Origin of the sequence: Congzhengia minquanensis, from assembly GCF_014384785.1 — a bacterium.
GTDB classification, from domain to species: domain Bacteria; phylum Bacillota; class Clostridia; order UBA1381; family UBA9506; genus Congzhengia; species Congzhengia minquanensis.
Genome location: NZ_JACRSU010000001.1, coordinates 288,358 through 519,043 on the forward strand (window position 1 = coordinate 288,358; position 230,686 = coordinate 519,043).

Consider the following 230,686-nt stretch of genomic DNA (forward strand, 5'->3'; position numbering starts at 1 on the left):
CTATGTATAATATTATCTATTTTTTACAAAATCTTATTTTGGACGGTGAATGCTTTGACTCTTTTTCATTTGATTGAAGTCGGATATTATGTATCGAAACAGTTTTTTAAATGCGAAACTACGCCGCTGCGTCCGGTCGACTGTTTTGATTTGGAATTCTACACCACAGAAAACGGTTTTAGTTTTATAAACGGCGTTGCTTATCCCCACCGTATAGGAAACATTCTTTTGGCCGCTCCCGGTTCAAACAGATACAGCAAAAAAAGCTTTGAATGCTATTTCATTAAATTTATGCCGACATTTCCTACCGATGAAATTGAAGCGCTAAGTCTTGCTCCATTGGTATATAAGGCATTCAATTATCAGTGGTTTTCCGGGCTTTTTTCGGAATGTGTGCAGGAATTTTCTTACCACTCTGCCGGATGGGAAACAATGATTTCCGGGAAGCTGACCCAAATTCTGGCCGGAATACTGCGAGAGCAAAAACTATATACCGGCGGATCGCTTAAGGTTTACGCCGACAACATTTATGCCGCAGAGGAATTTATGAAAAAGCATCTGAAAGAAGAACTGACTTTGGCGGATATAGCAAGGTCCGCAGCGCTAAGCCCCAGTTTTTTTCACAAAACTTTTAAAGAACTTACCGGTCAAACCCCCTGGCGCTTTTTACAAATTGAACGTTTAAAATTGGCCCGCCATCTCGTACTGAACAGCAGGCTTTCCTTAGATAAAATTGCAGATTTATGCGGATTTTGCAGCCGTCAGTATTTTGACACTGTCTTTAAAAAGGAATTTCACCAAACACCAGCCTGCCTCAGAAAATCTGTTAAGCGAATTATTTAAACCGAGATATAAGAGGCTGGCAATACGAATGTTAAGGTAATTGAGTCTTCTTAAAAGAACAGAGAAGGCCGCCGGCGTTTGCCGGCGACCTGATTGGCAGAAAACCATTATTCTGAAACTATTATTTCTTTGCACACAATCTGCGGAATACAGTTCTCAAAACCGTCCCAAACAAATACCTTCACTTTGGTAACCGTTTTGTCCATCTGCACGCTGCTTGTTTCAACATACTGCGCCTCGGACACACTTTTTGAGCTGACGCCTAAAAGTTCTTGTCCGTTATACAGCGCAATCATTGCCGTGCCGGACACCGGCGCACCGAAATAAACCTTTGCCATATAGTTATTTAAATCATCTTTTTCAACTGAATCTGCCGTAGGTTTAAAGCTGACGTAATCCACAAAATACTTTACAACTGTAGTATAGTCCTGATGTTCACAGCAAGCAACCTGAATTTCCAGCGGATAGGTGCCGGCTTCAATCCAGACGCTTTTGGAATATTCCATCATATTACACCATTGTTTTGTCCAGTTTGCCGCGCCCTCCGTGCCTGTAAATCTGTCCTGCACATTCACTCCGATTTGCTGGTCTTCTTTGTTGCCGCCAATTTTATTGCCGCCAAGATGCAAAGATATTTCGCTGACAGAGCTGCTCCATTTGGTTGTAACAAATGATAAATCATAATACCGGCTTTCAGGAAACGTTACCAGCGTTTGAATCGGTTTCAGTTCCGTTGTTGCTTCTTCACCAGCTACGGTTACAGCATCCTTCCCAATCCATTTACCGCCGCTTGCGCCGGTAATCTCTACCGGAAATTGCGACGTCATATTTTCTGCTTCAATTATAGTTCCCTCAGATGCAATAATCGTTCCTTTGGTCGGAACAAATTTAATGTAATCGGCAAAAAACTTGTATGCCGGCATGTTGCCGCCTGATTTAATCACTTCCGCCTTCAGGCTATTCTCTCCCGCGTTGAGATAGCAAACAGAAGAACCTTTAAACAGCATCATGCCCATATATTGCCAAGGGTAAATCCGTTTTTTCGTTCCATCTCCATTATCCTGGTATTGGGAGAGATCCTCTATTTGCGTGTTGTTTTTTATATTGTCACCAACTAACACATCATTTACGGTAAGTGACACTTGACTCAAGTCCGTTGTGTTTGCTCCAGCATTGCCAAGTGCGTAATAAACTTCATAATACCCAGCCTTTGGTGCAGTAAATGTAAAGGTTGCACTCGGGTCTGTTTGAGTTCCGGTATGCCCCCAAAATGACTCCCCGCTGGCATATTTTGTCGACATGTCGCCCGGATTTGCCGGACTTGTTACCTTTTGCACGTTATCAAGTTGAGCTGCTTCCGCCAGAGTTTCAAACTCAAGCTGAAAAGTGCCTTCAGGCCCCGTCTGCTCCTCAGCAGCACGGCTTGCCGGCGTAATTGCGCTCAACAGCAATGTAACACTAAAAAATACCGCAAAAAAATTTTTCATAAAACCTACCTCTCTTCTTCGTTAATCATTTGATAAACTATCCCCATAGTTTATTAACAACATTATATCCGAAACAGTTTCAGATAACCATAATATTTTAGTGCAAAACAGATAAAAAAACATAAAAAAATTGTTTTTGAAAATGAAAATATGATATAATAAAAACAATAAATGAATGCTATTAAATCAACAGGAGGTGGTAATGCCATGGCGATTGTTTATTTTAATGAGTGTTCTAACGGCATTTTTTATTCCCGCGTTGCGCTCCAAGAGTCGTATCTGTTACCGGATGTGCACTGCCATGCCAATTATGAAGTTTTTTTTCTTATTTCCGGCAATATTCTTTATTTTACAGATTACGGAATTGTTCTCCTTTCCCCCGGCGATTTTGCGTTAATTCCTCCCTTTGTTAAACATCAAACCTATCATTTCACCGGCAACACTGAACGAATTATTCTTTCGTTTTTTCCCACCCATATTAAAAATATGGACAAACAGATGTTAACCTGTTTTCAAACTCCGCACATTAAAGACGGCTGGAGTTTGTTCCCCCTTTTAGAGGAAATCGGAAAAGAATATAAACGAGATGAACCGTTGTCACTCTGTGCGGTTGAAGTTTTAACAAGTCTTTTGCTCATTCATCTTTCCAGGATTACTGCCGGCAGTCCCGTTCCAGAATCCAACCCGCTGATGGAGCAGGTGAAAATAGACATTACCGAGCACTACATGCTGGATATTTCCCTTGATGATTTGGCATTAAAATATAACATGAGCAAAAGCCATTTTTCAAAGAAGTTTAAAAGCTACGCAGGGGTGGGGTTTCACGAATTTTTAACCCTGGTTAGAATTCAAAATGCAGAACGGCTGCTTGTTACCACTTCTGAGTCGGTTACCGAAGTCGCATCATTGTGCGGGTTTAACGACAGCAGCCACTTTACCCAGACCTTTAAAAAATTAAAAGGAATGACACCGGGAGAATATAAGAAAAAGAACAGAATTTAACCAGTTTGCTACAAATTTTACATAAATTTTACATAAATCTATTTTAAACTTAACGAGAATATAATAAAATGGATGTAAAGTATTTGTTTACGGAGGAAAAAATGAGTATTTTTTCAGTATTTACACTATTAGGTGGTCTTGCAATTTTTCTGTTTGGAATGAATGTAATGGGCGAGGGCTTGGAAAAGCGCTCAGGCGACCGGTTAAAGTCAATTTTAGAGCACTTAACCTCCAGCCCCATTAAGGGCCTGCTATTAGGCGTAGGCGTTACGGCCATCATTCAAAGCTCCTCCGCCACCACGGTTATGGTGGTAGGGTTTGTAAACTCCGGCATTATGAAGCTCTCACAGTCCATCGGCGTAATCATGGGCGCAAACATTGGTACTACGGTGACTTCGTGGCTGCTGAGCCTTTCCGGAATTCAGGGGGACAATTTTTTTCTTCAGCTGGTAAAGCCTTCGTCCTTTGCGCCGATTTTAGCGTTCATTGGCATTATTTTTGCTATGTTTTCAAAGTCTGACAACACAAAAGCCACCGGCTCAATTTTTCTTGGCTTTGCGGTGCTGATGACCGGCATGGATATGATGTCTGCCGCAGTAAAGCCCCTTGCCGAAAATCCTGATTTTGCAAACATACTGCTTCTGTTCTCAAACCCTATTTTAGGCATTTTAACCGGCGCACTGCTCACGGCTATTATTCAAAGCTCCTCTGCGTCTGTGGGAATTCTGCAAGCCCTTTCTGTTACAGGCAGTATTACATATGCCAATGCCGTTCCCATTATCTTAGGGCAGAACATTGGCACCACGGTAACAGCTCTGCTCTCTTCCATCGGCACCAACAAAAACGCCAGAAGAACGGCTGTGGTTCATCTGTGCTTTAACTTAATTGGCGCGCTTGTCTTTTTAATTTTGTTTTACACCTTAAAAGCCACAATTGGATTTCCGTTTATTAACGATTCCATTAATGCGGCAGGAATTGCAGCGGTGCACACCATTTTTAACTTAACGTCTACGCTGATTTTGTTCCCCTTTACAAAATGGCTGGAGAAACTGGCGTATTTTATTATTAAAGAAGATGGCCCCAACGGAAAAGAAGAGAAAATTTCTCTGTTGGACGAGCGTTTGCTTGCTACCCCCTCGGTTGCCATAGCCCGTGCAAAGGACGTGACCGATCACATGGCGGTGCTCTCCCGGGACAGCCTGTTTTTGGCTATGTCGCTCATAAAGGATTTCAGCAGTGAAAAGGCGGCCATTATTCGGGAAAATGAGGAGATTGTGGACAAATATGAGGACAAGCTAGGCACCTATCTGGTAAAGCTAAGCCGCGAAAGCTTGTCGTTGGATGACAGCCATGAAATATCGAACCTGCTCCACTCAATCGGCGATTTTGAGCGCATGAGCGACCATGCTGTAAATTTAGCTGAGGTGGCAGAGGAAATATTTACCAAAAAAATCACGTTCTCCGCAGATGGTATGAAAGAAATTCAGGTTATCTCCCGTGCAGTGACAGAGATTTTAACACTGACCACCGATGCGTTTATGAAAGAGGACTTAGAGCTTGCAAAACAGGTTGAGCCATTAGAACAACTGATTGACCGGCTGAAAAACAAAATGAAAAACAGGCACATTCAGCGGGTGCGCAAAAACGAGTGTTCCATTGAAACCGGGTTTGTGTTCTCCGACCTATTAACCAACTACGAGCGGGTGGCAGACCACTGCTCCAACGTTGCGGTCTGCTTAATTGAGGTTGCCAACGACAGCTTTGAAACCCACGAATATCTCTCCAACGTTAAGGGAAGCGGCGGCAACGATTTTGCACAGCGGTATGAGGCTTATAAACAAAAGTATGTAATTTAATTCAAGCGAAAGGCGGTTTATTGGTATGCAGGATATTTTTTGCGTTGAGGACGACGCCGATATTAAAGAACTGATTGAATATACGTTAAGCTCCTCCGGGTTCCGGGTAACGGGGTTTGACAGCGCAGCCGCCTTTTGGGAAGGAATGAAAACCAAAACTCCCTCGCTGGTGCTGTTAGACATAATGTTGCCCGACGAGGATGGAATGCAGATTTTAAAAAAGCTGAAAGCGAGCGGAGAAACAGCTTCCATTCCTACCATTATGCTCACAGCAAAATCCGGTCAGATTGACAAGATTAAGGCCTTAGACGGCGGTGCGGACGACTATGTTACCAAGCCCTTTGATATTCCCGAGCTGATTTCGCGGATTAACGCAGTGCTCCGCCGCAGCGCAAAAAAGACCACCGCCGGGGTATTAAAGTTAGGAAACATTACAGTGGACAGCAACTCCCGCCGGGTAACGGTGGGTGAAAACGAAGTTACCCTTACATTCAAAGAGTTTGAGCTGCTTTCCCAGCTTATTCGTAACAAGGGACTTGTAATGACTCGTGACAAGCTGATGGTCAGTGTTTGGGGCACGGATTTTAAGGGCGAGTCGAGAACGGTGGACGTGCACATTCGTACCCTGCGGCAAAAGCTGGGCGCGGCAGGAAGCTGCATTGAAACCGTGCGGAACGTGGGCTATAAGGTGGACTGACATGTTTCAGAAAATTTATCGCAGCATGTGTCTGCTCACCATTTTAACCCTTTCCCTTGCCATTGTTTTTATGCTGTCAGCGTTTTATGTCTGCCTGACCCAGCAGGTGAAATCTGAGCTTGTAACAGAAACCAGGCTGATTTATGAACTTGCCGACACAGGCGGCGATTTAAGCGGGCATACCTTTGAAAATCAGTTTGCTGTTTTTTCCGCCGGCGGACAAAAAGTTTATGGCTCCGATCTGCCCATTTCCGCTGAAAAGATACGCGCAAACATATTGCACGGCAATAACGACTTTTCTGTTTATTCAACATTCCATTTAGAGAACTTTTCAAAAACTTATTATTGTATGACATACCTTTCTGACGGAAATGTACTTTGCGTTGCCTCCACGCGTCACAACCTGCCTGCACTGTTCGGCGGAATTTTGTTTGTGGCGGTTTTGGCCGCGGTGTTCATTTCCATTGTGGCCGCTAACGTTGCGCGGGCCATTACCAACAACATCATTGCACCGTTTCGCGAAGCCGCGCTGATGAACTTTGCCGATACGGACAGTATGTATGAGGAGATTAAGCCCCTCATTGCAAAACTCACCAACCAGGACACGGAAATTAAGCGTCAAAGCGACAAGGCAAAGTCGCAGAAACTGCAGCTGCAAACCGTTACCTCCAACATGAATGAAGGGCTGGTAATCTTAGACAGCACCGGCAATATTCTTGCCATGAACCGCTGCGCACAGGAGATTTTAAATGCGGACGAACGAGATGTAAAATATAAACCCTTTTTGTCCATTCCAAACAGCGGACAGTTTGAGCAGCACCTAAAAGAGGCCTCACAGGGCAAAAACAACGACGTGCTGTTTGAAGCCAGCGGCAAAACATATCAAATGTTTTTCACGCCGGTTTTTGAGCAAAATATTGTCTGCGGCATGGTTATTTTGATGTTCGACGTAAGTGAAAAGCATCGGTCGGAGCAAATACGCCGGGAGTTTTCGGCCAACGTGTCCCACGAATTGAAAACGCCTTTAACCACCATTTTCGGCTATTCCCAAATCATTACCAACGGCATTGCCAAGCCGGAGGACGTGAAAGGCTTTGCCGCAAAAATTGAAAAGGAAAGTGCGCGGCTGATAACGCTAATCGACGATATTATTGCTCTCTCTAACTTAGAGGAAAACGGCCCGGCAGCGCAAAAGGAAAACGTTTCGCTAAAAGCCGTGGCCGCCGAGGTGTTAGAGTCGCTTGAGGCACAGGCCGCAAAACGAGACATTTTACTTACGCTTGCCGGCGGCGATACCCAGGTGGTTGCCAACCGCAGGCAGATGCACGAGCTGATTTTTAACCTGTGTGACAATGCTTTAAAGTATAACAAGGACGGCGGCTCGGTTACGGTTACGCTTTCCAATAACATGCTGTGCGTAGCTGACACGGGCATTGGAATTCCGCCCGACAGCATTGACCGCCTGTTTGAACGGTTTTACCGGGTAGACAAGAGTCACTCGAAAAAAGTGAACGGAACGGGGCTGGGGCTTTCCATTGTTAAGCACATTGTACAGTCCAGCGGCGCTGAAATCTCTGTAAAAAGCACTCTGGGCGAAGGCTCGACATTTACTGTAGTCTTCCATCAATAAAAGAAACGAACCGCGAAATTTACGCGGTTCGTTTCTTTTATTGAATGATAATTGCGTCTTGATACGCCTTTACGTCCTTTTTGAGCACTTCTTCCGCTTCTGTTTCTGAAAGATACATGGTGCCGCCAAAATTGTGCTTAGAGAACACAAATTCGTTTTTTTCATAAAAAACCTTTGCCGCGCCTGCATCTGCGTCCCAGCTTACTGCGGCGCCAACCGCTTCCGCAAAAGCGCGGAGCGGAATATAGGCGGTTTCATCCTCTGTTACCAACATGGGGACGGTAAGTTCTAACAGCTGATCGCCAAGCTTTACAGCGGTGGTGCTGAAAACCTCTGATACGTCCACCTCTTGAGCGCCGTTTACCGTGAGTATATTTCCGTGTCTGCCCAAAGTGTTAATTTTCTCTGGGAAAGTATATTTTTTCCAGCTCAAGCAGTTGGCTGAAACGAACAAATCGCGTCCGTCTGCGCAGTAGAACACGTTGCCGATTGCGTCCACATACGCCGGGGGCACAGCCTCTGGCTGTAAGAATTCTTCCCCACATACCGACAAAAACAGTCTGCCGTTTTTCATATATGCAGCAAGGGTTCCCAAATTTCCGACGGGCATTTCGGTAAGAGCAGACTTGTTCCAGGTCACAAAATCCTCCGACTCGAAAATTGTTCCTGCATTTACATAAAATTTCCCGTTTGCATAGGACATATCTGTAGCATAACTGTCGAACCGGTGGCTCAGCTTTATGTTAAAGCTTTCATCTAACAGGTACACATCCCGGTAGAACTCGCGCACGTTGTAGTAGGGCGTGCCGTCGTACAGGCAGGATTTGGCAACATACCCGGCCGGTGTGTATAAAAACCGCATTTCGCCCACCCGGCCGTGAAACTGGCGTTTCGTAGTTTCCGTCATGCCTGTGTTTTCAAAAGTTCGACCGTTTTGGGTTTTCAGCAGATTGCCGTCAGTCCATTTTAATGTTTCGTTTCCTGTAAACGATGTGTCCTTTACATTATATAGGCATGAATCGTCATAGGTTTTCACAGGGCTTGGCATGTCGCTGACAACAAAGGCGTTTTCCATACCGCCGTAGTGGTTGGTGGTGAGCACCACGGTGAGTGTAAATTTCGTGTTCACTCCAGCGGGGAGCTTCACACAGGCCAGACAGTCGCTCTCTTTTACAGCCGTTGCCCCCTTGGTAACAGGGTATGGCTGTAAAACGTCCCCATTTTCGTCCCGCAGAATAATTAAATTGTTGGACATGGTGTTAAGCTTATACAAAAAATATTTGTCCTCTTTTCCCTGGTTGTCAATGGTGATGTGATAGTTTTGAAACACGCCGTAATTGCCCAAATTGGGACAGAGGCTTTCGTCAACCGAGCCGGAAAGCGGGAAGTTTGGAACATATTGATTTTTTGTAAAGCCGCAAATTCTGCCGGGATATTGGGTGGTATCTGCATGCTCCGAGTCGAAGCGCCACACGTTGTTCTGCTGGGATACCGGCACATTTTTCCCGTAGTAGCTGCGCTTTTTTGGGTCTTCATAACGAAATTTTAAAAGCGAAGACTCCGCCGCGTTATATTTATTCCACGGGTCGGCCCTGGGGTTTAGGTTGGTGAACCAGTTCGTCACCGTATTGCCTTCATAGGCATATTGATTTACAATTGTCACAGGAAGCTTTGTCCCATCGGTGAACGAGTCGTCAATCACAAAATTGAGGCTTGCGTCCACCTGATTTTTTGCGTCTGCAATTCCCTTGTGCTGATTTTCCCGCACATAGGAGCCGAAGGCCGCGTCCTTTACGAAATTGCTCCTGTCTGAAAGTACGCCGGTAGACCGCAGAGCCGCAATATTCACATCTGCCATACCAGACACAATTTCAAAGTCTGCCATCATGTGCACCACGCGGCAGAAGGGCACCTCGCGGTAGTTGGGAATGAACCTGCTCAGCCACACCGCTTCACCCTTTTTCACCGTAACCGTGGTTTCGTGAAAGGGCACAGGCTGGTAGCTTTTGCCTGAGTCCAGCTGTGAAACGGGCGTTTTTAAATAGCTTGCCCATGCTGTGAAGCACCCTAAGTCCTCCTCTGCGGTATATGCGTTTCCGTTTAAATAATATTTTCTTTGCTCCGGCACCTCAAACCCAACTGATGTAAGGCGAAGCTCTGTGTCCTCCTTAGCGCGGACAAGCACGTCCACCTCAATGTCGAATCCCTGTGTGCCAAATCCTGTTCCGTTTGCTTTTGGCAATTCCGTTCTGTTCACTAAAGAAATGAACATGGCATATTGGTCAGGGCCCAAATTTTCATTATTCATTAAAAACTTTGGATTTGGGTTAGAGTTATCCGCCAGATTTTCACGCCGAATCCATTCCGGGTTGTTGCAGTAAATATATTTTCCATTCTCATTGGCGGCAAACTCTAAGACAGGAGCGTCTGCGCCCGGTTCTTCCGCGCCGGCGGAAAGGGATGGAAACAAGAACAAAACTGCAAGGAAAAGTGCCGTTATTTTTTTCATGAAATACTCCTTATCTGCCGAAGAATTTTTGTTCAAAGGAGGCAACGCGTGCCTCCTGCGCCTCTGCCAAAGCGTTTATATTTTCACCGCACACCAGCCCTAAAATTGCGGTTCCCGCCGCCTGGCAAAGCCGGTTGTGAACCGGGAAATAGTTTTGCAGGAGGAACTGGGCATATTTCACCAGCCGAAACGGACCATAAACCCTTGTGCTTTCACCGGGCAGGTGCTCTGCTGCAACGCTGTAGCCCGACGCAACTGCACCTAACACGTCGCCGTTTTGAACAAATGCAATGGTAGACGCATTTTTAAAATGCGTCCGTGCGTCTAAAACCGAGTGGCTGTCGGTTGAGCCGACCACCGGAACCTCTGTTCCCTCTGCCCGCAGCTCGCTGTAAAGCGCGGTTTGCAGGTTGTTGTCCTCCGGCCCGCAGCCGCCCAGCACTTCATAGGCGTCACAGAGGCCGTTTTTTAAAATTGCTCTCGTCATTTTTGTTTCCGTGTGATAGTGGTGAGAAACCTGCCAGTAGGGGTGGGGATAAATAGCAAACCCGCCGCTTTTTTTAATTTCCCGGTAAAGCCAAACTCGGTTTAAATATTCGCGTCTGTCCAAGCCCTTTGGCACTTCCACTTCTTCCGCCAGTGCCTGGGCCTCTTTTTCCACCCGCTGGGGATCGTTTAAATAGATATCGTTCACGCTGTAGGTTCCGCCAACGTTCACCATGTGGAAATAGCCCGCATAGCCGTTGTGCACCTCTTCGCCCATGAATATTTGAAAATCTGTTTGAAACTGAAACTTTTCTATTGCATTTTTTGCCGTGCCGAAAACGTTGTGGTCGGTTATGGCAATGAAGTCATAGCCTGCGGCGCGGTATTCGGCCGCAACCATTTCAGGCGTTTCCTTCCCATCGGATCTCGACGTGTGAATATGCAAATCGCCCCTCAGCGCCCGCCGGCCGAACAGGTCGGACTTTAATGAATAGACGGAGAGGTATACGCCCTGCTCCGGGGCTTTCATCAAGCTGTCCCAATAGGGGCGGTAGGGTTCATAAAGCGGGTTTAAATGCGGCCCATATCCGGCTGTAGAAATGTGGATTTTCCACTCCTGCTCGCCCGAAAAGAAATAGCGCAGTTTTAAAATGCCGTGTTCCGGCCTGGCCTGAACGGATTTTCTGTTCAGGTCGAACCCACGCAGCGACATGGCCTGATCCATGGGGACGTCGCTTTCCTCCATGGGAATAAACTCCACGTCGTAGGTCACGTCGTCGAAAAACTGGAAACAGCCGTCTTGGCTCGTAATTTGAATTTCGCTTTCGCAGTCCGCCTGCACCACCGATGGCGCAACGGTGAATTTAACAAGCTCCGGTTTCATTTTCACATACCTCCCTGTTGTTTTTATTTAATCGTTCAATCTATTCCTCAAAGGTTATGGTGTGAGCTGCCGTGTAAGTTTCACCAGCCGGCAGGGGGATAATTCCCTCTTTGTTGGCAAAATCGAAATCTGCGTCCACCCCGTCGGGAATGCCGCACCAAGGCTCTAAGCAGATATATCGTCCCGTGGGCTTGGTCCACAGCAGGAAAAAGTCGTGCCCTGGAAAGAAAACTGTAACTTTTTTTGCTGAATTTTTATGAACCAGTGTCACTTTTCTTGACTGCAGGCTTTTAAACACCAGCGCATCTACCTTAAAATAGTCATACTTTAAGGGGAACTCCGTGCCGTTTTCCATAACGCGGATAAAACTTTTCTCCAACAGGTTCCCGTCTAAAATGTAGCTGTCTAACGTTTCGTTTTTTTCAAACACCACGCTGTAATTTTCAATGCCGTCCGGGCAGGCATATGCCTCGTGGGCACCTACGCTGAAATACATGGTTTTACCGTTTTCGTTTTCAACCTTGTAGGAAACGGCGAGACTGTTTCCTGTCAGCTCAAAAATTACACGGAAAGCAAAAGAATAGGGATATTCCTTTTTCGTTTCTTCGTCTGAGCAAAACACCAGCTCGGCCTTAGCGTCTTCTGCCGTAACAACGGTAAAGGTTTTATTTTTGATAAAACCGTGCTTGAACATGGTATATTCCCTGCCCTCCAGCACATATTTGTCCTCCTTCAGGCCGCCGCAGATGGGAAACAGAATAGGGGCCCTGCCGCTCCAGACCGCTTCGTCCCCATTCCACAAAAATTCTGTGCCTCCCGCGCCCTTAACGCGCTGGATTTCCGCACCCAGGGTGCTGATGTCCACCGTTAAAAATCCGTTTTTGATTGTTACTTGTTCTGCCATGTGCAAATCCTCCTGTTGTGGTTTGTCATCGTAAAATGTTAAAAACAGTTTAACATAAATTGGTTTTAAAATCAAGTGGTTTGGCGCAGAAGAAAAGCCCGGAGATTTCACTCCGGGCTTTTCTTTCTATTTGATTACTGCTCAATATGCCGTCCTAAAAATCCTGCTGCGGAAAGTGCAAGTTTTTCTTCAATCTCGCCCATTTTCGGAGCCTGCTCGTTTGAAAAGAACACCACCGAGCCAATGGTGTCGCCCTCGGACACAATGGGGGCCACAATGCCCGCGTTATATTTCTCGCTGCCCTCTATAACGGGAACGGTTTTGTTTTCCTGTCCCCGGCAGATAAAAGTGGTTTTCTCCTCCATGAGCTTTTCAATGTCGGTGCTTACCTTCTTGTCGGAAAGCTCGCGCTTGGGCACGCCGGAAACGGCAATAACGCTGTCCATGTCAGTAATGCAGATGGGAAAACCGCTTGTTTTCGCCAACGTTTCCGCATAGTCACCCGCAAACTCGCCAAGCTCTCCCACAGGAGAATATTTTTTAAATATAACTTCGCCGTCCTTGCCCGTGTAGATTTCTAAAGGTGCGCCTTCTCTGATGCGGAGTGTCCTGCGGATTTCTTTCGGAATAACTACGCGTCCCAAGTCGTCTATTCTTCTGACTATTCCCGTCGCTTTCATATTTTAAAAATCTCCTTTTTGCTTTTTAGTTCACAATAACTATTGTTAGTAAAAAAGGAGTTTTTATACAATTTAATTTTGGAATTTAGCAGAAAGTTTAAATTTATATACTTTCAATCCACATATGATAAATGTTCACACAACAACTTTCTTTATATGTTTGTGAATATTGAACAAGGAGCCTATCTTTTTCATCTTTTGTTACAATGACATTATTTGAATAAAATGAAACAGCCGGATGATAATCTACAATTCTGCTTCCCTCATCCCAATTGATTCCGTCTTCAGATGTATATAATACGAAAGAATTTATATTTCCTGCTTCTCTGCCATGAAGAATAAATTGGCCATCCAAAATGGCAACTTGTGGGTTTCTTATTTTTTTATCAAGATAACAAACCCCTGTTTTGCACCATGTTTTTCCAAAATCTTTACTGATAGCATAGTCCATTTCTTCTTCGCAGTTTTCATTATATGCATACACAAACAAATTATCATTCATATCAAATTGGATTGTGCCATAAAACCGCCCCTTAGTTGATTCAAAAGGTACAACGCATAATTCATTGAAAGATTTTCCATTATCATTGCTCATGAATATGCGATAAAGATCATTCTCGTTTGCTCCAACAACTTCTCTGTTGCAAAATTCCAACGTGTAAATTGAACCCTTATGGTATCTTGAAGCGTACACTCTTCCCTCAAATTCAGAGAGAGTTTTAGCGTTTTCCCAAGTTTTGCCGCCATCCATAGAACGAATGTAAGTTGGTTTTCCGTACGGGTTACAGCAAACCGAATTTTCCTGCGAGAAAATATTACAAAACGCAACGATGGAACCATCATCACAGGCTACGGCTGTTTCAATAATAGCAGAATATAGTCCATCTAAAAGCACATTTTTTGTATATGGAATTTCGATAAAGTCACCAAAAGTTTCTCCATAATCCTCGGAAAGTCGATATTCCATCCAGCCAAAGCCGGAATGACCATCGCACCTAATACTTGAAACATTTGAGTTAAAATCTATAATTTTGCCATTCCCTAAATTAAGCATAGGATGTCCCATGTGACCACTTCTGTTTCTCGCTTCGTTATCAATATACAGAATCGGTTCGCTCAGTTTAATATCTTTTACTTTTCCTTTAATTATTTTTTTGTTATTCATTCTATTTTCCCTCCTTATGATTATTTTTCAAAATGTTAAACATATTGACACTTCCTTCGGTAAGAAATCCATAATCGCCACCTGAACATATCATGTCAGCACCCATATTGTGCCAATGTGCAATAACATCTTGTTTATTAGAACCTGTTGCAATTCCTACATATTTATTATTCTCTTTTAGTTTTTTTATTGTATGCTCCATTAACTTGGTTGTCTTTTCATCATATACATTAAGAAAATCATTTATAGAGCCTGATAAATCATTCGGGCCAAATATGTATCCATCAATGCACTCGTTTCGCATAAGCTCATCTAAATCGTCAATGATTTCGCCGCACTCTATTTGAACAAATCGACAAATATCTTTATTCGCATTTTTTACATATTTATTTGTATCATAAAGGCCATAGCTAATGGCTGCCATTGGTCCAAAGCCTCTTGTTCCTTCAGGTGGATACAAAGAAAATTCAATGAGCTCTTTTGCTTCCTTTGGTGTTTTTACCATAGGGAAGATTATTCCATCAACACCCATTTCAAGAACCTTTTTTGTTGCTGTAAAATCATATTGCGGAACTCTTACTATAACAGGTGTTCCATTAGCTTTTGCAATTGTGGTATGTGCTAAAATATCTTCATAAGATAAATAGGAATGCTCAAAGTCAATCCACAAAAAATCATATCCTATCCTACTAAAAATATCACTGACACAAATATCAGTCATATTTATAATGGTACCGCAAGTATGTTCTTTGAATTTAATCTTTCTCTTTAATTCGTTCAAAATACCACCCTTTTTTATATATATTATTATCAGGCAATTGCAAAATGCAATTACAATGCGTAATTTTAAATGCTTAATGTGTGAGTGAAGTAAAAATGTTATTTAAAATATTATCATTTAACATTTTATCTTTCAATATGAAAATCCAACATTTTTTATAAATTTTAAACTTTTTTGTTGTATTTATATAAGGATATATTGTATAATTAAATATGGAGGTGTAATTGATTTTGATTTTAAATGAATACTCATTAAGCCGAGCAAATAGGCTTTCTAAATTAGTAATACCCAATGTAAACGATCCGTTTGAGATTGAGATTTTGTGGCTGCAGCACGAAGATTTTAATAAAACCTCAACTATTTTTAATAATAAGCTTCATAAACATACTTTTTATGAATTACACTTTGTTTTAGATGGCGAAAATATAATTGCTGATAAAAATGGGAAAACTTTTTCAATTAAGTCGGGAGAAGCTATGATTCTTGCTCCGGGTTCATTGCATTTAAGCAAATATTATACAGGAAATCTAAAAAGATTTTCTATCGCCTTTTCATTACTTGAAAATAGTACGATAAACAAAGCTTTTTCTGCTCTTGATTTTTATATATACAAATTATCTAAAATGACTATCAATAATTTGAATTGCATATTTTCCGAATGTGACAGGGATAATGTTTTATCATCATATATCATCAGAAATAGAATTTTTGAGTTGATAAATGAACTTTTGATTTTAGGAAAATATGAAGAATATATGCCGCAAACAACCATATCTTCGCAAGATTTATTAGTCAATAAAATAAAAAAATATATAGATGACAATTCAAATATTTTTTTGTCATGTAAAGATATTGCAGATTATTGCAAGTACAACGAGATATATTTAAATAGAATTTTCAAAAATCGAACAGGTAAAACACTGTTGAAATATATACATAAAAAAAAGATACAGCATAGCAAAGAGATGCTGAAAAACAAAAAAATATCTGTAACAACAATAAGTTATACTTTAGGTTTTTCAAATGAGTATTATTTTAATGCATTTTTCAAAAGAGAAGTGGGCGTATCTCCTGGAGTGTATAGAAAATATATTTGAAATGATTATCATGAAATATATGAAATCTGCTGTCAAGATGCAGCGAATCGTGCAACTTTTTTCCTGTTTTATTGCTTGACGCAGCCAACAACTGTGATATAATAATTAAGAAAAAAGGAGGAGAACCATTATGTTTCAGCTAATCGAAAATGGAAAGAGCGCAGAAATTTTTGCCGCAGACGGCGAGGAAAGCTGGGTGTATCTTGCCGCAGAGGATTTGCAAAAAGACCTTTGCCGATTGTCCGGCCAAGAACGCCCGAAACCGCTTGCCTACGGCGTGCCAAAGGCAAACTCAATATTTATCGGCACCGTTTCCAATCCACAGGCGGCAGAAGCGGCAAGAGGTGCAGAACAGCCGACAGGCAAAGAGGGCTATGCCATCACAGTGCAGGAAAATATGATCTATATTTTAGGAACAGACGATTTTGGCACCATGTGGGGCATTTACACCTTTTGCGAGGAGATTTTAAACATTCCGCCCTGCTATTTATTTGACGGCGTTCTGCCCGATGTGCGGCAGAATTTGGCCGTTCCGGCACAAACCATTTCCGGCAGGCCAAAAAGCTTTGGCTTCCGCGGTTTCTTTTTAAACGACGAAGACTTATTAACAGAGTGGATGGAAAATGGCGGAACACGGGATATCGACTATCCGTTCTACGGCCAGGTCATTCATCCGCAGGCAATGGAAATGGTGGCGGAAACCGTCCTGCGGCTTAAGATGAATCTGATCATTCCCTCCTCTTTCGTGGACATTTGTAATCCGGCAGAAGAAACGCTGGTTGCAATTTGCGCTCGCCGCGGGCTTTATGTTTCCCAGCACCACATTGAACCTATGGGCGTTTCTTACTTTACCTTTCAAAACTATTTGAAAGCCCGCGGTGAGAAGTGTGAAATTTCGTTCATCTCAAACCGGGAAAAAATGATTGAAATTTGGCGGCACTATGCGCAAAAATGGGCTAAATATCCCCGTGTTATCTGGCAGCTTGGCCTTAGGGGAAAGGCAGACCGCCCGGTGTGGCACGCCGACAGGCTGGTAGGCAGCACGCCAAAGGAGCGCGGCAGCCTGATTTCCGACGCAATTCATGCCCAATATGAGCTGGTGAAAGACGTTTTGGGCACGGAAAACTTTTATTCCACTGCTACCCTGTGGATGGAGGGGGCTGATTTGTTTAACCAGGGCTTTTTAACCATTCCCCAAAAGACGACCATCATTTTTTCTGATATTGGGTATAATCAGTTGTGGTCGGACGATTTTTGGCGGGTTAAGCGGGAAAAAGGCCGAAGTTACGGTGTATATTACCACGTACAGTTTTGGAACTGGGGCCCCCACTTAACCGAGGGCACGCAACCGGAAAAAATGCGTTATTGCCTTGAAACAGCCCTTCAATCCGCCTGTGGGGACTATGCTATTTTAAACATTTCGAACATCAGAGAATTTACCATGTCGGCCTTCGGATTTTCAAAAATGGCATGGGATATAAGCAGTGCAACTGACACCGTTTTACAATATTGCACGCAGCTTTACGGCAGTGCGGCAGAAACGGTTTGCACATTTTACCGGCGCTATTTCAACGCCTTTGCAGAAGGGAGCGGCGAGCTTTTGCGCTGGTATTGCGATAGAAACAATTTTAACTATCACGAATATGGCCCGCTTCCTTTCCATAACCTCTCGCTTAACGACGGCTTCCTGCGGCGCTTTGCACAGGATTTAATGACAGGCGATGAACATTTTCACGACCCGGGCATGGAAAAGCTGTTTGAAGCCGCGTCTATAGGGTTTAACGAAGTGTATGCCGACGTAAAAAAAGAAAGCGGCGTTAGCGGCGCGGCAAAAGCGCACTTAATCAGCTCTTTAGAACTGCAAAGTTATGTTATGCACTGCCTATATGATTATGCAAAAAACGTAAAGCTTGGGACGGATTCTGCAAGGAGGCAAAATAAACAGGAAGCGCGCGTATTCTTAACCCAGGCGGCTAAAAATTTGGAAGACATTTTAACAAAACGTGCCTGTGCTGAAACCGGCGTGTTTTTAAACTGGTATCGCGGGGACAAAAAAATGAACATTCTACAAATGAAGCAAGACGTTTTAACCTATTTAAAAACCATATGACAAACAGCCCGGAAAGCATGTGCTTTCCGGGCTGTTTGCGTGAGGGGTTCCATTTTAAATGGAGTTTTATTTTGTCAGCCAGTTATACATCATCATCACAGCGTCTGCGCGTCTCAGCCCGTTTTCGGGATAAAGCTCTGTTACCTCGCTGTTTACAATTTTATATCCGGCTGCAATTGCCGCATAGCCTCTGTCAGCCTCGCTGACGTCTGTGTAAATATCTTTAAAAATGCCGGTTTTTTCTGCAACCTCGCCCATACCAAACAGCTTCACAATGTAACGAATTGCTTCCATTCTGGTAACGTCCTTTTCCGGCGCAATTTCTTCTTTTGTTAAAATACCGGACGAAACTAAGTTTTTATACATATCATGGGTGCCTCGGTCAAACGCTTTGCAGACAAAGGTTAAAAACTCCTCCTGCTTCACAGTTTCTTCCGGGTGGAATTCGTTCTCCTTCGGGTCACCCAGGGCAAGCTCAACTTCTGCCAGCTTTCGAATTGCATTTTCCGCATAGTGGCCTGTGATATCGGTGTAAGCAATTTCAAAATCTTCCTTTTCTTCCATTCTGTAATTTAACGGACGCAGGCTCACCGCGCTGTAGACAGACACATCATCTAATCTGTAGGCAAGTTTCATTTCGCACTGGTTTTCGTTGTAGGTAGGAATGTAGCTTAGGGTAAATTTGTCCTCGCCCAAAATCACGCCATAGGCCTCATCCAATGGTTTCGCCGCGGATTTTGACGGAATGTCCAGCTTCGACCAGGAAAGGTCAAAGGAGGCCAGCTTGCCGTCGCGGTAATGAAAGGAAAAACCGTTGTTGCTGAACGCTACGCCATCGTGCACCCTGGCAAAATAGGTGGTATATTCATTATTTTGTGTGTTTTCCACCATGCCGGCCAAATCGGGATAATATTGCTGTATGAATTTCAGCGCATTTGCTTTATCAATGGCCGGTTTTTCAGCCTTCTCCTCCTCTGTCAGTTCCCGGTAGCTCCAAGGACTGGAGTCAAAGCTGATTACCACGCCATCTTTCGCGTCCACCGTAACGGAGGCAAATTTATAATCTTCATTCTCCTTGCCGTTGTGGAACGACAGGCGGTAGATATATTCGTCGCGGTAAGACGTAGTTAACGAAACCGCGGTTAGCTTCATTTCGCTGCTAAGCTGAAATTCGGAAACAGCACGGGCTTTTGCTTCTGCCTCCTCTTTGGAAATGAGGCCTTCTACCTCCTGAATATAAGCAATTTCTTCCTCAGAGAGGGAAGGTTTATCGCCGCTGTCGGACATTTCGTCTTTCAGAGCCTCGTTTCTTGAACTTGAACCACCGCCACTGTTTTTGGCAAGCTCGCCGTAAGTTTCAAGATTTCCGGTGAACGCGTTGATATACTTATTTTCGCCTTTTATCATATAAATTATGCATATCTCATTGTCTGCCGCATCGTCCGCATAATAGGACGGAGCCTTTTCATAGTAATAAAGGTCGTAGGCGATGTCGCTTTTGAACACGTCTTTCGCTTGGTCAAGCGAGATGGGAGTGCCCTCTTCAAAGGTCGCATTTTTGTTCCAGTTGGAGTCTAGCCCCACGGCTTTCCGGGTATCCGCGTTCACCGTAACTGCCGCTGTGTTGTTCACTTTAATGCCGTTGTGCATACGCACATATGTAACGGTAAAGTTTCCGCTGTATTTTGAATAAATAATGTCATCAAACACGGCTTCTTTGGCCACTTGCGGGTTCATGGCCTCTAAAAATGCCTGGGCCGCCTGTTTTCCCTCGTCCCACGTGCAAGCCGGAAGGGGTTTTGATTCGCTGCTGCGGTTATAATATTCTCCGTAGCTCCACACCAGTCCGTCACCGTCAATTTCCACAGATATATTGCCGCTGTCATATTCGCCCCGGCTTTTCCAGGTGATGGAATAGGTTTTTTCGCCGCGGTTTTCCGTTTCAGAACAGTCCTCCATAACATAAGTCTTGTCGTCAATTCCCAGTTTGTCCTTTGCCAGCAAAATTGCATTTTTCATGTTTTCGCTGACCTCAGCGTCTGCAAACACAGCGCCTGAAACCGACAGGCTCATCAGAACCGCCAGCATAAGCGATATTACTTTTTTCATAATCATTTCCCTTTCTGCCAAAATTAGCATGTAGTTTTGTCAATCCTCCCGGGGCAATTATAAATTGCCCCGGTTTATTAATTGTGACGTTCATTTTTGCAAAAAGTTCCCTGCTTTTAAAAATTTTAAAAAAAATTTTACGAAAGGCATTTTCAGTTTCCAAGGTTCATACGTTATTAATAAGCAAACGTAATACATGGAAAGGTGAAAATGATGAAGAGAGAACATATTATTGCCTTTGGCGGCACCTGGTATCACTTTTTTATAAAACCCGCCCAGGGGCTTTGTGTAAGCAAAAAGGCCGATGCCAGATTTACATTTTCGGAGTGTATTCTTCCCGGCGCCTATGACGACTTTTACGCCGCCGCTACGGAGAAACACATCCACGTTGTGTGCCAGGACGCAGCCGGAGCCATTGTATATTTAACCTTCGACGGGGAAACCTGGACCACCCGCCGGCTTTTGGAGAACCGGGATAAAACGCCTGCGTTTAAAAATCTCACGCTAACCCTCATTGGAAACTTTGTAAATCTGTTTTACGTCATTCATTCCAAGGATGACGATATTTTGGTGCACCAGCTCTTAGGCGATGCTGCCGGGCAACCCAAGGTGGTGGACTACATTCAAGGCACGGACTTTTCTGTCTGCAGCCACCAAACCAGCGATTTAACCCTGCTCTACCGAAACGGCGAGGAGGTTTACGGCACCAAAAAGTTCCGCTGGTCGCGGAAGGATTTTGACGGGTTTCAGCCCTTAGACTGCGGCTGCAATTTAGAGCACGCCGCAATAACGGCAGATGAAGATGACAACCTGCAAATTGCCGCCTATGCCGCCTTTGACAAGTTTGTAAACATTTTGTTCCTGACAAAAAACACCAACACCGATGAATGCGCCATTTCTGCTGTGCATTTGGTTTCCGGCCAGTCGGAGGGACTTGCGATGTCGGACGTCGGCGGCCGCCTGTCCATCAGCTGGTGTGAAAACGGGCTGGTAATGACCACCGCGCTGTCGGAAAATAACAAGTGGAATGCACCGAAAAAATATATCCGCGGCACCACCCAGGAGAACGTGCTGTACCACATTCAGTCGGACAGCGAAAGCTTTTTCACCTACGGCTACCGCCAGGACGGGAAAATTATGCTCTACTTAACCCGTGACATTTTAGAGCACCCTCCGAAAGAAAAGCCCAGAAGACAGGCGCTTCGGAGCGAAACTCCCAACGGCGGCACGGAAACTCACCGCAGGCAGAATACCCCCGCCGGCACGGAACACGCCCAGCAGCTGGAATTTAATCCACGGCACGGAACGCCCGGCACAGACTATGTGCGCCGCAGTGTTTACACCGCTGACATGGCGGCTGTGCGAAAGCTTTTAAAGAGCCAGAACGACATTATTGTGGAAATGCTGAAAAAAATAACCGCCCTGGAGCGGGCGGCAATGGGCAAAACAGATTTAGCGGAGGACATGGGTCAAATTGACCGGCTGGCGGCTGAAAACGCTGCGCGCGAAGACGGTCATAAATAAACAACCTCCCTGCCCAGGCTTTCTGCATAGCAGGCAGTGTAATAGGAGCCGCCGCGGATTCTTTTTACATATGCAATCACAAAGTCAGAATTGTCTACCATAAAGCGGTTGCGCTTCTGCATGCAGCCCCTCTGGTAGCGTTCCGATACATACGTAACCTTGTCGGCACGGGCCAATATATATTCATAAACATTTCTGTCAAACTCCTCCCAACGTTCCGACTGGCCCCTGTGGGGCGCGTCGATAAAGAGCTTGAGTTGCGGATGTCTTTCCTTTAATTTAATTACGCTCAAAGCCGACATCGTGTCAAAGCCTAAGGCGCCACCGTTTCTAAAAACGGTGACGCCTTTTGCCGTTGCTTCTGTAAGTTTTTCCATCAGGATTGGATAAATCCGCTGTTGCTCCTCCATGCTCATTGCCCGGTGGCCTGTGAAACAGCAGGAACCCATGAATTATTCCTCTCCCTCTTCAAACTCGATTTCAATTTTTTCGTTGCAGTTGGGGCAGATTAATACCTCGTCGTTAATCATATCCTCGTCAAAATAAACTTTTTCCTTGCAGGACGGACACTCCACTTCATAAAATTCCATGTCCTCCTCTTCCTCGTCAAAGTCCTCATCTTCATCGCCGTCGCATCCGGTGCAACCGTCGCACTCGTCGTCGTAGAGGTCTTCGCACACGTCGTCTAAGCAGTCCTCCACCTCTTCAATGCGTTCTGTGTTATCTAAAACTTCTTCGTCCAGCTCTTCAACGGTTGCTGCAATTTCATCCAGCACGTCGATGATTTTCAAAAGCATTTTTCCCTCGTTTTTTGTGTCGTCCAGTTTCATGCCTTCGGCCAGGCCTTTTAAGTATGCTACTTTCTCGCTGAGATATGCCATAATTCCTCGCTCCTTTCAAAATTTGGCTGATTTGCCAATAAAATATAGTATTCCTTAAACACGTTCCATATATTCCCCGGTTCTTGTGTCTACGCGGATGGTGTCGCCCTGGTCAACAAATAGGGGAACATTAATCTGAGCTCCGGTTTCCAGCGTTGCAGGCTTTGTTGCGCCGGTAGATGTGTCGCCTTTAAAGCCCGGCTCCGTCTCGGTGATTTTCAGCTCCACAAAGGTGGGGGGCTCAACGCCGAACACGCTGCCTTTATAAGACAGAATTGTAACGTTCATATTCTCCGTTACAAACTTAAGCGCGTCGCCAAGCTGATCTTTGCCCAAGGGCATCATATCAAATGTTTCGTTGTCCATAAAATAGAAAAGATCGCCGTCGTTATATGAATAAGCCATGCTTTTTCTGTCTATATGCGCTTTGGGCATTTTTTCAGTGGGACGGAACGTTTTTTCCACCACGGCCCCTGTGATTACGTTTTTCAACTTTGTGCGGACAAACGCTGCGCCCTTTCCCGGCTTTACGTGCTGAAATTCCACAACCTGGAACACGTTGCCCTCCATTTCAAACGTAACGCCGTTTCTGAATTCTCCTGCTGATATCATATGTTAACCTCCATAAATATTAATATACACAATTTTCCTATACTATAGTTTAAATGAATTTGTCCGAAAATGCAAGTGTATTTTATAAAAAAAGTAAATTTTTTCACAATTTTACATGAAATTGCGAATTTTAAAATTCCTTATTGACTTAGCGCTCCAATTTTTATATAATAAAAACGTTGTCCGGCGCATTTCGACACGGCGGGCAAAAGCAAATTTTGAAAGGTTTTGATTTACCAATGAAAACTGCTTATGAAATGGAAATTGCGGGCTTAAAACGGTCCCTGCCACTCTGCCGCGTGACGGACGATTTATATATCGCCGCTTTCATCATGTTCGGCGATGTGGAAATTACTACAGCCTGCGCAAAAGAGCTTCTCTCCCGCGCGCCGGAGTTTGACGTGATGTTAACCGCCGAGGCAAAGGGAATTCCCTTAATCTGCGAAATGGCGCGCCAGGCCGGCACGAACAAATATATCGTTGCCCGCAAGGGGCCCAAGCTTTACATGAAAGACATTGTCACCGTGAAGGTGAACTCCATTACCACCGACCACCAGCAGGAACTGAGCATCGACGCAAGCGACGCGGCGTTTATGAAAAACAAGCGCGTTTTAATTGTAGACGACGTTATCAGCACAGGCGAATCTTTAGCGGCTTTAGAAAAGCTGGTGAACCACGTGGACGGCATTATTTCCGGCCGCATGGCGGTTTTAGCCGAAGGCGAGGCGGCAGACCGCAGCGACATCATCTATTTGGAAAAACTGCCGTTGTTTCACCCAGACGGCTCAATAATGGAATAGCAAATCATTTTGTCTGCAAACGGGAGGGCATGAAAAAATGCCCTCTCTTTTTTTTATTCTATGCGAACATGCTTAGATGCGGTATTCATGCATAAAATTACATGGAAAAGCCTGTTTCTGCCATTTTGGTCAGCAGCGTCACCGCGCCGTTAATGTCGCCCATGTCCACCATTTCACAGGGGGTGTGGATAAACCGTGCGGGAATGGAAACTGCGCCCGTGACCACGCCGCCGTTCGATATGTGAATTGCACCGGCGTTGGTGCCACCGCTCTCTAAAACCTCCATTTGAAACGGAATGTTGTTTTCTTCACAAGTTTGCACCATAAAGTTTTTCATATAGGGGTGACAGAGAATGGAATTGTCCTTCACTTTCACCGCTGGGCCGCCGCCAAGCTGAACTGCCATTTTGTTTTTTCCCGGCAAATCACCTGTCATGGTCACGTCTACCGCAACGGCAAAGTCAGGCAAAACGCCGCCTGCCGCGGCTCTTGCGCCCCTTAGGCCCAGTTCCTCGGTCACAGAGAACACAAAATATAAATCATTTTTACATCCGCCGCTTTCCTTAATTTTTTTCATGGTTTCAATCAGCACATAACAACCCACCCGGTCATCTAAGGCCTTAGAAACCACCCGGGTGCCGATTACTTCAAACGGGCCTTCAAAGCAGGCCGCGTCGCCCACTTTTATTCTGCTCTCAGCATCAGCTTTGTTTTTAGCGCCAATGTCGATGAAAAAATCTGCAAACTTCAGCTCTTTCACGTTTTCCTTTTGTTCTTTTGAAACCACGCCCAAAACGCCGTTTAAAAAGCGAACCCGCTGAGAAAGGGCGGTGTTCGTCATTAAGCCGCCGAGGCTTGCAAACCGCACCAGACCGCTGTCTTCAACAAACGTGGCAATTACACCCACCTCGTCCATGTGGGCATCAATCATCACCTTTGGCCCGTCCCCTTTTATGCGGGCAATCAGACTTCCCAAATTGTCGGTATATACTTCATCCGCCAGAGGGGCAACCTCCCGCTTAATCACTTCGCGCACACTGTTCTCATTGCCGGAAGGCCCTGCGGCCTGGGCCAGCATTTTTAAAAGTTTCATTTACAAAAGCCCTCCTTTAAAAAAGTATGAATTAAGGTCTTAAGCGCCTCATAGTCTGATTTGTTCACTACCGACGAGGGCGAGTGAATATACCGGGCAGGAACGGAAATTGCCGCGGTTTTCACACCGCCTGCGGCTGTGTGAATTGCCCCGGCGTCGTTCCCGCCGGAGGCCGTTTGCTTAAACTGCACGGGAATTTCATGTTGTTTCGCCGTGGCATACAGCGCGTTTGTCAGCTCTTTGTCGTAGTAGGTGCCGCGGTCTAAAATGGAAAGGGCCGCGCCGCCGCCGGAAATGGTGGAATAGTCTTTTTCGTCTGTTCCATAAACGTCCGAACAAGTCGTGCCCTCCAAAACAATGGCAGCATCAGGACGAATGCGTTCCGCCGCAACCCTTGCGCCCCGAAGACCTACCTCCTCCTGCACGGTGAACACCAGATAAAGATCGAACGCGAACCGCTCCTCTGCCAATGACATGAGGCAGGCACATCCAAGCCGGTCGTCAAGCGCCTTGGCTTTGATAAAGCCGCTGCCAAACTCCACAAACTCCGAGTCGAACACACAGTAATCGCCCACCGACACGTGCTTTTCCGCTTCTGCTTTGTCCTTTGCACCAATGTCAATGTAGAGGTCGGTCACCTTCGGCACCTGCTCACGCTCCTCTTTTTCCTGCAGGTGAATTGCCTTAGCGCCAATGACGCCGGAAATCAGTCTGCGTCCAATGCGCACCTTTTTCGACACCAGCACCCTGGTATCGATGCCGCCAACGCACTTAAACTTGATAAACCCGTCGTCGGTAATGCGGGAACAAATCAGCCCCACTTCGTCCATGTGGGCGCAGACCATCAATCTTTTCGGATTTTCATCTGTTCCCTTTTTCAAACAAATGAGGTTTCCAATGCTGTCGGTAACCAGTTCGTCGCACAAGTTTTGCATCTTGTCGGCGATAAATGCCCGAACCTGTCCCTCGTCGCCGGACACGCCGGGAAGGCCAGTCAGTTCTTTTAAATACATGATGAAAAATCCTCCCCGTTTAAATGAATCAGCGTTTCCGCCAAAAGGTCGCCTGTGGCAGTAACATCGTCGAAGCTCAGCGTTTCCACTGTGGTGTGCATATACCGCAGCGGAATGGAAAGTAAAAGCGTGGCAATGCCCGTTCGCGCCACCTGAACAGCCCAGGCGTCGGTGCCTGTGTTGCCGCCGTCGACGTCTAAGCTGAATTGAATACCCTTTTCCTCCGCCGCACGTTTTGCAATTTCCGCCATTTTTGGGTGAATGTTCGGTCCCAGGCTTAAAACTGTTCCGCTGCCCGGAGCAAACACGCTCTCTGCCCCGCTGTTCGGCGTGTTGCCGTGGCACACGTCTACAACCAGCGCAGCGCTGGGGAAAATGCTGTGCGCACCCATTTTAGCCCCCCGAAGGCCCACTTCCTCCTGCACTGCACACAGCACAGCCAGGTGGAACGGAAGCTTATGACCCTTTAGCCGTTCTAGGCAAATGAGCAGGGACACGACGCCCGCCCGGTCGTCTAAATATTTGCCGGAAAAGCCTTTGCCACAGGGCAGGGACACGGCTTCGGTTTTAAAATATACCATGTCGCCCACCGAAACGATTTGTTTCACTTCCTCCGCACTCATTCCCACGTCAATTGCCATGTCCGAAATTTTGGGTGCTTTTTTTGCGTCCTCCTGCGACTGCAAGTGGGGCGGTTTTGCACCGATAACACCGAACAGTTCTTTTTTCCCGCAGACAACCACCTCGCTGGCAGGAAGAATCCGCGGATCAATGCCGCCGATGGGCACAAAGGTTAAAAAGCCCCGATCTGTAATATTTTTCACCATCAGGCCAATGCCGTCCATGTGGCTTTCAATCATCACCGTAGGCGCGTCGGTTTCGCCGCAGTGCACCCAGCCGATTACATTACCGCATTGGTCCCGGGTTACCTCGTCGCAATAGGGCCTTAAAAGTTCCTCCACCTTTGGCGCCAAAACAAACTCAAAGCCGGAAATGCCGCCTGCATCCGATAATTGTTTTAAAATTTCTATCATAGCCTGTTCACCAACTCCTTAAAAAGGTTGCCCCGTTCTTCAAAATTACGGAACATGTCAAAACTGGTGCTGGCGTTAGAAAGCAGCACCACGTCGCCCGGGGCGGCCGCGTCTTTTGCCCGGCGCACCGCCGCTTCATAATCGGTTTCAAAAAACACCGGGATTTTTTTGTTTTGCCTGTCCATTTCGGCTTTCACCGCGCTGTAAATTACCTGGGACGTTGCGCCAATTAAAATTAATGTTTTCACATGGTCTAAAATAGGTTTTCCAATTTCATCATAGGGTATTCCCTTGTCTTTGCCGCCTGCAATGAGCACCACCGGCTGGGAAAACACATTTAGGGTGTTTTTCGTGCGGTTGGGTGACGAGTCGATGGAGCTGTTGTAATATTTCACGCCGCCAAGCTCCCGCACCAACTCAATTCTGTGTTCCACGCCGCCAAAGGTTTTGGCCACAATGGGGATAACCTCCTCCGGCACCAGTGTATAAACCGCGCCGATGGCCGCCATGTAATTTTCCACGTTGTGCTGTCCGGGGATTTGAATGTCCCTTGCCGCAAGCACTTTTTTCCCGGAAACAAAAATATCTGTGCCGTCAAAATAAATGTCCGCCGAAACGTGCTTTTTAGAAAACGTCATCACACGCCCCTTCGCTTCTTTCACAAGCCCAGCCGTCACCTCGTTGTCCAAATTCAACACTGCGGTGCCGTCCTGGTTTTGAAAGGACAAAATGTTCTTTTTAGCTTCAATATATTCTGCATAGTCTTTATGATAGTCCAAATGATTGGGGGTGATGTTGGTCACCACCGCAACCTGGGGACTGGTTTTCATGGTGTGGAGCTGAAAGCTGGAAAGTTCTAACACCACATAATCGCTCTCTTTCATCTCTTCCACCCGTGAGAGCAGCGGCGTGCCGATGTTGCCGCCCAAATAGGTTTTCAGTCCCGCCTCCGACAGCATTTTATAAATTAATGTAGTAGTTGTGGTCTTTCCGTCGCTGCCCGTCACTGCAATGATGCTTGCGGGGCAAAGCTCGAAAAACACTTCCATTTCCGACGTGATGTGCGCCCCGTTTTGCCGTGCGCGTGTCAGCGCCGGGTGGTCGAACCGAAGTCCCGGGGTTTTAAACACGATTTCGCCGTCAATCCCGTTTAAATAATCTTCGCCCAAAACCAGCCGAATGCCTTTTTGTATTAGCTCCTGTGCCGCATCCCCCAGCTCCTGCTCTGTCTTTTTATCGTGGGCGGTTACAACAGCCCCGTTTTCAGCTAAAAAATGAATTAAGGGACGGTTACTTACCCCGATTCCAATTACCGACACCTTTTTATCCTTTATATTGTTTTTAAATGCATTTATTTTGTCTGTCATTTATTAGCCCTCTTTCCAAAACAATTCTTTATTTAGTATATCACGAAAGGGAAATTTTGTAAAGAAATTTATCGGTTGAAAACCCCGGCGGATTTTGATATAATGGGTGCTATGTAAACGAAAAAAGGAGAATCATGAAATGGATAAACAAATGCTATCTGATTTGCTGGCCCGGTTTGTTTCCTTCTGCGCAAGCACCGGCCTAAAACTTTTAGGCGCCGGGTTGGTGCTGGTTATTGGATTTAAGCTGGTGCGCATGTTCATCAAGTTTTTAAAAAAGAGCCGCGGCATGTCTAAAATGGACGGCGGCGTGAAGACCTTTACCATAAACTTTATACATGTTTCGCTAAAAATACTGCTCATTGTCACCGCCGCGTCTATCGTAGGGTTCCCTACCGCCTCGGTTGTCACGGTAGTGGGCTCTGCCGGCGTGGCCATTGGCCTGGCACTGCAGGGAAGCTTGTCAAACATTGCCGGCGGTCTTATTCTGCTCATTTTCAAGCCGTTTAATGTGGGCGATTTTATTTCTGTGGAAGGCGAAAGCGGCACAGTTACGGAAATTGGCATGTTCTACACCAAAATTACCACGGCGGACAACCGCAGGGTCATTTTTCCCAACGGCACAGTGTCCAACGAAAAAATGGTAAATGTTTCGGCCAACAAAACCCGGCGGGCTGATTTTCTCTTTTCCGTCAGCTACAACTCTGATTTAGACAAGGTAAAAGAAATTTTAAACGCCGTGGTAAACGACTGCGAATTTATTTTAGACGACCCCGCGCCTATGATTTATCTTTCCGACCAGGCAGACAGCGCTCTGGTGTTTTCCGTAAACGTGTGGTGCGAATGTGACAAGTTTCTAAACGTAAAATCTGATTTGACAGAACGGGTGAAAAAAGCCTTCGATGCTAACGGAATTCAAATCCCCTACCCCCAGCTGGACGTGCATCTCGAAAAATAATCAACAGGCGCACTGAATTCAGTGCGCCTGTTGATTATTTTACATCTCTTTTTCATACTTTATCATCAAAATAACCTCTAACACGTTTTTTAATAAAAACACACCGACAATTACCAAGGTGACCCATAGCTGCGCATCCATGACGATGGAAACCGCGGCCAATGCAATGATGCACCACTGGATTATGTCGGCGCTCATTGCTTTTGCGCGGTTGCGGATTGCGATGGTGCGTTCGTCACGGGATTCAATATCCGCCCGCCTGCTCTCCTCCGGGTGGCGGCTGTTATATCGAATTAGAAACAGGTTTGACGCCGTCATGCCAAACAGCCCGGCCCCAATACCAATCAGCACGCCGCTGAGCTGTTTGGGCACTTGCCCCTTTAAAACAAAAGCGGAAACGAGCGCAATTAAAATTCCGCACACACACAAAAGAATGTTCAAAGCTTTATTTTTCATTGTTCTTCCTCCTCATATAAAAAAATTTCCTCTACCGACAAGTGAAAAAGCCTAGCGATTTTAAACGCCAAAAGAATGGACGGGTTATACCGCCCGCTTTCCAAAGAGCCAATGGTCTGCCTGGAAACCGCAAGCCGGTCGGCCAGCTCTTCCTGCGTCAGGCCGTGGTGCTTGCGGATTTCCTCCAATCGGTTATTCACTGTATCTCCTCCTCAAATGTAAAGTTCGCTTTCCATATACGCATTGTATCACGCACAATCAAAAATGTCAAGTATACTTTCCATGAAAAAAATAAAAAACCCCGGAAAAAAATCCGGGGCTTATCTGCGCCTATTTTAAGGTTACAATTTTTTTATACGCTTCATATGCCTTGTTCCAGTTTTCAGCATCCTCAGGCTCATAGGTCTTAACAGGGAACGAATTTTTCACAATTTGCCGCCCCTCGGTTAAGCTGCCGATTTTGCCCAGCGCCATAAGCTGAACAACCGCGTTGCCCGTGCTGGTGGCTTCCACCGGGCCGGCCAAAACGGTTTTGCCCGTTGCGCTGGCCGTAAATCTGCACACCATGGTGTCTTTAATGCCGCCGCCCACCATGTGTACGGCAGATAGCGGCTCTTTGGTAATGTCTTCAATGGCGTCTGCCACCATGCGGAACTTAAACGCCAGGCTCTGGGCCACGCAGCGAATAATTTCACCCTCGCCCTCCGGCACATGCTGACCGGTGCGTTTGCAGAACTCGCGGATTCGCCTGGGCATGTTGCCGGGGGCCGCAAAATCCTCGCAGTCGGGGTCGATAAAGCTTTGAAACGGCTCTGCGCTCCACGCTGCCTGCTCCAAATCGTCGAAAGTAAAGTTTTTGCCTTCCCTGGCCCACTGACGTTTGCTCTCCTGAATAATCCACAGACCCATAATATTTTTTAAGAAGCGGATTTTCCCACATACGCCGCCTTCGTTGGTGAAATCATATTGAAAGGTGGTGTCCGTTACATTGGGGCTGTCTAATTCAGAGCCCATCAGCGCCCAGGTGCCGGTGCTGATGTAGGCGTATTTATAATCTTCTGTCACGGGAACGCTGGCAACCGCCGAGGCCGTGTCGTGCGAGCCAACGGCAACGACTGGAATTTTCGGACAGCCCAATTCTTCACAGATATCATCGGACAATTCGCCGATTACCGTTCCGGGCATTACAATTTCGCCGAAAATGTCGGTAGGAATACTCGCTTTTTCCATCAGTTCTTTGTCCCAGTCCTTTGTCTTCACGTTTAAGAGCTGGGAGGTGGAGGCAATGGAATATTCGTTTTTCATTACGCCGGTTAACAGATAGTTAAAAATGTCGGGCATAAACAGCATTTTGTCCGCAATACCTAACACCGGGTCGTTCTCTTTTTTCATTGCCATAAACTGAAACAGCGTATTAAAGAAATTAAACTGAATTCCGGTTTTGTCAAAAATATATTTTTTGCCCATCATCTGGTCTGCCAAATCAATCATGCCGCTGGTGCGGGTATCGCGGTAGTGATAGGGGTTTCCTAAAAGCTTGCCGTTTTTGTCGAACAGGCCAAAATCCACGCCCCAGGTGTCAATTCCGATAGCCTTAATGTCCTTGTGCCCCGCCAGCACCGTTTTGTTAATGCCCTGCTTAATTTCAAAAAACAGCCGCAACACGTCCCAGTGAAAACTGTTGCCTGCCATTACCGGGTCGTTGGAAAACCGGTGCATCTCTTCAATGGAAAGCTTTTCTCCGTCAAATGTAAACAGCATTGCCCTGCCGCTTGATGCGCCAAAGTCAAACGCCAGAACCTTTGTTAATTCTGCCATGATATTCTCTCCTTTATTTCGTTTTAAAATTTCTTTACATAGTTCTTTTTATGTGCTAAAATTATAGCATATTTCCCCAGTTCTTTCAAGTCTTTTGTGAAAAATAACGCAAATTGCTACAAAATTATTAAAAAAGTTTTAAAAATCAGTTGACAAACTGGTGTAAGTTGTGTATAATAGTTTTTGTAACAAATATGTAACAACTTTTACTTCTGAATACAAAAGATAATCATGGAGGAACTTACATATGAACCCATTGAAAAAATTTGCGCGCATTGCGGCGATTACTGCGGCATTAGCCATTACCGCCACAATCACGACTTTTGCGGTTGAATTCCCCTGCACGGGATATTCCACCGGTGACAGCTTAAACATCCGCTCCGGCCCGGACACCATTTACGGTACCTACGGCCAGATTAACACCGGCGATGCCGTACAGTTAATCGGCCAGGAGGGAAACTGGTATAAAATTTCAACTCCCCTCGCGGCTTGCGGATATGCATATATCTCGGCAGACTATATCACCACAACGGCACCTGCACAGGTCAGAAGCGTGGCCCCGGTCATCTACGGCGGCACCTCCGGCAACGTTTCGGCAGGTCAGCGCGTTGTTCAAATCGCAGAACAGTTTTTAGGGCTCCCCTATGTTTATGGCGGCTCCACCCCAGCTGGGTTCGACTGCTCCGGTTTTACTTCATACGTTTTTAAACAGCTTGGATATACCTTAAACCGCGTTTCCGCCGACCAGATCAACAACGGCGTTCCGGTAAGCAAAAGCGAGCTTCAGCCCGGCGATTTGCTTCTGTTTAAAAAACAGGGCGCAGCAAGAATTCACCACGTTGGCATTTACGTGGGCGACGGCATGATGATTCATTCCCCCCAGACCGGCGATGTGATTAAATATGCCAGCATTGTAAACGGTTATTATAACGACTGTTACTATGCCGCAAGAAGAATTGTAAACTGATAAATTTGATTTGACATCCGCATGGAGTTTTCCGTGCGGATTTTATTTTTGCCAACTTTTTTTAAAAAACCCTTTCTTTTTGCTGTAAAATAGTATATAATGGTAAAGTTAATATAAATATATCTATTTTTTAACGTAAGGAGAGCGGCATGACAAGAAAAGAAGCACGTGAACATTGCTTTAAGCTGATGTTTGAATATGAGGTTCAGAAAAACGACGCCCAAACCATGCTTTCCTACTTTGTGGAAAATGAGCTGTCGCTGGGAAGCCAGAAAAATTATGTGGAAACCCTACTACGCTCTGCAGTGGAAAACATTGCACATATTGACGAAACCATTGAGCAAAACACAAAAGGCTGGCGCATTTCCCGACTCCCTAAGGTAACGCTGGCTGTTCTGAGAGTGGCCGTGGCGGAAATGCTCTACATGGATGACATTGCCGACAGCATTTCCATAAACGAGGCGGTTGAGCTTGCCAAAACCTATAACGACGAGAAAAACGGCAAGTTTGTAAATGGTATTTTGGCCTCTGTGTTTAAAGGGAAATAGACCTATGGAACGAGAAATTTTAACCGTCAGCGTGTCCCAGCTCAACAACTACATAAAACGGGTGTTAGACGCGAACAGTTACTTAGGGGACATTTGTGTGAAGGGCGAGCTGTCGAACTTTAAGCTCCACTCCTCCGGGCACATCTACGCCAGCTTAAAGGACGAAGGTTCGTTAATCAAGCTGGTGATGTTCCGCTCCTGCGTGCAGCGGCTTACTTTCCGGCCGGACAACGGAATGAAGGTAACCGTCCGCGGCAGAATTTCGGTTTACGAGCGAGACGGGGTATATCAGATTTACGCGGAGGACATTGTACCCGACGGTGTAGGCAGCCTCTATGCGGCGTATGAAAAGCTCAAAGCGCAGCTTGACGCAGAAGGCCTGTTTGACGAAAAATTTAAAAAGCCCCTGCCCCCCTTTCCCCAGCGGATTGGTGTAGTAACGGCTAAAACAGGCGCCGCCGTGCGGGATATTATTAACATAACCGGGCGCAGGTTCCCAATGGCTGAGGTGTTTTTGGCGCCGGTTTCGGTGCAGGGTGTGTCTGCCGCGCCGGAAATTGCAAACGCCATCCGTTTATTGAACGAGCATGAACTCTGCGATGTGATGATTGTGGGCCGCGGCGGCGGTTCCATTGAAGATTTGTGGGCCTTTAACGAGGAAATTGTGGCCCGGGCGATTTTTGCGTCCCATATTCCGGTGGTTTCCGCCGTGGGGCACGAAACCGATTTTACCATTGCCGATTTTGTGGCGGACCTCAGAGCCCCTACGCCCTCTGCGGCGGCGGAGCTGGTGTGTCCGTCTGCTGCAGAGCTTAGCGGCTACTTTCAAAACCAGAGGGGCAGATTAAAATCAGCATTAATATACTGTATTGAACATAAAAAGAAAACCCTTGCTAACCTAACCGGCGCTTATGGGTTTCAGCGTTTTTCCGGCCGGCTGGCAGACGAGCGGCAATATGTGGACGCTTTGATGAAAAATGCGGAAAAGGCCGCACGTTCGTTGCTTGAAAAAAAGCGGACGGTGCTTTCGCAGGCCGCGGCAAAGCTCGACGCGCTCAGCCCCTTAAAAACCCTTGCCCGAGGCTATTCCATTGCCAGCACAAAGGACGGGACGCTGATTTCCAGTGTGAGCGATGTAAAAAAAGAGCAGGAATTTGTGTTGCGCCTGTCAGACGGCGCGGCAGACTGTAAATTTTTATAACCATTTTTAAGGAGGTACCCGGTTGAATATTCCCAACATGCTGTCCATTTTAAGGCTTGTCATGGTTCCGGTGTATATTTTGGTCTTTCTGATTGAGGGAGAACAAAAAACAGCGGCGGCGGCAATTTTTATTCTGGCCAGCGCAACTGACGTATTAGACGGCTACATTGCGAGAAAATATAACATGACCACAAAGATCGGACAGCTCTTAGACCCGCTGGCAGACAAGCTGATGCAGATTGCCGTGGTGGTGACAATGTTGTGCGCGAAGATGGTACCCTTGTGGTTTGTGCTGGTGCTTGCGTCAAAAGAACTGTTAATGATTGTGGGCGGCGCGTTCCTTTTTGCAAAGAAAACCTTTGTAAAATCTAACGTATTCGGAAAGCTGAACACCGTGGCCATGTTCTGCGCCATGGTAATTTTACTCATTTTCTCTGTGACTAATGTGACGCTGAAAAATGTGATGCTGGGCGTTGTGGTCGTCACCAACGCCGCTGCAATCGTATCCTATTTATATTTGTACTTTATCAAACAAAAACAATTTAAAAATTATATTGGAAAAAAACAAGACGGAGGGCTGAATTCATGAATTTTATCAAAATAATCCCCTGGATTTTAATTGTCTTGGGCGCGGTTTTAAACTTTTTGGTGCCTGTGTTCTTAAAAAAAGGCGCGGCCTCGCCTGATGCCGTGATGGGAAAACTTTATGTCACAAAATCTGTGGGACTGATTTTGGTCATCATTGGCTGCATTATGATATTCTGGTTAGGAGGAAAATTTGGTGTCTAACGAAATTAACAAAACATATAACCCCAAAGAGGTGGAGGAACGGCTTTATAACACTTGGGTGGAAAAGGGTTATTTTACCCCAACGCCGGACAAAACAAAAGAGCCGTTCACCATTGTAATTCCGCCCCCAAACGTTACAGGCCAGCTCCACATGGGACATGCCTTAGACGAAACGCTGCAGGATATTTTAATCCGCTACAAGCGCATGGCAGGCTTTAATGCCCTTTGGATTCCCGGAACCGACCACGCCGGTATTGCCACCCAAATTAAGGTGGAGGAAGTGCTGCGCAAGGAAGAAGGCAAAACCCGCTACGATCTGGGCCGCGAAAAGTTTGTGGAAAAGGTGTGGGAGTGGAAAAAGCTCTATGGCGACAGGATTATTAATCAGCTGAAAAAGCTGGGCAGCTCCTGCGACTGGACAAGGGAACGCTTTACCATGGACGAAGGCTGCTCCAAAGCGGTGAAAGAGGTTTTTGTGAATCTCTATAAAAAAGGGCTTATCTATCAGGGCTCAAGAATTATAAACTGGTGTCCCAGATGCATTACTGCGCTTTCAGATGCAGAGGTTGAACACGCAGAACAGGCCGGCCATTTTTGGCACATTAAATATCCGGTAAAAGGGAGCGATGAATTTGTTGTCATTGCTACAACACGTCCCGAAACGCTGTTCGGCGATACTGCTGTTGCGGTAAATCCTGAAGATGAACGCTATAAGGACATTATCGGAAAAACCTTGCTGCTTCCCCTTACCGATCGGGAAATTCCTGTAATTGCAGATGCGTATGTGGACAAAGAGTTTGGAACAGGCTGTGTTAAAATTACACCAGCCCACGACCCCAACGACTTTGAGGTTGGCTTGCGTCATGATCTTGCACAAATTAAGGTTTTGAACGACGACGCCACAATGAATCACTATGCCGGAAAATATGAAGGCATGGACCGTTATGAGTGCCGTAAGCAGATGATAAAAGACTTAGACGAAATGGGCCTTTTGGTTAAGGTGGAAGACCATTCTCACAACGTTGGCCAATGCTACCGCTGCGGAACAACCGTTGAGCCGATTATATCGAAACAGTGGTTTGTTAAAATGAATTCTCTTGCTCAGCCTGCAATTGACGCTGTGAAAAAGAAAGACACAGAATTTGTACCGGAACACTTTGAAAAAGTATATTTTCACTGGCTTGAAAACATCCGCGACTGGTGTATCTCCCGTCAGTTGTGGTGGGGGCACAGAATTCCGGCCTTCTATTGCGACGACTGCGGTGAAATGGTTGTAACAAAGGAAGACGGCGCTGTTTGCTCGAAATGCGGCAAGCCCATGCGGCAGGATCCCGATACACTTGACACATGGTTTTCTTCTGCGCTGTGGCCGTTTTCAACCCTTGGCTGGCCGGATAAAACAGAGGATTTATCCTATTTCTATCCCACCAGCGTTCTCGTAACCGGATATGACATTATCCCCTTCTGGGTAATGCGAATGATGTTTTCGGGAATTGAACATACCGGTGAGGTACCGTTTAAGTACGTGTTTATTCACGGCCTGGTGAGGGACGCTCAGGGCAGAAAGATGAGCAAATCCTTAGGAAACGGCGTTGACCCCTTAGAGGTGATTGACGAGTTCGGCGCAGACGCACTGCGCTTTACTCTTGCTACAGGAAACTCTCCCGGAAACGACATGCGATTTTCCACTGAGCGTGTAACCGCCAGCAGGAACTTTGCAAACAAAATTTGGAACGCTTCGCGGTTTGTTCAGATGAATTTAACCATCTACGAGTTGTGCGTTCCTGCGGCCTCTGAACTGGCTTTAGAGGACAAATGGATTCTAGATAAATTAAACCGCTTAGTTTCCGAAGTGACGGAAAATTTAGATAAATTTGAACTGGGCGTTGCTGTGGCAAAGCTTTACGACTTTATTTGGGACGAATTCTGCGACTGGTATATTGAGTTGGTGAAACCCCGGCTTTACGACACGGAGAACCCCACCAACAAAACTGCCCAGCAGGTGCTTTCCTACGTGCTTTCCAATACGCTGAAGCTGCTCCACCCGTTCATGCCATTCATCACCGAGGAAATTTGGCTTAGCCTGCCCCACGAGGGGGAAAGTATTGTCATTGCAAACTGGCCCATAGCAGATGACACTTTAAGCTTTCCTGCCGAAGCTGCGCAGATGGAAATGATGAAAGGCGCACTGAAAGCTGTGCGGAATAAGCGGGCTGAAATGAACATTCCACCATCAAAAAAAGCCGCCATGTTCATTGTGACAGACCACACAGAGCTGTTCCAAAACGGCGCTGTGTTCTTTCAAAAGCTAGCTAGCGCTTCCGACGTTACGGTACTGAAGGACAAATCTACCGTTGGAGAAAACACAGTGGCGGTTATTGTAGACGGCGCGCAGATTTACATTCCCTTAGGCGAACTGGTGGATTTTGAAAAGGAATTAAAACGGTTAGAAGAAGAAAAGAAACATTTATTAGGCGAAATAAAGCGCGTGGAGGGCAAGCTTTCCAACAAAGGATTTGTGGACAAAGCCCCGGCCCGCGTGGTAGAAGAAGAAAAAGCGAAGGGCGAAAAATACCGCGAAATGCTGCAAAAGGTGGAAGAAAGCCTGTCCGCTTTTCAAAAGGAGGCAAACTAAATGGCTGATGAAAAAAACATGCAAAACGCCGCACCAGAGGAAGAAGAAGGCATTGTGATGCTAATAAACGATGACGGCGAGGAACATGCGTTCCTGCATCTGGACTCTTTCGACTATAACGGCGAAACCTACGTGGTGCTTCTCCCGGCAGACGAGGGCGACGAAGACTGCGACGAGGTGCTCATTTATACCTTGAAAATTGACGAGGACGGCTCTGAAACCCTGCTGCCCATTGAGGACGAGGCAGAGCTTGACATGGCCTTTGACGAGTTTAAAAACCGTATGGGCGACGAATACGAATTTGAATCTTAATTCTGCGGCGCAGACGTTTTGTCTGCGCCGCAATATTTTATGAAAGGAGAAGCTGTAAAAATGGAGGCATTAAAGAAAATATTAACCTACATCGAGGAACATGCCGATGTTCGCCATGTTGAAAATACCATTGTCCTGCAAAAACAGGTAAATTCCTTTTTGCCTGTTGACAGGATTTGTATGTGCGTCCATCTTCCCGACCACACGTTTCCTCCCTATGCTATGGAGGAAACCCACGAGGACATGGCTAAAATGATGTATAACGAGCTGATTGCCTGTATTCCCCGCGTGAAACTAAAGGACGATGCGATTCCCACCATTCGGGCCAACTACGGTGTTGGAACCCTTGCCTCTCTGTTTGGCGCGAAAAGCTCGATTGTAAATGGAAATATGCCCTGGGTTACGCCCCTTTCAAAAGAGGAGATAAAGCGCGTGGTCGACCGCGGTGTTCCGGACTTAGACAGCGGCTTTGGCGCGCGCCTTGTCCAGACTTATGCATTTTACAACGAAGTGCTGAAAGACTATCCTGCCTGCCGCAAAATACTGAAACTGTATCACCCCGATCTTCAGGGGCCTTTCGATACTGCACATCTCATCTATGGGTCTGACATTTACCCCGATCTGTATGACGAACCTGAACTTATCCACGCGCTTTTATCTGTGGTCACGGAAACGTATATCCGCCTGTTCCAGCGCATATATCCCTACCTTTCTAACGACCAGGAGGGCAGCTGCTACCACTGGGATATGCTCTATCCCGGAAACACGGTCATCCGGAACGATTCGGCGGTAAACCTTTCCTGCGCAATGTACCAAGAGTTTGCACAGCAGTATGACAAAAAAATTATCGACGCTTTGGGCGGCGCTTCCATGCATTTTTGCGGGCGTGCCGACCACTGGATATTTGATATGGCAGAAAACGGAAATCTAAAGGGGCTGAACTTTGGCTATATGGAGAACCTGATATTCGGGCAGGAATATCTGGATTTTCTGTTTGACAAGGTAACAGCAGCTAAGCTGCCCATTGTGCATTATATTCTCACCCGTAATGAGTTTGATGCTATGGACTTTTCACGGTACCACACGGGCATCAGCTTCTGCTGTGCGGTAAAGTCGGAGGAGGACGCAAAGCGGCTTTTGGAACTGTGTAAAGAAAAAATAAAATAAGATAAAAAATAGGAGCGGAACCGCTCCCGTTTTTTTATTTATTTTAACAGCTCTTCAATTACCGGTTTTATAAAACTTCTGTGCTGAGCAAGCTCTTTTGCCACCGCTACCCCGTCCGCCTTATCCGGCGAAATACCGTGCTTTAGACAGAACACCGCAGCAAAACCCGCTGCCTCGCCTGTGGCCTGGCAGGTCTGCTGAATCCGAAGCGACGCCTGCGCCTCCCGTTCCGCAGAAATACACCGTCCCGCCACAAACAGGTTTTGTGCGCCTTTTACCACAATGGCGCCGTAGGGAATATCGAAATAGTCCCCGGATAAAACCTTTTCTATGCGCTGTGCGCTGTCCTGCACGGCGGGACGGGCATAGTGGTCGCCGGGCCAAATATCAATCACCCAAGAGCTTTTGGCGATGGAGCCTTTGCGCTTATTTAACATTAGCGCATCCTCTGCCAAAACTGTTTCAATACCCTGAATTCTGCGTGAGTCACGGATGCCGATGTGAATGTTGGTATCCAGCAGATAGGCGTTTTCAAACCCGCTGATATAACGCTTTGCAAAATCGGCGCATTCATAGGCCTGCTTTCTTCCCTCCCGCTCCGCCTTTGTTAAATCCCAGGGATCCACAGGGTTAATGTGCAGCACACGGCTTGCAAAGCCGTGCATCTCCGTACGGTATTTGGGAATGGAGTTCGGTACGGTTCTGCTGGCGGTGTAGCTGGCCGCCCTGCCGTTTTTCACAACTTCGCTTTCATATCTTTTCGACATCTCGTCTGAAGCCGCTTCCTCCACCAGCTTTTGGATTTCCTCTTTGGTGCGGACAACACTTCTATCCACATTCCCCATGCGGAAAACTTTGGTCAGCGCCTGGTTATAGGGGTGTTCCCCATCCCCTTGTGAAAAGGACGCGCCTGCAAACGCACAAACCGCTCCGTCCCCCGTTGCGTCAATCACCATTTTTCCCTGCACCGCCATAGTGCCCGACACGGTTTCCAAAATCACGCCGGTAATTTTATTCTCCTCTTTCATCACGCCGCTGGCCCACACATGGTGCAACATGCTCACCTGTGCTTTTGAGAGCAAATTGTCCCACGCAAACTTTACCAATTCAATATCCACGCCGCTGCGAATGCGGTTGTCCTCGCCTTTAGTCGTCAAGTCGCGGTTCGATAGGCCGCCCAAACGGTTTACCTCGCGGATAAAATCATGCCACACGCCCATAAAATCTACACCATTGGTAGACAAAATGTGACCCACGCCCTGGGCAGCGGTTGCGCCGCCCAAAAAGCCATACCGTTCGCAAAGCAAAACCTCAGCCCCCAGCCGGCCGGCGGTCAGCGCCGCCGCACACCCTGCCGCACCTCCGCCAACTACAATTACGTCGTAGTTTCCGCAAATCTCAATCTCTTTTGTCTGGGTATAAACCTTTTTCATAAACAAACACCCTTTTTGTTTTTCTTTACTTTACCACAACAAATTTGGAAATTATATGCTCATGTTGCCTATTTTTTTGCTGTAGTTGCTATATAAAAGAAACAGACCGCGATTTGCGGCCTGTTTCTTTTATATTCTGTATTAAAAAATTAGTTGGAAAGCGCAAACTCCTTGCATTCAATTTTCGGAGCGGAATTTGTAAATCCGTCCCAAACAAAAACCTTCACCTTTGTAACCGTTTGATCTGTTTTGAGACTTAATTGCATAAACTGCGTTTCAGCAGAAATCTCCACAGCTGTCATTTCCACCAGCTTGTTTTCGTTGTAGGCCGCCATAACAGCAGTGCCAGACACCGGTGATGCAAAGCAGACTTCTGCCGTGTAGTTGTTTTCCGCATCCTTCGTCATAGAATCCGGCGAGGGTTTAATGTCAATGTAATCTATAAAATATTTGACATTTTCTGCATATTCCTCACTCTCACAGGTCGAAATCCGAAATTCCAGCAGATAGGTCCCCGCGTCGACCCAAACTTTTTTTGTATATTCGTACATGGGATTCCACTTTGCTGTCCAGCCGGCAGGGTCATCATCAGAGGCGCTTGTAAATCTATCCTGAACATTTGTTCCTAAATCTGAGTCGTCTTTATTACTGCTAATTTTATTCTCTCCGAGATACAAGGAAACCTCGCTCACTGAGTTCTGCCAATGGGTCGCCACATAAGAAAAGTCGTAATACCGGCTCTCCGTAAAGTTTACCCGCGCCTGAATCGGCAACAGCGGTGTTCCCTCCTCGCCTGTCACTTTTACGTTCGATGTGCCAATCCATTTGCCGCCGCTTGCGCCAGCAACTTCTACAATTTTTTCTGCGGCCATGTCTTCGGCCTCTATCAGCGTTTCTTCAGGTGTGATATCCGTTCCGTTATCCGGAACAAATTTTATGTAGTCGGCAAAAAATTTCCACTTTCCAAACAATGCATTTTCCAGATAAGATACATCCACCTGTAAGGTATTCTCACCCTCGTTTAAATAGCAAGAGGTCTTACCCTCAAACAACCACATTCGTGCATACTCCCAGGGATAAACACACTTTTGCTTTGGCGTACCATCTTCATTCAAAATTGGGGTTCCCTCGTCATCGGTGGCGTCAACATATGCGCTAAGGTCTTCCAAAGGCTTGCAGAATGTGTCGTTATCTCCAACAAGCACATCGTTTACTGTCAGCGTAATATTGCTCAAATTTGTTTTGTCTGTGCGCTTCATAACGGCATACTGACACTTATAATAGCCTGCCTGTTCTGCTGTTACGCTCACGGTTAATGCGGCGCTTGGGTCTGTCGTTGTGTCAATTGTTGCCCAATATGCCTTCCCGCTGGCATTTTCCACAGACAGCGCGTCTCTATGGTTTGCTTCCGTTTGAATGTTCCCGGCTCCTGCCGCCTCTGCCAAATCTTCAAATTCAAAAAATAGCGTGCCGGCCGGATCTGCTTCTCCCTCTGCTGAAACACCCGGCGGCGTCATTACACCTATTAGCAGAGAAAGTGAAAAAAACACTGCAAATAATTTTTTCATAAGCCTCTTCTCTCCTTTTTCTAATTTTTTAAAAACTATCCCCATAGCTTTCTTTTATTTTATTATAATAATGTAACAAAGTAAATGAACAATATTGCACAAAATCAAGATAATATTGCTAAAAATAGTTTATTTAGAACTTAAAAATTAGATTAAGTAAAAGCTAATTACACTCAAGCAGACAAACCGCCTCAGCCGCAATGCCCTCCCCCCGGCCGGTAAAGCCCAGCTTTTCCGTGGTGGTGGCTTTTACGTTCACACGGTCAGCAGAAATTTCTAAAACCGCCGCAAGATTTTCCGCCATTTTGGGAATAAATGCCGCAAGCTTCGGCCTCTGGGCAATAATTGTTACGTCTATGTTGGAAACAGCATATCCCTTTTCCCAAACCATCTTTGCGGCGCGTTGCAAAAGCTGCATACTGTCCGCACCAAAATATGCATCGTCCGTGTCGGGAAAGTGGCGCCCAATGTCCCCTAAAGCCGCCGCACCCAGCAGCGCATCTGTCACAGCGTGAGCCGCCACATCCGCGTCGGAGTGGCCCAAAAGCCCCTGTTCAAACGGAATTTCCACGCCGCATAAAATCAATTTTCTGTTTTCTGTCAAACAATGCACGTCAAACCCGTGCCCAATCCGCATATCCATGCCGTTACCACTCCTCGCTGCTTAACAGTCCCTCGGCCACCGCAATATCTTCCACCGTGGTAATTTTGATATTGCGATAAGACCCTGGAGTAATTTTTATCTTTGTACCCAGCTTTTCAACCAGCGCGCAGTCGTCCGTCACAGCCCGCAGTGCGTCCTTCTCTGCGTCATAGGCGTTTAAAAACAGCGCTTTGGAAAACACTTGGGGCGTTTGAATTTCAAACAGCTCGCTCCTATCCACCGTTTCCGCAATAAAACCATTTTCATCCTCACGTTTTATGGTGGCCTTTGGCCGCACGCCGCACGCCGCCGCGCCAAAGGCAAAACCGGCTGACACGGCCTCGGCAATAGTTTCTTCATCAACCAATGGCCTTGCGCCGTCGTGTACGGCAATCAGGTCGCAGTCCTCCGAAAGTTCCGCAATCGCCGCCTTAACAGACTCTGCCCGCACCGCGCCGCCTTTCACAATGGCTTTCAGTTTGTCAATTTCAAAGTCTGCGGCAATGTCCGAGATGTCTAACATGTCCTCCTCTTTTGCCGCAACAATAATTTCGTCAATAAACCCGCTGTTCTGCAACGCCAGCAGAGTATGGGCAATAACGGGAGCGCCGCCGATTTCTAAAAACAGCTTGTTCACGTTTTCTCCCATGCGGCGGCTTTCCCCTGCTGCCGCCACAATACAGCTGACAAAATAATCCCGTTTTTGTTTTTTCTTTTTCATAACAGGCCCTCCAAGTATTCGCATACGGACATGCCGCTTCTCTTTAGTTTATTCGCCTGTTCTTATCAATATGAAGCTTTAAGAACTGACCCGTATAAGAATTTTTACATTTCATAATTTCCTCCGGCGTTCCGGTGGCAACAATGGTGCCGCCCTTGTCCCCGCCCTCTGGACCCAAGTCGATGATATAGTCCGCCGTTTTAATCACGTCTAAGTTATGCTCAATTACCAAAACGGTGTTTCCATTTTCCACCAGCCTGTCTAAAACCTCCAAAAGCTGGTGCACGTCTGCCGTGTGGAGGCCGGTAGTAGGCTCGTCTAAGATGTAAAGGGTTTTGCCTGTTCCCCGCTTGGAAAGCTCCGTGGCCAGCTTAACACGCTGTGCCTCGCCGCCGGAAAGCTGTGTGGAGGGCTGTCCCAGTTTCACATAAGAAAGCCCCACGTCGTAAAGAGTTTGCAGCTTGCGTTGGATTTTGGGGATACTGGAAAAGAACTCTAACCCCTCCTCCACCGTCATATCCAAAACCTCGTAAATGTTTTTGCCTTTATATTTCACTTCCAGTGTTTCCCTGTTATAGCGTTTGCCTTTACATACCTCACAGGGCACAAACACGTCAGGAAGAAAGTGCATTTCAATTTTAATAATTCCGTCGCCGGAGCAGGCCTCGCACCGCCCGCCCTTTACGTTAAAGCTGAACCTGCCGGATTTATAGCCCCGCATTTTTGCCTCATTTGTTGCGGCAAACAGTTCTCGGATATCGCCAAACACACCGGTATAGGTGGCGGGGTTCGACCGGGGCGTTCTGCCGATGGGCGACTGGTCAATGTCAATAATTTTATCCAAATTCTCCACACCCTCCGCCTTTTTAAACTTGCCCGGCAGGCTGTGGGCACGGTTTAACTCTTTTGAAAGATATTTGTTAATAATTTCGTTCACTAAAGACGATTTCCCCGAACCAGACACACCGGTAACAGCGGTGAACGTTCCCAATGGAATGGAAACGTCGACATCTTTTAAATTGTTTTCAGCACAGCCTAAAAACTTCAGCACGTTCCCGTTTCCTTTCCTGCGCATTTCAGGCACAGGAATTTGCTTTCTTCCGCTTAAATACTGCCCTGTTGCAGAGTTTTCGCAGGCCATAATCTCCTCCGCCGTGCCCTGGGCCACAATGCGGCCTCCGTGCACGCCTGCGCCGGGGCCAACGTCTACGATATAGTCCGCTTCCAGCATGGTGTCTTCGTCGTGCTCCACCACAATCAGCGTGTTGCCCAAATCTGTCAGCCGACGTAACGTTGCCAGCAGCTTATTGTTATCCCGCTGGTGCAGGCCGATTGAGGGCTCGTCTAAGATATACAGAACACCCATCAGCCCCGAACCGATTTGTGTTGCCAAACGAATTCGCTGCGCTTCGCCGCCGGACAGCGTGCCCGACGACCGGGACAGGGTTAAATACTCCAGCCCCACATCGCAAAGGAAGCTGATGCGCTCGTTAATCTCTTTTAACACGCGCTCCGCAATTTTCATGTCCCGCTCAGACAGGGTTAACGCCGCAAAAAAATCCCTTGCCTTGTCCACAGGCAGGCGGGTCACCTCGTCAATGTTTTTTCCGCCCACGGTAACCGCCAAAACATCCGGCCTGAGTCTTTTTCCGCCGCACTCCGGGCACAGCTTAAAGCGCATCATCTTTTCAATTTCCATCTTCATAAAATCGCTGTTGGTTTCGCGGTAGCGGCGTTCTAAGTTATTAATAATACCCTCAAAGGCCGCGAAATAGTGGGACGTGCCGTAGGAGCGTTTTAAAAACAGTTCCAGCCGTTCGCCCTTTGTGCCGTAAAGAATAGCGTTTACCGCCTCTTTGCTCAAATCCTTTATTTTTGTATCGAAATCAAAGCCATATTTTTTTCCCAGCGCCTCGTAATACATGTGGGCCATGCTGTCCTCGCTGTCAGCTGAGCCCCAGCCAGAGGCCATAATCCCGCCCTCGTTTAACGTGCGCTCGGGGTCTAAAATCAGTTCCGGCGAAACCTTCATCATGCTGCCGATACCTGAGCAGCAGGGGCAGGCTCCCAATGGGTTGTTAAACGAAAACATTCGGGGAGAAAGCTCCTCCATGCTGATGCCACAGTCGTCGCAGGCGTAGTTTTGCGAAAATGTCATTTCGCTGCCGCCGATAACGTCCACAATCACCGTGCCGGATGCCAGTCCTGACGCGGTTTCAATGGAATCTGTCAGTCTTTGCTCTATGCCTTCTTTCATAACCAGCCGGTCAATCACAATTTCAATGGTATGCTTTTTGTTCTTTTCCAGCTTAATCTCTTCTGCAACGTCATACACCAGCCCATCGACCCGCACCCGGACAAATCCGTTTTTCTTAGCGTCTTCAAACAGCTTTGCGTGCTCGCCCTTTTTGCCGCGGATTACCGGCGCCAAAATCTGAAACTTCGTTTTTTCCGGCAATTCCATAATGCGGTCTACAATCTGGTCAATGGTTTGCTTTTTAATCTCTTTCCCGCACTTTGGGCAATGCGGAATGCCCACCCGGGCGTATAACAGTCTTAAATAGTCGTAAATTTCCGTAACGGTCCCTACCGTTGAGCGAGGATTTTTTGCCGTGGTCTTCTGGTCTATGCTGATGGCCGGCGACAGCCCCTCAATATATTCCACCTCGGGCTTTTCCATCTGCCCTAAAAATTGACGCGCGTAAGACGAAAGAGACTCCACATACCGTCTCTGCCCCTCAGCATACAGCGTGTCAAAAGCCAAAGAAGACTTTCCCGAGCCGGAAATCCCCGTGAACACCACAAATTTGTCCCTGGGAATTTTTAAATCCACATTCTTTAAATTGTGTTCCTTAGCACCTTTTATATAAATCATTTTGTCCTGCATAAATTCCTGTCCCCTTATCTTCTAAACATGAAAAATCCCAGCGCGGCCCGCGTAAACACGCCGGTTAGCCGCTGATTCACACTTTCTGCAAGCTTCTGTTTTTCCTCCCCGTCCAGTGCAGAAAGGTCGTAAAACTGCTCCGGAGGGCTTATGTCCGCATCTTTAACCGCTGTGTCGGTTGACGTGTTTACCGTAACGTTCACCAGTTTTGGCGCATCACCCGGTTTTGCCAGGTCCAGCGATATTGCAGTCACTGCATCTGTCACAGTGCCGGCGGTGTTCTGTTCCCTTTCAAAGTGAAGCAGCTCGCTTCCGTCCGTTTTATAGGCTGTGGCGCGAACAGCTTTGCCGCCTGACGCCTCAACCTCCGCCACGGGCGTGCCGCTCCCGGCAATTTTCAGCGTTTCCCGCTCTACCCTGCGGTGCTTGTTTATGACAGCGGTGAGTTCCACCTCCGCATCGGACTGGGCCATATCCGCCAAAAATGAGTCCAGCGTTTCTAAATACTCCTGTTCAAATTCCTTTTGGGTAACGCTGGAAACCAAAAGGGCCGAAGGTTCATACATTCCATTTATATTTCTTGCAATCTGCTCCCGCTGGGCATATAAAAACGACTTTAGTTCACTGTCTGCCCGAAGCTGGCCCACAATACCGGAAAAAAGCCGCACCGCCTTTGCCGAAAGCTGCACCGTTGTGGTGCCGTTTATTTTAACAGAAGAAAACACCGCGTCCGGCACATCGTTATAAAGCCTTATTCCATACTTTTTCAAATATTTAAAAAAGCCTTCCCGGTCTACGCCGTCTAAAATCCCCCTGTCCGGGTTTACGCCCTGGGCGCCTAAAAGCACACTCAATATCTCACCCGTGCTGCCGCCCGAATAGGCCGCGTCTGCCATTTGGGGAGAGGAAAATACGGTAACGCCGCCGTCTGTCACGCTTGTGGCCGTAACCAAATCGCCGCCCATAAATTTTAATGCAAAATTAAGCCGGCTTTGGTTTTCCGAAAACTGCACCGTGTCTGTGCGGACGGTTAGGCCGTTCACCGCTTTTGCCATTTGCGGATCCATAACACCGTCGCCCACGGTCAGCGAGGCGTCAGTTTGTTTTGCAAACCTTGTGTTTGCTTCTGCTTTTGCCCCGTCTTGATAGGTATTGTAATGGGCAAGCACAAACAGCTGCTTGTCCGACGGGAAAAAATATTTATAGGAAAGATACGCCCCCGTCAGCACAATGACGGAAATCACCGCATATAAACATGTTAAAAAAACACGTTTTAGGCGTTTGTTTTTATTGCGGCGAATAGGCGGCTTTTCAAAATTGCTTCTCATTTCAATTGGTTCCATTGCATCCTCCGTTTCCAAGTTTCCATACATCTATAACTATACACCAACAGGCAAAAAAAATCAATGTGTAAATTTTGAAACTGCGGTTAAAATATCCTTATTGGGGGTTGATTGCATGGAACACGAACATAAAATGACGGCGAAAAAGCTGTTCACCTGCGCGGCTGGCGGTCTCACCGCCGGATTTTTCAACGGTCTGTTCGGCAGCGGCGGCGGAACGATTATCGTGCCGTTTTTAGAAAAGTTTTTAAAGCTGGATCCGAAAAAAAGCCACGCCACGGCCATTTTAATCATATCCGGCTTCACCGCAGTGAGCCTTGTGTTCTACGGGTTCTCAAAGTCTTTGGATTACTGGCTTGCTCTAAAAGTATCCATCGGCGGCGTGGCGGGCGGTTTTGTGGGAGCAAAGCTGCTTTCTAAGCTTACCTTTGGCGCAATTCACAAAATTTTCGGCCTGTTTATGATTGCGGCCGCCGTGAGGATGGTGTTTTTTTAATTGATTGTTGCAATTATATCCGGCTTTCTGTCGGGAATCATCAGCGGCATGGGCATCGGCGGCGGAACGATTTTAATTCCCGCCCTGACCATGTTTGTCGGCGCAAACCAGCACATTGCCCAGGGCGTGAATTTGCTCTATTTTATTCCCACTGCTGTGGTGGCGCTGTTTGTTCACAAAAAAAATAACGCCTTAGAGCTGAAAATTGCGATTCCCATTATTTTGTTTGGCATTGCGGGAGCAGGCTTGGGTTCGTTTGTGGCGCTGCGCTTAAACTCCGGCCTGCTCAGGCGGCTGTTCGGCATCTTTTTGTTTTTCATGGGCGCCTACGAAATTTTTAAAGGGTTTCAAAAAAATAAGAAGGCATAAAGGAGATTTTTCAAAAAAATCTCCTTTTTTCTATTTACGCACCTTTGAAAATGTGGTATGATATAATAGTTATATCGTTTCATACGATACATGTTGATTGAGGTGACTTCATTGTTTCATAACCTTGTGCCCGATTTGTTTGTTCACGACATTTCGGCAATTGACTTAAATAAATTAAAAGAAAACGGCATTTCCGCCGTCATTTTAGACCTTGACAACACACTGGACAGTCATGAAACCAAAACGCCCTCAGCACGGGCGCTCAGCTTTTTGGAAGAACTGAAGGCAGGCGGCTTTTTGGTGTGCGTCATATCCAACGGAAAGCGGCGCAGGGTGGAAGCTTATCTTGTCGGTTTTGAAATTCCTTTTGTGGCAGACGCAGGCAAACCGCTGAAAAAAAGCTACCGCAAAGCGCTGAACACATTGGGCTGCCGGCAGGAAAACACCGCATTTGTGGGCGACCAAATCTTTACCGACACCTGGGGCGCTAACCGAATGGGGCTTTTCACCATTTTGGTTGAGCCAATTGAGGCCTTTGAAACCCCTTTGTTTTATATAAAACGCGCCTTAGAGCGGTTTGTGAAAGCAAAATTACTAAAAGAGTGATGGAATGTTTCATTTATTAGACAGGATCTCCTGTCCGGAAGATGTAAAGAAACTGAATATAGAAGAAACCCACGTGCTGGCAGAAGAAATCCGCGCGTTTTTAATCGACTCCGTTTCCAAAACCGGGGGCCACTTAGCCTCGAACCTGGGGGTGGTGGAGCTGACTATTGCGCTTCTGCGCGCGTTTGACCTGCCGGAAGACAAAATTGTGTGGGATGTTGGCCACCAGAGCTATGTGTACAAGCTTTTAACCGGCAGACGGGACAAGTTCTCTACCCTGCGAAAGTATGGAGGTTTGGCTGGCTTTCCTAAAACCTGTGAAAGCGAGTTCGACTGTTTTAACACCGGCCATTCAAGCACGTCAATCTCAGCGGCGTTAGGCATTGCCAAGGCCAACATTTTAAAAGGCAGCGACGCTCACACCGTAGCCGTTATCGGCGACGGCGCACTTTCCGGCGGCATGGCCACCGAGGCCCTGTGCGACGCCGGAAACTTGAAAAAGAATTTTATTGTAGTGTTAAACGACAACAACATGTCCATTTCCAAGAGCGTTGGCGGGTTTACCAAGCATTTGACAAAGCTGCGCTCTGTTCCCGCATACTTTACATTTAAATCCCGCATCGAACGGGAGCTTTCCCGCTTTTCCTGGGGGGACAAAATTGCGCTGTTTTTAAAAAAGTTTAAGGATTTAGTAAAACATATTTTAGTGGGCAACACCGTGTTTGACGATATGGGCTTTACCTATTTTGGCCCGGTGGACGGCCACGACGTGGAGATGCTTACCCTGATTTTAAACCGCGCAAAGCTTGTGCGCGGCCCGGTGCTTTTGCATGTGATTACGAAAAAGGGCAAGGGATATAAATTTGCCGAAAAGCACCCGGCGGTTTACCACGGCGTGAGCACCTTTGAAGCGTCTGTGGGAATCAGTTCCGGCAAACGCCACACCACCTATTCGCGGATTGCGGGAAACACCCTGTGCGCTTTGGCTGAACGCGACAATAACATTTGTGTTGTTACGGCGGCCATGTCTGCCGGAACAGGCACAGACGAGTTTGCAGAGCGGTTTTCGCGCAAATTTTTCGACGTAGCTATTGCCGAACAGCACGCGGTGACCTTTGCTGCGGGCCTTGCCATCAGCGGCTTAAAGCCCTTTGTGGTGATTTATTCATCCTTTCTTCAGCGCGCCTATGACCAGATTTTGCATGACGTGTGCCTGCAAAACTTAAACGTTACCTTCTGCATTGACCGGGCGGGCATTGTCGGCGAAGACGGCGAAACCCACCACGGCTTGTTTGACATTGCATATATGTCCGCCATGCCCAACATGACGGTGTTGGCCCCGGCAAGCTTTGCTGAACTGGAGCAGATGATGCGTTTTGCGGCAAGCGGCGCACACCAAGGTCCCATTGCGATCCGCTATCCCAGAGGATACCTCCAGCCGGAAACGAAAACTGACGTTTCCCCCTTTGTTTTGGGAATTCCCCACACCGTGCGCCAGGGAAAGGACGTTTGCATTTTCTGCGCCGGACTTATGCTCACCATTGGCGAGAAAGTCTGTGCACTGTTAAAGGAGCACGGCCTGAACCCCACCCTGGTGAATTTGCGCACCCTATTCCCGTTAAACACCGAGTTTGTAACCCATATGGCGAAAAAACATAAGCTGGTGGTAACGCTGGAAGACGGGGTGGTAAAAGGCGGTTTTGGCGAGTCTGTCGCCGCGGCATTGGCAGAGCGCGAAGTTGCTTGCAAGTGTCTGGTAAAGGGCTATGCACCTGTGGTGCCTCACGGCAGTCCCAAGGAGCTGAAAAAGCTTTGCCGTATGGATGAACACTCTATTGCTGAAGATATTCTAGAAAAGCTGAACCGGAAAGGCGAGATATAAATGAACAAGTTTGAGCTGCTTGCCCCGGCAGGCAATTTAGAACGTTTAAAAGTTGCTCTGGCCTATGGCGCGGATGCGGTATATGCCGGAGGCGATGCATTTTCACTGCGAGTGCGGGCGAAAAACTTTTCCTATGAAGATTTAGCCCGCGGCATTGAATTTACACACAAAAAGGGAAAGAAATTTTATTTAACGGCTAACATCATTTTACATAATGATGATATAGAGGATTTTATTGCATTTTTAAAAGACGCAAACCGCCTATGCCCCGACGGGCTGATTCTCTCAGACCCCGGCGCATTTCACTTGGCAAAGGAGTTTGCGCCCCATATTCCAATTCATATCAGCACCCAGGCAAACAACGTAAATTATGAAACTGTGAACTTTTGGCACAGGCTGGGCGCACAGCGCGTGGTTTTAGCAAGAGAGCTAACGCTCGAAGACGTGAAAACCATCCGTAAAAAAACAGACCCAGACCTTGAGCTGGAAGCCTTTGTTCACGGTGCAATGTGCATCTCTTACTCCGGCAGATGTTTATTAAGCTCCTACATGACGGGGCGTGAATCGAACGCAGGCGACTGCGCTCACCCCTGCCGATGGAACTATACGCTGGAAGAAGAAAAGCGGCCGGGCGAGCACTTTCCCGTGTTTGAAAACCAGCGGGGCACGTTTATTTTTAACTCGAAGGACATGTGCATGATTGAACACATTCCAGAGCTGATAAATTCCGGCGTGACCAGCTTTAAAATTGAAGGACGTGTTAAAACGGAATATTACGTAGCAACCGTTGTGGGGGCTTACCGCAGGGCCATTGACGCATATTTGGAAAACCCTGAGGGCTACCGGTTTCACCCGGAGTGGAAAAACGAGCTTTATAAAGTCAGCAACCGTGGCTACACCACGGGCTTTTGGCTGGGAAACCCGAAAGAAAACGGCCAGGAGTATGAAAACGGCGGATACATCAGAAACTACGATGTGGCGGCCGTTGCAAAAGGCGCTGCGGGTAACGGTAAAACGCTGTTTGTGCAGAAAAACAAGCTGACCCTCGGCGACGAGGTGGAGGTTATGGCGCCAAACACCGCGCCCTTTGCGATTCAAATTACAAACATGACAGATACAGAGGGCAACGAAATTAGCAGCGTTCCTCACCCCATGCAGGAATTTATTCTGGATTTGGGCAGAGATTTGCCCGAATATTCCATGCTGCGAAAGAAAAACTGACGGAGGAGACCAATGTTTGGAACTGAAAACAGACGCGGCGTTTCAAAGGAAGATGCCGCACAAAGAAACTATTTTGATATTTTAGGCAGGCACTTTTGGCACATCTGCGGCGTATCGTTTTGGTTTGCGCTTTCAAACCTTTTGTTTTTCGGCGCATCTATTTATTTGTTCTCCTCTTACTTTGGCGGCGACAATTTGGTAACCATAGTAACAGCGTTTTTAAGCGGCAAATCGTTTATCGTTCCCATTGTGCCCTTTTTGCCCCTTATGCTCACCGGCCCGTTTACCGCCGGGTTCACTTATGTGATTCGAAACTACGCAAAGCAGGAGCACACCTTTATCGTGTCCGACTTTTTTGAACACGCTAAGAAAAACTGGAAGTTTGGGCTTTTAACCAGCGTCTTATCTTACCTTGTAATGTATCTGCTGCTGCAGGCCCTTGTCTTTTACAACGGCTTTTTCATTTCCAGCGGCCTGCCCTTAGGCGTTTTATACACTATGTTTACTGTGGTTTCCATTTTGCTCATCATTATGAGCTTTTACGTATATCCCATTTTAGTTACGTTTAAAATGAAATATAGAACGGTTTTAAAAAATGCGTGGACGTTTGCTGTGCTAAAGCTTCCGCAGAACTTTATTATTTTTGTTTTGCTGTTTGCCATAAACGCCGGGCTGTTTTATCTCTCCTTTTTTGTGTGGATGCTGCCGGAAATCTGGTTTATTCTCATGGCTTTTTTCTTAACGGGCTTTACCGCGTTCACTGCAAACTATTATATTTGGCACGTTTTGGACAAATATATCGTACGGCTGGTGACGCCGAAAAAAGATGACGACCGCATTTTCACCGATGAAGTACATTTGGAAGACGACGATTTTGACGATTATGTGGAGGACAATTATGATGAAAACGATTTTTAAAGCCGCGATTTTTGATTTGGACGGCACGCTGTTAGACTCCATCGGCGACCTTTCACTTTCCATGAATGAAACGCTGGCAAGCTACGGCTTGCCCACCTTTCCCCTGCCGTTCCATAAAAGCGCGGTGGGAAACGGCGTGCGGGCATATGCGGAAAAATGTATCCCTGCCGAAAAAAACACGCCTGAGTTTTTAAATGAGTTTGTTGCGCAGATGGGCGCACGGTATGACAAAAACTGCACCGCCCACACCGCTCCGTTTGATGGAATTCTGCCCCTATTAAATTTTATGAGGGAGCAAAACATAGCCTTAAACGTGCTATCCAACAAGGTGGACAGTTTCGCAAAAACTATGACCCACCACTTTTTTAAAGAATATGGCTTTCAAAACGTTTACGGCGAGCGGCCGGGCGTTCCTAAAAAGCCCGCGCCTGACGCGGCGCTGGCTATTGCAGAAAGCTGCGGAGCAGCTCCTTCCGAGGTGCTTTTCATCGGCGACTCCATTTACGACGTAATGACCGGTAAGAACGCCGGCATGGTTTCGCTGGCGGCGGCCTGGGGCTATCAGAGCGAAGAAATGCTAATAGAAAAAGAACCAGATTTTGTGGCGCACACGCCATTGGATATTATTGACTATTTAAAAGACAGGAGTTAAAACAACATGGCAAACGTAAAACCTTTCCGGGGCCTTCGGTATGACACAAAACGCACAGGCCCGCTTTCCGGCGTTACCACGCCGCCCTATGACATTATTTCCCCTTTAGAACAGGAGATGTATTGCAAAAAGCACAAAAACAGCATCATTCATTTGGAGCTGGGCAAAACCTATGACACCGACACGGACACAAATAACCGCTATACCCGCGCCAGGGACTATTTAAACGACTGGATGGCAGAGGGCATTTTAAAATTTGAAGATGCGCCGGCCTACTATCTGTATGAGGAGATTTTCACCCTTCCTGACGGCAGTGTAAAATCCTTAAAAGGGCTTATCTCGGCGGTGGAGCTGGTGCCGTTTTCTGAAAAAATTGTTCTGCCCCACGAAGAAACGTTGTCAAAAGCCAAGGCCGACCGGTTTCAGTTAATGGACGCAACCCACGCAAATTTCAGCCCGATTTACTTCCTTTATATGGACGAAAAGAAGACAGTGAACCAAATTATTTCAGACGTTTCTAAAAACGCGCCGGAAGAGTCTTTTCAAACTCCCGACGGAATTACCCACAACCTGTGGGTAATAAAAGACAAAGATTTGCTTTCCCAAATTGAAAGCGCGTTTGTCGACAAACAGTTGTTCATTGCAGACGGCCACCACAGATATGAAACGGCCTTAAACTTCCGCGAAAAATTAAAACAGGAGACACCGGGCTTTGACGCGCTCCATGGCGGTAACTTCATTTTGGCCTTTGCCGTTGAAATGGACGACCCGGGGCTGGTTGTGTTGCCCACCCACCGCATTTTGCAGAATTTAGACGGGTTCGATGAAGAAAAAACGCTGACAGCCTTAAGCGAAAACTTTTCCGTTGAAAAACGAACTGCGAAAGACGCAGCAAGCGAAGCAGAAGCGGCCCTTTCAAGGTGCCAGAACGGCACAGCCTTTGCGTTTTACACCGGAAAAGACTATTTTTATCTGGTAACACTTTCCAGCCAAAGCGCCATGAAAGAAGCGCTGCCCAACCGTTCCGATGCTTACCGAGGTCTGGACGTAAGCGTTTTGCACACGCTGATTTTAGACAAAATTTTCGGTATAGACACTGAAAACATGGCAAACCAGAAAAATTTGATTTATACAAAATTTGCCGGCGAGGCAATCGACGCGGTGAAACAGGGCAAGGCACAGTGTTCGTTTTTATTAAACGCAACCAAGGTGCGGCAAATTAAAGATGTGTCGCTGTTAAATGAAAAAATGCCCCAGAAATCAACATATTTTTATCCAAAGTTAATTACCGGTTTGGTTATCAATAAATTTTGAGGAGGTCATTTTATGAAAATCACAAAAGAAGAAGTGCTCCATGTAGCCTCTTTGGCAAGGCTTAAGTTTTCAGACGAAGACGCACAGAAGTTAGAAGCCGACATGGCGGGAATTATCGACTTTGCAGACACACTGGGCGAGTTGGATACCGAGGGCATTGTTCCCACGGCCCACGCCATTCCCATGCAAAACGCGTTCCGGCCGGACGAGGTAAAACCTTCGTTTGACAGGCGGGAAATTTTGAAAAATGCGCCGGACTTCGATGAAGAAGGCTTTATCGTACCCAAAGTCGTTGAATAGAAAGGATTGACTGAAAATGGAGCTTTACAAAAAAACCGCTCACGAACTTCGTGACATGATAAAAAACAAAGAAATTACAAGCGCCGAAGCCACAAAATCCGTTTTGGAGCGGATTGACAGCGTGGAAGAAAAGGTGGAAAGCTATATCACGGTTTGCAGCGAGTCTGCAATGGAGCGCGCGGCCGAAATAGACAAAAAATTAGCTGCGGGCGAAGAGGTCGGCCCGCTTGCCGGCGTGCCCTGCGCCATTAAAGACAATATGTGCACCAGGGATATGCTCACTACCTGCGCCTCGAAAATGCTGTATAACTTCAAGCCCCCCTATAACGCCACGGTGGTAGAAAAGCTTAACGCTGCCGGCACCGTTACCCTGGGCAAAGTGAACATGGACGAGTTTGCAATGGGGTCTTCCACAGAAAATTCTTACTTTAAAAAGACGAAAAACCCCTACGACTTAACCAAGGTACCCGGCGGCTCCTCCGGCGGCAGTGCGGCAAGCGTTGCGGCAGACGAAGCGCCCTTTTCCTTAGGCTCGGACACCGGCGGCTCCATTCGCCAGCCGGCGGCTTTCTGCGGCTGCGTTGGCTTAAAGCCCACCTATGGCAGCGTTTCGCGGTATGGCCTGATTGCCTTTGCCTCGTCTCTTGACCAGATTGGGCCGCTGGCAAAAGACGTTCGCGACGCCGCAATGGTGTTAGACGTAATTGCCGGTCACGACGAAAAAGACTCCACCTCGGTAAACGTCGCACACCCCTGCTATGAAAACGCCTTAACCGGTGACATTCAGGGATTAAAAATCGGCATTCCCGAAGAATATATCGGCGATGGCATTGACGGGGAGGTTTCCTCCGCCATTTACGCTGCAATTGACAATATGAAATCCTTAGGCGCAGAAAGCGAAAACATGAACCTGCCCTTAAACAAATATGCCCTGCCTACCTATTACATGATTTCCTCTGCCGAGGCAAGCTCAAACCTGGCCCGGTTCGACGGCGTGAAATATGGCTATCGTGCAGAGCAATTTGACGATTTGGTGGATATGTACTGCCAGTCCAGAAGCGAAGGCTTCGGCCGTGAGGTAAAGCGCCGCATTATGATTGGAACCTATGCCCTGTCCTCCGGCTATTACGACGCATATTACAAAAAGGCCCAGCAGGTGCGCACCATGATTATGAACGATTTTAACAAAGCCTTTGAAAAATATGACGTTTTGGTTACACCCACCTCGCCCACCACTGCTTTCGGTATCGGTGAAAAAACCACCGACCCGCTCCAAATGTATTTGGCAGACATCTGCACGGTTTCGGTGAACATCGGCGGGCTGCCGGCCATTGTGATTCCCTGCGGATATGACAAAAACGGTCTTCCCATCGGTTTGCAGATTATCGGCAGGCCATTTGGCGAGGCGACCATTTTAAACGCCGCATATGCTTTGGAAAAAACCATCACCAAAATCAGACCGAATTTATAAAAGGGGGCTAACACAACATGAAATACGAAACCGTTATCGGACTTGAAATACACGCAGAGCTGGCAACCAACACCAAAATATTCTGTTCCTGCGAAAACGCATTCGGCGGCGATCCAAACACCCGTGTGTGCCCCGTTTGCTCCGGCATGCCCGGCACCCTGCCCGTTTTAAACAAGCGGGTGGTGGACTATGCCATTAAAGCAGGGCTGGCTATGAACTGTGAAATCACCAAATTTGGAAAACAGGACAGAAAAAACTATTTTTATCCCGACCTACCAAAAGCTTACCAGATTTCCCAGTTCGACCTGCCGCTTTGCCAGCATGGATATATTGACATTAACGTAGAAGGCGAAACGAAGCGCATTGGCATTACCAGAATTCACATTGAGGAGGACGCGGGCAAACTGGTGCACGACGACTATGGAAACACCTCTATGGCGGACTATAACCGCTGCGGCGTACCGCTGATTGAAATTGTGTCGGAACCGGACATGCGCTCCCCGGAAGAAGCCCGTGTATTTTTAGAAACATTAAAATCCATTTTGGAATATACCGAGGTGTCCGACTGTAAAATGCAGGAGGGATCTTTGCGGTGCGACGTGAACGTATCTATCCGCCCCGTGGGCCAGAAAGAGTTTGGTACCCGCTGCGAAATGAAAAACGTAAACTCGTTCAGCGCGGCCTACCGCGCCATGCAGTATGAAGAAAAGCGCCAGGCAAAGGTGTTAGATGAAGGCGGCACCGTTGACCAGGAAACCAGGCGGTGGGACGACATTCACGGTGTGAGCACTGTAATGCGCTCGAAAGAGGATGCCCAGGACTACCGCTACTTCCCCGAGCCGGATTTGGTGCCCATTGTGGTGTCGGACGAATGGATTGAAGTAATCAGAAAAACAATTCCCGAGCTGCCCGAACAGCGCAAAGCGCGCTACATTGCCGAGCACGGTCTGCCGGAATACGACGCGTTTATCATCACGTCGTCCAAAACCCTGGCAGATTATTTTGACGCATGCGTAGCCGCAGGCGCCACGCCGAAAATTGCCTCAAACTGGCTTATGGGCGACATTTCTAAAATTTTAAACGACAAAGAATTAGAGCCGGCAGACATTCCTTTTTCCGCCGGCCAGCTGGCACAAATGATTGCGCTGATTGAAAAAGGCACCATCAGCACCAGCGCGGCGAAAAAAGTACTCTCCGCCATGTTTGAAAACCCGGAAGACCCGGAAAAAATTGTCGAAAAGCTGGGGCTGGTTCAGGTTTCAGACGAAGGGGCCATTAAAGAGATGATTGACGAGGTTTTGAAGAACAATCCACAGTCGATAGCAGACTATAAGGCCGGAAAAGACAAGGCAATGGGCTTTTTAGTGGGGCAGACCATGAAAATGTCCCGCGGTAAGGCAAATCCGCAGATTATCAATAAGCTGTTAAAAGAAGCTCTGGACAACGCGTAGGCAAGCGGCACTGCTCCGCCCTGCGCGGATCAGGCTAAATAACACAAATTATTTCCGTTTCCGGGCATCGTTTTCTGTCCGGAAGCGGATAAATTTTTAACTGAGGAGAAATTTATGCAGGCAAGCACACTTTACCAAAGCATTTATACATATTTTGGAGACACAACGCCCCTTTTGGCCGACTGCGGCGCGCTCTGCGGCAAGGCCTGCTGCGGCGGCGACAGTGGCAACAGCGACGGCAGATTTAACAATGCCGATAGTTTGTGCGACTCCTCCGAGGAAACCGGCATGTATTTGTTTCCCGGCGAAAAACCGCTGTTTTTAAACCGTCCCGGTTTTCAAGTTGTGCCGTCGGAGTTTGTTTATGGCGGCAAACGGGCGGACCTGCTGTTGTGCAGCGGACTGTGCCGGCGGAGTGCACGCCCGCTGTCCTGCCGGATTTTCCCCCTCATTCCCTATTTCCGTGAGAACGCAGGTCTGAAAATTATCATAGACCCCAGGGCCTATTCCCTTTGCCCGCTGACAGAAAAAGAGGCCTATCCCTTTTTAAACCCCAGCTTTCAACGAAAAACTGAGTCGGTGTTCCGCCTGCTCCTTAAATTTTCTGAGGTGCGTGCGTTTTTGGAGGGCCTATCCGATATTTTAGACGACTATTTAAAATTTGAACCAAAGGGGGCAATTCGGATATGACAAACGAAACCATTGCAGCCATTGCAACGCCTCACGGCACCGGCGGCATATCCATCATCCGCATCAGCGGGCCGGACAGCGTAGTTGTGGCCGACAGAGTTTTTCGCGCAAAAAACGGTAAACCGCTAGAGGAAGCCGCCTCTCACACCATTCACTACGGGTTTATTTACGACGGCAATCATGTGGTAGACGAAGTGTTAATTTCCGTTATGCTTGCCCCCAACACCTTTACCCGGGAAAACACGGTGGAAATTAACTGCCACGGCGGATTGGTGGTAACCGAGGCCGTGCTTGCCTGCGTCTTAAAAAATGGCGCTGCTTTGGCCGCCCCGGGCGAATTCACCAAACGTGCTTTTTTAAACGGCCGTTTAGACCTTTCCCAGGCCGAAGCTGTGATTGACGTGATTCATTCGCCCTCCTCCCTTGCCCTGTCCGCCGCGGCAAACCAGCTGGGCGGTGCACTGTCAGATGAAATTAACCAAATTCGGGACGTGGTGTTAGAGGTTTTGGCAAAAATCAACGCCAATTTAGACTATCCGGAGGAGGACGTGGACGAATATGAACCGGGCAGTCTGCTGAAAGACCTTACGAAGGTGCAGGATGGGCTAAATTCCCTTCTTGCAACCGCGAACCGGGGCAGACTAATCCGCGACGGGATTGACACTGTAATATGCGGAAAGCCCAACGTGGGGAAATCCTCCGTTTTAAATTTGCTCGCAAGGGAGTCCCGCGCCATTGTGACGGACATTGCCGGCACCACCCGGGACGTGATTGAAGAGCGCGTCACACTGAACGGAATTGTGTTAAACGTGTTCGACACAGCGGGGATCCGACAGACGGAAGACAGAATTGAAAGCCTGGGAATTGACAAATCGAAAAAATATATTGAAAAGGCCGGCCTTGTTCTGTTCGTGGTTGACGGGTCGCAAGATATCACCCAGGAAGACTTAGACATTTTTGAAACAATTCGGGATAAAAACGTAATTGTGCTGCTGAATAAATGCGATTTAAACTGCATAAAAACCGGCGGCGCGTTTGACGGTGCAGACGCGGTGGCAATCTCCGCCAAAACAGGCGAAGGGTTAACCGCACTGACCAATAAAATTGAAGAAAAGTTTCAGCTGGGCGTGTTGTCCGCTGAAAACCGAGCAGTTTTAACTAACCTCAGACACAAAGAGGCGGCACATAACGCTTTAGCGGCTGTTTCGCGTGCTGCGGCGGCTTTAAATGCCCAGGTGCCTTACGACTTGGTGTCCATCGACATTACCGACTGTGCGGCGCATTTGGGCGAAATTACGGGTAAAACCGTATCGGAAGAAGTGGTGGACAAAATATTTGCCCGGTTTTGTCTGGGAAAATAGTATATTATAGTCCAGACAGCAATAAATTAAATAGTGACATGCTATCATATCTTCCCCTTGAAAGGATGACAGAACTTGAAGGAAATTAAGAAACAATCGTTTATGGAGGGCGCGGCGGTTTTGGTTGTTGCCCATTTGGTTGTAAAAATAATCGGCGCATGCTTTAAAATACCTTTAGCCAACATTTTGCACGAAACGGGAATGGCCTTTTTCACCCGGGCCTATAATCTCTATGCCGCCATGTTCGTTATGGCGACAGCTGGTCTGCCTGTGGCCGTTTCCAAAATGGTGTCGGAAAGCCTGGCCAAAAAAAACTACGGCGAGTCGAAAAAAATTCTCAGAGCCGCGGTAATTTTGCTCACCATCATCGGTGCGGCAGGTACCTGCGTGCTGTTTTTCGGTGCGCGCCCCTTTGCCGAAGGAGCGTTTAACTCACCCGGCTCTTATCTTAGCATTGTGGCCATTTCTCCCGCAATTTTGTTCATCTCTATGCTGTCAGCTTTCCGGGGCTATTTTCAGGGCCATTCCAACATGATTCCCACAGCCTATTCCGAGGTGTTAGAGTCGGTTGCAAAGCTTGTTATCGGCCTTGCAGGCGCTTACTTTTTAATGTCGGTTTCTGTGGAACTGGCAGCGGCGGGTGCGGTGTTCGGCGTAACCCTGGGCGGCCTCTTTGCCCTGCTGTTATTGGTGTTTTTCTACTATAAAAACAAAAGAAGCACCCCATCTTACAACACAACTGCGGCTCGCTCCACCAGCACAATTTTTGTAAAGCTCTTAACCATTGCCGTGCCCATTACCATTGGCGCGGCGGTGATGTCGTTAACCAACGTTATCGACACGTTTATGATAGGAAACCGGCTTCAGGCAATTTCTGTTACGCCGGATTTGTTCCGCACACTGACGGAGTTTTTCGGTGTTAACCCGCAAGACGCCATGGTGGGGGCCAACATCTCTCACGAGGCAGCGGATGTGATGTATGGCTCCTATTCGGGCTATGCCATGTCTTTGTTTAACCTGCCGCCCTCCATTGTCACGTCCATCTCCATGAGCATTGTGCCTGCCATTTCCGCGGCGTTGGCAATCAGCAACAAATCTCAGGCTAGGTTGCTCACCGAGTCCTCCATTCGGATTACGACGATTTTCTCCCTGCCCTGCGCCATTGGCCTGGCTGTTTTATCCACGCCGATTTTAATTTGCCTTTATAATAATGCCCGGGCACAGGACACGCTGACGCTCCTTTCCCTGGCAATTGTGTTTGTTTGCACCGTTTCTGTTTCCACCGCCATTTTGCAGGCGGCGGGCCACGTGTTTATTCCCGTGCGCAACATGCTCATCGGCGGACTGTTCAAGGTGGTTTCAAACTATGTTTTAATTGCCGTGCCTGCCTTAAACATTGGCGGTGCTCCGGTCAGCACCTTTTGCTGTTACCTCTTAATTGCAGGTTTGAATCTTATGTCCATCAAAAAAATTATAAAGCCAAATTTCAATGTGCGGGATTTTATTATCAAGCCTTTCATATCGGCCTTGATTATGGGGCTGATTGTATATCTGTCGTTTAACGTGGCGGCGGGACTTTTAGGTTGCCCCTTAATTGATTTGTCCGTTCAGTTCGTGCCGCAAAACGCGCCTGTTACCCCTGTGCTCTCCAGCGTTCGGTTTAAAATCATCATTGCACTGGGAATCTCCATCTTTATCGGTGTAATTGCCTATGGCGCGGCCATTCTTTTGCTCCGGGCTGTTCAAAAAGAAGACATTGAAATGCTTCCAAAGGGCAAAAAAATTGCAATATTTTTGCAAAAACATAAGATTTTATCGTAAATTTCACATATGCTAACGAAAAAAGTGCAGAAATTGAGGAAAAAACAATGAATTTTACAAAAAAGGACTATACTTTTGAGGATTTAATTGATATAATGAAAGTACTACGAGGTGAGAACGGTTGCCCTTGGGACAGGGCGCAGACCCACCAGTCCATTAAATATTGCCTCTTGGAAGAAGCATGCGAAGCAATGGAGGCATTGGACGAAAAACAACCGGACAATTTTGCCGACGAATTGGGCGATGTTTTGCTTCAGGTCGTATTTCATTCTGAAATGGCGGAAGAGGAAGGCAACTTTTCCATTCAGAATGTTTTAAATCACATTTGCAAAAAGTTGATTTCCCGTCATACACACATCTTTGGAAACGACAAAACGAACAACACCACAGAAGCATTGGACCTTTGGGAGGAGAATAAAAAAGCGGAAAAGGGCCTAAAGACCCAGACAGAGCTGATGCGCGACGTTTGTTCCTATCTGCCTGCTTTAATGCGCGCCCAAAAGGTGCAGAAAAAAGCTGCCCAGGTGGGGTTTGACTGGGATGATTTCACCGGAGCATTTTGCAAGCTCACAGAGGAAGTAAACGAGCTGAAAGCTGCAGCGGCAGAACAAAACGCAGAGCATATGGAAGAGGAACTGGGCGACCTTTTGTTTTCTGCAGTGAATGTGAGCCGTTTTTTAGAGGTGAATCCGGAGGAGGCTTTAAAAAAGGCTACCGATAAATTTTTAGCGCGTTTTGAAAAAATGGAGCGCGCCGCTATAACGTCCGGCAGGGATCTAAACGGCATGACCCTCGCCGAGATGGACGAATTGTGGAACCAGGCAAAAGACGGGCGGATTTAATTGTTTATTTTATAGCCGTTTGGCTATATTAAGATTATTATACTAATAGGAGGAAGTAAAATGAACAAGACAGAATTAGTGTCGGCTATGGCTGAAAAGGCTGACGTAACGAAGAAAGACGCGGAAAAGGTGCTCGGCGCTTTTATCGATGTTGTGGGAGACGCATTAAAGAAGGGTGACAAAATCCAGCTTGTAGGATTTGGTACCTTTGAAACAAGAGAAAGAGCCGCAAGAGAAGGCAAAAATCCTCAGACAGGCGAGAAGATTAAAATTGCTGCCTGCACAGTACCTGCTTTTAAGGCTGGCAAAGCGTTAAAAGACTTAATTGCAAAATAAAATTGTAACCGAAAAAGAAGGGAACAGCAAAAGCTGTTCCCTTTTGGTTTTTAATAAGACCCCCTTCCGCAATGCGGAGGGGGGCGGTTTGGTTTCTACTTTGCCAGAAGATTTTTCAGCGCAGCGCCCTTCCAGCGGTTTATTCTGCCGTGAGGTACTCCCGGGTAAACAGGCCGTTTTTCATCGCTGGTGAAAGTTGCGGTAAAGCCGGCGTTTCTTAAGGCGCGGTCTGTATCTGTGTTGTAAATCCCATTCGGATAGGACAGCACAGCCACCTTTTTTCCTATTATTTTTTCGAGAATATTTGCGCTCTTTAAAAAGTCATCTGCTATCGGATTAGGATTTTTGCTGTCAAAACTTTGCTTGAGTTCAGAAACAGGCATGTTGTGTAAGCTATAAGAATGGCTGCCGATTTCCACCACATCTAATCTTGAAAGCGCAGACAGGTGTTCTTTGGCGATGTGGTCTTCCATGCCGATTTTTGAACCGATTACAAAAAAAGTAGCTTTGGCGCCATACCGTTCCAGAACAGGCTTAGCAAAATAAAAATCGCTTTCATATCCGTCGTCAAAAGTCACGGCAACATAGTTCCCCCGAGGCCTCTTACCGCTTAAAACATCGTCAACTTCAGAGGCAAAACAAAACGTATAGCCGTTTTCCTTTAAAAATCGGATATCCTCCTCAAATGTTTTTGAAGAGATGCAAAATGCATTGTTGGCATCAGCCGGGTCGTCTGAAATTTTGTGATACATCAGAACCGTTACACTGCTTTTCCCAGCAGGCTGCGGAGCATTTGACACAGCGTGCACAGCAGCGCTGACCGGCGCTGCGGAAAACAGCAGGGACGCCGCAACCAGAAATGCTGCAAGCTTTTTCAATGCTTTTCCTCCTTCACAGCAATTCAACAGGTCAGAATTCTGTTATTCCGTAAATGTGTAAACCGCACCGGGCACAAATGCGTCAAAATCACCCAGCGAATGGTTCACGCGGCTGATGGAATAAATAAACTCATCCGGGCCGCGGCCTGTTCTTCTCCACAGCTCAATTGCGGTGTCGGTAACCTTGATGTAAGAATTCGCATATTCACCGGTGGGAATTCTTAAAACAGGCGAGCCGTCGGCGTTATATGCCGGCTTTCCGTCAATATATTTCCACTCAATGATGTTAAAAGGATTGCTCGCCATGGGATAGTTTGCAAGATCTGTTCCTAAATCCATCCAATTCACATATCTCCACTCCACATTGGGCGTAGCCTTGCCATTGGTGTAACGATAAACTCTGGGCGTATCGTTTCTGCCGTCTAAAACCAGGCCGTTCACAACCAGATACTGATATTGCCTGTAAGGCTCCTCCATCTCATAGGACAGCGGCGTCCATGCAACTTTCGCGCCGCCATACCGAACAACATCCCAGTCCCAATTCCAGCCTTTATCGCTGTTTGCAAGATACAGCGCGGCAACATCCTTTGTGGGATTGTCGTTGTGGAATGACGGACCCGTAACAAATTTCGACTGAATGGCCCCCACCTGCGATGCAATTTCCTCATCAGACACAACATACTGACCATTGACGTCAATAGCGCTTAAATTAGCGTTGTGGAAAAACGTTCCTTCGGCGATTTCCCGGGTGTTATAGTCATAGTCAAAAATTTTGTTATTTACGCCAAAAGTTTCATACATGGCTGCTACCTCAGGCGAAACAAACCTTCCGTTTAAATCGAAATTGGCAACGCCAAACGCCTGAAAGGAGTAGGAAACCTGAGCATTGCGGTTGGTAGGCGAAAGCAGCACTGCTTCTACACTTTCATTTTCGCCAAAATCCCACGACCAGCCTTTGCCGGGAATGTTTGTCTGCTGGCGCTGATAAATTCTGTGGCCGCCTGTTGCCGGATCGACACAAACTTCCCACATGTAGTCCTTAAACCGGGTTTCCCACTGGGGAAACTGATTATTATAACGGGTAATTTTCTGATATGTACCTTCCAAATAGAGCCTGTCGTAGCCGGCATGAGGATAGTTATACTCATACCCTTCAAACCGCCACTCCACACTTTCCGGTGAAACGGGATCAATTTTCGACTTTGACGTGAAATAGCCGTTTACCTTTTCGTTGTAAATTTTACCAATGTTGTTCAGGTCTCTTGTGTCATATCCTGCAAAGTACCACTCTGCAGAAGCAGAAACCGAACCGAAAGCCATTGCCGCGGCAAGAAAAACGGCAATTCTTCTCTTTTTGAATTGCATATGAATTCCTCCCATAATGAATTTAAATGATTTTTTCTTCTAAACGGACTGTGTATTTTATTTCCGTTCATCAAAAACCTTATTCAGATTATAGCATACAAAAATTCCATTGTCAACACATTTTGTGTTATTTTTTTATATTTAAATTCATTTTGTTTCATAATAATGTTATCAAAAATTTGTTATGCTATAATGAAGTGGGATTATTCTATCTTGGGAGAAACAATATGTTTAGTGAACGTCTTCGCTTTTTGCGGGAAACCACCGGGTTGTCACAAATTGAATTAGCCAAAAAAATTGGCGTTGCCGCTTCGACCTACCGGAATTATGAAAACACATCCCGGGAGCCAAATTACGACACTTTGGTAAAAATTGCGTCGGTTTTGGAGGTAAGCACTGATTTTCTGCTTGGCGCCCAGCAGTCCGAAGCGCAAAACGACCGTCTGATGCTGGCCATTTCCCAGCTTCCGAAAGAGGCCATGCCTTATCTCTATGACTATGTGAACTATCTCGGATTTAAATATCGTATTATAGATGGAAAAAAAAAGTAAAGGGAACAGCAAAAGCTGTTCCCATTTTTTTGTTGCTATTTTACCGTTACGGTTGTTGCAGTGGTTTTTAAAATGCCCTGTTCAATAAAGTAATAGGTGATTTCTGCTGTTCCCGGCGCCCGGGCGGTTATCACGTTGTTCTCCACCGTCGCAACCTGTTCGTTGCTGCTTCTTGCATACATTTCCAGTCCGTTTACGGTGTAAAACGCATTTTTTACAGTGAAGCACACAGGATTGTTTAAAACGCTTTCACCGGTTGTAAGCGTTAAACTTTCAACGTTTTCGACCCTCTGCAGGCCATATTTAAAATTTTGCCGATAGCCGGCCGTAATGCCCGACCGGTTAATGATATCTAACGCTTCCTCCGGCAGGTGTCCCTCAGAGATTAAAATTGCCGGCTCGTAAACGCAGTTTGTTCCCCTCATTAAGTCGTTGGTGGTGGTAGCGTAGTTTTGGGAATATGTGTTGTCGTGAATGGAGGATGTGTGCACATGCAGCCATCTTGGTTCTAACACAGTGCTTCCGCTGCCTCGCCAAACCGGATTCGGTGAAAGGTCAATCACATTTTTTGTCAGCGACCAGAAAGCCGAGCCTTCGTCTGTGTAAAGCGCGCCATACTGGTTTCCTACATCGTAAATATAGTTTTCGCTGATAATGTTGGGGTTTTCCCAGGTTCCGCCGGTCATCCCCAGCGTATAAATAGCGCCGCCGTCAAAAATTCTGTCGTTCATCACATCATGAATATAGTTGTTCACAATTTTTAAGTTCACCGTTCCGGCGCCGCTTTCCTCTAACGACGCCCAGCCATATCCGATATGCATACCGCTGTAGGGCATGCCATAAAGCTCGTTGTTGGCAATGGTGGTGTTCTTCGGAAAGCCAGCCGAAATGGCTGCGGCGGACATAAAGTCCACCCCGATTTTATGAATATAGTTGTTCTCTATGGCGTTATCCGTGATAAAATACTCCGAATCGGTGGGATTTACCACCTGGCTGTTGTCCGATTTATTCTGGGGATCTCCAAGATTTACCGCCCCGGCTGAAAGCTCATAAAACTCGTTTCCCACGATGTTACAGCCCTGGATCGCGTCTGTCAGCCTCAGCGCCGTCGTACCCAGACGGTTAAAGTCGCAGTTTGTAAAATTAACGTTATGAGCGTTTTTCACCTCAACGGCCCCGTCCACAAGCCGATCTCCGTTCTGGCGGATATGGTTGTTCTGCGCGTCGGAATGTCCGTTTTCCGTGCTGGGCCGATTCCAGGTGGAATAGGCAAATTCAATGTTGTCAAAGGAAATGTTTTTAATAGGTTCTGAAACCGATTTTCCCTCAATGGCAACCAGCTTTTCTGTTGTAGGCAAAATTACCCGGGCCGTGTCTAAATTTTCAAAGAAGCGGGGCTTGTAATAAACATACCCATCAACAGAATCCAAATACCACTCGCCCTCTTCGTCTAAAAGCTCTAAAGCGTTTTCAATATATTGCGGCACGGTTACGCTGGTGCCGCCCTTGTTGCTCATGGCTTTCCAGCCAACTGCGTCCATAACTAAGGTGATGGTTCCGTCGCCGTTGTCCTGAATTTCCGACACCTGGCACCTGGGGTTGGTCCACTTTTCATAAAACACCAGTTCAATGTCGTCAATGCGGCGGAAATCTTTTAAAGAAACATCTGAGGTTTTAATTCCCAGCGGCGTTGTTCCGTCTTCTGTCTTCACGTTCTGAGCGTTTTGCAAGGGGCCTTCATTTCTGGCTTTAACGGCCCGCACACCATTTACAAACAGCTGGCGCGACATGGTTCCCACCGGCACCCTTGCCCGGTAAATCCCTTTGTTCTCGTCATACAGCTGAAATCCTGTTACGTCGGTTCCGCCTGTGAACTGCGCACGGTCGGTTTTATAAAGGGAGGTGTAAACCAAGTTTACGGATTCGCTGTAGTCCCGCTCGCCAAATTGCAGTGTGCTAGAAATTTTATATTCACCGGGATAAAAAACTACATAAACGTCTGTCTGTGCAGTCTTAATCAAATTCCGAACTTTGTTTTTTGCCTGGGACAGCGTGGCCAAAGGCGCTTCAAGCGAGCCGGAATTAGACGATTTTCCGTTCACCGGATCTACATAAATATAAGTTCCGCCCTCTGTTTTTTCTATTTTGTCCTCCGCTTTTAGCGGGCTTAAAGACGTCTCACCCCACAAAAACAGTTTCGCGCTTTTTGCTTCGCCGTCTGCGTTCACGGCCAGTTCGGCGGAAGCTTCGCCGGCTTCATTTATTGTGCATAGTTTCTGGGTTGTTTCTAAAAGCTGTCCGTTTTTCCCATAAACCGCCGCCACCGCAAGGAGCGTGCCCTCCTCCGGGTTGTCTGTTAAGTAAGAAACCGTTCCTGTCAGCTGTTTTATGTCTTCATTCCAAATGTTTTCACGAAACTCCGCAACAGCCTTTTTTGCATAATCAGAAGACACAGGTTTTGTAATGTGGATGTCCGTTGTCACAGGCTTCCCTACGTTTCCATAATCGTCTGTGGCCTGCACCACAAGTTTAAGCGAATTTAAGTTCACCTTTGGACCCAGCAGACTGTGAAATTGGCTGGTTGGCTCTTTACCGCTTTTCACAATTGCATAGTCTCCCTCAAAAGGAACAATCACCCGATAAACGCTGTGGCTTACCAGCCCGCCGCTGACCGAGGCATATCCGCTCACGCTTCGCGTTTCAATTACGCCGGAAAGATAGCTTACACTGTTTAAAATGTCACTCTGACCCAGTTCCGTAACCGTCAGCTCGTCCACCGCATAGGAAACCTGCTGCTGGCCGTCTCCCGCTCTGAAATAGAAATTGGGTTTTACGCTGTCTTCCGTCATTAAACTGTTGCTATACGTCATTTCATAACGCTGCCACTCCTCGGAGAGATAGAGATTATTGGGGTCCGTGATATACTCATAATTCGGAACGTTCTGATCCGTCTTCCGCTTCGACCGGTCTAAAATAAACTGCATCTTTTGTCCAACCGCCTCGGAACTGGTAGCCTTGGCCCAGAAAGACACAGAATAGCTTCTTCCAAAGCGAATATCCACCTCCGGCTGCGTAATGGTTCCCCAGTTTGACTTGACGCGAATATTCACCGCCGAACCGGTGCCGTTTGCCCCAGGAGTTATTTTTGTAACTTCAGCCGAATTGCCAAAACTCCAGCCGTTTAAAAAATCCTCGTCCTCAAAACTGCCGTTTGTGATGAGCTCGCCTTCTTGGGGAACATATTTTTCCCGCGGCATAATCACAAAATCGTCCATGACATATTCAATTACGCCGGAGGCCATTGTCTCACTCGGTCTACCTGAACCGATGCGAATTTCTGTCGAGCCGATGGGAATGGTTTCAAAGTCCCCGCCGCCAACCTTTCTGCCCATACCGTCACATTCAAAAACTGCCGATACCTTCACCCACTTGTCTTTTTGAAGGCCCGCGTTTTTCACAGCTATGTCGCGGTACAAAGACGTTTTTCCGTCCTCTTTCGACAGGTTATAAATAATAAAGTGCACCTCGTCCTTTAAAGGGGTTTCCGCTACCTTAATCCACACGGAAATGTCGTATGTATAGTCCTTTTTAGAACCGAAGTCATAGCTCACCGAGCCAAAATCCGAGCTGGTTTTCACATGCATGGCACCTTTTGAATTTCCTGCCGTGTCGCCTGCCGTTACCTCTGGCTTGGTGGTTGCTCCTACCACCTTTGCCGTTTCCCCCAGTGTACCGTTTTCATAGTCCTCCAAAACGAACATTGCGCTATCCGTTGCCGCATCCTCGCCCAAAGCAGGTATTACCGGAAAAAGCGGCAAAATCAATGCCAAAATCAAACACCAAACAACTTTTTTCATTTATACGTCTCCCTTCTGAATACATATTTTATAATGTCATTATACCATTTTAAGGACAGCCCGTGCAACACATATCTTGCTGTGTTCCAGTCCATTTTATGATAAATCTTGCACGTTTTCATTTTAGAATAAATTGTAAACTCGTTATTAATATTATATAATCCGCTTGACATATTATGAACTATGCCGTATAATAAAATTAACCAAAAGAAAGGCGGTGCCATTGATGAAAAAAAGCGTATATAGTCTGGTTTTAAGCGACGACGTGGTAACCGCGGCAGACAAAGCGGCCGCAAAGCGCGGCTTAAGCCGCAGTGCGCTGATAAACGAAGTTTTGGCCGCTCATCTCTCCTGTACCACACCGGAAATGCGTATCCGCGATATATTTGAAAGTTTGGAGCAAATTGCCCTGCAGGATAATTTTAGAATGAAGCAAAAACCATCGGACGCAATGATGTCCCTGTTAAGCTCTCTTTCTTATAAATATAACCCCACTGTGCGCTATTCTGTGGAGCTAACCCACAAAACCAGGCACGCAATCGGCGTGCTAAAAGTCAGCTTCCGCACCCAGAGTGAAAGCTTTACCGACGCGCTGGACGGATTTTTTTACGTTTTTTGCCAGCTTGAGAAATCTTTTGCACCAGAAGGCGTAAACTATAAAACAGAGCCGGGCAGGTTTTCCCGACTTTTGGCCGTGCCGGAGGGGTTGGAATATTCCGCTGGGGAAACGGGCAAAGCAATTAAAGACTTTATCACGATGTTCGACACAGCTTTAAACGCATATTTCGGCTGCTTGCCCAACACAGAGGAGGCCGTAGACGCCGCAGCCGCAGTTTATCGAACCTATTTAAAACAAACCAAATTACGAATTTAATGAATTGAGAAAAGAAAGGGGATTTGACCTATGAATGCACAAAAATTAACACAAAAATCGCTGGAGGCAATCCAAAATGCGCAGAATAAGGTGATTGAATATTCCAATGCGCAAATTGAGGAGGAGCACCTGTTTTACGCCTTAATGGAAGACGCCGACGGCCTGATTTCACAGCTTTTAAAAAAGATGAACATTGATGACGGAGCCGTCCGCCAAAACAGTTTAACCGCCATTGAGCGTTTGCCCAAGGTTTCTGGCAGCGGCAGGGAGTCTGGCTCGGTGTATGTGTCTCAAGACGTGGATAAGGTTTTGGTAAACGCCGAGAAAAAGGCGGACCATATGAACGACGACTATGTTTCGGTTGAGCACATTATGCTGTCCATCTTAGACAGCCCAAACCCGGCGGTAAAAGAGATTTTAAAACGCTTTCAAATTAAATCGTCAGAATTTATGAAGGTTTTGGCCACAGTGCGGGGCAACACCCGCGTGACCTCCGACGCGCCGGAGGCCACCTACGACGTTTTGAAAAAATACGGCCAGGATTTGGTGGAACTTGCAAGAAACAACAAGTTAGACCCCGTAATCGGCCGGGATAACGAAATCCGCAACACCATCCGCATTTTGTCCCGCAAAACGAAAAATAACCCGGTTTTAATCGGCGAGCCCGGCGTGGGTAAAACTGCCATTGCCGAGGGGCTTGCCCGCAGAATTGTTGCCGGCGACGTGCCGGACAACTTAAAAGACCGGCAGATTTTCTCCCTTGACATGGGCGCGCTGGTTGCCGGCGCAAAATTCCGCGGCGAATTTGAAGAACGTTTAAAAGCGGTTTTGGAGGAAATTCGAAAGAGCGAAGGGAAAATCATTCTCTTCATTGATGAGCTTCACACCATCGTGGGTGCAGGCAAAACAGACGGCGCAATGGATGCCGGAAACCTTTTAAAGCCCATGCTGGCAAGGGGTGAACTGCATTGTATTGGCGCAACCACTTTAAATGAATATCGCCAATATATTGAAAAAGATGCTGCCTTAGAGCGCCGGTTTCAGCCTGTTTTAGTGGCAGAACCTACCGTGGAGGACACCATTTCCATTCTCCGCGGCTTAAAAGAGCGGTATGAGGTTTTCCACGGCGTGAAAATTCAGGACGGCGCGCTGATTTCCGCAGCAGTGCTTTCAAACCGATACATTTCCGACCGGTTCCTGCCAGACAAGGCCATTGACTTAATCGACGAGGCCTGCGCCATGGTGCGCACAGAAATGGACTCTATGCCTGCAGAGCTGGACGAAATTTCAAGACGGATTATGCAGTTAGAAATAGAGGAGGCCGCCTTAAAAAAAGAAAGCGACAACCTGTCGAAAGAACGGCTTTCTGAGCTTTCGGAGCACCTTTCCAAGCTGCGGGAAAGCTTTAAGGAAATGAAAGCCAAATGGGAAAACGAAAAGGTAGCAATTAATAAGGTGCAGGGTCTGCGGGAAGAAATTGAAAAATTAAACGGCGAAATTGAGCAGGCGGAACGCAGTTACGATTTAAACCGCGCGGCGGAATTAAAATACGGCAAGCTGCCCGAGCTGCAAAAAGAACTGGAAAAACAGGAAGAGTTAGCAGAACAGACCCAAAGTAATTCGTCCAGCCTGCTCCGCGACCGGGTAACCGACGAAGAAATTGCAAAAATTGTTGGCCGCTGGACGGGAATTCCCGTTTCCCGTCTGATGGAGGGTGAGCGCGAGAAGCTTCTGCGCCTGCCGGAAATTCTGCACAAACGGGTTATCGGCCAAGACGATGCGGTGGACAAGGTTTCAGACGCAATTCTCCGCTCACGCGCCGGAATTCAAAACCCCAACCGCCCCATTGGCTCATTCCTGTTTTTAGGGCCCACCGGCGTGGGTAAAACCGAGCTTGCCAAAGCGTTGGCTGAAGCGTTGTTTGATGACGAGAACAACATCGTTCGCATTGACATGAGCGAATATATGGAAAAATACTCTGTGTCCAGATTAATTGGCGCACCTCCGGGATATGTGGGCTATGAGGAGGGCGGTCAGCTCACCGAGGCCGTGCGCAGAAAGTCTTACTCGGTTGTTCTGTTTGACGAGATTGAAAAGGCCCACCCCGACGTATTCAACATTCTGCTACAGGTGTTAGACGACGGGCGCATTACCGACTCTCAGGGCCGTACGGTGGACTTTAAAAACACCATTATTATCATGACCTCCAACTTAGGCTCGTCCTATCTGCTCGAGGGCATTGATGCAAACGGCGAAATTACGCAAAAGGCTGTAGACGAGGTGGAAACCTTATTGAAACAAAATTTCCGTCCTGAGTTTTTAAACCGATTGGACGAAATTGTGTTCTACAAGCCGCTTTTAAAAGACCAAATTAAAAAAATTGTAGATTTGATGATAGAAAGTTTACGTGCCCGCCTCCGCGACAAGCAATTAGACGTAGTTTTAACCGACCGTGCGAAGGACTATGTCATTAACGCAGGCTACGACCCGGTTTACGGAGCAAGACCCCTCCGCCGCTTTTTGCAAAGCAAGGTGGAAACGCTCATTGCAAAAACCATTATCGCACAAGATCTACTACCCGACACCAAAATGGTTGTGGACTACGACGGTGAAAAGCTCACCATTCGAACCGAACAATAACTATAAAAACACCCCAAAGGGCTTAGATTTACAGTTATAGGGAAGTATTTTTCTGTTAGGCGGTATAGCCTGTTTATTCGGGCCATACCGTCTTTTTCAGGTTTTCGGCCTCTTTTGTTACTGTCTGCGGCTCGTTTGAAAGTGCTAAGAATGAGGAATAAAATTACAATTTCAAAAAAAAATTGCAGCTTTTAAAATTATTCACAGCATGTTAAAATAACGTGCTAAAATAGAAAATGCAGTTGATAGACATGATCATTGACACAAAGTATAATAAAACTATCAACTTTAAGGAGGATAAATTCATGAATTTAGGAAACAGTTTATTCCACGCAAGAAAAAGGTGCGGTCTTTCACAAGAAGATGTTGCAGAAAAATTAGGCATAAGCAGACAAACCGTTTCAAAATGGGAAACCGACGAAACCATTCCAGACATTCGTCAGTCAAAGAAAATGGCAGCACTCTACAAAATTTCACTTGATGAACTCATTGAGTTTGATGTGGATGTAAAAGAAATACAGGAGATGATTGACCAGACAAATGAAGAAACAGAGAAAAAAATTGACTGGACTAATGCTTGGGGAAAAAAGTATCCTGTTTTACTGCAATATCAAAACAAAGTGAACATTCCCAACTACGCCCAGAGGATGAATGCTATGTTGGACGAGTTAAAGCAGGAATATCAGTTCAACGAGCAGGATGCAATGCTGGTTTTAAAAGATATTTTATATAATGTTTGGAAAATTCGAAAAATTAAATGCTCAAAAACAGTATAATGAATAAAAAGCAGGAAGCACGCCACTTCTGAAAAATGATTTACTTCCTGCTTTTACTTGTAACCTGTCTGTCAGCGTTTGTAATAAGTTTGCAGTTACTACGTAAACACTGTTTACCATTTGCTGTTTTCTTTCGTGGTGCTTCTTTTTAAATGCCCAACAGATGCGTCAGCGTGCCGCCAAAAATCATTTGCTTTTGTTCGTCCGTCAGCCCAAGGCCGTTTAAAACGGCAATGCCGTGTTTTGTTTTTTCTGCATCGTTATAGGGAAAATCTAAACCAAATATGCAGCGCTCCGCGCCAATTAAGTGAATTAAATCTTTCAGTCTGTTTTCGTTTAAATACCAAAATTTGTTCATTTCCCAGTCGAACACGCTGGTCAGACCTGCAAAGGTGGTTTTTGGGTTATTGCACAAAACCCCCACCGCCTGGTCAAAATAGGCATAACCACCCACGTGCTCCATGGTAAACTTTAAGTTTTTAAAATGATAGGCAATTTCATCATGCAGAATTACGTTATAATCCTGAATTCTGTGCCAGTGAATGCCTGTGTGGAACGATAGCAGGAGCCCCAGTTTTTCTGCCTGCCCGTAAACCTCAAAGGCCTTTTCACTCACCAGGCTGAATTTTTGATAGGCAGGGTGCAGCTTTATGCCGCGAAACCCCAGTGCAAAAATCTCGTTTACCTGGTCTTTTATGTTTTCCTTCGAAAAATCCACTGTCCCAAATCCCAAAAGGCGGTCTTCGCCGTTTAACTCCGCAGCAAGCCAGCGGTTGGGGTTTTCCACCATGTCCGAAAAAGGCGCAAAGGCCACGGCCTTTAAAATGCCGCATTCGTCCATCAACGCTTTTAAACTGTCAACCGTCCCATCCTCCCGAAAACTTTTCGGAAACACATGGGCATGGTTTGCAACGATGTTTACATTGCTCATATAATCAACTTCCCTTCCCTGTTTTCACCATTTTAGCACAACGAAGGTTATCGGTCAAGGCAAACTTTGCCGGAAACTATTTTAACAAATCCTGCACATGCACAGGAAGTCCCGTTTCCATAGATTTGTTGCAGGCCAAACCAAAGGCCAGCGTTTTTAAAGCGTCGCTGTAGGTGGAGCGAATTTTGCTTTGATCGCGGGACAGCACAGCCTCTAAAAAGGTTCTGTCGCACAAAAAGCCCGGGTCGCCCTCGTTTTGATAAACCAAGCCGTTTTTCGACGCGCTGGATAGTCCCCCGTCCCCCTTCACCACCAGATTTCCAATTTCGTTTTCTTCCTGCTGTTGCCCGCCAAATATTTCAAAAGTATCTAACAGCTTCATTTCACCACGTTTATCTTTGGCGCTGAAAACGGTTTTCGAGTCGAACGCATCGCCGCTTTCTGCATAGCACCCCGTTCCAATGGTGGCCAGCGCCCCATTTTCAAACCGTACCACTGTTGCACTCAAGTCGTCGGTGTCATAGTCTGCTGCCTCCACAAAGCCTCTCGCCGCCATGGAGAACACCGTTTCCGGCTCTCCCAGCACATACCGGATATAGTCCAGCTGGTGAATGGTCTGCTCCACCAACTGTCCGCCGGAAAGCTTTTTATCCTTCCACCAAAATACCTCGGGAATGGAACCAAACCGCGTGCAGTCCACAAAGGGGATGGGGTTTTGCCTTGCAAACTCCTTAATATGCTCTGCAAGCATGTCATACCGGCACTGAAAGCCCACCGCTGTAACAAGCCCTTTTTCTGCCACCCGCTTTTCAATGGATTTTGCAAGCTCCATGTCTAACGTCAGGGGCTTTTCCACAAAAAAGTCGATGTTTCGATTGATGAGTTCTTCTTCAATTTCGCCGTGACAATAGGGCGGCACGCACACAAACACCGCGTCTGGTTTTACTTCCGTAAGCATAACGCGAAAATCTGTATAAGCCATTGCGCCCCCGCCGGTTTCTTGCGCAAACTTTTCCGCCCTTTCCAATATTAAATCACAAAAGCCCGCTAACTGTGCGATGTCGCCAAAAGTGGTTAAATGTGATAAATGATATTCTCCAATGCCGCCACAGCCAATCATTGCTACTTTCATCATAACAAAGCTCCTTTCAAAATGGCGTCCTCCTGAGCAGACACCTCTTTATAAAACGTCAGCATTTCGCTGTATTCCCTTGTGGGAGATACCTCTGCCGTCAAATATCCGTCATACCCAACAGCGGAAAGCGCCTCCGTCACAGCCGGCCAGTTGATGTCGCCGGAAAGCAAATCCACAAAATCGCCGCCGCTGTTCAGACCGCCGTTCCGTTTAAATCCCTTTACGTGAATTCTCTGAATCCTTTTTCCCAAAATATGAATCCACGAAACCGTGTCGGAAAACGCAACGGTGTTGCCCACATCATAATAGGCTTTCATATAGGGGGAATTCAGCCGGTCGATAAAGACCGCCATGTCGTTCGGCGAGGTGAAAAACCCGTTCCACACGTTTTCTAAACATACATAAATTTGGCTATCCTCAATTTCCTGCTTCATTTCCGAGAGGGCCAGATAAGAAGCCTCAAACGCCTCCTTTAAAGACGCACCGCCGGAAACATCCAACCCGGGAACGCACAGCACACTATCAGTTCCCAGCGCTGCTGCACAAATCATCTGTTTTCTTAAAATATTTTTGCCCTTTTCCCGTTCTGCTGCGTCTTTTGCTCCCAGTGTGCCATTGTAAAGCGAGGTGGAAATGCCGGCAATTTTTAAGCCAAACTGCGCGGCGGTTTCGCGGATTTTAAAAAGCTCTGCCTCGCTTGTTTCCATGGTTAATGAGTGGGCCGAATGGCCCGGTTCGTCCACATTCAGTTCCACCGCTGCAAAACCGCAGGCAGAAAGGTGGGAAAACATTTCTTCAAAGCTTTCGTCGGCGGCTGCCGACCATGCATTCATAGATTTTTTCATATTTCTCCTCCTTGCACACAACAAATATTTCATTTTTACTTGATTTTTTTCTTCCGTTCCCTTACACTAATAATATAGCACCAAACTTTATTTTTTTCTATGCACACAGCAAACACACTTATGGACAAAACAACGATTTTAACGAGGTAAGTTTTATGGACAACAAAGCCTATTACACCGACGACATCGACATTGAGAACGGCAACCGCTGTCTGACCGACAGGCCGCTGTATGTGAACTGCGCTGGGGTTTGCTCCTTTGAGGTCGATTTTTCCGGCGGCCATGAAAAGGGCCGGGAAGATTTTTATTTAATGTATCTGTGCCGCGGGGAGCTTAGCGTTGCGTTCGGCGGCAGAAACTGTGCTTTCAAAAGCGGCCAGCTCATAATTTTTCCGCCGAAAACGCCCTGCATGTATAAAAACAAGCCCGGCACCCATGTGGACTATTTTTGGCTGCACTTTACCGGGACAAAGGCGGAAGCGCTTTTGGAAAACGCACGCCTGCCCTTAAACAGGCCTATAAACGTTTCGGTAGACGAGCGGATTTTAAGTGCCTTTCAGCAGTTATTTGCAGAATTTATGGAGCGGGACTTTCTGTTTCACACCTCCATTGTTTCAAAGCTTGTTGATGTGTGCACCCTGTTTGGCCGGGCGGCAGCTTCCCTGTTAGAGGAAAACAGGGACGGAGTTACACTGAGTGCTTCCCTTCGGTATATTGACGAGCACTACGCAAAACCCATTTCTGTCAAAGACCTGGCAAACCTGGAGCACATAAGCTGCGGCCATTTCCGAGTGTTGTTTAAACAAAAAACCGGCATGACTCCAACCTACTACATTACAGCCTTGCGCCTTCGGAACGCCTGCGTGCTGTTAAAGCAGACCGATTTAACCGTAAAAGAAATTGCGCTAAGTGTAGGCTTTTCGGACCAGATGTATTTCACACGGGTTTTCACCAAGCAGTTTGGCATACCTCCAAAGGCGTTCCGCCGTTAAGATCGCGCAAAACATGACATTTTCCAATTGACACCAATTTGGGCGCATGGTATAATAAATGTAGTCGTTGCGCTGCGCGCACCGCAAACGCAATCATTATTTTGCTTCATAATAAAATAATGAGAATGTTTTTTAATTTTTAACGGAGGTTTTATTCAATGGAAATACTTTATTCAAACTTGCTGCAGTTAACCTGGCAGCAAGCGGTAATGTGGGTTATCGGCGGTGTTCTGATTTACCTTGCCATAAAAAAAGACATGGAGCCCACATTGCTTTTACCCATCGGCTTTGGCGCGATTTTGGTAAACCTGCCGAATTCCGGCGCTGTGGAAACGGTAAAAACTTTGTTTGAGGCCGGTATTTCAAACGAGCTGTTTCCGCTGATACTGTTTATTGGCATTGGTGCAATGATCGATTTCGGCCCGCTTCTTTCCAATCCTAAGCTGATGATTTTCGGTGCGGCGGCACAGTTTGGAATTTTCTTCACCCTTTGTTTGGCGTCCATGTTTTTTGACATTAACGACGCGGCATCCATTGCAATTATCGGCGCGGCAGACGGCCCCACGTCCATTGTGGTTGCCAATGCGCTGCACTCAAAATACTTAGGCGCCATTATGGTGGCGGCATATTCTTACATGGCCTTGGTGCCCATTATCCAGCCCCCGGTTATCCGTGCTCTCACCACTAAAAAAGAGCGTTTAATCCGTATGCCCTATGAACAAAAATCGGTTTCCAAACGCACAAAAATTCTGTTCCCAATTATCATAACCGTCATTGCGGGACTGGTTGCGCCGGAATCGGTTGCTTTAGTAGGATTTTTAATGTTTGGCAACTTAATCCGCGAATGCGGCGTGTTAAACTCCCTTTCCGAAACGGCGCAAAAAGTTTTGGCAAACTTAATTACCATTTTCTTGGGAATTACCATTGCATTTAAAATGCAGGCGGCCGATTTTTTGGCAGTGGATACGCTGATGATTTTAGGATTAGGCCTTGTGGCGTTTATTTTTGACACAGCCGGCGGCGTTTTGTTTGCAAAGTTTTTAAACCTGTTTTTAAAGAAAAAAATCAATCCCATGATTGGTGCGGCGGGAATTTCGGCTTTCCCCATGTCCGGCCGTGTGGTTCATAAAATGGGCTTAAAGGAAGACCCGCAGAACTTTCTTTTAATGCACTCCATCGGTGTAAACGTTTCCGGGCAGATTGCTTCGGTCATCGCCGGCGGATTGATTTTAAACTTTTTCTTGCGTTAGGAGGCAAAAATTATGACATTTCGCCCTTTTGAATTTATAGCGAACTTAAAATATATGGGAATTGGCATGCTGAGCATTTTAATCGTTATCGGCGTCATCATGCTGGTTACAATTATTTTAAACAAAACATCTAAAAATAAAGACTGAATAAAAAGAAGCCCCGCGTAAAATAACGCGGGGCTTCTTTACTTTATAAACGCTTTTATTTTGCTTTCCAGTTTTCCATAGTCATCTGCTATGCACACAACAACCAGCTTATCGTTTGCATAAATAAAGGGGCGGTTCAGCTTTGGCATTTCCCCCGGAATATAATTCTGAAAGCTGTTTTTCCTGCTCTCAATGTAGTCTTTTGCCTTTTGCTTTACTTTTGCCCCGTCGCCTTCATCTTTCACCTCAAAAACGGCGATTTCCTCTGCCGTGGCTCCGCCTCCGCGGTAGCCTGCGGCGTTTGCCAGCATAGATTCATCCAGCCCGTATGATGCATACAGCACGCGCCTGCTGATTTCTCCCAACGAGTCGTGAAACGCCACGTTCTGCAAAACCATTTGAGCAAGGCCTTTAACATCTATGTCGGTTTTCAATTCTTCTTCGCTTTCACCGCCTACTCCGTCTTCCGCCGAAGCGCCCACCGTGTGGGTTTTTAAATAATCCAGCCATTTTAAATAATATTCTTTGTTTAAGTGCGTCCCATCGGTGTTGCTGCCGGAAATTAAGTTCCCCTTATCGTCGGTAACCGCCCGAGTTACATCAATGTAATAAACCTCTTTTTCCTCTGCCAGCGCAAGCAGCGCCTGATTATACCGTTTTATTTCGTCGTTTTTTAAATAACCGCTCTCCTGCTCCTGCTCAGATACGGGCAGAATGGACTGAATATAAACAATCGCGCCAGGGCTATGCGTTTTCACCGTATCAATCAGCGCGCCATACTTTTTAATAAACTTTTCCTTGTTGGATTCCACCACATATTCATTTGCGCCAAGCATAATATAAACCTTTTCGAACCCGCCCTGCTGAATCCGGTCCATAATGGTGCCGCCGCCGGGAGCCTGCCGGGTGTTTAAAGCGTCAATGGTCATAGACGTGCCGCAGAGAAACTCCGCGTCAGGCAGATTGGCATAATCTTTCAACCCGTCGGTCAGCGAATCGCCGATAAATGCGGTGTTTTTAAAATATCCGTCACCAACCGGCTTCGTGCGGAACACCATACCAACGCCCTGGTTTAAATAAACGGAATTTTCCGCATAGGCCGCCGTTTTCTGAATGGTTTCGTCCGACATGAAAGAAGACGCACTATATAAAAACAAAACGTCTTTCACGTCGTTGTCGCCCATGTATTTAATAATATCATCGTTATAATAGCGAAGGTCAATCATGTGAATTGTTTCAAAATGGTTTGCTAAAAACGGAACGATGCTGTGGGCATAAGAATCTTTCAGCACCACCAGGTTCTTCCCGTTTTTGTTGGGACTTTCAATTACGGTTAAGGCGTGGTTTCCGTCCAAAAAATAGGAGTATTTGTCCTTTTCTTTCAAATGGGCAGGAAAATACATAGAGTCCGCCTCTGTGCCCTCATAGGGAAACTTCACCTTAAACCGCGGCGTTTCCAAGGGACGGTAGTCACAAATAACGTCCGGCGTAGTCTTTTTTAAGGATTTTGAATAGGTTGTGCCCAGAAACTCTCGTGACACGTCTGAAATTTTAAAATCGTCGCCGCTCAGTGGTGTGTATCCCAGCGTCTTAGCCAAATTATGATACACCACATAGGAACCGTTGGAGGTTAAATGGTGGTCTGTACGGTAGTATAAATAGTCATCCTTATGCTTTCTTAACAGCTCCGTGGGGTCGGCATAAACAATACCCGTGCCTGCAAATGCGTCGTTTAGTTTTGCGTTCAGCTTTAAAATGGTGTCGCGGTAAACGTTTTTAGGCAGATCGTCTTTTAAAATTTCATAGGCCGGGGGCACCACCGAAACTGTTACATTATACCGGTCTGTGTTATAAAGGGTTTTCACCGCACTGATGTTTTGTTCAATCAGCCTGTCGTTCAACGTTTTGGGTTTTTCCATCAGATAGCCGTTTTTACATACATAAACGCCGTTGTTCTCTTTTTTTCCCATAAGATATTCCATTTTCGACTTAAACACAACAAAAAAATTGCGAAAGGCAAAATGGTCGCTTACATAAGCTTCCATGTCTTTCATATATTGTCCGCTTAAAACGCTGTTTGCGCTTAATTCCGGAAATTTTTGCAAATAACGGTTTTCCAGCTGGGAATATTCCTCTTTGGGCTGGAGAATGTTAAACAGCACCAGCACTAAAAAACTGAACACAAAAATACTGTTAAACCGCCTGCAGGCGTTTCTTCGTTCATGCTTATTCAAATTTCTCCCTCCCCTGCTTTAAAATCTGAAATATAAAAACGGGTTATAGCCTGCGTCCACCAAGTAAGCCGTACACAAAATCAGCGCAACAGCAACGGGAATTACGGCGGCTGCCGGGCTTTTTTGAACAAAGCGCCTGCCAATTTTTGCCCCAAACGGCAACGACGCTGCCGCGGCGATTACTAGCAGCACCATGTTGGACAAAACGTCGTAAAAGAACATTGGCGAAACCGCGCCTGCGCCGGAAAAGCCAAACATTAACTTTAAATATCCAATGCTTTCCGTTAAGCTGTCAGACGCAAACAGCACCCAGCCAATGAGCACGAAAAAGAGTGTGTAAACCGTTCCCACCGCCTTGGGTAGCTTGTTCAGCAGTTTTGCCAAAACATCCTTCTCCAGCATTAATAAAAGGGCGTAATAAAGCCCCCATGCCAAAAAATTAAAGCTTGCACCGTGCCAGAAGCCTGTTAACACCCAAACAATTAAAATGTTTAAGTGCGCACGGCCTCTGCCTGCCCGGTTTCCGCCCAGCGGAATATAGACATATTCTTTAAACCACGTGCTTAAGGAGATGTGCCATCTGCGCCAGAAATCTGTAATGGATTTTGAAATGTAGGGATAGTTAAAATTCTGCTCAAACTCAAACCCGAACATGCGGCCTAAGCCAATTGCCATGTCGGAATAACCGGAAAAGTCAAAATAGATCTGAAACGCAAAGGCGATGATGCCCAGCCACGCCGAAAGCGCCGAAAGCTCAGGCAATGCCGTTGCATGAACAGAGTCCCACAAAAGACCGATATTGTTGGCAATCAGCACCTTTTTGGCAAGCCCCGCAGCAAAGCACATAAGCCCCGACGAAAACCCTTCTATGGTTTCGCGCCTGCTGGTGAGCTGCTTTTCAATTGTGCTGTAGCGCACAATCGGCCCGGCAATGAGCTGGGGAAACAGGGTAACATAGGTGCCGAAATTGATAAAATTCTTCTGCGCCGCAACCTTGCCGCGGTACACGTCGATTACATATGACATGGTTTGGAACGTGTAGAACGAAATCCCAATGGGAAGTGCAAGGTTTAGGTAGGGAATATCCCAGGGCAACGCGGCATTTATAAGTCCCAAAAAGAAGTTGGTATATTTAAAAAACACCAAAATTGCCAGGTTCACCACAACAGAAATGGTTAACACCCGCTTTTTTTGTACCTGCTGTTCCGTTCGTCCTATTTTTCTGCCTGCAAAATAATTAAACGCGGTGGAAAACAGCATGAGCGCCACATACACCGGCTCGCCCCAGGCATAAAAAATCAGGCTGCCCAAAAACAGCACAAGATTTCTGTGACGTTTGGGCGCCAAAAAATATACTGCCAAAATGGCAGGCAGAAAATAAAATATAAAGAAAATACTGGAAAATACCATATGTAACCTCAAACCAAAATTTTTGTCCTATATATTTTACCATATAATCTGATAAAGTACAACCTTTTTCGGCAAGAAAATGTGCTTAATCCCAGCTTAAACGCCGGCAGGCAGACGGCGTTGTGCCTGTGACATGAAAAAACACCTTTCTAAAATAGGAGGAGTTGCAAAAGCCGCACTTGGCGCTGACCTCCTCAATGGTGACCGCAGGATTTTCAATAAGATACTGCATAGAACGGCGCACCGCAATTTTATTTTTATATTCCATAGGAGGCATTCCCATGTTATGTTTAAACAGATAATAAAACCGGGATTCGCTGAAGTTACAGAGTTTTGCCAGCATGCCCACGGTAATGGGGCGGTTAAAATTTTGCTCAATATAGGTTACCGCCGCTCTTACGGATTCGTCAATGGGGCGCGCCATTTCAAAATCTGCAGCGGTAAACACAGCGTGGCACAGGGCATAAAACTTCGCAATGGCATCAAAAACTTCAAACCCATTTTTTGTGCAGTGTTGAATAATCCCGCTGTAAAGGTCTTTAATATTTTCCTTACACGTGCTCCGGCAGTCAATCTGCTGCAACGGATAGGTACGAAACCTGAGCGGGTCGTTTTGAGGCGCAAAAGTAAAATGGATGCTGGAAAACACCGCGCCTGGGTTGCCGCGCCACTGGGCCACATAGGTTTCTCCCATTGGCAGAAGAAACATGTCTCCGCTCTTCAGTCTCAGCGTTCCGGTTTTTCCGTCCATAAAAAGCGTTCCGTCATGAATACGGCAAATGGTGTAAAACGGCCGCGGAAGCTTTGAAAAATCGTCAATTTCCAGTTTGCTTTGGCGGTGGTATTTCTCCGCTTTAAAATAAAGGGGAACGGGAATATTGTGCATATCCATAAATAGCCCTCCGCAGTAGAATTATGTTGCTTTCTGATATTATACTATCTTTTTTTCTGTTTGTCAATTTCATATAATGAAGAAAAAGGAGGCGTGTAACATGCAATTTCAAAACAAGACTGTGCTGATTTCCGGCGGTGCTTCCGGCATGGGTCTGCTGTGCGGACAGTGCTTTGCCCGCCAAGGGGCTAACGTGGTGTTGGCAGACATAAACGAGCAGGCGCTGAAAGAAAAAACCGCTGAAATTACGGCTTTCGGCGGCAAGGCGGCATTTGCCGTGTGCGATGTACGGGACTACGCGCAGGTAACGGCCGCCTGCGAAACCGCGGTGAGCGTCTTTGGCGCTGTCGACATTTTAATCAACTGCGCCGGCGGCGCGGAAACAAGGGTGTTAAACCACCACGAGGAGTTTAAAGATATGCCCATTTCTGTTTATGACTGGGGCATCGACGTGAATTTAAAAGGCCAATTCTATTTTGACCACGCTGCAATGAAACAAATGGCAAAGCAAAAGCAGGGTGTTATCATAAACATTGGCTCCATCACGGGAGAGGAGGGGTGCTCGGCCAACGTGGCCTATTCCACCGCCAAAAGCGGCGTGATGAACGGGCTTACAAAGTCGCTGGCACGGTATGGAGCGCAATATAATGTGCGGGTTGTTTGCGTGTCTCCCGGCCCGGTCCTCACCCGCCCGGGCATGGCATCTATGAAAACACTTCAGGGCCGGGCAGCGCAGCCCCAGGAGGTGGTAGACTTTATTTTATACCTTGCCTCCGACAAGGCGGCGTTCATAACAGGCACAAATCATTTTATTGACGGCGGAAGATATGCCATGGAAAGGGGATAAAAAACATGAAACCATCATTTTTAGGCCACAGCAGACCTCTGCTGACCTGCATGCTTCAAGTAGAAACGCCGGAATGCGCCATTGCGCAAATTCGAAACGCCGTGTTTGACGGGGCCGACGCTTTTGGTTTTCAAATTGAAAAGCTAAAGCCGGAGTTTCGAAACGCTGAAACCTATCAAACCGTGTTTTCCTATATGGAAGACAAACCGGTTTACATCACCAACTACCGCCACAGCCACAGTGAAAACGTAACGGATGATGCACGGGCAGCAGAGCTTATAACGGCACTCGACGCCGGCGCGTCGCTGGTAGACGTGATGGGCGATTTTTATGACCCCACGCCTTTTGAGCTTACAAAAAATAAAAGCGCAATTGAAAAGCAGAAAAAACTGATTGACGCCATTCATCAAAGACAAGGCGAGGTGTTAATGTCTTCCCATGTGCTTGAATTCCGAAAAGCAGAACAGGTGCTTGAAATCGCAAAAGAACACGAAAGGCGCGGTGCGGATATTTCAAAAATTGTAACAGCGTCCAATACAGAAGAAGAAATGCTGGAAAATTTGGCCGCTACCGCCGCTTTAAAAAAAGAATTAACCATTCCGTTTTTATTTCTGTCTGGCGGAAGATTCTGCAAAATGCACCGCATGATTGGCCCCATGCTGGGCTGTGTGATGTATTTATGCGTGCAGGCCCACGATGGGCTTTCCACCAAAGAACAGCCTGTTTTAAAAAGCGTGAAAGCGGTTGTGGATAATTTTGACTGGAAGCCATACCGTAAAATGACATAAAAATAAGCGGCGCTAAAAAAGCGCCGCTTATAGTTTTTTAATTATGCCTTGTTTACAGAGCCGAACAGTTCCATTTTTTCTTTCACTGTGGCTTTAATTGCCTCTGTTCCGGGGGCCAACAGCTTTCTTGGATCAAATCCCTTGCCCTCTAAATCCTTGCCGGCTTCCACATATTTTCTGGTGGCTTCTGCAAAGCTTAACTGACATTCTGTGTTCACGTTGATTTTAGAAACTCCCAGCGAAATTGCTTTTTGAATCATGTCCGCCGGAATACCTGTGCCGCCGTGCAGAACTAACGGCATGGGAGAAGTTTCCTCGCTGATTTTTTCCAGCACGTCGAACCGGAGTCCCGTCCAGTTTTCGGGATATTTCCCGTGGATGTTGCCAATGCCGGCAGCCAGCATATCAACGCCCAAATCGGCAATCATTTTGCACTCGGCAACGTCTGCAACCTCGCCGCCGCCGACAACGCCGTCTTCCTCGCCGCCGATGGAGCCAACCTCAGCTTCCACAGAAAGACCTTTTTCGTGCGCCAGGCGGATGACCTCTTTGGTCTTTTCAATGTTTTCTTCAATGGAATAGTGGGAACCGTCGAACATAACAGACGAAAAGCCCGCTTCAATGACCTTTAATGCGTGCTCAAAGCTTCCATGATCTAAATGGAGCGCAACGGGAACGGTAATCCCCAGCTCTTCAATCATGCCCTTTACCATACCTACAACGGTTTTGTATCCGCACATATATTTTCCCGCGCCTTCCGACACGCCTAAGATAACCGGCGAATTACATTCCTGCGCCGTTAATAAAACTGCCTTCGTCCACTCTAAATTATTAATGTTAAACTGGCCCACTGCATATTTTTCTTTTTTTGCCTTTAAAAGCATTTCCTTTGCGCTAACTAACATTTTGTTTCCTCCTATTGCACATCATAATTTTATGATTTCTATTCTATGGAATATTATACATATTTTAATAGAATTTGTCAAGAAAAACACAATCAATAGTGTCGACGGATAAAATCCACAACCGGCGAAATGTCCGGCAGACCATGGGGATGGTGGTCGCCTCCCCTTTTCATGTAAACTTCAATTTCCCCGCCGTTTTCTTTATAATATTTTTCTAAAAGCGCGCCGTTTTCGCAGTATGGCACAGTTTTGTCGCTGTCGCCTGAAACCAAAATAATCGGGATTTTATGCTGAAGCAAAATGTGGGCCATGTCGATTGGGTGGTCCCGGCGGCAAATCAGATCCGAGCGGGAAATGCCTTTTGCCGCGTAAAATTCGTTCCAAAAGCTCTCACCCGCCTCCTTTGACGACGGCGGCAGCCCCATATAGGCCGGGCAGCTGAGCAAATTCATCACTGGCGCGTCTAAATACATTACCGAAACCATTTCGGGGTGTGCGGCAGCAAGATATACCGAATGCAGCCCGCCGCAGCTCATGCCCACCGCTGCACAGGAAGCGCAAAAACCAAACTCGCGTGTTAAAAATTTTGATAGCGCAAACTTTTTTTCATAGTCGTCACTGTGCCCCCACCGTGTGGTATTTTTTAAATATACCAAATTGTAGCCCTGGCGCATAAGCGCAAGTTCCGTTTCGGGAAACGCGTCGAAATATTCGGCTTTTAACAGCCATTTGTCCGTTCTGTTTTCCTCTTCTGCAAAAACAACAGTTGTTTCTCTGCCCTCAAAGTCAAAGTCGAATCGTTTAAATCCGTTCCATTCACTTTGTTTCATGCCTGAGTTCCCTCCTTATTTCTCATTTCTTTCAGCTTTTCGCAAAGCAGGCAATAGGCGGTTTCCGCGTCGTCTGTTTCAAGCACGGTTTCCTCCATGGGGCACATGCCGTCGCCCCGCCGGTTTACAATGTAGGGCACCAGTTTGCCGTAGGAGTAGTTTACGCCGTGTGCGTCGAACACCTTTTTTGCGTGCTCGCTCATCACCTGGCCGTAAACGCGCCTGGCGCCCATCTTTAAAAACAGCAGCGCCGCAGATTTGCCCACAACCTTGTCCGCTGCCTCCCGGGCCTTGTCTTGGCTTTTTATGATAAAATCCATCAGGGGTGCAATCCCGCTTTTTTTGCTTTGAAACACCGTTCCGTCTTCCGACAAAATCACGCAGGAATACCCTTCCTGCTGCAGTAATTGTTTCACATGAAATTCCATTTTATCCTCCCGCTATTATCGTTTTGTCAGCGGTCTGCGCTCCATCAGCTCCTGTGCGTTCTGCACAAAATCCTCAGGAGTGAGCCTGCCCATTTTCAGCTCATACATCAGCGGACCGTTGTAGCCCGCTTTGTCCAATGCGTCCATCAATTCCGGCCAGTTGATGCTGCCCCGCCCCGGAAGCCAATGCCGCTCGTCGATAAAATCATAGTCGGAAACATGAGTCGTAATGATTTTTCCGCCAACGCGTTCGACAAACGCCGAAATATCCTCCCCCAGCAAATGGTTGGTGTCGAAGCACACATATAAATTCTCGTGGGCGGAAATCAGCTCTAAAATTTCGTCCGAGTTTTTTCCCAAACAGGTTCTGGGCAAATCTTCCACCGCAATACGCACCCCCATTTTCCGGGCAAAGCCTGCCAGCTCCGCCAGGCTCTTTTTGGCGTTTTTCATGGCAGCAGGCCTGTCCGCATCTAAAATTGGCTCGGAACTTGCGTGAATTACATAAACACCCGCCCCCGTAACAGACGATTTTGCCATAATATTTTTAAAATTTTTCACTGCCGCCTGCCGCACCGATTCGTCTAACTGGGCAGGATTTGATTCCATGGAGAACGGCAGATGAACGGAAAACAATTCAACCCCCGCGCTGTCTGCCCCGCGTTTTAAGGCCGCCCAGTCAATGCCGCTATAAGCATGGCAGGGAAACGACAGTTCCATTTTGCAAACGCCTGCTTTGGCGTATTTTAAAAAGTCCTCCGGGCAAATCAATTCTCCGCAGGTGGACATGCCGATTGCATATTGTTTCATGTCTTAACCCCCTTCTGCATTATAAAATAATATTTGTATCCGTTTGTTCAAGTGTCCCCAGCATTTCGTCCAAATTCTCAAACTCTAACCTGAGTACAATCACTTCTCCTGCCAGCTTGTTCACCGGAATTTCCATTACATGAAGATATTCCGCTTCTGCTCCGCCGGCAAAAAAATAAAAGGGCATGTAGGCAAGCTCACAGTTTAATTCCTGCCCATTGTTCAGCACCACCGCACTTTTGGGAAGAACGCTGATGGGCTTTAGCGCAAGCCCGTCCGACTCGGCCGGCGCAGGCAGATGAATATACAAAAAGTTATCTTTTTTCGTCACTGTAACATCGTTAATCGCCTGGTTAATCCCAACGTCAACCAGCTTCGCTCCGAAATAGCTTTCCGAAACACGGCGAAACCAGCTTCCCACCTGTTTGAGGGTTTCTTCCGTTTGTTTTGGCAAATAACCCCGTGCATCAGGGCCAACGTTTAACAAATAGTTTCCGCCTTTGCACATTACCGCGTCAATGGCGCATTCTAAAAACAGGTGGGACAAATAGTCCTCATTTGTGCGAAAGCCCCAGCTCTCCCTGCCTACGGACTGGCAGGCCTCGGTAAGCCCTGAAAAGGATTTGTTCTTCGGCACTTCCCGCTCCGGCGTGCTGTAGTCCCCGGCTGAATACCCACGGTCGTTAATCAAAATGCCGGGCATAAGCTTTCTTACATACTCGTTCACCGACTCGTCTTGATGAACCGGCGGAATGTCCCAAAACAGTGCGGAAATCTCCCCGTATCTGCCGCCTAACAACTCCGTCATCTGGTCTTTTATGTAATTTTTATAGGCTTCCTCGTCCGGCGTGTCACCCGCATTCGGCTCTGCCAGCTGGTGGTCGCCGCCGTAGTTGACCGAATATGGGCAGTTCCAGTCGGGCACGGAATAATAAACTCCAAGCTTTAACCCATATTTTTTACAGCTTTTTGCTACCTCGGCTAAGATATCTTTCCCATAGGGGGTATGCATCACGTTATAATCCGAAAATTTTGTGTCCCACATACAAAACCCGTCGTGGTGCTTTGCAGTGAACACAACATACTGCATCCCCGCCTCCTTTGCCAAAGACAGCCACTGGTCGGGGCTATAGCCCTCGGGGTTAAATTGGTCTTTATATTTTATATACTCCTGCTTTGAAATTCCCCTTCTCCACTGCTCCTGCTCGTGCCAGCCGCCCACAGAATAAATTCCCCAGTGGACAAAAAGGCCGAACCGCTCATCTTGAAACAGCATGGCGCACTTCCTTTCTGTTTTTTTACGAAACAAGTATATCACAACCGTTCCTTTTTTTCAATAAAAAAAGCGCGGGCTTTTTCGCCCGCGCATATCGCTCTTTTATTCTTCGTCCACTTCTTCGATGTGGCCTAAATAGTCTTCTAATTCACTTTTTATAACCGTGACCCTGGGGCCGTAAATTACCTGAATTCCGTTGCCCTTTTTAATGATGCCCGAGGCGCCTGTGGCGCGCAGCGCAGCGTCATTTACCTTGTCTGGCTCTTTCACCGTAATTCTCAGCCTGGTGGCGCAGCAGTCAATGTCTGAAAGGTTGTTCTTGCCGCCCAGACCCTCTAAAATGTTAGCCGCGCGAACGCTTTTCTCTTCTTTCTCCTCCGCTTTGCCGCCCTTTTCCTTTTTGGCGTTATAATCTTTTCTGGTATAAAGCTTGGTTTCCTCGTCAAGCTCCTCGCGGCCCGGCGTTTTGTAATTAAACTTGCGAATCATGAATCCAAACAGGAAGTAGTAGATAATGAAATACACAATCCCCACAATCACAATATAAATCCAGTTTGTCTTTGCGTTGCCGGGCAGAATACCAAACAGCAAAAGGTCGATAAATCCGCCGGAGAATGTCATGCCCACCGCCACGTTAAACACATGCATCAGCATGAACGAAAGCCCGGCCAAAATACAGTGCACCACATACAGCAGCGGCGCTACAAACAGAAACGTAAACTCAAGCGGTTCGGTAATGCCTGTCAAAAACGAGGTCAGCGCCGCGCCGAACAAAAGGCCGCCCGCCGCTTCCCGTTTGTCTTTCCGTGCGCACTGGTACATTGCCAGCGCCGCGCCGGGAAGACCGAACATCATAAATGGGAACTTACCGGTCATAAACCGGCAGGCGTCCACGCTGAACCGCGTGGTGTTGGGCGATGCAAGCTGCGCAAAAAAGATGTTCTGCGCGCCGGCAATGTTTGCACCATCTATCATCATAGTGCCGCCCAGTCCCGTCTGCCAGAACGGCAGATAGAACACGTGATGCAGGCCGAATGGAATTAAGGCACGCTCAATGATACCGTAAATCCACGTTCCGGCATATCCGCTTTTTGTTACCAAGTCTCCCAGTGCGTAAATCCATTTCTGGATGACCGGCCAGAGGAAGAACATTACCACGCCGACTAAAATGTAAACAATGGTGGAAATAATGGGGATAAACCTTGTACCTCCAAAAAACGAAATGGCGTTTGGCAGCTCAATTTTATAAAACCTGTTGTGCAGCCAGGCTACGCCCAAACCAACAATAATACCGCCGAACACGCCCATTTCTAAAGACTCAAGCCCCAAAACGCTGCCCGTCGCGCCCTCCTGAAGCGTATCAATCCGCCCGGTTAGGGTTAACAGCGTGGCAATGGTCATGTGCATAACCAAAAACGCCACTGCTGCAGAAAGGGTTGCAATTTCCTTTTCCTGCTTTGCCATTCCTAAGGCTACGCCCATGGCAAAAATCAGCGGCAGGTTGCCAAAGATAACGTTACCCGTTGCCGCCATAATGGAGAGAATGATGTTTAAAACCGTTCCCTCGCCCAAAAGCCATCCTAAATTGTAAAGCTCAATCGTCGTTGGGTTGGAAAACGACGAACCAATGCCCAATAACAGTCCCGCCACAGGCAGAAGCGCAATTGGGAACATGAACGAGCGCCCGACTCTCTGCAATACGCCGAAAGCGCCCCCGTTACCAGATTTGCTCATAATAAATCTCTCCTTATATTTTCTTATAGGTAAACAGCACATCTTTTCCTGCGTGCATGGTTCCTGAATTGGTTTTCACAACTTCCGTCTTTTCCGGTTCTGTCAGCAGCACCGGCGTTTCAAGGGGAAGGCCGTGTTTCTTTAACAGCTCTAAGTCAACCTGGGCAATTTTGTCCCCGGCCTTTACATGGTCGCCGTCAGACACAAAAACAGAAAAACCCTCGCCCTTTAAATTCACTGTGTTCACGCCAATGTGCAGCAATAGGTCTGTGCCATCGTCGGTTGTAATGCAAAAAGCGTGCTTTGTGTCAGTTACGTCTGCCACCACCCCGTCAACAGGGCTTAATACCTCGCCGCCGTCAGGCAAAACAGCCGCGCCGTCGCCCAGCATTTTTTCGGCAAACGCCTCGTCCGGCACGTCGGACAGTGCCGTAGCCACGCCGTTCATCGGGGCATAAACCGGAATTTCTTTATTCTTTTTTAAAGCGCCAAACATTGTTTTTCCTCCTGTTTTTATTAAAGGTTTTCACGAAAATAAGCAGACAGTTTATCCGCCGCGGCTTTCTCGCCCTCGCCGGATACCTCAACCGTAACCGTGTCGCCGCACTTAACAGCAAGCGCCATCAGCGTGAATATTTTTTTTAAGTCGGCGGTTTTGCCGTCTTTTTTCATCACAACCGCACAGGGCATCTCCCGCGCCAGCTTTACCAGCGCCCCGGCAGGCCGGGCATGAATTCCCGTTTCGTCTTGAATGGTATAGGAAAACTGCGTCATAATTTTGTTTCTTCCTTTTAAAATGGTATTCTTGTAAATATTATGTACGCCCCGTTTTTCTTTTATACGGCTTGTCCGCACTTTTTCTTGACGGTGTTTGCAAAATGTAGTATAATTTTTTTGTAAAAAAATTTTTAAATCCCATTTTATCGGAGGTTTTTTCATTGGAACATGAATTGGTAATCGTATTAGACTTCGGAGGACAGTATAACCAGCTTATCGCCCGCCGGGTGAGGGAATGCGGCGTTTACTGTGAAATTTTGCCGTATAAAACAAAGCTCAGCGAGCTTGCCGCAAAAGAACCGAAGGGCATTATTTTAACAGGCGGGCCCAACAGCGTTTACGACGAAACATCCCCCACCTATTCAAAGGAGCTGTTTTCCTTAGGCGTTCCGGTTCTGGGTATTTGCTACGGCTGCCAGCTCATGGCGCACCTTTTGGGCGGAACAGTTTCCCACGCGGAAACGCGGGAATATGGCAAAACAGATTTAACACTTTTAAACAGCCCCCTCTTTACTGGCATTGAGAAAAACACCTCATGCTGGATGAGCCATACGGACTATATCGAGAAAATTCCTGAAGGCTTTTCGGTCTGTGCAAAAACCAACGGCTGCCCTGTCGCGGCAATGGAAAACCGGGACAGAAAGCTCTACGGCGTTCAATTCCATCCCGAAGTGCTGCACACTCCCCGGGGCACAAAAATGTTCAAAAACTTTTTAATGGAGGTTTGCCATCTGTCAGGCGACTGGACTATGTCGGGCTACGCAAAAGAGGCAATTGCCTCCTTAAGAGAAAAAATCGGCGGTAAAAAAGTGCTGTGCGCCCTGTCCGGCGGCGTGGACTCCTCTGTTGCCGCAGTTTTAATTCACAAGGCGGTAGGCAAACAGCTTACCTGCATTTTTGTCGACCACGGCCTGCTACGCAAAAACGAAGGCGACGAGGTGGAAGAAATTTTCCGCCGCCAGTATGACATTAATTTAATTCGCGTGAACGCCCAGGACAGATTTTTGAATAAGCTTGCCGGCGTTACAGAGCCGGAAATGAAGAGAAAAATTATCGGAGAGGAATTCATTCGTGTATTTGAAGATGAGGCTAAAAAAATCGGTTCTGTGGACTTTTTGGTTCAGGGCACCATCTACCCCGACGTGGTGGAAAGCGGTGCAGGCGACGCGGCGGTGATTAAAAGCCACCACAACGTTGGTGCACTGCCTGACGTGGTGGATTTTAAAGAAATTATTGAACCCTTAAGAAGCCTGTTTAAAGACGAGGTGCGAAAGCTAGGCTTAGAACTTGGCATACCCGATCATCTTGTGTGGCGTCAGCCTTTCCCGGGGCCGGGCCTTGCAGTGCGCATTATCGGCGATATTACGAAAGAAAAGGTATCCATTTTACAGGATGCTGACTTAATTTTCCGCGAAGAAATTGCAAAAGCTGGCTTAGACCGGGATATTCACCAATATTTTGCCGTGCTCACCAACATGCGCAGCGTGGGCGTTATGGGCGACGGCAGAACGTATGACTACACCCTAGCTCTCCGCGGCGTAACCACCCAAGACTTTATGACAGCTGACTGGGCAAGAATTCCTTATGATGTTTTAGAAAAGGTTTCCAGCAGGATTATAAATGAAGTAAAAAGCATTAACCGCATTGTTTACGACATTACCAGCAAACCCCCGGCAACGATTGAGTGGGAATAGATGATTAAACCCAAACGTATAATATCCATTGAAACGAGGTAAAAATTCAAACGAATATGAACAGAACAAAATTGAAAATAAAAGCGGCCCGCAATGCGTTCCGGGCCGCTTTTCCCCACACCCTACCAATTTTGGCGGGGTTTCTGTTTTTAGGAATGACCTATGGCATTTATATGAATGTGTCAGGCTTTCATTTTGCATATCCTATGGTGATGAGTCTGATTATTTTTGCAGGCTCCGTTGAGTTTGTGGCCGTAAATATGCTCATGGGCGCGTTTAACCCCATGCAGGCTTTTTTCGTGACGTTTTTAATTAATGCCCGGCACCTGTTTTACGGCATTTCCATGCTGGACAAGTTTAAGGGAACGGGTTGGAAAAAGCCGTATCTAATTTTCGGCATGTGCGACGAAAGCTTTTCCATCAATTACACTGCAAACATTCCAGCCGGCATTGACCGCGGCTGGTTCATGTTTTTTGTAACGCTTTTAAACCATTTCTATTGGTTCGCAGGGGCCACCTTGGGCGGTATTTTTGGCTCTTTTCTCCGATTTAATACCGAGGGGTTGGAATTTGTGATGACCGCTATGTTCGTGGTGATTTTTTTAGAACAATGGGCAAAAGAAAAAAACCACACCGCCTCTTTGCTGGGACTTGGGATTTCCCTGTTGTGCCTGATTATTTTTGGAAGTAATAATTTTATGGTTGTTTCTCTGCTTGCCATTTTGGCTGTGCTGACGGTTATCCGGCATCCGCTGGAAGGGGGTAGCATTTAATGACGCTTGAGCAGCAAATAATTACCATCTCTATGGTGGTGCTGGCCACCGTAGCCACTCGTTTTTTGCCGTTTCTCCTTTTTCCGGCCGGAAAGGAAACGCCAAAGTACATTATATATTTGGGAAAGGTGCTGTCCGGCGCGGTGTTTGGCCTGCTGGTCGTCTATTGCTTAAAAGATGTTTCCATTTTTTCTGCCAGCCATGCCCTGCCGGAGTTGATTGCCATTTTGACAACCGTTTTTGTCCATTTATGGAAACGGCAAATGCTCTTGTCCATTGCAGCGGGCACCCTTTGCTATATGCTGCTTGTTCAGTTTGTGTTTTAAAAAGGTACCTATGATAACGGTCTATCCAGCATGAAAAGCGTTTTTTAAGATAGGATCTGTGCCGTTTTTTTTGCTGTGCAATTTCTTTTTCTTGAAATTGCGGCCAATTTCTGGTATAATATTTTTTGGTTTGATTTTACGCAATAAAAAATGGAAGGGTTGAAGAAGTTATGGAGAGAAAAACAGGAACAGTTTCAAGAGGCATTCGGTGCCCCATCATCCGCCAGGGAGACAATCTTGCACAAATCGTCTGCGACAGTGTTTTAGAAGCTTCTAAAAGCGAAGGGTTTTCCCTTCGCGACAAAGATGTAATTGGCGTTACAGAGTCTATTGTGGCAAGAAGCCAAGGAAATTATGCAACGGTAAACGCCATTGCAAAGGACGTTAAAACAAAGCTTGGCGGCGGTACCATTGGTGTTATTTTCCCCATTCTTTCAAGAAACCGGTTTGCCATTTGCTTGCGGGGAATTGCAATGGGCGCAAAAAAAATTGTGCTTCAGCTCAGCTACCCCAGCGACGAGGTAGGCAACCGCTTAATTTCCCTTGACAAAATAGACGAAGCGGGCGTAAACCCTTACAGCGATGTTTTAAGCCTTGCAGACTACCGCAGACTGTTTGGCGACAACAAGCACGAGTTCACCGGTGTGGACTATGTAGACTATTACGGCCAGATTATTCGGGAAGCCGGCGCGGAGTGCGAAATTATTTTTGCAAATCAGCCTCAGGCAATTTTAGACTACGCCGATTGTGTTCTTGCCTGCGACATTCATTCAAGACAACGCACAAAACGGATTTTGCTGAAAAGCGGCGCGAAAACGGTTTACGGCTTAGACGATATTTTAAACGCTTCGGTAGACGGCAGCGGCTTTAACGAACGGTTTGGCCTGCTTGGCTCGAACAAATCCACAGAGGACACCATTAAACTGTTCCCCAACGACTGCAGGGACTTTGTGTTGGAAACGCAACGGTTGATTCGTGAGGCCGCAGGCGTTCACGTTGAGGTAATGGTGTATGGCGACGGCGCGTTTAAAGACCCCCAGGGCCACATCTGGGAACTGGCAGACCCTTGCGTTTCCCCGGCATTTACCGACGGGTTAATCGGCACGCCCAATGAGCTGAAATTAAAATATTTGGCGGACAACGAGTTTAAAGATTTAAGCGGCGACGAGTTAAAGGCGGCAATTTCAAAAAGCATTCAGGAAAAAGATGCAAACCTGGTGGGCAGCATGGCCTCACAGGGCACAACACCCAGACAGCTTACCGACCTGATTGGCTCTTTGTGCGATTTAACCAGCGGCTCCGGCGACAAGGGGACTCCGGTGGTCTTGGTTCAGGGATATTTCGATAACTACACAAACTAAAATATGAGCGCCTGCTTTTTAAGCAGGCGCTCTTTTTAAAATATTGCGTCAACCGCGGCTGTTTTTGTGTTTTCGTCCCAGTCCACCGTGCAACCAAGCTGTTCGGAGATGAACCGCATGGGAACCATTGTTTTGTCGTTTTCAATATAGGGCGCCACGTCCATCTCAACTGCCACACCGTCTGCAAAGGCAGTTTTGCTTCCAATGTTTAATTCAATGCTGCGACCGCCCTTCTCTGCTGTCACGGTACCTGTGGCCCCATTCCAGCCAACACTTGCTCCAAGCTTTTCAAAAAACAGACGAATTGGCACCATGGTGCGGTCTTGTGAAATTTTCGATTGCGTGAGAAACGACAGCAGCTCGCCGTTTAACTGAACGCGTACCAGCCCCGCCTGGGTGGGTACATCAAAGGAAAACTGCTCAAATTTTGTGCTGACAAAAAGCCTGTCCCCCACTCTGCTTACCTTTAAAAGTTCTAAAAAATTGCTTGGTAGAGCAATATCCGTCCAGTTTACACCGTCTGGGGACACAGACAAAATGTTTTCCGTGTTCTTGTCGGTAAGGGATGTCTGCCAGGACTTTTTATAGTAGAACACGCCGTCTGTGCTGAAAATTTCTTTTGGCGTTTGCCCTTCGAACACAATTGGAATGTCTTTTTCCTCCTTGCGCTCATAAAACGTACTGCCCTTTTTAACCAATAAATATTTTCCATTCCAAACAGGAGTTTCCTCCACCGGTTCAAACGTTTCAAGGTTATCTGTGCGGTACACCTTGTCTGATTGCACATAAAGCGTTTTTCCGTCGCTTAAAAATCCGAAAATATAGTCCGGAAACGTTTTTTGTCCCGTTACGTTCATGGAACTGTCTAAAAAATAAACCGTATTTTTCCGATTTTTATTCATAATAGAATTTCCAAAATCGTCCCATCCGCAAAATCTGGCGGCATAGCCAGCGCCTGTTTTCACAAGACTGATATGATTGCTTTCCGCTTCAAACAGAGTCCGGGTTGTTTCGGGTAAAATTACTTCGTTCCATACGGCTGCATCTTCATCGAAGCGTAAAAGCGCACCGTTTTCCCACTTCATCGTTTCCGCGCCGGTGAAAAACACGTCCTTGTTCGTTTGTGTCTGCATGTAGGATGGAAAGGGGGAATATTCCCTGGGCTGTAAATGCTTTACCGTGTCAATTCGGATTGAGTTTGCCTGTCCGCCAAAGTTATTTGTAGGCAAAATTACGTCTAAAACATATTCCTTCGTTTCCCCCGGCCCAACTTCTGCACTGAACATGCAGGCATCTGTCTGTTCTCCCCACGTAATTTCCTTGCTGATGGCAAAGGGATTTTCCGGTTCTAAGGTAAAGGGGTTTAACATGGTTCCGTCTTTGTCCCGCGCGATTACAATGTTGCTGGTGCAGGAGCTTTTAATATAGTAATTCAACGTGCGGGGAATGCTGTCCCGGTTTTCAATGGCAAGGCGGTAGCGGTTGGTCACGCCAAAATTGCCCAGGTTAAACTGAAAGTTTGGATTGGGCGGATTGTTTTTATCCAGCGTTTCCGAGGTAAACGCATTGGGCACATGCTCGTCAGCCGTCCAGGGGAGCGACGGGTCGTAGCCCGCCGTATCAAAGTGGTAAAGATCCATTTGCCAAACGTTGTCCCGCTGGGATTGCGGCACGCTTCTGCCGTAGTAGGCAAGCTTGCTGTCGTCTTCATAGGTCAGCGAAAGCATGTCTGAACCCGCGGCGGTGTTTTTGCTCACCATATATTCATCCCGGCTGGGATTGATGTTGGTCGTCCAAAATGGCGTCACGCTGCCCTCGGGATGGTATTGGTTAAAAACCTCTGCCGGCACAGGTTCACCGTTCGGCGTGTCTTTGTCAATGCATATCTGAATGTCAGTCTCCACAATTGGCAGCGTTTCTTTGTCAATGCCCTTCACCGTGTTGTCGCGCACATATTTCCCCGGCGCGGCGTTTGGGTCGTGGCTGCTGCGGTCGCCCAGAGTTTTTGTGTGCTTCAGCGCCGCAAAATTCACATCCGCTCTGCCGGATACAATTGTGAAGTCAATAAGCATGTTAAAGGTCGCCTCGGGCTTTAAAGCTTCATAGTTGTAAAGATACCGGCTGGCCCAGTCGTTTTCCCCGCTGTTTAATGAAAACTCCGCCGGCACATTTTTCGCTCCCGCAAAGGCCACGTGCTGTTCGTTTCCGGCAAGGGAGCGAATGTTTACGCCCAAATAGTCGGGCCATGCGCCCAAACAGTCCCAAAACTCTACGCCCTGAGGGGTGTAGTAACCAATGGAATTAATTTTGATCACCGCGCCGTTTTCCGACGTAAATTCCACATCAGGCTCAATGTCGAAACCCGCAAAGTTATAAAAGCAGAAAAAGACGGAATAGTTGTCCGGACCCAAATCCTCATTCTTCATCAGATACGTTGGGCTGGGGTTATCCGTGCTGGAAAGGTCTGTTTTCGTAACCGCTTCAGGATTGTTACAGTAGATAAACTGTCCCCCGCCGGCCTTATGAAACCGGATGGGGATTGCCTTGGCATTCGCCGCAAATCCGCCGGGCACGCACAGCGCAAAAAGCATCAGCACCGCCATGGCTGCGGCAAACAGTTTCTTTCTCATTTTCCATCCTCCTTTATGCTGTTTTTGTTTCATTATATCACATTGCTATTACAGTTCCATGTCTGCCGTATTACGTTTCTGTCACGACAAAATTCGCCTAAAATATAAGCACACTCCGACGGGATTCGGCATAACAATATAGTGTAACTAAAATTTTAGGAGTGATATTTATGACCGAAATGCAGTCATTAGAAATCAGAACTTGTCCAACGGTTAGCACACATTACACAACTGTAGGCGTGCCCGTGTCAATTGTTCCCTTTGCAAATCCTGGCACCATTTCCATTCAGTGCTGCGGAGCACCCGAAATCAGTGTAGGAACCGCTCCGGCAGGTGAAATTAACGGTTGCTGCGACTTTACCATTTCTCAGACTATGAGAATTGAAATCCCCATGGTATTCGGCGCCAGCGTCTTAATGGGTGAAACCCATGTAGAGTGCGGCGGCACAACGGGTGCTGCGGAAGGAAATTGCGGATGTGGTTGTGAAGAAGCTGTGACAGCAGAGGAAGAAGAAACCGAATAGCGTTTTTTGTTCCGCGCAATACCCCTGAAAACTATGATTTCAGGGGTATTGTTATGCGGCCCAATATCACTTTTGCCCGTCTGAACTTCAGACGGCAGAAAGGAGAGTTTTTATGCCACTGCCGATTATCATTGCCATTTCAGCGGTTGCCGCTGTAGTGGTTATTTTAGTGCTGATTTGGCTCGTTAGAATCATTGCCTTTCGGCCAACGGCTGATAAAGCAAAGCAGCTAAAAGAACTAAATGACGATTTAGAACCTGCCGGTTTTGCCTATAACATGAAAGAAGACTATTTTTATTCTCTGAAAAACTGCTGGCAGCGGGAGGTCGGATATTGCAGGCTTTATGATGAAGGTTCGCCGTTTTTCAACATGATAATGGACTGCGAGCCCATCACCTTTTCCTACGGCGGAAAGCGCTGGTTAATTGAGCTGTGGAAAGGCCAGTATGGTATTACCACAGGTGCAGAAATTGGAATTTATAACACCATGCGCGAAGACATACACTCCGAAAAATTTACCGGAACGTTTTATGAACCCATTAGCGACGCAGAGCAAATGGATCTTTCCTTTGTCCTGCGAAAAAACGGAAAAGTGCTGCTAAAAAGAAAAGGCCTGCACTGGTGGCTCACCGCGTTTAAGCTGGGCGAATTTTCAGAAACAAATACCTTAACCATGGAGGCCAAAATTAAGTTTCCCAACCGTGCAATGTGCTGGGCGTTTGTCAACGGCTTAATGCGGACTGGCTACCGCCCCCAGGAGTTTTCCATTCATTTTAAAACGGTTACAATTTATTTTGACAAGCCCCACTCCCCGCAGCCTGTGACCCAGGAGGGAATTCAGGAAGACGTCGTTCAGGGCGTGAACAAAAACAACTGCAAGCTTTATAACACCGTAACGTCGCGATATACCGACACGTTGGATAAGCTGGAATATTTAAAGGCATTTGCACCGGAGCTTTACGAAATTATGATGCACTCGCTGTATGCAAAGGGATTTTTCTCGGCGTTTGAATGGATTATCAAAATCATTCACGGGCACCGCCCGCCAAAACCGCCCGAACCGCCAAAGCCTCCCTGCCCTCCGCCGAAACCGCCCTGTCCCCCGACAGAGACCTGCACGGAGTCCCAGCCGGCAGACGCGGAAACGCTGAGAAGAATTAACAGCCGGCAGAAGGCGCCCAGTGCGCACGAAAACAGCGGCCACGACAACGAGGTGTAGGCTATGCCCGCGGTTGACAAAAAGTTAAACCGAATTCTGTCCTCAGCAGACAGCATTCCCTTTAACGCACAATCCAAAATCATCATTATGAGCGACTGTCACAGGGGTCAGGGCAATACCGGCGACAACTTTTTGCCCAACCAGCTTTTGTTTTTTGGTGCGTTAGAATATTATTATGATAACGGCTTCACCTATATTGAGCTGGGAGACGGCGACGAGCTTTGGGAAAACAGGAAAATTAAGCCGATTATTGAGGCTCACAGCGACGCCTATTGGATGATGTCCCAGTTTTATAAATCCCACAGGTTTTATATGCTTTATGGCAACCATGATGTTGTAAAACGGCGCAAGCTCACCACCAGCCGCTATTACAGCCACTATTTCTGCGAAAAGGATACCTGTGTTCTTCCTCTGTTCCCTGGCATTCAGGTGCACGAGGGACTGGTGCTGAAAAACACCGACATTAATAAAAATATTTTGTTGGTGCACGGCCACCAGGGAAGCTTTTTAAACGACACTGCCTGGCCTCTGGCGCGGTTTTTGGTGCGCTATGTGTGGAAGCCCTTGGAAATGGTAGGGTTTCAGCAGCCCACCGGCGCCGGCAGGTCTCATTCCAACAAAGAAAAAATTGAAAAGGACCTGGCGGCCTATGCCGAAAATAAACAGCAGATGGTAATTGCCGGGCACACCCACAGGCCCGTCTACCCCTCTCCCGGCGATGGGCTGTATTTTAACGACGGCAGTTGCGTCCACCCCCGGTGTATTACTGGCATTGAAATTGAAAACAACCAAATTACCTTAATTAAATGGGCGGTTGGAATCAAAAAAGACCGCAGCATGTATGTGGAGCGCCACATTTTAGAAGGCCCCTGCGACATTGCCGCATTTTATAAGTAAAAAACAAAAAAACACACAAGCTGATTGTGTGTTTTTTTGTTGTAATCGGAGGAATTTCATGGTATAATGATAACAAATAAAGGAAAGAAGGGATTTTTATGCAGCAGGACATGATTGTAATTCTAGACTTAGGCAGCACGGAAAACACGGTGCTGGCCCGTGCAATCCGCGCTTTGGGCGTTTATAGCGAGATTTATCCCCACGACATTACGCCGGAAGAGCTAAAGCGGCTGCCAAATGTAAAAGGCGTTATTTTAAACGGTGGAAAAAACAACGTGATTGACGGTAAAGAAATTGATGTGGACCCGGAACTTTATCACACAGGAATTCCCGTTTTGGCAGTGAGCCACCCATACGACCCCGACGACAGCGATGCGGTTGTATGGCCCCACAAGGAAAGCGCGCTGAAAGAAGCATTAAAACCCTTTGTGTTTGACGTTTGCCATGCCCAGCCCAACTGGAACATGGAAAACTTTATTGCCGACCAGATTGAGCTTATAAAACAGCAGGTGGGCGATAAAAAGGTGCTTTTGGCCTTGTCCGGCGGCGTGGACTCCTCGGTGGTTGCGGCACTGCTTATTCGCGCAATCGGCAAAAACCTGGTTTGTGTTCACGTGAACCACGGACTGATGCGCAAGGGAGAATCGGAAAGCGTTGTTGAGGTGTTTCAAAACCAGCTGAACGCCAACTTAATTTATGTTGATGCCAGCGATCGGTTTTTGGACAAGCTGAAAGGTGTTTCAGACCCGGAAGAAAAACGAAAAATTATTGGCGGCGAATTTATTCGTGTATTTGAAGAAGAAGCGGGAAAATTGGATGGAATTGATTATCTCGCCCAGGGAACCATTTATCCCGACATTGTGGAAAGTGGAACAAAAACGGCAAAAACCGTGAAATCCCATCACAACGTTGGCGGCCTGCCGGAGGACATGCAGTTTGCGCTCATTGAACCGTTGAAACAGCTGTTTAAAGATGAGGTTCGCGCCTGCGGGCTGGCTCTCGGCCTGCCGGAAAGCATGGTTTACCGTCAGCCGTTCCCGGGGCCGGGCTTAGGCGTGCGCTGTTTAGGCGCCATCACCCGTGAGCGTTTGGAGGCCGTGCGCGACTCCGATGCCATTTTGCGGGAAGAGTTTCACAACGAAGGACTCGACAAGTGTGTTTGGCAATATTTCACTGTGGTGCCCGACTTTCAGTCGGTAGGCGTGCGCGACAATGCACGCACCTTTGAATACCCTGTGATTCTTCGGGCGGTGAACACGGTCGACGCCATGACCGCCACCATTGAAGAAATCCCCTGGCCTGTGCTGCATAAAATCACGGAGCGTATCATCAACGAAGTGGCAGGTGTGAACCGCGTTTGCTACGACTTAACGCCAAAGCCTACCGGCACTATTGAGTGGGAATGACGAAATAAATAAGAACCCCGGAAAGCCCGTTATTATAGGGCCTTCCGGGGTTCTTGTCTTCTGCGGTGGTCTATGCTGTCTGCACATTTTTATCCGCCGCAGGCGCTGTGCAATTTGTAACCGGTCATTTCCGTAAGTGCATAGGCTGCACTGCATAGCCGCCATGTTGTTGCGGGGCAGAAAATTCGATGGGCAGCGGCTGGGCAAAAATTGGCCCGTCCGTCACAAAGGTATGATACTCGCCGTTCTCACCACAGACATCAGCGCCAGCATCTTTAATTCTTTCCATAACCTGGGGAGTAATGGGGTGCCCCAGGAAGTCTGCGCTGAGACGTTTGGTATCCACAACCGTGATATAGGGAACAAAGCCACAGGAAATACACTCCCGCACCAGGCTTTCCCGGTTCTCTTTCCACAGCGGGAAACAGGCTTCCACACCTGCGGCGTTGCACCGCTCAATACCCCACTGAAGGTGGCCCTCAATGTCAATATCGCCAAAAACGCAGGCCTGAGCGCCCAGCTTTTTCTGCTCCAGCAAAGCGCGCTCGAAATTTGCGTTATAGTCTGCACCGGCAGTGCGGATCAACTGAACGGGTACTCCAACTGATTGTTCTACTTCCGCAAGGATTTCTGGCGGAACGCCGTGAAACCAGGAGCGTTCCAAATCTGTGTTGTATGTGATAATCAAAGCCTGCAGCACCATGCCTTGACAGATAGCCCGGTGAATGGCTAAAACGCTGTCTTTTCCGCCGCTGTAAGAGGCAACAAAGCGCACTTCATTCCAATCTCTCATATTCATCTTCCTCATTTGCATCAGTAGTTACGGCTGACATAAGGAACTTCTTCCACGCCCTCCTGCTCGTTTAGCTTCAGTGCCAGATAAAAGAAGTAGCCCGACAGCAGGTTTGCTATATCGAAAAGTGCAGGCGGCACCTCATGCCCCTGCTGGCAATGCCGATACAGCAGCCGTACTAAAGACTTGCCCTGAACCCGCAGAACATGGGCAGTGCAGGCTGCCTGGCACCCCTGCGTCAGCACAAACAGACGGCAGCGTTTTCCACATTCGTCCTTCAGCCGCGCAGCCGCGTTTTGCAGACGCTGAATTTCCTCCGGTTTTACGGTCAGACATGTGCGGAGTGTGGGGTTAATATGGTAAATCAGTTCGCAAATCCACAGCAGTTCCTCCCGCAGAACGTCATCTTTCACCATTGTACGCAAAAGGCCTGCACTGCTGGCCATATAATCGGTTAAAAGTTCAAAATCACAGCGCAGGTCATCGCTGTCGTCACATAAAAAGGGATATGCCTCATAGGGGCTTCTGTATAGTTCCATGTGAATTACTCCCATTTTTTTAATGTATTTTGCATGTAGTTTTGCACGTCCATACGGTAAATTTCGCTGACCAGGGATAAGTCGAACTGCTCTGCACGCTCATAGGCGTAAGCAGCTCCATGGTCCATTAGAAGTACGGTATCTGCAAAGGACAGGGCAAGATTAATGTCGTGGAACACCCCCACGGCACATCGGCCTCCCTGTTTCGTCCACTCCTTTAAATTCTCTACCAGCTCCACCTGATATTTCAGGTCAAGATGATTGGTAGGCTCGTCCAAAAGAATAATTTTGGGCTCCTGGGCAAACGTTCGGGCCAAAAATACCCGTTGAAGCTGGCCGCCGGAAAGTTCCGTAACCGGCCGGTCTTTCAAAGCTAAAATGCCCGTGCGCTTCATGCTCTCCCGAACAATTCGCCGGTCTTCTTCACTCTGCGAAGCGAGCAGGCCAGGCTTTTGGTGTGCATAACGCCCCATCAGCACCGTTTCATATACGGAGTAAGAAAAACTGACAGAAGTTAACTGGCTCATAAGCGCCACCTGGCAGGCAAGCTTCCGGCGGCTCATTTTGTTCAGGGATTCACCGCAGATGCGAATGAGACCCTCAGCAGGCAAAAGTCCTGCCAGCGCACGCAAAAGCGTTGTTTTTCCGCAGCCGTTGGGACCGATGATGCAGAGCCGGCTGCCCTCCTCCACACGGAATGAAATATTTTTAACGACGTGCCCGCCGCCATATCCGCAACTGAGATGTTCTGTCTGTAACAAACCTATCGCCCCTTTCGTCCGGAAAAAAAGATATAAACAAAGAACGGCGCCCCCAGCAGAGCTGTGATGGAGCCGATGGGGATTTCCCGCGGCGGGATAAGGGTGCGGGCTGCCAGGTCGCACAGAACCAGAAATGTACCGCCGAATAAGGCAGCGGCTGGCAGCACCTTACGGTGAGAGGAACCGAAAAAACGCCGTACAACATGCGGAGCAATCAAATCCACAAAGCCAATGATCCCTACGAAAGCCACCGCCGTACCGGTCAGCACCGCCACCAAAGCAGTTAAAAACCGCTTACTTTTTTTGACGTCAACTCCCAACGCCTGCGCCTGCTCCTCGCCAAACGTCATAATGTCCATTTCCGTGGAGTAGCGCAAAAACACCAGCAAGCTCAGGACTGTAACAGGGAAAAGCACACGCACGCCAATCCAGCCCCGCATGGAGAAGCTGCCCAATGTCCAGAGGTTAATTCGTTGGGCGTTTTCTGGTGAGCTTGTCGCAAGCATGTCCATAATTGCAGTAAAAAACAGTGACGCAATCATGCCCATCAGAATAATGGTGACATTGGACAAGCCCCGGTCAATGCGGGAGGAAATTCCAATAACGATAAACACGGTTGCTACGCCGAATGACAGGCTGACAGCAGGCAGTAAAAACGCGCCCAATATGCCGCCGGACAAACCAGCCACCATCACCAAAGAGGCGCCCAACCCTGCACCAGCGGAAACGCCCAGGCCATAAGAGGACGCTAAAGGATTTTTCAGCACCGACTGCATAACGGTTCCGCTGACAGCCAATGCCCCCCCTGTGCAGAAAGCTAAAAGAACCCGCGGCAGCCTTAAATCCATTACCATGGAGGAATGAACTGCGGATACTGTTTCCGGCAGAGGCACACCGAACAAATGATTTGCCAATATTGCAAAAATGTCGCCCGGTGAGATATAAACGCTGCCAACTCCCACCCCGAAAATTACCGAGATTATGGCGGCGCAAACCAGCAAAATCATTTTTACAGAAGTTCGTTTCATTGGAAACACTCCGGATATACGGCTTTCGCCATCTGCTCCAGCGCGATAATTACATTCTGGTTTGCCAAAGAGGAGGCCATGTTGTCGATATAATAAACTTGCCGATTACGGACAGCAGAAACGGTATCCCAGCCCCCGCGGCTCAAAATCTCGCCTACCGGATCCGCAATATAGTTCACATTGGTTAAGATGACGTCGGGGTTCGCGGCAACAACGGTTTCCGCATCTACCTTTAGCCAGCCTGTCTGGTTCGCTAAAATATTCTCAGCGCCGATTAGTTCCAGCATCTCGTTCAGGAACACACCACTGCCGAAGCTGTACAGATCCGGCGCGGCAGAAAGCTCAAAGTACACACGCTTTTTCTCCGAGACGGTACCGATAGCCTGGGTAATATTGTCCAGCCCTTTTTGTAAGTCGTTCGCCAATTCCTCGCCTTTTTCTTCTATGCCCAGAACAGTTGCCACGAACGCCAAATCTCGCTTAATGCCGTCTATCGTATCTGCGGAGGGCATGCTTACCACGCAAACGCCCTGATCAATCAGCATGCGGAAAGGATCTTCCTGGTCATAATAGGTCATATTGGACACGAAAAGTACATCAGGCTTCATCCCCATCAGCATTTCCATGTCGGGGCTCATCAGGTCGAAGGTTGGTTTGCCCTCGGGCAAGCCCTCCAGCCCGCTGCTTTGGGTGTCATAGCCAATGACCTTGCCGCCGCAGTCTAGCCCCACAACCATTTCAGCAATCGCGGGGGCCAGCACAACAATAGAGTTAATCTGCTTCGGAACGCGAATGGCGGTACCGCTGAGATCCGCCATTTCAAAAAAGCCCGCGTCAGATTGTTTTGCCTCGGTGTTTCCGGCTTTGGGGCCACAGGCGCTCACAGCGAAAGCTAAAGTCAGCGCAAGCAGCAGAGCGATGATTTTTTTCATGTTACATTCCTCCATAAATTCTCCCCAAAGGGCAGCTGCTGATCAAGCAAGACAAGAACACATCGGCAAAAAGTTATCAGCCTCCGTGACACATTGCACCATCAGCCGCCCACAAAAAAAGAACACCCTTTCATACACAGTTTTCCTGCAACGACCAACGGCGGCGGGAGCGTTTAATGTCTCAGTCCGCCCGTAAGTATGAAGCGTATTCGATTTTGGAGTATATTTATTAGTAAGTATATAACATATCCATTGAATTTTCAAGTATTAATTCGAAACCTTTTGGTTCGCGCACTTATTTGTTCTTTCACACATAGAATGAAAGGAGAGGTTTTCAGGTTAAAAAGGAGGTTCAACATGAATAGAATATCGTTAGAAAAAGAAGCTGAGGCGGTGTGCATTGAAAACGCGAACCCGCCGTTGATTTTTCAGCTTCCGCCCAAAGAAGGGCGCGAGGCACTGGAAAAAGCCCAGGATACACCGGTGTGTATGTATCCTGCCGAAATTACAAGCTGTTTGGCAGACACCGGCAAATGGGGAACGATTCGTCTTTACCATGTGGCGCCGAAACCGGAGATAAAAACGCCAAACGTTATTTTTTACATTCACGGCGCGGGCTGGGTGTTCGGCAGCTTCCACACCCACGAAAAACTCGTGCGCGAACTTGCCGCGCGAACAAATTCGGTGGTTTTATTTCCCGAATATTCCCGCGCGCCGGAAGCAAAATATCCCACAGCCATTAAACAATGCTACGCGGTGCTGTGCCAAATTGACAGCTTAAAACAAAAGCATGGGTGGCAGTTTAACGCAGAAACCTTAACTGTTGCCGGCGACAGTGTTGGCGGAAACATGGCCACCGTGATGACCCTTTTGGCAAAATTTCGCGGCGGCCCAAGCATCGACAAGCAGCTGCTCTACTACCCCGTTGCCAACGCCTATTTCAACACCCCATCTTACCGGGAGTTTGCTGTTGGCTACTATCTCTACCGTGCAGGCATGATGTGGTTTTGGGATCAATATACCACGTCGCAGAAGGACAGAAACGAAATCACCGCTTCTCCTCTTCGGGCCACGAAAGAACAGCTTTGCGGTCTGCCGCCAGCCATGATTTTAAACGGGCAGGCAGACGCGCTGAGGGACGAGGGCGAGCAATATGCCGTGTGCTTGCGGGAGGCAGGCGTGGAGGTAACGCAAATCCGCTTTCAGGCCATAATTCACGATTTTGTCATGCTCAACGCCTTAGACCAAACGAAGGCATGCCGCGCCGCAATGGACGTTTCTACCCAATGGATTAACCGCAAAAATGCGCGGTTTGAAAAGCGCTGTGAAAAACCTGATGATGACAAACCCTGCAGCTATAAACTGCTGTAACACAAAACAATGCCCGGCACATAGCAAAGGTGTTTTTTGCTATCGCCGGGCACATTCTTTTTAAAGCGAAAACCGGAGCATGAAAAACATATATGCAATGTAGAGCGCAACCATGAAAAAACCTTGCCCGCGCATGAGCCTGCGGGAAAAGAGCGTGGGCAAAACACAGGCGGCGCCCAACACAATGCTCGCAGGCATATCCACCAAAAGCGTTTGTGGTGCTAACGTCAGCGTGCCGCCGGAAATGAAGCTGCAAAGCGGAATAATCAGCGTGGTGTCGATTATGTTTGCTCCTAAAATATTGCCCACCGACAGAGCGCCCTGTTTTTTCACTGCCGCGGTAATGGAGGTCACCAGCTCCGGTAAAGATGTTCCAATTGCAACCAGCGTAACGCCGATAATAGACTCCGGAACACCGAAACGCAGTGCCAGGCTTTGGCCCCGGTCTACTAGCAGCCGCGCGCCGATAACTATGGCCGCAACGCCTATGATAAAACAAATTAAATGGCCGCCAATGCTTCCGCTGACCTCCCCGTTTTCCTGCTGGGGGGCCTGCTTTGCCTGATTTACATTTACCAGCATGAAAGAAACGAAAATAAGCACCAAAATTACCGAACCAAGAGGCAAAAGCCGGCCGCTTATACTGAACACATAAATTGTGCCGATGGCTAAAAGCATTAAAAAGCCCGAGGGGAAAAATGTGCGCCGCTTTATCACAAACGGGCAGAAAATGGCGCACACACTGAGCACCAGTCCTATGTTTGCGTTAACCGAGCCAACAGAATTTCCCACTGCAATTTCGTTGCTGCCCGAAAGCGTGGCCAAAACCGATACCGTAATTTCCGGCAGCGTGGTTGCAAAGCTCACCAGCGTTGCACCGATAATCACTTTTGGAATGCCCGATTTTTCGGCAATCCAGACGGCGGAATCCACAAACATGTCTCCCCCTTTTATAATCAAAATAAGCCCGATTGAAAATAGCAAAATGTCAATAAAAATGTTCAAAGCGTCCTCCTGTTTTGTTGCCACAAACCTCGGCATATTCAGGGCAGCCAAACAGCTTGTAAGGCTTCTCCAATTTCAATCTATGAGGACGCCTGTGCAATTATTCATGCAATCGTAGTTACGAGGTGCTGTTTCGATATTCCCGGGGCGTCATGTGCGTTTCCTCTTTGAAAATTTTTCCAAAATAGCTGGGGCTTTCAAAGCCGCACATCTCGCCGATTTCCGCAACGGAGCACACGGTGAACTTTAAAAACTGTTTTGCCTTCGTCACACGGATTTGCTTTAAATGGCTCATCACGCTCATGCCCCGTTCCTTTGCATAATAGCGGCACAGGGCAAATTTGTCCATGCCGGAGACTTCGGCAATTTCGTCTAAGGTCAGCGGCTTGTCGAAGTTGTTTTCCAAATATAAGCGCACCCGGGAGAAGACGGAAACATCGCTTGCCTCTAAGGTTTCCAAAAGTTCAATCAACCAGCTGTAGCAGGCCGCCGACCGGGCCGCAACCGTGCTTCCCTTTTCGCACAGGTTAGAAAGCTGAGCGCAGGACTCTTTCCAAAACGCAGGCAGTTTAAACACTTTAAAGCGGTTCATGCGGTAAAACGTCAGCAAATCTTCCGCGCCCTGAAATGTCACCCAGGAGGTGGCAAACGTTTCCCCACTCTTTGTGTATGCATGGGGGCAGTCCTTATTCATAAACACGCCGTAGCCTACGCCGATATGGCGCGGCTCCCCGGCAAAATGAAACAGACCCTCCCCCTGCGTCACCCACAAAATGTGGTGGAATTCAAACCCGTTGGGGCGGCTGATTGCCGATTGCGTTTCGGTGCTGCCTGCAGCGGTTAATATAATGGGATACGGTTTTTTCAGGTTTCTTTGAATTTCAACAAACATATGCAATATCCTTATAGTTTATCAATATATTATCATTGACTTTCTGCTATTTTTGCAATATCATTATACCAGAAAGGTAAAGCAATGTAAATATATTTTTAATAAAACGGAGGTTTCACCATGAAAAAGTTAAGACTGGGCATTATCGGCTGTGGCGGAAGATTCAATGCCCATTTAAACGGTTTGCTGCAATTGGACAATGCCGAGATTGTTGCAGTAGCGGATCCCATTGAAGAACGCAGAATTGCCGCCGGAAAAAATACCGGGGCAAAAAAAATCTATCACGACCACACGGATTTATACAACAACGAAAGCCGCGACACCTTAGATGCGGTAATGATTTTTATTGAACCAACCGCCCACACCGATACAGAAACCCGGGCCATTGACATGGGCCTGCATTTTTTTATAGAAAAACCCATGACCATGGACTTAGAGCTGGCAGACACGGTTTTGAAAAAATCGGAGGAAAAGGGTCTTATTACCTCGGTAGGATTTCAGGACCGATATTTAGACTTAATCGACATCATTAAGGCCGAGCTTCCCAAGCACAAACAGGGCGGTCTTGTTTACGGCGCATGGGTTGGCGGGATTCCCGGCGTTTGGTGGTGGCAGAAAAAATCCACCTGCGGCGGGCAGCTGGTTGAGCAAAACATTCATTTGTTAGACGGCCTGCGCTATCTTTATGGAGAGCCGTTGTCGGTTTATGCGACCTGCTCTAGAGGGATGGTTGTCCCCGGAGTAGACGCCAGCCCGGAATATGACACTGACGACCACTCCACCGCGGTTATTAGGTTTAAAAACAACGTTACTGCAACGTTAGTAAGCGGATGCTACTCCAAAACCGTGCGCCCCAACTGCGGTTATGTAATCACCTTAGATGACATGATTTTAGACTATCGGCTCAGAAATAACTTAATTATTACCACCCAGACGGTAACAAGGGACATTAAGCGCAGCATGGATCAGACCTTTGCGTTAGACCAGGCCTTTGTGCAGGCCGTGTTAACCGGCGACCGTTCGTTGATCCGCTCTCCTTACGGCGATGCGCTGAAATCGCTTAAGCTTGCTTTTGCGGCAAATAAATCTATGGAAACAGGCGAAGTAATTTACTTTTAAATTGAGAAAGGACGTGCAAACATGAGAATTTGTATCCCAATCCCCTGTTTTTTCAAACAGGATTTTGTAGAAGCTATTTATAAGGTAAAATCCTTGGGATTCGATGCCATAGAAACCTATGACTGGAAGTCGTTGGACTTAGACGCTGTAAAAAACGCATGTGAAGACGCTGGCGTAGAGCTTATCAGTATGTGCACCACAGAATTCCGCATGACAGACGAACGGTTCCACAAACAGTGGCTTTTAGGGCTTGAGGAAAGCTGCAAGGCTGCGAACCAGGCGGGAGCCAAGCACCTTATCACCCAGGTGGGTCAGGACACCGGCGCTCCCAGGGAGAAACAGCACGAAAACATTGTTGCCGCTTTAAAAGAGGCAAAACCGATTTTAGAATGCTACGGCGTAACCATTATGATTGAGCCGCTGAACACCTTGGTGAACCACCCCGGTTATTACCTGTGGTCTGCGGTGGAAGGGTTCGAAATTGTCCGCGAGGCAGACCACCCCTTGGTAAAAGTGGTTTATGACATTTACCACCAGCAGGTGATGGAAGGCAACATCATTCCCAATATTACAAATAATTTAGACTGCATTGCCCATCTGCACAGTGCCGGCCACCCGGGACGCCATGAACTGCAGTATGGCGAAAGCGACTATAACGTGATTTTCCGTGCCGTGGACGAAGCGGGCTATAAAGGCTGCTGCGGCTTAGAATATCAGCCGCTGCTTCCCGCTGAGGAAAGCTTAAATGAATTTAAGCGGATTTATTTAAAATAATGAACATACACAAAGGGCGCCGCTATCAGCGGCGTCCTTTGTGTATTAAACTGCATGGTGAAATTAACTTAAGTAAAATTTTTTTCTTTTTATGCCAACCGACTTTGCTAAAGATTCAATTTTTTCGGGTAAAATATTAAGATTTTCAGAAATTTCTTCTATCGTATATTCATTCAGTAACATTTTATAAACTGAAAGTTCACTTTTTGTAAGTTGTCTTTCAAACTGCTCATCTAACATTTTATTTTCAATTTTAACATAGTTCAAATCATTGTATTTTATTACGCTATATAAATTAAAATTTTGCGATTTATCATTATGAAACGCTGCATCAATAGATTTTGATTCCATTTGCACATACTTAACATGAGCATGATTTGCCATTTTAACAAGATATTCTGTGTGCTTGGTAAGATATTCTTCAAAATTCCCGCGGTCAGGAGTGTATTGTTTGGCCGCCTCACAAAATGCAAGACCAATATTTTGCCGTCTGTCCTCGGGCGGAGTCGTTTTTGCCATCTTTTTAAATATTTTATCCGCCAATGGCTTGTATAAAGCCAATATCTGTTCCGTGTCATATTCTGAATTTTTCTTACGAAGAATAATTTGACCAACCCACCAATTGTTTTGCTTATCATATGTAAAATCAAAACTAACAGGTAATTTCATTCCTAAATCTGCAATTGCCGGAGCTAATCCAAAAACAGTATTCATTTTACGCTTTTTATATTTAGAATCTTGAGTTCCTACAATTAGAAGCGTTCTTGAACTCATGTCAAATCCAAATTGAATATTCTCGGGAAGTTTGCTTTGTAACGCATCATTTAACAAAAGCTTCTTATTGCTGCCAAGTGTAGCAGTTAATTTTTGTTCTTTTACTGGCTTATCAAACCAGACAATAGTTTGAGCATTAATCTTCATCTTTCTCTTCCCCCTATTCTGAAAGCTTAATTGTTACGTATTTACCGGCCACTTCAATGTTTATTTACTATACAATTCAATTATACTATCTTCTAAAATATTTGTCAACAAAAAGTTTGATATTTTAACAAGAAGCCCGAAAATCAACTGATTTTCGGGCTTCTTGTTAAAGTTCCTGATAAACACAATATGTATTTTTCTGATTCTTTGCCTTGTAGAGGGAGGTATCGGCTTTTATAAACAGCTCCTTAAAACTTTGGGCATGGCCCGGATAAATGGCGGCTCCAATACTTTGGGTAATGCCAAAGTTTAAATTCATCTCCGCCAGCATTTCCTTAAGCTTTGCATGCAGGTTGTCTGCATTTCCTATATTGCAAAGAAGCAGGACAAACTCATCGCCGCCCCATCTGCCTAAAATGTCTGTTTTTCTAACCTTACGCTTTAATTCGTCCGAGAATTCTTTGAGCACTTCGTCCCCCTTCGAGTGGCCATATGTATCGTTCACTGCTTTAAAGCTGTCTATGTCAATTAAAACCAAAGCGTGGGTTTCATTGTTGTTTTCTGCGAGTTTTCGGGCAATTTTACATTCTGTTGCTGTTTTGTTAAAAAGGCCGGTCAGCGGGTCTAATTTTGCCATTGCGCGGTATCCGTCCATTTGCAGTTTCATTGCATTAATGTCAGTGATAACGCCCACCATATAAATAGTTTCCCCGTTTTCTACAATTGGCGTTACGTCAATTTTGCACCACACAAATTCCGTATCTCCCGCCTTCATCCGGGCCTGATAGGAAAATGGTTTCCCTTCAAATATATTTTGAAACGCCTCGTTAATAATTGCCACATCGTCCGGATGCGCAAAATATGCCATAACCTGCTTCTGATATTCTTCCGGCGGAAGCTTGGAAAATTTCCAAACTTCCTCTAAAATGACTTTACCTGATTTATGAAAAATCACTTCCGCGTTCTCAAAAAACGTATATAGTTGATTTTTAATATCGACTTCATAAACACAAATTTTTGCAGCCTGCAAAACGGCGGAAAACCGTTCCTTATATTTTTGCAGCTCTATAGAGGTATTAAAACTACGTTCCATGCCGGCCTCCTTTCCAAATGCTTTTTAATATATGTTTAAACAATAATGTTAATCATATAAAAATTAAATTTTATTTTTTAAGAATTCTTTCGAAACTGGCGGCGTCCAGCAAATTTACCGTTTCAAAAACTCCCTTGTAAAACACAGCCCAGTTATTAAAAACGCAAGGAAGTTCTTTGGCCTTTTTCAGCGTGTCCACGGGAAAAAACGAAACAGAAACGTTTTTCTCTCCGCAAAGCTGTTTTACCATTTCAATGCGCTGCCAGATATAAGGGCATTGCATGTCATAATATATAGTCAGCTCTTCGCGGTCAATTTTCTGGGTTTTCACATTTTGTGCAAACTTTGGTGTTGTTCCGTCAAAAGAAAGCGCAAGCAATTCATATCCGTTTTCGGTCGTGTCAACAACTGAAAATCCAAACTTTTTCGCAAACGACTGGTTGGAAAGCCACGACTTTTGCTTCTTCGCTCCCAGCATACATATGCCGGATTTTCCTTTTTCCTTTGCGTCCGCCAAACAATATTCCATTAGCGCTTTCCCATATCCTTTTCCTTTGTTGCTTGCACCGTTGACCCATAAACAATAAATATAATAAAAGTTTTCGCCAACTATGGGAACCCAGGCCGTTTCGAGAGGAGCATATTCAATAAACACCGCAGCTTTATCGTTTAACTTTCTGAAAACATGGCCTTCCTGAAGCCGTTCAGAGAGCCACTGCCGCTTTGCGTCGACTCCCTGGTGAGGCTTTCTGCTGCGAATTATGCAACACAAATGTTCATTGAACAGATTTTCTGCCGTAATATTTACAAATTCAGTGTTCATTCGCACCCTCGTTCCCTTTTTTCATTTTCTACGGAATTATATTATATCACACCCTTCTGCTTTTTTCAATACTGTGTCAATACTTTCCAAAGGATTTTACCTCCATACAGCCGAATAAAGAAATAGAGAATGATGTGATAGTTTTTTTGTTTTTCCAACGAATTAGATAACAGAAGCGCTTCTATTTCACACAGAATGAGGGTGTAGTTTTCGTGAACCAGGACGACAAAATTGTTGCCGGGATAATAAAAAAGGATCAAAAGGCGTTTGAACTTTTGGTTGATGAATACGGCGGGCTAATTTGGTCAATCGTTAAATTTCATTTATCTGTTTTTGAAGTTTATCAGGAGGAGTGCAGAAACGACATTCTGCTTTCCATCTGGCAAAACATTGATCGCTATGATGCAAATAAGAACTCCTTAAAAAACTGGATTGGTGCAATCAGCAAGTATAAATGCATAGATTACAAACGCAAATATTATAAGGAGCTGCGGTTAGAAGCTTTAGATGAAACCATTCCCGATACCAAAAACACGTTTGAACAAACCATGCAAAACGAAATCGACAGCCTGCTGTCCGGCCTTTCTCCCGGCGACCGGGAGTTGTTTTACCGGCACTATATCTTAGGAGAAAAGGTCGAAACAATTGCAAAAGAATTTCATAAAAGTTCCGGCTATTTTTATAACCGTCTGTCCAGGGGACGAAAAAAACTGAAACAAAACCTTCGAAGGAGTGATTATTTTGAAAGCAACCCATCAAAATAAAGAAATAAGAAATGAATTTGATTTTTTAAACGATGTGAAAATGGATTTCTCAGACTATGAAATCATGAATTTATCAGAAACGGAGCGTAATAAAATGAAAAACATAAATAAACCGCATAAAAAATTCTCAGTAGGAAAGGTTTCTGCGCTGGCGGCCTGTGTTGCTTTGGTTGTCGCTTTCAGTCAAACCGCAATTGCAAAAGACTTTTTCAGCAACATTATTTCCAGCGTTTCCACTGGGCACAACCTGTTTGTAAAAACAGACGACTCTAACATGAAAATGACGCTGCCCGACGAGGTGAAGGGCAAGTTCTACGACAAAGACGGAAACCCCGCAACGGAATACCGGAGCGGCGACACACTTTTTGACGCGGAAGGAAATGAAATTTTAGACGTTCCCCGCTACATTACAGAAACTTTGGGAATTGACACTCTGACCATGAACGGTGCAAAGGTGAAGGTTCAAGTTAAGGCCTCTGACAAAGATGTTTTAAAAGAAGCAGAGGAAGCGGGAGAAAATGTTGTTTATGAATTGGATAAAATAAACGATTCGTTAAACTTTACCGCAAAACTGCCCGACTATGTGCCGGAAAACTTTGAATTCTTCGGTGCAACGGCCGACGGAGACTACCTGTTCCTATATTACAGGAACAAAGAAACCGGAAACTATTTTGCGATTCACGAGCGTGCCATAAACGACGAAACGAAGTTTGAAACATCAACCGACGGCACCTTAATTGAAACCACAGTGAACGGCAGCAAGGCCGTGCTGATGGAAGGCAAAACGCTGGACTGGGAAACCGATGGCATTGCCGTAAGCGTAATGGGACGTAACACGATATCCACCGCAGATGTTTATAAAGTAGCTGACTCCATAAAATAAAACTACAAAAACACCGGTGAGAGCGTTTGCTCTCACCGGTATTTTTTATTTTGAAAAGAATTGTGCCGACATTCTAATCTGCGTAATCATAAACGACTACCGCAAGGTGCTGCGACCTCTGCGTATACAGCATCACCCTCGTATCTTCTTCCAGTAGAGAATGAAGTGAAGCAATCGGTTTTTTGATAATTTTATCTCCGGTGACGTATAACAACGTGGGGATTTCATCGAACACAAACGTTTCACTGTTACCGCTGGAAGTGTTCATGCTCAGCTTATTCTCGCTGATTGACGTCATATTCCCGTATAGCAGCTTAAACGCAGTAAACGGCCAGTTGGGGTTCGTTCCCGCATTATAGAAGCTGCCGTCTGCCGAAGAATACGATTCGATCGGCTCGTCCTGAAAATCGAATACCCGTTCCAAGGCAACAACTTTTTCTCCGCTGGACTGGTAACGAACAATATCACCATGTCCAATTGCGTTAACCGGACGGATATAATTTTCAATTCCCTCTCCGAACGCTGAAGGTTTCAGCATCCATCTGTCACTGAGCCATTCCGGATGCTCTTGCTGAATCAGAAAAGAGTCATACATGTTCTCAATGGTGGACGGAATAATCTGCTCTGCAGCCTTACCGGTTGAAATATCGTAACCATATAGTTTTAATGCCGTGGAGCCGTCTTCATCTACACAAGACACCGCCTTATCCACCACAATGCCGGGAGCATTATCGTTATTAATGGAAGTGAGCGATCCACCCATAATTGTTTGACGCTCGGTATAAAGCACAACAAACGCCGGGAAACCAAATTCGTCCTGCCCATAATATGCCGATTTGCCCTCAATGGGATTTTGATTGGGAAAAATTTGAGAAATGGTTCCAGCACGGAAATACATTTCAAAATCTGCCTCTGCATTCACATAACTGTCCGTCGTTGGAATTTCAAATGCCAGTGTATTGCTCATAACAGGCAGCTTCATCATATTTCGGTCATAAATGCCGTTGACGCCCATAATATATTCGTGAGACGGCAGAACTTCAACATCAGACTTCACCATGCGTGAATCTGGCTCTAACTCAGGATAATAACGCTCTGTGTCTAGGAAGTTGATTTCACCCTCTGCATTGGTGCGATAGCGCACAAACAGATTCAGATAGTTTTCCTTCTCCACGCTGTCTCGAAAGTTCTGTCTTTTTAATTGCATTCCATCAACCTTAAGCTTTTGTGCAACCGGGAAAACCACAAATTTTCCATATTGGTCAAAAATACGAACATCAAGTTCATCCATACCCTGCTCTGAAAATCCCACAATTAAACCTAGCGTTTCTTTCTGATTTTCAAAATCGGCATTGCGCACCCAAAGCAAATCGTCGTACACGTCGAACACAAAAGTTCTTTCATCACCTGTTAAAAGACCCTCCATTTCGCCGCGATGTGTTCTAAAATACTGCGATACGCCGCGAACTGTTCCATCAATCTTTATGCTTTCATCCGACAGTTCCTCAGCTACACCGGTAATTTGGTTTGATGCAAAATCAACAATGAGGCTTCGCTTATCTTCAGACTGGTATGCATAAACCGCATCATATTGGGACATTGCGGAAATATCGCTGTTTCGTCCCTGATTTTTCACAACAAAATAATCCGGTGTTTCCGCTTTAATGCGTACACCATTCATACCGTTTAAACTTACATAACCATCTTCGTTAGAGGCTGTATCCAAAACAATGACCTCCGGACGGAAAATTTTAACCACATCCGCAATAAGATCACCGTTGTTGTCTATAAATTCTAAATAACCGTTTTCAGGTTTTAAATCATCCAATTTCCAACCTGGAAACGCCACGCCATTTAATAAAACACTAACGCCGGTTTTCCATTTTATGTTTTCCCGGTATCCGTCTTTCCAATAGGATAAGCTTCCATCCAACAGTTTCTCCATGCTTCCTGTGCGAACGGTGGTTATCATGTTTTTCTGCGTATCCGCCCAGAACAATTGGATCGTATCTTTATCATCAATCTCAGTCAAATAATAAATCCGCTGTCCTAAATAATGCTGCACCGAATCAGTTGCGTCAACATACTTTTTATAATCAATCTGCACACATCCGTCGCTCATTTTAGTTGGTGCGGTCAGAGTCGTGACACAGTTTGCTGTTACGAGCCCGCTTTCCAATGTACAGCGGTAACGCGCCTCCATCAGTGTTTCATCCTTTTCATATTTCACAGCGCCATCGGGATAAAGCGTGTCCATTGACAAAACTTCCGATTTTAAACCATTGTATATTACGTAAGCGGCGCTGATTCGATTCAGTGGCTCGCCATACTCTGCCCCGGTGCCCCGAAGTAGCTTTAACTCATCAGATACGGAAATGATTCCCGCCGGATAGCCGCCCTTCGCCACATACCGCGGAGTGTAGCCCATGGCTGAAAGCAGAAGCTTTAAAAACTCTGTGGTTGTTACATAATCGTCGGGCCGAAACAGAGCGTCGCGGCTGACCTGTCCGGTGCGAACGCCAGCCGTAATCCAGGGATTTGCCCAGTGTTCCCGCGGGACGTCTGCAAATATTTCGTCTGTTTCTGCAGCGTTGTCAATTCCCGCAATTCCAACTGCAATTTTTGTGGCCTCTGACCTTGTCAAAAGATTATAAGGCGCAAACTTTGTGTTCGAAACGCCCTGCATAATGCCTAAATACTGCAAAAGCTGAACCGGCCCAACGTCGGCGGGGTCGTCTATATCAGTAAAGTTCCGCAGACCGCCCGCTTCCGCCATTTCGCCGAACACTTCAATTTCTGCCACAACAAAATAACTGGGGCTTACAACACGAACATACCGATATGCGTCCGCAAGCTCAACTTTCACTGCAGTATGGCTCTTAAACTCCCCGGCTTCCAACCTTCTTCCAACATCGACCGTGGTTTCGAATTTCGGGTCGTTGGAAACCTGAATCAGCCAGCCCTGACGGTCTGCCGGCTGGTCGAAGTCCTGACGAGAATATGCACGAATTTCACTGATATAATAAGGGGCGCCGAGGTCAACACCGATATATTCATAGCCGCCCCTTTTCCCCGTTAAAATTTCACTGCCCATTGACCAAGCTGTGTTTAAATCGCCGTCCGTTGCCATTTCCGGCACATAATTCTCGCCGAAATAAGAACTGGCCATAGCGGTTTTTCCAGCCGCCACATTCACTGCGGCACTGACTTCCAAAGTGCCCATCATTGGAACGCAAAGCAGCGCACAGAGCAGGATTGTCATTATTCTTTTCATGGTTTTATTGTATCCTCCTTTTCGCCGCTATTGTTCGATATAATTCATAAGCCGCGATAAAACAACCGCCGCCTGTGCTCTTGTGGTACCGTCCTGCGGACCGAATCTTCCGTCATCGTAGCCACCGACTATGCCAATCATGCTGAGCGACTGCACGGCTGCTAATGCATATTCGCTGACAGCCTCGCTGTCTGCAAACTGCAGTTCTTCAGTTACCGTAGGCAATTTTTCATTCATTTCCAACAGCTTCAGACAAATTACCACCATATCCTGGCGGGTAATATTTCTGCCTGTACCGAATTCCGCGTCGCTGATACCATTGATCAGTCCACTGGAAAATGCGGCAGCAACATACGGATAGAACCAATCCGACGGCGCGCAGTCTGAAAACGCCATGTCGGCTGTGCCTGCCGGAAGTTTAAATGCGCAGGTAATCAGCTTTACAAATTCTTCCCGAGTTATCTGCCTGTTTGGTTCAAAGCTTTTACTGTCCACGCCAGCGACAATCCCCTGCTCTGCAAGGTCATAAATTGCCTCCTGCGCCCATGGCACGCTGTCAAGATCGCCAAACTCCGGCCGGTTATCTACTGGGGGTGTATCCGGCTCAACAGGGTCTTTAGAATTATCTGTTATCGGACGGTTATACGTCCCGCCGTTTTTGTTTCCAGAGCCGCCGCCGGAACCACCACCGCCGGAGCTTCCGCCCGAACTACCGCCTGAATTATCATCAGAATTGCCCTTATTCTTCGCAATCTCCTCTGCGATTGAAAGAATATAGTCGCCCATGCCGTCTAAATAATTGTCAATGCTTTTTGTGTCCACATAGGGCGCAATCTCATCAAACGTCACGTTAAGCTTTCGAATTGCCTCTGTGTCCACACCCAGCACATCGGCATGGCACGAAAGCATATTGCTCACATCAGCATATGTACCGTTCCAAATCACAGAAAGATAAATACCCTTTTGCAGCTGGGTACAGAACTTCTCCGCACTGTCAGCCGGCAAGGTAAGTTTGCCGATAACTTCGGCCGCTTTGTCCGCATTGGTCATTTCTCCGAAAATGGCAGGCATTAGCATGCCGTATTTGTCAATTGCAGATATCAGCGCTTTTTTGTCTTTTTTCGCTGCCGCGTCAAACACAACTGCGACTTTCAGGCAGGCATAAACATCGTCAAGCGTGGCAATTTGCTGCGGAGCTTTGTCTAAAAGCCCTGCTTCGCCTGCACTGCGTGCCAGAACAAAAGCTGCGCCGAAGCTGTCTTCCTTGCCTGAAATTTCCGGAACTGACGAAAGGTTCAGCGTGTCTGTTTCTTCGCTGTATTTGCGAAGAACCGCCGCAAACTGTTCCTGGCTGACTGTGCGAAACGCTTCCGTACACTGACGAATAATGTCCGGGTCGGTATTTTTATAGCTGAATTCCGCCTTTGATACAGTGCCGCCGGGGGCCGTGACCGTTATAATAATCTGATAAACACCAAACGGCATTTGGTCTGTGATGCGAAACGTGAAGAAAAAGGGAGCAGGTTTGTTTAAGTCATTCACAAGTCCAACACGGCTATCTGCAAACCGAATAGCCTGTTCCATTTCCGTTTCTGTAAGATTTTTTGTAATATCAAATCCCGGGTTGACTACTAACAGCTGTATCCGGCTTCCCGGAACAACTGCCTGGCCGGTTCCCGCTGTTCCGCTGATGGTAATTGCTCCGTCCTGCGAATGAAATGTAAGCGCAGACGCAAGGTCTGTTTCATTTTCCGCAAACGCGGGACACACAAACCCCATCAATGCCGTGGCAAGCAAAACCGCAATCAAGCTCCTTAGTCTCATAATTTGTCCTCCATCCGGAAGCTGTTCCAATTAGTTGCCTTTGGTGCAAAGGCCGCGTATCATGGGTTCTATGCTTCCTAAATCCTTGAGTAAAAATGCTTTCACCGTACAGCCAGAAACTGACTCCGGCAGATTAGAAAGTGTTGCGCGCAGTTCTGTTTCACCATTTTCAGAGCGCACTACGCTTCCTGTTTTCACTTCTTTCAGCATGTTATCTTCATAAAGTGCAATGAGGATAACCGGCTCTTTCTCCATGTTGCCTTTTAAAACAGCCACTGCGCTGATAGAACCACCCGGGGTCATTTTCTGGTCAAACAGAAACCGGCGGATGTTGCTGTCGCTGTTATTCGGCCAGACATATTCATCTTCTGCGGAGCCGACTTCTACGCCGTTCACGCTGACACGGAAAGTGTAGGTTCCCAGCGGACACTCGTCTTTCATTTTTACACAGAATTCATATGCGCCGTTTACATCATTTTTTGCATCCATGTAATATAAATCTTCAATAAAAGCGCCTTCATACATTGGCGAATATACCAAAAGCAGAACGCGTGAGCCCGCTTCTGCCTCTCCCCTTACGAAAAAGGAGTCGGATGTTTTGTCATAGGTCAGGTTAAACGCCGGAGCCTCGGCATGCACTGCAGAAACCCCTGAGAAGAGTAACGTAAAAGCAAATAGGAAAATTAACGCACACCGTTTTATTTTCATTATTCTGCCCCCTCTGCTGCAAATAAGTCTTTGGAGTCTACAACCATCATTGCGTTATTGAAACCATCCACCAGCACCGCACTGAAGCGAACCGTGCCTGTGGGCAGCGTTATTTCTGCGCTCAGCGGTCCTGAGGTTCCCACGTCCGGAACAGGCGTTTTAGCACAGCGAACCGCTGTCATAAATCCGTCTGCGTCATAACCGGCAAGAATCATCACAAAGTCAGAGGTTTCCAGTCGTGCATAGTTTGTGATAGAAACTGAAGCGGAATAGGTTTTTCCTGCTTCAATTGTTTCCGCCGTAGTGCCGCTTTCTTTTTCCGTAATGTTCCACTGGCCGAAATCGGTTTCCGCTTTTGAGAGCACACGAATTTCCTTGATATAACTCGGGTAGTCTGCCGGACCGGTAATCTGAATCGCAATATAGCGATATTTTTTTGCTGCGGGAAGTTCATATCTCCAGGTTGTGCCTTCCGGTACGCCGCCTTCGTTTGCCGCAGGCGTTGCAGAAATAGTTTCCATCTGCGCTACCGGCAGGTTAGCAACGCTGCCCAAAAGGGTGATATTCCCCAGGTCATAAGCCGACCAACCCTGCACTTCCGTACGGGAGGGAAGTTCTAAAGCGCTGATGTCATAGAAGTTTAAAAGGTCAATTTTATAAAAATAGGTTCCGCTTGCAGGAGCAAATGCCAAAGCTGCCGTTGCTTCGTTTCCATCATTTATATTTTTTGCTTCAAAACCGCCGCCGTTTTCTTCGTTATAAAATTTCAAGCCCTCGGTGTATGTAACCGGCTTGCCTGCTGCAATGTTCACATCTGTTGCCTCGGGAACATTTGCCTTTTTACCGAACACGCGCAGTTCTGCGCAGGCAAACATGTAGTTTCCCGGTGTTGTGCCCGAAAGGGTGATGTAGCGGAACCGCTGCGGCGTTTCCGGTGTGTATTGAATGATTTCTCCATCCTCAATCGCATCAATTCCACCGGGGACTGTTGTAAGCGCAGTCATTTGCGCGGCAGGAACTTTCGTGGTACTGCCCGAGATGGTAACACCTCCCAGCTCCCAGCCCGTATCAATTTTTGCACGGGCTTCCAATTCAATTTTGCTGACGTCATAATAATCGCCTAAATCAACACGCAGTTCATAGGGCGTGCCGCCTTCTTTTCCGCCAAACGCTGTAAATGTAGCGGTATCTCCGTCCACCATTTTTGCAGGGCCGAATGCTTCTAAGTTACTTAAAAAGTCTAAATCGCCTTCCCAACTCATATCTTTGTTCAGTGCAACATTGCTATCTTCCTCAATGGGAGGTTCTGTTGACGGCTCTTTTCCAAACACGCTGAATTCCGCGCAGGCAAACATATATACATCATCAACACTTCCACTGATGGAAATAAACTGGTAATTCTTTTCTTTCGGCAATTCAAATGTCCAGGTTTCACCGGCTTTCATTGCATTTACTTCCCATGAACCCGGCGTGTTGCAGATAGGTTCCATGCTGTCTAACGTTTTTCCGCCGGAAATTGCCATATTTGAAAGGTCGCTTGCGGCAAATCCAGAAGCTGCGGCGCGTGCCGTCACTTCAATTTTGCTGACACTGTACAATTTTTCTAAATCCAGCACAGCATTAAATTCAAAGGGATCGGCAGTAAGGCTTGCAATTGCAGCAAAGGTATTTGTATCGCCGTCTGTCATTCTGTCGATTGTACAGCCGTGATTCTGATATTCTCCAGCAACAGTTGCAACTTTGCCCTGTGAAACATTTGTTACTTCCGTTACAGGCGGTTCGGTAGACGGTTCTGTTCCAAATGCCCGGAACTCTGCAAAGAAAAGATCTGAAACGGCACCTAAGCACACACCGCTGAGTCTCAATTTGCGGTAATTTTTCACTGCAGGCAAATCAAATCCCCACACGGTACCGGCGGTAATTTCCCCGGTCCAGTGTGCCGGCGAGATGCAAATTTCTTCAACGTCGCCGGATTCTGTCACACCAGAAACGGTGATGGCATACATATTCCAGTTTGTACCCCATTCATGACATACCAGTTCAACGCGCGAAATGCTGTAAGTTTTTTCCAAGTCTATGGTCATACCGTATTCATAATCAACGCCCGGCGTTTGCTTGATACCACCGCGTGTGCTGATGTCGCCGTCTATTAACTTATCCAGGCTGTCAATCAAGGTATAGTCCGCATCCGGGGTGAGCTGCTTACCCTGTGCAACGTTTGTTGCTTCCGTCACAGGCGGCTCGGTTGACGCTTCTGTTCCGAAAGCGCGCCATTCTGCGCAGGCAAAAGCAGCAATTGATGCGCCGCTGAGTTTTAAATAACGGTAATTTTTTGTCTGAGGCAAATCATAGCCCCATACCTGGCCGCCGGTGATCTTGTTTTCCCAGCGGGGAGGCGTTGTACAGATTTCTTCTAATGCACCAGCTTCTGTCACACCGGAAACGGTTACTGCATCTAAGTCATAAGCCGCAGAATCTCCTGCACGCGCAACCAGCTCAATGCGGCTGATGCTGTAAACCTTCTCTAAATCCATTGTCAGGCTAAACTCTACAGCCGGGTCGCCGCCGATAAGGGCACCCATGGTATTAACATCGCCATCTGTCATGTTGTTATATGCACCGGCATTTGTATATTCTCCGTCTGGTGTAATATTCTTGCCCAGCGCCACATTGACCGGCTCTTCTGCGACAGCGAGGATACTCATTGATAGCATCATCGCAAAAGTTAAAAATAAACTGAAAAACTTTTTCATGAAATAAAGTCCCTCCTTAATATTTTTTGAAATTCACTATTTCAATTCCGAAATCGGAATTGTCAAAGCCTGCATATCCACCGGCATAATTCAGATTTGTAAATGTGTTCGCCACAACTGCGCCGTTTAATGTTACAACTGCCTGTGTTCTGCCGTCTTGTCTTGAAAGTTTTAGTTCCAGCGTGTTCTCTGCGTTATATTTTACCGGGAATGCCACTGCAGTCAGCTTTGTTTTCACACCGGATATCACTTCATAAAGCGTTCCTGCATTGCCGGAAACATCAATTTGCAGGCGGCTGTCACCTAAATTCATACAGTTAGTTTTAACGTCTGAACGGTTCGCACCAAACAAAACAGAAAAACTGTTCACATCGTTAGACGTTATGGGCCGGAACTTTATTTGAAGCGTTTCGCCGTCTTGTGCCGCAAGTTTGTTCATATAAGGTACTTTTCCTGCAGTCAGCAGTGTTCCGCCGCTAGGCATTGCCGTTACGCAGTTCTCCTGCGCCGAAAAGGTTGCCCAGCCGTCAGCCTGCTCCGGGTCACCTTCAACTGCGCGGACCGTCCAAAATTCATAGCGCTGTGCTTCTTTGCAATAAACCGGAAGCTTAAAGTCCTTTGTAAGGTCTGCTTTGTCAGTTTGTGCTGCAATAATGGCGCTGCCTGAAGGCGTTACCTCCAGTTTAACCGACGACAAATCTGTTCCGAACGGAACGTAAAGCGTTGCAGTGTGGCTATCGCGGTCAATCTCTGTCCGCGTGGCTGCCGCCGCATGAACATAGGCGATACCCGCGTCGTATTTCGCGTTTGCAAACTTGCTGTAAGCCTCTTCTAAGCGAATTACTAACCGAAGCTGCTCTGCATCGGTTTTCGCGGTTTCCGCCTCTTGTTTCATTGCCTTAAATTCCGTGGCAAACTCCTGCACGCTTTGTGCCGGATAGGTATCAAGCACACGGCCTGTTACCGCGCCGTTTAAAATTTTAATGCATACTGCGTCGGAGAGGTCCTCCCCATCTACCGAAACCTTTGCATTTTCCAGCGCCGATTGACAAAACGCCAGCATGTCTTTTAAGTCCATCCGATAAAAAGCGCTGCTTGTGTCGTTTATTACATTGCGCAGTTCAATCATACGTTCAAGTTTATCTGCCATTCCCGCAGAATTCATATTTTCATAGGCGGTTTGCAGCTGATAGCGGAATTTTATTGGATACTGTCCCGGCAAATTGCCGAAAGAACCGTTATTCAGCACATTTTCCGCTACTTTGTTCAGCGACAGAATGTTGGTGTCAATCAAACCGCCCTCAAGGATATCAAGATACCGCGACCGCTCGTCCGGAAGACGCAGCTTGCCCGCAGGAACCCGTTCACGCAGCTTTTCATAACCAGGTTCAAGGCCGGCGTTTTGAATTACCGTATATGCCTCTTCCCCGGGCTGTCCCGGAAGGAAGACCTTCACCGGGTCGAACTGGTTGTTCACGCCGCGGTAACGCACAGCGTCATGGGTGCCGTAGGTGTTGCTCATTGTGTTGTTCTGAATGGTGTCCGTCCAGACGTGCCAGTTTAAAAAAGCGTCCTCCTGCACGTTGTTATCCCAGGTTGAATTGGAAGAACCCTCGTCCGGATAGAATGAAGCGTTTCCGGTAAAAAGATTTTTCACATAGTTATTGGTCACTTTCGAGCCGTTCTGGTCGGAAAGTGTATAAATGCCGCCGCCGTCGCTTAAATACTGGCAGGCGTCCACAATCAGGTTATGTGAAATATTATTATTTTTCGTTCCTCTGTTTGTCATGTTCCAACCCCAGCCGCTGGCAATTCCGGAATATGGCACTTCATAAATTTCGTTGTGCAGAATACTTAAAGCTTCATTATAATTGCCGCTGATTCCGCCGCCGCCGTAAATCGTGTCGTCCACTCTGGTCAAATAGTTATTTGAAACCGTGTTGTTTTTGTTAATCTGCGCCACAGCTTCCAGCTTTACGTCCGGCGTAAACGCCCAGGCGCCTGAAAGTGCAAAGCTTGTGGCATCAGTGGTACGAATCATCATGTAGCGGTATTTCTCTTTTGTGTTAACGGGGTAAGCCGCAACATGATCTGCCGGCGACGTTTGCACCGCAATAGTTTCATAGTCGGCAAAGGTTCTGTCGTTGGATAGCAAGATTTCAAATCCGCTTCTTTGAGGCTTGCTCACTGCCGCCGGATCAAAGGCAAGCACGATTTTGTCAATGGAATAAGGTTTGTCAAAATCATAGCGAAGCCAGGTTCTTTCTCCCTGAGCCGGAGCGTCGGGGTCTCCCGACCAAGTGACGCCGTATGGATATTTTTCCGAATCGACCCAGAACTGACTACCCAATACTGCAGACAGCGTGTGGTCTTGATCCGGGCCGTAATACGATGCGGTAAGCCGCTCCGACCCGTTAATTAAATTCCACTGTGCCGTTTCAGACGGTCGATTGTTTTTGCTGCTGTTTACAATTCCGTCGTTTCCACCGTGGTAGGCCCGTCCTGAAACGATACCCGCGTTTCCGATATCTGAAAATGCGTTTCCGTTCACAACGGTGTTTTCTACCGCATTTTCCAACACTAATCCAGAAGAGGCAAACCCAAAGAAAGTGTTATCTTCAAAAGCTATTCCATCGCCGCGGTTCACCTCAATTGCACCGGGAATATAATCGAAAAAGTCTGTATACTGGTTTAATTTTTGCTGCTGGTAAAGCAGAATGCCCGCCTCGCCTGGATAGTGCCAGGTGGTGTGCGCAAATTTAATGCCCTCAAAACTGATATTTTTTGCCTTATCTCCATTTGTGTCGCCTGTGACACGCACAAGCTTCTCCAGCTTCGGCGCAATGACCTGGGCCTGCACCATATTTTCTCCCTCACGGGGCATATAATAAAGCATTTGTGTTTTACGGTTATAATAAAATTCGCCGGGCCTGTCCAAAAGCTCCATGGCGTTCTGAACGACAAACGGCCGGTTAAATTTTGCACCTAAACCATACATGCCGCCGGTTACCGTTTGAATGTCCCACCAGCTCTGCTGCATTTTTACAATAACCTGGTCTGCCTTTGCCGGATCCTGCAAAATAGAATCTACATGGCAAATCGCGGTAACCCAGCCTTGGGCCCATTTCATTTCTATGTCTTCGGCATTCTCATAAATGCCCAGATCCTTTTTAGAAACATAGAACCCATCGCTTGAATAGCGCGAGCCGGGAGCCTGATAGATGTTAGTTCCAACCATGTCGTGCTCGCTGCTTGCAATGTCGGCCTTTCTGCCGCCTACATAAAGTTCACGGATTCGCTCAAAGCCTTCCGCTTTTGCCTGCCAAAGGTTTGCAGACCCAGGCACCGGCGAGAAGCCTGAAATCGTTCTGCCGCCGGACAGCACAGGCTGCCCCTCGCCGCGGTAAATTACCCGGTATCCGTTTTTACCGGAATCTACAGATGTAAAATCGATGGTATTTTCCAGATAATAATTTCCCGGGCCAATGTTTACGATAATATCTCCCTGCATTCCGTCTGATACGGCGCGTACTGCGTCGCGCGCCTGTTCCACCGTTGCAAAGGGAGAGCTCTTCGTTCCGTTTCCGCCGGCAGGCGCACCTGCCGAAACATAAAATTCTTTCCATGCCGAAGATTCCGTATTTTCCCCAAAAGCTAATACGGGCAGCACAGCGGCAATGATAAAGAATGATAAGAAACTTATCCACAATCTCCGCATTTTTTTCCTCTCTTTCCTTCTGTACGATGATAAAATTCTTTTATATTTTTTGTTTCTGCCGTAAAATGCGATGCTTTTCTCTCTTCTTTTCCTCCTTATAATTTTCTATGTCAGCAAAGCAGAAGTTGTTTGCATGTATACATGCAAACAAAGGAGTACTCCTTTGCCCAATATTGTTTATTACTATACCATATTTATTTGCTATTTTCAATACGTTTTTCTACAGATAATACAAAAGTGCATGTTTGAAATACAATAATATCATAAAAATTCACCAAAAGAGTTAAGGTTTCTTTCATTCTGCCAATTTTGGCACAATTTCACATATTTTGTCAGAAAAACCAATTAAAAATTCCCGTTTTAAGGATTGATTTTCAAGCCGCACTGTGCTATACTGAAAGTCGAATAGAATAAAAAATGGGGGGCTCGCGCAAAGCGGGCTGAGAGTAAGCTGTGTTGCTTTGACCCACAACCTGATTTGGATAATGCCAACGTAGGGATATATGGTTTCTTTTAGCGTATATACTTGCTGGTATATACGCTTTTTTATTTTTTTAACAAAGGAGATTTTACATTATGCTGGGAAACTGTCTTGAAAATGTACGAAAAACCGTGCCTTTGGTGCACAACATTACAAACTATGTCACCGTTAACGACGTGGCAAACGTTTTGCTGGCCTGCGGGGGCAGCCCAATTATGTCGGACGAAATTGACGACGTGTCCGACATCACGTCGATTTGCGGCGGTCTGAACATTAACATTGGAACGCTGAATAAAAACACCATTGCCGCCATGTTTGCGGCGGGTAAAAAGGCCAACGAGCTGGGACACAAGGTTGTGTTAGACCCGGTTGGCGCAGGCGCATCTGCCCTTCGCACAAAAACCGCTCTGGATTTGGCGGATACAATAAAGTTCGACGCAATTCGGGGCAACATTTCAGAAATTAAAACCCTTTCCGCAGGAAGCGGAAGCACAAAAGGTGTGGACGCTGACAGCGCCGACGCAGTTGACGATAACAACTTAGACAGCGCAGTTGCATTTGTGAAACAGCTGGCAAAGGAACGGAACACGATTATTGCCGTAACCGGCGCCACTGATTTGGTAGCAGACGCTAAAACCTGCTATATAATAAAAAACGGCAGGCCTGAAATGAGCAAAATTACAGGCACGGGCTGTCAGCTTTCCGGCATGCTCGCCGCGTTTTTGGTCGCGAATCCTGAGAACCCGTTAGAGGCCGCAGCTGCCGCTGTCTGCACCATGGGGCTTGCCGGAGAAATCGGATTTGCCAACATGGAAAAGGCCGACGGAAACTCCACCTACAGAAACAGAATTATCGACGCAATTTATAACATGACGAGTGAAGAACTGAACAAAGGAGCAAACTATGAAATTCGATAAAAAAAGCCTGCTGCTCTACGCTGTGACGGACAGAAGCTGGCTGGGAACAGATACGCTGGCAAAGCAGGTTGAAATGGCCTTAAAAGGCGGCGCAACTTTTGTTCAGCTTCGGGAAAAGCACTTAGACCACGACGCATTTTTAGCCGAGGCGCTGGAGGTAAAAGCACTGTGCAAAAAATTTAGCGTACCTTTTGTAATTAACGACAACGTGGCGTTGGCAAAGGAAATTGACGCTGACGGCGTGCATGTGGGACAAAGTGACATGGAAACCGGCTCTGTCCGGGAATTTTTGGGCAGCGGGAAAATTGTTGGTGTGTCGGCCCAGACCGTGGAACAGGCACTTTTGGCCCAGGCCCGCGGAGCGGACTATCTGGGTGTGGGCGCAGTGTTTCCCACCGGCTCGAAGGACGATGCGGAGGATGTTGGCATAGATACGCTAAAGGCCATTTGCGCAGCAGTAAACATTCCCGTTATCGCCATTGGCGGAATTGGGCCGCAAAACGTGGCAAAGCTTAATGGTAGCGGCGTTTGCGGCATTGCAGTTATCAGCGCGATTTTTGCGCAGCAGGATATCACTGCCGCAACAAAACAGCTTCGTACTTTAACGGAAAGGATGACGGAGCAATGATTGAAGGCGCAATCTTTGATGTAGACGGCACCATTTTAGACTCCATGCCCATGTGGGACAACATTGGACGCATCTATTTGCAGCAAAAGGGAATTGAGGCAGAACCCAATTTAAACCGAGTTATGTTTACTATGACCATGCCGGAGGCCGCGGATTACTTAAAACAAAAATATGCTCTGCCCCGCTCCCCTGAAGAAATTATAACTGAAATTAACGGCATGATTCAAAAATTTTATGAAAACAAGGTGCCGATGAAAGCAGGCGTTCATTCGCTTTTATTAAGCTTACACGCTCGGGGTATTCCAATTACAGCGGCAAGCCTGAGCCAGCGCGGCATGATTGAAGCGGCATTTTCCCGGCTTGGGATTGACAAGCTGTTCCGCCGTGTTTTTACCAGCACCGAGATTGGCGCGGGAAAGGACCGGCCCGACATCTTCTATGCCGCCCAGGTGCATATGGGAACAGATATATCCTCCACCTGGGTGTTTGAAGACGGGCTTTATGCCATGAAAACAGCGAAAGCGGCAGGTTTTCGGATTTGCGGTGTGTTTGATCCGTCGAGCATTTCCGACCAGGAAGAAATTCAGTCTGTCTGCGACGTATATCTGCCTTCGTATGAAGGCGTTTTGGTCAGCAGATTTGAGGGGGAAAGCGAATTATGAAAACAGCATTGACCATTGCCGGAAGCGACTCCTCCGGCGGCGCAGGAATTCAGGCGGACATAAAAACCATGACGGCCCACGGCGTTTATGCCATGAGCGCCGTTACGGCCTTAACTGCCCAAAACACCACAGGTGTGAAAGGCATTTTTGAGGTTCCGCCCACGTTTTTGGCAGACCAGCTTGACTGTGTCTTTACCGATATTCCACCCGACGCGGTGAAAATTGGAATGGTTTCAAACAAAGAACTGATTGAAACCATTGCGGAAAAGCTATCAGAATACGGTGCAAAAAACATTGTTTTAGACCCGGTGATGGTTGCAACAAGCGGCGCAAGCCTTTCCAGCGAAAGCGCCGTGACCGCGTTAAAAGAACGGCTGCTGCCAAACTGCACCGTTGTGACGCCCAATCTGTTTGAAGCAGAAATTTTGAGCGGTTTAAAAATCCGGTCAAAAATCGACATGGAGCAAGCGTCACAGGCCATTCTGGGCGCCTATGGCTGCGCGGTGCTTTTAAAAGGCGGACATAGCGAGAACGACGCAGACGACCTGCTGTATCAACAAAGCGGGCCAACGTGGTTTCATGCAGGTCGGATTGAAACCAAAAATACACACGGAACGGGCTGCACGCTGTCCAGCGCCATCTGCTCGAATTTAGCAAAGGGGTTTGATTTAAACACTTCGGTAAAAAAGGCGAAACGCTATATCACAGGCGCGCTGGAAGCGAATCTGGATTTGGGGATTGGTTCCGGTCCTTTAAACCTTGCTTTTGCCATTGAGGGTAACTTTTAATTTGGAAAGAGAGGTTTCATTAGAATGCGCGAATATAAAACACAAATGGAAGCCGCAAAGCGCGGAATTATCACGCCGGAAATGAAAACGGTTGCAGAAAAGGAATGCATGGAACCGGAAAAGCTTTTGGAGCTTGTGGCAAAGGGGCAGGTTGCCATTCCGGCCAATGTGAACCACACGTCCCTTTCGGCAGAGGGTATCGGCTCTGGCCTGAAGACCAAAATTAACGTAAACCTGGGAATTTCCGGGGACTGCAAAAACTATGATGTGGAAATGCAAAAGGTAAACATGGCAGTGAAATTCGGCGCCGAGGCCATTATGGATTTAAGCAACTACGGCAAGACCAACACCTTTCGCCGGGCGCTGATTAAAACGTGCCCGGCCATGATTGGCACGGTGCCCATGTATGACGCCATTGGGTATTTGGAAAAAGATTTGCTGGAAATTACCGCAAAGGATTTTTTAAGGGTCGTACGTGCCCATGCGGAAGAAGGCGTGGATTTTATGACCATTCACGCCGGAATAAACCGTCGGTGCGTGGAAGCATTTCGCCGTGAGGGACGGAAAATGAACATTGTTTCCCGGGGCGGCTCTCTGTTGTTTGCCTGGATGGAAATGACGGGCAACGAAAATCCGTTTTTTGAATATTACGACGAGGTGCTGGAAATTTTGCGTGAGTTTGACGTAACTGTCAGCTTAGGGGACGCGCTGCGCCCCGGCTGCATTGACGACGCCACCGATGCGGGACAGATTGCAGAACTGATTGAGCTTGGAAACTTAACCAAACGTGCCTGGGACAAGGACGTGCAGGTGATGGTGGAAGGGCCCGGACACATGGCAATGGATGAAATTGCCGCCAATATGAAGCTGCAAAAGCGGCTTTGCCACGGCGCGCCGTTTTATGTGTTAGGCCCGCTGGTAACCGACATTGCCCCGGGCTACGACCACATTACCTCGGCCATTGGCGGCGCGATTGCGGCGGCCAGCGGCGCAGATTTTCTTTGTTATGTCACCCCGGCGGAGCACCTGCGCCTGCCGGATTTGGCAGACGTGAAAGAGGGCATTATTGCAAGCAAAATTGCGGCCCATGCAGCGGACATTGCAAAAAAAATCCCCCATGCCAGGGATTTGGACAAAGAAATGGCAAAGGCCCGGCATGAAGTGGACTGGGACAAGATGTTTGACCTTGCCATTGACGGTGAAAAAGCCAGGGAATATTTTGAAAGCACGCCTCCAGCCGACCGTCACACCTGCTCCATGTGCGGCAAAATGTGTGCCGTACGCACCACCAACATGATTTTAGAAGGAAAAAAAGTGGAGTTTTGCTCGGAAAAATAAAAAATAAACAACAAAGCCCCGTGCTATTTTGCACGGGGCTTTTGTTTCAAACGTCAATTGTCAATTGTTGAAATGGTAATGGTTACTTCTTCTAAAACGTCTAAAAATACGCGGACGGTGTCTAAGGCAGTAAACATGGTAATGTTGTTTTCTACCGCACAGCGCCTGAGCTGATAGCCGTCGGTTTCGTGAGTTTTTGCGTTAATGTCTTTGGTGTTGATTACATAGGTTACATAGCCTTTGCGCATAGAGTCGAAAATACCGTCGTCCCCTTCGCCGCTGGTGCGTTCCCTGGTTCTGATGCCGTTTTCTTTTAAGAACTTCGCAGTGCCATGTGTTGCTTCGATGTTAAAGCCCAAATTGTAAAACCGCTTGATGAGCGGAAGCGCTTCGTTCTTATCCTTGTCGGCAATGGTAACGAAAACCGTACCATAGTTCACCACGTGCATGTCAGAAGCCTGTAAGGCCTTATACAGCGCACGGGTTAAGGATTTGTCGTAACCAATGGCCTCGCCGGTGGATTTCATTTCTGGTGAAAGATATGCGTCAAGTCCGCGGATTTTCGAGAACGAGAACGCCGGCGCTTTTACATACCACCACTTTTTCTCTTCGGGGTAAATGGAGGTAAAGCCCTGTTCCTTTAAAGATTTTCCCAAAATAACCAGCGTGGCAATGTCTGCAAGCTGATAGCCTGTGGATTTCGACAAAAACGGCACTGTTCTTGAGGAACGGGGGTTAACCTCTATTACATAAACGTTATCTTCCTTGTCCACAATGAACTGAATGTTGTAAAGCCCGATGATGCCGATGCCCAGCCCCAAACGTTTTGTGTAATCCAAGATAACGTTTTTCACTTCTTTTGAAATGCTGAACGTAGGGTAAACGGAAATTGAGTCGCCGGAGTGGATTCCCGTACGCTCCACGTGTTCCATAATGCCCGGAACGAACACGTCTGTCCCGTCGCAAACCGCGTCTACCTCAACTTCTTTTCCGATGATGTATTTATCCACCAGCACTGGCTTGTCCTCATCAATTTCAACGGCGGTTTTCAGGTAGTGGCGCAAACCTTCTTCGTCCGCCACAATCTCCATTGCCCTGCCGCCCAAAACATAGCTGGGACGCACCAATACAGGATAGCCGATCTCCTCTGCCGCACGAATTCCGTCCTCCATTTTGGTCACGGCTTTCCCGTTTGGCTGGGGAATTTCCAGTTCCTCCATAATTTTTTCAAAAGAGTCCCTGTTTTCGGCCCGCTCAATTGCGTCACAGTCTGTTCCAATGAGCTTAACGCCCCGTTTCTTTAAAGGCTCGGCAAGGTTAATAGCCGTCTGCCCACCTAAAGATGCGATAACGCCCATGGGTTTTTCCAGTTCAATAATATTCATAACGTCCTCAACGGTAAGCGGCTCGAAATACAGCTTATCGGAGGTGGTGTAGTCTGTGGAAACGGTTTCAGGATTATTATTGATGATGATAGACTCTATTCCGCTTTCCTTAATGGTTTTCACTGCATGCACCGTGGAATAGTCGAACTCAACGCCCTGCCCGATTCGGATAGGGCCGGAGCCTAAAACAATAATTTTCGCTTTATCTGACACGATTGACTCGTTCTCCTCCTCATAGGTGGAGTAAAAATATGGAATATAGCTGTCAAACTCGCTGGCGCAGGTGTCAATCATTTTATACACCGGAAACATGTTGTGTTTTTTTCGCATTTCAAACACGTCGTCCTCTGTCATCTGCCAGAGATGGGCGATATATTTGTCGCAGAATCCCATTTTCTTTGCCTTGTAAAGCAGGTCGATGTTTCCAACGCTTTCGGGCTGTTCTAGTACCTTTTCAAAATCCACAATGTTTTTAATTTTATCTAAGAAAAACATATCAATTTGCGTCACGTTGCAAATTCTTGAGTGGTCCACGCCCAAATACATGAGCTGGGCAATGGCATAAATCCGGTCGTCCGTGCCCTCTTCAATATATTTCATCAAATCGTCTACCGACATTTTGCTCTTGTCAAATTTTGACATGTAAATGTGGCACACGCCGATTTCCAAAGACCTGGTTGCTTTCAGCAGACTTTCCTCCATTGTCCGGCCTATGGCCATAACCTCGCCTGTGGCTTTCATTTGGGTAGAAAGCTTATTCGACGCCTGGGTAAACTTGTCAAAGGGGAACCGGGGCATTTTGGTTACCACGTAATCCAGCGTGGGCTCAAACGACGCGGGGGTATTCGCAATCATAATTTCGTCTAAGGTCATGCCCACGGCAATTTTAGCTGAAACCCTTGCGATTGGGTAACCGCTGGCTTTCGATGCCAAAGCCGACGACCTTGACACCCTGGGATTTACCTCAATTACATAATATTGAAACGACTGGGGGTCTAATGCAAACTGCACGTTACAGCCGCCCTCTACTTTTAATGCCCGAATAATTTTCAGCGCACTGTCGCGGAGCATGTGATATTCCTTGTTCGTCAGCGTCTGGCTGGGGGCGACTACAATCGAATCCCCCGTATGTATGCCCACAGGGTCTAAATTTTCCATGTTACAAATAGTAATGGCGGTGTCGTTTTTGTCGCGCATTACCTCATATTCAATTTCCTTATAGCCCTTAATGCTTTTCTCTACCAAGACCTGTCCCACAGGGGAAAGCTTTAAGGCGTTTTTCATAATTTCGCAAAGTTCTTCCTCATCGTCGGCAAAGCCGCCGCCTGTGCCGCCCAGCGTAAACGCAGGACGAAGCACTACCGGATATCCAATCTCTTCCGCCGCCGATTTTGCCTCGTCAATAGTGTGGGTAATCACCGACGGCAGCACCGGCTCGCCCAATTCTTCACACAGCTCTTTAAACAGTTCTCTGTCCTCCGCCCGCTCAATACTTTCGCTGGACGTTCCCAAAAGCTCCACCTGACACTCGGCTAAAACGCCTTTTTTTGCAAGCTGCATGGCAATATTAAGACCCGTTTGTCCGCCAATTCCCGGAACGATTGCGTCCGGCCGCTCATAGCGCAGGATTTTTGCCATATATTCAAGGTTTAACGGCTCCATATATACCTTATCCGCAATGGAGGTATCGGTCATAATGGTTGCGGGGTTTGAGTTTGCCAAAACCACCTCGTATCCCTCTTCTTTTAAGGCAAGGCACGCCTGGGTGCCCGCATAGTCGAACTCTGCGGCCTGGCCGATTACAATTGGGCCGGAGCCAATAACCAAAACCTTTTTAATATCACTTCTTTTAGGCATTGCCGTTCGCCTCCTTCATTAAGTCGATAAACCGGCCGAACAGATAGGTGCTGTCCTGGGGGCCGGGGGCGCTTTCCGGGTGATACTGCACAGAAAACAGCCTGTCCTTTTCACATTCTAAGCCTTCCACCGTCTGGTCTAACAGATTGATGTGGGTTGGAGTGAGAGGCGTCTGTTCCAGCGAGGTTAAATCCACGGCATAGCTGTGGTTTTGGCTGGTAATTTCAATTTTGCCGTTTTTCAAATTTTTCACCGGATGGTTTCCGCCCCGGTGCCCAAACTTAAGCTTATAAGTTTGGGCTCCGTAGGCAAGGCTGATTATCTGATGTCCTAAGCAAATGCCGAATATGGGATATTTCCCTCTAAGCTTTTTCACCGTTTCAATGACGGGCAGCACATTTTCAGGGTCGCCAGGCCCGTTTGACAAAAACACACCGTCGGGCTTCATAAAATCAATTTCGTCCGCCGTGGTGTTATACGGCACAACGGTTACGTTGCACCCGCAGCTGTTTAAGCTGCGGATAATGTTTAATTTAATTCCACAGTCAATTGCCACCACGTTATATTTGTGGTTAGACGTTCTGGAATACCACCGCTTTTTGCAGCTCACCTTTGCCACTGCGTCCTTCGGAATGTCAACGCTCGATAAAATTTTCAAAGCGTCCTCCTTGGCGGTGGAAGCGTCGGTAATAAACGCCTTTCTGCTGCCAAAGTCGCGAATTGAACGCGTAATCATTCTGGTGTCCACGCCGTAAATTCCCGGAATTCCGTTTTCCTCCAAAATCTCAGACAACGTTTTTGTGTAGCGGAAATTGCTGGGCATGTCGTTATAGTCCCGCACCACCAAGCCGCCGATGGTGGGCACCTTCGTTTCAAAATCTTCGTCTGCAATGCCATAGTTCCCGATTAAAGGATAGGTCATTACCACCAGCTGATAGGTATAAGATGGGTCGGAAATAATCTCCTGATACCCCACCATTGAGGTGTTGAACACAATTTCGCACACCCTGTCGCAGTTCGCGCCAAAGCCATATCCATAGTATTCCTTGCCGTCTTCAAAGACAATTTTTCTGTCGAAATTTTTTTCCATATGCCGCTCCTTTTTCCTCATAAATTTCTGCTTATTTCAGCGGATTTCATAGTTACCCTATTTAAACTTATTATTTAAATTATATCACCGCAGAAAATAAAAGTCAACAAAGAAAATTGGTTTTGGCAAAAAAACAGACAGAGGGTTAAAAACCCTCTGTCTGCGCATTTTCGCTAATTTTTATTTAGCGTTTTTTTGTGAACGATTCACAATCCGTGCACTCGCACATGGTCGGATTGCTTTCATGCGTTCCTACCTGTATGCTGTCAAGCGTACAGTAGTTTTGGTCGTCACAGTGGTATTCGCACTGTGATACGGTACATTTAATGGATGAATTTGCTTTACAACTCATATTCAAACAACCTCCTATTTTTAAAGCACACAAAAACGTTTGTGTCCTTAAAAATAGTGTATGCAGAATATAAGCGTTTTAAACAGTATAATTTTGTTAATTTGCACGTTTAAATTTTTCAACCTGATATTGGTCAATCCCGCAAAGCTTTACACTCCGACGTACGCTTCTGAGTGTATTAAACTTTTTTGCAAGGCCAATGTCATGAACAAACAGCCTGGGCGAAAAGAAATATTTCTCCTCGCAGCCGGTTAAAATTTTTAATACGTAATAAATGTCAAATTCATTTTCACCACTAACACATAAATTCATAATTTCTCACCCCGGATATTAGTTTATCACACTACCGGGACAAAGTCAACAAAAAGTCACACTTTGTAACACATATATTACACAATGTGTCAATTATATTACATTTTGATTACATCAAGTTAAAAAATGCACGTTTTCCAAGAAAACAAGCACTGCCGCTCAGTTCCTCTTCAATGCGCAGCAAACGGTTATATTTGCAGACTCTGTCTGTGCGTGACGGCGCGCCGGTTTTAATCTGACCTGAATTTGTGGCAACGGCAATGTCTGCAATGGTGGTGTCTTCTGTTTCACCGCTCCTGTGAGATGTCACAGCTGTGTAACCAGCACGGTTTGCCATTTCAATGGCGTCTAACGTTTCGGTTAAGGTACCGATTTGATTCACTTTAATTAAAATGGAGTTGCCCACACCGTTCTTTATTCCCCGCTCCAGCCGCTGAGTGTTGGTTACAAACAGGTCGTCGCCCACGAGCTGAATTTTATTTCCCAAGGCACTGGTCAAGTCCTTCCAGCCGTCCCAGTCCTCCTCGGATAAGCCATCTTCTAAAGAGATAATTGGGTAGTCGGAAGCAAGCTTTTCCCAGTATTTTATCATTTCATCCCGCGTTTTAAACACATCGGTTTTCCAGAAATAATAACCGTCGCGCCCTTGTTTTTTCGCTTCTTCAAACAGTTCGGTGGCCGCCGCGTCCATCGCAATCTGAAAGTCGTCTCCGGGAACAAAGTTTGCCTTTTCAATTGCCTCGCAAATCAGCGCCAGCGCGTCTTCGTCGTTTTTCAGATTTGGCGCAAAACCGCCCTCATCACCCACCGCTGTGGAATAGTTTTTCGATTTCAGCACGCCCTTTAAGCTGTGAAACACCTCGGCGCACATGCGAAGTGCCTCCGAAAAGCAGCATGCACCTGTGGGCATAATCATAAATTCCTGCAGATTCACGCTGTTGTCGGCGTGCTTGCCGCCGTTTAAAATATTCATCATGGGCACCGGCAAAACATGGGCGTTAGCACCGCCTATATAGTTATAAAGGCTGGTGCCCAACGATGCCGTTGCTGCCTTTGCCGCCGCCAGCGACACGCCTAAAATGGCGTTGGCGCCTAAGCGCGACTTGTTGTCCGTGCCATCTAATTTTATCATTTTTCGGTCAATATCCCTCTGGTCTAACACATTTAAACCTATAATTTCGTCGGCAATTTCGTTGTTTACGTTGGAAACGGCGTTTTTCACACCCAGCCCTTTGTAGCGCGACTCGTCTTTATCCCGCAGTTCCACCGCCTCAAACGCGCCAGTAGATGCGCCGGACGGCACAGACGCCCGGGCGCACACGCCGTCTTCCGTGCAGACGCACGCTTCAACGGTGGGATTGCCTCTGGAATCTAAAATCTCTCTTGCATACACATCTGTAATTTCAATATAATTTTTCATATTCTGCCTCCAATTTTAAAAAAATAAAAATGCACACTCTATACTATAGAGTGTGCATTAAAGCCAAAAAATATGATGCTTTCTATTATTTTTCTATAATACTTGTTCCCGTCATTTCGGCAGGTTTTTCAAGCTCCAAAATATCCAGCATCGTCGGGGCAATGTCTGCCAGCACGCCGCCGGAGCGGAGTTTCACGTCTCCGCAGCCGATAACAATAAACGGAACCGGGAACGTGGTGTGTGCCGTAAACGCACCGCCGGTTTCAGGGTCAATCATCTGGTCTGCATTGCCGTGGTCAGCAGTCACCAGCATTGCACCGCCCATAGAAAGAATTTTGTCTGTCACCTTTCCTATGCAGGCGTCAACGGTTTCAACCGCTTTTACAGCACTTTCAATCACGCCGGTGTGGCCCACCATGTCGCAGTTTGCATAGTTTAAAATCACAACGTCTAAATCGCCGCTGTCAAGTTTTTTCATCAGCGTGTCGGTCACCTCCGGCGCGCTCATTTCCGGCTGTAGGTCGTAGGTTGCAACTTTGGGTGAATTAATCAGCGCCCGGTCTTCCCCTTCCGACACCTTTTCTACCCCGCCGTTAAAGAAAAATGTCACATGGGCATATTTTTCCGTTTCGGCAATTCTCAGCTGTTTTAAACCATGCTTACTCAAATATTCGCCCAGGGTGTTGGTTAAAATCTGGGGTTTAAACGCAACCTCCACGTTGGGCATTGTCTTGTCATACTGTGTCATGCACACAAAATACAGCGGAAAAAATTTGCGTTCAAAGCCATTAAAATCAGGGTCAACAAAGGCACGGGTAATTTGGCGTGCCCGGTCGGGACGGAAGTTTGCAAAAATCACGCTGTCGCCCTCTGAAACGGTAGCAACCGGTGCTCCGTTTTCCGTAATAACTGTGGGGATTACAAACTCGTCAGTTACATCAGCCGCATAGGATTTTTCCACGGCGGACACGGGGCAAATATCTGTATTGCCTTCGCCTGCTACCATTGCGCGGTATGCTTTTTCCACCCTGTCCCAGCGGTTGTCCCTGTCCATGGCGTAGTAGCGGCCCATCACCGTGGCAATTTTGCCCACGCCAATTTTTTTAAGCTCTTCCGCCATCTGCTCCACGAACTCTTTGCCGGAGGAAGGGGGCACATCGCGCCCGTCTAAAAAGCAGTGAACGAACACCTTTTCCAGGCCCTTACGTTTTGCAAGCTCGGCAACGGCATAAATGTGGGAGTTGTGACTGTGCACACCGCCGTTGGATACCAGGCCCATAATATGCAGTGCAGTGCCGTTTTTCTTCGCATGTTCCACCGCACCCACAAGAGCTTCGTTTTCAAAAAAGTCGCCGTCCTGAATGGATTTTGTAATACGTGTCAGTTCCTGATAAACGATACGCCCTGCGCCCATGTTGGTGTGTCCCACCTCAGAGTTTCCCATCTGCCCGTCGGGAAGGCCCACCGCCATTCCGCTGGCTGAAAGCTGCGTGTGGGGATAGTTTAAAAACAATTTGTCCAGGTTTGGCGTTTTTGCCATTTTAATGGCGTTGCCCTTATCCGCAGGGTTTATGCCAAAACCGTCCATAATACATAATAACAAAGGTTTTTTCATTGATTTACCATCCTGTTCCTTTATGAAAGAGGCTGCAAAAAGCAGCCTCTTTGCCATTTTTTATTTCCAGTTTACGATTGTTGCAAAGTCCGGTGCTTTTAAAGACGCGCCGCCAACCAAACCGCCGTCGATATCGTTTTCAGAGAACAGCTCCGCCGCATTGCCGGCATTTACGCTGCCGCCGTATTGAATGGTGATTTTTCTTGCAGCTTTGTTGCCGTAAACCTCTGCCACACATTCGCGGATTGCCTTGCAAACCTCCTCCGCCTGTTCGGTGGTTGCTGTTTTGCCTGTTCCAATTGCCCAAATGGGTTCATAGGCAATAATGGTTTTGGAAACCTGTTCTTCAGTTAAACCGCTAAGCGCAATTTTTGTCTGCAAACGAACCAAATCGTTGGTAATGCCATATTCTCTCTGTTCTAAGCTCTCGCCCACGCAAACAATCGGCGTTAAACCTTTTTCAAACGCTTTTAAAACCTTTTTGTTTACTGTTTCGTCGGTTTCGGCAAAATATTGTCTGCGTTCGCTGTGGCCGATTATTACATATTCAATACCCAAATCCAGCAGCATATCGGCGGAAATTTCGCCGGTGTATGCACCGCTGTCTTCAAAATAAACGTTCTGCGCGCCAACTTTAATGTTGGTTCCCTTTGCCGCTTCCACAGCTGCCGCAAGGCAAACAGCCGTGGGGCAAACAATTACGGTGTCCTTTGCGTCTGCAACCTTCGGTGCAAGCTCTTTGATTAAAGCCGCAGCCTCAGAAGGGGTTTTGTTCATTTTCCAGTTGCCGGCAATCACCTTTTTCTTCATGGTAAGGCTGACAATTCCCGGAAGCGCTTTGCCTTCTAAAAATTCAAGGGATGCGCCGCCGCCGGTAGAAATGTGGCTCATACGGCTTCCCAGGCCCGCCTGGTTCACCGCCGCAACGCTGTCGCCGCCGCCGATAACGGTGGTAGCATCAAGCTCAGCAAGCTTTAAAGCAATGGCGTTTGTGCCCTTTGCAAAGTTGGGCATTTCAAACACGCCCATGGGCCCGTTCCATACAACGGTCTTTGCGCCGTCTAACGCTTTAGAGAACAGTTCAATGGTTTTCGGACCGATGTCTAATCCCATCCAGCCGTCAGGAATGTTGCCCTCAACAACCTTCGATTCTGCGTCGTTATTAAATTCTTTTGCAACTACTGTGTCAATCGGAAGCAAAATTTTATCGCCGGCCTGCTCCAGCATTTTTTTCGCATAATCAATATAATCTTCTTCTAAAAGAGAGGTGCCAATCGTTTTTCCCTGCGCCGCAAAGAACGTATAGGCCATTCCGCCGCCGATAATTAATTTATCCACTTTTTTGAGCAGGTTTTCAATAACCGAAATTTTAGAAGAAACCTTAGAACCGCCCAAAATGGCAACCAAGGGACGCACGGGCGAATTTACCGCGTTGCCTAAGAATTTAATTTCCTTTTCAATCAGGTAACCTGCAACCGCCGTGTCAAGATATTTTGTAACGCCCACATTGGAGCAGTGCGCACGGTGTGCCGTGCCAAATGCGTCGTTTACGAAAACGTCGGCAAGGGAAGCAAGCTCGGCCGAAAACGCATCCACATTTTTTGTTTCTTCCGCACGGTAACGCGTGTTTTCCAAAAGCACAACGTCGCCGTCTTTCATGTTGGCAACGGCTTTTTTCGCATTTTCGCCAACCACATTGTCGTCAGCGGCAAAAATCACCTCTTTGCCCAGCTTTTCAGACAGGCTTTTTGCAACGGGAGCCAGCGATAGCTCCGGCTTTGGCTCGCCCTTGGGCTTGCCCATATGGGAGCAAAGGATTACTTTTGCACCGTTGTCGATTAAATACTGAATTGTGGGCAGTGCGCCGACAATCCTGTTATCATCTGTAATTTCCAGCTTGTCGTTTAAAGGCACGTTAAAGTCGCATCTTACCAAAACTTTTTTGCCTTTTACGCAAATGTCTTCTACTGTTAAATTCATCATTTCCACCTCTTAAAAAAATTTGTGTCTTAACATAACTATCCATGTATATTATAGTATAATTTTTCCATGATTTCAAGTCCCATATAGACAAAATTTTGTCAAACCCCTGTAAAATAAATGTCAAATTTCGTCATGTTTAAAAATTATTTACGTTTTGTTCATAATTTGTTCATATATCTATGGTATAGTTTATTTGTCGAAAGAAATTTCGGCAAAATCTCTAATTTTCATAATAATCCCCCGGAGCCTGTGAGCAATCACAGGCTCCACCCTTTTTTATGGGCAAATTCACCGGAATTAACAATTTGTTGATGATTTTTTGGAAAACTTATGGTATACTAATCGTAAATTCTTATTTATTATGTGTTTAATATGAAAATATATGAAAAAAATTACAGGTGACAAATGTTCGGTTACGTTCAAATTTATAAAGATGAACTGAAAGTGAAAGAATATAATGTGTTCCGGTCATACTATTGCGGGCTGTGCAAAACCTTAAAGGATGAATATGGCTTTTCGTCCCGGATGGGGCTGAACTACGACTCTGTTTTTCTTGCCCTGATTTTATCTTCCGTCACAAACGCAGAATTTTTCTGCCAGGCAGAACGATGCATTGCGAACCCCTTTCGCAAAAAGGCGGTAGCGCAAACGAACAAATGCTTGTCTTACAGTGCAGGCGTTATGGTGATTTTGGCGTTGTTAAAGCTTCGCGACAACATGCACGACGAACACAGCATAAAATCTTTTTTTGCTTATTGCTGCATGTGGCGCGCAAAGCGCCATGTGTTAAAACGCTATGGTGGGCTTTACAAAAAGAGTGAAGAATTTATTTTTGCGCTCTCCCGTTTGGAAGCAGACAGGTGCGCTTCCATCGACCAGCTTTCCCATGAATTTGCCTCCCTTATGCAGCTTTTGTTTACACCGGATTTTATTGAAGATCAAAACACACGCCGAATTTTGGGCCACATGGGATATATGCTGGGGCGGTTTATTTATATTTTAGACGCATATGAAGACATGGAGAAAGACAAAAAAAAGAACTGTTTCAACGTTTTTCTATTAAATCCTGCCCTGCCGGACAAAGAGGAGCTACGTGCTTCTTTAACCTTTACCTTAAGCAGCGTTGCCAGCAGCTATGAACTGCTAACTTTAAAAGTGAACAAATCAATTTTAGACAACATTATATATTTAGGTCTTTCAAATGTCTTAGATAACGTGTTAGACCACAAAGGAGAAAAAAAAGCATGAACGATCCATATGAGGTGCTGGGCGTGCCAAAAAACGCCACCCAGGACGAAATTAAAGCGGCTTACAGGAAACTGGCAAAACAATATCATCCTGATAAATATGTGGGCAATCCCCTTTCCGATTTAGCTTCGGAAAAATTTAAAGAGATTAACGAGGCCTATGAAACGCTCACCAACGGCAACGCTTCCGGCAAAAGCTCCTATTCCGGCGGCTACGGGCAATCTTACGGCAGCGGCAATGGCAGTGCGGGAACGTTTGCTCAGGTGCGGAACCTCATTAACTTAAACTCGTTAGATGAGGCGGAGCGGATTTTGGACGCTGCCACCGACAGAACGGCAGAATGGTTCTTTTTAAAGGGCAGCTTATATATCCGCCGGGGCTGGCACGATCAGGGTGTAAATTTTCTCAGGCAGGCGGTAAACATGGATCCCTCCAATTCAGAATACCGCAGAACATTAAACTCCATTGAGGCACAGCGCCAACAATATAGAAACGTGGGCGGCGGAATGACCAACGACAGCACTTCCATGTGCAACTGCTGCGGAAATCTTATTTGCGCCGACTGCTGCTGCGAGTGTATGGGCGGCGATTTAATTCCCTGCTGTTAAATTTTCATTTTTAGCCCGAAAACTACGCGCGGGCAGAAAGGCGAAAAGAAATGACACGAAAAATGGCGTTTTCCTCCATTATGACGGCGCTTACGGTTGTTTGCCTTTACGGTTCGGTGGTTCTTCCTACGGGAAAAATTGCGCTTTTGGCAATGACTTCTCTCTGCGTTTTGGTAACGCAGGCCGAATGCGGGACGAAATTTGCACTGATACAGTTTTTGGCTTCGGCGCTGATTGGCTCACTTTTGGTGCCCTTTAAATCGCAAATTGTTATTTTTATCCTGTTCATTGGCTACTACCCCATCATCAAAAGCCATATGGAGCGCATTGGCAAACGATGGCTGGAATGGTTGGTGAAAATTTTGTTTTTTAACGCGGTATTAATTGTGGCATATTTTACACTAAAATATTTTTTACTGGCCTACATCAATTTCGGGACAATTTTTAATATTGTGTTATCCCATTTAATTTTTGTGGTAATCATTGCAGAAATTGTTTTCGTGTTGTATGACTATATGTTAAGCATGCTTGCCTCTTACTATATAAATGTGGTTCAAAAGAGGCTTAGAATAAACAAATAACAAAGAAAGGCAGATGGAAAAATGAAACATAAATTAGCTGCCGCCGTTTTAAGCTTTGCAATGGCGGTTACTCTGATTTCTGGCTGCGGCGCGAAAGAAAACCAAAATGCGTCCTCCTCCGTTACGCCGCTTCCTGTGGCAACGGCAAATCCCGATATTACGCACCCTGAAGGAAGATATTATACCTCCAACAACGAACTTAAGGCCGAAGGCGGATTAACTGTTCTTGGAAGCGATTTTTTGAAAATTATGATTGACGGACAGGAGATTGAATTTGCGCTTTCTGAAAATGCCAAACGCGAAATTTCAATTTATAACAAGGATGAAAATAATCCTCGAATTATGCGTGGAACAATGCTTTTAATAACCTACACAGAGCGTGACCTAATTAAAATTGCGGACACCATGGATATTATTAATTCAAACTAAAAAAACGGAACGGCTTAAAGCCGTTCCGTTTTTTAGTTCAAATTGTTATTTTACCGTTTGTTTCGGCATTGCAACCAGTCCGTTCCAAAACATGGCTTTCACCGTGTCTGCCCCCTCTGTCCGGAATTCTGCGGCGCACTAATGTCCGTTTTTGTATATGCAGTTAATTGCGCGTTCTCCATGCAAATGCTGACAAGCTCATTACCTATTTTATTTCAAAACATAGTTTGCAAGGGGACTTTGGCTTTTTGCGAGTTCCTCTGCAATGGTGCGCGCAATCAGATTTGCGCCGTCTTCATTTACATGCGTCCAGTCCCCGTAGGTGGCCGCTTTATTCTTCATATCATCTGATATAGGATATTCTTTAAACCGCTCCATTGCCTCGGGGGATAAAAAATATTGTTTGTAGCTTTCTGCGCCCTTTTCTTCTGTTTCCTTGCCCAAAGCTTCGTCATAATAATAAATTTTGCGCAGCACGGCATTGATATCCAGGCACACAGCATTGTTTTGCGCCGCAACATCTTTAATATAACCGGACCATTTTGTGAGGTTATCCTGCGCTGCCAGCTTGCCCGTTTTTGGGTTATTGGGAGTAATCGTGGTAAAAATTACATTTGCTCCAGCCTCTTTTGCCTCGGTGCACAGCAGGTTCAAATATTTATGATAGGCTTCTTCTTTTGTTAACTCTGTATCATATGTTGGTGTGCGGTAAAAGTCATTTAACCCAAATGCAATAAATACGTAGTCGCCTTTTTGAATCCCTTTCTTGACGTTTGCCCACTTGTCGTGGTAAAATGTTTCTGCAGTTCTTCCCCCTTGAGCATGGTTTATTACAGTTCCTGCTTTATTTAAATAATTACCAATATAATATCCCCAACCCTGCTGCGGATATGACCCTGTTCCATAGTTGACACAGAGAGAATCGCCTAGCAGGTGCACTGTTGTGGGCAACGGAACTGTATTATCCACAATCACGGGTTTACTAATCGGTTTTAAGCTGTCCAATTCGTTCCAAAGCATTATCTTAACCGTATCTGCGTCGGAAATATCCAGCGTTTTCATTTCAGCTTCTGCTTTTACACTTGCTGTAAGATTTAATTCCTGCGTTTCAACGCCTGACAGTCTGCCGTTTTCATATGCGGCAAACACTACGCTTGCCTTTGTGTCGTATGAGGAATATGCCCTTGCGGTTTGGGTTAGCCTGTCAAAATAGAGCGCTCCCCAGTCGCCAGAAGGCTCGTTGGCCTCAACGGTAACTGGCTTGCCCACGGTGTTTTGCACATCAATGGGTGTCAGCTCAAACACAAGCTTTTTGCCAACTGCACTTTCCGGAATTTTAAAGCTTTCGTCAGCAGAAAAGCTGCCCACAGAAGTATAAATTCCGTTTTCATATTCACAAAGCGCCTTTACAAGCACGCTGTCTTTTTCTGCCGGGCCGGAGTAGTCATACGATACCGTAACGCTGTTTCCCGGAACCGCTTCCCCGTAAACTGCAACATTTGATAGGACGGGCATTGTTTTATCAACACGCTCCAGCTTCATGTCGTCTATAAAAAAGCTTGTTTCTGTGCCGTTTCCGTCCACATCAAAAGAGAGGAACGGAAGACGCGGCACTACATTTTCAGCAGGTGCGCTGAGCCCTTCTTTTAAGGGGAAGGTGTTGTCGTAGTAGCATTCGTAATACTGCCACTCATCAGATATTTTCCACTCCTGGTTATTTTTAATCTCGTCTGTATAGTCTGCGTCATCATACACCGCACCGCTTCCAACAATATACTGATAATCCGGCACATCATAGCTTTCGCTGTCGCCGCCGGGCGCCGGCACCTCTCTGCTGAGCACAAGCGTCAGCGGTTTTTCTGCACCAAGGCCGTTTCCTTTTGCCCAGAACGAAAGCCTGTAAGATGCATCTGTTTCCAGTCCCAAGCCCTGAAAAGCCGTTCCGCCGTTGCTTGTTACAGTAACCTTCATGCTGTGTGCCCCGTCACTTTCCGGGCGGACGTCGCTGCTGTGTTCAATTGCTGCATTTTGTCCATTCCAGCCAAGCACCTGATAACTCGTCTGATCCACGCTGGCTGTGTTGTTTCTTCTCACACTGCCTTCTCCCAGCTCGAAATCGCCGTTTGAAAGCGCCCCCATATCCATAATTTTGAATGAGTCCGCTGCGAAATCTGAATCTGAACGGTTGTGCTGGTCGTCTCCCGCAAAAATCCTGATGCCGACATTCAGCGGCTGGTCTACAAATGTTTTATATTCATGCAGGTAGTAAAATTCAACCTTTTTCCATTCTCCCACTGTGAGAATATCTTTCATTGTATAGCCCGGATAGTTTGTGTTGTAACCGTTTGTATCCGGAATCCTGTTATTTCCAAAAATCAGGAACCATACGCCGCCGGTGGTTGTCTCCTTGGCTGTTCTGATTATTTTAGCATAAAATGACACTTTATATAAATGGTTGGTTTGAAGACGCATTGACTGCGAAACATTACCAAACACGCTGCTGTCTTTCGGCGTAATTTTTACAAACCCCTCAGAACCGTCTGGTGCGGGGTCGGCAGCATCCTTAACAATCTCTGCAGGCCCGTCGAACGACCACCCGCTGGTGTTATTGTTAAATTCGCTGTTGGTAATGATGTTTCCATCATCTTTCTCTCCTGCTCCCGGAGAAATGACATTATAAGAAATGTCGTCAATATAATAGCGGAGCGTGCTGTCGCTGGGGTTTACTAAATCTTTTGTCCCGCCGTTTTGCCCCATTCTAATTGATATATGGGAGATATTTTGAATTTCAGATGTTTTTCCTGTGGGGTTTCCGCTTTCCACGCCGTTATAGCCTACCGTCGGGAAGCAGGTCATCTGTCCGTCCCAAATCTCCTGGGTTGAAACATAAACCCATTCTCCGGCTTTCAGTCCTGCGGGGTTCACAGAAATTTGCTTCCATGCCGCAACATCCTTTGTTTCCGGCAGACTTTCATCGTCAGACGTTCTGTGAACGGTAACCATGCCGTAAAGAATAAAGCTCATTGCATCTGTTTTTATTTCCGTGTCGAGTTTCACCCAAGCAGAAAAATTTAATAAGTTTCCCACTTTCGGCATCACAGACGTATTTGCACTTAAATCGCTGTTGCTTTCTGCGCTAATTTCCACATAGCCTGCGCCGGCGCTACCGTTCACGCCGCCATTTACCTGTGTTAACGTGGTTGCATTGCCGCCATAAATGCTTCCGTCACTCAGACTTTTTTCAAAGTCTTCAAACACATATGGGTATGTATCAAACGGTTTGTCCGCCTGAACCGGCATCATGCAAAGACCAAGCAACATTGATAGTGCCAATGTTACCGATAATAATTTTTTCATAAATTCTCCTCCTTATTTAATAGAATATATCCCTATTTAGTTTCATTATAATCAACTTTTACCAAAATTACAAGTGTTTATTCAAACATATTTATAAAAACTGCGCAAAAACTGAAGCTGAAATCACGGTGAGCAACCCGCAGATTACAATGGAAAGACTGCTCATCGCACCTTCCACTTCGCCTATTTCAATCGCTTTAGCCGTTCCTGCCGCGTGGGACGACGCGCCGATGGCAATCCCTATTGCCACCGGCTCTGTAATACGAAACAATTTGCATACCGTTTCTGCTATCATGTTCCCGAACACGCCTGTCACCGTGATAACCGCGGCTGTTAGCGCCACAATTCCGCCCAGTTCTTCCGACTGACCCATACCGATTGCCGTGGTAATAGATTTCGGAAGCAACGTAACATAAAGCTCGTGGCCAAACCGGAACAGGCAGGCAAAGGCAAAAATCGTCACCATGCTGGTGATAACGCCGGTAACAATTCCCACAATCACAGCCTTTGCATTGTGCTTTAGCACAGAAAGCTGTTCGTAAAGGGGAATAGCAAGACAGACCGTTGCAGGGGTGAGCAGATAATTTAAATATTTCGCACCGTTATCATAGTTTGCATAGTCAATATCAAACACCAGCAGCACCACGATGATTACTGCAATGGAAACAAAAATGGGATTAAAAATAGCAAGCTTAAATTTCCGCTTTAAAACCAGTCCCAATTCATAGGCCAAAATGCTTACCACCACGCCGAAAAACGCGGAATTACATAACGATTCCTTCATTTTTGGTTTCCTCCTTTTGTTTAGAAAAACGGATAACCGCCTGGGTTGCGCGGCCAGAAGCCGCCATAACTGCCACCGTTGAAACAAGCACCGTTACTGTAACAGGCACAATCACAGGCCGGAGCACGCCCCATGTATCAATCAGGCCTACGGCGGCGGGCACAAATAAAAGGGGCATAATGTCTAATAAAAACTTTCCCGTTTCTTTCACTGCATGAAGCGGAATCAATTTTGTCATAAGGCCAGTCAGCATCAGCACCAGCCCATAAATACTGGCGGGAACCGGCAGAGGAATCACTGCGTTTAAAAGCTCTCCTAAAAGTGTTACACTTAAAATAATTCCAAACTGTTTGATGTATTTCATGAATTCATTTCTCCTGATGTAAAAATAGCCCCGCTTAGTGTTCAAGCGGGGCTAACGTTTTATTATTTAACCAATATTGTTTGCCTTATCGTTGCAGGCTTTAATTGCTTCCATCACTGCCGAACGGAATCCCCGTTTTTCAAGCTCTGCCACTGCCTCAATGGTGGTACCCTTTGGCGAGCAGACCATGTCCTTCAACTCGCCCGGGTGCTTTCCGCTTTCCAGTACCATTTTCGCCGAGCCTAAAACCGACTGTGCCGCCAGCCGGTAGGCTGCGTCACGGGCCAGTCCATCCCGCACGCCTGCGTCTGCCATGGCCTCGATAAACATATACACATAGGCCGGGCTGCTTCCGCTTACGCCTGTTACGGTGTTAATCATGGTCTCCGGCATCACCTCGGTCGTTCCAACAGAATTAAAAATGTCTACCACAGCGGAAAATTCCGCTTGATCAACATTGTTGTCACACTGGGCCACCACCGTCATTCCCTCCAGAACCAACGCGGGAGTGTTGGGCATTACACGAACAACTTTTGTCCTGCTTCCCAGCGTCTGTTTGATTGTGTCAATTGTTACGCCTGCCGCAATGGACACAAACACCTTGCCCTCAACCTCTTTTTTATCCATACCTGCAATCTCTTCCAGCACCTTCGGCAAAATAAACGGCTTTACCGCCAAAATGATGTAATCGCCGAAAAAAGCGTCCCGATTGTTGGTGCTGGTTTTTATTTCCCTGTCATATTTCGCCAGCACAGCTTCGTTTTTGTCGCACACGCAAATTTCGTCCTTTGAGCACAGGCCGGAGGCAATCACCCCGCCTGTAATGGCGCCGGCCATGTTTCCGCCGCCGATAAACCCAATTTTCATATTTTTTTCGTCCTTTCTAAAATCACACGCTGAGTTCGGCTTTTGCGCCTAACACATCTTGAAAACGCTCTAAAACAGGCGAAACATAATCTCGGATAAATTCCTCCGTCTGTGAAGGCGCTCGTCCGATATAAAGCTCCGGCTTTAAAATGCTGTGGATTTCGTCCCTGTCCATATGGAAACTGCTGTCAGCACAAATTCTGTCCAGCAAATCGTTGGGCTTGCCCTCCTCTTTCACCACGCGGGCCGCCGCCATGGAATGCACGCGGATTTTTTCATGCAATTCCTGCCGGTCGCCACCCTTTTTCACCGCCTGCATCATAATATTTTCTGTGGCCATGAACGGAAGCTCCTCCATAATACGCTTATGAATGACGTTTTCATAAACCACCATACCGTCGGTAACGTTTAAATAAATAGACAAAATTGCGTCCACCGCCAAAAATGCCTCCGGAACGCTGATGCGCTTATTGGCAGAATCGTCCAGCGTGCGCTCGAACCACTGGGTAGATGCGGTTATAGCCGGGTTTAAGCTGTTTACAATTACATATCGCGCCAGGGAAGAAATACGCTCGGAGCGCATGGGGTTCCGTTTATATGCCATGGCAGAGGAACCAATCTGGCTCTTTTCAAATGGCTCTTCCATCTCCTTTAAGTGCTGCAAAAGCCTTAAATCGTTACTGAATTTATATGCGCTCTGGGCTATGCCGGACAAAATGGAAAGCACCTGACTGTCCAGCTTTCTGGAATAGGTCTGTCCTGAAACGGGGAACACGGCGGAAAAACCCATTTTTTCCGCAATCCTTTTGTCGGCCTGTCTTACCTTTTCCTCATCGCCGTCAAACAGTTCCAAAAAGCTGGCTTGGGTTCCTGTCGTACCTTTTGAACCCAACAGCTTCGCCTTGCTAATTTGATGCTCCAAATCCTCCAAATCCATCATCAAATCCTGAATCCACAGGGTTGCGCGTTTTCCCACGGTAGTGAGCTGTGCCGGCTGGAAGTGGGTAAAGCCTAGGGTAGGTATGTCCTTATATTGTAACGCAAAGTCTGCCAGCACATGAATCACGTTCACTAATTTTGTGCGGATTAGCTTCAATGCCTCGGTCATGACAATAATGTCTGTGTTGTCCCCCACATAGCACGACGTGGCGCCTAAATGGATAATTCCCCTTGCTTTGGGACACTGCTGACCGTAGGCATAAACATGCGACATTACGTCGTGGCGCACTTCCTTTTCCCGTGCCCGTGCAACGTCGTAATTAATATCGTCTTTATGCTCAATCAATTCTGCAATTTGCTCGTCAGAAATTGGAAGTCCCAGCTCCTGCTCCGTTTGCGCTAAAGCTATCCACAGCTTTCTCCAGGTTTTAAATTTGGTGTCGTCCGAAAAAAGCTCCTGCATTTCGCGGCTGGCATACCGCACACACAGGGGGCTTTGATATGTATCTGTTGTCATGTTTTATCTCCTGTATAATTTTAGATTAATATTCAATTTGGGAACCGGAGAACCGGTTCCCAAAATTGTATTTTAAATTACGTCAAAATTGTCTGGGTCGTCAGACAACACTTCCTCCAAATCCGGCTCCGGTCCATCAAAACTGTCTGTCGGCTGGGGTTCGCCGTTTTCCTCCGGCGCATGCTTTGTGCGCCTCGGTTTTGGCGCTTTCGGCTCTTTTTCTAAAAACACGCTGTCTACAAACACGTTGACTTTGTTTACAGAAATATCGGTCATGGTTTCAACATTCTTTTTTACGGCTTCCTGAATTGCATAAGAAATTTCAGGAATATTCATGCCGTAATCAATATTAATGTGAACGTCAATGTCCACTTCCTTTGCCTCGTCATTCAAATAAATGCGGACACCGCGCTGGGCAGGCTTTTTCACCAGCTTGTCAACAAACCCTTCCGCCGCAGAAGCCGCTAAGTGAATTCCCTTTATGTCATTAAGCGCCTGGGCCGCAATAATTAAAACAACTTCGTTTGCAATTTTAATAGCGCCCGGGTTTTCTTCGGTTTCAAATGTAATATCTTTTTCAGCCATCTTCGGTACCTCCTAAATAATTTTTCGCACAGAAAGATATATCGTAGTATTATATCATAAGCGCAAGCCGCTTATCGGCTTGCTACACACCGATACAATAAAAACATCGGAAAGAAAACACATGTGTTTTCTTTCATTTACTGTTTTTATTATATCACCAATTCGTAAAAAAAACAACTTTTTTTTCGATTAATTGGGTTTTATCTCAACAATTTTTACCTGGTCTGCGCGGCAGGCGCCGCTGTTTGCCACAAGGTCGGTGATAACTGCTGCATCAATTTCGTTTAAGCCGTTGGTCTGTACCGCCACAGATGTTACGTTCTCGCCCATAAACACTACACAGTCTCCATAACCCTTCGCTTTAATCATGTTTTCCGCCGCAACTTCACTTTCTGTGAATTTAGAAAGCTGCTCAATTTGCTTTTGTGCATTGTCTTTCGATTCTTTGTCCGCCCCGGAGGAGTTTAAAACGCCGGTAAGCATTTCGATGGACTCGCTTCTCTTTTTCTCCCGTTCCATTTTCGCGTTGGTGAAATAGTCCGCGCCAACTGCTGCATTGTTGTTTTTGCCCTCATCTTCTTTTTTGTTTTCCTCTGTTTCCGTTGAATTTACCATTTTTGCTTCACCCAGCTTTTTTGAGGCCTCGGTGTACATAACCGATACGTCCGGGTCGGCCTCGCCCTTTCTTATGGTCATGTTCAAATATCCAGCAATGCCAATTAAAAGAATTAAAGAAACAGCGGCAACCTGCCGTTTCCTTAACACAAGCATTTTGTTCTTTTTGTTTTTTTCGTTTGCTGTGCGCTGGTTCGTTCTTGTTGTTCTTTCCTTTTTCGGTTTAAAAAATTTCATTGTCCTATCTCCCATCTTTACATTTTTTGCTTCATTATATTCAGAAAGAAAAATTATTTTCTTTCCAGCACTTCAATCCTGTGCGCTTTCACTCCCAAAACGGCGCGAACCGCGTTTAAAAGTTCGTTTTTCGTCTCTGCATCCTTTGCGCCTGTTGCGATGACCAGCACGCCGGAAACAGCGGGCCTGCTTTTTTTGAGAACCACCGGCGATTCTCCTCCGCCGGCATCGTTTTTTAACACATAAGTCTTTTCGTCTGTGTTTTGTTTGGCCTCGCCTTCAATCTGGCTGGCCGACTTTTCATCTGCCGCAAAAATGGTCTGTCCGTCATCCTCCAGCGTGACCATAACCTCCACATTCCCAGCTCCCTTAACAGAGGAAAGAATAGATTTGAGCTGTTTTTCAATTTCTTCTTTATATGCCGTGCCGCTTATCTGCTGCTCCACCACCTCTTTTTTCTCTTTTGTGCCTCCGCTTGGGAGCATCATCAGCCCTATCCCTACTATAAATATGATGACAAGTATCTTAGTATTCATAATTTGTCCGAAAAATTTCTTAAGGTCGCTTATGCTCTTCATCACTGTTCCACCACCTTGTCCTGGGAAATATCAATATACTCTGCCACAATCTTTGCAAAATCGGCAGAATACGGCGAAAGCCCAACCCGAGCAACCCCCGTAATTTCGCCGGTCTCGTCTGTTTTCCCCTCCACCGTAACCTGAAAGGAACGCCCGGTTTCGGTTTTTAGCTTTTCTGCAATGCGGACGGAGAGCGTTTTTTCAAATTCGTCCATTAAATAGCTTGCCCCTTTGACTGAGAGCTCCTGGGTTTCTATGTCAGACAGCTGCAAATTCAGCGTGCCGGAAAGTTTAAAAAGCGGTGAAACCACAATGGCAATAACAATCAGCCCCGCCGCAAAACCAGCATATTTTCCCGCGCCATCCCTGGGTAATATGCCACAGACGAGCGACACGCAAATCACCGCCGCAATCACCATTTTTAAATAATCTGCCATTAGAGCGCACCTCCCCCAAACCGACAAAGCATGGCCAGGCTGATAACGAACATAACGCTCACCGCCAAAATAACGCCGCAAATCCTGACTAAACTTCCGCCAACTTCATCAATTACATGAGACACCCGTTTTTCTGCCGTCACCGCACACAGGCAGGCTGCCAGCTTATAAGAAAGCGCCACGGCGCACACGTTAATCAGCGGGCTTAAACACACATAGCCAACGCCAATGATACCGCTTATCCCCAATGCGCTTTTAATCGCCCGGGCGCTTGTGCCCACCATTTCCAATGAATCTGACAGGGCACCGCCCACCACGGGAACAAAGCTTCCCACCGCGTATTTCACCGTTTTTCCCGCCACTGTGTCAAAGGCTCCGGCAGCCTGGGACTGAATTGCAATCACTGCGCCATATAAGGTTAAAAGCAATCCCGTTCCCCACTTTAAGCAGGATTTTAACAACCCCGTAACACCTTTTAAATAGGGCGTGTCACCCAGGCAATCCACCACACTCAGCGCTGTTATCACCGCAACTAAGGGCAAAATAGTCTCTTTGCAGATATGAATAAACACCTGCATGGCGCCGAACACCACGCCGCAGGCCGCGGTCTGTGCTGCCTGGCCCGTTGCAGCCGCGGCGGTTGCCACCGAGGGCATGAGCGCCTGCACAAACAAAAACAGCGTGTCAATGGTTTCCTCCGCCGCGGACATAGAAAATATAAAAATTTTTAAGCTCATCAGCGACACCACTGCCACACAGCAAATTGTGCCAATCTCATTTTTGCCGCCGCACAGGCTGGCCGCTATTCCTGATATAATGCCTGCAGCCACCATTTTGATAATGACGGAAGTGTTTTCTTTGATCTTACCAAACAGAAGCGATGCTAATTTATCGGCAAGCCCCGAAAAGGTGAACCCGCTTTTTCCGTCTAAAACATCCCGCGCTGTGTCAGACACGCTGTAGCCCGGCACATTGTTCCTATTTTCCGCTTCTTCTATCAGTCCGTCGACCCCTGCTGCCTGCACAATATATGGTAGATATAATATAAGGAAGAAACTAAGTATTGAAATCACTTTTTTCATTGGAAAACCATTCCTTTCCGTACCGTTTTTCGTATGTTTAATTCGGTAGAATAGACAAAAGGGTTTGAAACAATGCTCCAATCACCGGCAGGCAAAGCCCCATGCAAACCACCTTTCCCGTCATCACAACAGCGGTGGACGCAGCAGATAACCCCGCATCTTTTAAAATGTCGCTTCCAAGCCATGTGAGGCACGCAATTCCCGTAATTTTCAGCACGCTGTCAATATACATATCCTTGCCGCCTGCCGCCTGATAAATAGACTTTGCATAAACCGTAATGCGTTCAAGCTCCGGAAGTGCAAAGAAAAACACGGCCGATGCGGTAATGATAGACAGCGCTGTGCCCAAAAACGGCTTATATTCCTTTAATACCTGGGAAAGAAAGGCTCCTAAAATGGCCAAAACCACAATTTTTACCACGTCCAATGCGTTCACCCCGCTTAAAGGTCAAAAATGGTTTTCACCGTGTTGAACAGATAGTCAATCTGCTGAATGACCATTAAAAGCACCACCACAAGCCCGGCAAGTGTTGTGAGCATTGCCTGCTCCTCCCTGCCCGCGCGAATGAGTACCTGATTCAGCACGCTGATTAAAATGCCAATGGCCGCAATTTTAAAGATAAGGTCAATTCCCATTTGCCTTCCTCCTTTCAGATGAACAGTATCAAAACAGCCAAGCCTGCGCCAATGCCGAGAGTAAAAATTAGCTTTCTGTTTTTTGCGTAGTTTTCTCCTTCGTCCGCAATCTCGCGGTCTAAGCTTTCTAAGGTTTTATCGATGTTTTCTATTTCAATTTCCCGGGACATTTTGCCTGCCCGCTGGGAAAAGTCTGTCATGGTCTTGTCCGCGGCCGGGCTTAAAAAAGGGGTTTGTGCAAATTCCTCTCTGACTGCCGCCCACGCCTGTCCAAAATCCAACGTTTCGTTATCGCTAAGATTTTGAGAAACGGCTTTAAAAAAATCTTTCATATCGCCTAAAAGAGATTCCGAAATCTCCCCCGCTGTTTCAGAAAGCTCTTTTGCCGAAAAAGAGATTTCACTTTTCATCATTGACAGCGCCTTTTTCATCTGTTTCAAATTGTGATATTTTTGTTTCAACTCATCTGCTTTTAAATAGGAAAACATAAAACAGGCAAACAAAATCATTGCAATTCCCAAAGCTTTAAACACTGCTGCACCTCCGCTTTTCCGTTGTTTCTTCCCAGCAGTATGGCGGTTTCAAACAGCTTCATAAGCTGCCTCTTTTTTGCAAGCGCCTCGTCTATGGAATAGCCGTGCATGCTGGTAATAATTTTACAGCCGCCCTTAAGCAGCTCGCCCACCGCCGCCGCGTCTGCCTCCGTGCCGATTTCGTCTGTGATGATAACGTCCGGCGAAAGCGAGCGGAGCGCATGAGTAATGCCCTCAGGTTTGGGAAAACCGTCTAACACGTCGGTCTGCTCTCCCACGTCAAACTGCGGCACGCCCTGGCCGCAGGCAGCAAGTTCAGAACGCTCGTCCACAATTACCACCTTAAACCGCGATGAAAGCTGTCGGGCGCAGTCCCGGAGCACTGTGGTTTTGCCTACGCCGGGCGGTGAAATGATAATACTGTTATATATGCGGTTTCCCGCACAAATATGCTTCATGCACCCATCGGCGCTGTGGGGGAATTCCCTGGCCAAACGAATGTTTAAACCGGAGAAGAAACCAATGTTAATCACCTTGCCGCCCTCAGCCACCGCCCTGCCGCTGATGCCAATTCTGTGCCCGCCCCGAATGGTAATAAACCCGCCTTTGATCTCCTCCTGATAGGCATAAACAGAGCTTCTGCAAAACGCGCCGACCATTCGGGCAATATCTTCCTGGCTTGCCGCCAGGGCCTGTTCTCTTGCGTCTGTCTCCCCGCCCTCTTTACGAAGAAAGCTTGTCCTGTCGCCGTAATACAGCATAACGGGCCGGTCTGCACGAAACCTTATTTCCTGAAGATTGTGAAAGCTGCATGCATTTAACGCCGTTTTATATTCCGGAATCATTTTTGATAGAATTTCTGAACGGACTTTGTCCATAAAATCACCGCCTTTTTTTCATTTCATTCTATTCGGACAGATGCAAATAAAGAACTGTTTTTCAAAGAAAATATACTTTTTTAATTCCTTAATCTGGTATTTATTTACATATATTTCTATTTTGTAAAGCTAAAAACAAACAAAAGTCAAACTTTGTTCAAAAAATCGTAAAATCTCTTGAAAGCCGTTTGCTGACAGCTTTACAACGATTTATTCCATATTCTTACAAATATTTTTTTAATGAATTCTGTTTAATTCCGCATAATTGTTTGACAAATGAGCAAAAATATTCTATAATAGGCAATGCCGCAGACAGGATTTAATACTTTTGTAACATTATCGTTAAATTCAGGAGGTTTTTATGGGTAACAAAAAAGGATCTATTTTTACGAATGAAAAATTTTCATTCCGTGGTCCTTCCAAACGTTTCATTGCGATTATTTCCATCGTCGCAGCTTCGATTTTGTTCTACGGTTTTACTCCATCGGCTGATGAAGAATCACCACTTACATCAGTGACTATTGTTGACGGTGAAAATTATTTCGAGGTTGAAACAAAGGGCCAGACTGTTGGCGACGCGCTTTGCGTTGCAGACATTACTCTGGGAGAAAACGACTCGGTGTCGAAAGATTTGGGCGCCGAAATTAAAGACGGTGAAACCATTACGGTAAACCGCGGGAAACTGATTTTCCTAAACACTTCAGGCACAACATTTGAAATCCGCACCAACGCCGCTACAGTCGGCGATGCGCTCATATCCGACGGGTTCCAGGTGGGGAAATATGACGAGGTGGTGCCCGATGTGAACACCCCAACGGCCGACGGCATGACGGTGAGCGTCACAAGGGTTTACGTTGAGGTGTATGAAGTTAACGAGGAAATTCCCTTTACAGAAAAAACAATTACAAATGATGAAAAGGAAGCCGGATATAAAAATGTGATACAGGAAGGAAAGCCGGGCACATTGGTCCGCACCTTCAAAAAGGTTTCCAAAGACGGAGCAGGCGTAACGGCTACACTGATTGGTGAAAGTGTCGCATCACAGCCTGTTGAGCAGATAATTGAAATTGGCACAAAACAGGTTTCAGAACCTGCCCAGCCGCCAGCCGGCACGAATACAGGCGCAAATCCGTCTGTGACGCTGACGCCGGGCAAAACTGCCGACGGCGTGCCATTTGCGGCAATCCCCACAATGGCACAGAACAACACCAAAACCACAACCAGCGGAAACACCGCGGTAACGGCTTATGGAACGTTCACCTTTTCAAAAGTGATAAATGCAAAAGCAACAGCCTATGAGGGTTCAAGCGCCTCAAACGGCAAATGGGCCGGAAAAACAGCAACGGGACGCGCGCCTGTGTTTGGCGTAGTAGCGGTTGACCCCAGCGTTATTCCCTTAAACTCAAAGCTGTATATTGAATCGAGCGACGGCGGAAAATCCTGGATTTATGGATTTGCAGTAGCAGGAGACACCGGCGGCGCCATAAAGGGAAACAAAATTGATTTATGTTACAATACATTAGACCAGTGTTATCAGTTTGGAAGACGGGACGCAGTTGTCTATGTTTTAAACTGATTAAAAAAAAACAGGTGTAAGGCTTCTCGCCTTGCACCTGTTTTTTATCTTCAAAGGGTAATAACAAGTTTCCCAATGTTTTCGTTTGCGGCCATCATGGCATGTGCCTCATCCGTTTGCTCCACCGAAAACGTTTTATAAATTTCAGGCCGGAGTGCGCCGGACACAAAGTGGGGGAACACTTCTTCCGTCAGTCTTTTTAATATTTCCGCTTTCATTTCCGGCGTGCGAGACCGAAGCGTGCTTCCAATGAGCCGCAGTCCCTTTTTATAAACGGTTTTCAAATCAAGCTCTGTCACATCGCCGCCTAAGGTGGCAATGTCAATCCAACGGCCATACCGCGCCATGCGTCCGAAGCATTTTCCCATGTCCGGGCCGCCCACGCAGTCTAACACTAAATCGATTTCCTGTTGGGAAAAAACGGTTTCAATGTCTGTCGTTTTGGTGTTTACAATCAGATCCGCGCCAAATTTTTTAATTTTTTCTGCCTTTTCGTCGCTCCGCACGGTAGCAATTACCTTTGCGCCCCACAGCTTTGCAAGCTGTGTTGCCGCAATGCCCACTCCGCTTCCCCCGGCAAACACCAAAAATGTTTCGCCCTTTTTTAAGTTTCCCTCATAAAACAAATTTAAATAAGCTGTGGCATAGCATTCCGGAATTGCCGCGGCCTCGGCAAAGGAAAACCCGTCGGGAATGGGCATCACCATGCCGCTCTGCACTGCGGAAAACTCGGCATATCCGCCGCCGCCTAAAAGAGCGCAGACCCTGTCCCCCACATTAAAATTCGATGCTTTCTTTGCTGTTTCACCTATTTCGGCAATAGTTCCGGCAATTTCCAGTCCCATCCACGGGGGGCACCCCGGCGGAGAGGGATAGTCGCCGTTTCTCTGCATTAAGTCTGCGCGGTTTAACGAAAATGCTTTTGTTTCAATTAAAACCTCGTCCGCTTTTGGAACGGGCCGATCTACCTCAGTCCAAACAAGATTTTTTTGCTCGTCTGTCAGCATTGCTTTCATCAATTTAACCCCCGTTTCTTTAAATAAGCGTCCATGCGCTCGTTAATATTATAATGCACCATGCCCGACCAATCAAAATCCCGCGGCAGGGCGGAAAGCTCCATTTTTAAGCCATCATAAAGAGGCATAAAATCCGCCTGTTTTAAGCCTGTGACGTTTAAAATTTTGCGGTTGTCAATCACCCTGTCAAACAGCCTGTCATATGAAAGCTGCCATTTGGCATGCCGGTCTCCCTCTGCAATTACGTTAATATATGTGTCTGCGTCAACGGTAATATAATTCAGTCCGCCGATTTTTTCATAATACCCCGCAATTTCTTTCCAGGTGTGATGTTCGGCGGTGGAAACGGTGAAAATGCCGCGGTAAGCATCTTTGTTTAAAACCAGACGCGCAAGCATTTTTGCCACGTCACCGGCCCATGTCATGGTACCCTGCACCGGCATGGCTTCCTGCGGCAAAATCAATGTTTTGCCGCAAAGCATGCGGTGCACTACCACTGCCGCCTCTAGGGTAACAAGCTGAAACCGCCGTTTTGAATAGGTGATGGCCGGGCGCACAGTCGTCCAGTTTAAGTACCCGGACTGCATTAAAATATCTTCCTCCCGGGCTTTGTACAGCGCATAGTCCTCTGTTGCAAGAAATTCCTTATCGTCTGATACATCCAAAAGCCGCGGTGAAGTTTCTGAAATGGGCGTTTGCCCGGCATACACCCGGTAGGAAGAAAAGAATATGTAGTGATCTGTGTTCTCTAAAAACAACTGATACCTCTTACGGAATTCCTCCGTACCATAAATCATAAAATCTACAACGGCGTCATACTCCGCTTTTAAAAGCCGGCGCAGCGTGTCTTCGTCCTTTGCATTACAATTCGTGTAGGAAAGGCGCAGATTATCCCGGGGCAGGCTTTCAAAGCCGTCTAACGCCGCTACGTGTACCTGATAGCCCATAGAAAGCAGCTCCGGCACCAAATAAACTCCCATCGCGCCTGTGCCGCCCAATATCAGCACTTTTTTATCTTTTTCTGTCATGCTTCTTCCTCCTTTATGCCGCACACTTCCGCAATCAAACGGAACAGTCCCAGCTCGTAATCGTAAGAATAATCATTTTCCTGCTCACCGCGGATTTGGGCCGCAAAAGGCAACAGCATCACATCATACCGCTCGATTGGGCCAAAGGTCTTCACTTCTCCAAATGCATTCCAGTTTTCTTTTCCATTTTGCTTTCGCGTAACCACCCGCATGTCGGTGTACATTTTTCCGTCTTTAAAGTATTCTAAAGGCTTAATTTCTACGCTGCCCTCCGTGCCCGTCACCACAAGCTGTCGGCGCATAAAGCCGCCGAACTCCGCCGCGCTGGTTTTAAAAAACGACGGGCCTGTGTCATATTCAAACACCGCAAAGCCATAGTCTTTTGACTGCACGCCCGAAATTCCCGTGCTTGTGTTCATGGGGATAATTTTGTTCGGCTTTCCCTGAATGCGGTAAATCAAATCAATCAGGTGGCAGCCCAAAAAGTAAGTCATTCCGCCTTGAAAATTGCCCAGCCAGGCGCGTACCCGATCTGTGTGGTCGCAGTCCATGTGGGCCTCAACACAGGTAACCTTTCCTATCTCACCCTGTTTTATCATGTCAAGCAGGGCAATGACGGCAGGATTTTTGCGGTACATATATCCAAAGTTTAACACAAGGTTTTGTTCTTTTGCAAGGGCAATTAACCGGGCAAAATCGGAAACCGATTCTCCGCCCGGTTTGTCCATAAAGATGTGCAGGCCCCGCTTTGCCGCCGCTATTGCATATTTTGTCAAATCAGCCTCATAACTTTCAATGGCAACCGCCTCCAGGCCGGGATAGGCAAGCAGCTCCTCGAAAGACAAAATGGGAATTTTTCCAAACTCCTTTTGAAGCTCTGCAAAGCCCCGGCGAAAGTCCTCCGCCGGAATTTGTCCCTTGTCCATCTCCTCTTTTGTCTCATAGTCGGGACAAAGCCCCACAAATTCAAAAACCTCGCTGTGGGTTAAAATGCTTTTAAAATTTGAAAGGCCGTGCGCATGCAATATTCCCAGCACGGCAATCTTAATCCGTTTCATACATAGTCCTCCTTTAAAGCCTCGACCAGTCGAACTGCACGCCGATTGGAAAGTCTTTGTCAAAGGCAAGGCGGCGGAACACCTCCGGCGCTTCTTGCGGGGAATGGATTTCATGAATCATTTTCTTTAAGTCAATCCGTTTTCCTGCGGCCAGCTGAAAAATAGCCCCAATTTCGTCGGGATAGGCCCAGTAGTTGGGATGCGACTCCCGCTCCGGCCGGGCGTTGGTGTGCGCGCCGATGAGCGTTATGCCGGGGTAGTGAATTTTGCGGTAGTAGTCAATGGTAAAGTCAGAGTTGCGCGTGCAGCCCAAAAGGGAAATCCGGCCAAAACGGGCCATACAGTCTAACGCCTGGTCTAATCCTTTGCCCAGACCTGTCACCTCAATGGCAACGTTTGCGCCGCCGCCTGTTAAACGCTTTACGGTGTCGGCAAAGTCAGGCTGTGTGGGGTCTAAGGCAAAATCTGCACCCAGCAAAAGCGCAAACTCCCGCCGGGAGGCAACCGGGTCTGCTGCGATTACGGGAACAAGCCCCGCCGTCCGCGCAAACTGCACGGCAAACAGTCCCAAAATTCCCAATCCCATAACCAGGGCCGACTCCCCTATCTCCGGTTTCACTTTCCGCAGGGCCGCCAAAGGAAAGGTGGCAATCACCGCCAGTGAGGCCTCAGAAAGAGAAATTTCCTCCTGTCTGATTGGAATTGCCCGTTCTTCCGGCAGCACACAAAAACTGCTGTGGGTGCCAAACGCTGCCGCCACCCTGTCGCCGGGTTTTACTTTTGTCACGCCCGGCCCCGTCTTAATAACCGTGCCGGCGCCGCTGTAACCCAAATACCTTGGAAAATGGGGCGTGGTGTCTGTTCGCTTTTCTGAAGCGTTAACGTTTAAATTTCCCGTTAAATTGGCTTTTTCCGTTCCGGCGCTAATAGTGGTAAATGCCATTTCGATGAGCACCTCATTTTTCTCTGGTTCCCGTATTTCGCTTTCTAATAATTCCGCCGTATTTTTTGCCGTGAATACAATCTGTTTGGTTTTCATGTTCCTCCTCCTTTTCACTTTTTGTCTATTATACTCCATTGACGGTGCCGAAACAATGTGTTATACTATCAAAAAAGAACAGTATTCTACTGCCAGGAGGCGGTCTGCCTTGGAACGGATTTCTTATATCAACCATTTTAAAATTGTAAAATTTGAATTTTTAAACCATCACGCGGCAGGCGTGCTACAGGACTTTGAACGGCCCTGCATTGGATACATTTTAAAAGGCGAGGCAGAGTTTTTATACAGGGGCAAAACACTGCACGCAAAGCGCGGCGATCTGATTTACATTGCCAGAGGCACAAAGTATTATTCCGTGTGGAGCGGATTTCCCGAAATTGAGTTTTACTCTGTGGACTTTCGCTTTGCTAACGCCTCGGACAAGAGCGAATATCAGTTTCAAATTTTAAAAAACTATCCTTTAAACGGTTTAGACCAGGTGTTTCAGCGCTTTTGCGCTGCGCCAATGGAGGGGCTGGGCCTGTTTTACCTCTATCTTGAAACGCTTTACCTCCACCTGAAAAAAGAGGACGTGCCCGCAGGCATTAACGACATTCAGCCCGCCATTGACTATTTGGAATTAAACTATACAAAAAAGGTTTATGTAAAAGAGCTTGCCAGGCTTTGCGGGCTCAGCGAGTCACGGTTTTTCGTTTTATTTAAGGCGGCCGCCGGGTGTACGCCAATTGATTATAAGAACAATATTTTAATTCAGCACGCAACGGAGCTGCTTTCAGAAACAAGAAAAACAATTGAACAAATCAGCGATGAGCTGGGCTTTTCCTCCGCGTCTTATTTCAGAACCCTGTTTAAATCGGTTACGGGCAAAAATCCCAAAGATGTGCGCAGATAAGTTTTGGGTTGAAAAAACTTTTGATTTATGGTATGATAGAAAAGACAGATTAAAATTTATAAATGGGAGTATGATTGTTTAAAATGGCTGCAAAAAAGAAAAATAACGCAAAAAAGCCAGTTTCCAATAAAAAAAACACCGGCAATGCGGTTTCCAGTGCAAAAGCTGAGGAGTTTATTTCGCTGTTTACTTTGGTTGGCGGCATTTTGCTGGGCGTGTTTTTATATTTTCCCGAGGGGTTTGTAGGCTCGTTTATCAAAGACATTGCCACCGGTCTGTTTGGCTGGCCGGTTTACCTTGCGCCGGTTCTGCTCATTGTGAACGGAATACATAAAGCCGCGCGCAAAAACTATGAACTGCACAAATCGAAATATATTGTCATAGCGTCGGGACTTGGCGTTTTGTCCGTGCTGACGCATATTTTTGCTGTAAAAAAAGAAAACCCGTTTTCCTTTTCTAACATGCTGGTGAATTATGGTCAGGGAGGAGACGGAATTGGCGGCGGGCTTTTGGGCGGATTTATTGCCGATCTTCTGCGCACATTAATCGGACAAGTTGCCTCAGCAATTGTGGCGATTACCGCCGTGCTGGTTGTTACAATGATTTTGGTGGACTGGTCGCCTGTGAAAATGCTACTTCGAGCCATTGTGAAAACCTACGCCAAAACAAATAACGCCCGAATTACCGTAAAAAACTATGCCGAGTCTGAACGGGAAAAACGGAAGACCGCCGCTTCAGAATCTGATATGCCGGAAGGCGACGCAGAATTTGTAAACTTTTCCGACGAGGAACTGGGGATAAAGGGTACACACGTTGCAAAGGTTAAGAAGAAAAAGAAAAAAGGCGGCGCTGATGCTGTTCAGCCAGAAGCCGCTGCGGGCGAAAACCAGAACGAAGCGGATTTAGAACCCCTTGAAACAGAAGAAATTGCCGGAATTGACGATATTATTGAACAGGCGGTGCCTGCTCAGGACAACACTTTGGCGGAGAAAACACCCCCAGAAATTCCGGTTGCAGCGCAAGAGGCACAGGCTTCGGTTACAGCTCCCGCACCGCAAGCTGAAAACCAAGGCGCTAAAATTGTGGACGCACCGGAAAAGCTTACAGGAATGGAAGACGTGTCGGAAGAAATGGAAGACGTGTTTGAACGCATTCCTTACACTTTCCCCTCTGTTTCGCTGTTAAACAGCGTAAAAGCCACCGGCGACGACCTAAATTCTCGAACAGAGCTGCGCGAAACGGCACAAAAATTAATCGCCACCTTAAAGAGCTTTAACGTAGAAGCAAAGCTATTAAACGTAAGCAAAGGCCCTGCCGTAACAAGATATGAACTGGTTTTGGGCGAGGGAATTAAGGTGAGCAAGGTGGTGGGGCTGGCAAACGATTTGGCGTTGCGCCTTGCCGCGCCCAGCGTTCGGATTGAGCCCGTTCCGGGCAAGGAAGCCATTGGCATTGAAATTCCCAACAAATCCGTCAGCGTGGTGCACATTAAAGAGGTGTTGGACTCTGACGAGTTTAGAAATTTCAAATCCACCCTGGCCTTTGCCATGGGAAAAGACATTTCGGGCAAAAACATCGTGTTCGATTTAAGCCGCATGCCCCATGTGCTGATTGCCGGCTCCACCGGCTCGGGCAAAAGCGTTTGCATTAACACGCTGATTACCAGCTTAATTTATAAGGCAGACCCCAACGACGTAAAGCTGTTAATGGTGGACCCCAAGGTGGTGGAATTGGGAATTTATAATGGCATTCCCCACCTGTTAATTCCGGTTGTAACCGAGCCCCGGCGCGCTTCCGGCGCCCTTTACTGGGCAGTACAGGAAATGCTTCGGCGGTATTCTTTATTTGCAGACAACAACGTCCGTGATATTAAAGGCTACAACAAAATGGTTACCGTAGCCGGCAGTGAAAACACACTGCCACACATTGTAATCATCATCGACGAGCTTGCAGACCTTATGATGGTTGCGCCCAACGAGGTGGAAGACTCTATCTGCCGCCTGGCGCAGATGGCCCGCGCCGCTGGCATGCATTTGGTGATTGCCACCCAGCGTCCTTCCGTTGACGTCATCACAGGTTTGATTAAAGCGAACGTTCCCTCGCGGATTGCCTTTGCCGTGTCGTCCCACATCGACAGCCGCACCATTTTAGACTCCAGCGGCGCAGAAAAGCTTTTGGGCCGCGGCGACATGCTGTTTAAGCCTGTGGGCGCTTCTAAGCCGCTCCGTATTCAGGGCGCATTTATCGACGACAAGGAAGTAGAACGGGTGGTTGAGTTTATCAAAGGCGATTCGGAAGCGAAATATGACGAAGATATAATAGAAAAAATTGACGCCGGCAAGCCGGTGAACATTACAGACGAAATGGCAGACCCCAGCGACAACGACGAACTTTTGCCAAAGGCCATTGAAATTGCGGTAGAAGCGGGCAAAATTTCGGCCTCACACCTGCAAAGGCGCTTAAAGGTTGGCTTTTCACGGGCTTCGCGCATGATTGACCAAATGCAGGAGCGCGGCATTGTTGGCCCGCCGGACGGCAGCAAGCCCCGCGAGGTGTTAATCAGCAAAGAGGACTATTTGGAAATGTCCATGCAATAAGGAAAAAAACATGATATATGCAGACAAGGGTTTTTTACCCGTTTCAAAAGAAGATATGGACTATTTGGGCTGGGACGAGCTGGACTTTTTATACATCTGCGGCGACGCATATGTTGACCACCCAAGCTTTGGCCACGCAATCATCACCCGGGTGTTAACCGCAAACGGTTATCGGGTAGGTATTTCTGCACAGCCGGACATCCGCACAAAAAGTTCCATCACCTTAATGGGAACGCCCCGTTTAGGCGTATTAATCAGTGCCGGGAACATGGATTCCATGGTGAACCACTATTCCGTTTCCAAGAAACGGCGGCAGACCGACTCCTTTTCCCCCGGTGGAAAAATGGGCCTCCGGCCCGACCGTGCCACCATTGTTTACAGCAATTTGGCCCGCCGCACCTTTGGCAGAATTCCCATTTTAATCGGCGGTATTGAGGCAAGCCTCCGCCGTTTTGCCCATTACGATTATTGGCAGGACGGGGTGCGCGCTTCTGTTCTGGCAGACTCCGGCGCAGACATTTTACTGTACGGCATGGGGGAACACTCCATCGTAGAGCTAGCCCGCGCCTTGGATCACGGTGCAGACGTGCATAGCCTTCACAACGTTCGCGGAACCTGCTACATGGCAAAGGACATTGCCCATTTAAAAGAATATGTGGAAATTCCCTCTTTTGAAACGGTGAAGGAGGACAAATATCAATATGCTTTGGCAGACAAGCTTTGTGTGGCAGAGCAAGATCCCATCCGGGGAAAAACCGTGGTGCAAAGGCACGCAGAACGCTTCTTGGTTCAGAATCCGCCCACCTTGCCCCTGTCTCAAAAGGAGCTGGACGCGGTTTATGAGCTGCCATATAAAAGAACCTACCATCCCATGTATGAAGCCATGGGCAAAATTCCGGCTATTGAGGAAGTGCAGTTTAGCTTAAGCTCTGTTCGCGGGTGCTTTGGCGCCTGTAACTTTTGCGCCCTCACCTTTCACCAGGGTCGGATTGTTCAGGCCAGAAGCAACCGCTCTTTGGAAAAAGAGGCGGACGAGCTGATTAATACCCCGGCATTTAAAGGTTATATTCACGACGTTGGCGGCCCCACTGCAAACTTTAAGCACCCAGCCTGTGAAAAGCAGCTTACGCACGGCGCATGCCGGGAAAAGCAGTGTTTATATCCTAAGCCATGCAAGAACATAAACGCCGACCACAGCGAATATTTGGCCCTTTTGCGTACCCTTCGCAAGAAAGAGGGCGTGAAAAAGGTGTTTGTGCGCTCGGGAATTCGGTTTGACTATTTGCTTGAGGATAAAAACGACGAATTTTTCACAGAACTAGTAAAGCACCACGTCAGCGGCCAGCTTAAGGTTGCGCCGGAGCACGTTTCGCAAAATGTGCTAAAATATATGGGAAAGCCCAGACGAGAAGTTTACGATAAATTTTCAGAAAAGTTTTATGCGATTAATAAAAAGCTGAAAAAAGAACAATATTTAGTGCCCTACCTCATGTCCAGCCATCCGGGCAGCACGCTTTCCGACGCGGTGGAACTGGCGGTTTATTTAAAGGAGCACAATTTAAATCCTCAGCAGGTGCAGGACTTTTACCCCACGCCGGGTACCGTTTCCACCTGCATGTTCTACACGGGGATTGACCCGAGAACCATGAAGCCCGTTTATGTGGCAAAAAGCCCAGAGGAAAAAGCCATGCAGCGCGCGCTTTTGCAGTTTAAAAATCCGACAAACTTTTCACTGGTGGCCGCCGCTTTAAAAAAGGCGGGGCGGGAGGATTTAATTGGATTTGGCAGGCAGTGCCTGATACAGCCAAAATATAACACAACAGGAGGAAAACAAAAACATGTCAGCAAAAATACTGGACGGAAAAGCCGTATCGCAAAGAATCAAAACCGAACTGAAGGCCGAGGTGGAAAAGCTAAAGCAAACCGGAATAAAACCGGCTCTGGCGGTGGTAATCGTCGGAGATGACCCAGCTTCCAAAATATATGTCAGAAACAAAAAGTTAGCCTGCGAGTTCTGCGGAATTAAATCCCTTGAGTTTGCGCTTCCTGCGGAGACAACTCAGAAAGAGCTGCTCGCTTTAATAGAACGCTTAAACAATGACAATACTATAAGCGGAATACTCTGCCAGCTTCCCCTGCCGGAGGGCTTAGACGAGGAAGCGGTGATTAACGCAATTTCACCTGCAAAGGACGTAGATGCGTTTCACCCCTCAAACGTAGGAAAGATTATGATTGGCAATTTCGATTTTCTTCCCTGCACGCCGGCCGGCGTAATGGAATTAATTGCGGAAAGCGGCATTGACGTATCCGGCAAAAAATGTGTTGTCGTGGGCAGAAGCAACATTGTTGGAAAACCCATGTCTATGCTTTTGCTGCACAAAAACGGCACGGTTACCATTTGCCACTCCCGCACAAAGGATTTGGCTAAGGAGTGCCGGGAGGCAGACATTTTAGTTGCCGCAGTGGGTGTGCCGGAATTAATCCGCGGCGATTGTGTGAAAGAGGGCGCTGTGGTGATTGACGTTGGAATGAACCGCTTAGAAAACAAAAAGCTGGTAGGCGACGTGGCGTTTTCAGAGGCCGCAGAAAAAGCAGCCGCAATTACACCGGTTCCCGGCGGCGTTGGTCCCATGACCATTGCAATGCTCATGAAAAACACAGTGAAAGCAGCGGTTTTGAACAGCACAGGAAAAAACTAACAGGAGGAAGTTAATGTCCGAGTGTATTATCGACGTATCTGATGTGAATGTCGGTCTTCTTTTCGGAGACTTTGACGCGAATATAAAACTGATTGAAAAGGAACTGGGCGTTGTTGTTTCTGCCCGGGGCGGAAGCTTAAAAATTACGGGGGATGACGGAACCGTGGCCCTGGGCCAGCGTGTTTTAATGAGTCTTGCCGAGGCAGTGAAGCGCGGTGAGATGTTAAACGAGCAAAAAATTATGTATGCCATTACCTTGGCCATTGAAGGTGAGGAAAGCAAGCTTACCCAGGTGAGCGCAGACTGTGTGTGCGTCACCGCAAAGGGCAAGCCCATAAAAAGCAAAACCCTGGGCCAGAAACAGTATATTGAGGCCATGAACCAAAACACCATTGTGTTTGGAATTGGCCCGGCGGGAACAGGAAAAACCTATCTTGCCGTGGCAAAAGCGGTTGCGGCGTTCCGCAAAAAAGAAGTGAGCAGAATTATTATTACCCGTCCCGCTGTGGAGGCAGGTGAAAAACTGGGATTTCTGCCCGGCGATTTGCAGAACAAGGTGGATCCCTATCTACGCCCCCTGCACGACGCGCTTTATGATATGATTGGTGTGGAAAGCTACAACAACTATGTGGAGAAAGGCGCCATTGAGGTTGCGCCGTTAGCTTATATGCGCGGCCGCACGCTGGACAACGCCTATATCATTTTAGACGAGGCGCAGAACACCACGCCGGAACAAATGAAAATGTTTTTAACCAGAATTGGGTTTGGTTCGAAAGCTATTATCACCGGCGACGTGACGCAGATTGATCTGCCGGACGGCAAGCGCTCGGGGCTGGTAGAGGCTTCAAAAATTTTGGCCGGCATTGATGACATAGCGTTTTGCGCCTTTTCCCACAAAGATGTGGTGCGTCATCCGCTGGTAATGAAAATTATTCAGGCATATGAAAAGCACGACAACCTGCTTGCCGCGCGGAACAAACGAAAAACACAGAAGGGCGGAAAATAAACAATGGTGCGTCTGATTTGGGACAACGAACAGGAATTTATTGATATAACCGACGATTTGATTAAAACGCTGACGGCGTGCATGGAGCAAACGTTAGCATTTGAAACCTTTGACAAAGATGCAGAAGTCAGCTTAACATTCACCGACAACAGCGGAATAAAGGAGAGAAACCAGATCGCCCGGGGCATTGACAAGCCTACAGACGTGCTCTCTTTTCCCATGCTCGACTATGAGGCGGACGGCACCTTGGAAATTTGCGACGAGGATTTGTCGGAAGGCGCGGTTGTGCTGGGCGACATTTTAATTTCCATGGAAAGGGCAGTTTCACAGTCGGAAGAATATGGTCATTCTTTAAAGCGTGAGCTTTGCTTTTTAACGGTGCACTCCATGCTGCACCTGTTGGGCTATGACCATGAACGCAGCCAAAAGGAAGAAGCGCTGATGTTTGAAAAGCAGGACGAAATTTTAAACCAGCTTGGCATTACGCGGTGATTTGCATAAACGGTTTTCAAAACACGCCCGAAAGGAGTATATCCATATGAACACAAAAAAATATTATTTTCTGCCGTTTTTAGATAACCTGCTGGCGGTGCTTGTCAGCCTTTTGTTCACCATGTTTTTTGGCTCCTGGTTTCAAAACAAAATATTTGGCATTGCCATGGGCGTAATTATGACGCTGGTGATGTGCGGTTTTATTTATTCGAGAATGTGGAAGCTGAGCCGAAAAAACACCCGCTATGGCTACGGCCTAAAACAGTCTGACGGTGTAAAGTTTATTCTGCCGCTGGCCATTTTCAGCCTGGCGCTGATTTTATTTTTCTTTTTGGCACAGACAAACGTAATTCCGCTAAAAGACATTGTTTTAAAAACGTATTACACCTTTCCCGACAACCAGCCCCGAGTTCCGGTGCATATTTCTCCTTTCGACTATGTAACGGTGTTTACTCGGTTTTGGTTTTCTTACTTGTTAGGGTTTTCGCAAAATACACATGTGTGGCTTTTAGCGCTCTCCCCTGTGCTGGCGCTTCTGTCCGGCTGGCTGGGATTTAAGCTCGGTGCGGAAAACAAAGAGGTTTTGGATAAATATGCAAAAGCATCAGACAAAATCAAGAAAAAATTTAACGAATAGGGTAAATAAAAAAAGTGCGGAATATCCGCACTTTTTTTATTTCAAACAATACAATTTCACGTCTTTTAACTTTGCCTTTCCCTCTTTTGACCGGAATACCACCGAAACCTGCTCCGCGCTGACAGCGGGAATCCTTACAATCCGCTTATGCCCAATGGTTTTGCCGCAATATACCTGAATTCCGCCATGCCAGCCCTTGTGCGGCTTCACAAAAATCTCAAACTCTGAAACCGGATCGCCTGTTTTTAAGTCCTCCTCAATCACAACATGGTCTACGAGGGTCAATTCATCCAGCAGAACCGTTGCTTCATTTTCCTCCACAGTGAACCCCTGGGCAACCGGGCTTTGAAACCTGCGCTTCACTTCTCTGCCAAAGGCTAAAAGCGCCTGCTTATCTTTTTCCGGCAGCAGTCCGCGCCTGTCCGGCCCAATGTTCAGCAAAAGATTTGCGCCGTTTCCCACCGAATAGTAATAAAGCCCCATAAGCTCCTCTACAGATTTTACGGTATCCTCATCGCTGTCGCTGTAGAACCAGTTGTCTTTCCGCATGGTAACGTCGCACTCCGGCGGCAAAAACATGTCCTGCCCCAGCTCGTCGTCCGGCTCATTCTTTTCCGAAAACGGCACACGGTTCACCACATATTCCACATTCACCGGGGCCAACCCAGCCTCGTTTCCCACCCAGCGGGTATCCGGATCCCACATGTTAAACAGCATAATTTCCGGCTGAAGCCGTCTGATTTCTGCCACAATCCGCTTGGTGTCGTAGCTGTGTCCCTCTGAGCCGCAGCCGTCGAACCACAGATAGTCAATTTTGCCATATCCCGTCAGCAGCTCGCTGATTTGATTGATGAAATAGTCGTCATATGCGCTGTCGTCAATTTCAGAATAGCCCATCTGCGCCGGCGAATAGTAAAGCCCCACCTTAAGACCGAATTTTCTGCACGCATCGGTAAATTCTTTTACCACGTCGCCCCTGCCGTTTCGGAAAGGCGTGTTGTGAATGGCATAGTCTGTGTACTTTGAAGGCCAGTTAGCAAATCCGTCGTGGTGCTTGCAAACCAAAATTGCGTATTTTGCTCCCGCATCCCGAGATGTTTGAATCCAGTCCTCACAGTTTAACTCTGTAGGGTTAAAGCCCTCTAAGGGCATTTCTAAACCGTCCCAGTCCTTGTGGCCTTCGTAAAATGTCCGAATTCCGAAGTGGAAAAACACACCGAATTCCCAGTCTAAAAACTCTAATTGTCTGTCTGTCGGTAAAATTTGCATATTTTTAACCTCACTCATCTTTATTTTTAAGGTTATCTTAACACGTTTTCGTGCAAAAATCAATGAAAATATACTGGATTTTTGTAATAGAATTTGATATAATTACAATATTAACAGACAAGAGGAGTATTGTAATGAAATATGTTATTTTTTTAGGCGACGGCATGGCGGACTATCCCATAGAGACATTAGGGGGAAAAACACCGCTTGGCAAAGCCAATAAACCGAATATGGACGCACTCTGCGCCAGCGGCGAAACAGGGCTTGTAAAAACCGTGGACGACGCCCTGCCCCCCGGCAGCGACGTCGCAAACCTAAGCGTAATGGGCTACGACCCCACACTGTATTACACGGGCCGCTCTCCCTTAGAGGCGCTGAGCATCGGCGTATCGTTAAAAGACAGCGACATAACGTTCCGCGCAAACCTGGTTACTTTAACCGACGAGAATGTGTATGAGAACAAAACCATGGCGGACTATTCCTCCGGTGAAATCACCACTGCCGAGGCCCAAGAGTTGATTGCGTACATAAAGGAGCACATAAAACTCCCAAACATATCCTTTTACGGCGGTACCAGCTACCGCCACTTAATGGTTTGGGACGGAGGCTCGAAAAACGTGACGCTAACGCCCCCTCACGACATTTCAGACCGGAAAATCACTGACTATCTGCCCAAGGGCGACGGCGCGGAAGCGATTTTAGACATTATGAAACAAAGCTATGCCCTGTTAAAAGACCACCCCGTAAATAAAAACCGGATTGCACGAGGCTTAAACCCTGCCAATTCCCTATGGATTTGGGGCGAGGGCACCAAACCCCGTCTTTCCCTTTTTGCCGACAAATTTGGCCTGTCCGGCACCATGATTTCGGCTGTGGATTTGCTGAAAGGCATTGGAACAGGTGCAGGAATGGACGTTTTGGAGGTGCAGGGTGCCACCGGAACCATTGACACCAATTTTGACGGCAAGGCCCAAGCCGCAATAAACGCATTAAAGCGCGGCGCAGACTTTGTTTATATTCATATGGAGGCCCCTGACGAGTGCGGCCACCACGGGGATTTAGAGGGCAAAATTAAGTCCATTGAACTGATTGACGAAAAGGTGGTTGGCCCTGTGACAGACTTTTTAAAATCCACCGGCGAGGCGTTTAAAATTTTAATTACGCCCGACCACCCCACGCCAATTCGCCTGAAAACCCATGTGCACGACGCGGTTCCCTTTGTAATTTACGACAGCAGAACCAGCCATGCAGGCGGCTCGGGGCTTTCTTACTGCGAGGAAAACGCAGAAAAAACGGGGCTTTTTATTTCTCCGGGTCATAAACTCATAGAACGGTTTTTAGGTGAATAAAATTGGCAATAGAAGTGTTTAACCGGTTTGAAAACAAATATTTGATTGATGCCGACACATTTTATGAACTCACCGGTGCGCTGCACTCCCGAATGGTGCCGGACGTCCATAATCCCGTATGTCCGGACAAAAAGGACGGAAAGCATGAATATGCTTACTACACCATCAGCAACATATATTACGACACAGAGGACGATTACCTGATCCGCCAATCCCTTTCCCATCCGCTGTATAAAGAAAAGCTGCGGCTCAGAAGCTACGGCGTGCCGGGTTTAGACGATATTGTGTTTTTGGAGCTTAAGAAAAAATTTCAGGGAATTGTAAACAAACGGCGGACGAAAATACCCTTATGCACTGCATATACTTTTTTAAACGGCGAACACTATGGCACCTTACCAGAGCCGCAGCCTTGTATGAACCTGCAGGTTTTAAAAGAAATCGGCGTGTTTTTAAAACGGTATGCGCTTGTTCCAAAGGTATATATCGCCTATGACCGGCTGGCTTTTTTTGATAAAAATAGCGGGGATTTACGGATTTCCTTTGATAAAAACATTCGAACCAGAAGGCACGGCCTGCAATTGGAAAAAGGAGATTTTGGCGATTCGTTGATTCTGGAAAACCAGCGTTTAATGGAAATTAAATCGGCGGGCGCAATGCCACTTTGGCTCTCTGCCCTGCTCTCGGAGCTTGGTGTTTTTAAAAAGAGCTTTTCGAAATATGGAACGGAATATACAAACTATTTGCAGGCAGGGCGGGAGCCTGCCGCTCCGATTTCCGAAATTCTGGCGGCAGCTGGGCTTTCGTCATTTCCCCCTGCAACGGGCACCATAAACGAAGGGATGTAACTTTTTGTGAACGACTTTTTAAATTTAATTACACAGGGCGCAGGCAGTTCCATTCAAGGAATATCGTCTGCCATTGTCACCATGCTGTTTGCAATTGTATTCGGCCTTGTCATTGGAATTACCTACATGGCTACCAGCAAACGGCAGTATGCGCAAAATTTTGTGGTAACGGTGGTGATGCTTCCGTCTATTTTGTCCATGATTATCTTTTTAGTGGGCAGCAACCTGGCAATGGCCTTCAGCCTGGCGGGAACGCTGTCGATTATTCGCTTCCGAAGTGCGCCGGGCGATCCGAAAGACATTGGCTATATTTTTGCAGCCATTGCGGCAGGGCTTGCCAGCGGCGTCGGACTTTATGTTTACGGCATTTTGTTTGTTGCCGTGTTTAGCCTGCTTATGGTTTTGCTGTTCTTTTCAAAATTTGCTAAGCCAAAATCGAACAGAAAGATTTTAAAAATAACCGTTCCAGAGAATTTGGACTTTAACACTGCATTTGACGAGCTGCTGGAAAAATTTACTGCTCGTCACGAAATGGTGCGGGTGAAAACCACAAACCTGGGTTCTCTTTTTGAACTCAGCTATGACATAACGCTTTTAAAAAACTGCAATGAAAAAGCGTTTCTTGACGAACTCAGATGTCTGAACGGAAACCTTACTATTTCGCTGTCCGCGCCAATTTCAGAACAGCAATATTAAATTAAATAAAAAAGTTATGGGAAAATTCCCATAACTTTTTATTTTACCCGCATGCCGGATTCTGCTAACACCCCGCCGCCGGGCGCAAGAATATAGGTTCTAATTTGCCTGCACACTTGGTTTCGTTTCATGGTTAAGGTTTTTACAAGTTCTTCTGCTTTTACGCTGAAAGGTACCAAATCAACAGCTATGAGCCTGCCTTCTGCATCATACTGCGCAATCAGCGCTTTATACTCTTTGTTTTTCTTTTCTGTGTTCGAAAATTCCAGCACAATATTGTTGTTTTCAAAATAGCTGTGCAGTGCATTTTCGTCCGGCTCCGTTTCATCAAGCAAGGTTTTATAATGTTCATCAATCCATTTGGCTCGGTTTACGAGCAGCGGCTTATACCAGTCAATGCTCAAGTCGTGAATTCCCCATCGCAGGCTGTTCATTTTAGCAGACTCAGCCAGATACGCTTTATATTCGTCAATTTTTTCATTGGCCTTTGCAAATACTTCTTTTAAATTGCTGTTTTCATAGTAATAAATCAAGTATTTCACAAAATCCCTGCGTTTGGAAAGCTGCTGATAAAAGGTTGGAAACGTTGTGCCCGCAATGTCAATGGTGTTTAAATACCATCCTTCGGGGTAGTTCCCCTCCAAAATACGGTCGTTGTCCCAAATTGGCCCGGCGTAGATGAAGGGATCTATGCTGTCCCGGTCTTTATAAAAGAATGTGCTTCCCCGGCCGCAGTCTCCGTTTTTCAAAAATTCCTGGTGCCAGAAATATTTCGCAAAGCTTTCCGGGTCAATGTAGTCTAAATAGCTTCTGCCGTTGGGCATTTTTCCGTCGGTGAACACGCTGTCTAAAATATTTGTCATGCGCTCTTGAATGTAGGCATATCCATTGTCTTCCGACACTTTGTCTGCAACCTTTTCCGGGCTTTTCACGGTTATCCAGATGTTGTTGTGGCGAATTTGCAGCGGTTCGTCCCAGCTGTTGTCAATTTCTAAAAGATAACCGCCGGTTAAATCCGTATCGGGGGTCAACCCCTCTTTTTTAATCTCATCATCTATGTCTGTGATGTTCACACGTTGCTTTCCAACCTCAACCTTTTCGGTGAGCAAATAATTCCCCAAATATTGTCCGTTCATAAACAGATCGACGAATGCAGAGTCTGCCGTAAATTCCAGGCCTATTTCCTTTGCCAAATCCAGCCCCAGCTTATTTTTTATCAGGTCGTTGTTGTTTTTCAGCAAAATCCAGGTTTTTGCCGCACCCATGCCCAGCAAATCCTCTTTTTCCTCCAGCTTAAACTGGTAGGGCTTCTTTTCACTTAAATCAGACGTCCAGGTGTAGTTTCCCCGCCCCCTAATTTCCAGCGAGCCGGGCGTGTCCTCCTTTTTATCTTTGCTCACAATATTTTGAAAGCCTTTTTCTTTTGCGTCCTGCTCCGTCACAGTAAGGATTAAATCTCCGTAACACTTAGCAGAATGGTCGGCAGACGAATTCATGTCCTCAATTCGGCCAAAATTTTCGTCAATAGTAATTTGCAGTGTTGGTAAGGAAGACTTTAGAGCCTTAATTTTAAACTGCTTCATCTTCACGTCCACTAAGGGTTCCAAATCGCCTGATAAATCCACATTTTCATATGTATTTAAAACAGTTCCGCCAATGTCCCGCACCTGGTAGCACACGCTGGAAAGGTCTGTGTTGCAGGGCAGAAAAAAATAAACATATTCGCTGCCGTAGCTTGGATAGAGATCGCACGCAAGCCCGTTTTGCGCCGCAGGAATGACAATGTCCCACGCAAAGCCGGACTTTTGCCGGCGGTGGTAGAAATATTCATTGTTTTCATTTGCAACATAACGTTCAACACCGCTTGCCGCGGCCGTCCCGTCAATGATCATGGAGGGGTTTGTTTCGCTTTCCAAAGCGTTATAAAGCCTGCCGGAAAGCCGAAATGTGCCGCCGGACATGCGAAGCCCCAAGCTTTTTGATATATTGCAAAATCCCCGCACCTCCAAAGAGCCGCCCGTCATGGAAGCTGCGGCGCCGCTTGCCTGAATTGAAAGGTTTTCCAAAACCAGCGCTCCGTCTGTAAGAACAAAGCCATTGTTTTTTAAAAGCAGCTGTTTTCCATTCCCCGTTATTTTAACTCCGCGGCTCACCGGAATCGGGCCGCTTAACACAATGTCCTCTGCCAGCGTAATTTCACGCACCTGCTCATCATTTAAGGCGTTCAAAAACGCTTCCCCGTTAGTAACAAAGACCGTTGCCTCAACGCTTTCATCGGCCAGAATTTCCCCTCTGCCTACCTCAGTGCCAATTTCGTTGTAAAAATGTGCATCGGGGTTTTGCGTTGTTTCATCTAATGTAATGCGGCCATCTGCATTGGTGTAATAAACCGTTTCTCCTCCGTTTAAACGGCAAATAATCTTTTTCACGGGCTTATGATAGCTGTCTGCCAAAATGGGATAGCCCTCCTCCCCCTGGGACCACACATTTCTACCGGGAACGGTTTCCTCCTGGGTGTTCAGCATCCATGCCAGCGCGCCCGAATCAAACAGCGGTGCCTGCCCCGTTTGGTAGTTATAATCCGAGCGGGCGTAAACAAATGCGGTTTGCTCTTTGTTGGTATCGTTTAAAACCGCGCCGTCATAGCAGTCTAATTTAAACGCACAGGTCAAGGAGCCCTCTTTATACCCCACAACGCCGCCAACGGTGTCGCGCCCGGTCACGTTCCCCACGGAGGCTATATCCCGCGCCGAAGACGCGGTCATTTTGGCGATTGCCCCTGCCGCAAAGTTGCCTGCGCCGCTCACAGCGCCGAAAATGTCTGCAAAGTTCATACATGTTTCTATCGCCGCGTTTTCCGCCAACGCCGCAATTCCCCCGGCAAAGTGGGAATCAGCTGAAATACGGCCAAAATTCCGGCACACGCTTAAACTTCCTCCATTTAAATGTGCCGCAATGCCGCCCACATAAGACGCGCCCGTGCTCTCTGCATAATTGGTGCAATTAACAACCGTGTTTTCCGCTAAAGCCAAAATTCCGGCCACATAATCCGAGCCGGAAACCGGCCCGTGGTTTTCACTGTCTGAAAGCGGAACCTTGCAGTCTGCAGCAATGCCCGCCGTATGCGTACCATACCCTTTCACAGAACCATAGTTTTTTGCGCCGGAAAGTTTTCCGTCTCCGCCTGCAAAAGCTGCAATGCCTGCGGTGTAATTTGTCAGGCCGGAAACCCCGCCGAAATTCAAAACCTTTAAAACGCTGAACGCACCCTCGTTAAATGCCGAAATGCCGGCCGTATAGTTTCCGCCGGAAACGGCGGCCGCATTGGTGCAGTCTTCAATTATTCCTGTGTTTTCGCCGGCAATGCCGCCGGTGTGCTCCGAAAACAGATTCCCGCTGTTTCCGCTGACCTTGCCGTAATTTGAGCAGGACAAAACAGAGCCAGAATTTTTTGCGCAAATACCGCCGCCTGCCGCCTGCCCCAGAATATACACATCGCCTAAATTCTCACAGTTTACAATAGTTCCCCTGTTTTCTGCGCAAATGCCGCCGGTATTCTGCGTTCCCATAACCGTTACAAAATTCCTTACATTATCAAGCCGACCGCTGTTTACACCTGCGATTCCCGCGGCTCGGCTGCAGGAAACATTGCCCTCTACATCCAGGTTTTTCACCGTGCCGGCCGTGCCGATACAGGCAAACAGCCCTGCGGTTTTCTCTGCGCCGGACACAGTGTATCCGCTGATTTTGTGTCCGTTTCCGTCAAAGGTACCGCTGAAGGGTGTCTCTTCCGTTCCCACCGTGCAGTTTTCAAGGCTGCTGATGTCAATGTCTGCCTGCAAAACCGCATTTAAACCGCTGTTTTTGCTGTTAACTTCTTTCAAAAAGGCCGAAAACTCCTCAGTGTTTGAAATAGACATGGTTTCTGCCCCAAAGGCAGCAGGACAAACCGTTATCAACAGTGCCGACATAACCAGCGCCGATATTATTTTTTTCATGAAACCAACTCCGCACATCATTTGTTATTTTTTATTTTAACATGAATGTGCAAAAAAAACAATGGTTTTTAAGCGGGGATGGTTAGCACCTGCCCGGGATAAATTAGGTTTGGGTTACGAATTCCGTTTAAGTTTGCAATGGCAGAAACCGTGGTGTTAAACCTTCGCGAAATAGCCCATAGCGTGTCGCCCCGGCGAACGGTGTAGCGCACGGTTGTGTCTGCCGCGCCGCCTGCTCCCGGCGTAATTTTCAGCACCTGTCCCGGATAAATTAAGTTGGGATTTTGAATTCCGTTTAAATCTGCAATGGCGGAAACCGTGGTGTTAAACTGCCGCGCAATTGCCCAAAGCGTATCGCCCCGCTTAACCGTTACGGTTTGCACCGGCGCAACGCCCTCCTCCGTCTGCCCGGGAATAATTTTCAGAACCTCGCCAACATAGATGAGGTTGGGGTTCACAATTTTGTTAATTCCCACAATTTCCGAAATCGTGGTGCCATACCTCCGCGCAATTGCCCAAAGCGTGTCGCCCCGGCGAACGGTGTAAGAAATCTCTGCCCCGTTTTCGTGGGGCGTTCCGTCAGGAACATTTGGTACAGTTTCATCCTCCAGCAGCAGGTCTGTAAAAATATCCCGGTCCACATTTCCGTTAATGCCGTCTACACGGCCGACATCGGTAAATTGAAACCCGGCCCAAACGTTCCATTTACCATTGGGTTCCGGGTTTTCCACATAATAGTCCGCCACCCAGAGAGGATATTTCGTAAGGCGTTCGTCAAACACGCTGCGTGCATTCGAGGCGTCGCTGTAAATGCATACCTGCCGGCCGGAACGTTCCTGCACGGTTTGTAAAAAAACTTCCGAAATTTCGTTTATCTGAGCAACAGTTAAGCTACCGAAGCTTTCAAAGTCCATGGCAAGCCTACACTCCGGCGTAGTGCTGCCAATAATGTTTACAAAAAACTCCGCCTGCTGCCGCGCCTGGTCTGTGTTTCTTGCTGTCACATAGTGATAAAACCCAACCTTTATGCCGTTTTCCTTTGCACCGGCATAGTTTTCGGCAAACCGCGGGTCGCGGTATGCGCTGCCCGCGCTCGAACGGATATATGCTATTTCAATTCCGGCATCTTTTACCCTCTGCCAGTCGATCTCCCCCTGCCATTCGCTGACGTCAATCCCCTCATACCGGACGGTGCCTCCGGCGGAAAACCCCAGCACAGGAACGCACATCACCACAGATAGCAAAACTGCGGAAATCGCCGCAGTGAATTTATGAAACATAAAAAAACCTCCCACTTTGCCTATGGCAAACAAATTCTATTACCATAGTATGCAAATTGGAAGGGTTTGGTTAAAAGATTAACTTTTCAATGGCTTTTGCCACACCTGCGTCTTCTGCGCTGGCGGTGAGAAAGGTAGCAAGCTCTTTCATGGCGGCGTCGCCGTTTTCCATTACCACCGCAATTCCGGCAGCCTTTAACATATCTTCGTCGTTCACGCTGTCGCCAATGGCGACGCACTGCTCGTGGGGAATGTTTAAAAATTCTGCCGCAAACTGCATTGCCGTCGCCTTGGTGCACCCCTTTTGCGCCATTTCAAAATAGGAACCCTGGTCGTAGAGCACCAGCTCGTTTAATACGGGCGCCAGCAATTCCTTTTCCACTGGCTCGCAGGTAAATTTCGAAATTTTTGCTTCGGGATATTTCGTTTTAAAATCCTCCGGTGACGAAATTTGTATGCCAAACGGCACATCATACCAGGTTTTCGTAAAGTAGATGTGGTCTTCCCCTTCAAACAGCGCCACGTGCTCCGGCATTGGCAAAAACAGCTCAGAGAGCTTCATAGCAAGCTCTGTGGAAAAGGTTCTGGACAAAACCTGCTCGCCATGGATTCTCACATCTGCACCCAGGCCGCAGACAAATCCATCGAAATCTGCACAAGCCTTCACGTGCTCGGGCACATAAGCAAACGAACGGCCCGTGTTGATAAAAACATAATGGCCTTGTTTTTGCGCTTCACGAATCATGCGGGAGTTTTCCTCCGGAACTTTGCCGCCTGTGGAAAGCGTTCCGTCTATATCTAAAAAGATCGCGTATTTATCCATACTATCTCCTGCTTAAAAATTGTATTCCCTATTACATTTTCCCAAACGAGAAAAAATATCCCCCAGGTTCAATGGGGGATATTTGTTTTTGTTTTATTTAAAATCCCATTCCGCCGGGCATTCCGCCGCCCATCTGGGGTGCGGCAGCCGGTTCAGGAGCAGGTTTGTCTGCAACCAGGCTCTCTGTGGTGAGCACCATTGCAGCCACGCTTGCAGCATTTTGAAGTGCGGAGCGCGTAACCTTTGTGGGGTCTACGATACCGGTCTTCATCATGTCAACATACTCTTCTGTCAATGCGTTAAAGCCGATTGCATCAGCAGACTCTCTCACCTTTTCAACGATAACAGAGCCTTCCAAACCTGCGTTCTTCGCAATCTGCTTCACAGGCTCGTCAAGCGCTTTTAACACAATCTGCACACCTGTCTTTTCGTCGCCGGAAAGAGTGTCTAACAGCTTTGCAACTGCCTTTGTAGCATTGATATATGTTGTTCCGCCGCCGGGTACGATGCCCTCTTCCACTGCAGCTTTTGTAGCAGCCAGTGCGTCTTCTATGCGAAGCTTCATTTCTTTCATTTCTGTTTCGGTTGCAGCGCCAACCTTAATTACCGCTACGCCGCCAGCCAGTTTTGCAAGGCGTTCCTGAAGTTTTTCTTTGTCGAAATCAGAGGTGGTTTCTTCAATCTGAGCTTTAATCTGAGAAACACGGGCTTTAATTTCTTCCGCATCGCCTGCGCCGTCAACAATAATGGTGTTCTCTTTTTGAACTTTTACCTGGCGGGCACGGCCTAGCTGTGAAAGCTGTGTCTCTTTTAAGTCTAAGCCCAGTTCTTCGGTAATCACTTCACCGCCTGTTAAAATGGCAATGTCTTTCAGCATTTCTTTTCTTCTGTCGCCAAAGCCCGGAGCTTTCACTGCAACGCAGGTAAACGTGCCGCGAAGCTTGTTCACCAACAGGGTTGCTAAGGCTTCGCCCTCAATGTCCTCGGCAATGATAACCAGCTTTTTGCCCTGGTTCACAATCTGCTCTAAAATTGGCAGAATATCCTGAATATTGGAAATCTTTTTATCGGTAATTAAGATATAAGCGTCGTCTAAAACAGCTTCCATCTTGTCGGTGTCCGTTACCATGTAAGGCGAGATGTAGCCGCGGTCGAACTGCATGCCCTCTACAACCTCAGAATATGTTTCAGCGGTTTTCGACTCCTCAACGGTGATAACGCCGTCGTGCGTAACCTTTTCCATTGCGTCTGCAATCAGTTCGCCAACTTTTTCGTCAGCAGCAGAAATAGCCGCAACGCGGGCAATATCCTCTTTGCCGTTTACTTTTGCGCTAGCCGACAGAATATAGTCTGTAGCCGCGTCAACAGCTTTTTGAATACCTTTTCTCACAATCATGGGATTTGCGCCTGCCGCAATGTTTTTCAAGCCCTCATGCACCAGAGCCTGCGCCAAAAGGGTTGCGGTTGTGGTGCCGTCGCCTGCAACGTCGTTTGTCTTTGTTGCAACTTCTTTCACAAGCTGTGCGCCCATGTTTTCAAAGGGGCACTCTAAATCAATTTCCTTTGCAATGGTCACACCGTCGTTGGTAATGAGCGGCGCGCCGAATTTTTTGTCTAACACAACGTTTCTGCCCTTGGGGCCTAATGTAACCTTAACGGTATCTGCAAGCTGGTTTACGCCTTTTTCCAAAGCTTTTCTTGCTTCTTCACCAAATAAAATGTCCTTTGCCATAATTTTTCCTTACCTCCCGTTAGTTTAATTTTGCAAGGACGTCGCCCTGCTTCAAAATTGTGTACTCTGTGCCGTCTAATTTAATTTCCGTTCCGGCATATTTGCTTGTGATAACCTTGTCTCCAACGGAAAGCTCCATCACAACTTCTTTTCCGTCCACCATGCCGCCGGGGCCAACTGCAACTACTTCCGCAATCTGCGGTTTTTCCTTTGCAGAGCCGGGAAGCACAATTCCGCTCTTTGTTGTTTCTTCTGTTTCCACCATTTTGATGACGATTCTGTCACCCAAAGGTTTAATGTTCATAACGTTTTACCTCCTGTTTATGTCAATTTATTTTTTAACTCTTGTGTTGTTAGCACTCTATGCCAACGAGTGCTAACATAGTTATATATTACTCAAAAAGATTGATTTTGGCAAACTTTATCAAACGCGATTTATACAAATTATGCTTCTATTTCTTCTTTTTACTTTCATTTTTGCATGTTTTCTTTATTTTTCTTTAATATTGTAAATTTATTTGATTTCTGATATACTAATTTTAATGAGTATGAAGGAGCGTGTATCGGTTGAAAATAACAGTGATCGGCGGCGGCCCGGCAGGAATGATGGCAGCCGCGGCGGCAGCAGGCGAAGGTGCCATTGTTACGCTGCTTGAGCACAACAGCTATCTTGGCAAAAAACTGGGCATTACAGGCAAAGGGCGCTGCAACATTACCAACGCCGCAGATATTTCGGAGTTTATTCATAATATCCCAATTAATGGCAAGTTTATGCACAGCGCGTTTTTTGCATTTAATAATCAGGACATATTAAACCTTTTGGCACGCTTTGGAGTGGAAACCAAAACAGAGCGCGGCGGGCGGGTGTTTCCAACAACCGACAAGGCAAAAACAGTGGTCGATGCTTTAAAACACTATGTGCGCAGCATGGGCGTGCGCGTCGTTTTTGACGGGGCGGCAGACTTATTAAAGGAAGATACGGGCTTTTGCGTCAGGCGAAAGAATGGAAGCGCAATACACTGCGACAAAGTGATTGTTGCAACCGGCGGCGCGTCTTACCCGCAGACAGGCTCGGACGGTTCTGGATATCGCTTTGCAAAAGCGCTGGGCCACACGGTGGTTGCTCCCAGTCCCTCGCTGGTGCCCTTAACCACCCGGGGAAATTTGGCTGCAAAGCTTATGGGGCTTTCGCTGAAAAACGTATCCATTAAAATAACCGATGAAAACAATAAAACGGTTTACAGCGATTTCGGCGAAATGCTGTTCGCGCACTATGGCGTGTCCGGCCCTATGATTTTAAGCGCCAGCGCGCATTTGCGCGAATTTGACAAAAAGCGCTATACCCTAACGGTCGACTTAAAGCCCGCCTTAGACAGTGCCGCTTTGGATAAGCGGATTTTGCGGGATTTTGAAGCGGAGCAAAACAAGGATTTTATCAATTCGTTAGACGCGCTTCTGCCGCAAAAAATGATTCCGGTAATTGTGGAGCTTTCAAAAATTCCGCCCCGCAAAAAGGTGCGGGACATTACCAGGCAAGAGCGGCTTGCCCTCGGCTTCGCCATGAAAAACGTAACGCTCGAAATCACCGGCACCCGGCCCATCGCTGAGGCAATTGTCACCTCAGGCGGGGTGAGCGTGAAAGAAATTAATCCGAAAACAATGGAGTCGAAACTCGTTCCCGGCCTGTTTTTTGCCGGCGAGGTGATTGACGTGGACGCATACACTGGCGGCTTCAACCTGCAAATTGCCTATTCCACCGGGCATTTGGCCGGACAAAGCGCCGGAAAGGAATGGTAAACTATATGGAATTAAATGAAAATGCAAACAAAATAGAGCGGGCGGTTTTGGCAGGCGTTCACACAGGCAGCGCAGACACCCTTTCAGACACCACAGAGGAAACGCTTGCCGAGCTTGCCCGGCTGGCCGACACGGCCGAGGCCGAGGTTGTGGGCACCATGATTCAAAACAAATCTGCCATTGAAAAAGCGACCTACATCGGCGAGGGAAAAATGGAAGAACTGAAAAACGCCTGTGCGTCGCTTTCCGCAAACCTTGTTATCTTTGACGACGAGCTGTCTCCCATGCAAATCAGGAATTTGGAAAACGCGCTGAACATCCGCGTGATTGACAGAAGCATGCTGATTTTAGATATTTTTGCCCGCCACGCAGAATCCCGGGAGGGTAAAATTCAAGTGGAGCTGGCCCAGCTGCAATATTTGCTGCCACGCTTAACCGGCATGGGCTCAAAACTTTCCCGTTTAGGCGCCGGCATTGGCACCCGGGGCCCGGGCGAAACAAAATTGGAAACCGACCGCCGCCATATCCGCCGTAGAATTTCCCATTTAAAAGAAGAGCTGGTGCAGGTGAAAAAGCACCGGGAGCTGATTCGTTCCCGCAGAAAAAAGGAAAACCGCTATGTGCTGGCCCTGGTGGGTTACACCAACGCAGGCAAGTCCACGCTGTTAAACCGCTTAACCGGCGCCGAGGTGTTGGCGCAGGACAAGCTGTTTGCCACCTTAGACCCCACAGCCCGGGGGCTGACCCTTTCCGACAAGCGAGAAGTGACGCTGGTTGACACGGTGGGCTTTATCAGAAAGCTTCCCCACCACCTGATTGAGGCCTTTAAATCTACCTTGGAGGAGGCGGTTTTTGCCGACGCGCTGCTCATTGTGGCAGATGGCGCCGACGACGAGGTGAGCGCCCATTTAGAGGTGGTGTTCCGGCTGTTAGGCGACATTGGCGCGGTGGAGAAACCTAAACTGATTGTGTTTAACAAAACGGACGAAATTTGCGAACAAAAAAACCTGGCGCTGTTTACCAAGGGCGTTCCGCATGTGGAAATCAGCGCAAAAAGCGGCCAAAACCTCGGCACGCTTTTAGAATCCATTGAAAACTTGGTACCGGGCAGAAAAAAACAGGTAGCGCTGTTAATCCCCTTTGCCGAGGGGCAGGTTTTGTCGGAACTGCATGGCAATCACACGGTTCTAAGCGAAGATTACACCGAAAACGGCACCCGCGTAACCTGTCTTTTAGATGCGCCGGCATATGCCAAATTTAGAAATTATGTGTTAGAGGAAGCATGACAATGGAAAAGAAAATGACATATCGAACGGTTTTCGAACCTGCCCGGGACGAAATGATTGAAAAAAAGTCCCGCTTTATTGGTTCGGTTCGCCCCGTAACCACCGAACAGGAGGCCGTTGACTTTATTAATAGCTGCCGCGCAGAATTTCGGGACGCAACCCACAACGTTTATGCTTACATTGTGCAGGAAAACAATATCAGCCGCTATTCCGACGACGGAGAGCCCAGCGGCACGGCCGGCGTTCCTGTTTTAGAGGTTTTGAACAAAGAGGGGCTGACCGACGTGGCAGTTGTTGTAACACGCTATTTTGGCGGAACGCTTTTGGGAGCAGGCGGCCTGGTTCGCGCCTATGGAAAAACTGCAAAGCTGGGGGTTGATAAGGCAAAAATTACCGAAAAAATTTATTGCCACCGGCTTAGCATTCAAACTCCTTACGACCTTTTGGGAAAAGTGCGTTACCTCATTGAAACGGGCGATTACATTTTAGGTGAAATTGAATACACCGACTCGGTGACCGTAACGGCCTTCGTAAAATATGATTTGTTAAACCGCTTTCTGCAGGAGATGAAAGAGGCCACCAACGCCGCGGTTACTCCTGAAATTACAGGCGAGATGTATATTGACAACGTAATTTAAAAAGAGGCAGACGTTTTGTCTGCCTCTTTTAACGTTTGAGTCTTCCCGTCAGCCTGCCGATGGCAACAGACGAGGGCAACAAAATCAGCGTTGTCCAAACCACCACGAGAATGCTTACCCGGGGCAGATAGACAATCCACTGAATGGACCGTGCCGGCATGTAAAAAATGCCGGACAAAAGCCATATTCCCAAGCTGTATCTGCCAAGCAGTGAAATATAGCGGTTTAAGAGCGTCGGCCCCTTATCCCTTTCTTTTCTTTTGCGAAACTCCAGCACCTTTGCAAAAGAAAACACCAAAATTGGCGTATAGAGCGCGTCCAAGCTGGGAAGCACCCAAAACCAGTCCCGCACGGTTTTGAAAAACAGAACGACAATAGCAAGAAGGGCAAAATAGAACGGACGGTTAAAGTTGGTTTTTGAAACTTTAAAATTAATTTGTTCAAATACCGCATACCGCTCGGTGATGCACCCCAGCAGAAAAACCGGCGTGTAAACCACAACGCTCATCTCCAAATTATAAAAATAAAGCCCGGTGCAGGATTTAAAAACAAAAAATGCGCCGCCGGCAAAAAAGCTAAAGGCCAAAATTGCACCAACGTCTTTCAGCAATCCCCGGCCAATGAGCCTGGTAACAAGCGGCAGCAGAAGCAAAATTACCGAATAAAACGCCAAATACCACCCGAATGATACGTTTACATGCGCTACGTTGTTTGTCCACACCGTGCCTGTGCCAAAGGCAATTAGGTTTAAAAGCAGGCTTTTTCCGTCCGGCATGGGCTCTTTTAACAAAAGACCCAGCAGAAAAAAAATCAGCGCAACTGCCCAGTAAATGACGAAAATGTTCAGCACCTTGGCAAGCCTTGCACGCAGGCTTTCATATTTCTCCCGTTTCACCGAAAGGCCAAACCCAGCAAAAAACGTAAAAAGGCTTAAACAGATTTTAAATGTGCGTGCGCAGATGATTTGCTCCAACTGAAACAGCCAGGGAATCGCACTGTCAATGGGCATATTCTCCGGCAAAACCCATTCGGGAAAGCCAATGGCGTGGTTCGCTACAATCATAAGCAGCGCCACGCCTTTTAAATATATTGTTTTGTCTTTGTCAAGCAATCGTTGCATGTGTGTCATCCAATCATGGTTTTGTAAAAATCATGGTTATAAATTTTTTATAATATTCTTGAAAGTTTCTGTCTTCCACGTTCTGTTTCGCATTACGCTCCATTTTTATGCACACCTCGCTGTTAGCCGATAAAACGTCCATACAGCAGGCAAGGTTGTCAACAAGCTTTTCGTCCCGCTTTAAAATAAACGCACAGTTTTCGTTTGCAGTTTCCGCAACACCGCCGGCGTCGGTAGTAATCAGCGGAAGTCCCGTTGCCAGACTTTCTAAAACAGTAAGCGAGGCGGGTTCCTCCCAAATGGAGGGCAAAACTGCAACATCTGCCGCCGCATAAAATTTCGGCATTTGCTCAAAAGGCACATAGCCGGTAAAAATTATGCGGTCTGACACATCTTTCAGCGTGGCTTGCACCTGCTCAAGATAGGGGTCTGAAATGTTTTGTGAAAACCACCCGCTGCCCACAATTAACAGATATGTGTTTTTGTTCTTCACCTTAACAAAAGCCCTGGCGAGCTCTAAAACGCCCTTTTCAGGGATAACGCGGCCAGCAAAAACAAACAGCTTTCCCTCAGGCCCAACATTGTGCTTTTGCCGGAATTCGTTTCGGAACGGTTCATATTTTTCCCTGCCGAATGCGCTTAAATCGGTGCAGTTCAGCAAAACGGAAACCGCGCTGTCTGCGGCGGTTTTCACAGTCATCACCCGTTCTTTAATGTAGCGGCTCACGGTAATGACCTGAACGCCGCGTTTTAAAATGCGCTTTGCATAAATATCATTGCTGTTGATAATGTCGTTGTGAATGTGAGAAAAAATTTGCACGCCTTTTAAGGCTTTCGCGACGCGGTATGTAAAATAGGCGTCGTTTTCCACCACCACCGCGTCGTAAGACCCCTGTTTAACGACAGAGAGAACCCTGTGGATATACTCTCTGTCCTCGCCGATTTCAATGCCAAAAAGTTTTTTAAACACGCGGAATACAAAATGCTCTGCCCTTTTTAATGTTTGACTGACTGAAACCATTTTAAACTGCGTGTTCTGATATTCTTTTGCGACCGTAGCTGCCGCTTCGTCGTAAATTCCAAAAACGTGAAAGACCACGCCCGCGCTCTTTTCGTTTTCTTTTAAAATGCCGTCAACCAGCGTTTCCACTGCCCCGCCTTTCACCGGCGGCATGGGCAAAAGCGCCGGCATTATAATTGCCGCTTTTTTCATGCCTGCGCCCTCCATCTCAGTTTAAAAATCAGCTGAACGGCCCAAACAGGCATGCACAAGAGCACCCTGTTTATGAGCAAATCTTTTTTTAAACGTTTCACATGTTTTATTTTTTGGTAAGACTCCCTTGCTTCCTCCCGCTTGCCTAAAAGCAGCAAATGCCTACACCGGCGCATTTCAAACCATGTCATCAGGCTTTTTAAATGCTCTTTTTTGTCTTCCGGCACGGCTTTGTCCTGATAAATTATTTCGGCATGGTCAAAAAAACACCAGTTAACGTCGAAGGCGCTTTCCTTTGTGGCCACGCTTTCCTGGTGGTTATAAACTGCCGTTGTGGCCGCAGTTAAAACAAATGGGAAATAGGCCGCCACTCGCAAGGTTAGGTCTAAATCCTCGCCGATTTTGCAGCCCTCCTGAAACACGCCCACCCTGTCAATTGCCTTTTTTGCAATGCAGGAGGTGCTCATCTGAAACAGCTTCACCCGCTTATCTTCATCATATGCCTTATAAAAGTTTTCGAAATATTCCGTCTCCGGTTTCCCTTCAAAATAGGCCGGCTTATTTCGCATCGTGCCGTTTTGAAACAGGACAGACGCCCATGTGCCGTAAAACCCGGCATCAGGATAGGCCAAAATCAGCTCGTTTAAAACCGCCAAGTGGTTGGGCTGCCAGGTGTCGTCCGCGTCTAAAAACGCAATATAATCGCCCCGGCTTGCCGCAATTCCCACGTTTCTGGCCCGGGATACGCCACCGTTTTCCTGATGGATCACTTTAATCTTTTCGTTGCTTTCAAATGGGGCAAGAGCTTTGTCCAGCTCATCTTCGGAGCCGTCGTCAACGATAATCAGCTCCCAGTCGGGACAGGTTTGCCCCAAAACGCTTTTTACCGCGTTTTGAATTAAGTCCGCCCTGTTGTAAACCGGCGTGATTACTGAAAACATGAAACAACCTCCATTTTTAACGAATTCCAAGCATTGGTTTTACGATTTTTGCTACCGCCAATTTTTCCGATATCCGGTCAATGAAAAATACTGCAGCCACCATAAAAAGAAATACTGCGGCAGGCGCCGCCAACGTCAGCGGCCATAAGTCCAGCCTGTTTTTTAAATTCAGCACAATGGAGGCCACCGGCGAGTGCAGCAGGTAAACCGCAAAGGAATATTCCCCGGCCAGGATCCAAAAGTCCCTTTTTGCTCCGCCGTTTGTTTCACAGCAAAATGCCGCCGCCAGCAAAAAAACAACTGCGAACACCGGCAGAGAATATGGCTTCCAATAGGCTAAATAGTCTCCCCAAATCAAAACTGCGGCGAAAATGAGCACAGCGGCCCCAAGAAGCACAAACCGTTTTTTATAAAGCTGCTTGCCAATGCTCTCTAAGTCCCGTTTTTGGGCAATGAACATTCCCGCCGCAAAATAAACCATCCAGTTCACGGGATTTAAAAAGGGATTGATAAACTGCGCCAGCGTGTCATAAAAACAGGCCGTTGCCAAGTTCATAACAACAGAAATTGCCGCCGTTACTGCAATAAAAACCGTGTTCCGCTTTTGTGTAAAATAAATTAGATATAAAATACATAGTGAAGTGAGATAGTAAAACGGCGTATCTACGCCGATTACGAATTTGACCCATGCTAAAACGCCATTGCCGCCGTGCCGAAGCGACACATAGGCATAAATGACGCTGGCCCACAAAAGCCACGGCAAAAGAATTGTTTTTGCTTTGTTTTTCCAAAATGCAAGAAAGGGCCGGTCAGTGGATTTTACAAAAAGATAGCCTGAAATCAGCAAGAAAACGGGCACCCCCAAGCAGCCGATAGACTTTACAAAATTTGCACAAAGGGTGTTCGCCGCATCGGCCGTGTCCGGTAAATCTGCCATGTGTGCGCAGATAACACTAAAGATTGCAAGCCCTTTCAGCTTAAATATCATGGTGCTTTTTCCGCTCATTTTCAGACCCCCTTCGATTTGTGAAATCCCGCAGCGAGGCCTTTGCAACGCGCCCAAAGGCTTTGAAATTCCCTGGTGCGGCCAAATAGCAGCAAAACCGCCGCAGCAGCGAAGGCAAAGGAAACCAGTCCGCTCAGAATCAGAGCGACGAACCCGTCACCGGGGATTTGGTCGCAAACCAGCCGCGACAGCACTGCGGTTATCAGTGTAACGGCGAAGTAAACGCCATATTTTATAAAATAGGGTAACGATGAACTGCGAAACGCATATTTAAAAATAACATAGGGTTCCCACCACAAACAGGTTGCCGCAATGGAAACTGTGGTGCCCAGCAGCACGCCGTAAACGCCCATTTGAAACACCATTAAAAACAAAAACGACACCGCCAGATTGATGAAAACCTCTAAAACGGCCTTCAGCCTTAAATGGTTAAACAGACCGGAGGAATCAATAACCAAAATGTTGGTCTGACGCATGCCCGTCATGTAAAAATTCATCAAAACCACAAACGTAATCCACGGGGACATAACGCCTGCCTCGCCCACCCACAAATGGATAAACCGCTCCGCCGCGCTACCCAAAACCACACAAATTGTGAAATATACCGCAAAATTGATGAACATCATTTCTTTGTAAACGCCGTATTTATATTGGTCGTCGTCCTGCACCATTAAATTTCCCACACTGCCGATTACCGACTGGAACACCTGGGAAAGCACCCGGGAGATAGTGGAAATAATCATGGAATAGTTAGAGTAAATCCCCATTACAACAAGTCCAACGCTGTTTATCATTAAATTATCCGTCCCCGTCACCAATGCGGCGCTTAGGCGCTGGAACATAAGCGAAACCACACTTTTGCGCATGAGCGTACCGTCTTCCTTCGGAAGGCGCTCGTTTCTATATTGACGCAAAAACGGATACATTTTGCTGGTTTTTCGGTAGATAAACACGTTCGACAAAAAAACACAGCAAATTTGGATTACCAAAAACAAAAGGTAGTTGCGGCTGACAATCAGCACAACCGCCTGCAGGATATATTTTATCAATAAGAAAATATTTTCGTTGGTGCTGTTGATATAGTGAAGTTGATATGCGCTGACCAATGTACGCCGGTAAGAAAAGAAATAGCTTAAAACCGTGTTGGTTAAAAACAGCAGATAAATTGCCGTTACGTTGGGAATTACGTCTGCCGCGCCATTGGTAATGACGTTTAAGAACGGAACCAAAAGAAGCCCCAAAACAGCTGTTATAATGGCGATGACGTGATATACCCTGCGGTAAAATGCCATGAGCGTGCCGATTTTTGCCTCGTCGCCGCGCTCAATGGGGCCATAGAGCGCAAACGCCACAGAGGTTCCAATGCCAAGCTCTGCCATGGAGAGGAGCATAAGCACGCTTTCCATTACGCTGTTCAGCCCCAAATAGTCAAACCCCAGCTGTTTGATAAACACTGTTCGCAGCACAAAACCCGCCACCACGTTTAAAAGCTGCCATAGGAGCATAACCGCGCTGTTCCGCACCGAATTAACAAACCGCATGATAAATATAAGCCTCCCGCAAATGCGCAATAACCGCTAAATTAAAAAAAAGAACAAAAACCGCCAGTCCACAAAGTAGTCCACGCTTAAGCCGAACACCAAAAACACCGCCACAAAGGAAATTTGAATCATTTTAATATCACTGTTTTCCGCACGCTTATCCACGGTGAAAAAGCGGAATATGCGATAGACAAACGTAGACGCCAAAGATAAAAATATGGTAATTGCGCCGACAATGCCAAAATTTAAAAGGCTTTGCAAATACATTTGGTGGCAGGCCAAATCCTTGTGGAACAAGGATTCATCTGTCATCAGCGTGGTGATGACGTTCCCGCCGAACAATTTTCCAAGCATGGGCTGCCGGTTAAAGTGGGAAACTACCGTCTGCCACAAATCATACCGGCCTGTTGTGAGCATATCCCATCTGCCCAGGGCCAAATACATCATCTTTTCGTTCACACGGGTCACAATGCTGCCAATGGCCGCAATGTTCCTCACGGCGGGCACGTTCCACGCGGCAATGGCAAATCCTATCAGGCAGAAAAACAGCAGCACTAAAAACGGAATGGAACGGCTTCTGTATTTCATAATTACCACCAGCACCAGTGCCACCAGGCAGGTGAGCAGCCCGGACAGGCTTCCCGTTTGAAACAGAACCACAAAAAAGTATGCTCCGAACGCCGCCCGCATCCACCATTTCAGCCCTTTCAGCAGCATAACCGTCAGCAGGCAGACCGAATAGTAAAATCCGGCGTAGTTTGCATCGTAAAGCGCACCGTAAACACGGGTAATCTCTGTGGTTACGCCAACACCCACGTCGATATTCACTGAAGCTTCGGCCGTCCAGCCGAAGATACCCGAGGCCACGCCGCCCAGAAGAAACACAAACAGATACAGGCGCATTAAATCGTCGTCCGCCAATATTTTTGCCAGAATAAAATACAGCACCACCAAATCCATGAGGCTCTGAATTCCGGCACGCATGTCAAGCCGCCCAATGCCAAAAATACAAAACAGTGAGAACACAATCATGGGCGGCAGCGCTGCGACTCTTAATTTAACGTTTTTAATGTCTAATATAACTTTAAAAATCACCAGATAGGAATAGACTCTGTAGACTGTGGAACCGCCAAGCAGCATAAACTCGCGGAAATACATAAACAGCGCGGCATACACATAAAACGTGTTGCTTCGGATGCTTAAAACCACACAGGTCAATAAAATGAATGATAAAATCAGATTATACTGCGGCAGGGGGCCGCAGAGGGCGCAGGTTGCAAAGCCGATGAGCAGCAGGATATGGTCAAACGACAAAAACCGCCTTAAAATAGACGGCTCGTTATTTTTTTGTCCCAGCATGGGTGATAGCTTCAATGCGCCCGCTTCTGCCATTCTGCTCTCCGCCTCCTATTTTTGCAGTTCTTCCAAACACTCATTAAAAATTTTTATTTCATTTTCGTTTCCAAAATTGGTATTCCAAACCTTTTGTTTTAACCCTTTCACATCTTCCGTGTGCTGAACAAGATAGTTTAATCCCGCATAAATGCCCTCGTCTGAGTTGTCAAAAATATATCCGTCTTCTCCGTTTGTTATCTGCTCTTGCGCCGAGGCGTAGCGCGTCACCGCGGGAACCACCCCCGCCATTTGCGCCTCTGTCACTGCCATGGGCTTTCCCTCAAACCGGGAGGGCAGGAAAAACACGTCGCACGCCGCCACATAGGGCATTGGGTTTTCTCGAAGGCCAATGGCAAAAACCGTATCGCTTAACCCAAATTCTAAAATCATTTGGTTTAAAGCTGCGCTGTCCGGCCCGTCGCCAACAATCAGCCACGTTACGCCGGAAAGCAGGCCCTCATTCTTTAATGCACAAAGCGCCTTCATGCCCCGGTCTAATCCCTTGTGGGGAAAATCAATCCTGCAAACGGTAACAAGGCTCAGTCTGTTTCCCTCCGGGCAAAAAGGCAGCGATACCTGCTTTTGTGCCGCCGTCCTGACGTATTTTTGCGACATCAGGTTCGGCATGTAAATGCATTTGTCTTTCATTTCCGGATGGTTTTGCACGAAGTTTGCCAGGCACTGCCTGCTCACAACCATGATTTTATCAAACTTCTCCAGGTTTTTTCTGTCTACCTTATAGTCTAAGCCGCTGGCGTCAAAATCCAGGTGCAGCCACAACAGCTTCTTTTTTGCTTTTACATAGCTTGCGGTATAATTAAAGGGCCAGCTCAACTCGTAAGAGATTGCAACGTCATATTCTTCGCCTAATCTGCGGCTGTAACGGCAGCCCTGCTTAGATATGATTTGAATGCCCTTCTTCTCACGCCCCAATATGCGTTTATAAAACTCCGCCCGCACCTTTGCCGCCACATAAGACGGGGAGAAAACCTTGCCCAGCACGTTTTTAAGCGAAAATTTGTTGTGCACCTTTGCCTGGGGCAAAACGTGAACCTGTTTTGGAATTCTATCGTCTGCCTGGCCGTCATATTCGTAAAACAAAAGGTCCACATCATATTTTTCATAATCAAGCTCCTGCAAAAAGTTCAGCAGGGAGGTCGTTGCGCCGCCGGTATGATAGTGCAGGAACGTAATTAAAATTTTCGTTTTATTTTCCCTCATGCCGCCCTCCGAAAAAGTTTATGAAAGCGTAATGGCATGTTTGAAAAGCCATTCTTTCGTTATCATGGGCTTGTCAGTGTCCAAAAGCGCGCCGTCTTGCCCAAAGGTCGGGTGCGTCATCAGTTCTAAGTCGCCGTCTACCGTTCTTGTTTTTACATACGCCTCAAAGTCGGCCACATCGCCGAAATATTTGGTTGTGTAAACCTTTTTTCCTCCCGCTGCCAGCTTTAAAATTTGTTTATTGTAGAAGAATTTATACGGTCGAAACAACAACGAGATGTTCTCCGGCGGAATGTTCCGGCTGATTCTTACCGATGTAAACCGGTATTCGGAAAGCAGCGGGTTCACCACCCTTGCAACACTGAAATAGGTATGGGTATAGTTGTGGGAATCCGCGTGCATTAGGGAAAATCCCATTTCTATATATTTTAAAATCTGGGCGCGGGTTTCCGCTTCAATGGCCCGACTGATGTCACTGTTTAAGAAAAACCGTGCGGCAATGGGCACATGGAACCTACCCAGCAGAAAACCGTTCTCGTCACACAGCTCCGACTGCCTGCATTCATCTGACATGGCAGGCCCCTCAGTTAAATTTATGTGCAGGCCCACACGGTGAAAGAATCCGTTTTTTTCTGCCAGTGCTGCCGCATTTTCAGCCTCCGGCATGTTCATCATGAGGGTGGTTCTGTTAATCACACCGCGGCGAAAACATTCTGCCACCGCTTGGTTGACAGTTTTTGAATATCCAAAATCGTCTGCATTAATAATTGTTTTCATTTTGTTAGCCCCTTAGCTTTAATTGCGCCGCAATACGGCCAGTTAGTTTTGGAACATAACGGAACATGGTGTAAAACAGCTTTCGTTTCAGCGGTATGTGTTCTTTTTTTAGCGCTAAGGGATAACAGCACTTAAAATTTCGGTGATAGCTTTTACGCCTGTTCTCGTTAATTTCACTTTTCACGCGCATCATTTCTGCATATCTTAAAATAATGTCGATGCAAATCTTTTCATAGGTTCTGTAAACAAGCTGGGGCTCATTTTCCTTTTCAAAAAACGTAATGCGCTCAACGTAGGCCAAAATCCAGTCATTTCTTCGGTTATACTGGGCAGAAACGTTTGTCACGTTCCCCATAATGCTGTTGGGCCGCTGATAGTAGTAATACAATTCGTCCGTCGTGACGGCCACTGTTTTACTCCGGTACACCAGTTTATATGTAACATATTCGTCCTCGTGAATCAGCCCCACAGGAAACCGTATTCCGTCAAACAGCTCTTTTTTATAAAGTTTGCAGCACGCCTGAGATTTGATCCGGTAGCCGCACAGGGCCTCTTTTGCCATGAAGCTTTGCGTCTTTACCAAGTTTTGCCGTTCTGAAAAACAGTCTGCGCTTCCCTTTTCATAGCCGCACTGAACGAGCTGAGCATCAAACTCTGATGCAAGCTCCATCATTTTTAACAAAAAATCTTCTTTTACAAAGTCGTCGGAATCCACAAACGTAATAAAGTCTCCGCAAACCGCGTCTATCCCGCTGTTTCTTGCCGCAGAAAGTCCTGCGTTCTGACTGTGGTGAATCACTCTTATTTTATCGTTTTTTCCTGCCAAACTGTCGCACATCTCACCGCTGCCATCGGTTGAACAGTCGTCAATTAAAATAAGCTCATAGTTGGGATAGTTTTGACGCAAAAGGGATTGAACGCACCGCTCTAAATAGAGCGCCACGTTAAAAACTGGAACGATTATGCTGACTTTGTTCAACCAACTACCCCCAAACAGGCAAAGCAGCGCTGCCGATTTGCCAAAAAGTTGTTGTTCCTATCCCCTGAGGTTTCAATATTCGCCCCTTTATCTTTCGCTCCTTAGGGTCACAAGCAACACCTCAGGGCCGTTAAATACTCTCATCTTCAATAAATTATAGTCACATCCCCGGCTGACAATCATTTTCGTGTGCCCTTCGTCATATTCCCCATAGGTATAGTCCGGGTGCAGTTCCATGTTCTCCCCCACCATGCCGCCCAGTCCGGGCAGCCGCACAATGCCGCCGTGCAAATGGCCGGACAGCATTAAATTCGTGTTTAAATCTTTGAAGAATGGGTAAAGGTTTGCACGGTGGCAGGCCAAAATGGAAAAACAGTCCGCATCATCATACAAACAGCCGTTCACAAACCACTTCATTTCTTCAATCTTCGATTCCCCTATTTTTCGTGTGGCATTGCCGGGGTCTTTTAATCCGATAATTTTAATGTGCTGATCTCCGCGCCAAACGTCCGTTGCCTCGTTTTCCAATACCTGAACATTCCACTCCCTTAAGGTGTGAACAATATAATCATACCGCGTGCTTTCCGACTCGTGGTTGCCGCTCACGGCCATCACCTGAGTATTTTCCGGCACGCGCTCTATCAGCTTTTCCAAGTTGTTAATTTTGTTGTCAGGAAGCTCGGTTAAATCCCCAGTCAATAAAATTAGATCTGGCTCCGTCTGCTTCATGTAGTCGCCAATTTGGTCGTAAAAACGAGAGTTATGGTAATCTGAAATTACCATAACTTTAAACCCGTCAAATTCCTTTGGTAGATCCTCCGACGCAAACCGGTATTTTGTTAAACGGACGTGCCGATTGTTCATCAGGTTACAGAAAAACACAATGAGGCACACCAAAAAAATGCTAAACACCACCACTATCCATGTTCTGATTACAATAGTTCTCTGCGCCATTCTTTTAACCTTTCGCGTTGTTACATTCTTTCAAATCCTGTATGTGTTCTATCACCGGCTTTGGTTTGGCATACAGATAGCCCTCCTGGCAATCTGCACCGATTAAGTCCGACAAATTTTTCTGCGTTTCTGTTTCTACCCTGGTGATAATGGTTTTTACGCCGGATTCCCGACATTGGTTAATAATGTCGCGGAACTTAATCGCCAAAGTGAGGTTGCTTTCTCCACCGCCTTCGCGCTCCATACTGGACAGGATATCCAGCTTAATACAGTCTGGCTTTAAGGCCTTAATAATTTTAATGTTGTTCACTGCGTCGTAGCGGTCAACGCACACCTGTGCGCCCAAATCCCGCAATACTGCCGAAGAGTATGCAATAGAGGAAGAATCGCTTCCCATAACCTCTACACAAATCCGCTTTGCAACCGCTTTGTTCACCTCTAAAATATCTTTCAAAACCTCTTCAAAGTCGCTGTCTTTCAATTCGTTAGCTTCACAGTTAATGTTCATTATATGGTCTGCAAATCCGGCCTTGTCAAACTCATGAATTTGGTCCACAACCTTGTTAATCAGCCATGCATTTAGCTGCCGCTCAAGCTTCAGTTTTTCAGCCATGGCAAAGAACTTCATGCCCGAAACTTCGCCAAGCTCTTTGCTGTTCCATCTCACATAAACCTCAGAGCGGCGACAGGAGCCATCCCGCTCAACAATGGGCTGGTATACCAGATAAAATTCGTTGAAATGGTTGTTTGCCTGCTGACACAAAAGCTGCTCTTCCCGCGATTCCGGTTCCGGTAGAGGCCCATTTTCAGACGGTTCTATGTCAGAAGGTTTTGCATTCTCCTCTTTTCCATGCCGATTGGCTTTAGGCCCCAAGAACTCGTAAATAATGGCAAAAATACAGCCTGCCGCCAAAGATACAATCAGCGCGATAATTAAAATCAAAGAAACCGGCAAATTCGATTCAACTGACGCGGAGGCGACATATTCTATATCGTTGGTTACAATTTTGTCGTAATAGTCTTCCAGCGTCTGGTTTGCAACCACCGCATAATCCTTTACTTTTTCAGCCAATTCCTGCAAAATGCTTTCGTTCACTTTAAGCAGTTCTTCTTTTGTTTCCGGCGGCACAGAGTCGTTTTTATATTCGTCAATCACCTGCTGATAAAAGTCCGTCTGACGTCCCATATTGGTGGACGTTGTGCCGGTGTTTGTGTAATTTAGAACAATATCGTCATAGGTGTTAATTACCTTTTCTAAATTAAAGTCGTAAATCATTTCGTCCTTTTCATTGGTCGCCCCAATTTTTGCCTGGGTTCCTGCGGCCTGAGCGTAAAGGCTTGAAGCTTTATATGCGTCATAAAAGGACGTAACCTCACGCTTATACATTTGCGACTTTTCATAGTTTACGTCGCGTTCTGTTGCCAGCTGCCTGATTTTGTTCTCATAGCTTTTGATAAGCATTTCTTTGTCGCGGCTGAGCAGGCCAACCCGCACGTTGGCATAATATTTACCATAATCAATATCTTTTAAATTTTGGTACATCTGTGAAAGCTCTGAAAAGGAATAGCCCGTCTTCAAAGACCGGAACTCCTCGTCGCCGCCAGCCATTGAGTCCAAATAATCGGTGATGATGTCCAGATTATTTTGAATTACCTCGCACAAATCCATATATTCCATGTTCTTGTAGTCAATAACGCCTAAAAAGTCGGAAATTTTTTCCTTGTTATAATACTGACTCACATACCAGTTGTCATATGCGGAAACAATTCTGTCGAACATCATGCCTCCGAATTCTTCACCTAAACCCGCGCCATATTCATATTTAATGATATATTCATCCGGAATAACTTCATATTTTTCGCCCTTTGCTGCGGCAGATTCTTTAATGTCAGTGTCCTGTGCCGTGATGACCTCGGAAATAGACATATTACTTCTGACCTTTTCGACCGTAAGGTTGTTGTCAATGTCTAAATGGTCTAAAGCGTCCGCCACAACCACCGGACTCATAATATCAAATACGTTCAGCTTATCGCCGTTGGGCGCTAAGCCCTCTTCCGCCCCGCTGTTTTTAAATTTTAAATCCAGCGTGCAGGTATAAGACTGCATACCGGAGGCGACAAAATATGTAGCAATTCCAATTAAGCAGACGAAAATTAAAATCTTCCTGAAATACTTCCGAATTATTTTTATAAATTCTAATATATTAACAGCGCCCATGAATCTACCTCCCCCATCGGCTTTTTATTTTTGATCTTCCGCAACCTTTTTCACAACTTCTTCTCTGTTCTTTTCAATTCTTCTGATTGCCGATGCGCCAACAATAATGTATAAAATCAGCGCCGCACCCGCGCCCAATGCAAACGCAGTGGCAAGTTTCATCAGAAAGGAAGAATTAATTAAACTGATATGATTAATATCTTTTGAAAAAATATCGTTGTTCCTGTGGTTGATGTAGTCGTCAATCGTCACGGAAGCGGTATTCATCAGCTCGTGATACTCTTTGTCAAATTCAGTAATAAGCGTTTCTGCCTTATCACAAAGCCGTGCATATTCGTCTGTGGTGGTTGTAACCAGGGAATATTCATACAGGTCGTTGTTGTCCTCCCGGATAGCCACGCTGTATTCCGCCGCCGCGCCTTCAGCCGCCAAAAGCTGCTGCACCACCGTGTCGTAGGCCGTTTTTGGTCTGGCCTGATACAGGCCGTTTTCTTCGTTTGCGGAAACCACAATCAGGTTTTCGGTAAATGTGTGGTCATAGTTCATCTGGGCATATTTATTAATCTGCATCTCGTCAGATTTTTTCAAATATTCTGTGGTATTGCTTTCAATTGCAATTTTCATCTTGTTGCTCAAAAGATTGATGTTTGAGGTTAAGTGAGAGGAATTAATAAAGCTTGAAAGCTGGTTTAACTTTTCATCCCGCAAAACCTGAAACGCGTTTTTCAGATCAAAAAAGCCAAGATTATTTTTCGGCGAAACAAAGCCATTGGAGTCGGTGTTCTGCGCAGTTAAATAATTCAGCGCAAAGTTCAGCTTCGAGTCGTAAACAGCCACCTTTTCGGAATAGTCATAGTCCGACATGTCCTCAACCGTCACCAAGTTGATAAAGCCGTTTCCCCCGGCATGGTTTTCTTTTATAAATTCTGCATTTTTCTTCATCAGCTCTTCTAAAAACTCTGCACTGTGGTCGCCCTCTAATAGCCCGAACAGGCTTTGTGGGCGGGTAATGCTGAATTTTAACGGCTGCGCAAAATAAATTTCATATTCGCTGCCATAGTAGGAATAGTCGCTGCCCTGGGTGCGCATATAGTTAACGGTGGTCTGCATGGACTTTTCCAAGTAGTTATAAACATTAATATGCTCTAAAAGGTCCTCAGGCTCATATTGGGTGTAAATTCCCTGCTCCTGCAGCGATTCTAAAGCTTCTCCCACCCGGTCTTTATTAATCAGGTCATAGGAGGAAAAGCGTGTTCCGTCCGGATATTTGCCCAGCGAAATTTCTGGGAATACAAAGGAAAGATGCGCACTGGACAGATAAAAATTGGAATACAAATTTTTAATTGCAAAAACACCGGACACGATAATGCCGCCGATCAAGCAAAATGCAATCAGTCTTCTATATCTGTTCCGTTTGGCTGTGCGCATTTGTTTGTTAATGCCGCGTACAAGCTTGTTATTCCTTTTCAGTTTAATTTTGATAGACAAATTTGTTTACACCTCTCTTTTGGGGCCAGTTCATGCGCTGACGCCTGTTTTTGTGTCATACAATGCTGTATCTTCGCCCTCCGCCATATCTTTAATAAACATGGTCCGTGAGGTTAACAGAATTATTTTAATATCTAAAAAAATGGAATAGTTGCTGACATAAAGCAGGTCGTAGCAGGTTCTGTCCTGAATGTGCGTGGAATATTTCCCGTAAATGTGCGACAGCGACGTAAGGCCTGCCTTCACAGCAAACCGCAGATCGTAATTGTCGAACTCCTTTTCAAACTGTTCCACAAAAAAGGGACGCTCAGGCCGCGGGCCAACAACGCTCATTTCGCCTTTTAAAATATTAAACAGCTGCGGGAGCTCGTCGAGCCGCATGGCGCGCAGAACTCTGCCCACCTTCGTAATTCTGGGATCCTCTTTCACCGCAAAAACCGGGCCGCTTAGTTTCTCAGCATCCTGCACCATGGTTCTGAATTTATAAATTTCAAATTCCCGTTTGTTTTTCGTTAGCCGAACCTGTTTGTAAAGCACCGGCCCGGGAGAAGTTGTTTTAATGGCGATTGCAACAATTCCCATAGGGATTGCTGCAAAAATTAAAGCAACAAGGACAAAAATAAGGTCAAGGGAGCGTTTTAGAAAACGGTTTACTGTGCTCATGTTGTCGCTTCTCATGTGAAAGGTTAAAATATCGTCAAAGCGCACCAGCTTCGAGGTTTTATAGTTAACGGTCGATAGCTTCGGCACAATATACAGTTCTTTCCCCATCTGATAGGCCGCGTCACAGAACAGCCTGTATGCGTCGTCCGACACGTTGTCTAAAATGCAAATTGCGTCATACTCTTTAAATTTTACGTTAATATACTGCTGAATAATGCTTAAATCATCGGTGTCAATCTGTTCATACCACGAGTCGAAACCAAGCTGTGCACCATATTTAATTCGCCTTAAACGGCTTGTGTCATCTGTGGTGCTCTCCAGCACTAAGAGCCTGGGCTTTTCCTTTTTTGTACCTTTGCGAAGCCAATCATGAATCATCAGATTATAAAATTCCAACAAAATTACCGTTACCGCCACCGTAACAAGCTGAAACAGCAGCATTTGTGTATTCCGGTAAACAATCAGGCCGGCGGCAATCCATATAATGCCGGTGTAAATGCCTGACAGGATAAACGTCACCTTTTTTTCCTGGCGGCTGATTAAAATATGTGTATATTCCTCAAACACATATAAAAACCCCATCATACACACCAAATAGAACAGACAGTTGTATAAAATATGCACATGGCTGATGGCATTGTGCCAATAATACTGGTCGAACACAACGCCTAAAGCACATGCACCCAGCAGAATAATGCATGAGTCTATTAAAAATCGAATATGCCGCTCGCGGTCTAAATTATTTTTGCGCATTTCCTTCCACCCCTTGAACACCTTTTGAATATACAGTATCCTTCAATGTCCGAAAAAGTTTTGACACGGTGAGCAGATAAGGCCGAAACCACGCCACTACAACAAAAAACGGATTTTTCATTTCCCAGTTTTTTAAATTGTCAATCATCATTGAGGATATGTATCGGTTGGCGTTCCATTTTTCCCTGAAAGATAGACTGCTGCCGGTTAAGTTCCCCTTTTCGCGATAGTAGTGGTACATAGGGGCAGGAATATACACATATCGTGCGGCCTTTGGTATCAGCCTGATGCAAAAAGCCAAATCCTCCCCGGTTTTCAGTTTTGTGTCGAACCGAAGGTCTTTCACCAAATCCCGCTTTATCAGCTTCATGCACACATGATTCATTTTCATGCCGGTCATCATGCGCCAGTAAATTTTATAAAACTGCTTCCGCTCCAGCATGGTAAACAGCTTAAAAATGCTGCCTGGAACATAGCCACCGCCGTTAGCGTAATTATACTGGTATTTACACTGCACAATTTCTGCACCGTACCGCTGTGCACAGTCTAAAAGGGTTGAAAGCATGTCGCAGTCCCACCAGTCATCCGCATCTAGAAAGGCAACATAGTCGCCGCCAGCCAAATCCAGAGCACGGTTCCTCGCAGCTGCAACGCCTAAGTTATTGTCGTTTGAAACAACCATAAAACGCCTGTCGTGCTCTGCATAGCTTAAAAGCCTTTCCAAGCTGCCGTCGCTTGAAGCATCGTTCACCAAAATTGCCTGCCAATCGGAAAATGTCTGGTTCAATATGCTGTTTAAGCACCTATCTATTGTTTTCTCCGCCTGGTAGACGGCAACAATAATCGTAACTGCTGGCTGCTTCACATTTTCCCCTCTTTCCGTTCAGCGGTATAGAATAAACTAATTTTTTTACATACTTAATTTATAGTATACCACCGTACAAAAGTCTTGTCAATAGTTTCTAAACATAAGTATGTCAGAATTTGTCTTAATTTTCCATGCCTGCCAATGACCAAAACTAATACCAAATTCGTGCAACAAAAAACCATATGGTTTCTAAAAACATATGGTTTGAAATGTTATGAGCCGATCAAAGAGTTCGGTTTCATATTAACTTTTTACACACGTTTCTCCATCCAAAACCTCCGGGTCAATTTCCCCTGCAATAAATGGCGCTACGTCTTTTATCTGAATGTCCAGCGTGTAGGCAAACTCCTGATGTATCAAATTTTCGGCGTTTTCCATAATTTTTTCATCACACACATGCAGCTTCTTGCCCTGACCTGCAAGCTCCTTTTGCTTACTCCAAATCGCCGCAATCATACGCATTACCTCGGTGTGGGAGCCTTGCTTCAGAACCTGAGAAAAATGCTTCTGGCGCTCTTTGCTGTCTGAAATCCAGCTGCTGCCGGGCTTGTTTTTAATTTCGCAAATCAGATCGTGAATCTCTTGTTTGGACATTACTTTTCTAAGCCTTACCTTTTCATTGTCAACAGGCAGAAAAATTGTGGTTCCGGCGGTTCCGTAAATTGGGGTCATTACGTAATAAAGTTTCGGTTCCGCGTCCTGAAAGGATTCTTTTCTGATGTCTGTAATTTTGCAAACACCCTGGCTGGGGTGCATGACCATTTCATTTTTTTGCACGCTGTATCACTCCTTTAATACATTGTATGCCAGATTGCAGATGAAAGAATAAAAAACGTGTAATCTGCAACCGGACTTACGTTCCGCCAAGCAGACTACACGTTTCAGTAATTTCATTATAGCACACTTTCAGTAAAAATTCAAGGAGCAAAATTTACAATTTAAACGGGATTAGCGCCAAATGGAACAAGCATCTTGATTAAAAAGGTGTTTGCCTTTACATTATTTTAACCTGTTATATGCACCCCGCACTGTAAAGCAACTCGCCTGTAAAGTTGCTTGCTTTACATCAACCAATCACGCACAACGGGCTATTCAACTGTAGTTCAGTCTCAAGCTTCACCAATTTTTCGCCGTCTACCTGAAAAAAAGTCACGTTTCCGCTGTCTTCATTGGTGCAGACCAAAAAATTGTCAAACAGGTTAAAATCCCGGGGGCCTCTGCCGCCGCAGGGCGTAAGGTTTAAAAGCTTTAGCTTCCCATTATGAAAGGTTAAACACGCAATGGAATTGTGGCCCCGGTTAGAAGCGTAGATAAACTCGCCCCGCACCCGAATTGCCGCCGCGGTGTTTTGACCTGTAAAGTCTTCCGGCAAGATATTCGCCGTATCTAAAAGCGAAAGCTTGCCGTTTTCGTAGGCAAAAGCCGAAACAGACGACGCAAGTTCGTTCACACAAAAAAGCTTTTTCCCATCTTCAGAAAATGCCAGATGGCGCGCACCGCTACCGGCCGGGACATAGGCGGTCGACACCTCGTTTAGCTCACTGTCGTAAACCGTGATGGAATCCTGACCCAAATCGGTTGCAAGAATATATGTGTTGTCCGGCGACTGCCCTACATAATGGGTGTGCGGCATGTCCTGCCGCACCTCATTTGGCCCGCATTTGTCTGTGTGGGTTACCACCGTTTTGGGAAGATGAACAACATTTCCCGAAAGGTAGTTTGCCACATAAACCTGTTCCTCCTCAGTCACGCACAGATGGCAGCCGCAAACGCCGTGAACCGGTACAGTGGCAATGCAGGTATGCGGTTTTCCCGTCTGGTCAGTTTCATAAACCGCAAGTCCGCTGACATTTCCGCAAAACGGCTCCCGCAGCAAAACATATAGCTTTCCGTTCTTTTTTGCAAGATACATGGGCCTATCGGCAGGCGTTTTTAACAGAAGCTCCGCTGTGCCGTCAGAATGGAGCCGATAAGTATATACGCCTCCGTCATGAACACAGTCTGCAATGTAAATATTATGCATGGCCGTCCCCCCCGCCGTCGGTTACAGATTCCTGTATAAGCGCATCCTCCGGTGCAGCCGGCGTTCCAGATTCAAAGGGAAGCACAATGGTGAAAGTGCTGCCCTTCTCCTCCTCACTGGACACCTCAATGTAACCGCCGTGCAGTTTTACGGCATCCATTGCGATGGAAAGCCCCAGCCCCGTGCCGCCAGTGTCCCTGGCACGCGCCTTGTCCACGCGGTAGAACCGGTCGAAAATCTTTTGAATTTCTTCTTTTGGAATTCCAATTCCCGAATCGGATATGCGAATTAAAATGTTTCCTAAGTCGCGCAGCAGCTCTAATTTCACCGTACCGCCGTTTTCTGTATATTTAATGGAGTTGTCCGCAATGTTATAAATTGCTTCTGTCATGCTGTCGCGGTCTATCGGCATCATTAAATCATCGTCCGGCCGCGTGTAGATGAAGTTAATTTGCTTGTTTTCCGCCAAAGGTTTTAACTTTTCACACACCTCGCCAGCAAGCGCCGTGACAGACACAACCTCCACATTCATGTTCGTGTGGCTCTGATCCATTTTGGTCAGGTCTAACAGTCTTTGAATAATGCGCGTCAACCGCTCCACTTCCTCATTCATGTCCGTTAAGAACTCCCGCAGGAACTGAGGGTCTGGATTTTCTGTCTGAATCAGAGAGTCTGACAACAGCTTGATGATAGAAAGCGGGGTTTTCAGCTCGTGGGACGCATCGGACACAAAGGCCCGCCGTTTTTCCTCCAGCTCGGCTACCCGGTCAATCAGTTCATTAAACGCAGTCACCAGCTCACCGATTTCGTCTTTGCTGCTGACTTCGCACTTTTGCAGCTTGTCCTTCGGCATGTTTTTGATAAACCGCGTCATCTTTTCCACCGGCATGGTTAAAACGCTGGCCATAGACGTTCCGAAAATGATGACAAACAGCACCAGCACGGCGCCGAAAATTAAAATAGCCTGGCTGATATGCTCCACAATGCCGTCGATGCTGTCGCCATTTGCCGTAACCAAAACCGCACCAACGGTTTTAGCATTGCGGATAATGGGCACAGCGGCCTCAATGTTCCACTTTCCTTTTTCTTCATAGAACCCCGCACTGTCCTTGCCGCTTAACAGCACCTCGGTCACCGGAGAATAGATGAAAAGCTTACCCTCGTAGCTCCCCTCGCTGTAAGAGTCGTAGTAAACCCTGCTCTGGCTGTCTAAAATCATGGCGCGGAACCCCACCTCAATGGGCATGGTCTCCATTTTTTTCTCAATTACCTGCTCGTCAAACCCGTCTATCTGAACGCTAGCAATTACGTTTGCCCGGGTTAAAACCTCCAGCTTTTTCTGGTCTAACAAATAAGTTCTTAACGTCCCCAGCATATACGTTCCGATTACCACCAGAACAATTACCACAATGATAATATATGTAGCGATTATTTTGTTTTTAATGCTGAAAAAACCATCTTTAAACTTCTTTAAAATAGTAACCTACCCCCCATTTTGTGTGGATAAAACGGGGCTCGGCAGGATTTGGCTCAATTTTTTCCCTGAGCCTTCGCACATGGACGTCCACCGTTCTCACGTCGCCTGGATAGTCATATCCCCAAACAATGTCCAAGAGATTTTCCCTGGAATATACCTTGCCAGCGTTGCACACGAACAGGTCGATTAAATCAAATTCTTTTGCCGTCAGCTCAATAATTTTTTCTCCAATTGTTACCCGGCGCAGGTTATAGTCAAGCGTTACACTGCCTACCGTGATGGTAGATTCCTGCCTGTCAACACCGTCTGCCGGCGTCATGCGGCGCAAAACAGCTTTAACGCGGGCCTTTAGCTCCAAAATATTAAACGGTTTTGTCAGATAGTCGTCAGCGCCGTATTCCAGGCCCAAAATCTTGTCCATATCCTCATTTTTTGCCGTTAGCATGATAATCGGTACATTTGAAAACTCGCGCACTTTCTGGCAGACGGAATAGCCGTCAACCTTAGGCAGCATCAGGTCCAAAATAATCAGGTCAATGCTTTTGTCATACGCCGCCTTAATTGCTTCCTCGCCGTCATATGCGCAAACAACCGTGTAACCGTCCTGCTCAAAGTTATATTTAATGCCTTTCACCAACAGCTTTTCATCATCAACGATTAGAATTTTCAAAATAGTACCCTCCTGTTCATGTTTCATTTTTATTTTACAGCCGCTTTTAGCACCTGAACCTTATCCAGCCGCTCCCAGGGCAAATCCAAATCGTCCCGCCCAAAGTGGCCGTATGCCGCCGTCTGTTTGTAAATCGGCCGTCTTAAATCCAACATTTTTATAATTCCCGCCGGGCGCAGATCGAAATGTTCTTGAATCAGCGCCTCGATTGTGCTTTCAGGAACATGGGACGTGCCAAAGGTTTCCACTGAAACCGACACGGGCTTTGCCACACCGATGGCATAGGCAATCTGCACCTCGCAGCGGTCGGCCAAGCCTGCCGCAACCACATTTTTCGCCACATATCTGCCAGCGTAGGCCGCGCTTCTATCCACCTTTGTGGGGTCTTTCCCAGAAAATGCGCCGCCGCCGTGTCGGGCATAGCCGCCGTAGGTGTCCACAATAATTTTTCTGCCAGTGTGGCCTGAGTCCCCGTTAGGGCCGCCCACAACAAACCTACCAGTGGGATTTATGTAATAGTTCGTTTTTTCCGTTAACAGCTCTTTTGGAATAACGGGAAGAATGACCTTTTCAATAATATCCTTTTCTATGGCATCGTGGGTCACATCCTCCGCATGCTGGGTTGAAATAACCACTGTGTCCACATAAAGGGGTTTTCCGGATTCATCATATGCCACGGTGACCTGAGATTTGCCATCCGGTCGGATATAGCCGATTTCTCCGGACTTGCGCACCGCCGTGAGCCTTCTTGTCAGCTTGTGCGCCAAGCTGATGGCCAACGGCATAAATTCTTTTGTTTCGTTGCAGGCATAGCCAAACATCATGCCCTGGTCGCCTGCGCCAATGGAAGCAATATCATCTTCCCCCGCCTTTGCCTCTAAGGATTTATCTACCCCTAAGGCAATGTCGGCAGACTGCTCGTCAATTGCCGTGATAACTGCGCAGGTGTCGCAGTCGAACCCATATTTTGCTCGGTCGTAGCCGATTTCACGAATGCAGCTGCGCACGACTTTAGGAATATCTACATATGTAGTGGTTGAAATTTCACCCACCACCAAAACCAACCCCGTAGTGACGGTAACCTCACAGGCCACCCTCCCCTGGGGATCGTGCTTATAAATTTCATCTAATATGGCGTCGGATAAAATGTCTGAAATTTTGTCCGGATGTCCCTCCGTAACAGACTCCGACGTAAATAACTTCACTGCCATAATTTTCATCTCCTGTACTATGTAATAGGCTGCCCGGGCATTCATTGCCCGGGTGCCGCATTTTATAATTAAACTTCCATAATAATGGGAAGAACCATTGGCTTGCGCTTTGTTTCTTTATAAACAAAATCGCTCATGGATGACTTTAAAGCGCCCTTTAGGCTTGCCCAATCCGTCTGTTTTTTGTCTGCACATTTGTGCAGCGCCGCTTTTGCGACGGTTTTTGCTTCTTCCATTAAATCAACCGACTCGCGCACATACACAAATCCGCGGGAAATTACGTCGGGTCCGGTTAAAATCGAGCCGTCCTGCTTCGATAAGGTCACGACCACAATGATGATTCCGTCCTCGGCCAAATGTTTTCTATCCCGCAGAACAATGTTGCCCACATCGCCGATGCCCAGGCCGTCAATCAACACCGCGCCGGACTGCACCGTGCCATTAAGGCGCGCACTGTTCTGCCCAAGCTCAATCACCTTTCCAATGTCGCCTACAATGACATTCTTTTGTTTTATGCCCATTCGTTCCGCCAGCATTGCATGCTGTTTTAAATGGCGGAACTCGCCATGAACCGGAATAAAAAATTTCGGTTTCACTAAGGACATAATAAGCTTTAGCTCTTCCTGGCAGGCGTGTCCGGAAACGTGAATATTCTCTAAAGATTTATAAACCACATCTGCGCCCTTTTTAAACAGCTCGTTGATCACTGCTGAAATCTGTTTTTCATTGCCCGGAATGGGTGACGCGGAAACAATAACCAAGTCGCCCTTGTTAATTTCAACCTTTTTATGGTCAGAAAACGCCATGCGCGTCAGCGCCGACATTGCCTCGCCCTGGCTGCCTGTGGTGATGATGCACAGCTGGTTGGGCCTGTATTTTTTAATTTCATCAATAGAAATTAAAACCTTTTCGGGAATGTTTAAATAACCAAGCGTTGCGGCTACCTCCGCCACATTTTCCATGCTCCGCCCGGAAATGGCAACCTTTCTTCCATACCGGTGAGCAGAATTAATAATCTGCTGAACGCGGTGCACATTTGAAGCAAAGGTGGCAACAATAATTCTGCTGTTGCAGTTTCTAAAAAATTCTTCAAAGGTGTCGCCCACCGTGCGTTCCGACATGGTGTAACCGGTGCGCTCAACATTGGTGCTGTCAGACATTAAGGCCAAAACGCCCTTTTTCCCAAGCTCGCCAAACCGGGCTAGGTCAATCATTTCGCCGTCTATGGGCGTTGAGTCCACCTTAAAGTCACCGGTGTGCACCACGGTTCCCACCGGCGTGTTGATCGCCAGCGCTACAGCGCCGGCAATGGAGTGATTCGTATGAATAAATTCAATTTTAAAGCAGCCAAGCTTCACCACGTCGCCCGGTTTCACTCTGTGCAGCTTTGTTTTTGATAGAAGATTGAATTCTTTCAGTTTTACTTCAACCAGCCCTAAAGTGAGCCTGGTTCCGTAAATCGGAACGTTCATCTCCTTTAAAAAATAAGGGATTGCGCCGATATGGTCCTCATGACCGTGCGTAATCACAATGCCGCGGATTTTCTGCCTATTTTTCACAAGATATGTGATGTCGGGAATCACAATATCAATTCCGGGCATACTCTCGTCGGGGAAAGCCATCCCACAGTCCAGCACGAATATGTCGTTCTCGTACTCAATAACCGTCATGTTCTTTCCGATTTCATTCAGACCCCCCAACGGGATAATTTTCAGTTTTTGATTTTTTGACACAAAAAGACCTCCATATATTCTTTTATTTTTCCGTTCGTGTATTTACAGCCTTTCGGCAAATTATACTTTTAATCAGCCATAATTCCGTCCGTTATACATCAGTAATATATTATATCAAATTTTAACCAAATAATAAAGACATTTTTAAAAAATTTTAAAAATAAAAAAAGTAAAATTTTTGTTGACGTTTTAGTTAGAATATGCTATAATATTCTCAAATAAAAGCAATGACCGGAAACAAGTAGGAACGCACAAAGCCTTTTAGAGAGCTGCCGGGTGGTGCAAGGCAGCGGCGGAGGCGTTTTCCGAATACATTCTGTGAGCCGCGCACCGAACGGCCTTTCGGCTTAGTAGACTGCGACGGGTGTGCCCGTTACAGCACCTGGGTATATAGCGCTTAAAAATTTAGCGCCGTTACCCGTAGAGGCCGGTTTCGTGAGATGCCGGTAAAATGAGGTGGTACCGCGAGATTCTTTCTCGTCCTCATATTTTTGAGGACGGGATTTTTTTATGCCCATCCTTAAACTCTAATTTTATTTATTTTTTTAGAAAGGGTGGTACAGTCATGGTATCAAAAATTGTTATGCTTATCGTGTTTTTCGCGGTAACGGTGGGAATCGGCATTTACTGCCGCGCCCACGCAACCAACGTGAACGGGTTTGTTTTAGGGGGGCGCAACGTGGGTCCCTGGCTCACAGCCTTTGCCTATGGAACCTCGTATTTTTCAGCAGTTATTTTTATCGGATATGCCGGCCAGTTCGGATGGAAATTCGGTCTTGCCTCCACATGGATTGGTTTGGGAAACGCCTTTTTGGGTTCCCTCCTGGCTTGGGTGGTGTTGGGCCGTCGCACAAGGCTGATGACGCAGCATTTGCAAAGCTCCACCATGCCGGAATTTTTCGGAAAGCGCTACGGCAGCAGGTCTTTAAAAATCGGCGCGTCCATCATCGTGTTTATCTTTCTAATTCCCTACACAGCATCGCTTTATAACGGTTTATCCAGGCTGTTTTCCATGGCCTTTCAAATCGACTATGTCTACTGCATCATTGCAATGTCGGTTTTAACTGCAATTTACGTCATTGCAGGCGGTTACATGGCAACTGCTATTAACGACTTTATTCAAGGCATTATTATGATCGGCGGAATTATTTTAGTTATTCTTTCTGTGCTGAAAATTAACGGCGGATTTATGGGCTCGGTAACTGCTTTAGCAAATGTGCCCGGTGATTTTCCCGGCTCTTTTGCTTCCTTTTTCGGTCCTGACCCCTTCGGCCTTTTGTGTGTTGTAATTTTAACCTCTTTGGGAACCTGGGGTCTGCCGCAGATGGTGCATAAATTCTACACCATTAAAAGCGAACACGCCATCTCTCACGGTGCGATTATTTCAACGCTGTTTGCCGTAATTGTTGCAGGGGGCTGCTACTTCTTGGGCGGCTTCGGCCGGGTTTTCACAGACGCTTTAAACGTTGGCGCAAACGGAATTCCCGCCGGCGGCTACGACGCCATTATCCCAGCCATGATGTCTTATCTGCCCAACATTCTTTTAGGTGTGGTTGTTATTTTAGTACTGTCTGCTTCCATGTCCACTTTGTCTTCTTTAGTACTAACCTCCAGCGCCACGCTGACGTTAGACGTAGTAAAAGAATGTTTTGCAAAAAAAATGAGCGACAAAAAACAGGTTTTTGTAATGCGCGGATTTGTTGTTGTGTTCATCGCCATTTCAGCAATCATTGCAATTGTGCAGTATAAGGGCGGCATCACCTTTATTGCCCAGCTGATGGGAATTTCCTGGGGCGCCCTTGCGGGAGCATTTTTGGCGCCGTTTATCTTCGGGCTTTATGTTAAGCGTACCTCAAAGGCCGCCGTGTGGACCAGCTTCATTTTCGGCACGGGTATTATGGTGCTGAATATGGCGGCAAAGCAGCTGTTTCCCGTTTGGCTTCAGTCCCCCATTAACTGCGGCGCCTTTGCCATGATTGCAGGGCTTGTAATTGTGCCGGCAGTATCTTTGTTTACCAAATCTCCGGACAAACAGCTTGTGGAAGACTCCTTCGCGTGCTACAACCGAAAAGTGACAACCATTGCAAAAGATTCTTTGGGAGAAAACGACTAATCGACCGTTTCTACTCTTTTTCCCTCGCTTTCGCTCTTATTTGTTACTGATTTGTTTCGAGTTTGTAGAATTATGTCGATTTATGTTTGATACTTGTAATTGATTTGTAACATAAAATACTATATAATGTACCTACACCACAGGAATCCACAATATATTATTTTATGAAAACGAAAGGAGCATATCCCAAATGAGTATCAAAAAATTGATACGTAAGGTAACAGTAACAGTAAATGAATGTGAGGTGGCGCAAAGCTTTACACTGGAGTACTTTGTGTTAGAGCGTGAAACCTTTGTAGACGGAATAGGTTCAAACACGTACGGCATTGAGGTTTTAAAGCGCAGCAACCCGAATTCGAAAACATTGAAAGTTGAGTATCGGAAGATTTTTGATATTTTCTGCACCGAAGCGGAAGCTACCGAGGCTGCTTTCGTTTTAGCTGAAAACACCGTTACCCCTGTTTCTGTTTGCGACATCATTGAGCAGTTCATCGGCACTGATGAATTTGAATGTGAAGAATATGAAGTCGCGGCAATTTAGACACACAGTTCACACACACCACTAATTTTTAAAAAAAGACCACCGCAGGCAATTGCCTGCGGTGGTTTTGTCATATTTGAAACAGCTTGTCAATATAATAGTACAAACTGTTTTAAAAGGAGCGAAACACATGAAAATTCAGGAAAGAACACCGTCTTACCGAAGGCGCACATATGGCGGCTTAGATGACCAATATGAAGGCGGTCTGAAGCAGACCTTTGCCGCACAGGTGCTTATTTGCATTTTAATCCTTATGTTTTGTGTTTTAGTGAAGCTTTATCCGGGAGAAAATTTTGAAAAGGCAAAAAACAGCGTTCAGCTCATTGTGACGCAAAACACCGATATTAAGGCTGAATTTGAAAAATTGAAAGCAAACTTTAAAAAAGACGAATCATTAGAAACGCTGAACCCCGTTTCCGGCATGGCGGCGCCGTCTACCGGCAAAATTGTAAAGGGATTTGGCATTCAAGATGCCTCCGGCAGCGGTTTTCACTATGGGCTTGACCTCTCTTGCGGAGAAACAGAAAACATTGTTACGGCAAACGACGGCGAGGTGACGGAAATTGCAACCAACGCCGAGTTTGGCTCTTACATCATCATTCGCCACAGCGAAGAAATTACCACCCTTTACGGACAACTAAACGAAATTTTGCCCAACGTGGGTGACAAGGTGACAAAGGGGCAGGCAATTGCCCGTGCCGGCGGCGAAAACTCCACCTTTTATTTTGAACTTCGCCGGGGCGACACCTATTTAGACCCCACGCAATTCATTGAATTCAAGGAGTAACAGATGATTAAAATCACCCGTTTCTTTTACATTCATCTTTTGGTGCTTCCACTAATTGCGGTGGCCTTTTTCACCAAAAGCCAAATGACATTTTTCATTGCTTACGGCGTTGTGCTCATTCACGAGCTATGCCACCTTCTCGCGGCGCTGTGTTTAAACGTTAAGGTTTATTCCATCATTGTTATGCCGTTCGGCATGACGCTGCGGCTTGACTCCTCTGTTATGCGCTCGCCGAAAAAAGAAGCAGCAATTGCGCTGGCAGGACCGTTATCCAATGCGCTCATGCTGCTTTTCGGGTTTTGTTTGTTCGACGTCTACGCCCCGTCGTTAAACTTCTATTTGTTTATGGTGATTAACGGCGCTCTGCTGGTTTTAAACCTCATTCCCGTGCCGCCCTTAGACGGCGGCAGAATTGTTCGCGCAGCGGTTATTCATCACGCCGGACTGATTCCGGCCGCAAAAATAACGCGGCGGATTTCCTATGTGTTCATCGGGCTTATTTGTGTAATGGGGGTGCTGCTTTTAATTTTGTTCCGCGGGAATCCAAGCCTGATTATGATTGGCGCTTTTCTGTTCTACAGCCTGGCCGATGAAAAGAAAAACAGCGATATTTTAATTATGCGTGAAATGATTTATGAAAAAGAAAAACTCAAGAGCGATTCGCTGATTCCCTCCAAAATGATTTGTGTGCACCAAAACACGCCTGCAAAACGCATTTTAAGGAAATTGAACCTAAGCACCTTTTACATCATTTCTATCATCGACGACAACATGCGCATTTTAAGAACGGTCACAGAAAGCGATTTTATCCGTTCTGTCACCGCAAAGGGTTATGGAATTCTTTCGAAAGACGTAGTTTAATACGCCTGCCGTTTCTTAAAATAACACCAGATATCCCAGCGCAATTAAAAGGAGCTTATCCTCACAGCCGGAAAGCAAAAGCAAAATGACAAGACCGATAATTAAAATGGTGTCCTGATCCAGCTCTTCTAAAAACCCTTTCTTTGCGGGCACTGGTTTTACATCGTTCTCCCGCTCTTTTACCCGCTCACGCTCCCAGTCCTGCTGCCGCTCCGGGTACTGCGGACGGAAGGGCTTTGGCTCGCGCCGGATGGGCGCGCTGAAATTGTTGCTGGCATTATAATAGTTGGTTACCACGCAAATTCACCCCTACAGTTTAAAATTTTTCAGCAAATCGGTTTTCCCCGCCGCTTCGGCCATTTTGGCAAGCTTTAAAAGCTTTACCGCGTTGTCTACCTTGGGCCTTTTGTCCTCGCTTAAAAACGGCTTTAACGCATTTAAAAGCCTTGCTCGTTCGTCCTCGCCATTAACGTTTGAAAGCAAGTTCCCAATTTGCAAAAGTGCGTCTAATTCCGTTCCCTGCGAACCCGCTGACGTTTCCGGCTCGGATTTTTGGGGCTGACCGCTTTCCTCACCGCCAACGCCAAGCGACGACAGGGCCGCCGCTATCTTCTGTTCGGGATTGTCGCCAAGCATCCCCATCAGCGTGTTTAAAAGTTCGCTGTTATCCTCCGCCATAATCGTTCCTCCTTAAGTTTGTTAAAACAGTTTTTTCAGTTCTTTTAAAATATCTGGATTTTTTTTCACTTCGTTCATCAATTTTCCCAAATCTACGTTTTTTGTTTTTTCGGAAAGCCCTAAATCTGCAATCATCTTTTCGGCCTTGTTGGTATCTACCGAATCCAGCATCTGGGCAAGCTCGCCGTTTTCTGCTTTCTTCTTCAGTTCCTCTAATTTCGTTCTATTCATTGATTTTAAAATTCCGTCTAAATTGTTTGCCAATGAAAACACCCCTTTCTTTGTATCGCTACATTATATGAATGATATGCGGTTTTATTGACAACGAACAAAAAATTTTGTTGTTCATATAATGTATCAAAAAGAAATGAGGGGTATTATGATTTATCTGGACAATGCCGCAACCACATTCACAAAACCGCGCCAGGTTTACGAGGCCGTGGTAGACGCCATGGTGAAAAACGGCGTTAATGCCGGCCGCGGCGGATATGACGCAGCCGTGCGTGCCAATGAACTTTTATTTGAAACAAAAGAGCGTTTGGCTGCCCTGTTTCATATTGAAAACCCGGAACGCATCGCGTTTGCATATAACACCACCCACGCGCTGAACATGGGGATTAAAGGCGTGCTGTCTTACGGCGACCACGTGATTATCACTTCCATGGAGCACAACTCGGTTCTCCGCCCCGTTAAGGAGTGCGAGCTGCATAAAAGAATCTCCTACACAGTGCTGCGGGCAAACGACAAGGGTGAAATTGACATGAATTCGCTGGAAAAAGCAATCCGCCCAAACACAAAGCTCATATGCATGACGCACTCTTCCAATGTATGCGGGACAATGATGGATATTTACAAGGCGGCAGAAATTGCACACAAGCATAACATATTGTTCATGGTTGACGCTGCGCAAAGCGCCGGGGCAATTGACATTGACGGTTCCAAATTAGACCTTTTCGCTTTCCCCGGCCACAAGGGACTTATGGGACCCATGGGCACCGGCGGCCTTTATGTGCGTGAGGGGCTAACGCTTCAAACAATTATTGAAGGCGGTACAGGCAGTCTGTCTGAAAGCGTTTACCAGCCCGAAATGATGCCCGACCGCTTAGAAAGCGGAACGCTGAACGTTCCCGCCATTGTCGGTTTGGGGCAGGCCGCAAAATTTCTGTTAGACACCGGGGTGGAAACCGTCCGCCGGCAGGAGGAAGCACTGTGCTCCTATTTTGAAGAGCGCGTTCGCGCGATGCCTGGTGTAACAGTTTACGGATCAAGCAACAAAACCGCCATCTGTGCCATAAATATCGAAGGTGCCGACTGTGTGGAGGTGGCCCAGATGTTAAATGACAACTATGACATCGCCGTGCGCGCAGGACTCCACTGCGCCATTTTGGCCCACAAAACGCTGGGCACAGAAAAAACGGGGTGCGTCCGCTTTAGTTTCGGCTATTTTAACACCATAAGTGAAGTGGACAAAGCCGTAAACGCAGTTTATGAAATTTCAAAGGAGCTTTAACTGCTAAAAAACCGGCCTGCACAAATGATTGCAGGCCGGTTTAAATTTTATGAAAATGGGAAAAATATTTACAAATCTGTAAAAATAAAACCGTTGACTTAAAAGTATATCCGTAGTATAATGAGTAATACATCCTGGGGACGCAATGGTTTCGACGGGAATGCAGAACATTTGGGAGCGGGTAGTGGTGCGGAGCCACTTAAAAATCCGCAAATTAAATATAATCGACAATAACGATTTAGCTTTTGCTGCCTAATTAGGCGGCTGTCCTGCCTGCGGTAACCGCGCCAAGGGGTCAGGGCATCATGAATGCGGTGAACGTGAGCAGCTTAAGCTTTGCGGCTGCCATGACCAATGAAGCTACTAAACCTTAAGGTTTGTTTGTGAACCTTAAGGCGAGGGAATGTAAATCACAAACTGCACCCGGAGCGCCCGAATCGGAAGTATTTTCGGACAGGAGTTCGACTCTCCTCGTCTCCACCAAGTAAGGACAAATACAAATAGGATTGTATTTGTCATGCAAATAGCCATCGCCTATATTGTAGGCAATGGCTATTTTGTCGTTATACAGTTCTATTTTGTTTACAAAGGTATTGAGTAGCTTCTCATGAAAATACGCATCATGGATGTCGCCGTTTATAAAGCGTTCCATAAAAAACGTAACCTTGTCCACCGTCAGCGCAGGAATCCGAATCCGTTCCGCTTCCATCTGCCGTTCAATATCCTGCTGCTGTATTTCTAACTGTTCCAGTTCGTCCAGCAGGATTTGTTTTGCCTTTCCTGCTTTTATAGCGGCTAACAGATTGCGTGCTTCCTTCTTCACTTTCCGCAGTTCTTTTTCAAGGGCTGTGATTTCGCTCTTGTCATTTCGTTCCTTTTCACAAAGGGCTACTATCTTTTTGGCAATGTACTCTATCCGTTCCGGCGTTAAGAGTTGCAAGGTCTGTGTTATCACAAACTCCTCTAAATCTGCCCGCCTGCGGTTTTTCAGTGCGCATTTGCACTTGCCGGAATGGGAAGCGCAGCTATAGTAATAATGGGTTTTACCGCCGCTCTTACTTGTTCCGCTAATTCCGGTAACATTGCGTCCGCAGTAGCCGCAGAATGTTTGACAGCGTGCTTGAGGCGGATTTAACGGAAAATAAAATGCTGCGGGTTGAAGCCGCCGACTTGGTAGAAAAACTCCACGGAGCGACGGGCGCCCCCTTTACGGAAACTGTTTCAACGTTTGCAGAAAACTACGTCCATCCTAACGCAAAAGCACAGCTAATAGCCCGTTATGATTTAGAGCATTTAAAAGACAGCTTTGCCCGCGGCGCAGACGAGTTTTCTCACAATGAATACGTCCATCTTGGCGGGCAGGGCTTTTGCTGGGTGCAGTTCACCAGCCGGATTTACCACTCCCGCATTTCCAACACCCTTAGAATTACCACATTTTTAAGGAACATTGACTATGAAATCCGCCGCAGGCAGGCACTTGTAAAAAAAGCGGCAGCCGACGTGCTTACTGGTCTGCCCAACCGTGAAAGCGTGTCAGGCAGCGTCCGGGCTTGTCTTGCGGAAAAAAACAGCGGGCGCCATGCCATGTTGTTTATCGATTTGGACTGTTTTAAGTTTGTAAACGATAACTGGGGCCACAATTACGGCGACAAGGTTTTGATAGAAACGGCAGAAAAACTGCGTAAGCTCTTTTCCGGCGGCGAAATTTACGGCAGGCTTGGCGGTGATGAATTTCTGGTGTTTTTAAAAGACGTTCCTTCCCGGCAGGCCGTAGAACAAACAGCCCAATAAATTGTGAACGCCCTTCCGATTCACATTGCAGAAGGCAACCTCGAAGTAGATGTGACCTGCAGTATTGGCATTGCTTTAAGCAACGGCAAAAGCGCCACTTTGGAAGCGATGTATGAACAGTCTGACCAGGCGATGTATCGGGCAAAGGAGTTAGGCCGAAACCAGTTTTATTTTTATGACGATTTGACATAAGCAAACCACACCGGCTTTCGTGCCGGTGTGGTTTTTCTATTGCGGCAAAAAAAGCTTTGAAGGCGGACAGCCATAACGTTTTTTTATAACCCTGCTAAAATATTTCGGGTCTGAAAAGCCACAAAAATTAGCAATTTCTTCAACAGTGTAACACCGCTGAGCCAAAAGCTGTTCTGCACAGCCCAGCCGCAGCTCTAAAAGATAATCCTTTGGGCGCTTGCCAAAGGTTTTCTGAAACCTGCGGCGAAAATTTGTGTCGCTGATACCTGCCGCATCACACACTGACGAAATGTTCAGTTCAGGATTTTTAAAATTATTTTCTAAAAACGAAACCGCCTGAAAAAATGTTTGATTTCCAGTTCGTTTCTCCTTTGCCACAGATTGCTTTTGCAGCTCCGCCAAAATCTCATAAAAACATGCTTTTGCCTCAAACCCGCCTCCGGCGCCGCGGGTATTCCAAATTTGGTGCAGCTTTAAAAACAGCGCGTAAAGCATTTGAAAATTTGCCGGGGTAAAATTTTCCATTTCGCAACCGGCGTCATCTGATAAAAAGTGCACCGCCAAAATTTCGCCTGGGGTGTAAACTGCCCGATAGGCAAAATTCTGCGGCATAAAAATTACATCTCCCACCGATGCTCGGACCATTTTGTCCCCGTTTGTAAAACAGCCGTTGCCGCGAATACGGCAGGCCAGCGCACAAAAGGGCCTTGGGGCCACCTCATAGGTGCCGCTGTCCCAGTGAAAACGGCTGACCGATAAAAGCTGAATGTTGATGTCATCAGCTAAAAAGAGCATGTTTTTCCCACCTTTTTTTCATTTATAACTATGTTACCACATTTTTTCAAGTTATTCAAGCCTGAAAAATCCACCTTTTGTTTTGTTTTTTCAGTTCCATTTTTATTTATGCAATGATATACTGCCTGAAAAGGAGTGATGATCATGCAGAATTTATTTATTTTCGGACCAAAGGTAACTGCAACATTGAACCAAAGCTGCTGCTGCAAAACGCTGCAAACGCTGTGGAACGGTTTTTGTTGTACCGCTGGAACCATTGATTTTTTGCCGGAGAACAACTTCATCATGAAAATTGGTGATGTGCGTCCTTTGCCTTTAGAAAACTGCGACTTTTCCATTTCGGTGACAACAGACGGTTTTTGCATTGCCGCAGAAGACAGGCGCGGTCTTTTAAATGGCTACATGGCGCTGCTTCGGCAAATTCAGCCTATTTGCTTAGAGCGCGGAAGCGAGCAATTTTTCATTCCGTGCGGGGAAATTTACGGTAAGCCGGCGGTAAAAAAACGTATGGTGCACCTTTGTGTATTTCCCGAAACCACGCTTCCCTTTATAACCAAATTTGTCCGGCTGTGCGGTGTGTTAAACTATACCCACCTGGTATTGGAATTTTGGGGTACACTGCATTTCGACTGTTTGAAAGAGCTTTCCTGGCCGCAGGCCCTTACGAAAGAACAAATCAAACCAATCATCAAGGAAGCAAACGACATGGGGCTTGAAATCATTCCCATGTTCAACCACTTGGGCCACGCCGCCGCCAGCCGCGGTATTCACGGCAAGCACGTAGTCTTAGACCAAAATCCCAGATTACAGGGACGATTTGACGAAGACGGCTGGACCTGGAACATTACAAAGCCGGAAGTAAGAGGGCTTTTTCAGAAAATCCGGCGGGAGCTTTACGAGCTTTGCGGCGGAAGCTATTTTCACATTGGCTGTGACGAGGCCTACCGCTACGGCGGCGAAAATGCTGATATTTCCCTTTTAACGCGCTTTTTAAATGAAACGGCGGCAGAAATCGCCGGCGAGGGGCGCCGCCCTATTATGTGGGGCGACATGCTGCTGAATTCCAAGGCGGCAGGCGTGCAGGAGGGATACACCTGCAACTGCCGAAACAGCAAAGCGGCTGAATCCTTGCTGACATCTCTTGACAAGCGGCTGGTGATTGCAGACTGGCAGTATGATGTGACACGCTCCCCTGTGCTCACGGCAGAATATCTTTCTTCCTTTGGGTTCGACACGCTCCTTTGTCCCTGGTATGATTTCAAAAACATTGGCGCATGCGTTGAAACGGCACAGCAGATAAATAACAGCGGCGTTATGCTCACCACATGGCACACCTTAAGCGCCCGCATGTTTTCTCTTTTGGTCTGCGCACAGGGCTGTTTAACGGGAAAAGTGAACTTTGCCGGCCGCGATTATGCCGCTGAAACCGCCGCTTTGATAAGGAAGGTTTATTTTGCAGACGGAGATTATGAAACCGCAGGCTGGGCAAAACATCAAATTAGCGAGATAACGCTATGAACATGATATGCTTTTTCGGCATTATCCTGTGTGCCTGTGCTCAATCGTTGCTTGCAAAGGCCTGCAGCCACAGCACAAACAATCCAATTTATTTTAATATGGAAAAGGCGCTTTTTGCCTTTTTGCCGTTTGCAGCAGTTGTTGCCGTAACGAGTACGCCCAGCAGGTGGTTTCACGCCGAAACCGCTATATTTGCCTTTTTCTTTGCCGTATCGCTGTGTATTTCCATGTATGCCGGCTATCAGGCACTTAAGCTGGGGCCAGTTTCGCTTACCAGCCTGATTGTTTCATTTTCACTCATAATCCCCTGCGCTTATGGCATTCTGTTCTTACACGAACCCATAACATTTTTTAAAAGCACCGGATTTGTGTTTTTGCTGGCCGCCATACTTTTGACAAATGGTAAAAGAGAGCATAACACTGTTCCGGTGTCAAAAAAATGGGCAAAATTTACATTGCTGACACTGGTTTCAAATGGTCTGTGCTCCTGTTTGCAAAAACAGCATCAAACTAAATATCCTGGTCTGTATTTAAGCGAATTCATGTGCAATTCCATGCTGTTTGCCACGCTCATTTTTGCGGCAGCCTTCGTTGTATCCCGCAGGAAAACAGTTTCATTGCTCAAAACGAAAAAGGGAATTCACAAATTCGGAATTTTATCAGGCTTTGCAAATGCAGGCGTCAATTTTTTAACGCTGGCCCTTGCAGCTCGCTCCGACGCCAGCGCCCTGTTTCCCTTAATTTCTGCCGGCACCATTGTTTCAACAAGCGCCGCAGGCATCCTGCTTTTTCGGGAACGGCTTGAAAAACGTCAATTGGCTGCTCTTTTAGCAGGTTTTGCCGCTGTTGTCTGTTTAAAACTCTGAAGCTGCATAATTTTCCAAATTTTGTTGAAATTATATATAACGTATGATATAATTAGGAAGATTTTGGATAAACAGTAATGATTTCAAAATCAATCTGAACTGTTGGAGTGTTATCATGGAAAAAAGAGAAAAGTTCTCTTCCAGGCTTGGGTTTATTTTAATTTCAGCGGGATGCGCTGTGGGCCTGGGAAATGTGTGGCGGTTTCCTTATATTGTAGGAAAAAACGGCGGGGCAATTTTTGTGGCGATTTATCTTGCGTTTTTGCTGCTGCTCGGCCTTCCCATTCTTGTTATGGAATTTGCTGTGGGACGGGCCAGCCAGCGGTCGGTGGCAAAAAGTTTTCGCCTGTTAGAGCCTGAGGGCACAAAGTGGCACCTGTTCAGCTATGTGGCGCTGGGCGGGAACTATCTTTTGATGATGTTCTACACCTCGGTAGGCGGCTGGATGCTGGCGTATGTATTTAAGGCGCTGTCCGGCCATTTGCACGGTGTGACTACTCAGGGCGCACAGCTGGTGTTTAACCAACTGCTGGCAAGCCCCGGAAGCATGTTTTTCTGGATGATTTTAATTGTGCTGATTAGCTTTGGAATTTGCAGTTTGGGTCTGCAAAACGGCGTAGAACGCATTACGAAGCTTATGATGAGTTCCCTGTTCGTTATTATTTTAGTTCTGGCAATTCGGAGCATTACCCTGCCGGGCGCAGCAGAAGGGTTAAAGTTTTATCTGGTACCCAACGTTGAGCATGTGAAAGAACAAGGCATAATCAACGTTATTTTTGCCGCTATGGGACAGGCCTTTTTCACTCTGAGCATCGGCATTGGCTCTATGAGTATTTTCGGCAGCTATATCGGCAAAGACAGAAGCCTGACAGGCGAGTCGTTAAGCATTTGTTTTTTAGACACATTGGTTGCGCTGTTTGCCGGCTTAATCATCTTTCCCGCCTGCTCTGCCTTTGGTGTAAACCCGGGTGAGGGGCCAGGGCTGGTGTTTGTTACCCTTCCGGGCATTTTTAATCAAATGCCGTTCGGGAAGCTGTGGGAGTTTTTGTTCTTTGTGTTTATGACGTTTGCGGCAATGTCCACCATTATCGCCGTTTTTGAAAACATTTTAAGCTTTTGTATGGACATGTGGGGCATGAGCCGCACAAAAGCGGTGCTCATTAATGCCGTCCTCGTAATTTTGCTTTCTCTGCCCTGCGTGTTCGGATTTAATTTGCTAAGCTTTATAAAGCCTTTGGGCGCAGGCAGTACCATTCAGGATTTGGAAGATTTTATTGTATCAAACAATCTTCTGCCCCTGGGCAGCCTGGTATTTTTGCTGTTCTGCACGCGAAAAAGGGGCTGGGGCTGGGATAATTTCATTAAAGAGGCCGACATGGGCAGGGGTTTAAAATTTCCCAAAGCCCTTCGGTTTTATGTGTCTTACATTTTGCCGCTGATTGTTTTAATTATTTTTGTCTTTGGTTATCAGCAAAAGTTCTTTGCTCAATAAAAAAGGTGCCTTTCGGCACCTTTTATTTTTTGTTCTCTGTTTTGTTTTTCAGCAGGGCTTTAAACTCTTCTTCCGGCAGAGGCTTGCTGAAATAATATCCCTGCATGATGTCGCAGCCATAGCCAATGCACAGCTCCATCTGCTCCTTTGTTTCCACACCCTCGGCAACGGTTTCAAATTTCAGCTGTTTGGAAAGTTTGATGACAGAACGAATGACGCATTTTCCACGCTCGTCAGTTTCGTTGCCCGCCAAAAAACCTCTGTCAAGCTTCACCACGTCCACAGGTAGACTCCTTAAAAGAGTCAACGAAGAATAACCGCTTCCAAAATCGTCCATAGCCACGGTAAAGCCCCGTCGTTTCAGCTGCTGAATGGTTTGAACGCTTAATGCAACGTCACTGGACATTGCAGTTTCTGTGAACTCAATTTCTATGTAAGAAGGCGGAATTTGATACCGCGTAATAATTTCCATCAGCCGTTCAGGGAAATCGGGCTCATAGATGTGAATTTGTGAAAAGTTCACCGCAACCGGCACCGGGGCAATACCCCCGCGGATGAATTCACGAAGCGTTTTGCACACCAGCTCAAACATGTAAATGTCCAGCTTTAAAATAAATCCGTTTTCCTCAAACAGTCCAATAAATTTATCTGGAGTGATAACCCTGCCGTCATAGCGCCACCGCACCAGCGCCTCACAAGAAACCACAGACCGCGTTTTTGCGCCGAACTTTGGCTGGTAAACCGCGTAAAACTCGCCGTTTTCCAGTGCATCTTCCATTCTAAAAATCAGCTGCCGCTCCTCTGTTTTTAAAAGCTTCATTTCCTCTGTATAAATACCGATAAACTGGTTGTAGTTCCCCTTAACCGCTTTTTTGGCAGTTTTTGCACAGTCCACCATTTGCCGCACCGGCATTGCTTTATCCGTAATTTCAAAAACGCCGTAGCTAATCAAAATGTGGTTGTGCCCATCGGCCTTATCCCGAAAACGGCTGTTTACCTGATATATTTTTTGAAACAGCCCGTCTATGCTGTCGGCCGTTAAAAGGCAGACAAATTCGTCTGCATACAGTCGAGCGCATATTTCCTTGTCCTGCTTGGACGACAAGGAAACGGAGGCCAAGGTCTTCAGCACGTCATTGCCTCCATCAAGCCCCATAAGATTGTTATAAACTGCAAAATTGTTTACGTCGTAACACACAATGTAATATGGTCGGTCCGACCGTCGCAGAATTTCATTTGCCCAGATTTCAAACCCACGTTCGTTTAACAGCCCTGTTAAGCCATCTCTGGAATATTGCTCTACCTGCCGTTTGTGAAGCTTTTCAATTTTATTCTGCTTGTTGAGAATAAGGAAAAAGAGCAACAAGCTGCAAACCAAAATAGCGCTGCCCAGCAACAGATTCCCAATAAAATCTGCTCTGCGTTCATTTAAAAAGGCGCTGTCAGGAACCGCATAGCAAATCGACCAGTTGTTAATTCCAAGCGGTTTTGATACAACATAGTGCCGGCCAAATGAGGTTTTGTAATGCACGAAAAATTCTTCTCCGTTTTTTAAACGTTCCTGCATGACCTCTGTAGAAAATTTTCGGTCTAATGCTTCAGTTGTTAGAACATTGAACAAATTGTCAAATCCGTTTAAAACGCTGTTTTGATTTTTGGTTAAAATGGTTCCGTCCGAGGTCACCAACGCCGAAACTCCCTGTCCCTGAAAGGAAGTTGCGCTGATTACATTGTCAAACATTTTTTCGTTATAAACTCCAATTACAGCACCTTTCACCGAACTGCCTTTTTTTATCGGAACGGCAATTATAAATCTTGTGTGCCCCTCTTTCACCTGGCTTGCATCTAATCTTTCAATGGCGCGTTTGCCCAACATTGCCTCTTTAAAATATTGTCTGTTTTTACAGTCGACCACTTCGCCGTCATTGTCATATGCTTTTCCGTCCTGTCCGGCCACTGAAATTTTTGTAAAATCGGAAACCAGCACAATGGCCCGCATTCGCGCCGTAATGTCGGACAACTCAAAGTTTGTTTGAGACATAAATTCCGCTGACAGCGCCTCTAAGGTAGAGAACTGACCGTTTAAATTGGACTGCACCGTCCGCGTTTCTTGGTCAGCCAAATCAGACAGCGTCGCATAAATTTTCTGTTCTGCCGCCCGGGCTCCGAAAAATTGGTATACGATAAGGCTTGCCAGCATGACGCAAAGAAGCAAAATTGGAAATGGACCTAACCCCGGCCATGTTTTTTTCTCTTTTTCACGTTTATCCACAAATTTTTCAATAACAGAAAAAGGCGGGCCGTTTGCAGCTGCGGCGGTGTTACTGCGTGACACTTGTTTCATAATATTTCTCCTAAGATGTGCAATTGTGTACTTTTGCACACCCCACTTTTTTTCTGAGAAAATTTATATAAATGTTGCTTTATTTCGCATTTTATGATAAAATTTGTATATGTATAAAACGATATACGTTCTGTGCAAAAGTACACTTTTTCACAGCGCAAACTGCTGCATAAAGAACCTCCTATACGTTAAAATAGAAGCAAGGAGGTTTGTTTATGAACATCAATACTTATGGTTACATGCGTGTGTCTTCCGCCGACCAAAATGAAGACCGTCAAAAAATTGAGTTGCTTACCTGGGGTGTTCCTGCAGGCAATCTGTTTTGCGACAAGCTGTCTGGAAAGAACTTTTCCCGTCCCGAATATCAAAAACTAAAAACGCTCCTTAAAAAAGGTGACCTTTTGGTGGTAAAGAGCATTGACCGTTTGGGAAGGAACTATCTCCAAATTCAGGAGGAGTGGCGGTATATCACGAAAAAGCTGGAGGCAGACATCGTGATTATCGATATGCCCCTTTTAGACACCCGAAGAGACAAGGATTTGCTGGGGACGCTGATTTCCGACATTGTGCTGCAGCTTTTGTCCTATGTGGCGGAAACGGAACGGCAGTATATTCACCAGCGCCAGGCTGAGGGCATCGCAGCCGCCAAGCTCCGCGGCGTGCGGTTTGGACGGCCTGTAATTCCCTTACCCAAAAACTTTAAAGAGATTTATCTGCGGTGGAAAGCAGGAGAAATTTCGCTTTCAGAGGCCGCGGATCACACAAATATGTCTAAAAACCAGTTTAAATGGGCGGCGCGCAAGCACCGCGGATTTAACCGAAGAAGTTAGCTTTTTTCACTCCTGCGGGGCCTGCCTGCCCTTTTGCAGGAGTTTTTTTATCCCACTTTCTCCAATTACGTCAATTCCGGCCTCTTTTAAAATTTGCGCCGTAACACCGATTCCGTTTATCAGGCGGCCTGAAAACGTACCGTCATAAATTTTTCCGCAGCCGCAGGAGGGGCTTTTTTCTTTTAAAACGGCCGTTTTACAGCCGTGCCGCTTTGCCAAATCTAACGCCTTTTCCGCACCTAAAACATACTCTGCTGTCACGTCTCGGCCATCTTTGGTTATTACCATATTTTCCCGCCGCTCAGCCGGCGTTCTGGGTGTGGAAAGCCCTCCTGCCACCTCGGGACAAAATGGCACCAGTTCAAATGCCTGTTCCAGAGCAATAACGTCTTCATTGGGCACTGCCCTCCCGTCATACCGGCAGGGAGTTCCCAAAAGGCACGCGCTTACCAATATTTTCATCTTTCCCTCCTGCTTGTCTGTTTTGCACAAAGGTTTATGAAAAACCTCTATCATTTTCTCTGCCTGTTTTTAAATTCTTAAAATTCTTTTAATCTTGTCTTAATGTTTTTATCATATCATAA

The 230,686-nt window shown here is 46.7% G+C and carries 202 protein-coding genes, 1 other RNA gene, 2 pseudogenes, 1 riboswitch and 1 other annotated feature; of the genes and pseudogenes, 90 read left to right on the plus strand and 115 right to left on the minus strand.

Annotated features, from left to right (window positions below; all coding sequences use genetic code 11):
• Window positions 1–54 precede the first annotated feature (54 nt).
• Window positions 55–843 (plus strand): AraC family transcriptional regulator, encoded by a 789-nt coding sequence (locus tag H8698_RS01415; RefSeq protein ID WP_249310852.1) that lies wholly within the window; start codon window positions 55–57, stop codon window positions 841–843.
• Between the two features lie 107 nt (window positions 844–950).
• On the opposite strand, the gene H8698_RS01420 is transcribed toward H8698_RS01415, so the two are convergent.
• Complete coding sequence (locus H8698_RS01420; RefSeq protein WP_249310853.1) at window positions 951–2,330, minus strand: hypothetical protein; 1,380 nt, start codon at window positions 2,328–2,330, stop codon at window positions 951–953.
• Between the two features lie 207 nt (window positions 2,331–2,537).
• Here H8698_RS01420 and H8698_RS01425 point away from each other — a divergent pair, with 207 nt between their 5' ends.
• From H8698_RS01425 to H8698_RS01440, 4 genes are all read left to right on the plus strand, one after another.
• A complete protein-coding gene (locus H8698_RS01425; RefSeq protein ID WP_249310854.1) occupies window positions 2,538–3,332 on the plus strand; it encodes a helix-turn-helix transcriptional regulator in 795 nt (264 codons plus the stop codon).
• A 101-nt stretch (window positions 3,333–3,433) separates the two neighbouring features.
• The gene (locus H8698_RS01430) at window positions 3,434–5,188 is read left to right on the plus strand and encodes a Na/Pi cotransporter family protein (protein WP_249310855.1); all 1,755 of its coding nucleotides are present in this window, start codon (window positions 3,434–3,436) and stop codon (window positions 5,186–5,188) included.
• 25 nt (window positions 5,189–5,213) lie between these two features.
• Window positions 5,214–5,885, plus strand: coding sequence for a response regulator transcription factor (locus H8698_RS01435; RefSeq protein ID WP_249310856.1), 672 nt, complete (start codon window positions 5,214–5,216; stop codon window positions 5,883–5,885).
• A 1-nt stretch (window position 5,886) separates the two neighbouring features.
• Entirely contained in the window at window positions 5,887–7,515 is a 1,629-nt protein-coding gene (locus H8698_RS01440; protein ID WP_249310857.1) for a sensor histidine kinase, read from the plus strand.
• A 37-nt stretch (window positions 7,516–7,552) separates the two neighbouring features.
• Here H8698_RS01440 and H8698_RS01445 read toward each other — a convergent pair whose 3' ends face one another.
• From H8698_RS01445 to H8698_RS01470, 6 genes are all read right to left on the minus strand, one after another.
• Window positions 7,553–10,024, minus strand: a complete 2,472-nt coding sequence (locus H8698_RS01445; RefSeq protein ID WP_249310858.1) for a stalk domain-containing protein — start codon at window positions 10,022–10,024, stop codon at window positions 7,553–7,555.
• Window positions 10,025–10,034: 10 nt separating this feature from the next.
• Window positions 10,035–11,393 (minus strand): PHP domain-containing protein, encoded by a 1,359-nt coding sequence (locus H8698_RS01450; protein WP_249310859.1) that lies wholly within the window; start codon window positions 11,391–11,393, stop codon window positions 10,035–10,037.
• 40 nt (window positions 11,394–11,433) lie between these two features.
• A complete protein-coding gene (locus tag H8698_RS01455) occupies window positions 11,434–12,297 on the minus strand; it encodes an aldose 1-epimerase family protein (protein ID WP_249310860.1) in 864 nt (287 codons plus the stop codon).
• A 134-nt stretch (window positions 12,298–12,431) separates the two neighbouring features.
• On the minus strand, window positions 12,432–12,977 hold the full coding sequence (gene spoVT / locus H8698_RS01460) for a stage V sporulation protein T (protein ID WP_177679400.1): 546 nt from the start codon (window positions 12,975–12,977) through the stop codon (window positions 12,432–12,434).
• 103 nt (window positions 12,978–13,080) lie between these two features.
• Window positions 13,081–14,142 carry a sialidase family protein gene (locus H8698_RS01465; RefSeq protein ID WP_249310861.1) on the minus strand — a complete coding sequence of 354 codons (1,062 nt, stop codon included), beginning with the start codon at window positions 14,140–14,142 and terminating at the stop codon, window positions 13,081–13,083.
• A gap of 1 nt (window position 14,143) precedes the next feature.
• Entirely contained in the window at window positions 14,144–14,923 is a 780-nt protein-coding gene (locus H8698_RS01470; RefSeq protein ID WP_249310862.1) for an HpcH/HpaI aldolase family protein, read from the minus strand.
• A 230-nt stretch (window positions 14,924–15,153) separates the two neighbouring features.
• On the opposite strand from H8698_RS01470, the gene H8698_RS01475 reads away from it, so the two are divergent.
• On the plus strand, window positions 15,154–16,020 hold the full coding sequence (locus H8698_RS01475; protein WP_249310863.1) for an AraC family transcriptional regulator: 867 nt from the start codon (window positions 15,154–15,156) through the stop codon (window positions 16,018–16,020).
• A gap of 130 nt (window positions 16,021–16,150) precedes the next feature.
• Entirely contained in the window at window positions 16,151–18,130 is a 1,980-nt protein-coding gene (locus H8698_RS01480; RefSeq protein ID WP_249310864.1) for a glycosyl hydrolase 115 family protein, read from the plus strand.
• Between the two features lie 66 nt (window positions 18,131–18,196).
• On the opposite strand, the gene H8698_RS01485 is transcribed toward H8698_RS01480, so the two are convergent.
• Window positions 18,197–20,239, minus strand: a complete 2,043-nt coding sequence (locus H8698_RS01485) for a YcdB/YcdC domain-containing protein (RefSeq protein WP_249310865.1) — start codon at window positions 20,237–20,239, stop codon at window positions 18,197–18,199.
• A gap of 210 nt (window positions 20,240–20,449) precedes the next feature.
• Here H8698_RS01485 and H8698_RS01490 point away from each other — a divergent pair, with 210 nt between their 5' ends.
• A complete protein-coding gene (locus H8698_RS01490; RefSeq protein WP_249310866.1) occupies window positions 20,450–21,763 on the plus strand; it encodes a hypothetical protein in 1,314 nt (437 codons plus the stop codon).
• Here H8698_RS01490 and H8698_RS01495 read toward each other — a convergent pair.
• Genes H8698_RS01495 through efp form a run of 3 tightly spaced genes read right to left on the minus strand, consistent with a single transcriptional unit; the run spans window position 21,754 to window position 23,256 of the window.
• Window positions 21,754–22,212, minus strand: coding sequence for an SLOG family protein (locus H8698_RS01495; RefSeq protein WP_249310867.1), 459 nt, complete (start codon window positions 22,210–22,212; stop codon window positions 21,754–21,756). The two genes, H8698_RS01490 and H8698_RS01495, sit on opposite strands and share 10 nt — an antisense overlap.
• Before the next feature lie 3 nt (window positions 22,213–22,215).
• Window positions 22,216–22,644 (minus strand): CD1247 N-terminal domain-containing protein, encoded by a 429-nt coding sequence (locus tag H8698_RS01500; protein WP_177680633.1) that lies wholly within the window; start codon window positions 22,642–22,644, stop codon window positions 22,216–22,218.
• A gap of 54 nt (window positions 22,645–22,698) precedes the next feature.
• Window positions 22,699–23,256 carry an elongation factor P gene (gene efp, locus H8698_RS01505; protein ID WP_177680631.1) on the minus strand — a complete coding sequence of 186 codons (558 nt, stop codon included), beginning with the start codon at window positions 23,254–23,256 and terminating at the stop codon, window positions 22,699–22,701.
• 239 nt (window positions 23,257–23,495) lie between these two features.
• Between efp and H8698_RS01510 the strand changes: the two genes are divergently transcribed.
• Window positions 23,496–24,056, plus strand: a complete 561-nt coding sequence (locus tag H8698_RS01510; RefSeq protein ID WP_249311500.1) for a phosphoribosyltransferase family protein — start codon at window positions 23,496–23,498, stop codon at window positions 24,054–24,056.
• 97 nt (window positions 24,057–24,153) lie between these two features.
• Here H8698_RS01510 and H8698_RS01515 read toward each other — a convergent pair whose 3' ends face one another.
• From H8698_RS01515 to murD, 4 genes are read right to left on the minus strand one after another with little or no spacing between them, the layout of a single operon-like run.
• On the minus strand, window positions 24,154–25,149 hold the full coding sequence (locus tag H8698_RS01515) for a M42 family metallopeptidase (protein WP_249310868.1): 996 nt from the start codon (window positions 25,147–25,149) through the stop codon (window positions 24,154–24,156).
• Entirely contained in the window at window positions 25,146–26,162 is a 1,017-nt protein-coding gene (locus H8698_RS01520) for a M42 family metallopeptidase (RefSeq protein WP_249310869.1), read from the minus strand. Before H8698_RS01520 ends, H8698_RS01515 begins: the two co-directional genes overlap by 4 nt.
• On the minus strand, window positions 26,153–27,196 hold the full coding sequence (locus H8698_RS01525; protein ID WP_249310870.1) for a zinc-binding metallopeptidase family protein: 1,044 nt from the start codon (window positions 27,194–27,196) through the stop codon (window positions 26,153–26,155). The genes H8698_RS01520 and H8698_RS01525 overlap by 10 nt, the downstream gene beginning before the upstream one ends.
• Window positions 27,193–28,563: a UDP-N-acetylmuramoyl-L-alanine--D-glutamate ligase gene (gene murD / locus H8698_RS01530; RefSeq protein ID WP_249310871.1), complete on the minus strand. Its 1,371-nt coding sequence runs from the start codon at window positions 28,561–28,563 to the stop codon at window positions 27,193–27,195. The genes H8698_RS01525 and murD overlap by 4 nt, the downstream gene beginning before the upstream one ends.
• A 139-nt stretch (window positions 28,564–28,702) precedes the next feature.
• Between murD and H8698_RS01535 the strand changes: the two genes are divergently transcribed.
• Complete coding sequence (locus tag H8698_RS01535; RefSeq protein WP_249310872.1) at window positions 28,703–29,521, plus strand: mechanosensitive ion channel family protein; 819 nt, start codon at window positions 28,703–28,705, stop codon at window positions 29,519–29,521.
• Between the two features lie 39 nt (window positions 29,522–29,560).
• Here the strand turns inward: H8698_RS01535 and H8698_RS01540 are convergent, their stop codons facing one another.
• The 3 genes from H8698_RS01540 to H8698_RS01550 all read right to left on the minus strand — a co-directional run bounded on the left by H8698_RS01540 (window position 29,561) and on the right by H8698_RS01550 (window position 31,795).
• Window positions 29,561–29,977, minus strand: coding sequence for a hypothetical protein (locus H8698_RS01540; protein ID WP_249310873.1), 417 nt, complete (start codon window positions 29,975–29,977; stop codon window positions 29,561–29,563).
• Window positions 29,974–30,177 (minus strand): helix-turn-helix domain-containing protein, encoded by a 204-nt coding sequence (locus H8698_RS01545; protein WP_249310874.1) that lies wholly within the window; start codon window positions 30,175–30,177, stop codon window positions 29,974–29,976. Before H8698_RS01545 ends, H8698_RS01540 begins: the two co-directional genes overlap by 4 nt.
• A gap of 130 nt (window positions 30,178–30,307) precedes the next feature.
• Complete coding sequence (locus H8698_RS01550) at window positions 30,308–31,795, minus strand: rhamnulokinase (RefSeq protein WP_249310875.1); 1,488 nt, start codon at window positions 31,793–31,795, stop codon at window positions 30,308–30,310.
• A 247-nt stretch (window positions 31,796–32,042) separates the two neighbouring features.
• On the opposite strand from H8698_RS01550, the gene H8698_RS01555 reads away from it, so the two are divergent.
• From H8698_RS01555 to H8698_RS01590, 8 genes are all read left to right on the plus strand, one after another.
• Window positions 32,043–32,762 (plus strand): C40 family peptidase, encoded by a 720-nt coding sequence (locus H8698_RS01555; protein ID WP_249310876.1) that lies wholly within the window; start codon window positions 32,043–32,045, stop codon window positions 32,760–32,762.
• Window positions 32,763–32,911: 149 nt separating this feature from the next.
• Window positions 32,912–33,310: a transcription antitermination factor NusB gene (gene nusB, locus H8698_RS01560; protein WP_249310877.1), complete on the plus strand. Its 399-nt coding sequence runs from the start codon at window positions 32,912–32,914 to the stop codon at window positions 33,308–33,310.
• Between the two features lie 4 nt (window positions 33,311–33,314).
• On the plus strand, window positions 33,315–34,511 hold the full coding sequence (gene xseA / locus H8698_RS01565) for an exodeoxyribonuclease VII large subunit (protein ID WP_249310878.1): 1,197 nt from the start codon (window positions 33,315–33,317) through the stop codon (window positions 34,509–34,511).
• Window positions 34,512–34,533: 22 nt separating this feature from the next.
• Window positions 34,534–35,100, plus strand: coding sequence for a CDP-diacylglycerol--glycerol-3-phosphate 3-phosphatidyltransferase (gene pgsA, locus H8698_RS01570; RefSeq protein WP_249310879.1), 567 nt, complete (start codon window positions 34,534–34,536; stop codon window positions 35,098–35,100).
• Window positions 35,097–35,300: a hypothetical protein gene (locus H8698_RS01575; RefSeq protein WP_177680605.1), complete on the plus strand. Its 204-nt coding sequence runs from the start codon at window positions 35,097–35,099 to the stop codon at window positions 35,298–35,300. Before pgsA ends, H8698_RS01575 begins: the two co-directional genes overlap by 4 nt.
• The gene (locus tag H8698_RS01580) at window positions 35,293–37,935 is read left to right on the plus strand and encodes a valine--tRNA ligase (RefSeq protein WP_249310880.1); all 2,643 of its coding nucleotides are present in this window, start codon (window positions 35,293–35,295) and stop codon (window positions 37,933–37,935) included. Before H8698_RS01575 ends, H8698_RS01580 begins: the two co-directional genes overlap by 8 nt.
• Entirely contained in the window at window positions 37,936–38,247 is a 312-nt protein-coding gene (locus H8698_RS01585; RefSeq protein WP_249310881.1) for a DUF1292 domain-containing protein, read from the plus strand.
• A 60-nt stretch (window positions 38,248–38,307) separates the two neighbouring features.
• On the plus strand, window positions 38,308–39,414 hold the full coding sequence (locus tag H8698_RS01590; protein ID WP_249310882.1) for a uroporphyrinogen decarboxylase family protein: 1,107 nt from the start codon (window positions 38,308–38,310) through the stop codon (window positions 39,412–39,414).
• Window positions 39,415–39,452: 38 nt separating this feature from the next.
• On the opposite strand, the gene H8698_RS01595 is transcribed toward H8698_RS01590, so the two are convergent.
• The 6 genes from H8698_RS01595 to H8698_RS01620 form a co-directional block, all read right to left on the minus strand.
• Entirely contained in the window at window positions 39,453–40,847 is a 1,395-nt protein-coding gene (locus tag H8698_RS01595; protein WP_249310883.1) for an FAD-dependent oxidoreductase, read from the minus strand.
• Window positions 40,848–40,996: 149 nt separating this feature from the next.
• Window positions 40,997–42,415 (minus strand): hypothetical protein, encoded by a 1,419-nt coding sequence (locus H8698_RS01600; RefSeq protein ID WP_249310884.1) that lies wholly within the window; start codon window positions 42,413–42,415, stop codon window positions 40,997–40,999.
• 163 nt (window positions 42,416–42,578) lie between these two features.
• On the minus strand, window positions 42,579–43,052 hold the full coding sequence (gene ispF / locus H8698_RS01605; RefSeq protein ID WP_249311502.1) for a 2-C-methyl-D-erythritol 2,4-cyclodiphosphate synthase: 474 nt from the start codon (window positions 43,050–43,052) through the stop codon (window positions 42,579–42,581).
• A gap of 10 nt (window positions 43,053–43,062) precedes the next feature.
• Window positions 43,063–43,779 carry a 2-C-methyl-D-erythritol 4-phosphate cytidylyltransferase gene (ispD, locus tag H8698_RS01610; RefSeq protein WP_249310885.1) on the minus strand — a complete coding sequence of 239 codons (717 nt, stop codon included), beginning with the start codon at window positions 43,777–43,779 and terminating at the stop codon, window positions 43,063–43,065.
• Window positions 43,780–43,822: 43 nt separating this feature from the next.
• Entirely contained in the window at window positions 43,823–46,666 is a 2,844-nt protein-coding gene (gene uvrA / locus H8698_RS01615; RefSeq protein ID WP_249310886.1) for an excinuclease ABC subunit UvrA, read from the minus strand.
• A 14-nt stretch (window positions 46,667–46,680) separates the two neighbouring features.
• Complete coding sequence (locus H8698_RS01620; protein ID WP_249310887.1) at window positions 46,681–48,009, minus strand: hypothetical protein; 1,329 nt, start codon at window positions 48,007–48,009, stop codon at window positions 46,681–46,683.
• 115 nt (window positions 48,010–48,124) lie between these two features.
• On the opposite strand from H8698_RS01620, the gene H8698_RS01625 reads away from it, so the two are divergent.
• The 16 genes from H8698_RS01625 to H8698_RS01700 all read left to right on the plus strand — a co-directional run bounded on the left by H8698_RS01625 (window position 48,125) and on the right by H8698_RS01700 (window position 63,739).
• On the plus strand, window positions 48,125–48,505 hold the full coding sequence (locus H8698_RS01625) for a sulfite exporter TauE/SafE family protein (protein ID WP_249310888.1): 381 nt from the start codon (window positions 48,125–48,127) through the stop codon (window positions 48,503–48,505).
• Complete coding sequence (locus H8698_RS01630) at window positions 48,506–48,874, plus strand: sulfite exporter TauE/SafE family protein (RefSeq protein ID WP_283245353.1); 369 nt, start codon at window positions 48,506–48,508, stop codon at window positions 48,872–48,874.
• A gap of 111 nt (window positions 48,875–48,985) precedes the next feature.
• Window positions 48,986–49,480 (plus strand): YqeG family HAD IIIA-type phosphatase, encoded by a 495-nt coding sequence (locus H8698_RS01635; protein WP_249310889.1) that lies wholly within the window; start codon window positions 48,986–48,988, stop codon window positions 49,478–49,480.
• A gap of 4 nt (window positions 49,481–49,484) precedes the next feature.
• Entirely contained in the window at window positions 49,485–51,362 is a 1,878-nt protein-coding gene (gene dxs / locus H8698_RS01640) for a 1-deoxy-D-xylulose-5-phosphate synthase (protein ID WP_249310890.1), read from the plus strand.
• Window positions 51,363–52,583, plus strand: a complete 1,221-nt coding sequence (locus tag H8698_RS01645) for a peptidase U32 family protein (protein ID WP_249310891.1) — start codon at window positions 51,363–51,365, stop codon at window positions 52,581–52,583.
• Window positions 52,584–52,595: 12 nt separating this feature from the next.
• On the plus strand, window positions 52,596–53,501 hold the full coding sequence (locus tag H8698_RS01650) for a YesL family protein (protein ID WP_249310892.1): 906 nt from the start codon (window positions 52,596–52,598) through the stop codon (window positions 53,499–53,501).
• The gene (locus H8698_RS01655) at window positions 53,482–54,153 is read left to right on the plus strand and encodes an HAD family hydrolase (RefSeq protein WP_249310893.1); all 672 of its coding nucleotides are present in this window, start codon (window positions 53,482–53,484) and stop codon (window positions 54,151–54,153) included. The genes H8698_RS01650 and H8698_RS01655 overlap by 20 nt, the downstream gene beginning before the upstream one ends.
• A gap of 6 nt (window positions 54,154–54,159) precedes the next feature.
• Window positions 54,160–55,467, plus strand: coding sequence for a DUF1015 domain-containing protein (locus H8698_RS01660; protein ID WP_249310894.1), 1,308 nt, complete (start codon window positions 54,160–54,162; stop codon window positions 55,465–55,467).
• 12 nt (window positions 55,468–55,479) lie between these two features.
• Window positions 55,480–55,767 carry an Asp-tRNA(Asn)/Glu-tRNA(Gln) amidotransferase subunit GatC gene (gatC, locus tag H8698_RS01665; RefSeq protein WP_249310895.1) on the plus strand — a complete coding sequence of 96 codons (288 nt, stop codon included), beginning with the start codon at window positions 55,480–55,482 and terminating at the stop codon, window positions 55,765–55,767.
• 16 nt (window positions 55,768–55,783) lie between these two features.
• Window positions 55,784–57,238, plus strand: a complete 1,455-nt coding sequence (gene gatA / locus H8698_RS01670) for an Asp-tRNA(Asn)/Glu-tRNA(Gln) amidotransferase subunit GatA (RefSeq protein ID WP_249310896.1) — start codon at window positions 55,784–55,786, stop codon at window positions 57,236–57,238.
• A gap of 17 nt (window positions 57,239–57,255) precedes the next feature.
• Entirely contained in the window at window positions 57,256–58,689 is a 1,434-nt protein-coding gene (gatB, locus tag H8698_RS01675; protein ID WP_249310897.1) for an Asp-tRNA(Asn)/Glu-tRNA(Gln) amidotransferase subunit GatB, read from the plus strand.
• Between the two features lie 114 nt (window positions 58,690–58,803).
• The gene (locus H8698_RS01680) at window positions 58,804–59,379 is read left to right on the plus strand and encodes a hypothetical protein (RefSeq protein WP_249310898.1); all 576 of its coding nucleotides are present in this window, start codon (window positions 58,804–58,806) and stop codon (window positions 59,377–59,379) included.
• A complete protein-coding gene (gene mnmE / locus H8698_RS01685; protein WP_249310899.1) occupies window positions 59,376–60,740 on the plus strand; it encodes a tRNA uridine-5-carboxymethylaminomethyl(34) synthesis GTPase MnmE in 1,365 nt (454 codons plus the stop codon). Before H8698_RS01680 ends, mnmE begins: the two co-directional genes overlap by 4 nt.
• Window positions 60,741–60,815: 75 nt before the next feature.
• Window positions 60,816–62,561, plus strand: coding sequence for a putative polysaccharide biosynthesis protein (locus H8698_RS01690; protein ID WP_249310900.1), 1,746 nt, complete (start codon window positions 60,816–60,818; stop codon window positions 62,559–62,561).
• A 47-nt stretch (window positions 62,562–62,608) separates the two neighbouring features.
• Window positions 62,609–63,403, plus strand: coding sequence for a nucleoside triphosphate pyrophosphohydrolase (mazG, locus tag H8698_RS01695; RefSeq protein WP_249310901.1), 795 nt, complete (start codon window positions 62,609–62,611; stop codon window positions 63,401–63,403).
• A gap of 60 nt (window positions 63,404–63,463) precedes the next feature.
• Window positions 63,464–63,739, plus strand: coding sequence for an HU family DNA-binding protein (locus H8698_RS01700; protein ID WP_177677378.1), 276 nt, complete (start codon window positions 63,464–63,466; stop codon window positions 63,737–63,739).
• Window positions 63,740–63,834: 95 nt separating this feature from the next.
• On the opposite strand, the gene H8698_RS01705 is transcribed toward H8698_RS01700, so the two are convergent.
• A complete protein-coding gene (locus tag H8698_RS01705) occupies window positions 63,835–64,617 on the minus strand; it encodes a polysaccharide deacetylase family protein (RefSeq protein WP_249310902.1) in 783 nt (260 codons plus the stop codon).
• A gap of 42 nt (window positions 64,618–64,659) precedes the next feature.
• Window positions 64,660–65,982 (minus strand): hypothetical protein, encoded by a 1,323-nt coding sequence (locus tag H8698_RS01710; protein WP_249310903.1) that lies wholly within the window; start codon window positions 65,980–65,982, stop codon window positions 64,660–64,662.
• A gap of 227 nt (window positions 65,983–66,209) precedes the next feature.
• On the opposite strand from H8698_RS01710, the gene H8698_RS01715 reads away from it, so the two are divergent.
• Window positions 66,210–66,533 carry a helix-turn-helix domain-containing protein gene (locus H8698_RS01715; RefSeq protein WP_249310904.1) on the plus strand — a complete coding sequence of 108 codons (324 nt, stop codon included), beginning with the start codon at window positions 66,210–66,212 and terminating at the stop codon, window positions 66,531–66,533.
• A 35-nt stretch (window positions 66,534–66,568) separates the two neighbouring features.
• Here the strand turns inward: H8698_RS01715 and H8698_RS01720 are convergent, their stop codons facing one another.
• A complete protein-coding gene (locus H8698_RS01720; protein ID WP_249310905.1) occupies window positions 66,569–70,390 on the minus strand; it encodes a carbohydrate binding domain-containing protein in 3,822 nt (1,273 codons plus the stop codon).
• A gap of 226 nt (window positions 70,391–70,616) precedes the next feature.
• Between H8698_RS01720 and H8698_RS01725 the strand changes: the two genes are divergently transcribed.
• The 3 genes from H8698_RS01725 to H8698_RS01735 all read left to right on the plus strand — a co-directional run bounded on the left by H8698_RS01725 (window position 70,617) and on the right by H8698_RS01735 (window position 74,680).
• Entirely contained in the window at window positions 70,617–71,264 is a 648-nt protein-coding gene (locus H8698_RS01725; protein WP_249310906.1) for a ribbon-helix-helix domain-containing protein, read from the plus strand.
• Window positions 71,265–71,294: 30 nt separating this feature from the next.
• Window positions 71,295–73,904, plus strand: a complete 2,610-nt coding sequence (gene clpB / locus H8698_RS01730; protein WP_249310907.1) for an ATP-dependent chaperone ClpB — start codon at window positions 71,295–71,297, stop codon at window positions 73,902–73,904.
• 305 nt (window positions 73,905–74,209) lie between these two features.
• Window positions 74,210–74,680: a helix-turn-helix transcriptional regulator gene (locus tag H8698_RS01735; protein WP_249310908.1), complete on the plus strand. Its 471-nt coding sequence runs from the start codon at window positions 74,210–74,212 to the stop codon at window positions 74,678–74,680.
• Window positions 74,681–74,828: 148 nt separating this feature from the next.
• On the opposite strand, the gene H8698_RS01740 is transcribed toward H8698_RS01735, so the two are convergent.
• The 3 genes from H8698_RS01740 to H8698_RS01750 all read right to left on the minus strand — a co-directional run bounded on the left by H8698_RS01740 (window position 74,829) and on the right by H8698_RS01750 (window position 77,591).
• Window positions 74,829–75,611, minus strand: coding sequence for an amidohydrolase family protein (locus H8698_RS01740; protein WP_249310909.1), 783 nt, complete (start codon window positions 75,609–75,611; stop codon window positions 74,829–74,831).
• Window positions 75,612–75,687: 76 nt separating this feature from the next.
• On the minus strand, window positions 75,688–76,746 hold the full coding sequence (locus H8698_RS01745) for a Gfo/Idh/MocA family protein (RefSeq protein WP_249310910.1): 1,059 nt from the start codon (window positions 76,744–76,746) through the stop codon (window positions 75,688–75,690).
• Window positions 76,743–77,591: a sugar phosphate isomerase/epimerase family protein gene (locus tag H8698_RS01750; protein ID WP_249310911.1), complete on the minus strand. Its 849-nt coding sequence runs from the start codon at window positions 77,589–77,591 to the stop codon at window positions 76,743–76,745. Before H8698_RS01750 ends, H8698_RS01745 begins: the two co-directional genes overlap by 4 nt.
• Before the next feature lie 155 nt (window positions 77,592–77,746).
• On the opposite strand from H8698_RS01750, the gene H8698_RS01755 reads away from it, so the two are divergent.
• From H8698_RS01755 to H8698_RS01765, 3 genes are all read left to right on the plus strand, one after another.
• Complete coding sequence (locus H8698_RS01755) at window positions 77,747–78,583, plus strand: AraC family transcriptional regulator (protein WP_249310912.1); 837 nt, start codon at window positions 77,747–77,749, stop codon at window positions 78,581–78,583.
• Between the two features lie 158 nt (window positions 78,584–78,741).
• Window positions 78,742–79,833, plus strand: coding sequence for a sodium ion-translocating decarboxylase subunit beta (locus H8698_RS01760; protein ID WP_249310913.1), 1,092 nt, complete (start codon window positions 78,742–78,744; stop codon window positions 79,831–79,833).
• A gap of 12 nt (window positions 79,834–79,845) precedes the next feature.
• Window positions 79,846–79,980 (plus strand): oxaloacetate decarboxylase, encoded by a 135-nt coding sequence (locus H8698_RS01765; protein WP_249310914.1) that lies wholly within the window; start codon window positions 79,846–79,848, stop codon window positions 79,978–79,980.
• A 38-nt stretch (window positions 79,981–80,018) separates the two neighbouring features.
• Here H8698_RS01765 and H8698_RS01770 read toward each other — a convergent pair whose 3' ends face one another.
• The 3 genes from H8698_RS01770 to H8698_RS01780 all read right to left on the minus strand — a co-directional run bounded on the left by H8698_RS01770 (window position 80,019) and on the right by H8698_RS01780 (window position 84,516).
• Entirely contained in the window at window positions 80,019–82,214 is a 2,196-nt protein-coding gene (locus H8698_RS01770) for a DHHW family protein (RefSeq protein WP_249310915.1), read from the minus strand.
• An 18-nt stretch (window positions 82,215–82,232) separates the two neighbouring features.
• Window positions 82,233–83,624: an MBOAT family O-acyltransferase gene (locus H8698_RS01775; protein ID WP_249310916.1), complete on the minus strand. Its 1,392-nt coding sequence runs from the start codon at window positions 83,622–83,624 to the stop codon at window positions 82,233–82,235.
• Window positions 83,625–83,709: 85 nt separating this feature from the next.
• Window positions 83,710–84,516, minus strand: a complete 807-nt coding sequence (locus H8698_RS01780) for an AraC family transcriptional regulator (RefSeq protein WP_249310917.1) — start codon at window positions 84,514–84,516, stop codon at window positions 83,710–83,712.
• A gap of 100 nt (window positions 84,517–84,616) precedes the next feature.
• On the opposite strand from H8698_RS01780, the gene H8698_RS01785 reads away from it, so the two are divergent.
• Window positions 84,617–85,363: an SDR family NAD(P)-dependent oxidoreductase gene (locus tag H8698_RS01785; RefSeq protein WP_249310918.1), complete on the plus strand. Its 747-nt coding sequence runs from the start codon at window positions 84,617–84,619 to the stop codon at window positions 85,361–85,363.
• Between the two features lie 5 nt (window positions 85,364–85,368).
• Window positions 85,369–86,151: a type I 3-dehydroquinate dehydratase gene (locus tag H8698_RS01790; protein WP_249310919.1), complete on the plus strand. Its 783-nt coding sequence runs from the start codon at window positions 85,369–85,371 to the stop codon at window positions 86,149–86,151.
• 41 nt (window positions 86,152–86,192) lie between these two features.
• Here H8698_RS01790 and fba read toward each other — a convergent pair whose 3' ends face one another.
• The 8 genes from fba to H8698_RS01830 all read right to left on the minus strand — a co-directional run bounded on the left by fba (window position 86,193) and on the right by H8698_RS01830 (window position 92,908).
• Window positions 86,193–87,056, minus strand: coding sequence for a class II fructose-1,6-bisphosphate aldolase (gene fba, locus H8698_RS01795; RefSeq protein WP_249310920.1), 864 nt, complete (start codon window positions 87,054–87,056; stop codon window positions 86,193–86,195).
• Between the two features lie 92 nt (window positions 87,057–87,148).
• Window positions 87,149–87,886: an alpha/beta hydrolase family protein gene (locus H8698_RS01800; protein ID WP_249310921.1), complete on the minus strand. Its 738-nt coding sequence runs from the start codon at window positions 87,884–87,886 to the stop codon at window positions 87,149–87,151.
• The gene (locus H8698_RS01805; RefSeq protein ID WP_249310922.1) at window positions 87,883–88,314 is read right to left on the minus strand and encodes a DUF1893 domain-containing protein; all 432 of its coding nucleotides are present in this window, start codon (window positions 88,312–88,314) and stop codon (window positions 87,883–87,885) included. Before H8698_RS01805 ends, H8698_RS01800 begins: the two co-directional genes overlap by 4 nt.
• Window positions 88,315–88,329: 15 nt before the next feature.
• Window positions 88,330–89,124, minus strand: coding sequence for a sugar phosphate isomerase/epimerase family protein (locus tag H8698_RS01810; RefSeq protein WP_249310923.1), 795 nt, complete (start codon window positions 89,122–89,124; stop codon window positions 88,330–88,332).
• Between the two features lie 19 nt (window positions 89,125–89,143).
• Window positions 89,144–90,442, minus strand: a complete 1,299-nt coding sequence (locus H8698_RS01815) for an alpha-L-fucosidase (RefSeq protein WP_346726818.1) — start codon at window positions 90,440–90,442, stop codon at window positions 89,144–89,146.
• Between the two features lie 60 nt (window positions 90,443–90,502).
• Window positions 90,503–92,134, minus strand: a complete 1,632-nt coding sequence (locus H8698_RS01820; protein WP_249310925.1) for a PTS transporter subunit EIIC — start codon at window positions 92,132–92,134, stop codon at window positions 90,503–90,505.
• Between the two features lie 13 nt (window positions 92,135–92,147).
• Entirely contained in the window at window positions 92,148–92,630 is a 483-nt protein-coding gene (locus H8698_RS01825; protein WP_249310926.1) for a PTS sugar transporter subunit IIA, read from the minus strand.
• 20 nt (window positions 92,631–92,650) lie between these two features.
• Window positions 92,651–92,908 carry an HPr family phosphocarrier protein gene (locus tag H8698_RS01830; RefSeq protein WP_249310927.1) on the minus strand — a complete coding sequence of 86 codons (258 nt, stop codon included), beginning with the start codon at window positions 92,906–92,908 and terminating at the stop codon, window positions 92,651–92,653.
• 164 nt (window positions 92,909–93,072) lie between these two features.
• On the opposite strand from H8698_RS01830, the gene guaA (H8698_RS01835) reads away from it, so the two are divergent.
• The 4 genes from guaA (H8698_RS01835) (at window position 93,073) to H8698_RS01850 (ending at window position 97,065) form a co-directional block, all read left to right on the plus strand.
• Window positions 93,073–94,605 carry a glutamine-hydrolyzing GMP synthase gene (gene guaA / locus H8698_RS01835; RefSeq protein WP_249310928.1) on the plus strand — a complete coding sequence of 511 codons (1,533 nt, stop codon included), beginning with the start codon at window positions 93,073–93,075 and terminating at the stop codon, window positions 94,603–94,605.
• 56 nt (window positions 94,606–94,661) lie between these two features.
• Window positions 94,662–95,378 carry an azaleucine resistance protein AzlC gene (gene azlC, locus H8698_RS01840; RefSeq protein WP_249310929.1) on the plus strand — a complete coding sequence of 239 codons (717 nt, stop codon included), beginning with the start codon at window positions 94,662–94,664 and terminating at the stop codon, window positions 95,376–95,378.
• Window positions 95,378–95,704 (plus strand): branched-chain amino acid transporter permease, encoded by a 327-nt coding sequence (locus H8698_RS01845; protein WP_249310930.1) that lies wholly within the window; start codon window positions 95,378–95,380, stop codon window positions 95,702–95,704. Before azlC ends, H8698_RS01845 begins: the two co-directional genes overlap by 1 nt.
• A gap of 170 nt (window positions 95,705–95,874) precedes the next feature.
• The gene (locus tag H8698_RS01850) at window positions 95,875–97,065 is read left to right on the plus strand and encodes a coenzyme F420-0:L-glutamate ligase (RefSeq protein WP_249310931.1); all 1,191 of its coding nucleotides are present in this window, start codon (window positions 95,875–95,877) and stop codon (window positions 97,063–97,065) included.
• Between the two features lie 35 nt (window positions 97,066–97,100).
• On the opposite strand, the gene H8698_RS01855 is transcribed toward H8698_RS01850, so the two are convergent.
• On the minus strand, window positions 97,101–99,695 hold the full coding sequence (locus tag H8698_RS01855; protein ID WP_249310932.1) for a copper amine oxidase N-terminal domain-containing protein: 2,595 nt from the start codon (window positions 99,693–99,695) through the stop codon (window positions 97,101–97,103).
• Between the two features lie 170 nt (window positions 99,696–99,865).
• Between H8698_RS01855 and H8698_RS01860 the strand changes: the two genes are divergently transcribed.
• The 4 genes from H8698_RS01860 (at window position 99,866) to guaA (H8698_RS01875) (ending at window position 103,741) form a co-directional block, all read left to right on the plus strand.
• Complete coding sequence (locus H8698_RS01860) at window positions 99,866–100,219, plus strand: hypothetical protein (RefSeq protein ID WP_177679427.1); 354 nt, start codon at window positions 99,866–99,868, stop codon at window positions 100,217–100,219.
• Window positions 100,220–100,331: 112 nt separating this feature from the next.
• Window positions 100,332–101,438 (plus strand): DUF4474 domain-containing protein, encoded by a 1,107-nt coding sequence (locus tag H8698_RS01865; RefSeq protein WP_249310933.1) that lies wholly within the window; start codon window positions 100,332–100,334, stop codon window positions 101,436–101,438.
• 3 nt (window positions 101,439–101,441) lie between these two features.
• Complete coding sequence (locus tag H8698_RS01870; protein ID WP_249310934.1) at window positions 101,442–102,335, plus strand: metallophosphoesterase; 894 nt, start codon at window positions 101,442–101,444, stop codon at window positions 102,333–102,335.
• 98 nt (window positions 102,336–102,433) lie between these two features.
• On the plus strand, window positions 102,434–103,741 hold the full coding sequence (gene guaA, locus H8698_RS01875; protein WP_249310935.1) for a glutamine-hydrolyzing GMP synthase: 1,308 nt from the start codon (window positions 102,434–102,436) through the stop codon (window positions 103,739–103,741).
• A 124-nt stretch (window positions 103,742–103,865) separates the two neighbouring features.
• Here the strand turns inward: guaA (H8698_RS01875) and H8698_RS01880 are convergent, their stop codons facing one another.
• Genes H8698_RS01880 through H8698_RS01900 form a run of 5 tightly spaced genes read right to left on the minus strand, consistent with a single transcriptional unit; the run spans window position 103,866 to window position 107,794 of the window.
• On the minus strand, window positions 103,866–104,534 hold the full coding sequence (locus tag H8698_RS01880) for a Dph6-related ATP pyrophosphatase (RefSeq protein ID WP_249310936.1): 669 nt from the start codon (window positions 104,532–104,534) through the stop codon (window positions 103,866–103,868).
• 20 nt (window positions 104,535–104,554) lie between these two features.
• Window positions 104,555–105,073 (minus strand): ATP--cob(I)alamin adenosyltransferase, encoded by a 519-nt coding sequence (locus H8698_RS01885; protein ID WP_249310937.1) that lies wholly within the window; start codon window positions 105,071–105,073, stop codon window positions 104,555–104,557.
• Window positions 105,074–105,078: 5 nt separating this feature from the next.
• On the minus strand, window positions 105,079–105,834 hold the full coding sequence (locus H8698_RS01890) for an ABC transporter ATP-binding protein (protein WP_249310938.1): 756 nt from the start codon (window positions 105,832–105,834) through the stop codon (window positions 105,079–105,081).
• Between the two features lie 2 nt (window positions 105,835–105,836).
• A complete protein-coding gene (locus H8698_RS01895; protein ID WP_249310939.1) occupies window positions 105,837–106,862 on the minus strand; it encodes a FecCD family ABC transporter permease in 1,026 nt (341 codons plus the stop codon).
• Window positions 106,859–107,794 (minus strand): ABC transporter substrate-binding protein, encoded by a 936-nt coding sequence (locus tag H8698_RS01900; RefSeq protein ID WP_249310940.1) that lies wholly within the window; start codon window positions 107,792–107,794, stop codon window positions 106,859–106,861. The genes H8698_RS01895 and H8698_RS01900 overlap by 4 nt, the downstream gene beginning before the upstream one ends.
• 357 nt (window positions 107,795–108,151) lie before the next feature.
• Between H8698_RS01900 and H8698_RS01905 the strand changes: the two genes are divergently transcribed.
• Window positions 108,152–109,165, plus strand: coding sequence for an alpha/beta hydrolase (locus H8698_RS01905; RefSeq protein WP_249310941.1), 1,014 nt, complete (start codon window positions 108,152–108,154; stop codon window positions 109,163–109,165).
• Between the two features lie 60 nt (window positions 109,166–109,225).
• On the opposite strand, the gene H8698_RS01910 is transcribed toward H8698_RS01905, so the two are convergent.
• Both H8698_RS01910 and H8698_RS01915 read right to left on the minus strand, forming a co-directional pair.
• Window positions 109,226–110,170: a calcium/sodium antiporter gene (locus H8698_RS01910; protein WP_249310942.1), complete on the minus strand. Its 945-nt coding sequence runs from the start codon at window positions 110,168–110,170 to the stop codon at window positions 109,226–109,228.
• A gap of 118 nt (window positions 110,171–110,288) precedes the next feature.
• Window positions 110,289–111,062 (minus strand): helix-turn-helix transcriptional regulator, encoded by a 774-nt coding sequence (locus H8698_RS01915; RefSeq protein ID WP_249310943.1) that lies wholly within the window; start codon window positions 111,060–111,062, stop codon window positions 110,289–110,291.
• A gap of 120 nt (window positions 111,063–111,182) precedes the next feature.
• Between H8698_RS01915 and H8698_RS01920 the strand changes: the two genes are divergently transcribed.
• Window positions 111,183–112,181, plus strand: coding sequence for a Gfo/Idh/MocA family protein (locus H8698_RS01920; RefSeq protein WP_249310944.1), 999 nt, complete (start codon window positions 111,183–111,185; stop codon window positions 112,179–112,181).
• Between the two features lie 21 nt (window positions 112,182–112,202).
• Window positions 112,203–112,955, plus strand: a complete 753-nt coding sequence (locus tag H8698_RS01925; protein WP_249310945.1) for a TIM barrel protein — start codon at window positions 112,203–112,205, stop codon at window positions 112,953–112,955.
• A 63-nt stretch (window positions 112,956–113,018) separates the two neighbouring features.
• On the opposite strand, the gene H8698_RS01930 is transcribed toward H8698_RS01925, so the two are convergent.
• From H8698_RS01930 to H8698_RS01940, 3 genes are all read right to left on the minus strand, one after another.
• Entirely contained in the window at window positions 113,019–113,876 is an 858-nt protein-coding gene (locus tag H8698_RS01930) for a hypothetical protein (protein ID WP_249310946.1), read from the minus strand.
• Window positions 113,877–114,042: 166 nt separating this feature from the next.
• Entirely contained in the window at window positions 114,043–114,969 is a 927-nt protein-coding gene (locus H8698_RS01935) for a sensor domain-containing diguanylate cyclase (protein WP_249310947.1), read from the minus strand.
• Window positions 114,970–115,039: 70 nt separating this feature from the next.
• On the minus strand, window positions 115,040–115,792 hold the full coding sequence (locus H8698_RS01940) for a GNAT family N-acetyltransferase (RefSeq protein WP_249310948.1): 753 nt from the start codon (window positions 115,790–115,792) through the stop codon (window positions 115,040–115,042).
• Window positions 115,793–116,004: 212 nt separating this feature from the next.
• Between H8698_RS01940 and H8698_RS01945 the strand changes: the two genes are divergently transcribed.
• Both H8698_RS01945 and H8698_RS01950 read left to right on the plus strand, forming a co-directional pair.
• Window positions 116,005–116,556, plus strand: coding sequence for a sigma-70 family RNA polymerase sigma factor (locus H8698_RS01945; RefSeq protein WP_249310949.1), 552 nt, complete (start codon window positions 116,005–116,007; stop codon window positions 116,554–116,556).
• Entirely contained in the window at window positions 116,534–117,439 is a 906-nt protein-coding gene (locus H8698_RS01950; protein WP_249310950.1) for a DUF4367 domain-containing protein, read from the plus strand. The genes H8698_RS01945 and H8698_RS01950 overlap by 23 nt, the downstream gene beginning before the upstream one ends.
• Before the next feature lie 73 nt (window positions 117,440–117,512).
• Here H8698_RS01950 and H8698_RS01955 read toward each other — a convergent pair whose 3' ends face one another.
• The 5 genes from H8698_RS01955 to H8698_RS01975 are packed head-to-tail and all read right to left on the minus strand — an operon-like array spanning window position 117,513 to window position 129,716.
• Window positions 117,513–120,713, minus strand: coding sequence for a discoidin domain-containing protein (locus H8698_RS01955; protein ID WP_249310951.1), 3,201 nt, complete (start codon window positions 120,711–120,713; stop codon window positions 117,513–117,515).
• A 27-nt stretch (window positions 120,714–120,740) separates the two neighbouring features.
• A complete protein-coding gene (locus tag H8698_RS01960; RefSeq protein WP_249310952.1) occupies window positions 120,741–122,537 on the minus strand; it encodes an S-layer homology domain-containing protein in 1,797 nt (598 codons plus the stop codon).
• A 30-nt stretch (window positions 122,538–122,567) separates the two neighbouring features.
• A complete protein-coding gene (locus H8698_RS01965) occupies window positions 122,568–123,245 on the minus strand; it encodes a hypothetical protein (RefSeq protein ID WP_177680178.1) in 678 nt (225 codons plus the stop codon).
• Window positions 123,245–125,998 (minus strand): hypothetical protein, encoded by a 2,754-nt coding sequence (locus tag H8698_RS01970; RefSeq protein WP_249310953.1) that lies wholly within the window; start codon window positions 125,996–125,998, stop codon window positions 123,245–123,247. Before H8698_RS01970 ends, H8698_RS01965 begins: the two co-directional genes overlap by 1 nt.
• Window positions 125,999–126,014: 16 nt before the next feature.
• Window positions 126,015–129,716, minus strand: coding sequence for a right-handed parallel beta-helix repeat-containing protein (locus H8698_RS01975; RefSeq protein ID WP_249310954.1), 3,702 nt, complete (start codon window positions 129,714–129,716; stop codon window positions 126,015–126,017).
• 408 nt (window positions 129,717–130,124) lie between these two features.
• Window positions 130,125–130,233, plus strand: a riboswitch (TPP riboswitch).
• A 59-nt stretch (window positions 130,234–130,292) separates the two neighbouring features.
• Between H8698_RS01975 and thiM the strand changes: the two genes are divergently transcribed.
• From thiM to thiC, 5 genes are read left to right on the plus strand one after another with little or no spacing between them, the layout of a single operon-like run.
• Entirely contained in the window at window positions 130,293–131,114 is an 822-nt protein-coding gene (gene thiM / locus H8698_RS01980; RefSeq protein ID WP_249310955.1) for a hydroxyethylthiazole kinase, read from the plus strand.
• Entirely contained in the window at window positions 131,101–131,742 is a 642-nt protein-coding gene (gene thiE, locus H8698_RS01985; RefSeq protein WP_249310956.1) for a thiamine phosphate synthase, read from the plus strand. The genes thiM and thiE overlap by 14 nt, the downstream gene beginning before the upstream one ends.
• Complete coding sequence (locus tag H8698_RS01990; protein WP_249310957.1) at window positions 131,739–132,404, plus strand: HAD family hydrolase; 666 nt, start codon at window positions 131,739–131,741, stop codon at window positions 132,402–132,404. The genes thiE and H8698_RS01990 overlap by 4 nt, the downstream gene beginning before the upstream one ends.
• The gene (gene thiD, locus H8698_RS01995) at window positions 132,401–133,192 is read left to right on the plus strand and encodes a bifunctional hydroxymethylpyrimidine kinase/phosphomethylpyrimidine kinase (protein ID WP_249310958.1); all 792 of its coding nucleotides are present in this window, start codon (window positions 132,401–132,403) and stop codon (window positions 133,190–133,192) included. Before H8698_RS01990 ends, thiD begins: the two co-directional genes overlap by 4 nt.
• Window positions 133,193–133,216: 24 nt before the next feature.
• Complete coding sequence (thiC, locus tag H8698_RS02000; RefSeq protein ID WP_249310959.1) at window positions 133,217–134,530, plus strand: phosphomethylpyrimidine synthase ThiC; 1,314 nt, start codon at window positions 133,217–133,219, stop codon at window positions 134,528–134,530.
• 53 nt (window positions 134,531–134,583) lie between these two features.
• Here the strand turns inward: thiC and carB are convergent, their stop codons facing one another.
• The 7 genes from carB to tpiA form a co-directional block, all read right to left on the minus strand.
• Window positions 134,584–137,772 carry a carbamoyl-phosphate synthase large subunit gene (gene carB, locus H8698_RS02005; protein ID WP_177680405.1) on the minus strand — a complete coding sequence of 1,063 codons (3,189 nt, stop codon included), beginning with the start codon at window positions 137,770–137,772 and terminating at the stop codon, window positions 134,584–134,586.
• On the minus strand, window positions 137,765–138,862 hold the full coding sequence (gene carA, locus H8698_RS02010) for a glutamine-hydrolyzing carbamoyl-phosphate synthase small subunit (RefSeq protein ID WP_249310960.1): 1,098 nt from the start codon (window positions 138,860–138,862) through the stop codon (window positions 137,765–137,767). The genes carB and carA overlap by 8 nt, the downstream gene beginning before the upstream one ends.
• A gap of 184 nt (window positions 138,863–139,046) precedes the next feature.
• Window positions 139,047–139,214: a DUF1540 domain-containing protein gene (locus H8698_RS02015; protein WP_177680407.1), complete on the minus strand. Its 168-nt coding sequence runs from the start codon at window positions 139,212–139,214 to the stop codon at window positions 139,047–139,049.
• A 96-nt stretch (window positions 139,215–139,310) separates the two neighbouring features.
• Window positions 139,311–139,526 carry a hypothetical protein gene (locus tag H8698_RS02020; protein ID WP_249310961.1) on the minus strand — a complete coding sequence of 72 codons (216 nt, stop codon included), beginning with the start codon at window positions 139,524–139,526 and terminating at the stop codon, window positions 139,311–139,313.
• A gap of 109 nt (window positions 139,527–139,635) precedes the next feature.
• Complete coding sequence (gene eno, locus H8698_RS02025) at window positions 139,636–140,946, minus strand: phosphopyruvate hydratase (RefSeq protein ID WP_249310962.1); 1,311 nt, start codon at window positions 140,944–140,946, stop codon at window positions 139,636–139,638.
• A gap of 85 nt (window positions 140,947–141,031) precedes the next feature.
• Entirely contained in the window at window positions 141,032–142,561 is a 1,530-nt protein-coding gene (gene gpmI, locus H8698_RS02030) for a 2,3-bisphosphoglycerate-independent phosphoglycerate mutase (RefSeq protein ID WP_249310963.1), read from the minus strand.
• 60 nt (window positions 142,562–142,621) lie between these two features.
• Window positions 142,622–144,544 (minus strand): triose-phosphate isomerase, encoded by a 1,923-nt coding sequence (gene tpiA / locus H8698_RS02035; protein WP_249310964.1) that lies wholly within the window; start codon window positions 144,542–144,544, stop codon window positions 142,622–142,624.
• A 405-nt stretch (window positions 144,545–144,949) separates the two neighbouring features.
• On the opposite strand from tpiA, the gene H8698_RS02040 reads away from it, so the two are divergent.
• From H8698_RS02040 to H8698_RS02055, 4 genes are read left to right on the plus strand one after another with little or no spacing between them, the layout of a single operon-like run.
• Window positions 144,950–145,792, plus strand: a complete 843-nt coding sequence (locus tag H8698_RS02040) for a DUF5685 family protein (protein ID WP_249310965.1) — start codon at window positions 144,950–144,952, stop codon at window positions 145,790–145,792.
• Complete coding sequence (locus H8698_RS13240) at window positions 145,789–146,400, plus strand: J domain-containing protein (RefSeq protein WP_177680413.1); 612 nt, start codon at window positions 145,789–145,791, stop codon at window positions 146,398–146,400. Before H8698_RS02040 ends, H8698_RS13240 begins: the two co-directional genes overlap by 4 nt.
• 50 nt (window positions 146,401–146,450) lie before the next feature.
• Window positions 146,451–146,981 (plus strand): hypothetical protein, encoded by a 531-nt coding sequence (locus tag H8698_RS02050; RefSeq protein WP_249310966.1) that lies wholly within the window; start codon window positions 146,451–146,453, stop codon window positions 146,979–146,981.
• A 21-nt stretch (window positions 146,982–147,002) separates the two neighbouring features.
• A complete protein-coding gene (locus H8698_RS02055) occupies window positions 147,003–147,410 on the plus strand; it encodes a hypothetical protein (RefSeq protein WP_177680415.1) in 408 nt (135 codons plus the stop codon).
• Between the two features lie 210 nt (window positions 147,411–147,620).
• Here H8698_RS02055 and H8698_RS02060 read toward each other — a convergent pair whose 3' ends face one another.
• From H8698_RS02060 to H8698_RS02125, 14 genes are all read right to left on the minus strand, one after another.
• The gene (locus H8698_RS02060; RefSeq protein ID WP_249310967.1) at window positions 147,621–150,767 is read right to left on the minus strand and encodes a GDSL-type esterase/lipase family protein; all 3,147 of its coding nucleotides are present in this window, start codon (window positions 150,765–150,767) and stop codon (window positions 147,621–147,623) included.
• Between the two features lie 91 nt (window positions 150,768–150,858).
• Window positions 150,859–151,551, minus strand: a complete 693-nt coding sequence (locus H8698_RS02065; RefSeq protein WP_249310968.1) for an LrgB family protein — start codon at window positions 151,549–151,551, stop codon at window positions 150,859–150,861.
• Window positions 151,532–151,915 carry a CidA/LrgA family protein gene (locus H8698_RS02070; RefSeq protein WP_249310969.1) on the minus strand — a complete coding sequence of 128 codons (384 nt, stop codon included), beginning with the start codon at window positions 151,913–151,915 and terminating at the stop codon, window positions 151,532–151,534. The genes H8698_RS02065 and H8698_RS02070 overlap by 20 nt, the downstream gene beginning before the upstream one ends.
• A 66-nt stretch (window positions 151,916–151,981) precedes the next feature.
• A complete protein-coding gene (gene proC / locus H8698_RS02075) occupies window positions 151,982–152,782 on the minus strand; it encodes a pyrroline-5-carboxylate reductase (RefSeq protein ID WP_249310970.1) in 801 nt (266 codons plus the stop codon).
• Window positions 152,783–152,804: 22 nt separating this feature from the next.
• Window positions 152,805–154,238, minus strand: a complete 1,434-nt coding sequence (gene purB / locus H8698_RS02080; RefSeq protein ID WP_249310971.1) for an adenylosuccinate lyase — start codon at window positions 154,236–154,238, stop codon at window positions 152,805–152,807.
• A 72-nt stretch (window positions 154,239–154,310) separates the two neighbouring features.
• Window positions 154,311–154,823, minus strand: a complete 513-nt coding sequence (locus H8698_RS02085) for an Asp23/Gls24 family envelope stress response protein (RefSeq protein ID WP_249310972.1) — start codon at window positions 154,821–154,823, stop codon at window positions 154,311–154,313.
• A 189-nt stretch (window positions 154,824–155,012) separates the two neighbouring features.
• Entirely contained in the window at window positions 155,013–155,675 is a 663-nt protein-coding gene (locus H8698_RS02090) for a SpoIIIAH-like family protein (RefSeq protein ID WP_177680422.1), read from the minus strand.
• A gap of 53 nt (window positions 155,676–155,728) precedes the next feature.
• Window positions 155,729–156,253 carry a hypothetical protein gene (locus H8698_RS02095; RefSeq protein ID WP_249310973.1) on the minus strand — a complete coding sequence of 175 codons (525 nt, stop codon included), beginning with the start codon at window positions 156,251–156,253 and terminating at the stop codon, window positions 155,729–155,731.
• Window positions 156,253–156,690, minus strand: a complete 438-nt coding sequence (locus H8698_RS02100; protein WP_249310974.1) for a stage III sporulation protein AF — start codon at window positions 156,688–156,690, stop codon at window positions 156,253–156,255. Before H8698_RS02100 ends, H8698_RS02095 begins: the two co-directional genes overlap by 1 nt.
• Window positions 156,690–157,772, minus strand: a complete 1,083-nt coding sequence (locus H8698_RS02105) for a stage III sporulation protein AE (RefSeq protein WP_249310975.1) — start codon at window positions 157,770–157,772, stop codon at window positions 156,690–156,692. The genes H8698_RS02100 and H8698_RS02105 overlap by 1 nt, the downstream gene beginning before the upstream one ends.
• Before the next feature lie 37 nt (window positions 157,773–157,809).
• The gene (locus H8698_RS02110; protein ID WP_249311503.1) at window positions 157,810–158,193 is read right to left on the minus strand and encodes a SpoIIIAC/SpoIIIAD family protein; all 384 of its coding nucleotides are present in this window, start codon (window positions 158,191–158,193) and stop codon (window positions 157,810–157,812) included.
• Between the two features lie 20 nt (window positions 158,194–158,213).
• Window positions 158,214–158,408 carry a stage III sporulation protein AC gene (gene spoIIIAC, locus H8698_RS02115; RefSeq protein WP_177679893.1) on the minus strand — a complete coding sequence of 65 codons (195 nt, stop codon included), beginning with the start codon at window positions 158,406–158,408 and terminating at the stop codon, window positions 158,214–158,216.
• A gap of 14 nt (window positions 158,409–158,422) precedes the next feature.
• Window positions 158,423–158,941 (minus strand): stage III sporulation protein AB, encoded by a 519-nt coding sequence (locus H8698_RS02120; protein WP_249310976.1) that lies wholly within the window; start codon window positions 158,939–158,941, stop codon window positions 158,423–158,425.
• Entirely contained in the window at window positions 158,914–159,819 is a 906-nt protein-coding gene (locus H8698_RS02125; protein WP_177679895.1) for a stage III sporulation protein AA, read from the minus strand. The genes H8698_RS02120 and H8698_RS02125 overlap by 28 nt, the downstream gene beginning before the upstream one ends.
• Window positions 159,820–160,180: 361 nt before the next feature.
• Between H8698_RS02125 and H8698_RS13245 the strand changes: the two genes are divergently transcribed.
• Window positions 160,181–161,395: a 3D domain-containing protein gene (locus tag H8698_RS13245; RefSeq protein ID WP_283245356.1), complete on the plus strand. Its 1,215-nt coding sequence runs from the start codon at window positions 160,181–160,183 to the stop codon at window positions 161,393–161,395.
• A 50-nt stretch (window positions 161,396–161,445) separates the two neighbouring features.
• Here H8698_RS13245 and H8698_RS02140 read toward each other — a convergent pair whose 3' ends face one another.
• From H8698_RS02140 to H8698_RS02155, 4 genes are read right to left on the minus strand one after another with little or no spacing between them, the layout of a single operon-like run.
• Complete coding sequence (locus tag H8698_RS02140) at window positions 161,446–162,411, minus strand: NAD(P)H-quinone oxidoreductase (protein WP_249310977.1); 966 nt, start codon at window positions 162,409–162,411, stop codon at window positions 161,446–161,448.
• Window positions 162,411–163,439: an NAD-dependent epimerase/dehydratase family protein gene (locus H8698_RS02145; protein ID WP_249310978.1), complete on the minus strand. Its 1,029-nt coding sequence runs from the start codon at window positions 163,437–163,439 to the stop codon at window positions 162,411–162,413. Before H8698_RS02145 ends, H8698_RS02140 begins: the two co-directional genes overlap by 1 nt.
• Window positions 163,436–164,497 (minus strand): Gfo/Idh/MocA family protein, encoded by a 1,062-nt coding sequence (locus H8698_RS02150; RefSeq protein WP_249310979.1) that lies wholly within the window; start codon window positions 164,495–164,497, stop codon window positions 163,436–163,438. Before H8698_RS02150 ends, H8698_RS02145 begins: the two co-directional genes overlap by 4 nt.
• A gap of 13 nt (window positions 164,498–164,510) precedes the next feature.
• Window positions 164,511–165,536: a zinc-dependent alcohol dehydrogenase gene (locus H8698_RS02155; protein ID WP_249310980.1), complete on the minus strand. Its 1,026-nt coding sequence runs from the start codon at window positions 165,534–165,536 to the stop codon at window positions 164,511–164,513.
• A gap of 109 nt (window positions 165,537–165,645) precedes the next feature.
• On the opposite strand from H8698_RS02155, the gene H8698_RS02160 reads away from it, so the two are divergent.
• The 7 genes from H8698_RS02160 (at window position 165,646) to H8698_RS02190 (ending at window position 173,820) form a co-directional block, all read left to right on the plus strand.
• Window positions 165,646–166,389, plus strand: a complete 744-nt coding sequence (locus H8698_RS02160) for a helix-turn-helix domain-containing protein (RefSeq protein ID WP_249310981.1) — start codon at window positions 165,646–165,648, stop codon at window positions 166,387–166,389.
• Between the two features lie 83 nt (window positions 166,390–166,472).
• Entirely contained in the window at window positions 166,473–168,986 is a 2,514-nt protein-coding gene (locus H8698_RS02165) for an FtsK/SpoIIIE family DNA translocase (protein ID WP_249310982.1), read from the plus strand.
• A gap of 10 nt (window positions 168,987–168,996) precedes the next feature.
• The gene (locus H8698_RS02170; protein ID WP_249310983.1) at window positions 168,997–170,952 is read left to right on the plus strand and encodes a YgiQ family radical SAM protein; all 1,956 of its coding nucleotides are present in this window, start codon (window positions 168,997–168,999) and stop codon (window positions 170,950–170,952) included.
• A complete protein-coding gene (gene folD, locus H8698_RS02175; protein WP_249311504.1) occupies window positions 170,879–171,685 on the plus strand; it encodes a bifunctional methylenetetrahydrofolate dehydrogenase/methenyltetrahydrofolate cyclohydrolase FolD in 807 nt (268 codons plus the stop codon). The genes H8698_RS02170 and folD overlap by 74 nt, the downstream gene beginning before the upstream one ends.
• Window positions 171,686–171,698: 13 nt before the next feature.
• The gene (locus H8698_RS02180; protein ID WP_249310984.1) at window positions 171,699–172,691 is read left to right on the plus strand and encodes a PhoH family protein; all 993 of its coding nucleotides are present in this window, start codon (window positions 171,699–171,701) and stop codon (window positions 172,689–172,691) included.
• Window positions 172,692–172,694: 3 nt separating this feature from the next.
• Window positions 172,695–173,183 (plus strand): rRNA maturation RNase YbeY, encoded by a 489-nt coding sequence (ybeY, locus tag H8698_RS02185; protein WP_249310985.1) that lies wholly within the window; start codon window positions 172,695–172,697, stop codon window positions 173,181–173,183.
• A gap of 46 nt (window positions 173,184–173,229) precedes the next feature.
• On the plus strand, window positions 173,230–173,820 hold the full coding sequence (locus tag H8698_RS02190; RefSeq protein ID WP_249310986.1) for a hypothetical protein: 591 nt from the start codon (window positions 173,230–173,232) through the stop codon (window positions 173,818–173,820).
• Between the two features lie 36 nt (window positions 173,821–173,856).
• Here the strand turns inward: H8698_RS02190 and H8698_RS02195 are convergent, their stop codons facing one another.
• Window positions 173,857–175,089, minus strand: a complete 1,233-nt coding sequence (locus H8698_RS02195) for an alpha-L-fucosidase (RefSeq protein ID WP_249310987.1) — start codon at window positions 175,087–175,089, stop codon at window positions 173,857–173,859.
• A gap of 134 nt (window positions 175,090–175,223) precedes the next feature.
• Here H8698_RS02195 and H8698_RS02200 point away from each other — a divergent pair, with 134 nt between their 5' ends.
• From H8698_RS02200 to H8698_RS02210, 3 genes are read left to right on the plus strand one after another with little or no spacing between them, the layout of a single operon-like run.
• Window positions 175,224–176,438, plus strand: a complete 1,215-nt coding sequence (locus H8698_RS02200) for a cofactor-independent phosphoglycerate mutase (protein ID WP_249310988.1) — start codon at window positions 175,224–175,226, stop codon at window positions 176,436–176,438.
• A 2-nt stretch (window positions 176,439–176,440) separates the two neighbouring features.
• Entirely contained in the window at window positions 176,441–177,283 is an 843-nt protein-coding gene (locus H8698_RS02205; protein ID WP_249310989.1) for a polyphosphate polymerase domain-containing protein, read from the plus strand.
• A 6-nt stretch (window positions 177,284–177,289) separates the two neighbouring features.
• Window positions 177,290–177,979, plus strand: a complete 690-nt coding sequence (locus tag H8698_RS02210) for a DUF4956 domain-containing protein (RefSeq protein WP_249310990.1) — start codon at window positions 177,290–177,292, stop codon at window positions 177,977–177,979.
• A gap of 38 nt (window positions 177,980–178,017) precedes the next feature.
• Here H8698_RS02210 and H8698_RS02215 read toward each other — a convergent pair whose 3' ends face one another.
• The 5 genes from H8698_RS02215 to H8698_RS02235 all read right to left on the minus strand — a co-directional run bounded on the left by H8698_RS02215 (window position 178,018) and on the right by H8698_RS02235 (window position 186,116).
• On the minus strand, window positions 178,018–181,977 hold the full coding sequence (locus H8698_RS02215) for a CotH kinase family protein (RefSeq protein ID WP_249310991.1): 3,960 nt from the start codon (window positions 181,975–181,977) through the stop codon (window positions 178,018–178,020).
• Between the two features lie 68 nt (window positions 181,978–182,045).
• Window positions 182,046–183,257 (minus strand): LysM peptidoglycan-binding domain-containing protein, encoded by a 1,212-nt coding sequence (locus tag H8698_RS02220; protein ID WP_249310992.1) that lies wholly within the window; start codon window positions 183,255–183,257, stop codon window positions 182,046–182,048.
• 70 nt (window positions 183,258–183,327) lie between these two features.
• On the minus strand, window positions 183,328–184,080 hold the full coding sequence (locus tag H8698_RS02225) for an HAD family hydrolase (protein ID WP_249310993.1): 753 nt from the start codon (window positions 184,078–184,080) through the stop codon (window positions 183,328–183,330).
• A gap of 97 nt (window positions 184,081–184,177) precedes the next feature.
• Window positions 184,178–185,812: a chaperonin GroEL gene (groL, locus tag H8698_RS02230; protein WP_177677525.1), complete on the minus strand. Its 1,635-nt coding sequence runs from the start codon at window positions 185,810–185,812 to the stop codon at window positions 184,178–184,180.
• Between the two features lie 19 nt (window positions 185,813–185,831).
• A complete protein-coding gene (locus H8698_RS02235) occupies window positions 185,832–186,116 on the minus strand; it encodes a co-chaperone GroES (protein WP_177677524.1) in 285 nt (94 codons plus the stop codon).
• 263 nt (window positions 186,117–186,379) lie between these two features.
• On the opposite strand from H8698_RS02235, the gene H8698_RS02240 reads away from it, so the two are divergent.
• Genes H8698_RS02240 through H8698_RS02250 form a run of 3 tightly spaced genes read left to right on the plus strand, consistent with a single transcriptional unit; the run spans window position 186,380 to window position 189,533 of the window.
• Window positions 186,380–187,609 carry a BaiN/RdsA family NAD(P)/FAD-dependent oxidoreductase gene (locus H8698_RS02240; protein ID WP_283245357.1) on the plus strand — a complete coding sequence of 410 codons (1,230 nt, stop codon included), beginning with the start codon at window positions 186,380–186,382 and terminating at the stop codon, window positions 187,607–187,609.
• 5 nt (window positions 187,610–187,614) lie between these two features.
• On the plus strand, window positions 187,615–188,895 hold the full coding sequence (hflX, locus tag H8698_RS02245) for a GTPase HflX (protein ID WP_249310994.1): 1,281 nt from the start codon (window positions 187,615–187,617) through the stop codon (window positions 188,893–188,895).
• Window positions 188,896–188,897: 2 nt separating this feature from the next.
• Entirely contained in the window at window positions 188,898–189,533 is a 636-nt protein-coding gene (locus tag H8698_RS02250) for a YigZ family protein (protein WP_249310995.1), read from the plus strand.
• A gap of 28 nt (window positions 189,534–189,561) precedes the next feature.
• Here H8698_RS02250 and H8698_RS02255 read toward each other — a convergent pair whose 3' ends face one another.
• From H8698_RS02255 to H8698_RS02350, 20 genes are all read right to left on the minus strand, one after another.
• The gene (locus H8698_RS02255) at window positions 189,562–190,653 is read right to left on the minus strand and encodes an acyltransferase family protein (RefSeq protein WP_249310996.1); all 1,092 of its coding nucleotides are present in this window, start codon (window positions 190,651–190,653) and stop codon (window positions 189,562–189,564) included.
• Window positions 190,654–190,666: 13 nt separating this feature from the next.
• On the minus strand, window positions 190,667–191,866 hold the full coding sequence (locus H8698_RS02260; RefSeq protein ID WP_249310997.1) for a glycosyltransferase family 4 protein: 1,200 nt from the start codon (window positions 191,864–191,866) through the stop codon (window positions 190,667–190,669).
• Complete coding sequence (locus tag H8698_RS02265; protein WP_249310998.1) at window positions 191,863–192,807, minus strand: glycosyltransferase family 2 protein; 945 nt, start codon at window positions 192,805–192,807, stop codon at window positions 191,863–191,865. Before H8698_RS02265 ends, H8698_RS02260 begins: the two co-directional genes overlap by 4 nt.
• A 16-nt stretch (window positions 192,808–192,823) precedes the next feature.
• A complete protein-coding gene (locus H8698_RS02270) occupies window positions 192,824–193,813 on the minus strand; it encodes an acyltransferase family protein (protein WP_249310999.1) in 990 nt (329 codons plus the stop codon).
• Between the two features lie 2 nt (window positions 193,814–193,815).
• Window positions 193,816–195,354, minus strand: coding sequence for a lipopolysaccharide biosynthesis protein (locus H8698_RS02275; RefSeq protein WP_249311000.1), 1,539 nt, complete (start codon window positions 195,352–195,354; stop codon window positions 193,816–193,818).
• A gap of 36 nt (window positions 195,355–195,390) precedes the next feature.
• Entirely contained in the window at window positions 195,391–196,746 is a 1,356-nt protein-coding gene (locus tag H8698_RS02280) for an O-antigen ligase family protein (RefSeq protein WP_177680308.1), read from the minus strand.
• 15 nt (window positions 196,747–196,761) lie between these two features.
• Window positions 196,762–197,970: a glycosyltransferase gene (locus H8698_RS02285; protein WP_249311001.1), complete on the minus strand. Its 1,209-nt coding sequence runs from the start codon at window positions 197,968–197,970 to the stop codon at window positions 196,762–196,764.
• 18 nt (window positions 197,971–197,988) lie between these two features.
• Window positions 197,989–198,747, minus strand: a complete 759-nt coding sequence (locus H8698_RS02290) for a carbohydrate deacetylase (RefSeq protein WP_249311002.1) — start codon at window positions 198,745–198,747, stop codon at window positions 197,989–197,991.
• A gap of 4 nt (window positions 198,748–198,751) precedes the next feature.
• Complete coding sequence (locus H8698_RS02295) at window positions 198,752–199,726, minus strand: glycosyltransferase family 2 protein (protein ID WP_249311003.1); 975 nt, start codon at window positions 199,724–199,726, stop codon at window positions 198,752–198,754.
• A gap of 87 nt (window positions 199,727–199,813) precedes the next feature.
• Window positions 199,814–200,680: a metallophosphoesterase gene (locus H8698_RS02300; protein ID WP_249311004.1), complete on the minus strand. Its 867-nt coding sequence runs from the start codon at window positions 200,678–200,680 to the stop codon at window positions 199,814–199,816.
• Window positions 200,681–200,684: 4 nt separating this feature from the next.
• Window positions 200,685–202,898, minus strand: coding sequence for an EAL domain-containing protein (locus tag H8698_RS02305; protein ID WP_249311005.1), 2,214 nt, complete (start codon window positions 202,896–202,898; stop codon window positions 200,685–200,687).
• A gap of 24 nt (window positions 202,899–202,922) precedes the next feature.
• Window positions 202,923–204,386 carry a hypothetical protein gene (locus tag H8698_RS02310; protein ID WP_249311006.1) on the minus strand — a complete coding sequence of 488 codons (1,464 nt, stop codon included), beginning with the start codon at window positions 204,384–204,386 and terminating at the stop codon, window positions 202,923–202,925.
• Window positions 204,387–204,416: 30 nt separating this feature from the next.
• Window positions 204,417–205,802, minus strand: a complete 1,386-nt coding sequence (locus H8698_RS02315) for a sugar transferase (RefSeq protein WP_249311007.1) — start codon at window positions 205,800–205,802, stop codon at window positions 204,417–204,419.
• On the minus strand, window positions 205,789–206,667 hold the full coding sequence (locus tag H8698_RS02320) for a glycosyltransferase (protein WP_249311008.1): 879 nt from the start codon (window positions 206,665–206,667) through the stop codon (window positions 205,789–205,791). Before H8698_RS02320 ends, H8698_RS02315 begins: the two co-directional genes overlap by 14 nt.
• 246 nt (window positions 206,668–206,913) lie before the next feature.
• Window positions 206,914–207,447, minus strand: a complete 534-nt coding sequence (locus tag H8698_RS02325; protein WP_249311009.1) for a CarD family transcriptional regulator — start codon at window positions 207,445–207,447, stop codon at window positions 206,914–206,916.
• Window positions 207,448–207,736: 289 nt separating this feature from the next.
• Entirely contained in the window at window positions 207,737–208,693 is a 957-nt protein-coding gene (locus tag H8698_RS02330) for a lactonase family protein (protein WP_249311010.1), read from the minus strand.
• Window positions 208,686–210,086: an ATP-binding protein gene (locus H8698_RS13355; protein WP_249311011.1), complete on the minus strand. Its 1,401-nt coding sequence runs from the start codon at window positions 210,084–210,086 to the stop codon at window positions 208,686–208,688. Before H8698_RS13355 ends, H8698_RS02330 begins: the two co-directional genes overlap by 8 nt.
• A gap of 67 nt (window positions 210,087–210,153) precedes the next feature.
• The gene (locus tag H8698_RS02340) at window positions 210,154–210,843 is read right to left on the minus strand and encodes a response regulator transcription factor (protein ID WP_430393563.1); all 690 of its coding nucleotides are present in this window, start codon (window positions 210,841–210,843) and stop codon (window positions 210,154–210,156) included.
• A gap of 26 nt (window positions 210,844–210,869) precedes the next feature.
• Window positions 210,870–212,051: a methionine adenosyltransferase gene (metK, locus tag H8698_RS02345; RefSeq protein WP_249311012.1), complete on the minus strand. Its 1,182-nt coding sequence runs from the start codon at window positions 212,049–212,051 to the stop codon at window positions 210,870–210,872.
• A 68-nt stretch (window positions 212,052–212,119) separates the two neighbouring features.
• A complete protein-coding gene (locus H8698_RS02350; protein WP_177680322.1) occupies window positions 212,120–213,784 on the minus strand; it encodes an RNase J family beta-CASP ribonuclease in 1,665 nt (554 codons plus the stop codon).
• A gap of 218 nt (window positions 213,785–214,002) precedes the next feature.
• Window positions 214,003–214,272, plus strand: a binding site (T-box leader).
• Window positions 214,273–214,349: 77 nt separating this feature from the next.
• Between H8698_RS02350 and H8698_RS02355 the strand changes: the two genes are divergently transcribed.
• The 4 genes from H8698_RS02355 to H8698_RS02370 all read left to right on the plus strand — a co-directional run bounded on the left by H8698_RS02355 (window position 214,350) and on the right by H8698_RS02370 (window position 218,086).
• Window positions 214,350–215,897 (plus strand): sodium:solute symporter family protein, encoded by a 1,548-nt coding sequence (locus H8698_RS02355; protein ID WP_249311013.1) that lies wholly within the window; start codon window positions 214,350–214,352, stop codon window positions 215,895–215,897.
• Window positions 215,898–216,087: 190 nt separating this feature from the next.
• Window positions 216,088–216,438 (plus strand): DUF6514 family protein, encoded by a 351-nt coding sequence (locus H8698_RS02360; RefSeq protein WP_249311014.1) that lies wholly within the window; start codon window positions 216,088–216,090, stop codon window positions 216,436–216,438.
• Between the two features lie 130 nt (window positions 216,439–216,568).
• On the plus strand, window positions 216,569–217,225 hold the full coding sequence (locus H8698_RS02365) for a M23 family metallopeptidase (protein WP_249311015.1): 657 nt from the start codon (window positions 216,569–216,571) through the stop codon (window positions 217,223–217,225).
• Between the two features lie 3 nt (window positions 217,226–217,228).
• Entirely contained in the window at window positions 217,229–218,086 is an 858-nt protein-coding gene (locus H8698_RS02370) for a site-2 protease family protein (RefSeq protein ID WP_249311016.1), read from the plus strand.
• 15 nt (window positions 218,087–218,101) lie between these two features.
• Here H8698_RS02370 and H8698_RS02375 read toward each other — a convergent pair whose 3' ends face one another.
• The 3 genes from H8698_RS02375 to H8698_RS02385 are packed head-to-tail and all read right to left on the minus strand — an operon-like array spanning window position 218,102 to window position 219,028.
• Window positions 218,102–218,383 carry a hypothetical protein gene (locus tag H8698_RS02375; RefSeq protein WP_177680327.1) on the minus strand — a complete coding sequence of 94 codons (282 nt, stop codon included), beginning with the start codon at window positions 218,381–218,383 and terminating at the stop codon, window positions 218,102–218,104.
• A 12-nt stretch (window positions 218,384–218,395) separates the two neighbouring features.
• On the minus strand, window positions 218,396–218,764 hold the full coding sequence (locus H8698_RS02380) for a hypothetical protein (protein ID WP_249311017.1): 369 nt from the start codon (window positions 218,762–218,764) through the stop codon (window positions 218,396–218,398).
• A gap of 21 nt (window positions 218,765–218,785) precedes the next feature.
• On the minus strand, window positions 218,786–219,028 hold the full coding sequence (locus H8698_RS02385; protein ID WP_249311018.1) for a hypothetical protein: 243 nt from the start codon (window positions 219,026–219,028) through the stop codon (window positions 218,786–218,788).
• Window positions 219,029–219,143: 115 nt separating this feature from the next.
• Between H8698_RS02385 and H8698_RS02390 the strand changes: the two genes are divergently transcribed.
• Both H8698_RS02390 and ssrA read left to right on the plus strand, forming a co-directional pair.
• Entirely contained in the window at window positions 219,144–220,274 is a 1,131-nt protein-coding gene (locus H8698_RS02390) for an aminotransferase class V-fold PLP-dependent enzyme (RefSeq protein ID WP_249311019.1), read from the plus strand.
• A gap of 136 nt (window positions 220,275–220,410) precedes the next feature.
• Window positions 220,411–220,757: a transfer-messenger RNA gene (gene ssrA, locus H8698_RS02395) on the plus strand.
• A gap of 520 nt (window positions 220,758–221,277) precedes the next feature.
• Here ssrA and H8698_RS13475 read toward each other — a convergent pair.
• Window positions 221,278–221,346, minus strand: a pseudogene (locus H8698_RS13475) (hypothetical protein); the annotation flags it as partial.
• Between the two features lie 74 nt (window positions 221,347–221,420).
• Here H8698_RS13475 and H8698_RS02400 point away from each other — a divergent pair.
• Window positions 221,421–222,257: pseudogene (locus H8698_RS02400) on the plus strand (diguanylate cyclase domain-containing protein).
• 36 nt (window positions 222,258–222,293) lie between these two features.
• On the opposite strand, the gene H8698_RS02405 reads toward H8698_RS02400, so the two are convergent.
• A complete protein-coding gene (locus H8698_RS02405) occupies window positions 222,294–223,052 on the minus strand; it encodes an AraC family transcriptional regulator (RefSeq protein ID WP_249311020.1) in 759 nt (252 codons plus the stop codon).
• A 144-nt stretch (window positions 223,053–223,196) separates the two neighbouring features.
• On the opposite strand from H8698_RS02405, the gene H8698_RS02410 reads away from it, so the two are divergent.
• From H8698_RS02410 to H8698_RS02420, 3 genes are all read left to right on the plus strand, one after another.
• Window positions 223,197–224,570, plus strand: a complete 1,374-nt coding sequence (locus H8698_RS02410; RefSeq protein ID WP_249311021.1) for a family 20 glycosylhydrolase — start codon at window positions 223,197–223,199, stop codon at window positions 224,568–224,570.
• On the plus strand, window positions 224,567–225,436 hold the full coding sequence (locus H8698_RS02415) for an EamA family transporter (RefSeq protein WP_249311022.1): 870 nt from the start codon (window positions 224,567–224,569) through the stop codon (window positions 225,434–225,436). The genes H8698_RS02410 and H8698_RS02415 overlap by 4 nt, the downstream gene beginning before the upstream one ends.
• A gap of 115 nt (window positions 225,437–225,551) precedes the next feature.
• On the plus strand, window positions 225,552–226,928 hold the full coding sequence (locus H8698_RS02420) for a sodium-dependent transporter (protein WP_249311023.1): 1,377 nt from the start codon (window positions 225,552–225,554) through the stop codon (window positions 226,926–226,928).
• A gap of 22 nt (window positions 226,929–226,950) precedes the next feature.
• Here the strand turns inward: H8698_RS02420 and H8698_RS02425 are convergent, their stop codons facing one another.
• Window positions 226,951–229,272: a bifunctional diguanylate cyclase/phosphodiesterase gene (locus H8698_RS02425; protein ID WP_249311024.1), complete on the minus strand. Its 2,322-nt coding sequence runs from the start codon at window positions 229,270–229,272 to the stop codon at window positions 226,951–226,953.
• 215 nt (window positions 229,273–229,487) lie between these two features.
• On the opposite strand from H8698_RS02425, the gene H8698_RS02430 reads away from it, so the two are divergent.
• Window positions 229,488–230,102 (plus strand): recombinase family protein, encoded by a 615-nt coding sequence (locus tag H8698_RS02430; RefSeq protein WP_177677443.1) that lies wholly within the window; start codon window positions 229,488–229,490, stop codon window positions 230,100–230,102.
• Window positions 230,103–230,108: 6 nt separating this feature from the next.
• On the opposite strand, the gene H8698_RS02435 is transcribed toward H8698_RS02430, so the two are convergent.
• Window positions 230,109–230,564: a 2-thiouracil desulfurase family protein gene (locus tag H8698_RS02435; RefSeq protein WP_249311025.1), complete on the minus strand. Its 456-nt coding sequence runs from the start codon at window positions 230,562–230,564 to the stop codon at window positions 230,109–230,111.
• Window positions 230,565–230,686: the final 122 nt, after the last annotated feature.

Bases quoted from the DNA above. Each gene is read 5' to 3' on its own strand.
- H8698_RS01780 (WP_249310917.1), bottom strand. From the start codon at position 84,516: ATGGATATGCACAATATTCCCGTTCCCCTTTATTTTAAAGCGGAGAAA.
- H8698_RS02015 (WP_177680407.1), bottom strand. From the start codon at position 139,214: ATGAGTTGTAAAGCAAATTCATCCATTAAATGTACCGTATCACAGTGC.
- H8698_RS02140 (WP_249310977.1), bottom strand. From the start codon at position 162,411: ATGAAAGCAATGCTGACAGACGAGCAAAAAAATCTTGTTTGGACTGAG.
- H8698_RS02265 (WP_249310998.1), bottom strand. From the start codon at position 192,807: ATGTTTTCAGTAATCACGCCGGTTTACAACAGGGCGGACTTAATTCAA.
- H8698_RS01740 (WP_249310909.1), bottom strand. From the start codon at position 75,611: ATGAGCAATGTAAACATCGTTGCAAACCATGCCCATGTGTTTCCGAAA.
- H8698_RS02360 (WP_249311014.1), top strand. From the start codon at position 216,088: ATGAGTATCAAAAAATTGATACGTAAGGTAACAGTAACAGTAAATGAA.
- H8698_RS01745 (WP_249310910.1), bottom strand. From the start codon at position 76,746: ATGATGAAAGTAGCAATGATTGGCTGTGGCGGCATTGGAGAATATCAT.
- H8698_RS02285 (WP_249311001.1), bottom strand. From the start codon at position 197,970: ATGAGGGAAAATAAAACGAAAATTTTAATTACGTTCCTGCACTATCAT.
- H8698_RS01735 (WP_249310908.1), top strand. From the start codon at position 74,210: ATGAATTTAGGAAACAGTTTATTCCACGCAAGAAAAAGGTGCGGTCTT.
- carA (WP_249310960.1), bottom strand. From the start codon at position 138,862: ATGGAAAAAAATTTCGACAGAAAAATTGTCTTTGAAGACGGCAAGGAA.
- nusB (WP_249310877.1), top strand. From the start codon at position 32,912: ATGACAAGAAAAGAAGCACGTGAACATTGCTTTAAGCTGATGTTTGAA.
- xseA (WP_249310878.1), top strand. From the start codon at position 33,315: ATGGAACGAGAAATTTTAACCGTCAGCGTGTCCCAGCTCAACAACTAC.
- H8698_RS02305 (WP_249311005.1), bottom strand. From the start codon at position 202,898: ATGGGCGCTGTTAATATATTAGAATTTATAAAAATAATTCGGAAGTAT.
- guaA (WP_249310935.1), top strand. From the start codon at position 102,434: ATGCAGCAGGACATGATTGTAATTCTAGACTTAGGCAGCACGGAAAAC.
- H8698_RS01900 (WP_249310940.1), bottom strand. From the start codon at position 107,794: ATGAAAAAAATCATCGCTCTGCTGCTTGCGCTGACTTTAGCTTTCGCT.
- H8698_RS01445 (WP_249310858.1), bottom strand. From the start codon at position 10,024: ATGAAAAAAATAACGGCACTTTTCCTTGCAGTTTTGTTCTTGTTTCCA.
- thiC (WP_249310959.1), top strand. From the start codon at position 133,217: ATGCGCGAATATAAAACACAAATGGAAGCCGCAAAGCGCGGAATTATC.
- gpmI (WP_249310963.1), bottom strand. From the start codon at position 142,561: ATGAAAAAACCTTTGTTATTATGTATTATGGACGGTTTTGGCATAAAC.
- H8698_RS02085 (WP_249310972.1), bottom strand. From the start codon at position 154,823: ATGGCTGAAAAAGATATTACATTTGAAACCGAAGAAAACCCGGGCGCT.
- H8698_RS02170 (WP_249310983.1), top strand. From the start codon at position 168,997: ATGATATATGCAGACAAGGGTTTTTTACCCGTTTCAAAAGAAGATATG.
- H8698_RS02065 (WP_249310968.1), bottom strand. From the start codon at position 151,551: ATGAAGGAATCGTTATGTAATTCCGCGTTTTTCGGCGTGGTGGTAAGC.
- H8698_RS01625 (WP_249310888.1), top strand. From the start codon at position 48,125: ATGGAACACGAACATAAAATGACGGCGAAAAAGCTGTTCACCTGCGCG.
- purB (WP_249310971.1), bottom strand. From the start codon at position 154,238: ATGACAACAGATACATATCAAAGCCCCCTGTGTGTGCGGTATGCCAGC.
- H8698_RS01620 (WP_249310887.1), bottom strand. From the start codon at position 48,009: ATGGAACCAATTGAAATGAGAAGCAATTTTGAAAAGCCGCCTATTCGC.
- H8698_RS01540 (WP_249310873.1), bottom strand. From the start codon at position 29,977: ATGAAAAATAAAGCTTTGAACATTCTTTTGTGTGTGTGCGGAATTTTA.
- H8698_RS01550 (WP_249310875.1), bottom strand. From the start codon at position 31,795: ATGGCAGAATTAACAAAGGTTCTGGCGTTTGACTTTGGCGCATCAAGC.
- H8698_RS02200 (WP_249310988.1), top strand. From the start codon at position 175,224: ATGAAATATGTTATTTTTTTAGGCGACGGCATGGCGGACTATCCCATA.
- mazG (WP_249310901.1), top strand. From the start codon at position 62,609: ATGAATTTTACAAAAAAGGACTATACTTTTGAGGATTTAATTGATATA.
- H8698_RS01845 (WP_249310930.1), top strand. From the start codon at position 95,378: ATGACGCTTGAGCAGCAAATAATTACCATCTCTATGGTGGTGCTGGCC.
- H8698_RS02390 (WP_249311019.1), top strand. From the start codon at position 219,144: ATGATTTATCTGGACAATGCCGCAACCACATTCACAAAACCGCGCCAG.
- H8698_RS01860 (WP_177679427.1), top strand. From the start codon at position 99,866: ATGACCGAAATGCAGTCATTAGAAATCAGAACTTGTCCAACGGTTAGC.
- H8698_RS01935 (WP_249310947.1), bottom strand. From the start codon at position 114,969: ATGGAACGTAGTTTTAATACCTCTATAGAGCTGCAAAAATATAAGGAA.
- H8698_RS01865 (WP_249310933.1), top strand. From the start codon at position 100,332: ATGCCACTGCCGATTATCATTGCCATTTCAGCGGTTGCCGCTGTAGTG.
- eno (WP_249310962.1), bottom strand. From the start codon at position 140,946: ATGAAAAATTATATTGAAATTACAGATGTGTATGCAAGAGAGATTTTA.
- spoVT (WP_177679400.1), bottom strand. From the start codon at position 12,977: ATGAAAGCGACGGGAATAGTCAGAAGAATAGACGACTTGGGACGCGTA.
- H8698_RS01870 (WP_249310934.1), top strand. From the start codon at position 101,442: ATGCCCGCGGTTGACAAAAAGTTAAACCGAATTCTGTCCTCAGCAGAC.
- H8698_RS01970 (WP_249310953.1), bottom strand. From the start codon at position 125,998: ATGAAAAAGTTTTTCAGTTTATTTTTAACTTTTGCGATGATGCTATCA.
- H8698_RS02235 (WP_177677524.1), bottom strand. From the start codon at position 186,116: ATGAACATTAAACCTTTGGGTGACAGAATCGTCATCAAAATGGTGGAA.
- H8698_RS01960 (WP_249310952.1), bottom strand. From the start codon at position 122,537: ATGAGACTAAGGAGCTTGATTGCGGTTTTGCTTGCCACGGCATTGATG.
- H8698_RS01785 (WP_249310918.1), top strand. From the start codon at position 84,617: ATGCAATTTCAAAACAAGACTGTGCTGATTTCCGGCGGTGCTTCCGGC.
- H8698_RS01440 (WP_249310857.1), top strand. From the start codon at position 5,887: ATGTTTCAGAAAATTTATCGCAGCATGTGTCTGCTCACCATTTTAACC.
- clpB (WP_249310907.1), top strand. From the start codon at position 71,295: ATGAATGCACAAAAATTAACACAAAAATCGCTGGAGGCAATCCAAAAT.
- H8698_RS02060 (WP_249310967.1), bottom strand. From the start codon at position 150,767: ATGAAAAAATTATTATCGGTAACATTGGCACTATCAATGTTGCTTGGT.
- H8698_RS02280 (WP_177680308.1), bottom strand. From the start codon at position 196,746: ATGGCAGAAGCGGGCGCATTGAAGCTATCACCCATGCTGGGACAAAAA.
- mnmE (WP_249310899.1), top strand. From the start codon at position 59,376: ATGACAAACGAAACCATTGCAGCCATTGCAACGCCTCACGGCACCGGC.
- H8698_RS01940 (WP_249310948.1), bottom strand. From the start codon at position 115,792: ATGAACACTGAATTTGTAAATATTACGGCAGAAAATCTGTTCAATGAA.
- H8698_RS01510 (WP_249311500.1), top strand. From the start codon at position 23,496: ATGAAAACTGCTTATGAAATGGAAATTGCGGGCTTAAAACGGTCCCTG.
- H8698_RS01830 (WP_249310927.1), bottom strand. From the start codon at position 92,908: ATGACGCAGTTTTCCTATACCATTCAAGACGAAACGGGAATTCATGCC.
- H8698_RS01520 (WP_249310869.1), bottom strand. From the start codon at position 26,162: ATGTATTTAAAAGAACTGACTGGCCTTCCCGGCGTGTCCGGCGACGAG.
- H8698_RS02225 (WP_249310993.1), bottom strand. From the start codon at position 184,080: ATGGATAAATACGCGATCTTTTTAGATATAGACGGAACGCTTTCCACA.
- H8698_RS02195 (WP_249310987.1), bottom strand. From the start codon at position 175,089: ATGCAAATTTTACCGACAGACAGACAATTAGAGTTTTTAGACTGGGAA.
- H8698_RS01590 (WP_249310882.1), top strand. From the start codon at position 38,308: ATGGAGGCATTAAAGAAAATATTAACCTACATCGAGGAACATGCCGAT.
- H8698_RS01855 (WP_249310932.1), bottom strand. From the start codon at position 99,695: ATGAGAAAGAAACTGTTTGCCGCAGCCATGGCGGTGCTGATGCTTTTT.
- tpiA (WP_249310964.1), bottom strand. From the start codon at position 144,544: ATGATGAATTTAACAGTAGAAGACATTTGCGTAAAAGGCAAAAAAGTT.
- H8698_RS02040 (WP_249310965.1), top strand. From the start codon at position 144,950: ATGTTCGGTTACGTTCAAATTTATAAAGATGAACTGAAAGTGAAAGAA.
- H8698_RS01775 (WP_249310916.1), bottom strand. From the start codon at position 83,624: ATGGTATTTTCCAGTATTTTCTTTATATTTTATTTTCTGCCTGCCATT.
- H8698_RS02180 (WP_249310984.1), top strand. From the start codon at position 171,699: ATGTCCGAGTGTATTATCGACGTATCTGATGTGAATGTCGGTCTTCTT.
- H8698_RS01595 (WP_249310883.1), bottom strand. From the start codon at position 40,847: ATGAAAAAGGTTTATACCCAGACAAAAGAGATTGAGATTTGCGGAAAC.
- ispD (WP_249310885.1), bottom strand. From the start codon at position 43,779: ATGAAAAAGAAAAAACAAAAACGGGATTATTTTGTCAGCTGTATTGTG.
- H8698_RS02330 (WP_249311010.1), bottom strand. From the start codon at position 208,693: ATGCATAATATTTACATTGCAGACTGTGTTCATGACGGAGGCGTATAT.
- H8698_RS02315 (WP_249311007.1), bottom strand. From the start codon at position 205,802: ATGCGCAAAAATAATTTAGACCGCGAGCGGCATATTCGATTTTTAATA.
- H8698_RS01750 (WP_249310911.1), bottom strand. From the start codon at position 77,591: ATGAAAAAATCTATGAATGCATGGTCGGCAGCCGCCGACGAAAGCTTT.
- thiM (WP_249310955.1), top strand. From the start codon at position 130,293: ATGCTGGGAAACTGTCTTGAAAATGTACGAAAAACCGTGCCTTTGGTG.
- ybeY (WP_249310985.1), top strand. From the start codon at position 172,695: ATGGTGCGTCTGATTTGGGACAACGAACAGGAATTTATTGATATAACC.
- H8698_RS02355 (WP_249311013.1), top strand. From the start codon at position 214,350: ATGGTATCAAAAATTGTTATGCTTATCGTGTTTTTCGCGGTAACGGTG.
- H8698_RS01450 (WP_249310859.1), bottom strand. From the start codon at position 11,393: ATGAAACCGGAGCTTGTTAAATTCACCGTTGCGCCATCGGTGGTGCAG.
- H8698_RS02275 (WP_249311000.1), bottom strand. From the start codon at position 195,354: ATGCGGTTTGTTAATTCGGTGCGGAACAGCGCGGTTATGCTCCTATGG.
- H8698_RS01485 (WP_249310865.1), bottom strand. From the start codon at position 20,239: ATGAAAAAAGTAATATCGCTTATGCTGGCGGTTCTGATGAGCCTGTCG.
- H8698_RS01990 (WP_249310957.1), top strand. From the start codon at position 131,739: ATGATTGAAGGCGCAATCTTTGATGTAGACGGCACCATTTTAGACTCC.
- H8698_RS01535 (WP_249310872.1), top strand. From the start codon at position 28,703: ATGGATAAACAAATGCTATCTGATTTGCTGGCCCGGTTTGTTTCCTTC.
- H8698_RS01430 (WP_249310855.1), top strand. From the start codon at position 3,434: ATGAGTATTTTTTCAGTATTTACACTATTAGGTGGTCTTGCAATTTTT.
- H8698_RS02290 (WP_249311002.1), bottom strand. From the start codon at position 198,747: ATGAAAACAATTATTAATGCAGACGATTTTGGATATTCAAAAACTGTC.
- H8698_RS01515 (WP_249310868.1), bottom strand. From the start codon at position 25,149: ATGAAACTTTTAAAAATGCTGGCCCAGGCCGCAGGGCCTTCCGGCAAT.
- efp (WP_177680631.1), bottom strand. From the start codon at position 23,256: ATGATATCAGCAGGAGAATTCAGAAACGGCGTTACGTTTGAAATGGAG.
- H8698_RS01645 (WP_249310891.1), top strand. From the start codon at position 51,363: ATGAACAAGTTTGAGCTGCTTGCCCCGGCAGGCAATTTAGAACGTTTA.
- H8698_RS02370 (WP_249311016.1), top strand. From the start codon at position 217,229: ATGATTAAAATCACCCGTTTCTTTTACATTCATCTTTTGGTGCTTCCA.
- H8698_RS02190 (WP_249310986.1), top strand. From the start codon at position 173,230: ATGAACACAAAAAAATATTATTTTCTGCCGTTTTTAGATAACCTGCTG.
- H8698_RS01500 (WP_177680633.1), bottom strand. From the start codon at position 22,644: ATGGCATATCTCAGCGAGAAAGTAGCATACTTAAAAGGCCTGGCCGAA.
- gatB (WP_249310897.1), top strand. From the start codon at position 57,256: ATGAAATACGAAACCGTTATCGGACTTGAAATACACGCAGAGCTGGCA.
- H8698_RS02300 (WP_249311004.1), bottom strand. From the start codon at position 200,680: ATGGCGCAGAGAACTATTGTAATCAGAACATGGATAGTGGTGGTGTTT.
- metK (WP_249311012.1), bottom strand. From the start codon at position 212,051: ATGGCAGTGAAGTTATTTACGTCGGAGTCTGTTACGGAGGGACATCCG.
- fba (WP_249310920.1), bottom strand. From the start codon at position 87,056: ATGTTAGTTAGCGCAAAGGAAATGCTTTTAAAGGCAAAAAAAGAAAAA.
- H8698_RS02410 (WP_249311021.1), top strand. From the start codon at position 223,197: ATGCAGAATTTATTTATTTTCGGACCAAAGGTAACTGCAACATTGAAC.
- murD (WP_249310871.1), bottom strand. From the start codon at position 28,563: ATGACAGACAAAATAAATGCATTTAAAAACAATATAAAGGATAAAAAG.
- azlC (WP_249310929.1), top strand. From the start codon at position 94,662: ATGAACAGAACAAAATTGAAAATAAAAGCGGCCCGCAATGCGTTCCGG.
- H8698_RS01905 (WP_249310941.1), top strand. From the start codon at position 108,152: ATGAATAGAATATCGTTAGAAAAAGAAGCTGAGGCGGTGTGCATTGAA.
- H8698_RS02155 (WP_249310980.1), bottom strand. From the start codon at position 165,536: ATGAAAACCAAACAGATTGTATTCACGGCAAAAAATACGGCGGAATTA.
- H8698_RS01975 (WP_249310954.1), bottom strand. From the start codon at position 129,716: ATGCGGAGATTGTGGATAAGTTTCTTATCATTCTTTATCATTGCCGCT.
- H8698_RS01555 (WP_249310876.1), top strand. From the start codon at position 32,043: ATGAACCCATTGAAAAAATTTGCGCGCATTGCGGCGATTACTGCGGCA.
- H8698_RS02220 (WP_249310992.1), bottom strand. From the start codon at position 183,257: ATGTTTCATAAATTCACTGCGGCGATTTCCGCAGTTTTGCTATCTGTG.
- H8698_RS02215 (WP_249310991.1), bottom strand. From the start codon at position 181,977: ATGAAAAAAATAATATCGGCGCTGGTTATGTCGGCACTGTTGATAACG.
- H8698_RS02150 (WP_249310979.1), bottom strand. From the start codon at position 164,497: ATGAAACGGATTAAGATTGCCGTGCTGGGAATATTGCATGCGCACGGC.
- thiE (WP_249310956.1), top strand. From the start codon at position 131,101: ATGAAATTCGATAAAAAAAGCCTGCTGCTCTACGCTGTGACGGACAGA.
- H8698_RS01760 (WP_249310913.1), top strand. From the start codon at position 78,742: ATGGAAATACTTTATTCAAACTTGCTGCAGTTAACCTGGCAGCAAGCG.
- H8698_RS02095 (WP_249310973.1), bottom strand. From the start codon at position 156,253: ATGAAGAGCATAAGCGACCTTAAGAAATTTTTCGGACAAATTATGAAT.
- H8698_RS02255 (WP_249310996.1), bottom strand. From the start codon at position 190,653: ATGCAACGATTGCTTGACAAAGACAAAACAATATATTTAAAAGGCGTG.
- H8698_RS01650 (WP_249310892.1), top strand. From the start codon at position 52,596: ATGTTTGGAACTGAAAACAGACGCGGCGTTTCAAAGGAAGATGCCGCA.
- H8698_RS02145 (WP_249310978.1), bottom strand. From the start codon at position 163,439: ATGACAGAAAAAGATAAAAAAGTGCTGATATTGGGCGGCACAGGCGCG.
- H8698_RS01710 (WP_249310903.1), bottom strand. From the start codon at position 65,982: ATGCAATTCAAAAAGAGAAGAATTGCCGTTTTTCTTGCCGCGGCAATG.
- H8698_RS01585 (WP_249310881.1), top strand. From the start codon at position 37,936: ATGGCTGATGAAAAAAACATGCAAAACGCCGCACCAGAGGAAGAAGAA.
- H8698_RS01810 (WP_249310923.1), bottom strand. From the start codon at position 89,124: ATGAAACAATATGCAATCGGCATGTCCACCTGCGGAGAATTGATTTGC.
- H8698_RS02165 (WP_249310982.1), top strand. From the start codon at position 166,473: ATGGCTGCAAAAAAGAAAAATAACGCAAAAAAGCCAGTTTCCAATAAA.
- H8698_RS01425 (WP_249310854.1), top strand. From the start codon at position 2,538: ATGGCGATTGTTTATTTTAATGAGTGTTCTAACGGCATTTTTTATTCC.
- H8698_RS01925 (WP_249310945.1), top strand. From the start codon at position 112,203: ATGAGAATTTGTATCCCAATCCCCTGTTTTTTCAAACAGGATTTTGTA.
- H8698_RS01930 (WP_249310946.1), bottom strand. From the start codon at position 113,876: ATGAAGATTAATGCTCAAACTATTGTCTGGTTTGATAAGCCAGTAAAA.
- H8698_RS01895 (WP_249310939.1), bottom strand. From the start codon at position 106,862: ATGAAACGAACTTCTGTAAAAATGATTTTGCTGGTTTGCGCCGCCATA.
- H8698_RS02420 (WP_249311023.1), top strand. From the start codon at position 225,552: ATGGAAAAAAGAGAAAAGTTCTCTTCCAGGCTTGGGTTTATTTTAATT.
- hflX (WP_249310994.1), top strand. From the start codon at position 187,615: ATGGAATTAAATGAAAATGCAAACAAAATAGAGCGGGCGGTTTTGGCA.
- H8698_RS01700 (WP_177677378.1), top strand. From the start codon at position 63,464: ATGAACAAGACAGAATTAGTGTCGGCTATGGCTGAAAAGGCTGACGTA.
- spoIIIAC (WP_177679893.1), bottom strand. From the start codon at position 158,408: ATGGGAATTGACCTTATCTTTAAAATTGCGGCCATTGGCATTTTAATC.
- thiD (WP_249310958.1), top strand. From the start codon at position 132,401: ATGAAAACAGCATTGACCATTGCCGGAAGCGACTCCTCCGGCGGCGCA.
- H8698_RS01655 (WP_249310893.1), top strand. From the start codon at position 53,482: ATGATGAAAACGATTTTTAAAGCCGCGATTTTTGATTTGGACGGCACG.
- dxs (WP_249310890.1), top strand. From the start codon at position 49,485: ATGTTTCATTTATTAGACAGGATCTCCTGTCCGGAAGATGTAAAGAAA.
- H8698_RS02070 (WP_249310969.1), bottom strand. From the start codon at position 151,915: ATGAAATACATCAAACAGTTTGGAATTATTTTAAGTGTAACACTTTTA.
- H8698_RS01820 (WP_249310925.1), bottom strand. From the start codon at position 92,134: ATGAGCAAATCTGGTAACGGGGGCGCTTTCGGCGTATTGCAGAGAGTC.
- H8698_RS01575 (WP_177680605.1), top strand. From the start codon at position 35,097: ATGAATTTTATCAAAATAATCCCCTGGATTTTAATTGTCTTGGGCGCG.
- H8698_RS02415 (WP_249311022.1), top strand. From the start codon at position 224,567: ATGAACATGATATGCTTTTTCGGCATTATCCTGTGTGCCTGTGCTCAA.
- H8698_RS01495 (WP_249310867.1), bottom strand. From the start codon at position 22,212: ATGGGTTCCTGCTGTTTCACAGGCCACCGGGCAATGAGCATGGAGGAG.
- H8698_RS13245 (WP_283245356.1), top strand. From the start codon at position 160,181: ATGGGTAACAAAAAAGGATCTATTTTTACGAATGAAAAATTTTCATTC.
- H8698_RS01715 (WP_249310904.1), top strand. From the start codon at position 66,210: ATGTTTAGTGAACGTCTTCGCTTTTTGCGGGAAACCACCGGGTTGTCA.
- proC (WP_249310970.1), bottom strand. From the start codon at position 152,782: ATGAAAATTGGGTTTATCGGCGGCGGAAACATGGCCGGCGCCATTACA.
- H8698_RS02050 (WP_249310966.1), top strand. From the start codon at position 146,451: ATGACACGAAAAATGGCGTTTTCCTCCATTATGACGGCGCTTACGGTT.
- ispF (WP_249311502.1), bottom strand. From the start codon at position 43,052: ATGCGGATTGGGCACGGGTTTGACGTGCATTGTTTGACAGAAAACAGA.
- H8698_RS01765 (WP_249310914.1), top strand. From the start codon at position 79,846: ATGACATTTCGCCCTTTTGAATTTATAGCGAACTTAAAATATATGGGA.
- H8698_RS02425 (WP_249311024.1), bottom strand. From the start codon at position 229,272: ATGAAACAAGTGTCACGCAGTAACACCGCCGCAGCTGCAAACGGCCCG.
- H8698_RS01790 (WP_249310919.1), top strand. From the start codon at position 85,369: ATGAAACCATCATTTTTAGGCCACAGCAGACCTCTGCTGACCTGCATG.
- H8698_RS02090 (WP_177680422.1), bottom strand. From the start codon at position 155,675: ATGAAATTTTTTAAACCGAAAAAGGAAAGAACAACAAGAACGAACCAG.
- gatC (WP_249310895.1), top strand. From the start codon at position 55,480: ATGAAAATCACAAAAGAAGAAGTGCTCCATGTAGCCTCTTTGGCAAGG.
- H8698_RS01880 (WP_249310936.1), bottom strand. From the start codon at position 104,534: ATGAGAGATTGGAATGAAGTGCGCTTTGTTGCCTCTTACAGCGGCGGA.
- H8698_RS01955 (WP_249310951.1), bottom strand. From the start codon at position 120,713: ATGAAAAGAATAATGACAATCCTGCTCTGTGCGCTGCTTTGCGTTCCA.
- H8698_RS01480 (WP_249310864.1), top strand. From the start codon at position 16,151: ATGTTTCAGCTAATCGAAAATGGAAAGAGCGCAGAAATTTTTGCCGCA.
- H8698_RS01720 (WP_249310905.1), bottom strand. From the start codon at position 70,390: ATGAAAAAAGTTGTTTGGTGTTTGATTTTGGCATTGATTTTGCCGCTT.
- gatA (WP_249310896.1), top strand. From the start codon at position 55,784: ATGGAGCTTTACAAAAAAACCGCTCACGAACTTCGTGACATGATAAAA.
- groL (WP_177677525.1), bottom strand. From the start codon at position 185,812: ATGGCAAAGGACATTTTATTTGGTGAAGAAGCAAGAAAAGCTTTGGAA.
- H8698_RS01490 (WP_249310866.1), top strand. From the start codon at position 20,450: ATGATGAAGAGAGAACATATTATTGCCTTTGGCGGCACCTGGTATCAC.
- H8698_RS01825 (WP_249310926.1), bottom strand. From the start codon at position 92,630: ATGTTTGGCGCTTTAAAAAAGAATAAAGAAATTCCGGTTTATGCCCCG.
- H8698_RS02405 (WP_249311020.1), bottom strand. From the start codon at position 223,052: ATGCTCTTTTTAGCTGATGACATCAACATTCAGCTTTTATCGGTCAGC.
- carB (WP_177680405.1), bottom strand. From the start codon at position 137,772: ATGCCTAAAAGAAGTGATATTAAAAAGGTTTTGGTTATTGGCTCCGGC.
- H8698_RS01805 (WP_249310922.1), bottom strand. From the start codon at position 88,314: ATGGAATTTCATGTGAAACAATTACTGCAGCAGGAAGGGTATTCCTGC.
- H8698_RS02100 (WP_249310974.1), bottom strand. From the start codon at position 156,690: ATGGCAGATTATTTAAAAATGGTGATTGCGGCGGTGATTTGCGTGTCG.
- H8698_RS01525 (WP_249310870.1), bottom strand. From the start codon at position 27,196: ATGATAGAAATTTTAAAACAATTATCGGATGCAGGCGGCATTTCCGGC.
- H8698_RS01435 (WP_249310856.1), top strand. From the start codon at position 5,214: ATGCAGGATATTTTTTGCGTTGAGGACGACGCCGATATTAAAGAACTG.
- H8698_RS02380 (WP_249311017.1), bottom strand. From the start codon at position 218,764: ATGGCGGAGGATAACAGCGAACTTTTAAACACGCTGATGGGGATGCTT.
- H8698_RS01660 (WP_249310894.1), top strand. From the start codon at position 54,160: ATGGCAAACGTAAAACCTTTCCGGGGCCTTCGGTATGACACAAAACGC.
- H8698_RS02020 (WP_249310961.1), bottom strand. From the start codon at position 139,526: ATGAATTTATGTGTTAGTGGTGAAAATGAATTTGACATTTATTACGTA.
- H8698_RS13240 (WP_177680413.1), top strand. From the start codon at position 145,789: ATGAACGATCCATATGAGGTGCTGGGCGTGCCAAAAAACGCCACCCAG.
- uvrA (WP_249310886.1), bottom strand. From the start codon at position 46,666: ATGCAGGACAAAATGATTTATATAAAAGGTGCTAAGGAACACAATTTA.
- H8698_RS02055 (WP_177680415.1), top strand. From the start codon at position 147,003: ATGAAACATAAATTAGCTGCCGCCGTTTTAAGCTTTGCAATGGCGGTT.
- H8698_RS01755 (WP_249310912.1), top strand. From the start codon at position 77,747: ATGGACAACAAAGCCTATTACACCGACGACATCGACATTGAGAACGGC.
- H8698_RS02365 (WP_249311015.1), top strand. From the start codon at position 216,569: ATGAAAATTCAGGAAAGAACACCGTCTTACCGAAGGCGCACATATGGC.
- H8698_RS01850 (WP_249310931.1), top strand. From the start codon at position 95,875: ATGGAGAGAAAAACAGGAACAGTTTCAAGAGGCATTCGGTGCCCCATC.
- H8698_RS02260 (WP_249310997.1), bottom strand. From the start codon at position 191,866: ATGAAAAAAGCGGCAATTATAATGCCGGCGCTTTTGCCCATGCCGCCG.
- H8698_RS02430 (WP_177677443.1), top strand. From the start codon at position 229,488: ATGAACATCAATACTTATGGTTACATGCGTGTGTCTTCCGCCGACCAA.
- H8698_RS01680 (WP_249310898.1), top strand. From the start codon at position 58,804: ATGCAGGCAAGCACACTTTACCAAAGCATTTATACATATTTTGGAGAC.
- H8698_RS02270 (WP_249310999.1), bottom strand. From the start codon at position 193,813: ATGAGCGGAAAAAGCACCATGATATTTAAGCTGAAAGGGCTTGCAATC.
- H8698_RS01915 (WP_249310943.1), bottom strand. From the start codon at position 111,062: ATGTTTGTTGAAATTCAAAGAAACCTGAAAAAACCGTATCCCATTATA.
- H8698_RS01465 (WP_249310861.1), bottom strand. From the start codon at position 14,142: ATGAATAACAAAAAAATAATTAAAGGAAAAGTAAAAGATATTAAACTG.
- H8698_RS01920 (WP_249310944.1), top strand. From the start codon at position 111,183: ATGAAAAAGTTAAGACTGGGCATTATCGGCTGTGGCGGAAGATTCAAT.
- H8698_RS01965 (WP_177680178.1), bottom strand. From the start codon at position 123,245: ATGAAAATAAAACGGTGTGCGTTAATTTTCCTATTTGCTTTTACGTTA.
- H8698_RS01800 (WP_249310921.1), bottom strand. From the start codon at position 87,886: ATGAAACAAAGTGAATGGAACGGATTTAAACGATTCGACTTTGACTTT.
- H8698_RS01600 (WP_249310884.1), bottom strand. From the start codon at position 42,415: ATGAAAAAATTATTTGCAGTGTTTTTTTCACTTTCTCTGCTAATAGGT.
- H8698_RS01725 (WP_249310906.1), top strand. From the start codon at position 70,617: ATGAAAAAAAGCGTATATAGTCTGGTTTTAAGCGACGACGTGGTAACC.
- H8698_RS02105 (WP_249310975.1), bottom strand. From the start codon at position 157,772: ATGAAAAAAGTGATTTCAATACTTAGTTTCTTCCTTATATTATATCTA.
- H8698_RS02435 (WP_249311025.1), bottom strand. From the start codon at position 230,564: ATGAAAATATTGGTAAGCGCGTGCCTTTTGGGAACTCCCTGCCGGTAT.
- H8698_RS01885 (WP_249310937.1), bottom strand. From the start codon at position 105,073: ATGGAACTATACAGAAGCCCCTATGAGGCATATCCCTTTTTATGTGAC.
- H8698_RS02125 (WP_177679895.1), bottom strand. From the start codon at position 159,819: ATGGACAAAGTCCGTTCAGAAATTCTATCAAAAATGATTCCGGAATAT.
- H8698_RS01455 (WP_249310860.1), bottom strand. From the start codon at position 12,297: ATGGCAGAACAAGTAACAATCAAAAACGGATTTTTAACGGTGGACATC.
- H8698_RS02250 (WP_249310995.1), top strand. From the start codon at position 188,898: ATGGAAAAGAAAATGACATATCGAACGGTTTTCGAACCTGCCCGGGAC.
- H8698_RS01420 (WP_249310853.1), bottom strand. From the start codon at position 2,330: ATGAAAAATTTTTTTGCGGTATTTTTTAGTGTTACATTGCTGTTGAGC.